The sequence below is a fragment of the Arthrobacter sp. Y3222053 genome (genome assembly GCF_059092805.1).
The window spans coordinates 168789-399474 of sequence record NZ_JBNHIA010000002.1; the positions used below are offsets into that span (position 1 = coordinate 168789).

Consider the following 230686-nt stretch of genomic DNA (forward strand, 5'->3'; position numbering starts at 1 on the left):
GAAACCCATGCAGAGCCTCGAACAGAACGTCATCGACTACGTGCGCCGCTGGGGCAGGGTCCGTCCGCAGGACATTGCGGAGGAGTTCGACCTCGGCGGAGTGGAGACTCTCAACGAGCTGACGAAGCTGGAAGACCGGGGAGCCCTCCGGCTGGTCGACGGCGCTGAGGGGACACTGGCGGTTCCCACCGGCCAGTCCCTCTGCGATCCCTACACCGGGACCTGCATCTAGGCACGCAGCCCGCCGAGGCCGTCGCGCCGCTACCGGGCCTTGACCACCGGCAGCTCAGCCCATTCGGTGGTGTACCGCGGGGAGGAGTAGCGCCTGGCCATGGTCCATTCCGGCTTGGACGCGGATATTCCGCCGAGCCCCAGCCCGATGCTTGCCGCGCCGAACTTGTCCGAGACCTTGCCGAGCAGCGAGCCCAGCTGCCGCTGTTCCTGCTCCGGCACGAACACGTCCAGCAGCGGCTGGGCTCCGGCCGGCGACAGATCCGTGAGCATCACGCCGGCTTTGGTGTAGGCGACGCCTTCCACCACCTGCCCCTCCAGCGCACTGATCGCGGCCCGGCTGAGCACCACCGGATCCGCCGTCGGCGCCGGCAGCCGCACCGTTACCGACGGGAACGACGCCGCCCGCTCGCTGAACCGTGAGGTCCCGGCATAGGCGGTGATCACGCCGGCCAGCTGACCTTCGCGCTCCAGCCGGGCCGCAGCCTGCTGCGCGTAGATGCTCATGACCTGCCGCATCTCGGCGGCGGTGGTCACCGGGGCGGCGAAGGAACGGGAGAAGATCAGCTGCTTGCGGTCCGCCCGCTCGTCCTCCGTCGGAATGCACGGGGTGCCGTTCAGCTCCAGAACCGTGCGCTGCAGGATCACGGAGAACTTCCGGCGGATCAGGGCCGGGTCCGCCGCCTTCAGGTCGGCGACGGTCTCGATCCCCATGGCCGCGAGCTTGGCCCCCAGTCGTGAGCCGACGCCCCACAGTCCGGTCACCGGCACCCGCGCCATGATGGTGTCCACCACTGTCGGGTCCATGGTGTCCAGGTTGCAGACGCCGCCCAGGTGCCGGTTCTGCTTGGCGATCCGGTTGGCGAACTTCGCCAGCGTCTTGGTGGGGCCGATGCCAACGCAGACCGGCAGGCCGGTGTGCCGGGCGACGGCGGAGCGGATCTCCGCACCCTGCGCCGCCAGTTCAACGGGGGTGCCGGCGAGCCCGAGGAAGGATTCGTCGATGGAGTACACCTCCTGCCACAAGGCGTACCGGCCCAACAGCTGCATCACCCGTGAGCTCATATCCCCGTACAGCTCGTAGTTGCTGGAGCGCTGCACCAGCCCTGCCCGGGCGGCCCCGGCCGCCAGCTGGAACCAGGGGGTGCCGGTCTTGATGCCCAGGGCCTTCGCTTCATCGGAGCGGGCGACCACGCAGCCGTCGTTGTTGGAGAGCACGACGACGGGAATCCCGGCCAGCTTCGGATCGAAGGCGCGCTCGCAGGAGACGTAGAAGCTGTTGACGTCGACCAGTGCGATCCGCTCGGCGCGTGCCTCAGACCGTTCCTCAGACATGGTGCAGGCACCGCGTCACGACGCCCCACACCGTCAGCTCCGCGGCGTCGGCCAGCTCAATATCCGGGGTGCCGCGGCTGTCGGCCCGCAGGAGCACCGTGTCTCCGCGCAGCAGCAGCCGGCGCACCAGCAGTTCGCCGTCGACCACTGCGATGACGACGGCGCCGTCGTGCGGTGTGCGGGAGCGGTCGACGATCAGTTCGTCACCGCTGCTGATGCCGGCGTCGACCATGGAGTCGCCGTCCACCCGGACCACATAGGTGGAGGTGGGGTCGCTGATCAGGTGCCGGTTGAGGTCGATCCGCCCGTCAAAGTAGTCACGCGCCGGGCTGGGAAACCCAGCCGCCGTGGCGGCGTCGGCCTCCGCCGGCCCGGCCACGCGCCGGGAGCGGTCCGCTGAGAACACCGCCATGCTCCGCCCCTCCCACATTTCCGCACGATCGCGTATCGAACACACCTTCGAATACCAAGGCTAGCATCACGCTCTCGGCGGCCGTGCTTCACCGTCGGCGGCGTGGTCGGATTCCTCCAGGGCTGACGCCGGTCACCGGCCCAGCCGCTCCGCCAGCTGCTCGCGGGTAAAGGGCAGGTCCAGCAGACTGAGCTTGAGCATCCCGCGCCGTGCGTGGCCTTCCTTGTCGAGGCGGATGACCTGCCCGGCGTCGGGCCGCAGTTTCATCCGTACGCGGGTGCCCGGGCGGGCCTCGCCCAGCAGGACGCCGTCGGCCTCCATCGCCACGGTTCCGCCCGCCTCATCCAGGGCAATGGACAGCCCGTCCTCGTGGCCGAGGACAAACGGGTGGCTGAACCCGGCCATCGGTGCCACCGGGGTGACGACGACGGCGGGCAGCGCCGGGGAGACCACCGGCCCACCGGCGGCGTAGCTGTAGGCGGTGGAGCCGGCCGGCGTGGCGGTGATCAGACCGTCGGCCTTCACGAAGCCGTAGGGGATCCCGGCCACGTCCAGGTGGGCGTGGACCGTGCCCTTGCCGGGCTGGCGGGTGAAGACAAAGTCGTTGAAGACCAGATGGTGGGTTTCCTCGCCGTCCGGCGGGGTCACCGCGACGACCAGGGCGTGGTGGCCTTCCACGGAGAAGTCTTCCGCCGCGATCCGGTCCAGGGCGGCGTCGAGCTCGTCCGGCTGCAGCTCGATCAGGAAACCTAGGTTGCCGTAGTTGGTGCCGAGCACCGGTACCGGCCGGTCCGCCACCAGGCGCATGGCGCCCAGCATGGTGCCGTCCCCGCCCAGGCTGACGATTACGTCCACCGCGGAGCGGAAATCGTCGTCGTCCAGCAGCTGAACCCCCTCCGGAAGCCGGCCCAGGGCTGAAGCCAGGCCGACAACCCGGGCTCCGTGGGCGGCAGCCCAGCGGGTCAATGAGTCGACGGCGTCGGTGGTCGATTTGGTGGGATGGACGATGAGCCCCACGGTGCGCATGGAAGGTCCTTTCAAACAGGCGGTGACCGCATCGTATCGACGGTGCCTGAGAGGTTGCCGAGGAGTGGCGGCCAGCGGACCGAGTTTGGTCCGGGCCGCAGTGATCCGCCGCATGCGCGTCTACGGGCGGGGTGCCGGGGCGCTACGATTAAGCCCATGAACGTCGAGCTCCAGATCCCGCCCAAGCTGGCCCGGGAACTCCAGGAGCTCGCCGATGAGCAGGGCGTACCGATGGAGACGCTGCTGCTCAACGGCGCCCGGCTGCTGCTCGAGCACCGCTACCGGCGCAACATGCAGGCGTAGCCCGCCGCTTCCCGCTTCCGCTGCCGTTTTGTGCAGTTGCTGCCACCGCGCGCAGGCAGCGGCCGCCCCAACCGGCAGCGCTGCAGATAGCGCGGCGTCAGGACCCCGGTTCAGCTCCCCGCCGCAGCCCACTCATCGCTCAGGACGGCCATGATCACCTCGTCGTGGAAGCGGCCGTCAAAGAACGCCGCCTGCCGCCTGCGGCCCTCTTCTTTGAAACCGGCGCTTTCATACGCACGCCGGGCCCGTGTGTTGAACGCCCAGGTCCGCAGTTCCATCCGGTTCAGCCCCACCTGGCGGAAACCGTAGCCGACGGCGGTGCACACGGCGTCGGGCCCGTATCCCTGCCCGCTGTGCTCCTCGCCCAGGATGATGGCCAGGGTTGCCGCCCGCTCCGGCAGCACCGCGCCGTAGAGGGTGACATGCCCGAGCAGCTGTCCGGTGTCCCGCGCTTCGATGCTGAAACCAACGCTGCCGGGGTCCCCGTTGCCGCTCCACTGCCGGAACATCTGCTCGAAGGAGCCCTCGGGCCGCGGCCGGACGGTGGCGGTCTGCAGGGCCGAGGACGCAGGATCCCCCCACCACGCGGCGAGCGCGGGCAGGTCCGCCTCGGCGAGCGCCCGGAGCCGCACCCGCTCGCCCTCCAGCAGCGACGAGCCGTACGCCCGGGCATCCTCCACCGTCTCAAACTGGTTCAAGCGCAGAACCCTAACCGTCCGGGAACCAGGTGGGACGCATCCGGCACGCCGCTAGGCGTCCTCCAAGGCCCGGCCCACCCGCTGCAGTACCGCCAGCTGGGCCGGGTTCAGCACATCGGCGGCATAGTCGTTAAACAGGGACAGCGACCGCCCATCCAGCTCCGCCCCGTCATGGGCGGCGAGCGCCGCGCTCGCCGGTTCCAGCGCCGTCGCCAGGTCCGCGGCGAGCGCCTCGACCGCGGACGACGACGCGTCCGCCGGCAGGGCGTCGAAGCGTTCCATCAGGACGGTCAGCGGCTCCAGGAGGCCGGGGGAGGCGATCATGTCGAACAGCTGTCCGATGGCGGTCCTGACGTCCTCGGACCCCAGATGCCCCAGCAGCACCAGCTGCTCGCGGTCCATCTTCGCGATCCGTGCCGGCAGGGTCCCGGTTGAGATCGTCAGGAACCGGGCCAGCTCGGGCGGGACGTCGGGCGGGTTGCGGTCGGCGCGGATCCGGGCGATCAGCCGGCGCTGTTCGGTGAGCCGCTCCACCGCGGCGGCCAGCTCCCGGTCCAGCTCCTCCAGGACCTGATCCACCGCGTCCAGGCTCCGGTCGACCGCCTCGGGACCGCCACCCGGTGCGCCGCCGGGCATTGGTCCGTCCTCCGGTGCGTCGAGGATGGGCGGCATCTGCTCCAGGGGCAGGCCGAGGGCGGCAAGCCTGCGGATCCGCAGGACCCGGATCAGGGCGTGGACGTCATACTCGCGGTATCCGTTGCTGCTGCGCGGCGGCTCGGCCAGCAGGCCGGTCTGGTGATAGTGGCGCAGGGCGCGGACGGAGACGCCTGCCAGCTGCGCCAGTTCACTGCTCCTCAACTGCGACCGCCCTTTCCTGGTTCGCCCTGTCCTGGTCATCGGTCCCCGGTTCCTCCGCGGGGTCCGGCTCCAGCCTACGCAGCGGACGGCAGATCAGCGCCCCCGCCGCCGCAGCCAGCCAGAGTCCTGCCACCGCGACGGCCGCCGCCGTCGGCCCTGCCGCCTCGATGACCAGCGAGCCGCCGAGGACGCCGAGAGGTCCGGCGACCATGAGGATCGCGTTCTGGGTGCCCATCACCCGCCCGCGGACGGCGTCCGGCACGAAGTCCAGCGTCAGCACGCCCGTCACCGCTCCGAGGACCCCGCTGCCGGCCCCGACGACGACCGCGGCCGCGACGATCAGGCCGGGCGAGGGCAGCGGGGCAGTCAGGACGACACCGACGGCGGCCCCCGCCGTGCCCGCCGCGAACCACCCGCGCCGGCTGCCGCGTGTGCCTAGCCCGGCGTACAGCCCTGCCCCGACCAGGGTTCCCGCCGCGAGCGCGCTGAGGACGAAGCCGAGCAGCCCGGCGTTCCCGGCCAGATGGAAGTGCACCGGCAGGATCACGCCCTGCAGGGCGGACAGCACCGCCACGGAGACCAGAGTGACCAATGTCAGCGCAGCCATCACCGGGCTGGATCGAAGGAAGCGCCACCCGGCCAGCACCTCCAGGGGTCCCGCCGGGACGGTACTCGCCGCGACCGTCGGCTCCGCCGACGGGATGGCCCGGGCATCGACGGGCTCACCGGTGGAGCGCGGCAGCAGCAGGGTCAGCAGCGCGGCGGCCAGGGAGGTGGCCGCCGTGATCCACAGGACCGTCGACCCGTTGAACAGGACCATCAGGGTTCCGGCTGCGGCCGGTCCAACCACGATCATCAGCGCCGCCAGCGCTTCCCGCAGGCCGACCAGCCGTTCGGCGGCCACCCCCGAGTGCCGGACGGCGGCGGGCAGCAACGACTCCCGGGCGGTCATGCCCGGGACATCACCGAGGGCCCCGATGACCCCCAGCAGCACGAACCACCCCAGGTTCAGGCCCCAGAGCAGGTCCACCAGCGGCAGGGCGGCGACGGCGGCCGCCGAGACCAGATCCGCGGTGACGGAGGCGGTGCGCCGGTTGAACCGGTCGATCAGCGCCCCGCCGAGCACTCCGGCCAGGACGGCCGGCACGGCGGCGGAGGCGGCGACGACGCCGGTGTTGAGCGCGCTCCCGGTGGCTTGCAGGATGATCAGCGGCAACGCGACCGCAGCGATCGAGTTGCCCAGGATGGACAGTGCATGTGAGCCGAGGTAGGCGGCAGGAATCGTTGACATGCTTCGAGCCAAAACCATGACGCAGGGGCGGGGTCAAGGGGGATAACCCCCGCCCACGACGGCGCCCGGCCCCATATCGGCGGGCCCGGCCTGCGTAGGATGCTGAGTGACATGATTAACACCACCCCGGCGCCATCCGCCCGCCAGCTGCCGACGGACGACGACACCGCCGTCCTCCACCGGGTTCCGGATGAACCCGGCCAGCCGGATCCCGAACAGCCTGGCCCCGAAAGGCCTTCCCGGGAGGACCGGCACTGGCGTCCCGCGTTCCTCCGCCCCGCAACCTGGCGGGCCTTCGGCTACCACTGGGTATCACTGCTGCTGGCCCCGTTCGGCCTCGCCTACGCCGTAGCCGCGCTCACGCTGGGCGCCACGCTGGCTCCCACGTTCGGCGGGCTGGCGGTCGGCGCGGCGCTGGTGGTCGCCGCCCGCGTCCAGGGCCGGATCCACCGCCCGCTGGCCTTCCGCCTGCTGGGCCGCCGGGTGCCCGAACCGCCGCCCTTCCGGGCCCGTCCCGGTTTCCGCGGCTATCTCCGCTCCGGGCTGGGGGACGCCACCGGCTGGCGGGCGCTGGCCCACATGGTGCTGAGCTTCGTGACGTCCACAGTGTCGGCCGTGCTGAGCATTACCCTGCTGGCCACCGGCCTGGGCTGCCTCACCTACTGGTTCTGGTACCGCTTCCTGCCCGCGCAGCAGGCCGCCGACGGCTCCTGGCACCGCGGCACCCTGCTGGGGTCGGACACCTACATGGAGGGACCGCTCTGGAACCTCGCCTACGTCGGCGCCGGGCTCCTGCTGACCTTCCTGATCTGGCCTGCGGTCAACAACGGGGCCGCCCGCGTGCAGACGGCGCTCGCCTCTTCACTGCTGGGTCCGACGGCGGCGCAGCGCCGGATGCGCGAGCTGGAGGCCAGCCGCGGCGTCTCGGTGCAGGATGCCGACGCCCGCCTGCAGCGGATCGAACGGGACCTGCATGACGGCACCCAGGCCCAGCTGGTGGCCATCGCCATGAAGCTCGGTGACGCCCGCGAGCGTCTCGCGGCGGAGAACGTGCCCGGGGAACTGCGGAACCTGCTGGACTCCGCCCACGGAACCGCGAAGGAGGCCCTGGTGGATCTGCGCGGCCTGGCCGCCGGCATCCGGCCCGCAGCCCTGAACGACGGGTTGGACACCGCCCTTGAATCGCTGGCCGCGGCCTCGCCGCAACCGGTCAGCCTCACCTATCTGCTGCCCCGCCGGCCGGCTCCCGCGGTGGAGGCCATCGCCTACTTCTGTGCTGCGGAGCTGCTGAACAACGTCGCCAAACACGCCGGAGCCGCCCGCGCGTGGCTGCGGGTGGAACCGGGCGCCGAGCCCGGAACGCTGGCCCTGACCGTGCGGGACGACGGGCGCGGCGGCGCGGACCCGGCGTCGGGCACCGGCCTCGCCGGCCTGGCCGACCGGGCACGGACCGTGGACGGGGAACTGCGCGTCTTCTCTCCGGCCGGCGGCCCGACCGCCGTCACGGTACTGCTGCCGTTTTCCTGATATCCGTCCCGGTGGGGCAAGCTGCAGGAATGAGGATCGCGATCGCCGAGGACTCCGCCCTGCTTCGGGCCGGGCTGAGCGAGCTGCTGGCGGGACGCGGGCATGAGGTCACGGCCGCCGTCGACAATGCCGGGGACCTGCTGGCCGCGGTGGACCGGGAGGTGCCCGACGTCGTCGTCCTGGACAACCGGATGCCGCCCACCCACACCCATGAAGGCGTGCGGGCGGCGCTGGCCCTGCGCACCAGCCATCCCGCGGTGGGCGTGCTGCTGCTGTCCCAATACGTGGAGACCCGCTACGCGGCCCGGCTCTTCGCAGGCCAGCCCGCCGGCACCGGCTACCTGCTCAAAGATCGGGTGGCCGACGTCGCCAGCTTCCTGCAGTCCCTTGAACGGGTCGCCGCCGGTGAAACGGTGCTGGATCCGGAGGTCGTGCGGCAGCTGATGGGTGCCTCCGGCCGGCACGCCGAACTGGCCGCCCTGACGCCGCGGGAGCAGGAGGTGCTGGCACTGATGGCCCAGGGCCGGACAAACGCCGGCATCTGCGCGGACCTGTTCCTGTCCGCCGGAGCGGTGGAGAAGAACATCACCGCCATCTTCGCCAAGCTCGGGCTGCTGCCGGATGCGGGGGACCACCGCCGGGTATTGGCCGTGCTCAAGTACCTGGAAGGAGCCCAATGACGACGCAGGTACCCGATCTGGTCAGCGGGCTCAGTGCCTTTCCGTTGACCCCGCTGCGTGATGACGCCGTCGACGAGCCGGCGCTCGCGGCCCTCGTGGCGCGGCTGGCGAGCGCGGGCGTGGACTCCATTACCGCCCTGGGCTCCACCGGCTCCTACGCCTACCTGGACGCCGCGGAGCGGGCGCTCGCTGCCCGGATTGCGGTGGAAGCCGCCGGGGGAGTGCCGGTGTTCGTCGGTGTGGGGGCGCTGCGCACGTCCCAGGTGCTGACCAACGTGGCTGCCGCGGAGGCTGCCGGCGCCGCCGGGGTGCTGCTGGCCCCGGTGAGCTACCAGCCGCTGACCGACGACGACGTCTTTGGCCTCTTCGCCGACGTCACCGCCCGGACCAGCCTGCCCGTGATCGTGTACGACAATCCGGGCACCACCCGGTTCCGCTTCAGCATGGACCTGTATGGGCGGATTGCCGAACTGCCAGGGATTGCGTCGATCAAGATCCCCGGCGTGCCGGCGGATCCGCAGCAGGCCCGGGAGCACCTGGCGGCCATCCGCGCCGCGGTGCCGGCCCACGTGGGGATCGGCGTCTCCGGCGATGCGCGGGCGGCGGACGGGCTCGCCGTCGGCTGCGATGCCTGGTACTCAGTCATCGGCGGCCTGTTTCCCGAGCCGGCGCTGCGCCTGCTCCGGGCGGGGCAAACCGGGCAGCACGACGTCGCGGCCGCCGAATCGGACCGGCTCGCCCCGCTCTGGGACCTGTTCGCCGAGTTCGGCAGCGTCCGGGTGGTTGCCGCGGCGGCCGAGCAGCTGGGCCTGGCCCGGCGTTCCTGCCTGCCGCTGCCGCTGCGGGGACTGGACGACGCCGCGCGGGAGCGGCTGGCCCGGGCCCTCACGGACCTGGAGCTGGAGCTGGAGCTGGACCGGTGACCGGCCGGGCGCGATGACCGGACCGCTGATCTAGCCGGCCTGGCCCTCGGCAGCCTGGCGCTGCCCGGTGGCGAGCGCCGCGACCACGCCTCCGTCCACCAGCAGGTCGGTGCCGGTGATGAACGACGCGTCCGGGCTGAGCAGGAACGCCGTTGCGTTGGCGATGTCCTCCGGCGTGCCCAGCCGCCCGGTGCCCGAAGCCTCCACCATGGCGCGCATCTGCGCGCCGGACCCGCCGGCCAGCTCCTGCTGGCCCATGGCCGTGGAGATCACGCCCGGGCTGATGCTGTTGACCCTGGCCCCGCGCGCTCCCCAGGCCAGGCTGGCCGCCTGGACCCGCAGCTGGTTGCCGCGCTTGGCGATGCTGTAGGCCGTGCCGGCGTCCGTGAGCCCGGCGATGAAGGGCAGGGCCAGCAGCTGCTCCACCGGGGCGGTGGCGAGCGCGGCCTCCACCTCGGCCGGAATCCGCCCGGCGGCCATCTGCCCGGACATGCTGGAAATGAACACGCCCGCGCCGCCCGGGGCGATGATCTGCCCGAACTCCTCCAGCACCAGCGCGAAGCCCAGCAGGTCCACCCGGCGCACGGCGTCGACCGGAGCCTGCACCGGCGACACCCCGGCGGTGTGCACCACATGTTCCACCAGGCCCAGGGACTGGGCGCGGGCGGCGAGCGCGGCCACGGATTCCGGGGCGGAGACGTCCACGTGCTGAGTGGTGACGTCGTAGCCGTCAGCCGCCGCTGCCGCGGCGACGTCGGTCAGGGTGCCCTCGTGGAAGTCCGCGAGGAGGACCTTCCGGCCGGCGCCGAGCCGGCGGAGTACCGCCTGCCCCATCCCGCCGACGCCGATGATGACCAGTGATCCGAATGCCATGAGACTCTCCCGGGTAGACGCCGCCTTTGCTCTCTGACCCTAGCCCAGGCGGGTAGGCGTGTCAGCCGTCAACAGCTGGTGCGTGGCCGGGCTTTCGAGTCGGACCGTGAGGGTCGCGGTCTAGTCTGTCGACCGGTGAAGGACGAAAATCCCGCCGTACGCCGGCTGGTCTGCGCGCTCCTGGTCGCTCTTCGTGTATTCGTCCACCACGGCCTGTATGCGGGTGATGACATCCTCGGCATCAGCCTCGGAGAGGTGCAGCACGAAGCGTGAGAGGTTGGCGAGGGCCTCCGGCCCTGCCTCCGTGACCTCTTCCCTGAAGGCCTCGATCGGTGCCAGCGGACCGTCCGGCCCGGCTTCACCCAACGCGGTGTCCAGATTCAGGGACCGGCCCGTGGAACGGTACGGCTTCTCCAGCGCACCGCTCTCTCCCGTGCGGACCGCCGCCTGTTCCAGAAATCCCGTAGAGAGCAGCTGACGCACGTGATAGAGCATCGTCCCCGGATCCTGGCCCAGCCGATCAGCGAGCTGCTTGTTGGTCAGCTCATGGAGCCCGCACAGTCTCAGGATTCGCAGCCGCAGCGGATGGGCCAGCGCCTTAATTTCCCGTGCAGTGGCGAGGGGCTTTTCATCGTGCGAGCCCGTGTGCTTCTCCATGGGTCCACCCTACAAAGTGATGTACTGGATTCCAACCCCCTTGAGTTTTCTACATTGCTGCGTCATGGTTCACCTATGACCGATCACACGCCGTCCGTGGAGGAACGGAACAGAGCGCCGCTGGGTGGCGCCCTACTGGAAGCTGTGGACCTCAGCCGGACTGTCCAATCTCGCCGACGGCGTCTTCAAGATCGCCCTGCCGCTGCTGGCCATTCAGCTCACGCAGTCACCCACACTCATTGCCGGGCTCAGCGTCGTGGCGACTTTGCCCTGGCTCCTCTTTGCCCTGACTGCCGGCGCCCTGGCTGACCGGCTGGACCGACGCAGGATCATGCTGTGGGCCAATCTCACCCGCGCGCTGCTCCCCGCCGCGCTGGCAGCCGTGATCCTGCTGGATTTGGGCTCCATATGGGCCCTGTACGTTGTCGCGCTCATGGTGGGCGTGGCCGAGACGCTCTACGACACATCCGCGCAGTCGATCCTGCCCCAGGTGGTGAACAGGGATCAGCTTTCGCGCGCCAACGGCCGGCTCTACGCCGTGGAGCTCACTGCCAACCAGTTCATCGGCCCTCCGCTGGGAGGCCTGCTCGTGGCCATCGGCGTCGTTGCCGGCCTCGCGGTGCCGGCGGCGCTGTGGCTCGCCGCCATCGGGGGACTGCTTCTGGTTCCGGGGACATACCGGATCGAACGGGACCAGGTCACAACACTGCGCTTCGACATCGGTGAAGGCCTGCGGTTCCTCTGGAACCAGAAAATCCTGCGTGCGCTTGCGGTGATGACAGGCGTGTTCAACTTCGCCTCCAGCGCGGCCTTCGCGGTCCTGGTGCTGTTTGCCGTCGGGCCGGCGTCAGCCATGAAACTGTCCGATGTGGGGTTCGGGCTGCTCTTGACGGCCTCGGCCGTCGGAGCCTTCGTCGGCTCCTTCATCGCCGACCGGGTCGAAGCGAGGCTGGGCCGGTCGAGGGCCCTGACGCTGGCCGTTCTTGGGGTCGCGCTGTTCGTAGGGGCGCCCGCCGTGACCAGCAATCCCTACATTCTCGGCCCCGTCCTCTTTGTGGGCGGCATGCTGACCGTGCTGTGGAACGTCATCACCGTGTCCCTGCGTCAGCGGATCACTCCCGACAAACTGCTCGGCAGGGTCAACAGCGCCTACCGCCTCCTGGCCTGGGGAACCATGCCCCTCGGAGCCGCGGCAGGCGGACTTCTGGCCGAATGGCTGGGTCTGCAGGCCATGTTCGCCGTCATGGGAGTGCTGACCCTCGCACTGCTGTCGGTGATGCCGGTCCTCAGTGACAGGGCAATCGATGCTGCCGACGTCGACCACCCGGCTGGTTCGTGAGAGGGCGCCCGATCGACGGGAGTTTTCAGAAGGTGCTTTGCAGCTGTCTCGACGGCGGCGGCACGCACCGGGAGACTTAAACCCGGTTCGCCACGACTGCGGCGCGCCCTCGGCTGGAAGGGGTTCCATGCTCGGCCTGGAACTCGTCGTCATCCTGGCGGCGGCGGTGCTGGCCTGCAATCTGGCCGCGCCCAGGCTGCGCGTCGCCCCGCCCCTGCTGCTCGTGGCAGCGGGGACGCTGCTGGGGTTCATTCCCGCGCTGCGTGAGGTGGAGCTGCCCAGCGATGTCGTGCTGCTGCTGTTCCTGCCTGCGCTGCTCTACTGGGAATCGCTGACCACCTCGCTGCGCGAGATCCGCAGCAACCTGCGCGGCATCGTGTTGATGAGCACAGTGCTGGTGATCGCGACGGCGGCGGGAGTGGCCGCCGTCGGGCACGCCCTGGGCATGTCATGGGGCGCCGCGTGGGTGCTGGGCGCCGCTGTGGCTCCAACCGACGCGACGGCGGTGGCGGCACTGGCCAAGGCGCTGCCGGCGCGCAGCGTCACCCTGCTGCGGGCCGAATCCCTGGTCAACGACGGCACCGCGCTGGTGCTCTACGCCCTGGCCGTATCGCTGACCGTGGGGGAGCAGGATTTCAGCACGCCGGTCATCGTCTGGCTGTTCATCCTGTCCTACATCGGCGGCGCGGCGGCGGGAGTGGTCACCGCACGGGCGGGCATCCTGCTGCGCCGATGGGTGCAGGAACCGCTGCTCGGCAACGTGATCACCTTCCTGACGCCGTTCACCGCCTTCCTGCTGGCTGAGCTCGTCGGCGCCTCCGGCGTGCTGGCGGTGGTGGTCAGCGGGCTGATCATGAGCCAGGTGGGCCCCCGCGTGGTGCAGGCCCAGACCCGGCGGCAGGCCGAGGCATTCTGGTCCTTCTCGACCTTCCTGCTCAACGGTGCCCTGTTCGTCCTGATCGGCATCGAGCTGCACGCGGTGGTGCGGGGCCTGACGCGCAGCGAGTTCGGGCTGGGCCTGCTGGCCGTGGCCCTGGTGTCCGCGGCCATCGTGGCGGTCCGGTTCGGCTTCCTCTTCGCCACCGACGCGCTGATCAGGGCCGCCGCGCGGCTGCGGGGCCGCCGGCCGGGCAGCCTCCGGGCGCAGGTGGTCAGCGGGGCGGCCGGGTTCCGCGGCGCGGTTTCCCTTGCCGCCGCGCTCGGGGTGCCGCTGGTGACCACCTCCGGCGGCCCCTTCCCGGACCGCGGACTGATCATCTTCGTCACCGCCGGAGTGATCGTGGTGACCCTGGTGGTGCAGGGTCCGCTGCTGCCCCTCGTCGCCGCCTGGGCCCGCCTGCCCGGGGATGCGCACCTGGACCGGGAGCGGCTCATGGCGGAGACCCGGGCCGGGGAGGAGGCGCTGCTGGCCCTGCCGCGGCTTGCCGCCGAACTGGGGACGGCTCCGGAGATGGCCGAACGCGCCCGGAACGAATACCGGATCCACCTGGAGGTGCTCCGGGCCGGCCGGCAGGGCGCCGGGGATCAGCCGATCCTGCGGCTGGACCGGGACTACACCCGGCTGCGGCTCTCGCTGGTGGCACGCAAGCGGATGACCGTGGTCCGGCTGCGGGACGAGGGGCGGATTGACGACGCCGTACTGCGGCGGATCCAGGCCAGGCTGGACCTGGAGGAGCTGCGCCTCTCCGGGCACGATCCGCCGGAGTAGCGCAACGCCCGGGGCGGACGCGGCGGCGCAGGGGACGCGTGCGGAGGCGGGCGCCTACCAGGCGTAGTCCTGCGGAGCAGGCTTGTGGCCGGGGAAGATCTCGTCCAGCTGCTGCAGGGTCTTCTCATCCAGCTCGAGCTCCAGCACGGTCAGCTGGTCCCGGAGCTGCTCCAAGGTGCGCGGACCGACAATGGGAGCCGTGACCCCGGGGCGGTGCAGCAGCCAAGCCAGGCCGAGCAGGGCCGGTTCGAGGCCCAGATTCGCGGCGAGCTCCTCGTACCGGCGGATCTGGTCCTCGTGCTTCTTCAGCAGCTCCAGGGTGCGGCCCGAGGTGCGCCTGCCCTCCTGCTCGGTCTTGCGCAGGATCCCGCCGAGCAGCCCGCCCTGCAGGGGAGACCAGGGCAGCAGTCCCAGCCCGTAGTGCTGTGCGGCGGGCAGCACTTCCAGCTCCACCGCGCGGTTCAGGAGGTTGTAGATGCTCTGTTCGCTGATCAGGCCCAGGTAGTTCCGGCGCTTTGCCGCCTCCTGGGCCTGCGCAATGTTCCAGCCGGCGAAGTTGCTGGAGCCGTTGTAAATGACCTTGCCCTGCGCGACGGCGACCTCCATGGCCTGCCAGATTTCCTCCCACGGGGTCTGCAGGTCGATGTGATGGAACTGGTAGAGGTCGATGTGATCGGTCTGCAGCCGGCGCAGCGACGCGTCCAGGGCCTGCCGGATGTTCAGGGCCGAGAGGAAGGTCGCGTTGGGCCATTCGCGCATGCTGCCGTAGAGCTTGGTGGCGATCACCGTGTCCTCGCGCCGGCCGCCGCCCTTGGCGAACCAGCTGCCGATGATCTCCTCGGTGCGTCCCTTGTTCTCGCCCCAGCCATACACGTTCGCCGTGTCGAAGAAGTTGATCCCGGCCTCCCGGGCGGTGTCCATGATGGAGTGGGCATCCGCCTCGCTGGTTTCCGGGCCGAAGTTCATGGTGCCCAGGCACAGGCGGGAAACGGACAGGCCGGAACGGCCCAGGTGCGTGTACTGCATGCGGTGCTCCTTCGGAGGAGTGGAGTGGAGCCGGCAGCCCTGCCGGTCCGCCCATTCTGTCCGCTGCTGCCGGGGCTGGCCAGCGCCGGTTCCGAGTCAGCCCTCCGGGGAGCCGGACGCGGTGCGCCGGCCCAGTCCCTCCCTGGAGTTGCCGCCCCGACGGGTTACGGCCGAGGCCCAGACCCATGTCGTCCGGCGGATACCGGCATCAATCCAGGCAACCTGGACGGCACGCGCCGACCAGGCCGTGGCCGTCCCGGCGACCCGCTCCGCGCAGCCCGGGAACCGGATCCAGGCCCAGACCGGAAGGCCGGGGGCGGCGGTGCTGACCGGGTTGTGCTCGAAATCCAGCTCCTCCGCGGTCAGGCCGAGAGGTTCCGCGCGCCGGGCATAGCGGGCGGCGAGGCGCTCCACCGCTTCCTGGTCCATGACTTAAAAATAGAACATACTTTCGAATGCGACAGCCGCTCGACGGAGAACCAAGGAGGGCTGCCGCAGCGGTGTCCTGGTTCGCCGATCGGTGAGGTCCCGGCCGGCCGCTGACGAGCCGGCCGACCTGTGGCAGGATCGGACCGACGGCCGGAAACGGCGGGTAACGACCTGGGCCACCGCGCTGGCCGTGTTGGGCGCGTGTCTTTCCAAGTCATACCAGTGGCCCAGGTGGCCGTCCTTGACTTCGGGGGTGGGCGATGGCGACGAACCGGTACCTGCGGTGGGCCCTGGACGCGTTGCCCTCGCTCGCCGGCCTGGCGGTCCTGGCCTGGCTGCTGCTGGACGGTGCGGCCGGCCAGACGGGCGGGCTCACCGGTGCCTTCATGACCGGACTGGCCGCTGCCGTTGCGGTGGGCGTGCTGGTGCGCGTCTTCGGCCCCGCCCGCGGGCCGCGTCCCGTCCGTGACGCCCTGGCGCCCCTGGCCGGCGCCGCGGCGGCCTACAGCGAACTGCTCACCTCCCAGCGGCCCGGCAGCCCGCCCGAACCGGCCCCTTCCGCCGACACTGCCACGCCGTCCGGCCTTCCCGACGACACCCGCCCCGGCCCGGGGCTGCCCTGACGGCTGCCCTGACCCGCCGTCGTCGTCCTCCGCGGAACCGACCTGGGGCACAATGGGGGCATGTGCGGACGCTACGTGATGGCCAAGGCCACGGCGGACCTCGTGGCCGCCTTCGCCACCGAACAGACCATGGGCGCCGAGGTGCCCCCGTCCTGGAACGTGGCTCCCACCGATGAGGTGCGCATCGTTACCGAGCGGCTGCAGCCCGCCGATGACGATGCCGGGCAGGTGCCGGAGCGGGTGCCGGTCCGCCGGCTGGCCACCGCGAAGTGGGGCCTCATACCGTCCTGGGCCAAGGACCGGAAAATCGGCGCCAGGATGATCAACGCCCGGCGGGAAACCGTGCTGGAGAAGCCGGCGTTCCGCAAGGCCGCGGTAAAGCGTCGCGCCCTGGTCCCCGCGGACGGCTACTACGAGTGGGAAAAGGACGGCGGGCGGAAGATCCCCACCTACCTCTCCTCCCCGTCGGAGGATCCGCTGGCCTTCGCCGGGCTGTACGAGTTCTGGCCGGATCCGGCGCTGCCCGAGGACCACGAGCACAAGTGGCTGCTGAGCTTCACCATCATTACGACGGCAGCGACCGACGCCCTTGGACACATCCATGACCGGACTCCGCTGATCATTCCGCCGGACCTGTGGGGCGACTGGCTGAACCCCGGGCTGAGCGAACGCAGCGACGTCGCCGGCCTGCTGGAGGCGATTCCGGAACCGGAACTCACCCCGCGGACGGTCAGTGACCGGGTGAACTCCGTAAGGAACAACGGGCCGGACCTGATTGAGCCCGCCGCTCCGGTAGCGTAGGAGACCGGATTGCATCACAGCAGGGGGAGAACACGTGGCTGACGCCTACTACCGGCCGCTCGGCGAGGGCAGCTTTGAGTCCACCATCCACGCCCAAGGGGCCTGGAACCCGGACGAGCAGCACATGGCACCGGTCTCGGGCCTGCTGGCACATTGCCTCCAGCAATGCAGCCCGCGCCCGGACCTGCGGATCGCCAGGATCAGCTACGAGATCCTGGGCCTGATTCCCGGCGGCAGCTTCGACATCACGACCAAGGTGATCCGGCCCGGCCGGACCATTGAGCTGGTGGAGGCGGAAATGGTGGCCGACGGGCGCACCGCCGTCCGTGCCACCGCCTGGCGCCTGGCCACCCGCCCCACCGACGCCGTGGCGGCCGTCGAGGACGAGCCCATGCCCGGCCCCGAGCACGCCGGCGGGCACGAAGGCATGACGGAATGGCCCGGCGGATACATCGCCTCGCTGGAGCTGCGCGCCCTGCCGGGACTCCGTCCCGGCCGCGGCCGGGCCTGGCTGCGCACGCCGCACCCCCTGGTGGAGAACACCCCGGTCTCCGACCTGGCCCGCCTGATCGGCCTGGTGGACACCGCCAACGGCATCGCCACCCGGGTTCCTCCGGGCGGGGACAGCTGGATGTTCCCCAACGTCGACCTGCAGGTGCACCTGTACCGCCAGCCGGCCGGCGAATGGCTGGGCCTGGACACTCAGGTCACCTTCAGCGCCGACGGGATCGGCCTGACCTCCTCGGTGCTGCACGACCTCGACGGGCCCTTCGGCCGCAGCGAACAGATCCTCACCGTCCGCCCGCTCGGGGCAGCCGCCGGACAGGGATGAGCATGGAAGCACCCGCCGTCGTCCCCGCAGCAGCAGCCGCCGGCCGCCCCGCCCTGTCCCTGGCCCGCCAGGAACGCTCCCTCGGCGCGGAGGCGGACCTCGCCTTCGCCCTGGAGATGCTCGACGCCGCCCGGGCCGGCCGGATCGGCCCCACCCTGCGGATCTACCGGCCGGTGCCGACGGTGGCGCTGGGCCAGCGGGACGCGCGGCTGCCCGGGTTCGACGCCGCCGCCGCTGCCTGCCGGAACCTGGGGTTCGAGCCGCTGGTCCGCCGGGCCGGCGGCCGCGCCGCCGCCTATCACCAGGGCTGCCTGGTGGTGGACCATGTGGAGCCCGACGACGACGCGGTGGCCGGCTCGCGGCACCGCTTCACCGGGTTCGGGGACCTCTTCGCCGACGCCCTGCGCCGCTGCGGCGTGCCGGCGGCCGTGGGCGAGATACCGGGGGAGTATTGCCCCGGAGAGCATTCCGTGCACGGCACGGCGCTGGACCGCCGGCAGGTGAAGCTCGTGGGCACCGCGCAGCGCGTGGTTGCCGGAGCCTGGCTCTTCTCGTCGGTGATCGTCGTCCAGGACGCCGCGCCGCTGCGCGCCGTGCTCTCGGCGGCCTATGACGCGCTCGGCCTCGCCTGGCGCCAGGACACCGCCGGAGCGGCGGAGGACCTGGCCCCCGGCCTCGACGTCGACGGCGTGGAGGCCGAGCTGCTGAACGGCTATGCGGCCTCCCGGGAGCTGGTTCCCGCCGACTTCAGCGGGCTTGCGGCCTCGCTCTGAGCCGGTCCGGGCACGCACGGGCCCCCTGCCGCCCCGCGCCCCTTCGTCAGGACACGCCGCGCTGACGTGGTGCTGCCGCCCGCCGCCCTCGGCCGGTCAGTAGGCTTAGTACAAAGCTGAGCACCACGGAGGGAAGAACATGGCCAAGAACACCGTTGCGAACACCGCCCTGCGGCTGCGGGCCGTCCTGGAGATCCTTGCCCGGGAAGAACCCGCGGCTCCCACCAAGGTCAGCCGGGACGAGGTCCTGCAGGGAGCCCTGGCCCGGGTGCCGCTGCAGGACCGCGAGGCGGAGGTCCTCGCCAGCGGTGTCGCCCGCGGCGAGCGCGCCCTGACCACGGCCACCGCCAAGCTGGTTAAGGCCGGCTGGATCATCAAGCAGGGACGGGCGGGCTGGAGCATCACCGCGCAGGGACGGAAGGCGCTGGCCGAATTCCCCGAGACCGACCGCCTCATCGCCGCACTCGACGGCGCGCCCGCGGCAGGCGGCGGTGCCGACGTCGAACCGGTACGCCCGGACCCGGCGGCAGCCACGGAAGAGGTGCTGGAAGAGGCGGTGGCGGCCGCCGCGGGTGTCGCCGCCCCGGAGACGGGGGACGTGCACGGCGCCCATGCCGGGGCCTTCCCCCAGGAGCCGTCGTTCCCGCAGCCGAACTCCGTGGTCATTGCCGGCAGTTTCGGCGATGCCCTGGGTGGGGACTGGAACCCGGACGCTGAGCAGGGACGGCTGAGCTTCGACCGCAGCGACGAGCTCTGGAAGCTGACCGTGGACCTGCCGGCCGGCTGTTACCAGTTCAAGGTGGCGCTGGACGGCTCCTGGGCCGAGAACTACGGCCAGGGCGCCTTCCGCGACGGCGCGAACATCGAGCTACACCACGACGGCGGCCCGCTCACCTTCCTCTACGACCACGCCACCCATGCGGTGGTCACCAAGCCTGACACCTCCGGCTAGGCCGGCGCGCATCTGCGAGCCGGCCGACCCGACCGAGCCGGCAGGTGATCCGGTCCGGTGCTGCTCAGCGTCCGGACCCGGGCCGGGCCAGCGGGTCCACCAATGTGCCGGCCGGCTCGCGGACCCACCAGGCGCCGTCGCGCCGCCGCTCGGCGGGGGTGGTGTACCGGTAGCGGTACACCACGGCACGCACCGCCCGCGGCGGGCGGCCGTCGAACGGGTCGCTGCGCAGCAGCTTCAGCACCTTGGGGTCCGCCTCCAGCAGCCGGCGCAGCAGAGCCGGGAACCAGGAGCCGCCGGAGGCGCCCAGGGTCAGGAACCACATCAGCCAGTCAAGGCGCAGGTGGTACGGCGCGAACTGGCGCGGCATGCGCCGGGGATCTCCGGGCTTGCCGCGGAATTCGTACTCCTGCCACCGTGCCGCATCCCAGCGCCCGTCCGGGTCCGGCTCGTCCAGGGTGCCTTCGATGACGACCTCGTTGCGGCGCCGGGTGATGCTGCCGAACGCCCCGTAGGCGTTGGACAGGTGCCAGCGGTTGAAGCTGGCGTTCATCAGCTGGTTGCGGATGAACAGGTTCCGCAGCGGGCGGATACCCCACCAGAGCATCGCGGCGGTGGCCGCGAGCACCACGACCACAAACCACAGGGGCGTGGCCCCCGGTTCCGGGGACGCCGGCGCGAACCCCGGGACCACGGCGGCCACCGTGGAATCGCCCAGGGCGCTGAAGGCCAGGAGCATGGTCAGCCAGTTCAGCCACGCGAAGTTCCCGGACAGGACCAGCCAGCCCTGGGTGATGATGATGATCACCGCGGCGATGCCGGCCACCGGCTGCGGAAAGAAGAGGAAGAACGGCACCACCAGCTGGGTGACGTGGTTGCCTGCCACTTCCACCTTGTGCAGCGGTTTCGGCAGGTGGTGGAAGAACCAGCTGGCCGGGTTCGGCATCGGCTGGGTCTCGTGGTGGTAGTTCAGGGCGGTCAGGTCCCGCCACGCCGTGTCCCCGCGCATCTTGATCATCCCGGCGCCGAACTCGAGCCTGAACACCAGCCAGCGGAACAGGAAGATCACCGTGATCGGGGGAGCGACCTCGTTGGAGCCGAGGAACGCCGCCAGGAACCCGGCCTCCAGCAGCAGCGACTCCCATCCGAAGCCGTAAAACGTCTGGCCGATGTTCACGATCGACAGGTAGAGGCCGAACAGCAGCCCGAAGGCCAGCATCGGCACCCAGGGCGGCCCCTCCTGCGGCACCCCGGCCACCAGCAGGGCCGCGACGACGGCGCCCGTCCAGGCCACGAGGCGCAGGAACCGGTCGGAGTAGTGCCAGTGGAACAGGGTGGGAATGCGCCGGCCCTTGATCCGCTCAAGATAGCGTGGCGCCGGCAGCAGGCCGCGTTCGCCCAGCAGCGCCGGAAACTGCCGGGCAGCAGCGATGAACGCGATCAGATAGACCGCGGCGATGCCGCGCTGCAGCACCTGCCGGGCCAGCTCATATCCGTCCGCGCTGAAGAACTCCATGGCACCCCTACGATAACCGCAAAACGCCCCCGCTTCCGTCGAAAAAACCGACAGCAGCGGGGGCGTTCCAAGGTACGTCTACGAAGCCTAGTGCCCGCGGGCGATCCACTCGTCCAGGAACGGAGCTTCCGCGCCGATCGTCGTCGGATCCCCGTGGCCGGTGTTGACCACGGTTCCCGGCGGCAGGGACAGCAGCTTCGTCCGGATGGACTCGATGATGGTGCCGAAGTCGCTGTACGAGCGCCCGGTGGCGCCGGGGCCGCCGGCGAACAGGGTGTCGCCGGTGAAGACCACCGGGTGGCCCAGCTCCGGATCCCCGGTCAGCAGGAACGAGACCGAGCCGGGGGAGTGACCCGGTGTGTGCAGGGCGCGCAGCTGGGCCTTGCCCAGGGTGAACACGTCACCCTCGGCGATCTCGACGTCGGGTGCCCGGTCCGGGTACACCGCGTCCCACAGCATCCGGTCCTCCGGATGCAGGTGCAGCGGAGCGTCCAGCAGCTTGGCGGTTTCGGCGGCGGCGCGGATGTGGTCATCGTGCCCGTGCGTGAGCAGGATCCCCTTCACCTTGCGCCCGGCCACGGCGGCCACGACGGCGGCCGGATCGTGCGCCGGGTCAATCACCCACGCCTTGGTGTCGTTGCCGACGATCCAGACGTTGTTGTCGACGTCCCAGGTGCCGCCGTCCAGGCTGAACGTGCCGGAGGTGACGACCCGCTCAATGTTCAGTGCCATCTAGAGCTCCACCACCGAGCGCAGGACCAAGCCCCCGTGCATCTTCTCGAACGCGGCCTCGATGTCGCCCAGGCCGATCCGCTCAGTGACGAACGCGTCCAGGTCGAGCCGGCCCAGCTTGTACTGCTCGACCAGCATCGGGAAGTCACGCGACGGCAGGCAGTCGCCGTACCAGGAGGACTTCAGCGAGCCGCCGCGGCCGAAGACCTCGGCCAACGGCAGTTCAATCTTCATCTCCGGGGTAGGCACGCCCACCAGCACCACGCGGCCGGCCAGGTCGCGGGCGTAGAAGGCCTGCTCGTAGGTCTCGGGACGGCCGACGGCCTCGATGACGACGTCGGCGCCGAAGCCGTTCGTGGCGGCGCGGATGGCCTCCACCGGATCCTCCTCGCGGGAGTTCACCCCGTGGGTGGCGCCCATGGACTTGGCCATGTCCACTTTGGCGGGATCGATGTCGACGGCGATGATCGTCGTCGCGCCGGCCAGCTTGGCGCCCGCAACGGCGGCGATGCCCACGCCGCCGCAGCCGATCACGGCCACGGACTCGCCGCGCTTGACCTCGCCGGTATTGATGGCGGCGCCGATGCCGGCCATGACGCCGCAGCCGAGCAGGCCTACGGCGGCGGGATCGACGTCGTCGTCCACCTTGGTGCACTGGCCGGCGGCGACCAGCGTCTTCTCGGCGAACGCGCCGATGCCCAGGGCCGGGGTCAGCTCGGTGCCGTCCTCCAGGGTCATCTTCTGGGTGGCGTTGTGCGTGTTGAAGCAGTACTGCGGCTCGCCCTTGCGGCAGGCACGGCATTCGCCGCAGACGGCGCGCCAGTTCAGGACGACCCGGTCGCCGGGGGCGACCTCGGTGACGCCCTCGCCGACGGCGGAGACGACGCCGGTGGCTTCATGGCCCAGCAGGAAGGGGTAGTCGTTGTTGATGCCGCCCTGCTTGTAGTGCAGGTCGGTGTGGCAGACGCCGCAGGTGAGGATGTCGACCAGCGCCTCGCCGGGCCCGGGATCCGGAACCAGGATGGTTTCCAGCGAGACGGGGGCGTCCTTTTCCTTGACGACGACGGCTTGGACCTTGTGAACCATGGGGGTGTGCCTCCGGTGACGTTGGGTGCCGGCCGCCTTGAGCCAAGGGGCCTTGGTTCCATCCTAGGGACAGCACCGGGTCCGGACCGAATGCGGGCGGGCCGGGTGAAACAGGGCCCGCCCGCCCCGGAACGCCGGCGGCCCGCCGCATCCGTTGCGGACGCGGCGGGCCGCAGAGCGCGACGCCGGAGCTACAGGCCCAGGCGGGACTTCACCTCGGCGGCGGAGGGGTTGGTGGCCGCGGACCCGTCCGGGAAGATGACGGTGGGCACGGTCTGGTTTCCGCCGTTGACCGACTCCACCAGCTCGGCGGTGCCGGGGACCTCCTCGATGTTCACTTCGTTGTAGCCGATGCCGGCGGAATCCAGCTGGGACTTCAGCCGGCGGCAGTAGCCGCACCAGCTGGTCGAGAACATGGTGATGGTGCCGGCGGCGGGGGTGAACTCTTCAACGGTGGCCGTCATGGGAACTCCTTGGACTGGGGTGAACAACGTGGACTGTCTTGCCCGGTTCAACATTTTCACAGGCGCAGGCATTCCCGTACGGTCCCGCCTGCCCTCCACTCCTGCCCTCCACTCCTGCCCTCCGCTCCTGCCCTCCACTCTGAGCGCTGCCTCCGGTACGAAGCGGAGGAGCGGCGCCAAGTGGAGGGATTTTGCCCCAAGCGGAGGAAGAATGGAGGCATGTGCGGACGATACGTGATGACCCGCGCCGTCGGAGACCTGGTCGCGGAGGCCGAGGCGGAGGCGGACGACGCGCTGCAGCTGCGCGCCTCGTGGAACGTGGCACCGACGACGGACGTGCCGGTCGTCCTGGAGCGGCTGGTCGACGGCGCGGTGCGCCGCCAGGTGCATGTGGCCCGTTGGGGCCTGGTGCCGCGCTGGGCGGAGGATCCCGCCGTCGGAAACCGGGCCTTCAACGCCCGCACCGAAACCGTGCTGGAAAAGCCGACCTTCCGGGACGCGGTGCCGCAGCGGCGCTGCGCCGTGCCCGTGGAGGGCTACTACGAGTGGACGGCCGGGCCCGACGGCGGGCGGGTGCCGATGTTTGTCCGCCCGGAGCAGGGCGGGCTGATCTGGCTGGCGGGACTCTACGAGTGGTGGCGGGACCCGCAGCGCCCGGCGTCGGATCCCGGCCGGTGGCTGCTGAGCACCACCGTGCTCACCGTCGCCGCGCCGGAGCCTGACGACGCCGACCCGGCGCTCGCCGCCTTGGGCCAGCTGCATGACCGGTTGCCGCTGGCCTTGGGTCCCGGAATGCTGCGGTCCTGGCTCCATCCTGCCCGCCGGGACGCACCGGCCCTGGTGGCCGCCGCCCACGCGCAGGCCTTCACCCCGGCCGCCAGCTGGCGGCTTCGCCCCGCCAACCCCGCCGTCGGCAACGTGCGCAATGACGGACCGCAGATGCTGCAGCCCGGTCCGGAGGGCGCGCTGCCGCAGGCCGCGGGCGAGGCCCTGTTCTAGCGGAGCTCCAACGGAGCCGGTCCCGGGCTCTCGGCCGGCAGGTCCACGGGCGGCTCCGGAGCGGCGAGCAGCACGGTGCCGTCCGTGTCCACCGCCAGGCCCGGGTTCCAGCAGACCTCCCAGCGGAAGCCCTCCGGATCGGCGAAGTAGCCGGAGTAGCCGCCCCAGCTCATCTGCGTGCCCGGCGCGACGATCATTCCGCCGGCGGCTGCGGCCTCCGCCAGGATGGCGTCCACCTCCCGGGCGGAGCCGACGTTGTGGGCCAGGGTCACCGGTGCCGTTTCCGCCGGTCCCACCGCTCCGGCCTCGGCAGCCAGCTGGTCCGCCCGGAAGAACGCCAGCAGCAGCCCGTGGTTGATCTGGAAGAAGACCACTTCCTCCGGGACATACTGCACGGGCTTCCAGCCGAGGCGCCCGGCGTAGAACCCGTACGTCTGGTCGAGGTCCCGCACGCCGAGGGTGATCACTGAGACTTTGGCATCCACGCGCTGATCTTCCCACGCCGGGGCGGCATCGGGGCGGGTGAAGCGAATTGTTGCGGCGGGTTTTCCCGTCGGGTCCGCGCCGCCTCGGCGTGGACCGGTTGACGCAGCAGGCGGTAGGGGGCTCTGCTGGAAGCACGGCACCGCCATGACAGGACCACGGCCACGACAAGGGCGGCTCAGCATGACGGATTCCCCCTCCGCACCGCACGGCTCCGATCCAGCCCACGAAAATCCCCACGGCGCCCCGGCCCATCCGGCAGGTGCGACGGCGGCAAACACCGGCGGCGGTCCGCCGCCACCGGACTCCGGCGCGCGGCGCAGCCGGGTACCGCGGTGGCTGCGGATCCTGCTGCCGGCGCTGCTGATTGTGGCCTGGGTGGGCATCGGCGGGTTCGGCGGTCCCTACTTTGGCCGGATCAGCGAGGTCGCGGACAACGACCAGACCTCCTATCTGCCGGCCAGTTCACCGTCCACCCGGGTGGCGGACCTGCAGGAGAAGTTCACCGAGTCCAACGCGCTGCCGGCCGTCGTGGTGTTCGTGAACGACGGCGGCCTGACCGGTGCGGACCGCAGCTTCATCGAGGGCCGGGCCGGGGCGCTGGCGGAGGTTCCCGGCGTCGCCGAGGGCACCTCGCCGCCGCAGTTCTCCGAGGACGGCAAAGCCGCGGAACTCTTCGTCCCGGTCCAGGACACCGACGAGCTGAGCGCCGCCGTGGACGAGCTGCGCAGCACCGGCGGCGAGGGCATCCCCGAGGGCCTGGCCGTCTACGTCACCGGTCCGGCCGGGCAACTGGCCGACATCAGCGAGGCCTTCGGCGGGATCGACACCTCGCTGCTGCTGGTCGCGGTCATCGCGGTGCTCGTCATCCTGGTGGTGGTCTACCGCTCCCCGCTGCTGCCGTTCCTGGTGCTGCTGACCTCCATCTTCGCCCTGTCGGCGGCGATCCTGGTGGTCTACAACCTGGCCCGGGCCGGCGTCGTGACCCTCAACGGGCAGGTGCAGGGCATCCTGTTCATCCTTGGCATCGGCGCGGCCACCGACTATTCGCTGCTCTACGTGGCCCGGTACCGGGAGGCGCTGCGGGACCACCAGGACCGCTGGGGCGCCACCTGGGCGGCGCTGCGCGGCATCTTTGAGCCGGTGCTGGCGTCCGCCGGGACCGTGGTGGCGGGGCTGCTCTGTTTGCTGCTCAGCGACCTGAACTCCAACAAGGCGCTGGGCCCGGTGGCGGCGATCGGCATCGGCTTCGCGTTCCTGGCCGCCATGACGCTGCTGCCCGCGCTCCTGCTGGTCGCCGGCCGGGCCGCGTTCTGGCCGCGCCGGCCGATGTTCGGCTCCGCGCATCCGGAGCAGGACGGCGGGGGCCGGGGCTTCTGGCCCCGGGTGGCGCGCACGGTGGAGTTCCATCCCCGGCGGACCTGGGTGATCTGCGCCGGGGTGCTGCTGGCGGCCTGTTTCGGGCTGACCCAGCTGCGGGCCGAGGGCGTGCCGCAGAGCGACTTCGTCACCGGGCAGTCCGACGCCCGGGAAGGCCAGCAGATGCTCAGCGAGCATTTCCCCTCCGGCTCCGGGGCCCCCGTGCTGATCGCCGTGCCCGAGAATGAACTGCAGCGGGCCGCGGACACCGTGCTGGGCGCCTCCGGCGTCGACTCGCTCACCGTCGCCGCGTCGGGCGGCCCCTCCGGCCAGCTGCCGGTCACGCGCGACGGCGTCCAGCAGTCCCCGATTCCCGGCGCGCCGCCGTCCTCGCCCAAGGTAGTGGACGGCGTCGTGCTCCTGGAGGCGACCCTGAGCGAAGACGCCGAGTCCGACGCCGCGGAGCAGACCGTGAGGGACCTGCGTTCGGACCTGTCTCCGGTGCCGGGCGCCCTGGTCGGAGGGACGACGGCGACCACCATCGACACCAACGACGCCGCCATCCATGACCGGAACCTGATCATTCCGGTGGTGCTGCTGGTCATCTGGATCCTGCTGATGCTGCTGCTGCGCTCCATCCTGGCCCCGGCGCTGCTCATCGGCACCGTAATGCTGTCCTTCTTCGCGACCCTGGGCATCTCCGCCCTGGTGTTCGACTACGTGCTGGACTACCCGGGAGCGGATCCGGCGGTGCCGCTGTACGGGTTCATCTTCCTGGTGGCGCTGGGCGTGGACTACAACATCTTCCTGATGACCCGGGTGCGGGAGGAGTCCCTGCACCACGGCACCCGGGCCGGGGTGATCCGCGGCCTGATGATCACCGGCGGGGTCATCACCTCGGCCGGGATCGTGCTGGCGGCGACCTTCGCGGCGCTGGGCGTCATCCCCATCCTGTTCCTGGCCCAGATCGCGTTCATTGTGTCCTTCGGTGTTCTCCTGGACACGCTCGTGGTGCGCTCGCTGCTGGTTCCGGCCCTCTCCTACGACATCGGTCCGCCGATCTGGTGGCCCTCGAAGCTGGCCCGTTTCCGCCGCGAACCCGATGGTCCGCTGACGGGACCGAAAGCCGGTTCGGTACCCTGAATGTCATGGACACAGACCAAAGCCATCAGCTTGAAGACGTCCGGACCGCCATTGATGAGATCGACGAGGAGATTGTCGGACTGATGTGGCGCCGCCAGCGCCTGGTCCGCCTGGCCGGGGGACTGAAGGACAGCGACGACGCGGTCCGCGCTCCGCAGCGCACCGCGGAGGTGCTGGAGCACGTCTGCTCCGCGGCGGAAAGCCACGACGGAGACCGGACCGTCGTCGAGCGCACGTACCGGGCCATGCTCGACGCGTTCGTCGACTACGAGCTCAAGGTCCGCCGCGAAGACGAGGCGCAGGCCCGGCTCGACGCCTTCAGCCGCAGCTGACTGACCACTCCCTTCAACGCAGGCTGTCCCACTCCGGGGTGTCGCGCCCCAGCGGCCCGGCGGGAACCCGCCACGCCAGGACCGGTTCGGGAACGCCCGGCGGCGCCGTGAAGCGCAGCGGCGCCGGCAGCCGGCGGCCCGGGCCCAGGTCCGTCTGCTCCGGCACCGGCGTGCGGTCCAGCTCCACGGACGCCGCCGGATCCAGCTCCCAGTGGCCGACGGCGGCGCGCCGCAGCGCCGTCGCGGTACGGGCCAGGGACAACCGGCCCGCCGCTGTGCCGCCGGCCAGGCGCCGCCGCCACCCCTGCAGGGCCGCCGCCGCCGCCAGATAGCCGGTGGCATGGTCCAGCGCCTGCACCGGAAGCGGAACCGGCTTTTGCGCCGAGGCGGCGGCCATCCCGGCGTCGGCGATCCCCGCACTCATCTGCACCACGGAATCAAACCCGCGACGCCGCGCCCAGGGCCCGCTCCAGCCGTAGGCATTGAGGCCGATGTCCACGATGCCCGGACGCAGCTCCTGCAGCTGCCGCTGGGACAGGCCCAGGCGGGCCAGGGCTCCCGGTCGGTAGCCGTGGACCACGATGTCGGCCTGCGCGGCGAGGTCCCGGAGCCGGCCGCCGCCTGCCGTCGTGGCGGCGTCAAGCCGGGCAGTGCGCTTGCCCAGGGTCATTTCCGGCTCCAGCGCCGGTTCATTCCAACCCGGCGGATCAATCCGCAGCACGTCGGCACCCAGACCGGCGAGGAACCGGGTGGCGGCGGGGCCGGCGATCACCCGGGTCAGGTCCAGCACCCGCACGCCGGCCAGCGGCTGCTCCGGCGTTGCGGAGGACGCAGGCCGGCCGACGTCGGGCACGTCCTGTCCGACGCCCAGCCAGGTCACCAGCGGCTCCGCGGCCACCGCGGACCCCTGCGGATGGCGGTCCCACTCCGCGCCGGAGTGCATGGCCGCGGCGCTTCCGCCGGCGGACACCACGGCTGTCTCCAGCTGCCCGGCGTTCCAGCCGGCCACCTGGACGGACACCGCTTCCCGGGTGGCTTCGCTCTGCTGCCCTTCGTCCAGGCCGAGCACGGAGAGGGCTGCCCGGCGATGATGCGGCGCGTTGGTGTGCAGCCGGATCCACCCGTCGCGGGCCCGATAATCCCCGGCCACCGGGTCCCAGGGCGAGGGCAGCTGCCATCCCTCGGGGGCGAAGGACATCCCGAACCAGCCGTAGGCGAGGACCGGATCGACCTCGACCTCGATGTCCGTGCCGGTCATTGCGGCGACCAGGGCTGCGGCCGCCTGTCCGGCTGCCGCCACTGCCCGTGCAGCAAACTCCTCGACCGGGTAGGGGGAAAGGGCAGTCATGCAGCGAGGTTACCGCCGGTCCCGGCGCTGCCATAGCAGCAGAAGCAGCACCGGGCCGGTTGATGAACATGCGGTGGAGTCCGCACCCGGGGGAGGACCCAACCGGGCGGCGGGACGGCCGCCGTTTGCCCCGGGCCTTGACTGGCCCGGCGCGCAGCCGTGCCATGGAGATGACTGCGTCTGACTCCAACCCCCGCAGGAGGAGCGCATGGCCGAGCGGTTCACCGCCCACGGAACGAACGCCGCGCACCCGATAGCGGGCATGACCGGAGCCATGGGCGCTCCCGTCAGCACCGTCGCCCTCGCCGCCCACCCTCCGGCCGCCCCCGCCGCCGAGGAGCATGCTCCCGGCCGTGTCGCGGCCCGCGGCGCTTCGGCGGCAGGATACGGCGGGTCCGGGCGGCAGCCGGCCCCGCCGCACTCCCCTCCCCGCGTCGCCCTGGTCTTCACCGGATTGATGCTGGCCGTGCTCGTGGCCGCCCTGGACCAGACCATCGTGGCCACCGCGCTGCCCACCATCGTCGGGGACCTGCGCGGGCTGGACCACCTCTCCTGGGTCATCACCGCGTACCTGCTCACCTCCACCATCGGCCTGCCCATCTACGGCAAGCTCGGGGACCTGCTCGGCCGCAGGAACATCTTCATCTTCGCCATCGTGGTCTTCCTCGCCGGCTCGGCCCTCTCCGGGCAGTCCCACAGCATGGCCGAGCTGATCACCTACCGCGCCATCCAGGGCGTGGGCGGCGGCGGGCTGATCATCGGCGCGCAGGCCATCATCGGGGACATCGTTCCGGCCCGCGAGCGCGGCAGATACATGGGCCTGATCGGGGCGGCCTTCGGCATCGCCTCGGTCAGCGGGCCGCTGCTGGGCGGCTGGCTCACCGACTCCTGGTCCTGGCGGTGGGTGTTCTACATCAACCTGCCCATCGGGGCGGTGGCGCTCGCTGTTATCATCGGCGCCCTGCACCTGCCAAGGAGCAGTTCCAAGGGGATCCGCCTGGACTACGCCGGGGCCGCGCTGCTGGCGATCGGCAGCGCCGCCCTGGTGCTGCTGACCAGCTGGGGCGGCAACAACTACGCCTGGACCTCGCCGACCATTCTCGGCCTGGCCGCGGTCGCCGCCGTTGCCGTTGCCGTGTTCATCCCGGTGGAGCTGCGCGCATCGGAACCCATACTCCCGCTGCGCCTGTTCGGCATCCGGAACTTCCTGATCTGCACGCTGGTGGGCCTCGCCGTCGGCCTGGCCATGTTCGGGTCCATCGCCTACCTGCCCACCTTCCTGCAGATCGTCAATGAGGCAACGCCGACCATGTCCGGCCTGATGATGCTGCCCATGACCGCCGGGCTGCTGATCACCTCAATCGGCACGGGCCAGTTGATCTCCCGCACCGGCAGGTACAAGATCTGGCCGATCCTGGGTTCGGCCACCATGATCGCAGGCCTGGTGCTGCTGTCCCGGATCTCCAGCACGACGCCGTACCTGCTCACCGCCGTCGGCATGCTGGTGCTGGGCCTGGGCATCGGGGCGCTGATGCAGAACGTGGTGCTGATCGTGCAGAACAGCGTGCCGCCCGACGACATGGGCACCGGGGTGTCCACCGCCAACTATTTCCGGCAGATGGGCGGTTCGCTGGGGATCGCCGTGTTCGGGTCGCTGTTCATCCGGCGGCTCAACGACCAGCTGGCCTCGGCGCCCCCCGGTGCCGGGGACGCCGCCTCCGGGGGTGCGAACTCGATCAGCCCGGAATCCATCAGGGCGCTGCCGCCCGGCGCCCAGGAGTTCATCAAGGATGCCTTCGGTGAGGCGCTGCCGCCGATCTTCCTGCTGGGCGTACCGATCCTGGGCATGGCTTTTATCCTCACCCTGTTCATCGTCCAGAAACCCCTGTCCACAACGGCACGGGTCACCGTGGACGAAGACACCGGAAGCTGAGGGCCCCGGACCGTGCCACGCGCGCCGAGACACCGGGAGCGGACGGTTGAACCACCCGGGCAGCGCCGCAGTCTTCGGGTCATCTTGGTCGGGCTGCTGCTCTCGGTGCTGCTCGCCGCCCTGGACCAGACCATCGTGGCCACCGCCCTGCCCACCATTGTCGGGGACCTGAACGGCTTGGAGCATCTGTCCTGGGTCGTCACCGCCTACATCCTGGCCGCCACCATCGGCCTGCCGATCTACGGCAAGCTGGGAGACCTGTACGGGCGGCGCAACATCTTCGTCTTCGCGATCGGGGTCTTCCTGCTCGGGTCCATGCTGTCCGGGCTGGCGCAGGACATGGGCCAGCTGATTGCCTTCCGCGCGCTGCAGGGCATCGGCGGCGGCGGGCTGATGATCGGTGCGCAGGCCATTCTGGGCGATCTGGTCTCGCCCCGGGACCGGGGACGCTACATGGGCCTGATCGGGGCCGCCTTCGGCCTGGCCTCCGTGGCCGGGCCCCTTCTGGGCGGCTGGATCACCGATGCCTGGTCCTGGCGGTGGGTCTTCTACATCAACCTGCCCATCGGCGCCGTCGCGCTCGCCGTCGTCATTTCCTCCCTCCACCTGCCCAGGCCGGGCGGTCCGCGCCCGCAGCTGGACTACCGGGGAGCGGCGCTGCTCGCCGTCGCCAGCGCCGCGCTGGTGATGCTCACCAGCTGGGGCGGGACCACCTACCCATGGGGCAGCTGGCAGATCCTGGGCCTGGCCGCCGTCGCGCTGGCTGCGACCGCCGTGTTCATTCCGGTGGAGCTGCGGGCCGCGGAGCCGGTGGTGCCGCTGAGCCTGTTCCGGATGCGAAACTTCATGCTCCCGGTGGCAGCCGGCATTGCGGTAGGCGTGGCGATGTTCTCCACCATCTCCTACCTGCCGACCTTCCTGCAGATGGTCAACGGGGCCACCGCCACAGGATCGGGGCTGATGATGCTGCCCATGATGGGCGGAGTGCTGGTCTCCTCCATCGGAACCGGGCAGCTGATCTCGCGCACCGGACGGTACAAGGCCTATCCGATCGCCGGCTGCGCGGTGGTGATCATCGGTCTGGTGATGCTCTCGCGGATCTCCGCCGACTCGCCGTACGCCTTCACCGCCGCAGGGATGGCCGTGCTGGGCCTGGGCATCGGGGCGCTGATGCAGAACCTGGTGCTGATCGTGCAGAACAGCGTGCCGCCCCGGGTGATGGGCACCGCCATCTCCTCCGCCAACTACTTCCGGCAGATCGGCGCCTCGTTCGGCATCGCCCTGTTCGGCTCCATCTTCATCACCCGGCTGGATGACCAGCTCGCCGACGCCCCGCCCCCGCTCGCCGGCACGGTGACCGGCGAATCCATCAATTCCCTGACCCCGCAGCTGCGGGCCGGCCTGCCGGCGCCGGTGCAGGACTTCATCGCCTCGGCCTTTGACCAGGCGCTGCCGCCGATTTTCCTGGTCAGCGTGCCGCTGGTCGCCGCGGCGTTCGTGCTGTGCCTGTTCATCAGGGAGGTGCCGCTGTCGACGACGGCGCGGGCGGAGGCAGCGGAGGAGGGGCGTGCGGGTTAGTTGAAAGCGGCGGTCAGGAGCATGAAGAACACGACCACCAGAGCCCCCAACAGCACCACCCAGGCAAGGGCCGCCCAGTTGTACAGCCGGGCCGCCAGCCTGCGGTTGCCCCGGCTGAAGGCCACGATGAACCCGACCACTCCAACGGCACATGCGGCGATACCGAAGAAGGGCACCAGCTCCAGCGCTCCGCTGCGGACGCTGTCCCTCAGGAAAAGGTCGAGGAGTTCAAACACCACAGGCGCTGACAACACCCAAACGACGGTGGACAGGACGAGTCCGACAATGGCGCCGGGCCCGATCCGGCGCCGATCCGGTGCCGCCTGTTCGGAACCTGCGTGCCCGGAACCTGCAGGGGCGCCGCCGTCGGGCCCGGGGGCCTGCCGATACGGATTGACATAGGAACCGGGATCGGGCGGGATGGGCTGGCTGTTTTCGGGCACGGGCTGTTCCTGTCCTTGAATCCAAGTCCCTGGGCGGACTCCGGGGCGGGTGGGTCGTTTGCACCAGTGTGCCTCATGGGGTCTGCTCTTACCGGCCTGCGGGCGGTTGATGTGAATGCAGGCGCTGGTTCACGGGCCACAGCAGCTGATCCCCGGGAGGGGTGTCCCTTTTGTCCGTACGCGGTCGTACACTGGTATTCGAACATGTGTTCGAAGACAGGGCGCCGTGTTCGGCGTCCAATGGAAGTGTCACGTACGTATCCGAAGCCTGCGGGCCTGCGATGCATAGGACGCTCCCGCGGCGGTGTGCCTGGGAGCGGGGCTGGAAGGAAACCGGCATGGGAGTCTTCAGCGAGGCGATAGAGGTGGTGTGCTCGCCGGCCGGCGTGCCCCTGCGGCTGCTCTGGGGCGGGCGCACCTACCGGCTGGCGGCGGATCCGGTGCGCTGGTACGAGCGCCGGAAATGGTGGGAGGAGGAAACCCGGGCAGAGCGCGGGCACGGCCCCGGGCTGGTGGACCACGAGATCTGGCGGGTGCAGGCCCGCCTGAACGGACGCTCCGCGCTGCGTACCCTGGACATCTCCCATCAGGTGGACACCGGGCGCTGGCGGCTGATCCGGGTCCATGACGCCCTGCGGGAAAGCGCCTAGGCCGAGCCCTCCATGCCCTTTACCCACCTGCACGTGGCCAGCGCCTTCAGTGCCCACTACGGGGTGTCCTGGCCCGAGGAGCTCGCCGCCGCCGCTGCCGCCGACGGAGCCGATGCCCTCGCCGTCACCGACCGGGACGGCCTCTACGGGGCGGTGAAGCACCTGCGTGCCTGCCTGGACACGGGCCTGGACGCCATCATCGGCGTCGACCTGGCGGTGCTCGACGGCGGCGGGACAGTCGGGCGGGTGGTCGTGCTCGCCCATGGGGGAAACCACGGGAGGGGTTACGCGGCCCTCTGCCGGCTGGTGTCCGACGCCCACACCGGCACCTCGCCATCCAAGGGGAGGCAGGGGCCGCCGGTGGGGGTAACCCGTGAGCAGCTGGCCGCCCGCGCCGTCGGCCCGGAGGGGGAGCCGCTGCTCACCGTCCTGGTGGGCCCGTACTCCGATGTCGGGCAGGCCATGCGCAGCCGCAGCTACGCCGTGGCACGCACCCTGTTCGCCCGCTGGCGGCGGGTCCTGCCCCCCGAAGCGCTCGCCGTCGAGGTCGCCACGCATCTGAGCGCACCGGGGGAGAACCTCTGCCTGGCCCATGCGGTGCGCATGTTCCGGCTGGCCGATGAGATGCGCCTGCCCGCCGTGCTGACCAACGCGGTGCGGTATGTCGATGAGGACGGCGCCGCCACTGCCGATGTGCTCGACGCCGCGCGCTCGCTGACCGCCCTGTCCCGCCTGCAGGACCTGCAGCCCAACGGGCAGGGCTGGCTGAAGAACGCCCGCACCATGGCCGCCCTGGCCCGGGAAATCAGCGCCGAGGCCGGTTACGGGGGTGCCGGCGCCGCCCGGCTGCTCGCCGATACCGAAACGGTGGCCGACCGCTGCCGGATGGATCCGGCGGAGGACATGGGCTGGAAACGCCCGGTGGTGCCCGAAGCATCGGTGATCGGCATCAGCGGCGAACCCATGGCGGAGCTGCGGGCCCGCTGCGAGGCCGGCATCACCCGCCGCTTCCCCGCACCGGATTCGGCGGGCGAGGCGGCGATCCGCACCCGGCTGGAGCATGAGCTGGGCATCATCGGACGGCTCGGCTTCGCGTCCTACTTCCTGACCGTTGCCGAGGTGTCGGCCATGATCACCGGCATGGGGGTCCGCGCCGCGGCGCGGGGCAGCGGCGCCTCCTCGCTGGTGAACTACCTGCTGGGCGTCAGCCACGTGAATCCGCTGGCGCACGACCTGATCTTCGAGCGGTTCCTCTCCCGCGACCGCTCCACGCTGCCGGACATCGACATCGACGTCGAAAGCGCCGAACGCCACCACGTGTACGAGCGCATCTTCGAACGCTTCGGCGCCGAACGCGTGACCCTGATGAGCATGCAGAACGGCTACCGTGCCCGCGGGGCGGTGCGCGACGCCGGCCTGGCCCTGGGGCTGGAGGACGAGGAGATCGGAGCGGTCGCCAAGCAGCTGTGGCGTTTCTCGGCGAGCAGGTTCCGTGAGGCGCTCGCCGAGAAGCCCGAGCTGAGGGAGATCTCCGGCCGGGTGGAGAAGAACAAGCAGCTGGACCTGCTCGTGGACCTCACCGAACGCCTGGACCGGCTGCCCCGGCACATCTCCATGCACCCGTGCGGGGTGATCCTGGGCGACACCACCCTGCTGGACCGCACCCCGGTCCAGCCCAGCGGCCTGGGCCTGCCGATGTCCCAGTTCGACAAGCACGACATGGATCCGATGGGCATGCTCAAGCTTGACGTGCTCGGGGTGCGCATGCAGTCCGCCATGGCCTTCGCGGTCCGCGAGATCGTCCGCATCCACGACGGCGCGCAGGACGTCGCCGACGCCGGCGGGCACCGGCCCGACGCCGCCGCCGGGGTTCCGGACTGGATCGGCGCCGACGGGCGGATCGACCTCGATGCCGTGCCGCTGGACGATGAGCCCACCTACGAGCTGATCCGCAGCACCCACACCCTGGGCTGCTTCCAGATCGAATCCCCGGGCCAGCGCGAGCTGATCGGCAAGCTCGCCCCGCGGGAATTCAATGACCTGATCATCGACATCTCCCTGTTCCGGCCCGGCCCGATGAAATCGGACATGGTCCGCCCCTACCTGGAGCACCGCCACGGCTGGTCGCCGGATGAATACCCGCACGAGGCGCTGCGTCCCGTGCTGGCCGAAACCCACGGGGTGACCGTCTTCCACGAACAGGTGCTGCGCACCTTCGACGTCTTCACCGGCTGCGGGCTGGCCAAGGCCGACGAACTGCGGCGGCTGCTCGGCAACGAAGACGCCGAGCCCGGCGTCGAGGCGTACTTCCGCGCCCGGTCCGCCGAACGCGGCTACACGGCCGAGGTGATCGACCGGGTCTGGGAGACCCTGAAGGCCTTCGGCAGCTTCGGCTTCTGCAAGGCGCACGGCGCGGCGTTCGCGGTGCCCACCTACCAGTCCGCCTGGCTGAAGGCACACCACCCCGAGGCGTTCCTGGCCGGAATCTTCGAACACGACCCCGGCATGTACCCGCGCCGGCTGCTGGTGGCCGAGGCCCGGCGGATGGGCATCCCCATCCTGCCGCTGGACATCAACCGCAGCGGCGGTCAGTACCGGGTGGAACGGGTTCCCGCCGAGCCCGGCCGGCCCGGACATCCGGCCCGGCCCGAACGGCTGGGCATCCGGCTCAGCTTCGCCGGCATCTACGGGCTCTCCGCCGCCGAGGTCCGCCGGATCACCGCCGGGCAGCCCTACGATTCCCTCGCCGATCTGCGGGCCCGGGCGAAACTCAGCCGGCCCTCGCTGCAGCGGCTGGCCCAGCTCGGAGCCTTCGACTCGCTTACCCGCGAAACCGGTTCCCGCGGCAGCCGGGCCGACCTGGTGGCACACCTGGCTGCCCAGCCGGCCCGCTCGCCGTCGGCCCGCTACACGCCGATCCCCGGCCAGCTCGCCCTGCCGCTGGGGGACACCGAACTGGAGAACCTGGATCCGGAGCTGCCCGAGCCCAGCCTGCCCGAGAAGGTCCGCACCGAACTGGACCTGCTCGCCGTCGACGTCAGCGCGCACCTGATGGAGAGCTACCGGCCGCTGCTGGAGCAGCTGGGCGTGACCCGCGCCGAGCAGCTGCTGGCGCTGCGCAACGGCACCGAGGTGCTGGTGGCCGGCATCCGCGTGGCCACCCAGACCCCGCCCATGCGCGGCGGCCGGCGGGTGGTGTTCATCAGCGTCGACGACGGCACCGGCTGCATCGACTGCACCTTCTTCCACGAGGCGCAGGAACAGGCCGGCCCGCTGCTCTTCGGCACCGAACTGCTGCTGATCCGCGGACTGACCCGGCGCACCGGAGACCGCGGCATCAGCCTGCAGGCCACCGCCGCCTGGAACCTTGCGGAGATCACCCCGGGCAGTCTCCCCGCGGACCTGGCCGCGGCGCTGCCCGCCGCCGAACCTGCCGGCGCATCCGTCGACGCCGTGCCCCGCCGCTCCGGCAGGCGCGGCAGGTTGGTTGGCCTTGGCGACAGCGGATAACATCGTAGGGGCGCGACCGCGGCTGCATCTGCCGCGGTATCGAAGGGAGCGATCCCACGCGCCGGACAAGCAAATCTAGGAGACAACGTGTCAGTGCCGGAACAGTTCACCCTCATCGTCGACGGCGAAGAGACCACGGTGGATACCGGCACCACCGGCGCCGCCCTGTTCTTCGATCGCCGCGACGTCGTCGTCATGCGCGTTGACGGGGTGCTGAAGGACCTGGACACCCCGCTGGTGCCCGGCTCCACCGTGGAGGCCGTGACCATCGACTCCGAAGACGGCCTCAACGTGCTGCGCCACTCCACCGCGCACGTCATGGCCCAGGCCGTGCAGCAGCTGCGCCCCGACGCCAAGCTGGGCATCGGCCCGTACATCAAGGACGGCTTCTACTTCGACTTCGACGTCGCCGAGCCGTTCACCCCCGAAGACCTGAAGACCCTCGAGAAGATGATGCAGAAGATCATCAACTCGAACCAGAGATTCGTCCGGCGCGTGGTGTCCGAAGACGAAGCCCGCGAAGCCATGGCCAACGAGCCGTACAAGCTCGAGCTGCTGGGCAAGAAGGACGGCGCCGAGGAAGCCGGCGAGGGCGCGAACATCGAGGTCGGCGCCGGCGAGATCACCATTTACGACAACGTCGACCGCAAGTCCGGCGACACGGTCTGGTGCGACCTGTGCCGCGGCCCGCACCTGCCCAACACCAAGCTGATCTCCAACGCCTTCGCGCTGACCCGCTCCGCCGCCGCCTACTGGCTGGGCAACCAGAAGAACCAGCAGCTGCAGCGCATCTACGGCACCGCCTGGCCCACCAAGGACGCCCTGAAGGCCTACCAGGAGCGCCTGGCCGAAGCCGAGCGCCGCGACCACCGCCGGCTGGGCACCGAACTGGACCTGTTCTCCTTCCCCGACGAGCTCGGTTCGGGCCTGCCGGTGTTCCACCCCAAGGGCGGCATCATCCGCAAGGCCATGGAGGACTACTCCCGCCAGCGCCACACCGAGGCCGGCTACGAGTTCGTCTACACCCCGCACATCACCAAGGGCCACCTGTACGAGGTGTCCGGCCACCTGGACTGGTACCGCGACGGCATGTTCCCTCCCATGCACGTGGACGAGGTCACCGATCCCGAGACCGGCGAGGTCACCAAGCCCGGCCAGGACTACTACCTGAAGCCGATGAACTGCCCCATGCACAACCTGATCTTCCGCTCCCGCGGACGGTCCTACCGCGAGCTGCCGCTGCGCCTGTTCGAATTCGGCTCGGTGTACCGCTACGAGAAGTCCGGCGTCATCCACGGCCTGACCCGCGTGCGCGGCATGACCCAGGACGACGCGCACATCTACTGCACCCGCGAGCAGATGAAGGATGAGCTGACCAACACGCTCAACTTCGTGCTGAACCTGCTCAAGGACTACGGCCTGGACGACTTCTACCTGGAGCTCTCCACCAAGGACCCCGAGAAGTACGTCGGCTCCGACGAGGTCTGGGAGGAAGCCACCCGCACCCTCGCCGAAGTCGCCGACGCCTCCGGCCTGGACCTGGTGCCGGATCCCGGGGGAGCGGCCTTCTACGGCCCGAAGATCTCCGTCCAGGCCCGCGACGCGATCGGCCGTACCTGGCAGATGTCCACCATCCAGCTGGACTTCAACCTGCCCGAGCGCTTCGAGCTGGAGTACCAGGCCGCCGACGGCACCCGCCAGCGCCCGGTGATGATCCACCGCGCCCTCTTCGGGTCCGTGGAACGCTTCATGGGCGTGCTCACCGAGCACTACGCCGGCGCGTTCCCCGCCTGGCTGGCACCGGTTCAGGTGGTGGGCATTCCCGTAGCCGAGGCGTTCAACGACTACATGTACGACGTCATCGACCGGCTCAAGGCCGAGGGTATCCGCGCCGAGGTCGACGCCGGCAGCGACCGCTTCCCGAAGAAGATCCGCACGGCGTCCAAGGACAAGATTCCGTTTGTGCTCATTGCCGGTGGCGACGACGCCGAAGCGGGCGCCGTCTCCTTCCGCTTCCGGGACGGCAGCCAGGACAACGGCGTGCCCGTCGACGAGGCCGTGAAGCGGATTGTCGACGCCGTCCGCACCCGGGCCAAGTAGCCGGCGGGGGAGCGCAGCCATGGCGGAACAGGACCAGGAACCGGACAGTCGGCGGGAACCGGGCGGCAGAGCAGCGCCGTACCCGGAGGACCAGGGCCTCACCGACGGCTTCCGGCTGGCCGGCGTGCCCGATTCCTTCCAGCGGCTCTGGACGCCCCATCGCCTGGCCTACGTGAAAGGCGGGCAGGAGCAGGTGACCTCCGAGGACACCTGCCCCTTCTGCGCGGCACCGGCGCGCAGCGACGAGGAGTCCCTGATCGTCCATCGCGGCAGGCGCGCCTTCGTGATCCTGAACCTGTTCCCCTACAACGCCGGACACCTGCTCGTGTGCCCGTACCGGCACGTGCCCGACTACACCGACATCGACGCGGAGGAGACGGCCGAGATCGCGGCCCTGACCCAGACCGCCATGCGGGTACTGCGCAAGGTGGCGAACCCGTCCGGCTTCAACCTGGGCATGAACCAGGGGGTGGCCGGCGGGGCCGGCATCGCCGCCCACCTGCACCAGCACGTCGTGCCGCGCTGGGGCGGGGACGGCAACTTCCTGCCGATCATCGCCCAGACCAAGGCCATCACCCAGACCCTTGCCGATGTGCGGGCCCAGGTGGCCCAGGCCTGGCCGCAGGACTCCGGGAATGAGCCCGGCGAAGGCCCGGCAGCTGCCGGCGTCGCCGCCCCCGAGCCCACGGACGGCGAGGGCTGATCCGGTGCTGAACAAATACGCGCGCGGGTTCTTTACCCGGCTCTTCACCCCGCTGGCGGCGTGGCTGCTGCGGCGCGGTGTGACACCCGACGCCGTCACCATCGTCGGCACCCTCGGTGTGGTCATCGGTGGGCTGGTCTTCTACCCGCTCGGCCAGCTCTTCTGGGGCACCCTGTTCATCACCGCGTTCGTGTTCTCCGACGTCATCGACGGGATCATGGCGCGCAGGCTGGAGCGCAAGGGCCGCTGGGGCGGATTCCTGGACTCCACCCTCGACCGGTTCGCCGACGGCGCCCTGTTCGCCGGCGTCGGCATCTGGTTCTTCACCGGCGGTGAGAATGACGCCGTCGGCGTGGCCGCGGTGATCTGCCTGGTCCTGGGCATGCTGGTCTCCTACATCCGCGCCAAGGCGGAGTCGCTGGGCTTCGACGCCAATGTCGGCATCGCCGAGCGCGCGGAGCGGCTGGTGTCGCTGCTGGTCACCACCGGTCTGGTCGGCCTGGGCCTGCCTCCGGTGGTGCTCCTGGTCGTGCTGGTTCTGCTGTGTGCGGCAAGCTGCGTCACCATCTTCCAGCGGATGCGGACGGTGCGCCGGCAGGCGCAGGAACAGCCGGAGGGAAACCAGGCGTAGCGGATGCCGGACCGCAGCGATCTCCGGCATAGACTTGGCCTTTCCGTCCGCTTGTGAGGAAAGAACCAGGAATGTCAAACGCTGCAGAAACCACCCCCACCGCTGCCCCCGCCGTCGGCGGCAGCCGCGTCAAGCGCGGCATGGCTGAAATGCTGAAGGGCGGCGTCATCATGGACGTCGTCACCGCGGAGCAGGCCCGCATCGCCGAGGATGCCGGCGCCGTCGCCGTCATGGCCCTGGAACGGGTGCCGGCCGATATCCGCGCCCAGGGCGGCGTGTCCCGCATGAGCGATCCCGACATGATCGACTCCATCATCGACGCGGTCTCCATCCCGGTGATGGCCAAGGCCCGGATCGGGCACTTCGTGGAGGCACAGGTGCTGCAGTCCCTCGGCGTGGACTACATTGACGAATCCGAGGTGCTGACGCCGGCGGACTACGTCAACCACATCGACAAGTGGCAGTTCACCGTCCCCTTCGTCTGCGGGGCCACCAACCTGGGTGAGGCGCTGCGGCGCATCAACGAGGGCGCGGCGATGATCCGTTCCAAGGGTGAGGCCGGCACCGGCGACGTCTCCAACGCCACCGGGCACATGCGGGCCATCCGCACGGAAATCGCCCGCCTGTCCGCGCTGCCCGAGGATGAGCTGTACGTGGCCGCGAAGGAGCTGCAGGCCCCGTACGAGCTGGTCCGTGAGGTGGCCGCCACCGGCAAGCTGCCGGTGGTCCTGTTCACCGCGGGCGGCATCGCCACCCCGGCGGACGCCGCGATGATGATGCAGCTCGGCGCCGACGGCGTGTTCGTCGGCTCCGGCATCTTCAAGTCCGGCAACCCCGCCCAGCGGGCCGCCGCCATCGTCAAGGCCACCACCTTCTTCGATGACGCCGACGAGATCGCCAAGGCCTCCCGCGGCCTGGGCGAGGCAATGGTCGGCATCAACGTCGACGAGCTGCCGCAGCCGCATCGCCTCGCCGAGCGCGGCTGGTAAGCACCGCGCGACGCCCGCCGCGGGCGCGGCTGTCACGCAAGAGGTCCCCGGAACCACACTGGTTCCGGGGACCTTTTGCGTGTCCGGATCAGTCCAGGCCGCGGCGCTTGAGCAGCGGCTCGATCCGTGCCTCCCGGCCGCGGAACTCCCGGAAGGCCTCCAGCGGGTCCATGGCGTTGCCGCGGCTGAGCAGCAGCGCGCGGAACCGGTCCCCGTTCTCCCGCAGCAGGCCGCCGTTCTCCGTGAACCACTCCACCGTGTCGGCGTCGAGCACCTCGCTCCAGATGTAGGCGTAGTAGGCCGCCGCGTAGCCGCTGGCGAAGATGTGCTTGAAGTAGCCGGTGCGGTAACGCGGCGGGACCAAAGCCAGGCCCAGCCCCGCCTCCTTGAGCGCGTTCGCCTCGAAGGCCTCGGCGTCGTCGACCCGGGTGCCCGGCTCTAGCGTGTGCCAGGCGAGGTCGAGCAGGGTGGCGCCCAGATACTCGGTGGTGCGGAACCCCTCACCCCACAGCTGCGCGGCCCGCACCTTGTCCACCGCTTCCCGGGGCAGCGGCTCGTCGGTGCGGTAGTGCCGGGCGAAGCCAGCCAGGATCTCCGGATCCAGCATCCACATCTCATTGACCTGCGACGGGTACTCGACGAAGTCGCGGGGGACCGAGGTGCCGGAGAACCGCGGATAGCGGACGTTGGAGAACAGGCCGTGCAGCGCGTGCCCGAACTCGTGGAACAGGGTGTTGACCTCATCGAAGGTCAGCAGGGTCGGTTCGCCGTCGGCGGGCTTGGAGATGTTCAGGTTGTTCGCGACGACCACCGGAGACTCCAGCAGCCCGGACTGCTCCACCACCGGGTTCATCCACGCGCCGCCGTTCTTGGTGCCGCGGGCATAGTAGTCGCCCAGGAACAGGCCCAGCGGCGAGCCGTCCTCATTGCGAACCTCCCACACCCGGACGTCCGGGTGGTAGCAGGGGAGGTCGGTCCGTTCCTCGAAGGTGATGCCGTAGAGGCGGGTCGCGGCGCGGAAGACGCCGTCGTGCAGCACCCGCTCCAGTTCAAACCAGGGCCTCAGCTCCGCCAGGTCGACGTCGTACTTTTCGCGCCGGACCTGCTCCGAGCACCAGGCCCAGTCCCAGGGCTCCAGCTCGAAGCCCTCCCGCCGGGCCACCTGGCGCAGCTGTTCCGCCTCTGCCTCGGCGTTGCGGACCGCGGGCGGCACCAGGCGGTCCAGCATGCTGCGGACGGCGTCCAGGGACGGCGCGGTCTGGCTGTCCAGCACGTACCCGGCGTGCGTGGCAAAGCCGAGCAGCCGGGCACGTTCAGCGCGCAGGGACGCGATTTCAGCGGCGGTGCTCAGCGTCTCGTTGTCGCCGGTGAATCCGCGGCCCGTGCTGGCCTCGAACAGGCGACGACGGGTGTCCCGGTTGGTAAGACGGGCGAGTGCGGGCTGCGGAGTCGGCAGGACCAGAGGCAGCAGGTAGCCCTCCTCATGGCCCGCCTCCCGGGCGGCCGCAGCGGCGGCCGCGATGTCGTCGTCGCCCAGTCCCGCCAGGTCCCCGCGGTCCGCGACGTACAGGGCACGCGCATTGGTGTCGGCGAGCAGGCGCTGGGAAAAGGTGGTGGAGAGTTCGGAGAGCCGGCGGTTGTACCCGCGCATCCGCTCCTGCCCGGCGTCGTCCAGGTCGGCGCCGGCCCGCAGGAACGCCTTGCGGTATTCGGAGAGCAGCCGCAGCGCCTCCGGATCGAGGCCCGCTTCCGAAACGGCCTGGACCCGCTCCCACAGCGCCCCGTCCAGGTAGATCGCGTCCTGGTGCTCGGCCATAAGCGGCATGACCTGCTGTTCAATCCGCTGTACGGCCTCCGTGGCGTGCGCGGCCGAGACGGTGAAGAAGGCGATGGCGGTCCTGTGCAGCACCCGGCCCGAGCGTTCCAGGGCCTCGATGGTGTTTGCGAAGTCCGCCGGCTCCGGATAGGCCGTGATCTCCCGGATTTCCTCCAGCTGCTCCTGGAATCCGGCCTTGAAGGCCGGCAGGTAATCCTCGTTGCGGATCTCCGCGAACGGCGGCAGCTGATACGGAAGGGTGCTCTGCGTCAGGAAGGCATTGGTCATCCAGCCACCCTCGCATATGCGCCCCGCGTCACACCATCGGCCGCGCCGTGTACGATCAGCGCCGGGCGTCCGGCCCGCCCTTTCGGGCAGCGAAAGGTCTCAGATGGGGAGCTGAAAACAGAAGCCGAGGCAGAAACGTCTGGGCAGGGGGAACGGGCCGTGAGAACACAGGGCGAAGCCGCAAGGGCACGAGACGCAGCGGTAAGGGACGGTGGAAAGCACTGCGCCGTAACCGCCCCTGCCCGGCGCAGCTTTGTACGCTTCTCCGGTCCCGCGGACCCTGCGTCCCCTGGGCGCGCCGAGCGGACCGCATACCCTGTGCGTCCCGCCCGTCCCGTGGGTACCGTCCGCCGGCGCCTGGCGGCAGTGCTGGCCGCAGCTGCGCTGGTGCTTGCCGGCTGCAGCGGCGGCGACGGTTCTCCTTCAGACGGCGGCGCTCCGTCGGCGCCAGGCGCTTCGTCCTCGGCCGGCCCGGCCGGCGTCGAACCGGCGCAGTCCGGGTCGCCGTCGTCCACGCCCGCGGTTACCCCTGGGCTGGGTGCGGCCTGCCCTGTTCCGCAGGCCGAGCGGTGCATGACCCTGATGGTGTCCGGGGACCTGCTCGTGCATCCGCAGCTGTGGGACCAGGCCCGCGCCGACGCCGCAGCAGCGGGAAGCCCCGGACTGGACTTCACGCCGCTGCTCGAGGGCCAGCGCAGGTACATCGAGGCCGCGGACGCTGCTGTCTGCCACATGGAAACTCCGGTCGCCGAGGCCGAAGGTCCCTTTGCCGGCTATCCGATGTTCAACGTTCCGCCGCAGATCCTTGCCGCGGCTGCCAACGTGGGCTTCGACGGCTGCACGACGGCGAGCAACCACACCGTTGACGCCGGAACGGCAGGGCTGGAACGGACTCTTGCAACCTTGGACTCATTGGGACTGCAGCACACCGGATCGTACGCCGCTGAAGAACAGGCGGGGCAGCCGATGCTGCTGGAGACCGGCAGCGGTACCGTCGGCATCGTCCAGGCTACGTACGGGTTGAACGGGCTCACCCCGGAACATCCGTGGCAGGTCGACATGCTGGACCCGGCCGACATGATCGAACGGGCCCGTGCCGCCCGCACCCAAGGGGCCGACGTCGTCGTCGCCTCCATCCACGCCGGCGACGAATACGCGTCCACCCCCAACACGCAGCAGATCGACACGGCCCACGCCCTCGCCGACAGCGGCGAATTCGACTTCATCTACGGCCACCACACGCACTCGGTCCTGCCCATCGAGAACTACAACGGGACCTGGATCGTCTACGGCCTCGGCAACTCAATCACCGAGCTCTCGCCCTGGTACGACGTGAACAACGAGGGACTGATTGTGCGGGTGCAGTTCCGGCAGGACGGGGCAGGGGAGTGGAGCGTGGGCGACCTGGCCTGGGCGCCGTCGGTGATCGTGCGGGATCCGTACCGCTGGTGCTCGGTGGCATCGGACCTGCCGCAAGGCGAGTGCGCTCCGGCCGCCCAGCGGGAGGCGGTGCGGGCGCGGACCATTTCGGTGGTCGAATCGATGGGGGCCGCCGACGCCGGGGCCCGGGAATGGCTGGTCACCCGGTATCCGGGGGCATCTGAGCAAAAGTAGGGGTGGCCCGGGGATGATCCGGCGTGAATAGGTCGGTTCTTTTCCCTGTGCCGTGGGAAGTCCTTTTCCTGAGTCGGGGAAAACGGCTACGGGTTTGCTGATATGCGGCGGGCCATTTCACTGCAGGTGGTTGTGCACAGGCGGAAAAACACCCATTGAGAAGGTCTCGACCCAGCCATAGGATCGAACACATGTTCGAAGAAGCTGTGGCTCCGGTGCCGGCGTATCCCGGCAATGCTTCTCCGCCCCGCGATGGGGCGGGGCATCGGGCGCTGTACGAGCCGAGAAGGAGGATCAGCGCCTGGATCGCTGAGCTGTCGGATGCGCGGACCCTGCGTGCCCTCGTCCTGGCGGACGGCGCGGAACTGATAGACCGGCTGCGCGAGCTGGAGGAGCTCAAGGCGGCAGCGTCCGCGCTGCAGGCCCGCGCAGCGGCCGCGCTGGACCGCTCCGTTCGGGCGGCCCATGCGGCTGCCGGGCTGCCGTCCGAACAGCAGGGTCGGGGCGTCGGGGCGCAGATTGCCCTGGCGCGGCGCGAGTCGCCGGCCCGGGGCGGTCGCATTCTCGGCTTCGCCAAGGCCCTGACCAAGGAAATGCCCTGCACCCTGGCTGCATTGTCGCAGGGGAGGATCAGTGAGTGGCGGGCCACCCTGCTGGTGCGTGAGACGGCCTGCCTGACGGTGGAAGACCGCGGCATTGTTGATGAGGAAGTCGCCGGAAACCTGCGCGATCTGGAGGGGCTGGGCGACGGTCGGCTGATTGCCCGCATTCGAAAGATCACCTGCCGCCTCGACCAGCAGGCGCTGATCCGGCGCGCTGCCAAGGCGCAGGCCGACCGTCACGTTTCCTGCAGGCCCGCCCCGGACACCATGACCTACGTGACCGGCCTTCTGCCGGTCGCCCAGGGGGTGGCCGTCTATGCGGCACTGAGCCGAGCCGCCGATTCCCTCCGGGCGAACGGCGACGCGCGGACCAGGGGGCAGATCATGGCCGACACCATGGTGGAGCGCATCACCGGCCTGGCCCGGGCGGACAGGGTTCCGCTCGAAGTCCAGCTCGTGATGACGGACCGGACCCTGCTGGCCGCCGATGACGAACCGGCCCACCTCACCGGATACGGCGTGGTGCCGTCGATGTGGGCCCGGGAAGCAGTGCGGACGGCGGCAGCAGCATCTGCGAAACCAGGGGAGGCGGCAAGCCCACCCCCATCGGCAGGGAAGAGAGCGACAGTACCAGATCGGGCGGTGTGGCCTCCGGCCCCCGCTGAATCTGTCGAATCCTCCGCAGGAGCGGGCGTCAACGTCCCGGACGAATCAGTCCTGTGGCTGCGCCGGCTTTATGCCGAACCGTCGACGGGCGAGCTCGTGGCCATGGAGTCCAGGGCCCGCTTCGTCCCTCCTGCTCTCGCGCGGTTCATCGTTGCCCGGGACCGGACCTGCAGGACGCCGTGGTGCGATGCACCCATCCGGCACCAGGACCACATCCTGCCGCATCGAAGCGGCGGTACCACCCGGGCGGACAACCTGCAGGGGCTGTGCGAGGCCTGCAACCAAGCCAAGGAAGCGCCCGGATGGAAAGCGGCAGCCGGGGCGAAGGAAATGCCCGGACGGAAGGCGACAGCCGGGGCGGCGGACGCATCCGGCGGCAGGCAGGAACCCGGCACCCGACACACGGTCACCATTACGACGCCGACCGGCCACAGCTACCGTTCCACCGCTCCGCCGCTGCCAGGCAGCCCGGGAACCGGGAGCTGACGGACGCTACCGGGGACGCAGGCCGGCGTGCTCGCGGGCGAGCCGCGAGAGCCGTTCCAGATCGGCGAAATCCTCCTCGGAGGGCACCGGATCGAAGCTGCCGTAACGCCGCTCGGCGGCCTTGGCGATCAGGAAGTCCGCGATCGCAGGGTTCTTGGGCAGCAGGGAACCGTGCAGGTAGCTGGCCACCACGTTGTTGTAACGGGCGCCCTCGGTGTCGTCCTTGGTGTTGTTGCCCTCACCCTTGCGCACGCGGGCCAGCGGCTCGACGCCCTCGCCCAGGAAGGTCTGTCCGCTGTGGTTCTCGTAGCCGTGGATCTCGCCGAATTCGGGGCTTTCGGACAACACGTTGCCGATCAGCCGGTCGCTTCCGCCGTGGGTCTCGATGTCCAGCACCCCGATGCCCGGAATGACGGTGCCCTCATGCGTCTTGAAGAAGCGTCCGAACAACTGGTAGAGCCCGCAGATAACCAGCATGGGCACCCCGTCGTCGGCCAGCTGCCGCAGGGTGGGAGCCAACTGCTGGAGGTCCTGCTGGATGACCACCTGCCCGCTGTCCTGGCCGCCGCCGCCGACGACGATATCCACGTCGGACGGAAACACATCGCCCGGGTTGTACTCGGTCACTACGGGGGAGTAGCCGTACCACTTGAGCCGCTGCTTCAGGACCAGCACGTTGCCGAAGTCCCCGTAGATGTTCATGTCCCGGGGATAGAGCTGGACGACGTGGACCCGGCGGCCGTCCCGGTTTTCGCGTTCGCCGCTCATGAGACAACCTCCACGGTGGTGATTCGGGACAGCTCGCGGCGGATCGCAAGCATGGCGGTGTAGGTGCAGAAAATGCGCATCGGGCCGGACGAAGCATCCTTGATGAAACGCTGCAGCGCGTCCGGCAGGTCCGGCTCGATGTGCCGGACCTCGACGTCGTCGTACTTCAGGCGCAGCGCCATGTCATAGGCCCGGACTCCGGAGACCACGTCCACGCCGCCGGCGGCGAGCGAGTCGAACTCCACGTCCCAGAGCCAGGACATGTCCCGGCCGTCGGCATAGTTGTCGTTGATGGCGATCATGGTGGACCAGCCGTGCGCGGCGAAGGACTTCAGGCCCAGCCGGAAGCCGCTGGGGTTCTTGACCAGCACCAGTTCCAGCGGCTGGCCGTTCACGATCAGCGACTCGCCGCGCCCGAAGGCCGGCTCCACCTGGGACAGCGACTCGATCAGGGCCGGCTGATCGGTGTCGGCGCGGGTGATCACGCGGGCCAGGGTCAGCGCCGCGGCGGCGTTGAAAATGTTGTACACCCCGCGCAGCTTGAGCCCGGTGGTCACCAGCTCATCACCGATCCGAAAGTCGGCGTCCGCCTCCGCGACCCGCTCCAGCACGACGTCGGCCTCCCGCCGCGCGTCCAGCGCGCGCTGCGCCGCGCCGGTTCCGTCGCCGCGCATCTCGTCGTCGCTGGGGAAGGTGCTGCGCAGCGATTCGTCCAGCCCGAACCAGCGGACCTCCTGCCCGCCGGTGAGCGTCTCGGCGATGCCGGCCACCCTCGGGTCCTCCCGGTTCAGCACCACGGTTTCAGTGGTCGCCGCGGCGATCTGCTCCAGCAGCCGGGTGGTCCGGTCGATCTCGCCGAACCGGTCCAGCTGGTCCCGCAGCACGTTCAGCAGGAGCGAATACCGCGGGCGGATCAGCTTCACGAAGTGCACCGCGTGGGCCTCGTCCAGCTCCAGGACGGCAATGTCCGCATCGAGCCGCCCGCGCAGGTCCACCTCGCCCAGCAGGGCCGCGGCCACGCCGCGGGTGAAGTTGCTGCCGGTGCGGTTGGTGAAGACCTTCAGCCCCTGCCCTTCCAGCAGCTCGACGACCATCTTGGTGGTGGTGGTCTTGCCGTTGGTACCGGACACCACGGCAACGCCGAGCGGCAGGGTGGAGAGGGTGCGGCGGATAAAGTTCGGATCGATCTTCTCCACCACCAGGCCGGGAAGGGCCGATCCTCCGCCGCGAAGCCGGGAGGCTCCGCGGACTGTCTTGCCCACGAGGACGGAGAAGAAACTCATGGGTTCGAATATATCGCAGGGGCGTCATTCTCCCGCGGCCGTGGGGCCGACGCCCGGGCCCGCGGGTAAGCTGTCCCGGTGACTTCAAGGGTAGGCGTGCTCGCGCTGCAGGGCGGGGTACGCGAACACGTGGCGGCCCTGCAGGCCAGCGGTGTGCAGCCGGTTCCCGTACGGCGTCCCGCGGATCTTGCCGGGCTCGAAGGAATCGTGCTGCCCGGCGGAGAGTCCACCGCCATCGGCAAGCTGCTCGGAATCTTCGGCCTCCTGGAGCCGCTGCGGGAGGCACTCGCGGCGGGACTGCCCGCCTACGGCTCCTGCGCCGGAATGATCCTGCTCGCGGACCGGCTCACCGATCCGGCGACCGACCTGGCCGGTAACCCGCAGCCCACCATCGGCGGTCTGGACATCCTGGTCCGCCGCAATGCGTTCGGCCGGCAGCGGGAGTCCTTTGAAGCGGACCTGCACTTTAAAGGCATCGCCGGCCTGCCCTCATCCGCGGGCCTGGAACAGCCGGACACCCTGCGGGCGGTGTTCATCCGCGCCCCGCTGGTGGAGAAAACCGGCGCCGACGTGCAGGTCCTCGCCGAAGTTCCCGGACCGGTCGCTAGAATTGTGGCAGTGCGTTCGGGACCGCTGCTGGCCACCTCGTTCCACCCGGAGGTGACGGGCGAGCGGCGGGTCCACGAACTTTTTATATCGATGATCAGAGGAGAAGCGTAGAGCATGTCGGGCCACTCCAAATGGGCAACCACCAAGCACAAGAAGGCCGTGATCGATGCGAAGCGCGCCAAGGCGTTCGCCAAGCTGATCAAGAACATCGAAGTCGCCGCCCGCGCCGGCGGCGCCGACATGGCCGGCAATCCGGCCCTGGAACTGGCCGTGCAGAAGGCCAAGAAGACTTCGGTGCCCAACGACAACATCGACCGCGCCATCAAGCGCGGCGCCGGGCTGACCGGCGAAGTCGTTGACTACTCCGAAATCATCTACGAAGCGCGCGGACCGCAGGGCTCCGCCCTCCTGATCGAGTGCCTCACCGACAACAAGAACCGCGCCGCCTCCGAGGTGCGCCTGGCCATCACCCGCAACGGCGGCACCGTGGCGGACCCGGGCTCCGTCTCCTACATGTTCTCCCGCAAGGGTGTGGTGAACCTGCCCAAGAACGGGCTCACCGAAGATGACCTGCTGATGGCTGTGCTCGACGCCGGCGCCGACGAGGTGAAGGAATCCGGAGACAGCTTCGAGATCATCTCCGAGCCGCAGGATCTGCGCGCCGTCGTGGCCGCGCTTGAGGAAGCCGGCATCGAGTACGAGACCGACGAAGCCGAGTTTGTACCCTCCATGCACGTGGAGCTGGATGCCGACGCCGCCCGGAAGTTCCTGAAACTCGCCGACGCCCTCGAGGACCTCGACGACGTCCAGAACGTCTACTCGAACGCCGACATCTCGTCCGAGGTCCTGGCCCAGCTCGAGGACGACTGACCCCGTGCGGGTCCTGGGCGTTGATCCGGGCCTGACGCGGTGCGGGCTCGGCGTCGTCGACGTCGAGCCCAGCCGCCGCGCCCACCTGGTCGCGGTGGGCGTGGTGGGTACCGACTCGGCGACTGCCCTCGACGGGCGGCTGCTGACCATCGCCACCTCGATTGACGCCTGGCTCGATGAACACGTCCCTGACGTGCTGGCTGTGGAGCGGGTGTTCAGCCACACCAACGTCAGCACCGTGATGGGCACCGCCCAGGCCAGCGGCATCGTCATTGCCGCCGCCGCCCGCCGGGGCATCCCGGTGGCGCTGCACACCCCCACCGAGGTGAAGGCCGCGGTGACCGGGTCCGGCTCCGCCAACAAGGATGCCGTCGGCAAAATGGTCACCAAGATCCTGCGTCTGGCCGCGCCGCCGCGCCCGGCCGACGCCGCCGACGCCCTTGCCCTGGCCATCACGCACGCGTGGCGGCGCACCGCGCTCGGACCAGGCCGTTCCACGGCGGGATCCGCCACGAAAGCCCCCGCCCGCGCCGCGGCCGGAGCTGGCGGCGGAACGGGCCTGACGGCGGCGCAGCGGCTCTGGGCCGAAGCCGAAGCCAAGGCACGGCGCACGGGCCGCTGAGGTTGCACCGCCCCGCGGCCCGTTGACCGGCGGCTGGCAGCCGCCTGGGGAGACCCGCAGCGCCGGCGAAACGCGGGCCGACGGCGTCCGGTGCGGAATCGCGGCCGGACCCAAGTAGGGTATTCGTAGCTATGTTCTATGAATCCGTTGGAGTCCTCCCATGATCAGTTCCCTTCGCGGCACCGTGGCCCAGGTCGGGCTGCACGCAGCCGTCATCGAGGTGGGCGGCGTCGGCATGTCCGTCCAGGCCACGCCACAGACCCTCAGCGGCCTGCATGTGGGCCGTGAAGCGCAGGTGTTCACTTCGCTGATCGTGCGCGAGGACTCGCTGACGCTCTTCGGCTTCGCCGACGCCGAGCAGAAGGAGGTCTTCGAGACCCTGCTCGGGGTCAGCGGCGTCGGCCCCCGCCTCGCCCTGGCCGTGCTGGCGGTGCACTCCCCGGAGGACGTGCGGCGGGCGGCGTCCACCGAAGACGTGAAGGCCTTCACCAAGGTTCCCGGCATCGGCCCGAAGGGCGCCCGGAAGATCCTGCTGGAACTGGCCGACAAGCTTGTTCCACTCGACACGCCCGGCACGTCGCCGGCCGCACCGGCTTGGCAGGACCAGGTGCTGGCCGCCATGACCGGCCTGGGCTGGAACGAAAAGGACGCCACCGCCGCGATTGACGCGGCCATGGCCGAGGAGCCGGAGGTCGCTGCGTCCGGGCAGGTCGCTGAAATCCTGCGCGTGACCCTTCGCCGGCTGGGCCAGGACGGCCGCCGGCCCGCGGCCCGCAGCGGGAAGGCCGGCTGATGGCACCAGGTGCCGATCCGCTGGTCGCCGCGACCGGCGACCCCGACGACAAAGCCATCGAAGCGGCGCTGCGGCCCAAGAACCTGGACGACTTCGTCGGCCAGAAGCGGGTGCGCGAGCAGCTGGCCCTGGTGCTGGAGGCCTCGAAGCTGCGTGGGCGCAGCGCGGACCACGTCCTGCTCTCCGGCCCGCCCGGACTGGGCAAGACCACGCTCTCGATGATCATCGCGGCCGAGATGAACGCACCGCTGCGGATCAGCTCCGGCCCTGCCATCCAGCACGCCGGAGACCTCGCCGCCATCCTGTCCTCGCTGACCGAGGGCGAAGTACTGTTCCTCGACGAGATCCACCGCATGTCCCGTCCCGCTGAGGAAATGCTCTACATGGCGATGGAGGACTTCCGGGTCGACATCGTCGTCGGCAAGGGTGCCGGTGCCACCGCCATTCCACTGGAGCTGCCGCCCTTCACCCTGGTCGGAGCCACCACCCGCGCCGGGCTGCTGCCCGGACCGCTGCGGGACCGGTTCGGGTTCACCGGCCACCTGGAGTTCTACTCCGCGGAGGAGCTGGAGCTCGTGCTGCGCCGCTCGGCCATGCTGATGGACATGAAGGTGAACTCGGCCGGATTCGCCGAGGTCGCCGGCCGGTCCCGCGGCACGCCGCGCATCGCCAACCGGCTGCTCCGCCGGGTCCGGGACTGGGCGCTGGTGCACGGCGTCGAACAGATCGACTCCAGGGCCGCCTCCGCGGCGCTGGACATGTACGAGGTCGACGCCCGCGGCCTGGACCGCCTCGACCGCTCCGTGCTGCACGCGCTGGTGACCAAGTTCAACGGCGGCCCGGTCGGCCTGAGCACGCTGGCCATCGCCGTGGGGGAGGAGCCGGAAACCGTGGAAACGGTGGCCGAACCCTTCCTCGTCCGTGAGGGCCTGCTCGGCCGCACGCCGCGCGGACGGATCGCCACGCGCGCCGCCTGGGAACACCTGGGCCTGCAGATGCCGGAAGGCGCCGCCGGCCTGGCCGCCGGAGCCTTCACCGGCGCCGCTCCGCTGCCGTTGTTTGACGGCGACGGCGACGGCGACGCCGCGCCGTCGCCGGGCCTGGAACGGGACTGATTGATCCGCCCCCGGCCCCACGGAAGGGGCGCCGCGAACCGGTGCGAGCAGAAAAGCCGGAAACTTAACCTCCGCGGCGTCCGTTGTCCCATAGACTGGGCACGCCCGGCCGTGTGCAGCGTGCCCGGAAGCGGTCCGTGGTCCCTACGCCGCGGGCGTGGCCGAAGAGCCAATCATCAGCTGTCAACAAGATCGGAAATTCCTCAGTGTTCGTGAACATTCTGGCCCAGACCAACGGCGAGCAGGCCACCGGCGGCGGCCTCATCAACCTCATGCTGCCCGTGCTGCTGATCCTGCTGGTCTTCATGATGTTCCGCAAGAACAAGAAGACGCAGCAGCAGATGGCGCAGCAGCGCACCCAGATGGTCCCCGGCACCGAGGTGATGACCAACTCCGGCATCTTCGGCACCATCGTCTCCATCGACGCCGACGAGAACAAGGCCGTCCTGGAGCTCTCGCCCGGCAACACCGCCACCGTGCACCTGCAGGCGCTGACCAAGGTTGTCACCCCGGTCGCCGAAGAGGAGCAGCCGCAGGTTCCCGACGACGCCTCCGCCCTGACCGGCGATGCTCCGGCACCTGAGCGCCCGGTCGACGTCGACCCCGCCGATCAGGCGAACCGCGACAAGAACAAAGAGAACTAGACTCTTCCGAAAGCCGCGGACCCGATCGGGTCCGCGGCTCCCGGCGGCCCGCGGCGGTCCGCCGGTTTCTCACGCCTGAAGGAATAACCATGTCTCGTACCGGTCCCGGATCGGCGGCGAAGAAGACACTCACCTGGCTGGGTGTCCTTTGTGCTGCGCTGGCCATGCTGCTCGGAGGTGCCTCGCTGTGGGGCGGAGCCTCCTGGACCCCCAAGCTCGCCCTTGACCTTGAGGGCGGAACGCAGATGATCCTCTCGCCCAAGGTCCAGGGCGGGGACAGCAACATCAGCGAGGAACAGCTCGACCAGGCGGTGGAGATCATCCGCCAGCGGGTCGACGGCAGCGGCGTCTCCGAGGCCGAAATCAGCACCCAGGGCAACACCTCGGGCAACCGCAACGTGGTGGTGTCCCTGCCCGGCGCCCCCGACGCCGAGACCCGTGAACTGATCCAGGCTTCGGCCTACATGGAATTCCGCCCGGTGCTCTACGGCGGCGCGGGCATGGCTCCGGCAGCCGAAACCCCGACGCCGGATGACCAGCTTCCCCAGCCCGCGGGAGAACCCGCGGACGCCTCCGACACCAACTGGATCACCCCGGAGATCTTCCGCGAGTTCGAGGCCCTGGACTGCACCGACCCCGCGGTCCTGGAAGCAGCCACCGAGCCGGCGCCGACCGACCAGCCGATGGTCGCCTGCGAGCCGGACACGATGGGCAAGTACATCCTCGGCCCGGTCGAGGTGCCCGGATCCCAGATCTCCACCGCCAGCTTCGGCATGGCCCAGGGCGGCAACGGCGCCTCCCTGAACCAGTGGGCCGTGAACATCGAGTTCAACAGCGAGGGCAGCGAGACCTTCCGCGGCGTCACCGAGCGGCTCTTCAGCCTCACCGGAGCGCAGAACCAGTTCGCGATCGTGCTGGACGGGCAGATCATCAGCGCCCCCACGGTCAACGCCGTGATCACCGACGGCAAGCCGCAGATCACCGGCAACTTCACCGAGGAGACCGCGCGCAACCTCTCCGAGCAGCTGAAGTACGGCGCCCTGCCGATCAGCTTCGACATCCAGTCCGAGCAGCAGGTCTCCGCCACCCTGGGCGCCGACCAGCTCCGGATGGGCATGATCGCGGGCCTGATCGGCCTGGTCCTGGTCGCCGTGTACTCGCTGTTCCAGTACCGCGCCCTGGGTTTGGTGACGATCGCCTCGCTCGTCGTCGCCGGCGTGCTCAGCTACCTGGCGATCACCATCCTCGGCTGGTCCCACAACTACCGGCTCTCGCTGGCCGGCGTGGCCGGCCTCATTGTGGCCATCGGCCAGACCGCCGACTCCTTCATCGTCTACTTCGAACGCATCAGGGACGAACTGCGGGACGGCCGCGGACTGGTCTCCGCCGTGGACAACGGCTGGAAACGGGCCAAGCGGACGGTCCTGGCCTCCAAGGCCGTCAACCTGCTGGCCGCCGTCGTGCTCTATTTCGTGGCGGTGGGCAACGTCCGGGGCTTCGCGTTCACCCTTGGCCTGACTGCGATCGCGGACCTGATCGTCGTGTTCATGTTCACCCATCCGACCATGGTGCTGCTGGCCCGCACGAAGTTCTTCGGCCGCGGCCACAAGTGGTCCGGGCTGGACGCGAGCCGGCTCGGCGCCGTTCCGCTCTACCGCGGGGCCGGACGCCTGCGTGAACCCGGAACGGCTGCGCCCAAACAGGTCAAGGCCCGCAACAAGGGGGCACTGAAGGAAGCCGAGCGCCGCATGACGATTGCCGAACGCAGGGCCGCCGAAAGGGCGGCCGAGCAGGACAGCAGCAGGACAGATTCCATGGCCGGCAGCGGCCGCACCGGCTCCCAGGAGGACGCCAAGTGAGCAGGTTCAGCTTCTCGACCTTCGGCAACGAGCTCTATTCCGGCAAACGGTCCTACAACTTCGTCGGCAAGGCGCGGCTGTGGTTCCTGATCGCCGCCGTCGCCATGGTGATTTCGATCCTGATCCCGGTGGTCAAGGGCGGCTTCAACCTCGGCATCGACTTCCGCGGCGGCAGCGAGTTCACCATCTCCGGCGTCGAAAAGACCGACGTCGCCGCCGGTGAGGAGGCCGTCTCCTCCATCGTCGGCGGCGCGGAGGCCCGGGTGACCAACATCGCCCCCGGCACCATGCGGGTGCAGACCGAAACCCTCAGTGACGACCAGACCCTGGAGGTCAAGGACGCCCTGGGCGAGGCCTACAACGTCTCCGACGAAGAGGTAACCTCCACGTTCATCGGCCCGGTGTGGGGCGAGGGGGTGAGCCGGCAGGCACTGATCGGCCTCATCGTGTTCGTCGCCCTGGCCGCGGTGCTGATGGCGATCTACTTCCGCACCTGGAAGATGTCGCTGGCGGCGATCACCGCCCTGGTGACCGTCATGGTCGTCACGGCGGGCGTGTACTCGCTCAGCGGGTTCGAGGTCACGCCGTCGGCGATCATCGGCTTCCTGACCGTGCTGAGCTATTCGCTGTACGACACGGTGGTGGTCTTCGACAAGGTGAGGGAAAACACAGCCGACCTCGCGAACCGCACCAAACGCACGTTCGCCGAGGAGGTCAACCTCGCCGTCAACCAGACCCTGGTCCGCTCGATCAACACCTCGGTGGTGGCGGTGCTGCCGGTGGCGTCCATCCTGTTCATCGGTGCGTACCTGCTGGGTGCCGGCACCCTGAAGGACCTTTCGCTGGCCCTGTTCATCGGCATCATCCTGGGCACCGTGGCCACGGTCTTCATTGCCGCGCCCATGTACGCCTGGCTGCGCCGCAACGAACCGGCAATCGTGAAGCAGGCGAAGAAGGTGGCCCAGCGCCGCAAGCTCGAAGCCCGCGAGCAGGACGGGCAGTCCCAGGATGGGGAGCCCGACGGCGCCCGCGCCGCCGGGGGCACGGCGGCGTCCTCCGCCTGACCCACCTGCCCCGCCGAAGCCCGGCGGGAAGCGTCAACCGCATTTGCGCGGTACGGCAGGCCGTGCACCCGGACCGGGTGCACGGCCTGCTGCGTTGCCGGGTCCGGCTGCGTCCGCCCCCGATGCAGCTCCGGGCAGGAGCCCAGCCGTGTTGCCGCTTCCGCCGCCGGCAGCCCGGAGGTGGCAGAATCCGCGGCAGCGGAAGGTACTGGTGCGGGTCGGGGGAGGCATAGACTGGACGCTAAAGGTTTTTGCTGGCAACGAAAGGGCGGCAGTGGCCGAGAGCGCACGATCGGCGTCAAGCACGCAGAAGGTCAAGGCACCGGAGAAAGACGGTGCGGGTCCTGTTGCGCCCCCGAACGGCGCTTTGGAATCGTCCCGGCCCGGCGGCGGGGTGCCCTCTTCCGCACCGGTCGGCGGCGCCGCGTCCGACAAGGCCGTCGCCGTCCCCGCACCCGTGCCGGCCCCGACTCCTCCTCCTGTGGTCCGGCCCGGCCGCCGCACCGGTACCAGGGCGCGCCTGGCGCGCCTGGCCGGACGCAGCCAGCCCGGCTATTCGCCCATGCTGGAGCCGCTGCTGCGCACCGTGCGCGCGAACAATCCGCGCGAGGATCTCGACCTGATCCAGCGGGCCTACCTGGTGGCCGAACGCAGCCACCAGGGCCAGACCCGCAAGAGCGGGGACCCGTACATCACCCACCCGGTGGCCGTGGCGACGATCCTGGCCGAACTGGGCATGAGCGGGACAACGCTCGCCGCAGCCCTCCTCCACGACACCGTGGAGGACACCAGCTACACGCTCGATGAGCTGCGGCGGGACTTCGGCCCCGAGGTCGCCATGCTGGTGGACGGCGTCACCAAGCTGGATAAGGTCACCTTCGGCGACGCGGCGCAGGCCGAGACCGTCCGGAAGATGGTCGTGGCCATGGCGAAGGACATCCGCGTCCTCGTCATCAAGCTGGCCGACCGGCTGCACAACGCCCGAACCTGGCGGTTCGTCTCGCCCCAGTCCTCGGCCCGCAAGGCCCGAGAGACGCTGGAGATTTTCGCTCCGCTGGCCCACCGGCTCGGCATGAACACGATTAAGTGGGAGCTCGAGGACCTGTCCTTCGCGGCGCTGCACCCGAAGGTGTACGAAGAGATCGTCCGCATGGTGGGGGACCGGACGCCCGAACGGGAGAAGTACCTTTCCACCGTCCGCTCCCAGATCGCCGAAGACCTGCACACGGTGAAGATCAAGGCGACCATCACCGGCCGCCCGAAGCACTACTACTCGATCTACCAAAAGATGATCGTGCGCGGCAAGGATTTCGATGACATCCACGACCTGATGGGCGTGCGGGTGCTCGTCGACTCGGTCCGTGACTGCTACGCCACCCTCGGCGCCCTGCACGCGCGCTGGAACCCCCTGCCCGGGCGGTTCAAGGACTACATCGCGATGCCGAAGTTCAACATGTACCAGTCGCTTCACACCACGGTGATCGGCCCGGGCGGCAAGCCGGTGGAAATCCAGATCCGCACCCACGACATGCACCGCCGCGCCGAATACGGCGTCGCGGCACACTGGAAGTACAAGGACGGCGCCCGCCGCCAGGGCGGCGCGGCCCCGGCCCCGGACAACAACGACATGGGCTGGCTGCGCTCCCTCGTGGACTGGCAGCAGGAAACCTCCGACCCCGACGAGTTCCTCGATTCGCTGCGCTTCGAGATCAACGCGCAGGAAGTGTTCGTCTTCACCCCCAAGGGCGAGGTCATGGCTCTGCCCGCCGGGTCGACGCCGGTGGACTTCGCCTACGCCGTGCACACCGAGGTGGGGCACCGGACCATCGGCGCCCGGGTCAACGGCAAGCTGGTGCCGCTGAACAGCGAACTGCAGCACGGCGACTGGGTGGAGATCTTTACCTCCAAGGCCGAAGGCGCCGGGCCAAGCCAGGACTGGCAGGGGTTCGTCAAGAGCCCCCGGGCACGGAACAAGATCCGCCAGTGGTTCTCCAAGGAGCGCCGCGAAGAGGCGATCGAAAAGGGCAAGGACCTGCTCACCCGCGGCATGCGCAAGCAGAACCTGCCGCTGCAGCGGCTCATGACGCACGACGCGCTCACCGCCGTCGCGCAGGAGCTGCACCACCAGGACATTTCGGGCCTGTACGCGGCGGTCGGTGACGGCCACACCTCCGCTCAGAACGTCATCGAACACCTGGTCTCACTCATGGGCGGGCACCAGGGTGCCGAGGAGGACCTGGAGGAGGCGCCGATCTCCTCGCAGGTCCGCCGTCCCAAGTTCTCCGACTCCGGCGTCACGGTGCGCGGCGTCGGCGACGTGTGGGTCAAGCTCGCCCGCTGCTGCACTCCGGTGCCGCCGGATCCCATCGTCGGATTCGTCACCCGCGGCTCGGGCGTGTCGGTGCACCGCAGCGACTGCCGCAACGTCCACGACCTGCGGGACCAGCCCGACCGCATGGTCGACGTGGAATGGGCACCGACCCAGTCCAGCGTCTTCCTGGTGGAGATCCAGGTCGAGGCACTGGACCGCAAGAGCCTGCTCTCCGACGTCACCCGCGTCCTGGCCGAGAACCACGTGAACATCCTCTCGGCGAGCGTGAACACCTCCAGCGACCGGGTGGCCATGTCCAAGTTCGTTTTCGAAATGGGCGACCCGAAGTACCTGAACCACATCCTCAACGCCGTTCGCCGGATCGATGGCGTCTACGACGTGTACCGCACCACCGGATCCCAGCGTCGGCCCTGAGCCTCATCCTCCGGCAGGCATGGCCTGCCTCAGGCTGCGCAGCGCATGCTCCCGGCCGGGAGCATGCCTGCGGGCCAGCACGACGGCGAGGACGTGCGCCAGCGGGCAGGCCAGGTCCGGATCGGTGCCCAGGAGCGCCAGGGCGGGCACCGCGCGGGCGGCCGGCTCGTGATAGGCCAGGTCCAGCGCCGTCCGCAGCGGCGAGGTGACGCGCGCCGCCCCCAGCGTTACGACGTCGGCCGGGCCGAGCCGCACCTCGTGCAGGACAGCTCCGGGCATCCACGTGCTGCGGCGGGACCTGTCGGCGAGCAGCACCGGCCGTCCCGGCGCGTCGGCGCAGCCGTGGACCCAGGCAGCGCTCATCCGCCCCAGGACCGCCCGCGCCCTTACCGCGTCCGAGAGCCGCCACATCGCAGCCGCTGCACGTTCCGCCGGGCCGGGCAGGGTGTGCGCCTCGGCGTAGGCGCCCGCGTAGACATACCGCAGGAGCCCGTCCCGGCGCATCCCGGCCAGCTCCACCGCCGAGAACGGAGCGCCGGGCAGGAACAGCCGGATGCCCGGCGGCGTGCTGCGGGCATCCGGCGCGGGCGGGGGCATACCGCCCAGCGTGCCCACTGCCGCCGGGAAGCGCAAAGCCCCGGCGGCTTCCTGTGGAAACCGCCGGGGCTTTGCGGCGGACGGCGAAAGGCCGGCCGCCGTCGGCGCGGGTTAGGAGAAGTCCTGCGCGGACTTCTGCAGCATGTCCAGCCACTGCCGGCGGGCCTCAAGGGCCTCGCGCGCGGCGGCGATCCGCCGTGCGTCACCGTTGCTCTCGGCCGCTGCCAGGTCCTCCTCGAGGGAGGCGATCACGGCCTCGAGCTGGCTCAGGGCGCTGTTGGTCCGGGCCTTGGTCTCAGGGTTGGAACGCTGCCAGTGCTCGTCCTCGGCGGCCTTCACGGCCTCCTCGACGCGGCGCAGCCCGGATTCCATCCGGCCCATGTCGGCGCGGGGCACCTTGCCCGCGGCCTCCCAGCGGTCCTGGATCTCGGTCAGGGCACGCCGTGCCGCCCGGTGGTCCTTCACCGGCAGCAGGGCCTGGGCCTCCTTGAGGATTTCCTCCTTGACCAGCAGGTTCGCGGCGAACTGCTCATCAATGACCTCGTTGGCGGCCTGCCGGGCCGCGAAGAACCGGTCCTGGGCTGCCCGGAAACGGGCCCACAGTGCGTCGTCGTCCTTGCGGCTGGCCCGCTTGGAGGCCTTCCACTCGTCCATCAGGCGCCGGTACTCCGCAGCCGTGGCACCCCAGTCGGTGGAGTCGGCAAGCTCCTCGGCCCGGGCGATCAGGGCCTCCTTGGCCTTCTTGGCCGCAGCGTTCTCGTTGTCCAGCTGGGAGAAGTAGGCGCGGCGGTGGCGGTCGAAGACGGTCCGGGCGGAGCGGAACCGCTTCCAGAGGGCGTCTTCGGTGCTGCGTCCCAGCCGCGGGCCGTTCTTCTGCGAGGTCTTCCAGGCGTCGAAGAGCTCGTTCATGCGGTTGCTGCTGGTCTTCCACTGCACGGTGGCGGGATCCTTGCCGGCAATGTCCTCCGCCTCGGCGACGATCGCCTCGCGGGCGGCGAGCTCGCGGGCCTTCGCTGCGTCCTGCTCGGCACGCTCGGCGGCCTCGGCCTCGGCGATGCTTGCCGACAGGGCCTCGATGCGCGCGTCCAGGGAGGCGACGTCGCCCACGAACTTCCGCTCGGCAACCTGCTCGGCGAGGTGCTTGAGGGTCTTGCCCATATCCGCGGCGGGCGCCTTGGCGGCCAGGCGCTGTTCCAGCAGCGCTGCCTGCGCGACCAGGTCGTCATACTTGCGCACGAAGTAGGCCAGCGCCTCCTCCCGGGTGGCGTCAGGGTACTGGCCGACGGGGTGTTCGGCGCCGTCGACCAGGAGGAAGACGTGGCCGTCCTCTTCGACGCGGGCAAAGGCGGCAGCCTCCTCCAGCGTCGTCTGGTGCAGGGCAGGCGCAGCAACCACGGGCTGCGGCGCCGCAGCTGCGGCCGGGGCCGAAGCGGGATGGCGCGCAGCGAAGGCGGCGGGGCTGGGCGTGCCGGGCCGGGGTGCGGCCGGCCGGCCCGTCGTGTCGTCGGATTTCTGACTGTCTGTCACCGCTAAAAGTCTTTCGCTCGGGATAATCGGAGCCCGGTTGCCCGGTCGTGTTCCGTTTAGTTCAGGGTAAACGAATCTATCGCCACCGCTGTCTTGGGCCGGCCGTCCTGCTGGTCCGCCTCAATGCCGCCGGCGGCCACTGATTCCAGGACGTCCAGCCCTGACGTTACCTTACCCATTATCGTGTAGCCGCCGCCGTCCTGGGTGATGCGCGAATCCTTATATGTAATGAAGAACTGGGTGCCGTGGCTGTCCGGCGTCGCGCCGCGGGCCACCGCGATGGTGCCGGCCGGATACACGCCGTCGGCCGGGGCGTTCTCGATCGGGCCCCACCGGAAATCCGGGTCGCCGCTGCCTTCTCCGTCCTCAGAGCCGCACTGCAGCACGCCCATGTCCGGGGTGGCCGTCAGCCGGTGGCAGCTGCGCCCGGCCAGGGTGCCGTCGTCGGCCAGCTGCTTGAACACTGCCACCGCCTGCGGCGCGGCGCTGCCGTCCAGCTCGACGCCCAGCTCACCCACGTTCAGGTCCAGGGTGCCGGTGAAGGTCCGGCCTCGGGCGGTGTCGGGGTCCGGAACGCCGGCTGCGGTCCGGGCATCGCGCTCCTGCTGGTCACGGATCAGCGCCATGTCGTCGGGCGCGGGGTCGTTGGAGAACCAGAAGGCCTGCAGGGCGACCGCGAGCACCAGGGCCAGCAGTCCCGCCAGCCCTGCGAACAGGTTGTCCCGCCGACGGCGCCGGACCTGCGCCGCGGCCAGGGCACGGCGGGCCTCCATGCGGGCGATCCGGCGTCGGGTCTCGCGGTCAATGCGTTTGGTGGGCACGCTCTCCTCCTGGTCTGCCGGGCCGCCCGGGGAGGACAGCGGGGACGACGGCGCCCTCCGCGGCACGGGGAGCCGCCGTAGGGCTAAAATGAGTGCCGCACACAGTCTAAGCACCGTCTGCAGAACCCACCCTCCACGGAGACGGCCCCGGCCTGCCCGCGGAGCCCGCACCGATTTTCCCAAGGAGCTTCCCCGCATGGCACGCAAGGCCTCTCTGTCCGGTTTCCCTGAATGGCTGCCGCAGGAGCGCCTGGTGGAACTGCATGTGCTCGACGTGCTGCGCCGCACCTTTGAACTGCACGGCTTCACCAACATTGAAACCCGGGCCGTGGAGACCGTGGGCCAGTTGCTGCGCAAGGGCGAGATCGACAAGGAGGTCTACGCCCTGAGCCGGCTGCAGGCCGAGGAGGGCGAAGCCGGGCGCGAAGATCCGAACCGGCTGGCGCTGCACTTTGACCTGACCGTGCCCTTTGCCCGGTACGTGGTGGAGAACGCCGGGCACCTGTCCTTCCCGTTCCGCCGCTACCAGATCCAGAAGGTCTGGCGTGGAGAGCGTCCCCAGGAGGGCCGCGCGCGGGAGTTCACCCAGGCCGATATCGATGTGGTGGGCGACGGTGAGCTGCCGTTCCGGTACGACGTCGAGCTGGCGCTGGTCATCGCCGAGGCGCTGGGCGCGCTGCCGATTCCGGAGTTCCGGATCCGGGTCAACAACCGCAAGCTGGCGGAGGGCTTCTACCGCGGCATCGGCCTCACCGATACCGCCGGAGTGCTGCGCAGCATCGACAAGCTGGAGAAGATCGGCGCCGAGCGGGTGGCCGAGCTGCTCCGCGATGAACTCGGTGCGACCGACGAGCAGGCGCAGGCCGCCCTGGCGCTGGCCTCCATCCGCACGGAAGACACCTCCTTCGTGGAGCAGGTGCGCGCCCTGGGCGTCCAAGACGACCTGCTGGAGGAAGGTCTGGCCGAGCTGGGCGAGGTCATCGCCGAAGCCGGACGTCGCGCACCGGGCCGGGTCCTGGCGGACCTGAGCATCGCCCGCGGCCTGGACTACTACACCGGCACCGTCTACGAAACCGTCCTGGTGGGCCACGAGCAGCTTGGCTCCATCTGCTCCGGGGGCCGTTACGACGCGCTGGCCGCCAAGGGCAACCGGACCTTCCCCGGCGTCGGGCTGTCCATCGGCGTCACCCGCCTGGTCTCGCGGATCCTGAGCCAGGGTTTCGCCGAGGCCAGCCGCAGCGTGCCGACGGCCGTGCTGGTCACCCTGACCGACGACGGATCGTGGTCGGCGGCGCAGGACGTCGCCGCGCAGCTGCGCGCACGGGGAATCAGCGTGGAGGTCGCCGCGAAGGCGGAGAAGTTCGGCAAGCAGATCAAGTACGCCGACCGCCGCGGCATCCCCTTCGTCTGGTTCACGTCGGAAGACGGCACGCACGAGGTCAAGGACATCCGCTCCGGAGACCAGGTTCCCGCTGATCCCGCCGCCTGGATGCCGCCCGCGGAGGACCTCGCGCCTCAGGTGCGCGCGGCCGCGGCCGCGGCCACGCCGGCGCCGTAGCGGCTTAGACCTTCGGCCGGCGGCGCCGGTGTCAGGCGCCCCGATAGAGCAGGGCCGCCTGCACCCGTGACGCGACACCCAGCTTGGCCAGGACGCGGGAGACGTGTGTCTTGACGGTCGTCTCCGCGATCCCGAGCCGGGCGGAGATGTCCTGGTTGGACAGCCCGTCGGCCAGGCAGTCCAGAACGGCCTGCTCGCGGGCGGTCAGTGTATCCACGGGCGCGGCCGGGCCCGTGCCGGGTGCGCGGCCTGCACCCTCCGCGCCGCCGGCACCGGCCGCCGGTCCTCCGCCCAGCGCCGCGGCGATCAGCGTTCCGGTGACCTCGGGGGAGAGGACGCTGTCGCCGTCGGCCACCCGGCGGACGGCGCGGACCAGCTCCGCCGGCTCGGCCGTCTTGAGCAGGAAGCCCGCCGCGCCGGCCCGGAGCGCCCGGAAGACGTAGTCGTCGATCTCGAACGTGGTGAGCACCAGCACCGCGGCATGTCCGGCACCGATGATGGCTTCCGTGGCGTCGATGCCGTCCATGCCGGGCATCTGCACGTCCATCAGCACCAGATCCGGCCGCAGGGCGCGCGCCATTGACACTGCAGTGGCGCCGTCTGCCGCTTCGCCGACCACCTCGAGGCCGTCGGCGGCGTCGAGGATCATGCGCAGCCCGCCGCGCACCGCGAAGTGGTCGTCGGCCAGCAGGATCCGTACGGTCATTGGGGTCCTTCCGTGAGGGGGAGACGGGCCGCGACGCGCCAGAGGCCGTTCTCGGCGCCCGCCGTGAGGGTACCGCCGAGCCGGGCGGCCCGCAGCTTCATGTTCCGGATTCCGGAGCCGGCATTGATGCCGACGGCGGCAGCATCCGCACCGGCAGCGTCCACACCGGTTGCCGGCTCCGGTACCAGGCTGTTGGCGACCTCGAGGAGCAGCGCGCCGCCGTCGTCGGTGCCAAGCCGGACCAGCACCTCCCTGCCGGGAGCGTGCCGGATGCAGTTGGTGAGGGCTTCCTGCACGATCCGGAACACCCCGGAGCGCAGGGCGGCGGGCGCCTCGTCAGGCAGGATTTCCCCGCCGGTGATCCGCACCGGGGTGCCCGCTGCGGCAGCGGAGCCCGCGAGGTCCGCGAGGTCGGCCTGCCCGGAGACGGGCAGCCCGCGGCCGTCCCGGGACTCGAGCACATCGATCATGCTGCGCATCTGCTCGAGGGCGCGCAGGCTTTCGGCACGGACCTGGCCGAGCACCCGGGAGGTCAGCGCGGGATCCGCTGCAGCCGCCGCAGCGCCGCTCTGCAGCGCGATCGCGGACAGATGCCCGGCAATCGAATCATGCAGTTCGCGTGCCATCCGGGCCCGCTCCTCGGTGACGGCCAGCTCCAGCTGGAGGGCCGCCACCTCGCGGGCGTGGAGCGCATCCCGGCGTTCGGCCTCGGCGCGGGCGCGGGCATCCTCGGCGCGGTCCCGCTGCGCCCGCAGGTCCCCGGCCCACCAGACCGGCATCAGGAAGACCACCAGCGCCTGCACCGTCGCCAGCACGGTCGTCTCCACGTCGCGGTAGGAGGCGGCGACGACCACCACCATGACGGCCGCGAGGGCCTGCGCCACGCGGGCCGTTGCCCGGCTCAGCCGTGGGCGGCCGTACAGGATGCCGGAGTAGATGGCCTCGAAGGTGAGCAGGAAACCGGTCACGCCCGCGTCGGCCAGCAGGCACAGCACCGCCGCCGGGCCGGTCAGCGCGAGCATGAGCGGGACGTTGGCGCTGCGGAAGAGCAGCCCCGCGCAGCCGAGGAGCAGATAGGCGAACCAGTCCCAGGGCGGCCCGGGCAGCCCGGAACCGGGCAGGAACGTCGCGACGTTGGCCTGCATCAGCATCAGCACTGATCCGGCCGCGAAATAGCCGGCGGCGGCAACCACGCCGCCGGGCCAGATCCGGGGCCCGGGGCTGCCGGCGGCGGGGACGGCGCTGCCTGCGGCGGGCGGAGAGCTGGCGGAGGACATGCCTTCACCCTAGCCAGCCGCGCGGCCCCGGCACGTCCCCCGAACGGAGGACATGCCGAAGCCGGGCCCGGAGGAGCGGGATGGCCGGCGCAGGAGGCCGGAGGCGCGGCTCGAGGCGCGGCCCGGATGCGCCGGCGGTACGGTCAGCCCGGCGGCGGGAGCAGGCCCGGGGCGTCCTGCCCGCGCCGGAAGCTCAGCCGCACCACCAGCCCGAACAGCAGCACGATCCCCATCCACGCGATCACCAGCGGCGGCAGCGCCAGGGCCAGCAGCAGCGCCCCGGCCAGGCCGAGGAAGTTGAGCAGCCGCGGGGCGAACCACGGGCGGGTCCGCAGGGCGAAGGCCCCCATCGCCGTCACCGCCGCATACAGGAGCAGTCCGAAGGACGCGGCTGCGAGGAGGGTGGTCAGCTCCGTGCTCAAACACAGCAGCACGACGACGGCGCCGGCCGCCGCCTCCGCCGCCCACGGCTGGGCCTGGACCCGGGCTGCCAGCGCCGACCCGGGCAGGGCCTGCCGGTTGCCTGCCGGATGCCCGGAGCCGGGGACGCTGCCGGATTCCGAACCGGCGCTGCGGAACAGCCGCGGCAGGTCGCCGTCGTCCGCCATCGACGCCGCAGTGCGTCCGATGGCCCCGATCAGTGCCCACGCGCCGCCCAGCCCGGCGACCGCGGCGGCGGCGGTGACCGCTCCCGTGCCGACCGTGCTCTGCACCGACTGGACCGGGACCAGCAGAGGAGCCTCGGCGACCGCGAGGGCGGACGGGCCGAAGAAGGCCAGCAGCGACTCGCCCACCGCCAGATACAGGGCGAGGACGACGGCGACGGCGGCCGGCAGCGCCCGCGGAATGTTGACGCCGCTGCGCCTCACCTGCGGCCCCATGGACGCCAGCCGCGAGTAGCCTGCGAACGCAAAGAACACCACCCCCGCGGCCTGCAGCACCCCGGCGGCGGTGGGCTCCTCGGGTGCCGGCAGTCCCGCCGTCGGCCGCTCCGGGACGCTGAACGCGGCGATGGCCGCGAACCCGGCCACCGCAATCACGAAGGCCACGATGAACCTCGACGCCCAGGTGCCGCGGACGGCACCGAGGATGTTGGCCACGGTGAGGGCCGCAACGGCCGCCGCGGCGGCGATTCCGGCACGGTCACCGAAGACGTAGGTGCCGAAGGTCAGCGCCGCGGTTCCCGCGGCCGCGAGCAGCGCGCAGATCAGCAGCCAGCCGGTGAGGAAGCCGGCGTAGGGTCCCAGCAGCATGCGTGCCGCGGTGCGCGCGGCTCCGCCGTCGCGCAGCCAGCCGCGGTCCGTGCCGGGCAGCCGGTCATCGACCGCGCCGGCGAGCTGGTAGGTGGACACCGCACAGCAGTAGGCCACCAGGGCCGCGATGAGGCAGGGCGCCAGCAGCAGGCCGCCCGAGGCGGCGACGGCCGGCGGGAACACGACGAACAGCCCGGTCCCGATCATGGATCCCAGCCCGGCCATGGTGGCATCGAAGCCGCCGAGGGGACGCACGGGCTTGCTGCTGGGCATGGACCTCCTGCCGGGCCGCAGGCGGCGGCGGGGAAACGGAGCGAACACCGGTAAACTCTTGTGGAGATCTCTATTCACCTTGAGCGGGAACCGTGTTTTCCGCAAGCAATCTTTGAGAGGACTGCTTTGCTGCGCACACATGCGCTTGGCACCCTGAGGGCCGAGCATATTGGTCAGACCGTCACCCTTGCAGGCTGGGTGGCCCGGCGCAGGGACCACGGCGGCGTCGCCTTCCTCGACCTGCGTGATGCCTCCGGCGTGGCGCAGGTGGTGGTGCGGGAGGAGGAGGTCTTCCACGGGCTGCGCAACGAATACGTCCTGCAGATCACCGGCAAGGTGGAAAAGCGGCCCGAGGGCAACGAGAACCCGGCGCTGGCCACCGGCGAGGTGGAGGTCATCGCCGACGAGGTGGTCATCCTCAACACCTCCGATCCGCTGCCCTTCCAGATCGACGAGCATGTGGAGGTCGGCGAGGAAGCCCGCCTGAAGCACCGCTACCTCGACCTGCGCCGCCCGGCCCCGGCCGCCGCGCTGCGCCTGCGCTCCGAAGCGAACCGGGTGGCCCGCGAGCTGCTGCACGATGAGGGCTTCGTCGAGATCGAAACCCCCACCCTGACCCGCTCGACGCCTGAAGGCGCCCGCGACTTCGTCGTTCCGGCCCGCCTGGCCCCGGGCTCCTGGTACGCCCTGCCGCAGTCCCCGCAGCTGTTCAAGCAGCTGCTGCAGGTCGGCGGGTTCGAGAAGTACTACCAGATCGCCCGCTGCTACCGCGACGAGGACTTCCGCGCCGACCGGCAGCCGGAATTCACCCAGCTGGACATCGAGGCCAGCTTCGTCGAGGAAAACGACATCATCGCCCTGGGCGAGCAGATCGTGAAGTCGCTGTGGAAGCTGATCGGCGTCGAGATCGAAACCCCGATCCGCCGCATGACCTACGCCGAGGCCATGGCGAAGTACGGCTCCGACAAGCCCGACCTGCGGTTCGGTCTGGAACTGACCGAACTCACCGAGTTCTTCAAGGACACCACCTTCCGCGTCTTCCAGGCCCCGTACGTCGGCGCCGTCGTGATGCCCGGCGGTGCCTCGCAGGCCCGCCGCACCCTCGACGCCTGGCAGGAATGGGCGAAGCAGCGCGGCGCCAAGGGCCTGGCCTACGTGCTGGTCCAGGAGGACGGCAGCCTGACCGGCCCGGTGGCCAAGAACCTCACCGACTTCGAGCGCGAGAACCTGGCCGGCACCGTCGGCGCCCAGCCCGGCGACTGCATCTTCTTCGCCGCCGGTGACCAGTCCTCGGCCCGGGCGCTGCTCGGAGCCGCCCGCGTGGAGATCGGCCACCGCACCGGACTCATCAATCCCGGCGACTGGGCCTTCGTGTGGGTTGTCGACGCGCCCATGTTCGAGCCCGCGGCAGCGGCCGTGGCAGCCGGTGACGTCGCCGCAGGAGCGGGGGAGTGGACGGCCGTGCACCACGCGTTCACCTCGCCGAAGCCCGAGTTCCTCGACACGTTCGACACCGACCCCGGTTCCGCGCTGGCCTACGCCTACGACATCGTCTGCAACGGCAACGAAATCGGCGGCGGGTCCATCCGTATCCACCGCCGTGACGTGCAGGAGCGCGTGTTCAAGGTGATGGGCATCTCCGAGGAAACCGCGCAGGAGCAGTTCGGGTTCCTCCTGGAGGGCTTCAAGTACGGCGCCCCGCCGCACGGCGGCATCGCCTTCGGCTGGGACCGGGTGGTGGCCCTGCTGGCCGGCGCCGAGTCCATCCGCGACGTCATCGCGTTCCCGAAGTCCGGCGGCGGCTACGACCCGCTGACCAACGCTCCGGCTCCGATCAGCGCGCAGCAGCGCAAGGAAGCCGGCGTCGACTTCAAGCCGGAGAAGAAGCAGGACAAGCCTGCCGACGCTCCCGCTTCCCCGTCCGGCCGGTAACGAAGCCGGGCCTGTAGCCAGGTCCGGTCTGCGACGAAGCCCGGCTGCCGTGTTGGCAGCCGGGCTTCGTGCGCTCCCGCCCCGAGGCGGCCCGGCCCGCAGGCGGGGTCAGGCGAACGCCGGCACGCTCAGGTTCCGGAACGCGGACCCGTGGAAGACCAGCGGTTCGTGCCGTTCCTCGTGCGTGGAGTAGCCGTGTACCCGCAGCAGCACCACGGCGTGGTCTCCGGCCGGGACCTCGTTCTCCACCGAGCATTCAAGCCAGAGCGCAGCCTCGTCGAGGAACAGTGCGCCGGTTTCCGCCTGGTGCAGGCTGAGGCCGGCGAAACGGTCCCCGTCGCGGGAGGCGATCTGGCGGCAGACGCCGTCGTGCCCGGTGCCGAGGACCGAGACGCCGATCCTGCCGGCCCGCTTCAGGACCGGCCAGGTGCGGGAGGAGTTCTGCACGGCGAACATCACCAGCGGCGGATCGAGGGAGACCCCGACGGTGAAGGACGACGCGACGATGCCCTGCGGGCCGCCGTCGACCTCTGCGCAGAGAGCGGCGATGCCGGAGGGGAAGCGCCCGAAGGCACGGCGCAGGGCGGTCGGCTGGAGATCGGTAACAAGTGTCATGGGACGTCCTCTGCCTGAGGCGCCCTCCGCGCTGCTGCATGCGAAGGGACGCTGTACTTGCCGCAGCGGGAAATCCACCGGAGCGGCCGAATCGTCACCTGGAGCACCCCGCTACGGCGAGAGGGTTGCCGTCCAGCCGGCCAGGGCCTCTGGCTGGAACTCTTGATTCTGGCTCCCAATCTAGGGCCGGCACGGTCGAGGGGCAAACGGCCCGGCCGACGGCGGGCCCGGGCCGCAACAGTTTGTAACGCCGCCTGAACGCAGGGCGCGCGTCGTCGGCGCAGCCGCCCGGCAGCCCGGTAGTAGGGTGTGGGCATGAGAGAGCGCTGGTTCAAGCAGGTGGACGTGTTCGGCAGCAGCCCGTATCTGGGCAACCCCGTGGCCGTGGTGCTGGAGGGCCAGGACATCTCCGACCAGGCCATGCAGCAGTTCGCCCGCTGGACCAATCTCTCGGAGACCACGTTCCTGATGCCGCCGACCATCGCCGGCGCCGACTACCGCGTCCGGATCTTCACGCCGAACGGGGAGATCCCGTTCGCCGGGCATCCCACGCTGGGCAGCTGCCACGCCTGGCTGGAGGCGGGCAACCGGCCCCGCACTCCCGGCACGGTGCTCCAGGAGTGCGAAATCGGCATCGTCACCCTGCACGCCAACGCCGGGCTGGCCGCCTTTGAAGCTCCGCAGCTGCGGCGCAGCGGCCCGCTCGACGACGCCACCCTCACCCAGGCGGTGACGGCCCTGGGCCTGCGCATCGACCAGGTCCGCGACCATGCCTGGGTGGACAACGGACCCGGCTGGCTCGGCCTGCTGCTGGCCGACGCCGAGACGGTCCTCTCGCTCAAGCCCGACAACGCCGCCCTCGGCAGCCTGCGGGTGGGCGTGATCGGCCCCTACGAGGACACCTCGGAGGCCGATTTCGAGGTCCGCGCCTTCGTGCCGGCCCTCGGCATCGCCGAAGACCCCGTCACGGGCAGCCTCAACGCCGGCCTGGCCGTGTGGCTGATCGGCGCGGGCCTGGCGCCCGACCGCTACGTGGTGAGCCAGGGCACCGCCGTCGGGCGGAAGGGCCGGGTGCGGGTCTTCCAGCGCGACGGCGGCATCTGGGTCGGCGGCGAGTCCGTCACCTGCGTCGACGGCTCCGTCCGCCTCTGACCGACCGATGACCCGAGGAGCCCGCTGTGTTCAGCCTCTATGACCTGCCGCGGCGGATCATCGCCGCCCCCATGGCCGGCGGCCCGTCCACGCCCGAACTCGCAGCCGCCGTGTCCGACGCCGGCGGCCTGGGTTTCCTGGCCGGAGGCTACCTGGCCGCCGATGTGCTGGAAGGCCGGATCGCACGCCTGCAGGACCTGACGCGGCGCCCGTTCGGAGTGAACCTTTTCGTCCCGGACGCGGCCAACACGCAGGAGACGGCGTCCACCTCCGGCACCGGCCCGGACGCGTACGAGGCGGCCGCACAGTACCGCGGCCAGCTGCTTGATGAGCAGGCCACGGGTGCCCTGCCGCCCACGCGGCAGCCGCTGCCGCTGCCTGACGCCGCCGACGACGACGGCTGGGAGGCGAAGCTGGGCCTGGTCCTGGAGATGTCGGTACCGGTGGTGTCCTTCACCTTCGGGGCGCCCACCGCCGAGGTGGTGGGGCAGCTGCACGAGGCGGGAACCGCCGTCGTCATCACCGTCACCGACCCCGAGGAGGCGGAAGCCGCCGTCGGATCCGGGGCGCGGATCCTCTGCGTCCAGGGCCCCGACGCCGGCGGCCACCGCGGCACGCTGCGCACCGCCGCCGAGCCGGGCACCGATGCGCTTCCGGACCTGCTCGAGGGTGTGCGCACCGTCCTCGGGGACGTCCTGCCCGGACCGCGCGAAACAGTGCAGCTGATCGCCGCGGGCGGGATCAGCGGGCCGGGGCAGGTGGCGGAGCTGCTGACGGCCGGGGCGGACGCCGTCCAGGTGGGCACGGCCCTGCTGCTGGCGCCTGAAGCCGGAACGCACCCGCTGCACCGCCAGGCCCTGGCGGGGGAGCGGTTCGCCGATACGTCGCTGACCCGGGCCTTCTCCGGCCGGTGGGCACGCGGCCTGACCAATGACTTCATGCGCCGGCACCGTGACGCGCCGGCCGCCTACCCGCTGGTCAACCAGATCACCCGGCCGCTGCGGGCGGAAGCCGCCGAGCGGGGAGACGCCGACCTGATGAGCCTGTGGGCCGGGCGGGGCTTCCGTGAGGCCCGCCCGCTGCCGGCTGCCGGGATTGTCGAGGAGCTCTGGGCCGGAGTGCGCTGAGCGTCAGTCCGGCAGATGGATGGTGACGGCTACGGAACACGCGTCGGATGCAGCTCTGCGCAGCGACGCGAGGTTCGGGTCCTGCACATCGACCGGGCGCAGCAGCGGCAGCCGGCTCCATGGCTGCAGGGCCCTGGCCTCCCGCAGCTGGCTGATCAGCAGCCGGTCACCGCCGGCGGCCAGATACTGGGGCGCGGCGTCCCCGGCCGATGCTGCGGCAAAGAGCACCGCGGCCGCTGATGCCGCCGCCTCCACCAGTGCATCGGCCTGGTTGGCGCGCCGTCGGGCGTAGCGCTGCTGGGAGCCGCCGCCTGCGGCGGTCCGGCCCTGCACATACCGGCTGCCCGTCTTGGAACGCAGCAGCCGTCCCTCCCTGGCCACGCCCACGGCCCAGCCGCCGCGGCGCACCAGCACCAGCCCGACGGTGCGCGACTGGCCGGCCAGCGCAGCGAGGCGCCCGACGTCGTCCGCACCGCGTCCGGGACGTCCGTCCTCAGGCCAGGGCGCAGCCAGCACGGCCCGGGCACCGTTCGCCGCTGCCGCCTCCAGTCCCTCATCGGTGGCCGTGACCGTCAACGGCCCCTGGGCGGCGGCGAAACGGTCGAGCCAGCCGGCCAGCCGGGGGCCGGGCACGCTCGTCCGACGGGTTACGGTCATGATCAGGTCCTTGCGGTGTGCTGGGAGGGGTCGGGGCCGGTGCTGGGTGGATCGCTGGCGGTGCGGTGACTCTGTCGAGTCTGCCAGACCCCGCCGGCCGGACCCTGCCTCAGCACTTCCGGGGGTGCTGCGCGGCCGGCGCCGCGGACTGTCCGCGGGCACCAGTAGGCTGGAACGGTGAGCGATTTGTTCAGCAGCGCCTTCGATGAGGACCGGGACGACGCCGACGAGGCGCCTGCGGGAAGTGCGGCGCGGCGCCCGCGCAGTCCGCTGGCGGTCCGGATGCGGCCCCGCAGCCTGGACGAGGTGGTCGGGCAGCAGCATCTGCTCGGACCCGGCTCGCCGCTGCGGACCCTGGCTGAGTCCGCCGATGACCGGAACCCCGCCGGCCCCACCTCGGTCATGCTCTGGGGCCCGCCGGGCACCGGCAAGACCACCCTTGCCCATGTCGTGGCGCGCGGCGCCGGGCGCAAATTCGTGGAGCTGTCCGCCATTACCGCCGGCGTGAAGGACGTCCGCCGGGTCATGGAGGAAGCCCTCACCAACCGGGACCTGCACGGCATTACCACCGTGCTGTTCCTCGACGAGATCCACCGTTTCAACAAGGCCCAGCAGGACGCCCTGCTGCCCGGCGTGGAAAACCGCTGGGTGGTCCTGATCGCTGCCACCACGGAGAATCCGTCGTTCTCCGTGGTCTCCCCGCTGCTGTCCCGGTCCCTGCTGCTGACGCTCCGGCCGCTGACGGAACAGGACATCGCCGGGCTGCTCAACCGGGCGGTGGCGGACGAACGCGGACTCGCCGGCCGGGTCACGTTGAGCGACGAGGCCCTCGAACACCTGGTCCGGCTTGCCGCCGGCGATGCCCGGCGGGGCCTCACCGCTTTGGAGGCGGCCGCCGGCGTCGCCTTCTCGGAACGCGGGTCCGACGACGGCGGGGTGCCGGTGATCCTGCTGCCGCACGCCGAAAAAGCGCTCGACGTGGCGGCGCTGCGCTACGACCGGGCGGGAGACCAGCATTATGACGTCGCCAGCGCCTTCATCAAATCCGTCCGCGGCTCCGACGTCGACGCCTCGCTGCACTATCTGGCACGGATGCTGGAAGCGGGGGAGGACCCGCGCTTCGTCGCCCGGCGGATCATGATTTCCGCCGCCGAAGACATCGGCATGGCTGATCCCACCGCCCTGCAGACCGCCGTTGCCGCGGCGCAGGCCGTGCAGCTGGTCGGCATGCCGGAGGCCCGGATCATCCTGGCCGAGGCCGTGGTGCACCTGGCGACGGCACCTAAGTCCAACGCCGCCTACGCGGGAATCAACGCCGCAATCGCCGATGTCCGCGCCGGCCGGGGCCAGGGGATCCCTGCGCATCTGCGCGACGCGCACTACCCGGGGGCGAAGCAGCTGGGCCACGGCCGCGGCTACGTCTATTCGCACGACGCACCGCACTCGGTGGCGCGGCAGCAGTATCCGCCGGACGACCTGGTGGGCCGCAACTACTACGAGCCCACCGGCAACGGCGTGGAGCGGGAGATCGGGCCGCGCCTGGAACGGCTGCGCGGCATCATCCGGGGCACGCCGATGCCCCTGCGGGCGGCACCGGCGGCGGCCCCGGCACTGGCGGCGGCTGCGGCTGCTGCGGCCGCTGCGGCTGCTCCGGAAGCGGTTGCTCCGACGGCGGACGCGCCGGCTGCTGCCGGAGACGCGGCTCCGGTATCGGAGGTGGCGGCCGCCAAGCCCGCGACGTCGACGGCCGTGCCGGAAAAGCCTGTGTCGGAAATGCCTGTGCCCGAGGTTCGGCCGGCCGGCGGCGCGGACGCCGGGCCTCGGGCGCAGGCAGCCGCACCTGACGCAGAGAAGCCGCAGCCGAAAACCAAGCCCCGGGCGAAGACCAAGGCCGGAACCCCGCCCCAGCCGAAGGCTAAGACCCCGCCCAACCCCTAGGCCACATCTGTTGCCGAACCGGCCACCGGGCCCTCCGTCGGGACTGCTGCAGGGGCAGCGCGCAACGCCCGGGAGGCGCCGGCGGCGGCCGGCGTCGGGTCGGATTACCGGCGGTGCAGGCCGTGCTAACATTGACGGTTGACTGGCAAGCCCGTGCCGGACGCCTTCGTGCGCCTCGGCTCGGGACTGTAGCAGACGGCAGCGGTTGACCGGAGCTCTCCCTAATGGAGGCCAGCATGCACTCAGCAGTCGCAGATTTCGGGACCTGATCCCGTCCTGCGGCCAAACCGCCGAAACAGTGAAAGGTTAACGTGGCTAACAACACACGTGCCCGCCGTCAGGCCCGCGCTTCGCGTGCCCTCGGCATTGCCCTGACTCCCAAGGCAGCCAAGTACTTCGAGCGTCGCCCGTACCCCCCGGGTGAGCACGGCCGTGCACGCCGCAAGCAGGACAGCGACTACGCCGTCCGCCTGCGCGAGAAGCAGCGCCTGCGCGCCCAGTACGGCATCCGCGAGGCCCAGATGGGACGCCTCTTCGAGGAAGCCCGCCGCACCGCCGGCCTGACCGGTGAGAACCTGGTCGAACTGCTGGAAATGCGCCTCGACGCCCTGGTCCTGCGTGCCGGCTTCGCCCGCACCATCGCCCAGGCCCGCCAGCTGGTTGTGCACCGCCACATCATGGTTGACGGCCAGCGCGTGGACCGCCCGTCGTTCCGCGTCTCCGAAGGCCAGCTCATCCACGTGCACCAGCGCAGCGAGACCATGGCTCCGTTCCAGGTCGCCGCAGCCGGCGCGCACCGCGATGTCCTGCCGCAGGTTCCGGGCTACCTGGACGTGCAGCTGGAGAAGCTGCAGGCCCGCCTGGTCCGCCGCCCGAAGCGCTCCGAGATCCCCGTGACCTGCGAAGAGCAGCTCGTCGTGGAATACTACGCGCGCTAATCGCGGATCCTGGTTTCATAACCCGGCACAGCCCGCGGCCCTCTGTGGGCCGCGGGCTGTGTGGTTAACCCGGCCCCGGGCCCTGCCGCAGCAGGCCCGCACGGCACAAAGTAAGTGCCGGCGGCGCGCAGTAGGTAAGGTACATAGCGGAAAGCCAACAATCTTCAACTCCAAAGGAGAGCCATGTCAGGTGGAGATATCGCCGGACTGATCGCCGCCGGCGTCTTCGCCGTTCTGGTCGCCCTGCTGGCCGTACCGGTCTGGAAGCTGGGCAAGGTCTTTGACGAACTGCGGGGAGCGATCCGCACGCTCAGCGACGGCACCACCCCGCTGATCGACGAAGTCACCACCACGGTCTCGACCACCAACGCGCAGCTGCAGAAGGTGGACGGCATCTCCTCGAACGTCTCCGACGCCTCGGCCAACATTTCGGCCCTCAGCTCGCTGGTGGCAGCCACCGTCGGGCAGCCGCTGATCAAGGTCTCGGCGTTCACCTACGGCGTGCGTTCGGCCCTGGCCGCGTCCGGCAAGGGTTCGGGCCGCCGCAGGCGGAGCCGCTGACCCCGGTCGGCCACCCAGGTGCGGCTGCCGGCCGGCAGCACACCAGCCACGCACCCCCAACCGCGAGCACAGGAGCAGCAATGATCAAGCGGGTTTTCTGGATGTCAGTCGGCGTCACGATCGGCGTCATCGCCGTCCGGCGCCTTTCCGACGCACGCGCCGCCGTCGGTCCCGCCGGCCTGAACCGCGCCATCGGCAGCGCCGCCGACGCGGTGCAGAACTTCACCGAAGCCATGCGCGAGGCGATGGACCAGCGCGAAACCGACCTGCGCGCCGCCCTGGGCATGGACGACGGCGAGTCCGTCACCCGGTCCATGACCGCCGCCCGGCGCTGAGCCGCCCCACCATCTTCCGCGCGCCGCCCACACGCCGGGCGCCGCGCACACCATACGAAGGGTAAGAAAGAGCACCATGAAGTCCCACGAGATCGCCCGCCGCTGGCTGGAATTCTTCAGCGCGAAGGGACACACCGTGGTCCCGTCCGCCTCCCTGGTCACGGGGGACCCCTCCCTGCTGTTCACCGTTGCCGGCATGGTGCCCTTCATCCCGTACCTCACCGCCCGCGAGACCCCGCCCTACAGCCGCGCCACCAGCGTGCAGAAGTGCATCCGCACCGCGGACATCGAAGAGGTCGGCAAGACCGCACGGCACGGCACGTTCTTCCAGATGGCCGGCAACTTCTCCTTCGGCGACTACTTCAAGGAAGACGCGATCACCTTCGCCTGGGAGCTGCTGACCTCCCCGGTGGAGAAGGGCGGCTACGGCCTGGATCCCGAACGGCTCTGGGTCACCGTCTATGAGGACGGAGACGAGCGCGACGACGAGGCCCGCGCCATCTGGCGCGACAAGGTCGGGGTGCCGAACGAGCGCATCATCGGTACCGGCAAGGCCGACAACTACTGGAACACCGGCCAGGCCGGCCCGGGCGGGCCCTGCTCGGAGATCTACTACGACCGCGGACCGGCCTACGGCCTCGAAGGCGGCCCCGCCGTCGACGAGACGCGCTACATCGAGATCTGGAACCTGGTCTTCATGCAGTACCAGCTCTCCGCGGTCCGCTCGAAGACCGACTTCGACGTCGCCGGGGAACTGCCGCAGAAGAACATCGACACCGGCCTCGGCCTGGAACGCCTGGCGATGATCCTCCAGGGCGTCGAGAACATGTACGAGACCGATCAGGTCCGGCCCGTCCTCGACAAGGCCGCGGAGCTGTCCGGCAAGAAGTACACCTCCGCCGAGGATCCGAAGGACCCGCACCACGCTGACGACGTGCGGATGCGCGTGGTCGCCGACCACATCCGCTCCGCCCTGATGCTGATCAGCGACGGCGTGACCCCCTCCAACGAAGGCCGCGGCTACGTCCTGCGCCGCCTGATCCGCCGGGCCGTGCGGGCCATGCGCCTGCTCGGCGTCGAAACCGCCGTGCTGCCCGAGCTGCTGCCCGTCTCCCGCGACGCGATGAAGGGCACCTACCCCGAGGTGGAGGCCGACTTCGAGCGCATCGCCCGGATCGCCTACGCCGAGGAGAAGGCGTTCCTGCGCACCATCGCCTCCGGCACTGAGCGCCTCGAGGAAGCCGTGAAGGTCTCCAAGGCCGCAGGGCGTCCGCTGTCCGGCGAGGACGCCTTCACCCTGCATGACACCTACGGCTTCCCGATCGACCTGACCCTGGAAATGGCCGAGGAGGCCGGGCTGAAGGTCGACGAAGCCGGGTTCCGCTCGCTCATGTCCGAGCAGCGCCGCCGCGCCCAGGCCGACGCCCGCGGCAAGAAGCAGGGCCACGCGGACGTGTCCGTGTTCAACGAACTGCTCAAGGCCGGCGAGACCGTCTTCACCGGCTACACCGAGCTGACCAGCGAATCCAAGGTCCGCGGCATCGTGCAGGGCGGCGGCGCCGTCACGCACGCCGGCCCGGGCGCCGAGATCTCCCTGGTCCTCGACGAGACCCCGTTCTACGCCGAGGCCGGCGGCCAGGCCGCCGACACCGGCCTGATCACCGGCGACGGCTTCGTCGTCGAGGTCGCCGACGTGCAGCGCCCGGTCAAGGGCCTGAGCGTGCACAAGGCGATCGTGCGCGAGGGTGAAATCTCCACCGGTGCCCTGGTGCAGGCCGCCGTCGACGCCCAGCGCCGCCACGCCGCGGAGCAGGCCCACACCGGCACGCACATCGTGCACGCGGCCCTGCACCAGATCCTCGGCCCCGAGGCGCTGCAGCGCGGCTCCTTCAACAAGGCCGGCTACCTGCGCTTCGACTTCGCCTGGGGCGAGGGCCTCTCCGACACGGCCAAGTCCGAAATCGAGGAAGTCTCCAACCTGGCCATCCGGTCCAACTACGACGTCGTCACCCGGGTCATGCCGCTCGAGCAGGCCAAGGCGCTCGGCGCCACCGCCCTCTTCGGCGAGGCCTACGGCGACACCGTCCGCGTGGTGGAGATGAACGGCGACTGGTCCCGCGAGCTCTGCGGCGGCACCCACGTCGACGCCACCTCCCGCATCGGCTCCCTGACCCTGCTCGGGGAACAGTCCGTCGGGTCCGGCAACCGCCGGGTTGAGGCGTTCGTGGGCATGGACGCGTTCCGCCACCTCGCCGCGGAACGTGCGCTGGTCACCGAGCTGTCCGAAATGCTCAAGGTGCCCTCGGCCCAGGTGCCGGAGCGCGTTGCCGCGACCCTGGCCAAGCTGAAGGCCGCCGAAAAGGAGCTCGAGCGCCTGCGCCGCGAGCAGCTCGCCGCCTCAGCCGCCGCCCTGGTCTCCACGGCCGTGGACGTCAACGGCGTCCGCGTGCTGGCCCACAACGCCGGCGAGGTCGGCGGCGCCGATGACCTGCGCACCCTCGCCCTGGACCTGCGCCAGCGGCTCAGCAGCGGCGCGGCCGTCACCGCCGTGGCCGGTGTGGCGAACAACCGTCCGGTGATCATCGTCGCCACGAACGAGGCCGCCCGCGCCGCCGGCGTGAAGGCCGGCGCGCTGGTCCGCCTGGCCGCCGGGATCCTCGGCGGCGGCGGTGGCGGCAAGGACGACGTCGCCCAGGGCGGCGGCGCCGATGCGGCCCGGATCGATGAGGCGCTCACCGCGGTGCGCTCCGCCGTGGCGGCCGGGAGCTGACCTTGGGGTCCCCGGCGGCGGACGTTCCCCGCGGTGTACGGCTCGGTCTCGACGTCGGCCAGGTCCGGGTGGGCCTGGCCGCGTCGGACCCCGACGGCCTGCTGGCTGTCCCGGTCCGGACCCTGCGCCGGGACGCCAAGAAGGACCGTGACATTGCCCTCGTGGTCCGGGAGGCCGCGGAACGCGATGCGGTGCAGGTCTTCGTGGGCCTGCCCCGCAGCCTCAGCGGCAACGAAACGGCGTCGACGCAGATGGCCCGGGAGTACGCGAACCGGCTGGCCGGCGCCCTTGCGGATGCCGGAATGGACCTTCCGGTACGGCTGGTCGACGAGCGCTTGAGCACCGTCAGCGCCCACCAGGCCCTCCGCCAAGCTGGAATGGACACCCGTGACCACCGTAGAGTGGTAGATCAGGCTGCCGCAGTGGGAATCCTGCAGCATGCCCTTGAAATGCAGCGTTCGCTTGGACGCGAAGTGGGGGAACCGGTACAACTTCGTCGGCTGCCGCGCCCGGAAGGCGCGGCTCCGGCCCCGAACCAGGAGCCAGCTATTTCCCAGCAGACCGACACCGAAGGCGGGTCCGGCCGTGAGTCATAGGTATCCGGACCACCGCCCCGCCGAAGCCGACTACGACGGCACCGGCTATCGCCGGCGTCCGTACGGCGAGGACCCGCAGGGCCACGAGGAACCCGCGTACGACCAGTACGGGTACGACGCCGCCGGGTACGAGGCGGATGACGGATACACAGACCGCGGCTACGCCCGGGGACATGCCGAAGATGAGCCGGTGGCAGGACTTTTCGAGGAGCAGCAGCTGCCTTCCCGCCGCAGCCGGCGGCCCTCCCGGGAAAAGATGCTGCGCCGCCGCCGGCGCACCATCGTGGTGGGCGGCGTCCTGCTGTTCTTCCTCGTGGTGCTGATCGGCCTCATCCTGTTCCTGCGTGACCTGCTGGGGATGAACGAGCCCAAGGACTACGAGGGCGCCGGCACCGGCAGCGTCGTGTTCACCGTGAATCCCGGAGACGGGCCCATGGTGATCGGCGGGAACCTGGTGAGCCAGGACATCATTGCCAACAGCGACCGGTTCATGGAAGTGGTCGCAGCCGAAGCCGACGGGCGGGAGATCCAGCCCGGCGAATACGAGATGCGCTACCAGATGTCCGCCTCCGCGGCCTTCGACGCCCTGATCGGCGAGCAGGGCGGGCTGGTGCACTACGCCGCCGTCGCCCGCGACCTGCGCCAGGGCGAGGTGTTCGAAATCCTCTCCACTTCCACGGGCATCTCCGTCGCCGAGTTCGAGGCCCTCGCCGCGTCGCCGCAGCAGTTCGGGCTGCCCGAGCAGGCACGGAGCCTGGAAGGCTACCTGCACCCGGGGGAGTACCGGTTCGACGTCAGCCTCACCGCCACCGACATCGTTTCGGAAATGGTGGCCCAGACCTTCGCGGTGCTGGAGGAGGATGGCATCACCGATCCTTCGGAGCAGTACCGGATCCTGACCAAGGCCAGCATCATCCAGGCCGAGGCCGGCGAGGCGGACTACGCCACCGTGGCGGGCTCCATCGAGAACCGGCTGAAGCCGGACAACACGGAGACGAACGGGCTGATCCAGTCCGACGCCACCGTGACCTACGGCCTGGACCGCAAGAGCTACAACCTCACCCCTGAGGAAAAGGCCGACAAGTCCAACCCGTACAACACTTATGCCAACCCCGGCCTGCCGGTGGGACCCATCGGCTCGCCGAGCCGCGAGGCGATCGACGCCGCCGCCAACCCGGCCGACGTGCCCTACTACTACTGGGTTACCGTCAACCTGGACAGCGGCGAGACGAAGTTCTCCTCCACCCTGGCCGAGCACGCCCGCTACGTGGCCGAGTACCAGGAATGGTGCGCCGGGCAGGAACCGGGCAGGTGCGACTAGGTGTCCGCCGCGCCCCTGCGGGCGGCGGTGCTGGGCCATCCCGTGGCCCATTCCCGTTCGCCCCAGCTGCACCGTGCCGCCTATGAGCTGATCGGCTTCGACTGCGCCTACGACCGGATCGACGTGCCCGAGGCGGAGGCCGGGGCGTTTGTCCGCCGGCTGCGCACCGAGCCCGGTTGGGCCGGCGTATCGGTCACCATGCCGCTGAAGGCCGCCATGGTGCCGTTCATGGATGAGGTGACCGCCGGCGTGCGGTCCGTCGGTGTGCTGAACACGGTCGTCGTCACCCCGGACGCGGGCGACGGCGGGCCGCGGCTCACCGGCCACAACACAGACGTCGCGGGGCTGGTGGGTGCGCTCCGGCACGCCGGAGCGGGTCCGGGTGCGCATGCCGTCGTGTTGGGGGCAGGCGGCACGGCGCAGGCGGCCGTGGCTGCCCTGGCCCGGCTCGAGGCCGCCCGCGTGGACGTGCACGCCCGCAGCTTCCGGGCCGACGCCGGCGGCGCCGTCGGGGTGGCCGCCACCGCCGACCGGGCGGGAATCACCGCGCGGCTGCAGCCATGGGAATCCGCCGCCGGCGCATGCGCCGCCGCCGACATCGTGATCTGCACCCTGCCTCCGCGCGGCGCCGACGCCCTCGCCGCCGAGTTCGCCGCCGCCGGCGCGGACCGCGCCGGCGCCGTGCTGCTGGATGCCGCCTACGACCCCTGGCCCTCGGCCATCGCCGCGGCCTGGCAGGACGCCGGCGGGAGAATCGTGCCCGGGCTGGAGATGCTGGTCTACCAGGCCGTGGAGCAGGTGCGGCTCTTTACCGGAGGGGCACCTGCGGATGAAGCATCCGTCATAAACGTGATGTGTGACGCAGTCGGACTCCCGCGGCGCTGAGGCCCCCGGGCGGGCATGGCAGTATGGAAACCATGTTGCGTTGGTTGACCGCCGGCGAGTCCCACGGACCTGCGCTGGTTGGAATTGTTGAGGGTGTCCCCGCCGGTGTCGAAGTCGAGACCGGCATGATCCAGGAAGCCCTGGCCCGGCGCCGGCTCGGCTACGGCCGCGGCGCCCGGATGAAGTTCGAGCAGGACCAGGTGCGGATCATTGGCGGCGTCCGCCACGGCCGCACCCTGGGCAGCCCGGTCGCCATCGAGGTCGGCAACACCGAGTGGCCCAAGTGGGAGCAGGTCATGTCCGCCGATCCCGTGCCCGCCGAAGCGCTGGCCGGCTCGGCCCGCAACGCGCCCCTGACCCGCCCGCGGCCCGGTCACGCCGATCTGACCGGCATGCAGAAGTACGGCTTCGACGAGGCCCGCCCGGTGCTGGAACGTGCCAGCGCCCGCGAAACGGCCGCCCGGGTCGCGCTGGGAACGGTTGCGGCGAGCTTCTTGAAGTCCCTGGGCATCGAACTGGTCTCCCACACCGTCTCCATCGCCTCCGTCAGCGTCCCCGAGGCCGCCGCGCTGCCGCTGCCTGCGGACGTCGCGGCCCTCGACGCCGATCCGCTGCGCTGCTTCGATCCGGCCACCTCCGTGGCCATGGTCGACGAGGTCGACGCGGCCCACAAGGACGGCGAGACCCTCGGCGGAGTGGTCGAGGTCCTCGCCTACGGTCTGCCGCCGGGACTGGGCAGCTACGTGCACTGGGACCGCCGCCTCGATGCCCGCCTGGCCGCCGCCCTGATGGGCATCCAGGCGATCAAGGGCGTGGAGGTCGGCGACGGCTTCCTTACCGCGGCCCGCCGCGGCTCCCTGGCCCACGACGAGATCGTGCGCGACGCCGACGGCGCCATGATCCGCTCCGGCAACCGTGCCGGCGGCATCGAGGGCGGCATGAGCATCGGCGAGGTGCTGCGCGTCCGCGCCGCGATGAAGCCGATCGCCACCGTACCCCGCGCCCTGCAGACCGTGGACGTGGCCACCGGCGAGCCGGCCCGGGCCCACCACCAGCGTTCCGACGTCTGCGCCGTACCGGCCGCCGGCGTCGTCGCCGAGGCCATGGTCGCCCTGGTCCTGGCCGAAGCGGTCACCGAGAAGTTCGGCGGCGATTCGGTCGCCGAGACCCGGCGTAACCTCGCCGCGTACCTGGAGAACATCCCGGCCGCGCTCACCACCGCCTCCGGCGATGCCGCTTCCCGCTGAGCAGCCGGTTGTCCTGATCGGACTCATGGCCGCCGGCAAATCCGCCGTCGGCCGTGAGCTGGCCGCCCGCCACGGCCGCCCGTTCGTGGACACCGATCAGCTGGTCGTGGACCGTTACGGGCCCATCGCCGAGCTGTTCGTCTCCCGCGGCGAGCGGTTCTTCCGCGAGGTCGAGGCACGGGCCGTCGCGGAGGCCCTGTCCGCCCCGGGCGGCAGCATCGTCTCCCTCGGTGGCGGCGCCATCCTGGACCCCGGCACCCGGCAGCTGCTGGCCCGCGGCCCGCGCGTCGTGTTCCTGGACACCGACCTGGCCACCGTCCTGCCCCGGATCACCCGCGCCGGGCACCGCCCGTTGCTGGCCGAGGATCCGGCCGGCCGATGGCAGGCCCTGGCCGACGCCCGCCGCCCCATTTACGAAGCCCTGGCGGAGATCACCATCGACGCCAGGGGATCCTCCGTGCCCGAGATCGCCGACCGCATCACGCGCACGCTCACTGAAGGAGAAGCCCCCGATGCCCGCTGAACCCACCGTCATCAAGGTGACCGGCGCCGCCCCCGAAGAGAACTACGACGTGGTGGTCGGCAACGGGCTGCTGCCCCGCCTGCCCGCCATGCTGGGGGAGCGGGTGCGCCGCGTGCTGGTGATCCACCCGCGGGCGCTGCGGGCCACCGGCGACGCGGTGCGCGAAGACCTGGAGGCCAACGGCTTCACCGCCCTCACGGCGGAGATCCCGGACGCCGAGGAAGGCAAGCACATCCAGGTCGCCGCGTTCTGCTGGCAGGTGCTGGGACAGAACGACTTCACCCGCTCCGATGCCGTCGTCTCCGTCGGCGGGGGAGCGGTGACCGACGTGGCCGGCTTCGTGGCCGCCACCTGGCTGCGCGGCGTCAAGGTCGTGCACCTGCCCACCAGCCTGCTGGGGATGGTCGACGCCGCCGTCGGCGGCAAGACCGGCATCAACACCGCCGAGGGCAAGAACCTGGTGGGTGCCTTCCATCCGCCGGCCGGGGTGCTGGTGGACCTCGACGCGCTGGGCACCCTGCCGCGCAACGAACTCATCAGCGGCATGGCCGAAGTGGTCAAGTGCGGCTTCATCGCCGACCCGGCCATCCTGGACCTGATCGAAGCGAACCCCGAGGCCGTGGCCGACGGCGGCTCCGACGTCGTGCGTGAACTGGTCGAGCGGGCCATCCGGGTGAAGGCCGAGATCGTCTCCGGCGACCTGCGCGAAGCCGGCCGACGGGAGTTCCTCAACTACGGACACACTCTGGGGCATGCCATCGAGCTGGCCGAACGCTACCAGTGGCGGCACGGCGCGGCCGTCTCCGTGGGCCTGGTCTTCGCCGCCGAACTCGGCCGCATGGTCGGCCGCCTCGACGACGCCACCGCCGACCGGCACAAGCGGATCCTCGAGACCCTGGGCCTGCCGGTGACGTACCGTCACGACCGCTGGTCCGCGCTGCTGGACGGCATGCGCCGGGACAAGAAGTCCCGCGGCGACCTGCTGCGCTTCGTGGTCCTGGAGGGCCCCGGCCGGCCCACCATGCTGGAGGTCCCGGACACCTCGCTGCTCTTCGCCACCTACCAGGAAATCGCCTCGGAACCGCAGGGTGGGATGAAGCTCAGCCTCTAGGCGAAGCCCCGCCGCGCTCGGCGGGGTAGACTAATCGACGGATTTGACGACGAACGACGCTAACCGACGAAAGAAGAACTGTGGCGACGACCAACGACATCAAGAACGGCACCGTGCTGAAGCTTGAAGGCAACCTGTGGAGCATCATCGAGTTCCAGCACGTGAAGCCGGGCAAGGGTGGCGCGTTTGTCCGCACGAAGATGCGCAACGTGACCTCCGGCAAGGTCGTGGACAAGACCTTCAACGCCGGCCTCAAGATCGAGACCGCCACGGTGGACCGCCGCGACTACCAGTACCTGTACCAGGACGGCGACGACTACGTCTTCATGGACACCTCCGACTACGACCAGCTGACCGTGTCGGCCGCCGTCGTCGGCAACGCCGCTAACTTCATGCTCGAGGGCCAGATGGTCACCATCGCCATGCACGAGGGATCCCCGCTATACATGGAAATGCCGGCGTCCGTGGTCCTGGAGATCACCTACACCGAGCCCGGCCTGCAGGGCGACCGGTCCACCGGCGGCACCAAGCCGGCCACCGTGGAGACCGGCTACGAGATCCAGGTTCCGCTGTTCCTGGAAGCCGGCACCAAGGTCAAGGTCGACACCCGCAACGGCGACTACCTGGGACGCGTCAACGAGTGAGTGCCCGCACCAAGGCCCGCACCCGGGCGATGGAAGTGCTCTTCGAGGCCGAGCAGCGCTCGGTCCCGGCGCACGACGTCATCCGCGCCCGACGCGAGCAGACGGACCAGACCATCAATCCCTACACGCTCGACCTGGTGGAGGGGGTCCTGGCCAAGCAGGATCAGATCGACGAATTCCTCAGCACCTATTCGCAGGGCTGGCCCCTGGAGCGCATGCCCTCCGTGGACCGCATGATCCTGCGCCTGGGCACCTGGGAGCTGCTGTACAACGATGAGATTCCCGACCGCGTTGCGGTCAGCGAGGCCATCGAACTGGCGCGCACGCACTCCACCGACGAGTCCCCGGGCTTCGTCGGAGGTTTGCTCAACCGCCTCCAGGAGCTGAAGCCCACGCTCCTGGCCTAGCGCCCTCCGCAGGCCAAAGGGGCCCGGCACGCCGTCCATGGACGGTGCACCGGGCCCCTTTGCCGTACCGGCGCAGATCAGTGCGGCACTGCCGCCGACAGCATGACGCTGCGGGTCCGGACCAGGTCGGCCAGCAGGGCCTGCTCGGTCTGTGCGCTGCGCTGCAGGTCCTGCCCGGCGCAGATCCGCTGGCGTACCATCGCCAGCCGCGTGGAATCACGGATGAAGCGCTTCATCGGGGCGCGGGCGCCCACGCGGGAGGCCCAGGCCAGGGCACGCCGCCGCCCCGGGTGGGTGCTGAGCATGTAGACCTCCTCGCCGGTGAACCAGCCGGCCCGTGCATATTCGCCCAGGCGGAGGGCAATCTGCCGGCCCTCCGCACGGCGCAGCAGCCAGACGGTGACGACGACGGCGGCGAACAGCGGCACCTGCAGCAGGAAGTAGAACGTGAAGAAGTCGTTGTAGACCAGCGCCATGCCGCCGTTCCAGAACATGTGCCCCGCAATGGCCGGAACCAGCCCGGCGGCGAAGCCGAGCAGGATCCGGCCCGCCCCGCCGGCGCGGGCACCCAGCCCCACCCCGACGCCGATGCAGATGGTGAACATGACATGCGCGAACGGTGAGAACAGCCCGCGCAGCACGAAGACCATGCCCAGCTGGAGCCCGACGCCGCCGGCCTCGATGAAGGCGGATCCGAAATAGAGGATGTTCTCGGTGAACGCGAAGCCGGCCGCCACCGTTCCGGCGTAGACAATGCCGTCCACCGGACCGTCGTAGTGACTGCGCCCGGTGAACACCAGGATCAGCACGCCCAGGCCCTTGGCGAACTCCTCGACCAGCGGCGCCTGGACCACCGTGCCCAGCACATCCGTGGAGGCCATCGGCAGGGCCGCGGCCAACATGTCGGAAACCGCGCTGCCGAGCAGCAGGGTGATCGCCACGGACGCGCCGGCTCCCCAGAGGAAGGCGAAAAGCAGCGCACCCCGCGGCTCCGGCTCCCACCGGTCCACCCAGTGCAGCCCCAGCAGGCAGATGCCCAGCGGCACCAGCGCCAGCACCCCGCACACGAGAAACGCCGAGGCGCCCAGCGACACGAGGAGGAACAGGCCCACCAGGACCAGCGCGAGGGCGGCGGCGACGATGAGCACGATGTTGCCCGCCGTCGTCCACCCGCGCCGGACCGGCCGCGGCGGAAACGGCTGGTGCCACATCGGCTGCGCCGGGTGCGGGGCGGTTCCGGGCGGGGCGTGGAGGGCGTAACGGCCGGGCGCTGGTCCTGTCATAGCCCCAACAATAGGAGACAGCCGCGCTGTGATAGTTTTGACACTGCATTCAACCTTTAAATCCGTCCTGTGAGGCGGGGAAGGAGGAAGGCAGACACATGGTCTCTCCAGGCCCGCACGGCACCGCCGTGCCCGCCCGCACCGTTCTGGCTTCAGCTGACATTGACCGCGCCCTGACGCGCATTGCCCACGAGATCCTCGAGGCGAACAAGGGAGCGCAGGACCTCGTCCTGCTCGGCATCCCCCGCCGCGGATACCCCCTCGCCCGACGGCTCGGCGACCGGATCGCCGCCGCGGACCCGTCCTTTGACACCGCCAACGTCGGACAGCTCGACGTCACCATGTTCCGTGACGACCTCGCGCACCAGCCCACCCGCCCGCCGCATGCCACCGAACTGCCGGCCGCCGGCATCGACGGCAGGGTGGTGGTCCTGGTGGACGATGTCCTCTACTCCGGGCGCACCATCCGCTCCGCCCTCGACGCGCTGGTCGACCTCGGCCGGCCCCGGGTTGTCCGCCTCGCCGTCCTGGTCGACCGCGGGCATCGGGAACTGCCGATCCGCGCGGACCACGTGGGCAAGAACCTGCCCACCGCCGCCGCGGAAAAGGTCCGGGTCCAGGTCATGGAAGTCGACGGCGCCGACGGCGTGGTCATCGAGGCCGCCTAAGTGAAGCACCTGCTCTCGACCCTGGACCTGTCCCGATCCGACGCACTGGCCATCCTCGACACCGCCGAGCAGATGGCCGCCGTCGGGCAGCGTGAAGTCAAGAAGCTGCCCGCCCTGCGCGGACGCACCGTGGTGAACCTCTTCTTCGAGGATTCCACCCGCACCCGCACCTCCTTCGAGGCCGCCGCCAAGCGGCTCTCCGCGGACGTCATCAACTTCTCGGCCAAGGGCTCCTCGGTGTCCAAGGGCGAGTCCCTGAAAGACACCGCGCAGACCCTGGCCGCCATGGGGGCCGACGCCGTGGTCATCCGGCACGGCGCCTCCGGCGCCCCGGCCCGGCTCGCCGGCTCCGGCTGGATCGACGCCGCGGTGCTCAACGCCGGCGACGGCACCCACGAACACCCCACCCAGGCCCTGCTGGACGCATTCACCATGCGCCGGCACCGGGCCGCCCTGGCCGGCGTTCCCTCCACCGGCACCGACCTGGCCGGACTCAAGGTCGCGATCGTGGGGGACATCCTGCACTCCCGCGTGGCGCGGTCGAACCTGTGGCTGCTGAAGACCCTCGGGGCCGAGGTGACCCTGGTCGCCCCGCCCACGCTGCTGCCCTTCGGCGCCGACTCGTGGCCCTGCACCATCAGCTACGACCTGGACGAGGCGCTGGCCGCCGGTCCCGACGTCGTGATGATGCTGCGCATCCAGGCCGAACGCATGCACTCGGCGTTCTTCCCCTCGGTGCAGGAATACTCCCGCCGCTGGGGCTTCGGCGACGAACGGCTCGCCCGCCTCGACGCGCTCGGACTGCCGCACACCATCCTGATGCACCCGGGGCCGATGAACCGCGGCCTGGAAATCAGCTCCGCCGCGGCCGATTCCTCCCGCTCCACCGTCCTTGAACAGGTCAGCAACGGCGTGGCCGTCCGCATGGCCAGCCTGTACCTGCTGCTCTCCGGCGAGAGCGGCCCCCGCACAGCCCAGGAGACCGCCTCATGACCGCCTACCTGATCCGCTCCGCCAGCCTCCTCGGCGGCGAACGCACCGACCTGCTCATCCGCGGCGGCCGCATCGACGCCGTCGGCCCGCGCCTGGACGTCCCCGCAGGCGCCGAGGTGGTCGACGCCGACGGGCTGGTGGCCCTGCCCGGCCTGGTGGACCTGCACACCCACCTGCGCGAACCCGGCCGCGAAGACGCCGAAACCGTCGAGACCGGCACCCGGGCCGCCGCGCTGGGCGGCTACACCTCGGTGCACGCCATGGCCAACTCCAATCCGGTCGCCGATTCCGCCGGCGTCGTCGAGCAGGTCTGGAGCCTGGGCCGGCGCTCGGGCTGGGTGGACGTCCGCCCGGTCGGCGCGGTGACCGTCGGGCTGGCGGGGGAGCGGCTGGCCGAACTCGGCGCGATGGCCGACTCCCGCGCCCGGGTCCGCGTGTTCTCCGACGACGGGATGTGCGTCCACGATCCGGTGCTGATGCGCCGCGCCCTGGAGTACGTGTTGGCGTTCGACGGCGTCGTCGCCCAGCATGCGCAGGAGCCGCGCCTGACCGCCGGGGCGCAGATGAACGAGGGCGAGGTCTCCGCGGTGCTCGGGCTGCCGGGCTGGCCGGCCGTGGCCGAGGAGGCCATCATCGCCCGGGACGTGCTGCTGGCCCGGCACACCGGGTCGCGGCTGCACGTCTGCCACGTCTCCACCGCCGGCAGCGTCGAGATTCTCCGCTGGGCGAAGGCGGCCGGCATCCGCGTCACCGCCGAGGTCACCCCGCACCACCTGCTGCTGACCGAGGACAAGGTCACCACCTGGAACCCGGTGTACAAGGTGAACCCGCCGCTGCGCACCGCCGACGACGTGCAGGCGCTGCGGGAGGCCCTGGCCGACGGGACCATCGACATCGTCGGGACCGACCATGCCCCGCACCCCAGCCAGGACAAGGAATGCGAGTGGGCGCAGGCGGCCATGGGCATGACCGGGCTGGAGACGGCCCTGCCCGTGGTCCAGCACGCCATGGTGGAGACCGGCCTGATGGGCTGGGAGCAGGTTGCGCGCGTGATGTCCGCCACGCCCGCCCGGATCGGCGGGACCGCGGATCAGGGCCGTCCCCTTGCCGCGGGCGAGCCCGCGCATGTCACATTGATCGACCCGTCTGCGCGGCGCGTCGTGGACCCCCATAAGATGGCTACGAAGGGACGCAACAGCCCCTACGCCGGGCTCGAGCTGCCCGGTGCGGTCGAGGCAGTGTTTTACGCCGGGCACCCCACGGTCCTGGGCGGCGCCTTGAACTCCCCCCATCCGAGCGCAGCAGAGGAGCCCCGGTCCGCATGGACGTCGTGATCTTTGTCCTGGCCGTCATCGCGGCCGCCGCCGTTTTCCTGGCGGTCTTCGCGATTGGCTGGCGGGGACGACGACGACGACAGCAGGACATTCCCGCGCCGCCCGAGCTGCCCGCGGAGCTCGCCGAGCCGCTGTTCGAGGCCACCGGACAGTACGTGGTGACCACCGTCGCCGGGGACTGGCTGGACCGGATCGCCCGCCACGGCCTCGGGTTCAAGTGCGAGGCGACGGCCGCGGTGTTCGACGAAGGCCTGCTCTTCGCCCGCCGGGGCGCCCCCGACCTGTGGATTCCCCGGTCCCGGCTCCGCGGCGTCCGGCTTGAACGCGGCATGGCCGGCAAGTTCGTCGAAAAGGACGGGCTGGTCACGGTGACCTGGCGCCTCGGCGGCACCGACGTCGACACCGGATTCCGCAACCGCGCCGCCAACGAAAAGACCATGCTGGTCAACGCCATTACCCAACTGCTGCCTGCGGACCAGGCAGCGCCAAGCGAGGAACAACAGTGACAGTGCACGAGAAGACCACCCCCGCCGTCCTGGTGCTGGAGGACGGTCGAACTTTCCGCGGCCGCAGCTACGGCGCCCAGGGCACGGCACTGGGCGAGGCTGTGTTCACCACCGGCATGACCGGCTACCAGGAGACGATCACCGATCCCTCCTACGCCCGCCAGCTCGTCGTCCAGACCGCGCCGCACATCGGCAACACGGGCGTGAACGACGAGGATCCCGAGTCCCGGCGCATCTGGGTTGCCGGGTACATCGTCCGCGACCCGGCCCGCCGCGCCTCCAACTGGCGCTCCGAGCGCAGCCTCGACGATGAACTGACCGCGCAGGGCGTGGTCGGCATCAGCGGCGTCGACACCCGCGCCGTCACCCGCCACCTGCGCGAACGCGGGGCCATGAAGGCCGGCATCTTCTCCGGCAACGCCGCGCAGCGTCCCGAAGCGGAGCTGCTCGCCGAGGTCCAGGCCCAGGAGTCCATGGCCGGCGCACGGCTGGCCGAAGAGGTCAGCATCGAGGAGCGCTACGTCATCGAGCCGGCCGACCACGGATGGACCGGCGAGCCGGTCGCCACGGTCGCCGCCCTGGACCTGGGCATCAAGTCGATGACCCCGGTCCGGTTCGCCGAGCGCGGGGTGCGCACCTTCGTGCTGCCGGCGTCGGCGACCCTCGAGGAAGTCCTCGCCGTGAACCCCGACGGCGTGTTCATGTCCAACGGCCCCGGCGACCCCGCCACCGCCGACGCGCAGGTCGACCTGCTGCGCGGCGTCCTGGACGCCGGCATCCCGTTCTTCGGCATCTGCTTCGGCAACCAGATCCTGGGCCGCGCCCTGGGCTTCGGCACCTACAAGCTGGGCTACGGCCACCGCGGGATCAACGTGCCCGTCCTGGACCGTCGCACCGGCAGGGTGGAGATCACCAGCCAGAACCACGGGTTCGCCGTCGACGCCCCGCTGGAGGGGCCGACCACCGCACCGGTGGAGCGCTACGGCCGGGTCGAGGTCAGCCACGTGTGCCTCAACGACGACGTCGTGGAAGGCCTCGCGTGCCTGGACATCCCCGCCTTCTCGGTCCAGTACCACCCCGAGGCGGCCGCCGGCCCGCACGACTCCGCCTACCTCTTTGACCGCTTCGTCGGCCTCATGGAAGACGCCAAGGCCGGCCGCCCCGTCGACGCCGCCGACGTCTCCAAGGCTCCCGCATCCGCTCCCGCAGTCCAGGAAGAAATCTAATGCCCCGCAGAACCGACCTTAACTCCGTCCTGGTGATCGGCTCCGGCCCGATCGTCATCGGCCAGGCCGCAGAGTTCGACTACTCCGGCACGCAGGCGCTGCGGGTGCTGAAGGAGGAGGGCCTGCGGGTCATCCTCGTGAACTCCAACCCGGCCACCATCATGACCGACCCCGAGTTCGCCGACGCCACCTACGTCGAGCCCATCACCCCCGAGGTGGTGGAGAAGATCATCGCCAAGGAGCGCCCCGACGCGATCCTGCCCACCCTGGGCGGGCAGACCGCGCTGAACACCGCGATCGCCCTGGACAAGAACGGCGTCCTGGACAAGTACAACGTCGAACTGATCGGCGCGAACATCGCCGCCATCGAGCTCGGCGAGGACCGCGAGAAGTTCAAGGGCGTCGTCGAGCGCTGCGGCGCCGAGTCCGCGAAGTCCATCATCGTGCACAGCATGGACGAGGCCTTCGCCGCCGCCGAGGAACTCGGCTACCCGATGGTCGTGCGCCCGTCCTTCACCATGGGCGGACTCGGCTCCGGCCTGGCCTACAACGCCGAGGACCTGCGCCGCATCGCCGGCGCCGGCATCCAGTACAGCCCCACCAGCGAGGTCCTGCTCGAGGAGTCCATCCTCGGCTGGAAGGAATACGAGCTGGAGATGATGCGGGACCGCAACGACAACGTCGTGGTGGTCTGCTCCATCGAGAACTTCGACCCGGTGGGCGTGCACACCGGCGACTCGATCACCGTCGCCCCGGCCATGACGCTGACCGACCGCGAGTACCAGAAGCTGCGCAACATCGCGATCGCGGTCATCCGCGAGGTGGGCGTCGACACCGGCGGCTGCAACATCCAGTTCGCCATCGAGCCGGACACCGGCCGCGTCGTCGTCATCGAAATGAACCCGCGCGTCTCCCGCTCCTCGGCGCTGGCCTCCAAGGCCACCGGCTTCGCGATCGCCAAGATCGCCACGAAGCTCTCGCTGGGCTACACGCTGGACGAGATTCCCAACGACATCACGCAGAAGACCCCGGCCTCCTTCGAGCCGACCCTGGACTACGTCGTGGTCAAGGTCCCGCGGTTCGCCTTCGAGAAGTTCCCGGCCGCCGACCCGACCCTGACCACCACCATGAAGTCGGTGGGCGAGGCCATGGCGATCGGCCGTTCCTTCACCGAGGCGCTGCAGAAGGCCCTGCGCTCCCTGGAGCAGAAGAACGCGTGGTTCTCCTTCGACCCGGTGGATGCGGCCGAGGTGCCGGCGCTGCTCGAGGCGGCGAAGCGGCCCACCACGGCCCGGCTGAAGCAGGTCCAGCAGGCCCTGCTCGGCGGCGCCTCCATTGAGGAGCTGTACAAGGCCACCGGCATCGACCCCTGGTACCTGGACCAGCTGGTGCTGATCAACGAGACCGCCGAGCAGCTGCGCGGCGCCCAGCCCACCCCTGAGCTGCTGCGCCTGGCCAAGCGGCACGGCTTCTCCGACGAGCAGATCGGCCGGCTCACCAACACCCCCGAGGCCGTGGTGCGCGGCATCCGCCACGCCCTGGGCATCCGCCCGGTCTACAAGACGGTGGACACCTGCGCCGCGGAGTTCGCCGCGTACACCCCGTACCACTACTCGTCCTACGACGAGGAGGACGAGGTCGGGCAGCACGCCAAGCCCTCGGTCATCATCCTCGGCTCCGGCCCGAACCGGATCGGCCAGGGCATCGAGTTCGACTACTCCTGCGTCCACGCCACCATGGCGCTGCGCGAAGCCGGACACGAGACCGTGATGATCAACTGCAACCCGGAGACGGTCTCCACCGACTACGACATCTCCGACCGCCTGTACTTCGAGCCGCTGACCCTCGAGGACGTACTGGAGGTCATCCACGCCGAGCAGCGCACCGGCGGCGTCCTGGGCGTCTTCGTCCAGCTGGGCGGGCAGACCCCGCTGAAGCTGGCGCAGGCGCTGGCCGACGCCGGTGTGCCCATCCTGGGCACCTCCCCGGAGGCCATCGACCTCGCCGAGCACCGCGGCGCCTTCCAGCGGGTGCTCGACGGCGCCGGGCTGGTGGCCCCGAAGAACGGCACCGCCGTCTCCTTCGAGGACGCCAAGCGGGTCGCCGACGAAATCGGCTACCCGGTCCTGGTGCGCCCGTCCTACGTGCTGGGCGGCCGCGGCATGGAGATCGTCTACGACGAGGCGAACCTCTCCCGCTACATCGCCAACGCCACCGAAATCACCCCGGACCATCCGGTCCTGGTGGACCGGTTCCTCGAGGACGCGATCGAGATCGACGTCGACGCCCTCTTTGACGGCACCGACCTCTACGTGGGCGGCATCATGGAGCACATCGAGGAGGCCGGCATCCACTCCGGCGACTCGGCCTGCGTCCTGCCGCCGATCACCCTCGGTGCCGACGTCATCGAGCGGGTCCGCGAGGCCACCCGCGCGATCGCCGCCGGCGTGGGCGTGCGCGGCCTGATCAACATCCAGTTCGCGCTGGCCAGCGACATCCTCTACGTGATCGAAGCCAACCCGCGCGCCTCGCGCACCGTGCCCTTCGTCTCCAAGGCCACCGGCGTGCAGCTGGCCAAGGCCGCGGCGCTGATCGGCACCGGCGTCACCATCGCCGAACTGCGCGCCGCCGGAAAGCTCGCGGCCGACGGCGACGGTTCGGCGCTGCCGCTGGACGCCCCGGTCGCGGTGAAGGAGGCCGTGCTGCCCTTCAGCCGGTTCCGCACCCCCGAAGGCACCGTCGTCGACTCCCTGCTCGGCCCGGAAATGCGCTCCACCGGCGAGGTCATGGGCATCGACAAATACTTCGACACCGCGTTCGCCAAGTCGCAGGCCGCCGCGAACAGCGCGCTGCCCACCTCGGGCAAGGTCTTCGTCTCGGTCGCCAACCGGGACAAGCGCGCGATCATCATGCCGGTGAAGCTGATGAGCGACCTCGGCTTCGAGATCCTCTCCACCGGCGGCACCGCCGAGGTGCTGCGCCGCAACGGCATCGCCGCCACCGTCGTCCGCAAGGTCGCCGAGGGCGCAGGCCCGGACGGCGAGGGCACCATCGTGGACCTGGTCACCGACGGCACCGTGGACCTGATCATCAACACGCCCTCCGGCGGGCAGGCCCGCGGCGACGGCTACGAGATCCGCGCCGCGGCGACGTCCGTCGGCTGCCCGATCGTGACCACCGTGTCCGAGTTCACCGCCGCCGTCCAGGCCATCGAGGCGATGCGCTCCTACCAGTGGGACGTCAACTCCCTGCAGGAGCACGCCGCCCGGCTCAAGGCCGCCGGTGCCTGAGCAGGTTTCCGTTTCCGACGCGCACCGGGCTCCGTTCGGAGCCCGGCTGCGCGCCGCCATGGACGCCCGGGGCCCGCTCTGCGTGGGCATCGATCCGCATCCCGGGCTGCTGGCGGACTGGGGACTGGACGACGACGCCGCCGGGCTGGAGCGGTTCAGCCGCACGGTGCTCGAAGCGGTTGCCCGCACGGCCGCAGCGGTCAAACCGCAGGTGGCCCTGTTTGAACGCCACGGCTCCGCCGGCATGGCGGTGCTGGAGCGGCTGCTTGCCGATTGCCGCGGCGCCGGCGTGCTGAGCATCGCCGACGCCAAGCGCGGGGACATCGGCTCCACCATGGCCGCGTACGCCGACGCGTGGCTTCGGGACGGCTCGCCGCTGGCCGCCGATGCGGTGACGCTGAGCCCCTATCTGGGCTTCGAGTCGCTGCGGCCGGCCCTGGACCTGGCGGCGGCCACCGGGCGCGGGACCTTCGTGCTGGCCCTGACGTCGAACCCCGAGGGGGCGGCCGTGCAGCATGTCGGCGCCGGATCCCGGGGCTCCGGCGGCTCGGTGGCGCAGCGGATCGCAGCCGCCGCGGCCGAGGAAAACGTCCGCGAACGCGGCAGGCACCCGGGGGAGGCTGCCGAGGCGTTCCTGGGCTCCACGGGCCTGGTCGTCGGCGCGACGGTGGGCACCGCCATCGACGACCTCGGCCTGGAGCTGGCCGGAGCGGCCGCTCCGCTGCTGGCTCCGGGGCTTGGCGCCCAGGGCGCCACCGCGGCGGACCTGCGGCGCACCTTCGGCCGGGCAGCAGGCAACGTGCTGGCCACCTCCAGCCGCGACATCCTGCGCGCCGGCCCGTCGCCGTCGGCGCTGCGGGACGCGGCGGAGCGCACCGGCGCCGCACTCGCGGCGGAGCTGACGGCCTGACCGGCGGCAACCGGGCCGGGGCGCCCGGTCGGGTAACGGCGTGCATTGCATTGCGCAGCAGGTGCGGTTAGGTTCAAGACCTAAGCCAAGCAGCCGCATACGGGGGCGCCTTTCACGGCGGCCCGATGCTCGTCGTCGATGCCGGGAGTGTTGCCTTGAAACTGAAGCCGCTGACCGAAGAGGAACGCAGCCGGGCGCGGGAGAAGGCCACTGCGGCCCGGAGCGCCCGGGCCGACATCAAGGCCAGGATCAAATCCGGCGAGCTGACCGTCGAGGAAGTGATCGTCACCCACGCCTCCGATGAGGCGATCGGGCGGCTCAAGGTCGTCGACCTGCTCCGCGCGCTGCCCGGAGTGGGGGAGCGGCGGGCAGCTGGAATAATGGCTACGGTAGGTATCGCCCCCACCCGCCGCGTGCGGGGGCTGGGCGTGCACCAGCGCAAGGCGCTGATAGAACTTTTGGAATCGAGCTAGCGCTCCCGCCGGGACCGCCGCAGCCGGTTCCGCAACGAGAGCAAGCGAGGTCCACGTGTCGCAACCGCGGCTGACAGTTCTGGCAGGTCCGACAGCCGTCGGCAAGGGCACTGTTTCCACCTATATCCGTGACAACTACCCGGACGTGTGGCTGTCCGTTTCCGCCACCACCCGGGCGCCGAGGCCGGGGGAGGAGGACGGCGTCCACTACTTCTTCGTCAGCCCCGAGGAGTTCGACGAGCTGGTGGCCGGCGGACAGATGCTGGAGTGGGCCGTGGTCCACGGGCATAACCGCTACGGCACCCTGCGCCGCACCGTGGAGCAGGCCATGGCGGAAGGCCGCTCGGTGCTGCTGGAAATTGACCTGCAGGGTGCACGGCAGGTGAAGAAGTCCATGCCGGAGGCGAATTTCGTGTTCCTGGCCCCGCCCAGCTGGGACGAAATGGTCCGCCGACTCGTGGGCCGCGGCACGGAAACACCCGAAGAGCAGCAGCGGAGGCTGGAAACCGCTAAACTGGAGCTTGCCGCCGAGCCCGAGTTCGATCACACCGTCATTAACGACGACGTCCAGCGGGCTGCGGCTGAGCTTGTTTCACTCATGGGGATCCGTCCTCGCCAGCACTGAGCCCCGGCATCCCGTACCAAGAGCTTTGGAGAATTCCTTGACGACTTCCAACGAAGGCATCATCAACCCGCCCATCGACGACCTGCTGCAGGCCGCCGATTCCAAGTACGCGCTGGTCATCTACGGTGCCAAGCGTGCCCGCCAGATCAACGCCTACTACTCGCAGCTGCACGAGGGCCTGTTCGAGTACGTCGGCCCGCTGGTGGAGACCAAGCTGAACGAAAAGCCGCTGTCGATCGCGCTGCGCGAGATCAACGAGGGCCAGCTGGTCGTCCGCGCCAACGAGTCCGCCGAGTAGCAGCCGGTTTCGGCAGGCGCGGAAGGGGCAGGTCCACGGTGCGGATCGTTCTGGGGGTGGGCGGCGGCATCGCCGCGTACAAAGCCGCGCTTCTGCTGCGCCTGTTCACCGAGGCCGGCCACGACGTGACCGTCGTGCCGACCGAGGCCTCGCTGCGGTTCGTGGGCGTGGCGACCTGGGAGGCCCTCTCCGGCCACCCGGTAACCACCACCGTCTTCGACGCCGTCGAGACGGTCAACCACGTCCGGCTCGGCCACGAGGCCGACCTGGTGGTGGTGGCTCCCGCCACCGCCGACCTGCTCGCCAAGGCCGCCACGGGCCAGGCCCCGGACCTGCTGACCAACACCCTGCTGATGGCCCGCGGGCCGGTGGTCTTCGCTCCGGCCATGCATACCGAAATGTGGGCCCATCCCGCCACCCAGGCCAACGTGGCACTGCTGCGCTCCCGCGGGGCAGTGGTGATGGAGCCCGGCGTCGGGCGCCTCACCGGGCCGGACTCCGGCCCGGGCCGGCTGCGCGAGCCCGAAGAGATCTTTGCCGCCGCCCTGGCGGCTGCCCGGCAGGAGCCCGCCAGGGTCTCCCCGGCTGACCCGGCGGGGCCGCTGGCCGGCCGCACGGTCGTGATCAGCGCCGGCGGCACCCGCGAACCGCTGGACCCGGTCCGGTTCCTGGGCAACCGTTCCTCCGGCAAGCAGGGTGCAGCCCTGGCCGAAGCGGCCCTCGCCGCAGGCGCCCAGGTGCGGTTCGTCGCCGCGCACATGGACGTGCCTCCTCCGCCGGGCGCGGAGACCACCCGCGTGGAGACCGCCCTGGAACTGCGCGACGCGATGCTGAAGGCCGCCGACGGCGCCGACGTCGTGATCATGTCCGCCGCCGTCGCCGACTTCCGCCCCGCCGCCGCCTCGGACACCAAAATCAAGAAGCGCGACGACGGGCAGGACCCGGTCATCGAACTCGTCCGCAACCCCGACATCCTCCGCGAGCTGGTGGTCCGCCGCGATGAACAGCGCCCCGGAGGCGGCACGGGACCGGGCTTCGGCCCGCTGATCGTCGGCTTTGCCGCCGAAACCGGCGACGACGGCTCCGACGTGCTGGCCTACGGGCGGCACAAGCTCGACCGGAAGGGCTGCGACCTGCTCGTGCTGAACCGCGTGGGCCGGAACCTGGTCTTCGGACAGGACAGCACCGAGGTCATGTTCCTCACGCCCGGTATGGACCCCGCCGCCCCGGTCCCCACGCTGGCCGGCACCAAGGCCGAGATCGCGGCCGGCATCATCGGCCGGGTGGCCGCGGCGCTGCGCTGATCGACGCGTCCACGCGGCGTTTCGGCCGGGACCGGAACGTCAGGGGCAACCGGTAGAGTTGGATCCGTGAGTCTTACTTCCCCCGTTTCCACGCCCGGGTCCGGGCTGCGCCTGTTCACGTCCGAATCGGTCACCGAAGGCCACCCGGACAAAATCTGTGACCAGATCAGCGATGCCATCCTCGACGGCATGCTGAAGGCCGACCCCGAGTCCCGCGTCGCCGTCGAGACCCTGGTGACCACCGGACTGGTCCACGTCGCCGGCGAGGTGACCACCGAAGCGTACGTCGAGATTCCCCAGCTCGTCCGCGACACGATTTTGGGCATCGGCTACGACTCCTCCGCGAACGGATTCGACGGCGCCCGCTGCGGCGTGTCCGTGTCCATCGGCCAGCAGTCCCCGGAAATAGCCTCCGGCGTGTTCAACTCCGTGGAGAACCGCTCCGGTTCCCCGGCGGACCCCAACGACGTGCAGGGCGCCGGCGACCAGGGCATCATGTTCGGCTTCGCCAGCGACGAGACGGGCGTCTACATGCCCACCCCCATCTGGCTGGCGCACCGGCTTTCCGAGCAGCTGTCCACCGTGCGCAAGAACGGCACCCTGCCCTACCTGCGCCCCGACGGCAAGACCCAGGTCACCATCGGCTATGACGGCGACCGCCCGGTGTCCGTGGACTCCGTCGTGATTTCCTCCCAGCACGCGGCCAACGTCGACCTGGGGCAGCTGCGCGCCGACCTTGCCGAGCACGTCATTAACCCCGTGCTGGCGGATACCGAACTGGACACCTCCGACGTCCGGCACATCCTGAACCCCGGCGGGCCGTTCGTTATCGGCGGCCCGGTCGGCGATGCGGGCCTGACCGGCCGCAAGATCATCGTCGACACCTACGGCGGCTTCGCCCGCCACGGCGGCGGAGCCTTCAGTGGCAAGGACCCGTCGAAGGTGGACCGTTCCGCCGCCTACGCGATGCGCTGGGTGGCCAAGAACGTCGTCGCCGCGGGCCTGGCGCGCCGCGCCGAGATTCAGATCGCCTACGCGATCGGCATGGCCCACCCGGTCGGCATCTATGTCGAGACCTTCGGCACCGAGACCGTGGACCCGGCAAAGATCGCCCTCGCCATCGAGGATGTCTTTGACCTGCGGCCGCTGGGCATCATCAACGCCTTGGACCTCAAGCGCCCGATCTACCAGAAGACCGCCGCCCACGGCCACTTCGGCCGCGAGGATCCGGACTTCACCTGGGAGCGCACCGACAAGGCAGCGGACCTGCGCAGCTGGTTCAACGCCTAGGCCCGGCAATGGGAGCGCAGCCCGGACCGGATGCCGCAGGCACCCGCAACGGTGCCGCCGCCCCCGATGAGCAGCCCCGCCAGCTGAGCCTGCTGCACGGCTTCGCCGCCCCGGCCGCCCCGCCGGGCAAGGCGCGGCCCGCCGCCCGGCTGCCGATTGCCCGCGTCCTGCTGGACTCGCCGCTGCCGCACCTGGACCGCCCGTTCGACTACCAGGTGCCCGCTGAGCTCGATGCCGAAGCAGCGGCCGGCGCCCGGGTCAAGGTGCGGTTCGGCGGCCAGGAACTGCCCGGCTTCATCACCGAGCGCCGGGCCGAACCTGAGCCCGGCGTCCGGCTGATCAACCTCGGCAAGGTGGTCTCCCCGCAGCCGGTGCTCAGTCCGGAGATCCTGGCCCTGGCCCAGGCCGTGGCCAGGCGCTATGCCGGGACGGTGCACGACGTGCTCCGCGTTGCCATTCCGCCGCGGGTGGCGAAGGTCGACAAGGAATACGCAGCGGTTTCCGCTGCCCCATCGGGGCCTGAAGCGGGGACCCCTGCCGCCGATGAACGTGCCGCCGACGAACCTGCCGCCGGCGCCGCCCCTGACCCCGACAACCCCCGGCCGGTCCCGGCACCACCGGGCGGCCTGGCCCGCTATCCCAGCGGTCCAGCCTTCCTGTCCCACCTGGCCGCGGGGGACAGCCCCCGCGCGGTGCTGTCCTCCCTCGGCGGCTTCGGACCGGCCGACTGGCCCCGCGAGATCGCCGCAGCCGTGCACGCCACCGTACGCTCGGGCCGCGGCGCCCTGGTCGTGGTGCCCGACCGCAAGGACCTCGACCGGGTGGCCGAGGCCCTCGACGAGGTCCTGGAGCCCGGCCAGGCCGTCCGGCTCAGCGCCGACGACGGACCGACGCCGCGCTACCGCAACTTCCTCCGCCTGCTCCACGGCGAGGCCCGGGTAGCTGTCGGGACCCGGTCCGCGGCCTACGCTCCGGTGGCAGACCTGGGCCTGGTGTGCATCTGGGACGACGGCGACGAACTGCACGCAGAGCTCCGCGCACCGTATCAGCATGCCCGCGAGGTGCTGCTGCTGCGCGCGGAGGCGGAAGGGGCCGGACTGCTGATCGCCGGCATTACCCGCACTCCCGAAGCCCAGCGGCTGGTGGAGACCGGATGGGCCGCCTCGATCAGTGCTGACCGCACGGTTGTCCGCCGGCTGGCCCCCCGGGTGACCGCGACGGCGGACTCCTTCAACCTCGAGCGGGATCCCCTGGCCGCCCGTGCCCGGATCCCGCATGCGGCCTGGAAAGCGGCCCAGGACGGGCTCTCCCGCGGCCCGGTGCTGGTACAGGTGGCGCGGACCGGATTCTCCCCGGCCCTGTCCTGCCAGGACTGCCGGGAACCGGCGCGCTGCCCGGACTGCGGGGGGCCGCTGGCCGCCGCCGGGCGCAACGCGGTGCCCGCCTGCCGCTGGTGCGGCCATCCCCAGCCCCGCTGGCAGTGCCCCAACTGCGGCAGCGGGCGCCTGCGCGCCGCGGCCGTCGGCGCCGGACGGACCGCCGAAGAACTGGGACGGGCCTTTCCCTCCGTGCCCGTGATCTCCTCCGCCGGAGACCACATCCGCACCCACGTCTCCGCCGACCCGGCACTGGTGGTGGCCACACCCGGCGCGGAACCCGTCGCGGCGGACGGTTACGCCTCGGCCCTGCTGCTCGACGGCACGGCCATGCTGTCCCGGGAATCACTGCGGGCGGCCGAAGACACCCTCCGCCGCTGGTTCAACGCCGCGGCGCTGGTCCGCCCGGCCACCGAAGGCGGTCAGGTGGTGGTCACCGCCGAAGATACGGGCACGGTGGGACACCTGCTGCGCTGGGACCCCGTGGGCGCAGCGGACCGGGAACTGCAGCAGCGCCGCGAGCTTGGCCTGCCGCCGGCGTTCCGCTTCGCCTCGCTGACCGGCCCCCGGGACGCCGTCGCCGCCTTCCTGGCCCACGCCGAACTGCCGGACACCGTGCGCGTCGTGGGACCCGCCCCGGTGGCGGAGGAGCAGGACGGCGAAGGCGGAGCGCCTGAGGGCCTGAGCTGGCGCACGCTGATCTTCTTTCCGTATTCCGTCGCGGCGGCCGTCACCGCGTCCCTGCGGGCAACCCGTGCCGCGTTCTCCGCCAGGCGGACGGGACAACCGGTGTACGTGCGGGTCGACGGCCTGGACGTTCTCTAGGCGGGCAGCCCGGCACAACCCGTCCGCCGGAGCGCACCCGGACCGGCCCGCCCACCGGCCCGCCGGGGCATGCCGGCGCGGACGTGCACGGGGACGGCAGGTGATGGTAGACAGGCTGCTGACGACAACCATCTGCAGGAAGGCCTCCCATGACCCGTCCGGACACCGCCCGCGAGATCCACCTTGCCTCCCGCCCGGACGGCTGGCCGGGGCAGGAGAACTTCCGCTTCACCGAGGTTCCGCTGCCCGAGCTCGAGGACGGACAGGTGCTGGTGCGCAACCACTTCATGTCCGTGGACCCCTACATGCGCGGCCGGATGAACGACGTGAAGTCCTACGTGCCGCCCTTCCGGCTGGACGAGCCGCTCGAGGGCGGCGCCGTGGGCGAAGTGGTCGAGTCCCGGTCCGAGCGGCACAGGGCCGGCGACATGGTGCTGCACAACGCCGGCTGGCGGGACTGGACCGTGCTGCCCGGCAAGGCGGCCCGGGGCGTCGACACCGCAGCGGCCCCCGCATCGGCCTACCTCGGCGCCCTTGGCCTGACCGGGCTCACCGCCTACGCAGGGCTGACGAAGGTGGCTGAGTTCCGGGAGGGCGACGTCGTTTTCGTCTCCGGGGCGGCGGGGGCCGTCGGCTCCCTGGTGGGCCAGATCGCCAAGGCGCTCGGTGCCTCCCGGGTGATCGGCAGTGCCGGCAGCGCCGAGAAGGTCGCCAAGCTGCTCGACTACGGCTTCGACGCGGCGTTCAACTACCACGACGGCCCGGTGCACCGGCAGCTGCGCGACGCTGCGCCGGACGGCATCGACGTCTACTTCGACAACGTGGGCGGCGACCACCTGGAAGCGGCGATCGGCGCCATGAACCGGGGCGGCCGGATCGCGCTCTGCGGCGCCATCTCGCAGTACAACGAGACCGAGCCCTCGCCGGCCCCGCGCAACCTGGCGCTGGCCATCGGCAAGGAACTCACCCTGCGCGGCTTCATCGTGCGCAGCTACAACCAGTACGCGGCCGAATTCGCCGAGCTGATGGCCCGGTGGCTGCAGGACGGCACCGTCCGGTTCGACGAAACCGTGGTGACCGGGCTCGACAACGCGCCGCAGGCGTTCATTGACCTCATGCGCGGGACCAACACCGGAAAGATGGTGGTCGACCTGCGCTGATCGGCGGCGGCCGCCGGCTTCAGCGGTTCCGGTGTGCCTGGACGGCTTCGGCGGCGGCGGCGAGCAGCTGCTGCGCCGAGTCGTCCCAGGAGTATTCGGCCGCGCGTCGTCGGCCCGCTTCCGAGGCCTTCCGCCATTGCTCCGGGGCGGCGAGCTCCTGCACCGCGGCCGCGAACTCCGCCGGGCTGTCAGGGTCGACGAGCGCCGCCGCCCCTGCCGTGACCTCGCGGAAGATGGGTATGTCGCTGGCGATCACCGGGGTCCCCGCGGCCATGGCCTCGATCAGCGGCAGGCCGTAGCCTTCGGCGCGGGAGAGGCTCACCAGCGCCGTGGCCCGCGACAGCAGATCCACGTACTCCTCGTCCGTGACGCCGTTATGGAAGACGACGCGGCCGCCGTCGGGCACCAGCGCCTCGAGTTCGGCCCTGCGGGCATCGGTGATCCGGCTCAGCAGGTGCAGGGTCCAGCCCGGCAGCTCCCGCATGCCGCGCACCGCGGTCTCCACGTTCTTGTAGGGCATGAACGAGCCCATGTAGAGCAGGCTCCGCTCCGGTTCGGCGTCGCGGCGCGGCTGCGCCCCGGGCTGCGGTGCGTTGCCGACGATCCGCACGGGCCGCCGGGTCAGCCGGTGCGTCCGGATCAGGCCGCGGGTGGTTTCGCTGATGGTGGCCACGACGTCGGCCCGGTTCAGCAGGACCCGCTGCGGCCAGTACGCCAGGTGGTACAGCCGCCAGAGCAGGCGCACCGGTGCCGGCAGGAAGCCCGGCGGTTCCGGGTTCTGGTAATAGATCAGGTCGTGCAGGGTCAGGATCAGCGGGTACTTCCGGCCCCAGCTGCCCATGGTCTGCATGGGGCAGACGACGACGTCGCCGCGCAGCCGGTTGACCCGCGCCGCCACGAACAGCTCGGCGGGGGAGAGGGGCGAGTTGATCCGCACATGCGGCAGGGCCGGCAGCAGCTCCAGCTGGCGGTCGTCGCTGATGAGCATGAGCACCTCGGCGTGCCGGGAGACCGCCTCCATGAGGCTCGCGCCGTACCGGCTGATGCCGTCATGCTGGCCGATCCGGGTGAACCGGGCGTCGAAAATGATCCTCATGCCGCGGCTCCCGGACCGCGCCGCGCCAGGAACGCCTCGATCAGCACGGCGGCCTCGGCGGGCCGCTCGTAGTGCACCAGGTGTCCGACGCCGGGCAGCACGTGCAGCTCGGCGTCCGGCATGGCCGCGGCGAGCTTCCGTTGGCCGGGAACCGAGCCGAGGTCGTCCCGTTCGGCCGCAATCAGCAGCACCGGCAGCCCCAGCTGCGGGGCGACGTCGCGCACGGTCGCCGAGATGGAGGCCTGGAACGCCTCCAGCACCACCCGCCGGCTGGTGAAGGCGCTGAAGTACGCGTCGTGCTGGCCGTGGATCCAGCGGCGCAGCCCGCGGTCCCGGGTCTTGGCCATCATGATGCTGCTGCCGCGGACCACCGCCCGGTTCCGCAGCAGCGCCAGGCCGGCGGGTTCGGGCAAAGCGGCACCGGCCCGGTAGTACAGCTCGGCCGCCTTGCTGGCTATGCCGCGCGGCCCCTCCAGCGCCGGCTCGCAGATCGGGTTGATCAGGATGAGGGCACCGACCCGGCGGGGATCCCTCGCCGTGAGGGCGGAGGCGATGATGGAGCCGAAGGAATGCCCGAGCAGCACCGTGTCCGGCCCCAGGCCCAGGCTGTCCAGGGCGGCGGCAACGAAGTCGGCGTAGGCCGCCACGTCGTGCCGGCCGGGCAGCGCCTCCGAGCTGCCGAAGCCCGGCAGATCCGGGATCAGCACCCGCCGGTGCGGCAGGGCGTCGGCAATGCGCAGCAGGCCGTGATGGTCGCCGCGGAAGCCGTGGACCATGAAGACCGGAGCGGAAGCCTGCCCTGCGCCCGGGCCGGCCGGGGCGGCGTCGGCAGCTGCGGCCACGGGCGCGAAGTCCCAGCAGCGCTGCAGCGTTCCCTGCACCTGGAACGTGCGGACGGAGACCTCGCGGCCGTCAGCCGCGGAAGGCAGGGGAGCGGGCATCAGTTCACCGCATCCGGATGCGATCCGGTACGGCGGTCCGCATCGAGGTCCGCCAGGGCGTTCCGGTGCGCCTCGCCCAGCTCGAACGAGTACACGTCGAGGTTGCCGCGGATCCGTTCCTCCGTGCTGGCCTTGGGCAGGACCACGACGTCGTTCTCCACGTGCCAGCGCAGCACCACCTGCGCGGCCGTGCGGCCCAGATCGACCGCGATCTCCTGCACCACCGGATCCTCCAGCAGGGCGCCTCGGCCCAGCGGGCTCCAAGCCGCGGTGCGGATCCCGGCGTCGTCGTGGAACCGGCGCAGCTCATGCTGCTGCAGCCAGGGGTGCAGCTCCACCTGGTTGACGGCGGGAACCACGTCGACGGCGTCCAGCAGCTGCTCCAGATGTGCCGGCTGGAAATTGGAGACACCGATGGCGCGGATCCGGCCTTCGCGGTACAGCTCCTCGAGCACCCGGTACGTTTCAATGAACAGGCCCCGTTCCGGGCAGGGCCAGTGGATCAGGTACAGGTCCACCTGCTCCAGGCCCAGGCGGGACAGCGAGGCTTCGAAGGCCGGCCGGACGGCGTCGCGCCCCTGGTCCGTGTTCCACAGCTTGGTGGTGATGAAGACGTCGTCGCGGACCGCATGGCCCGCGTCGGTGAACGCCCGCAGCGCGGCCCCGACGCCCGCCTCGTTGCCGTACAGGGATGCGGTGTCGAGGTGCCGGTAACCCGCTTCGAGGGCCAGGGTGCACAGCGCCTCGGTGTCCCCGGGCGGGATCTTATACGTGCCGAAGCCGACCTGGTCGATCTGCACGCCGTTGTTGAGCAGGAGTCTGGGCGCCGGTTGCATGCCTACGACTCTACCGAACCCGCGCCCGCGCCGGCCGCCCGCGGCCGCCCCCGGCGGGCGCCCGGCGCCGGCCGTCCCGCGCCTCCGGCCCGGGCCGTGCGGGCCAATCCATGCCCGGACCTGCCAAAACCCCTAGCACAGCCGATTGCTGATGGCGAAACTGTTAATTTGCTGGTTGCATGGTTTCTGCGCATGCCCGCGGGTTGCGCAGGACACGTCAGAGCCGGTTCGGGAAGCCTCCCGCGATCGGCTGGGATTCCACGGATCGGAGAAGTCGATGGAGACGGTGCCTTTAGGAGAGGTTTTCGTCAGTGAGCTGGCGGGAACCGCCATCCTGCTCATTCTTGGCTGCGGCGTCGTCGCAAACGTCGCCCTGGCACGCACCAAGGGCAACGGCGGCGGTTTCCTGATGGTCAACTGGGGCTGGGGAATCGGCGTGTTCGCCGGTGTCTATGCCTCGGCCATGTCCGGCGCCCACATCAACCCGGCGGTCACCATCGGGTTCGTCGCGTCCGGCGCCGAGGAACTCGCACCCGGGGTGCCGATGAGTTTCGCAGCCGTCATGACGTACTTCGCCGCCCAGCTGGTTGGTGCAATCCTCGGTGCGTTCATCGTGTGGCTTGCGTATAAGAAGCAGTTCGACGACGAGGCCGACCCGGCCAACATCCTGGGCGTGTTCTCCACCGGACCGGCCATCCGCTCCTACGGCTGGAACCTGGTCACCGAGATCGTCGGCACCTTCGTGCTGGTCTTCATCATCTTCGCCTTTGCCGGAACGGTCACCGGACTGGGGCCGCTGGCCGTGGCCCTGCTGGTCGTCGGCATCGGCGCCTCCCTCGGCGGGCCGACCGGCTACGCCATCAACCCGGCACGTGACCTGGGCCCGCGCATTGTGCACGCCCTGCTGCCGATCAAGAACAAGGGCGCCTCCGACTGGGCCTACGCGTGGGTTCCCGTCGTCGGCCCGCTCATCGGCGGTGCGCTGGGCGCCATCGTGGCCGGCTGGATCCCGCTGCCCGAAGTCTAGCCGTCCCCTTCACCGTCCGCCGCATTTCGAGGAGCAGAACCGTGTCAGAGAACACACCCCAGTACGTCATCGCCATCGACCAGGGCACCACCAGCAGCCGGGCGATCGTCTTCGACCACGACGGCAACATCGTCTCCGTGGGCCAGCTCGAGCACGAGCAGATCTTCCCGCGTGCCGGCTGGGTCGAACACGACCCGGAGGAGATCTGGACCAACGTCCGCGAGGTTGTCGGCACCGCCCTGTCCAAAGCGAACCTCACCCGCCACGACATTGCCGCCGTCGGCATCACCAACCAGCGCGAAACCGCCGTCGTGTGGGACAGGACCACCGGCAAGCCGGTGTACAACGCCATCGTCTGGCAGGACACCCGCACCCAGCCGATGGTCAACGAGCTTGCCGCCGAGGGCGGCCTGGACCGGTTCAAGGACAAGACCGGGCTGCCGCTGGCGACCTACTTCTCCGGCACCAAGATCAAGTGGATCCTCGACAACGTCGAGGGCGCCCGTGAGAAGGCCGAGCGGGGAGACCTGCTGTTCGGCAACACCGATTCCTGGGTGATCTGGAACCTGACCGGCGGCACCAGCGGGGGAGTGCACGTCACCGACGTCACCAACGCCTCCCGAACCCTGTTCATGGATCTGGAAACGCTGCAGTGGGACGACGAGATCCTCGGGATCTTCGGCGTGCCGCGATCGATGATGCCCGAGATCAAGTCCTCCTCCGAGGTCTACGGCACCGTCGCCGGCTCACAGCTGCTGCGCGAGACCCCGGTCGCAGGCATCCTGGGCGACCAGCAGGCCGCCACGTTCGGCCAGGCGGCGTTCGGCAAGGGCGCAGCCAAGAACACCTACGGCACCGGCTGCTTCCTGATCTTCAACACCGGCGAAGAGATCGTGAAGTCCGAGAACGGGCTGATCACCACGGTCGCGTACAAGCTGGGCGACGCCGCCCCGGTCTACGCGCTGGAGGGCTCCATCGCCGTGACCGGCTCGCTGGTGCAGTGGCTGCGGGACAACCTCGGCATGATTAACAGCGCACCGGAAATCGAGGACCTGGCGAGCAAGGTCGAGGACAACGGCGGCGTGTACATCGTCCCCGCGTTCTCCGGCCTCTTCGCCCCCTACTGGCGCTCCGACGCCCGCGGCGCGATCGTCGGCCTCACCCGGTTCGTCAACAGGAACCACATCGCCCGGGCCGCCCTTGAGGCAACCGCCTTCCAGACCCGCGAGGTGCTTGACGCCGTGAACGCAGACTCCGGCGTTCCGCTGACGGAGCTGCGGGTCGACGGCGGCATGGTCGCCAACGACGCGCTCATGCAGTTCCAGGCCGACATCCTCGGCGTGGACGTCGTGCGCCCGGAGGTCATTGAAACCACGTCCCTCGGCGCGGCGTACGCCGCAGGGCTTGCCGTCGGGTACTGGAACGACACCGAGGAACTCGGCCGCAACTGGAACGAAGACAAGCGGTGGACGCCGCAGATGGACCAGGCCGAGCAGGACCGGCAGATGCGGCAGTGGAAGAAGGCCGTCACCAAGACCTTCGACTGGGTCGATGACGACGTGAAGTAGCACTTCCCGGCACCACGCACACGGGGCCCTGGCGGATGTCCGCCGGGGCCCCGCCTGCGTTCGGGGGCCCGGATCGGCTTGGCCCGCCCTCCGGCGTGTTCCTTGACCGGTCTGCCGGGATGCCGGTAGCGTCGGCGCAGCGTCAACGGTGACGCGCATCACAGAAGTGGAACCACGTGCACCTCCCAACTGAATCCCTCCCGGTGGCCGTCATCGGCGCCGGGCCGTCAGGCCTGGCCGCCATGCGCAGCCTGGACCGGCATGGCATCCCGTTCGTCGGCTTCGAGGCGCACACCGACGTCGGCGGGCTCTGGAACATCGACAACCCGGCCAGCACGGTCTACGAATCCGCGCATCTGATCTCCTCGCGCAGCACCACGGAATTCGCCGAGTTTCCGATGCCCGAGGGAACGCCGGACTATCCCGGCCACCGGCACCTGCGCGCCTACTTCTCCGGCTACGCCGACCGCTTCGGACTGCGGGAGCGGATTCGCTTCGGGGCCACGGTCCTGTCCGCCGTGCCGGCGGCTGGCACCTGGTCGGTGACGTGGCGGCAGGACGGGGTCGAACACACCGCCGCCTTCCGCGCCGTGGTGGCGGCCTCGGGAACCCTCCACGAACCCGCGCTCCCGGCGTTTCCGGGCAGCTTCGCCGGCGAGATCCGCCATGCCGCCCGATACCGGTCCGCCACCGAGCTGGCCGGCAGGCGGGTGCTGATCGTGGGCGCCGGCAACAGCGGCTGTGACATCGCCGTGGATGCCGTTCATCATGCGGCCGCCGTGGACATCAGCGTCCGCCGCGGCTACTACTTCGTGCCCAAGTACGTCTTCGGCCGGCCCACCGACACCCTGAACCAGGGCCGGCCGCTGCCGCGCCCGCTCAAGCAGTTCGTGGACAAGCGGCTGCTGCGCCTGTTCACCGGCGATCCCGCCCGCTTCGGCTTTCCCAGGCCGGACTACCGCATCTACGAATCCCACCCGGTGGTCAACTCGCTGATCCTGCAGCACCTGGGCCAGGGGGACCTGCGGGTGCGTGCCGACGTCGCCCGCCTGGAGGGCTCCACCGTCCACTTCACCGACGGCAGCAGCGGCGACTATGACCTGCTGCTCTGCGCCACCGGCTACCGGCTGCACTATCCGTACCTGGACCCGGCCCTGCTGGACTGGCGGGGCGCCGCGCCGCAGCTGTACCTGAACATCTTCAGCCGGTCCGCGCCGGGCCTGTTCGTGGTGGGGATGGTGGAGGCCTCCGGGCTCGGCTGGCAGGGGCGCGCCGCGCAGGCCGACCTGGTCGCCGGCTACCTCGCCGCGCAGGACGGCGAGCCTGCCGCCGCCGCCGACTTCAGTCGGCGCCTCGCCGGACCGAGCCCCGACGTCACCGGCGGCTACCGCTACCTTGGCCTGGACCGCATGAGCTACTACGTGAACAAGGACGCCTACCGCGCCGAGCTGGCCCGGCACCAGAGCCTCCTGGACGAGCCCCGGGAGCACTCCGATGCCCATTGATTCGGTCGTCCTCAGCTTCAGCCCGCTCTCGCTCGTCGTCCTGAACGTGGTGCTGGGCGTCATCATCCTGGGCATCGCGCTGGAGGTGAGGGCGGAGGACTTCCGCCAGGTGATCCGCCAGCCGCGCGCCATGGTGCTGGGCGTCTGCGCCCAGTACCTGCTGCTTCCCGCCGTGACCGTCCTGCTGGCCCTGGCCGTACGCCCGCCGGACTCCGTGGCGCTGGGCATGATCCTGGTCGCCTGTTGTCCGCCCGGCGGCATCTCCAACGTGCTCACCTACCGGGCCCGGGGCAATGTGGCGCTGTCGGCGTCCATGACCGCCGTGTCCAACCTGGTGGCCATCGCGGTGATGCCGCTGAACGTGGCCTTCTGGGCCTCCCTGCTGCCGGGCACTGCGGCACTGCTGCGCGACTTCGACCTCGACCGGTGGGAGCTGTTGGTCCAGGTGCTGCTGATCATCGGGCTGCCGTTCGCCCTCGGCATGCCGCTGGCACGCCGCTTTCCGGACCTCGTGGTGCGCCTGCGCCCGTGGGTCCAGCGCATCGGGATGTTCGCCCTGCTCGCCTTCATCATTGCCGGCACCGCCTCCAACCTGCCGGCCCTCGGCGAGCACTTCGGCATCATCTTCCTGGTGGTGCTGCTGCACGACGCCGTGGCCCTGGCCGTAGGGTATTTCTCCGCCGCCCTGGTCCGGCTGCCCGAGGACAGCCGCCGGGCGGTGACGTTCGAGGTGGGGGCCCGCAACACCGGACTCGGCCTGGGCATTACGCTCACGTTCTTCGCCGGGCTGGGCGGCATGGCCATGGTCACCGCCTGGTGGGGCATCTGGGACATCATCGCCGGCCTGCTGCTCGCCTCGATCTGGCGGCGCCGGAAGTCCTCCGACCCGCCGGGCGTGACAGCCGGCGGAGCGTCGGAAACCGACACAACGGGCACCACGGAGGAGAGGACACCATGAGCGTCGAACAGGGCCGGCGGATCTGCGTCACCGGCGGCAACGGATTCCTGGGCAGCGCCGTGATCGCCCGGCTGGCGGGCACGGCCGGCGTCGACCACATCCTCAGCCTGGATCTGCGCCCGCCGGCCGATGAACGGCGCCTGGACGGCGTGGCCTACGCCGCCGCCGACGTCTGCGACCCGCAGGTCGGGGCCGTCCTCGCCGAGCACCGGATCGACACGGTCGTCCACCTGGCGGCGATTGTCAACCCCGGCAGGAACACCAGCCGTGAACAGGAGTACCGGGTCGACGTCGGCGGAACCGCCAACGTGCTGGCCGCCTGCGTGGCCGCCGGCGTCGGGCGGATCATCGTCTCCTCGTCCGGGGCGGCCTACGGCTACCATCCGGACAACCCGGTGCCGCTGCGCGAGAGCGACCCGCTGCGCGGCAACGACGAATTCGCCTACAGCCGGCACAAGCGCCTGGTCGAGCAGGAGCTGGCCCGGTACCGCCGGGAGCATCCCGAACTGGAGCAGACCGTGTTCCGGATCGGCACCATCCTGGGCACCGGCGTGCGGAACCAGATCACCGCCCTGTTCGACGCGCCGCGGCTGCTGAAGGTCGCCGGCAGCGATTCGCCCTTCGTCTTCATCTGGGACGAAGACGTCGCCGCGTGCATGGTGCGCGCGGCCGTCGAAGGCATCAGCGGCACCTACAACGTTGCCGGCGACGGCTGGCTCGGCGTCGACGAACTGGCCCGGCTGCTCGGCAAACGCACGATCTCCCTCCCGCCGGGCCTGCTCGGCACGGCCCTGCGGATCGGCCGCCGGCTGGGCCTGACCGTCCACGGTCCGGAGCAGGTGCGGTTCCTGCGCTGGCGGCCGGTGCTGGACAACACCGCGCTCAAGGAACAGTTCGGCTACATTCCCCGCTACACCTCCCGCGAGGCCTTCCTGGCCTTCCGCGACGCCCGCCGGTCATCCCCGCCCGCCACCGGCCAGGCTGCGGTACAGTGGAAAGATGACCGCACTGCTTCTCCTTAGCTAGCCGCGCACGTTCCGTGCGCGGCCGCCCCTTGCTCAGTCGAGGGGCTTTTGTGTGTCTGGGGAGGCCCGGCAACGCCCCGAGGGCGGCGCCGGTGCGCCAGGAGCGGTACCTGAGGATTTTCATAGAGGACAAGGGCGAAGCAACAGTGAGCACGCAGTCACGAACTGAGCAGTCGGAAGAAGCCGCATACAGCTTTGCGGCCATGGAGCGGAAGTGGCCGGCCGTCTGGGACGAGCTTGAGGTCTTCAAGCCCGCCGACGACGGTTCGCGCGAACGCCGATACGTGCTGGACATGTTCCCCTACCCCTCCGGCGACCTGCACATGGGTCACGCGGAGGCCTTCGCCATGGGCGACGTCGTCGCCCGCTACTGGCGCCAGCGCGGCTACGACGTGCTGCACCCGATCGGCTGGGACTCCTTCGGCCTGCCCGCCGAGAACGCGGCCATCAAGCGCAACGCCCACCCCAGCGAGTGGACCTACCGCAACATCGACACCCAGGCGGCCTCGTTCAAGCGGTACGCCATCTCAGCCGACTGGTCCCGCCGGCTGCACACCTCCGACCCGGAGTACTACCGCTGGACCCAGTGGCTGTTCAAGCGCTTCTACGAGCGGGGCCTGGCCTACCGCAAGGACTCGCCGGTCAACTGGTGCCCGAAGGACCAGACCGTGCTGGCCAATGAGCAGGTGGTCAACGGGGCCTGTGAACGCTGCGGCACCCAGGTCACCAAGAAGTCCCTGAACCAGTGGTACTTCAAGATCACCGACTACGCGGACCGGCTGCTGGACGACATGGCCGCGCTGGAGGGCCGCTGGCCCGAGCGTGTGCTGGCCATGCAGCGCAACTGGATCGGCCGCTCCGAGGGCGCCCACGTCCGCTTCGTCATCGGCGCCGAGGGCGGCCGGGAGGAGCAGCAGGTCACCGTCTTCACCACCCGCCCGGACACCCTGGCCGGCGCCACTTTCTTCGTGGTGGCCGCCGACGCGCAGCTGGCCCTGGACCTGGTCACCGACGAGCGCCGCGAGGAGCTGCTGGCCTACCGTGAGCAGGTCAAGACCCTCACCGAGATCGAACGCCAGTCCACCGAACGCCAGAAAACCGGCGTGTTCACCGGCCGGTACGCGGTCAACCCGCTCAACGGGGAGAAGCTGCCGGTCTGGGCCGCCGACTACGTGCTGGCCGACTACGGCACCGGTGCCATCATGGCCGTGCCCGCCCACGACCAGCGCGACCTGGACTTCGCCAAGGCCTTCGACCTGCCCGTGCGGGCCGTGCTCGACACTGGCGAGGAGGACCCCGCCGTCAGCGGCACCGCCACCGCCGGCGAAGGCACCCTGATCAACTCGGGCGAGCTGGACGGGCTGACCAAGGCCGAAGCCATTCCCGCGGCGATCGCGATGCTGGAACGCCAGGGCACCGGCGAGAAGTACGTGAACTTCCGCCTGCGCGACTGGCTGGTCTCCCGCCAGCGGTTCTGGGGCGCCCCGATCCCGATCATCCACTGCCCCGACTGCGGCGAGGTCCCGGTGCCGGACGACCAGCTGCCCGTGCGGCTGCCGGACAACCTGCGCGGCGAAGCGCTGGCGCCGAAGGGCACCAGCCCGCTGGCCTCCGCCGAGGACTGGGTCAATGTCTCCTGCCCCTCCTGCTCCGGCCCGGCCCGGCGCGACACCGACACCATGGACACCTTCGTGGACTCGTCCTGGTACTTCATGCGCTTCGTCTCCCCGCACTACACCGAGGGGCCCTTCGACATCGAAGAAGCCCGCAAGTGGATGCCGGTGGACCAGTACGTGGGCGGCGTCGAGCACGCCATTCTGCACCTGCTCTACTCGCGGTTCTTCACCAAGGTGCTGCACGACATGGGTCTGCTCGAGGCCACCGAACCCTTCAGCCGGCTGCTGAACCAGGGCCAGGTGCTCAACGGCGGCAAGGCCATGAGCAAGTCCCTGGGCAACGGCGTGGACCTGGGCGAACAGCTGGACAAGTACGGCGTCGACGCCGTGCGGCTGACCATGATCTTTGCCTCCCCGCCGGAGGACGACGTCGACTGGGCCGACGTCTCGCCGTCCGGCTCGGCGAAGTTCCTCGCCCGCGCCTGGCGCCTGGGCCAGGACGTGACCAGCGAACCCGGCGTCGACTACGCGGTCGGGGACCGCAAGCTGCGCTCCGTGGTCCACCGCACCGTGGCGGACGCCGCCGAGCTGCTGGACGGCGGAAAGTTCAACGTCGTCATCGCGCGCCTGATGGAGCTGGTCAACGCCACCCGCAAGGCCATCGACGGCGGCGTCGGCGGCGCGGATCCTGCCGTCCGCGAAGCAGCCGAAGCCGTGGCGGTCATCCTCAGCCTGTTCGCCCCGTACACCGCCGAGGACCTGTGGAACGCGCTGGGCCGTCCGGCGTCCGTCGCCAACGCCGGCTGGCCCGAGGTGGATCCGGCGCTGCTGGTGCAGGACACCGTCACCGCCGTCGTCCAGGTCAAGGGCAAGGTCCGCGACCGGCTGGAGGTCCCGGCCGGGATCAGCGAGGACGAGCTGCGCGAGCTGGCCCTGGCCTCGGAGCAGGTGCAGCGGACCCTCGACGGCGCGGACATCCGGACCGTCATCGTGAAGGCGCCCAAGCTCGTCAACATCGTGCCGGCCTGATCAACCGACCATGGACTGGCGCGAACGGCTGACCTTCCCGCGAAGGTCCCGTGCGCGGGGCGCCGGAGCAGTTCCGGCGCCCCGCATCGCCGTCGTGACCGATTCATCCTGCGCGCTGCCGGACGGGTGGGCGCCGACGCCGGCCATTGCCCGGCTGGTACGGGTCGTGCCGATGCCGGTAACCATCGGCGAGCAGGTGCTCTCCGAGGGGACCGACGACGCGACGCCGGCCCTCGCGCTTGCCCTGGCGCAGGGATCGCCCGTGCAGACCTCCCGGCCCGCGCCGGGGCGGTTCGAAGCCGCCTATCGGCAGCTGGCCGATGAAGGCTTCGACGCGGTGGTCTCACTGCACCTCTCGGCGCGGCTGTCGGGAACCGCCGATGCCGCGCGCCTGGCGGCACGGCTGGTGGACATCCCCGTCACGGTTGTCGATACCGGCAGCGTGGCCATGGGCCTCGGCTTCGCCGTCCGTGAAGCGGCCCTGAACGCAGCGGCGGGCGGTACCGCCGCGGACATCGCGGAAGCCGCCGGGCTGATGGCCGGGACCTGCCGCATCCTGTTCTACGTTCCCAGCCTCGAACAGCTGCGCCGCGGCGGGCGGATCGGCGCGGCGGCAGGCTGGCTCGGCACGCTCCTTGCGGTCAAGCCGATCCTGACCATCCGCGACGGCGCGGTGGTCCCGCTGGAACGCATCCGCACCGCGCCCCGGGCGCTGGCCCGGCTGCAGGAACTCGTCGTGGCCGACATCCACGGCCGCTCCGGCCGGGTGCAGGCCGCCGTCCATCACTTCGGGAACGAGCCGGAGGCGGACCGGCTGGCGGCAGCCCTTCACGCCGCCGCGCCGGGAACCGAGGTGCTCTCGTCCCGGCTGCCGGCCGTGCTGGCCGCGCACGCGGGACTCGGCGTACTGGCCGTCGTCGTGGCCGGCGGGGCCCAGGGCGGGACAGGCCCGTCCGGCCGAAACGCGGACGGTGCACCCGCCGGCGCCGGCGCCTCCTAGCGAAGCTGCTCCTCCACAGGAGGCACGCGGGCCGGCAACGTGTCTGGACGCCCACATCTCGAACAGCTTTCCGCGGACGAGACGGTTCCCCGGCCTACCGTCGCCCTTATGCACGAACTGCCCCGGTCACCGCTGGATCCACCCCCGTCTCCGCCGCCCCCGGGGTCCTCCGCCGCGACGCCAGGCCGGGCAGCACACCGCTGGCCGACGGAGACGGAGGCACCCCGGCGACGCTGGGGCATCCCGCTGCGTGCCGCCGTCCTGGCCCTGATCCTGGTCGCAGGCTTCGTGCTCGGCCGGAGCCTGCTGGCGGAACCGGCAGCACGGGAGGTTGGCTCAGTGGAGCTGTCGGCCGACGCCGCGCCCGGGCCGGGTGGATCGGATTCGGCAGCGCCGGGCGGGGCGCCCGGGCCGGCAGCGGGCACGGTCTCAGCCAGCCCGGCACCGGACGCAACGGCCGCTCCGGGCGCCGGAGGGCGCGGCGGGGCCGGGCGGGACCAGCCGGACGCGGCCGCCGTCGAGGACTACGTCGTGCACGTCGCCGGTGCGGTGGCCAGCCCCGGCGTGGTGCGGGTTCCCGCCGGTGCCCGGGCGGCCGATGCCGTGGCTGCAGCCGGCGGCCTGACCGGTGACGCGCATCCCGAGGGCGTGAACCTGGCGGCACCGCTGCACGACGGCATGATGCTCCTCGTGCCGACCAGGGACCAGCCGCTCGGAGCCCAGGTCCAGCCGGCGCCGGATACCGGGAGTCCACCGTCCGGCGGGAGCGGCCCGGATGCCGCAGCCGGGGGTGCGTCCGGCGCGCCGGTCAACCTGAATACAGCTGACGCGGCGCGCCTGCAGGATCTTCCCCGGGTAGGGCCGGTGCTCGCCGAACGGATTATCCAGTGGCGCTCCGGGCACGGAGGTTTCGCCTCGGTGGAGGATCTGGACGCCGTACCCGGAATCGGGGAAGCGATGATGGCGGCCCTGCGGCCGCTGGTGACGGTGTAGGCCGTGCCGCGCCGGCCGGCCTGGAGCGCCTACGCGGAGGCCGCCCGGCGGACTCCCTTCCTCCACCCCGGAGGGGAGGCCGCGCCTATGCAACCGCTGCCGCTGGGAGGACACTCCCACCGGACCGGAACCCGGCGGGCGGTTGAACGGCTGCAGCCGGCCCTTCGACGCCTGCTGGGCGCGGATGCGGTGCCCGGGATGCCCCAGGCCGTTGTTGAACTGCGCCTGGTGCCGGTGGCAGCCGCAGCGTGGGCCGCTTCGTGGGCCGCGGTCCGGGCCGCACCGGATGAAGGTGCGGCCGTTGCCTGGTCACTGCTCGGGCTGGCGGCCGGCTGCCTTGCCGCGGGGCTGGTCCCCGCGCGCAGGGGCAGGGCCGGTCCGGCCGGGCGAGGGGCCGCTGCGGCGCGGCTGCTGGTTTCGCTGGCTGTTCCGCTGGGGCTGGCCGCCGCTGTCTTCGCCGCGGCGTCTACGGAGGCCGCGGCCCGGGCACCGGAACACCTGCGTTCGGCGGACGGTCCGGTAAGCGCCGTGGCGGAGCTGAGCGTCGGCTCAGCACCCAGGCCCGCCGGGAGGGACCGGTTTTCGGACGAGCCGCGCTGGCTGCTCGAGGCACGGGCCGAACGGATCATCGTTGCCGGCGAGGTCCTTGAGGCGCAGGTACCGCTGCTGGTCGGCGGAGGAGAGGAGCTGGCAGGCCTGCGCGAGGGCCAGCAGATCCGGGCCGTCGGGCAGCTGCGGCCCGGTGCCCCCGGATCGCGTGAGGCCTTCATCCTGGAACTGGATGCTCCGCCCGGCACGATCGGTGACGCGGGGGAGGACCCGATACCACGCGCCGGGGGAGGAACGGAGGAGAGCACCGACCGGTCGGCCGATGACAGTTCCGGAGGCGGCAACGGCATCACGCACTGGGCGGCTGACGTGCGCTCCCGCTTCCACACCCGTGCCACCGGTCACGCGCCGTTCGGCGGGCGGGCAGCCGGGCTGCTGCCCGGAATGGTGCTGGGGGACCGCAGCAGCCTCGACCCGGTACTGGAACAGCAGATGAAGGACACCGGACTGACCCACCTAACTGCGGTGTCCGGCAGCAACTGCGGATATGTCCTCGCCGCAGGCTACCTGCTGGCCCGGCTGGTGCGCCTGCCCCGGGCGTTGGCGACCCTGGCCGCCCTGACACTGCTGGCCGCCTTTACCGTCGTCGTGGGGCCGGACCCGAGCGTGCTGCGCGCCGCCGTCATGGGATCCCTCGGCGCGCTGGCCCTGCTTGCCGGCCGGGGCAGGGCGGTGCTCTCCCTGCTCTGCCTCGCCGTCGCTGTCCTGCTCGTCGCTGACCCGTGGCTGGGGGAGGACTACGGTTTCATTCTGTCCGTCACGGCTACGGCGTCACTGATCCTGCTGGGCCCACGGATGGCCCGGTCGCTGGCCGGTTACATGCCCTATTCGGCGGCCCTGGTCCTTTCAGTGCCGCTGGCCGCGCAGCTCGGCTGCGCTCCGGTCCTGGTCCTGCTGCAGCCCGAGGTGCCGGTGTACTCGGTGGCAGCCAATCTGTTGGCCGGGCCGGCGGTACCGGTGGTCACTCTGGCCGGCATGGCCGGCCTCGTCCTGGCGCCCCTGCCCCTGCTGCCCGACCTGCTGCTCGGCGTCGCCTCGGCCGCGGCGGCCTGGGTGGCGGCGGTGGCCGGGGTCCTGGCAGGTGCACCGGGGGCCCTCCTGCCCTGGCCGGGCGGCGCTCCGGGCGCGCTGCTGATGGCGGCGGCATGCGCGGGTGGAACAGCCCTCCTGATCGTGAACCGACGCCCAGCGTCGGCGCCGGCGGCAGGAGCCGGGCCCCGCCGGACCATGGCCGGCGGTCCATCTGTCCGGCCCGCTGCACGCAGACGCCTTCGGAGCCTGGTGCAGGCCGGCGCCGTCCTGATGGCGGGAATTCTCGGCGCCGCCCTGCCCACCCCGTGGCCCGGGGACCGCACAGGGGCCGTACCCGGGGGCTGGGTGGCCGCGGCCTGCGACGTAGGCCAGGGAGACGCCGTCGTTCTGCGCAGCGGCCCCGATGCCGCGGTCCTGGTCGACGCCGGCCCTGAACCGGAACCCGTTGACCGGTGCCTGGACCGGCTCGGCATCCGTCGGCTCGACCTGCTGGTGCTGACACACGGGCACGCAGACCATTACGGCGGCCTTGACGGTGCCCTGGACGGGCGGCCGGTGCAGCGCGTCCTCTGGTCCTCCGCCGACGGCACTCCGCCGGGGACCGTCGGCGGCCGGCCGGCTCCGCCTGAGCTGGCGGTGCCGCCTGCGGCAGCGGGCGAGCAGGGCACGGCCGGGAGCGTGCGCTGGCGGGTTCTGTGGCCCCCGGCCGGGCAGGGCGGGCCGGAGGAAAACGACGCCAGCCTGGTCCTGCTGGCGGAGCTCGACGTCGGCTCCGGTCCGGGCATCTCGGTCCTGCTGACCGGAGACCTTGAAGAAGAGGCCGCCCGGCGGATGCTGGCCCGGCACCACGGCCTTTCCGACGGCGTGGACGTCCTCAAAGTCGCCCACCACGGCGCGCGCAACGGCGGCACGGCGACCATCGATGCCGTGGACCCCTCCCTGGCACTGGTGTCGGTGGGAGCTGACAACACCTACGGGCATCCCGCCCCCGAAATCCTCGCCGGGCTGTCCCGCGCCGGAACCCGGGTGGCGCGCACCGACGAGCTCGGCACGGTGGTCCTCGTCCCCGGCAGCGGAGAGGACCCGGGCTCCGCGCTTCGGGTGCTGGCGCTGGACTCCGGTTAAGCTTGGAGGGACCGGCATCCCGCCCGGCCAGGCGTCCGCCTTCGAAGCAAGTTCCAGGAGCGATGTACCCCGTGAGCCCGGCAGCCCCCTCCAAACGACGCCCCGCCGCCAAGACCGCCGGCCTCTCCTGGCGTGAGGTCGAGCCGGCCCCGGTCGTACTGCTTACCGGGCCCGAGGACTATCTGGCCGGCCGGGCCATGGAGCGCATCCGGCTCGCGCTGCGGCAGGAACGCCCGGAAACCGAAACCGTCCGGGTGGATGCTGCCGCCTACGCCGCCGGGGAGCTGACCCTCATGGCCAGTCCCTCCCTGTTCGGCGAAGCCAAGCTCATCGAGGTGCAGAACCTGGCCCAGATGAACGAGGACTTCCTGAAGGACATGCTGGCGTACCTGGGCGACACCGCCGAGGACACCACCGTGGTCCTGCACCACGGCGGAGGTAACCGCGGCAGGAAGCTGCTGGATGCCGTCAAGGCCTCGGGCGCGCCCGTGGTCGACTGCCAGCCCTTCAAAAAGGACAGCGACAAACTGGACTTCGTGCGGGGCGAGTTCAAGGCCGCCCGCCGGCGGATCGAACCGGCCGCCGCCACCGCGCTGGTAAACGCCGTCGGCTCCAAGCTGGCCGACCTGGCCGCGGCCTGCAGCCAGCTCATCAGCGACTCCAGCGGCGAAGTCACGGAGGAACTGGTCGAACGGTACTACGGGGGCAGGGTGGAGGCCACGGCCTTCAAGGTGGCCGACGCCGCGCTGGCCGGCCGCGGAGCCCAGGCCCTGACCATGCTCCGGCACGCCCTCGACACCGGTGTCGACCCGGTACCCCTCGTGGCCGCCCTGGCCATGAAGCTCCGGTCCGTGGCGCGCGTAGCCGGCCGGCAGGGCTCCGCCGCCGCACTGGCGAAGGAGTTCGGCATGGCACCCTGGCAGGTGGACCAGGCGCGCCGCGAGGCCCAGCGCTGGGATGCCGAAGGCCTGATCCGAGCGGTGAAGGTCCTCGCCGAAGCCGATGCCCAGGTCAAGGGCGCCGGCCGGGACCCCGTCTACGCCGTGGAACGCGCCGTCACCGTCATTGCCCTCGGCGGGCGCGGCTGAGCCGACACCTGCACCCGGAGCAGGTCCGGACATGCGACAGGAGCCGGCCCCCTTGGGGGCCGGCTCCTGTCGGTAAAGCCTTGCTTCGCTGCTGCTTAGAGCGCGTTGACCTTCTTGGAGATGGCCGACTTGCGGTTGGCAGCGTTGTTCTTGTGGATAACGCCCTTGCTGACGGCCTTGTCCAGCTTGCGGCTGGCGGTCCGCAGCGCTTCGGTGGCGGCATCCTTGTCGTTCGCCTTGAGAGCGCCCTCGACGGAGCGGATCGCAGTCTTCAGCTCGGACTTAACCGAGTTGTTGCGCTGGCGAGCCTTCTCGTTGGTGAGAATGCGCTTCTTCTGGGACTTGATATTTGCCACTTAGAGTCTTTCTTTGTAATGCGGACATGGTCGGTGAGGGAAGTTCAGTCCGGGCATTGACTGAGCGGCGTGGGGATACCGAATGGCGCCCGTCCTGAAGTGCCCGTCGACCTGCGCGGACACACAGCAGTAAATATTAGCAGAGTCCGCACCGTGGTGCGCCATTGGCGGCTGTGTCCTTCCCCCGGCAGGGCAGCGGCTGTGTCTTTCCGCCGGCGGGGCAGCGGCCGGGCCCACCCGGCTAACGGCGCCTGCGGGCCAGGGCATCGGCAACCCTGGCAAACATGGATTCGTCCAGGACGGCGCCGTCGCGGCGGATGTCTTCGGGGTGTATCCGCAGCACCCGGTCCACCTTGACCTCGCTGGGCCTGCCCTGCCGGTCCCAGGCTCCCGAGCCGACGTCGACATAGTCAGGGTCGGTGCGGCGGGCATTGCTGCGGTCCCGGGTGGTCATCATCAACGCCAGCAGGTGCTCTCCACTGCGCCCGATCAGCAGCACCGGCCGGTCCTTGCCCTGCGTGGGGTCCTCCTCATAGGGAACCCAGGTCCAGACCACCTCCCCGGGATCGGGGAGCCCGTCCGGGTGCGGGCTGTAGACCGGGCGGACCGTGCCCCGGTAATCGCCGGGGTGGTCGGCCGTCTCTCCGGCCCCGGGCCCGGCGCCGACCCCGGTCCGGGCCGTGCCGGAACCGAGCAGGCGGACAGCGGACCGGGCGAGGGAAAGCAGTGAGCGGGCGTTAAAGCGCATGGCTCCACGCTAGCGGGCCGACGCCGGCCTGCGCCGCCGGCGGCGGGCCCGCCGGGTTCCTGTCCGGGGCCGCAAACGTGGGACACTGTTAATTCAGTATGCCCACCATCGGATCGACCCCTGCCGGGTGGATCCGGACACCAAGCCCGTTGCGCCCGTCGCCGGTCCTCCGGCCGCCGGCGTCAACACAGTAAAGGAACCGCCCAGTGTCACCTCTGGCCCGCTTCTCACCGGTGCCTGCCGCGACGGATCCGGCGATCATTCGCAACTTCTGCATCATCGCCCACATCGACCACGGCAAGTCCACCCTGGCCGACCGCATGCTCCAGCTGACCGGCGTCGTCCAGCCCCGGGACATGAAGGCCCAGTACCTGGACCGCATGGACATCGAGCGTGAGCGCGGCATCACGATCAAGTCCCAGGCCGTGCGCATGCCGTGGGAACTCGACGGCGAGTCCTACGCGCTGAACATGATCGACACCCCGGGGCACGTGGACTTCACCTACGAGGTGTCCCGGTCCCTGGCCGCCTGCGAGGGTGCGATCCTGCTGGTCGACGCCGCCCAGGGCATCGAGGCGCAGACGCTGGCCAACCTGTACCTGGCCATGGAGAACGACCTGACCATCATCCCGGTGCTGAACAAGATCGACCTGCCGGCCGCCCAGCCGGAGAAGTACGCCGAGGAGCTGGCGAACCTCATCGGCGGCGACCCGGCGGACGTACTGAAGGTCTCGGGCAAGACCGGCATGGGCGTCGAGGCCCTGCTGGACAAGATCGTCGCCGAAATCCCCGCTCCCGTCGGTGATGCCAACGCGCCGGCCCGGGCCATGATCTTCGACTCCGTCTATGACACCTACCGCGGCGTGGTCACCTACGTCCGCGTGGTGGACGGCAAGCTTTCGCCGCGCGAACGCGTGCAGATGATGTCCACCCGCGCCAGCCACGAACTCCTGGAGATCGGCGTCAGCTCGCCCGAACCCACCCCGTCCAAAGGCCTCGGCGTCGGCGAGGTCGGCTACCTCATCACCGGCGTGAAGGACGTCCGTCTCTCCAAGGTCGGCGACACCGTCACCAACCTGGCCAAGCCGGCTGCCGAGTCCCTGCCGGGCTACGCGGATCCCAAGCCCATGGTCTTCTCCGGCCTGTACCCCATCGACGGCGCCGACTATCCGGTGCTGCGCGACGCGCTGGAAAAGCTGATGCTCAACGACGCCGCGCTGGTGTACGAGCCGGAAACGTCCGCGGCGCTGGGCTTCGGCTTCCGGGTGGGCTTCCTGGGCCTGCTGCACCTGGAAATCACCCGTGAGCGCCTTGAGCGTGAGTACAACCTGGACCTGATCTCCACCGCGCCCAACGTCGAGTACGAGGTCACGCTGGAGGACAACAAGGTGGTCACCGTCACCAACCCCAGCGAGTACCCCGCAGGCAAGATCAAAGAGGTCCGCGAACCAATGGTCTCGGCCACGATCCTGGCGCCGAGCGAATTTGTCGGCGCCATCATGGAGCTGTGCCAGTCCCGCCGCGGCGTCTTGGGCGGCATGGATTACCTCTCCGAGGACCGGGTGGAAATCCGGTACCGCCTGCCGCTGGCCGAGATCGTGTTCGACTTCTTCGACGTGCTCAAGTCCAAGACCCGCGGCTACGCCTCGCTGGACTGGAAGGCCGACGGCGAGCAGGTGGCCGACCTGGTCAAGGTCGACATCCTGCTCCAGGGCGAGCAGGTGGACGCCTTCAGCTCCATCACGCACAAGGACAAGGCCTACAGCTACGGCGTGATGATGACCGGCAAGCTGCGCGAGCTGATCCCGCGGCAGCAGTTCGAGGTCCCCATTCAGGCCGCCATCGGCTCGCGCATCATTGCCCGCGAATCCATCCGCGCCATCCGCAAGGACGTGCTGGCCAAGTGCTACGGCGGCGACATCTCCCGTAAGCGGAAGCTGCTGGAGAAGCAGAAGGAGGGCAAGAAGCGCATGAAGATGGTCGGCCGCGTGGAGGTGCCCCAGGAGGCCTTCGTGGCCGCCCTGTCCTCTGACGAATCCGCCGCGAAGGACAAAGCCAAGAAGTGACACCCAGCGCTCTTCCCCTGGGTGATCCTGCACCGTCGGACGGCCTGCTTCCCGCCCAGGCGGCCGACGGCGCCGCGCAGCGGAACTTCGGGCTGTACGTCCACATTCCGTTCTGCGCGGTGCGCTGCGGCTACTGTGACTTCAACACCTACACGGCGCGTGAACTCGGCGGCGGGGCCTCGCAGGACGAATACGGCGGCACCGCGCAGCAGGAGGTCGTCTTCGCAGCCCGCGCGCTGCGCGGCTCCGGCGTGCCGGACCGGCAGCTTGGAACGGTGTTCTTCGGCGGCGGCACGCCCACCCTGCTTCCGGCCCGGGACCTCGCGGACATTCTCGGGGCTGCTGTCGCCGAGTGGGGCCTGGCCCCGGGCGCGGAAGTCACCACCGAAGCCAACCCTGACTCGGTGACCCCGGAATCGCTGCGCCTGCTGGCCGACGCCGGTTTCACCCGGGTCTCCTTCGGCATGCAGTCCGCCGTGCCGCACGTGCTGAAGGTGCTGGACCGCACCCATAATCCCGCACGGGTGCCCGATGCGGTCCGCTGGGCCCGCGACGCCGGCCTGAACGTCAGCGTCGACCTGATCTACGGCACGCCGGGGGAGTCGATGGCGGACTGGCGCCGGTCAGTGGAGGAGGCGCTCAGCTACGAACCCGACCACATCTCCGCCTACGCGCTGATCGTGGAGGACGGCACGCGGCTGGCCCGGCAGATCCGCCGCGGCGAGGTGCCGGCAGTGGATGACGACGACCACGCGGACAAGTATCAGCTGGCGGACGAACTGATGTCGGCCGCCGGCCTGCAATGGTATGAGGTGAGCAACTGGGCGCGCACTCCGGCCGATGAGTGCAGGCACAACCTGGCGTACTGGCGCAGCGACGACTGGTGGGGCATCGGTCCCGGAGCCCACTCGCACATGGGCGGGGTGCGCTGGTGGAACGTCAAGCACCCGGCCGCCTATGCGGCGCGGCTGCAGTCCGGGCAGTCCCCTGCAGCTGGGCGGGAAACACTGGACGCGGACACGCGGTACCTGGAGGACGTCATGCTCCGCGCCCGGCTGGCCGAAGGCCTCCCGGTGGCGTCCCTGCACGGCTCGGGACGGCAGGCGGTGGCCGGGTTGATCGCCGACGGGCTCGTGGAGCCCGCGGCAGCCTTTGCGGGGACTCTGCGGCTGACCCTGCGCGGGCGGCTGCTGGCCGACGCCGTGGTCCGCAGGCTGCTGCCGGACTAAGCCCGCCCGGCAGGCGGGTGCCGGGCTGGCCCCGGCCGGCGGGGCCAGCGTCGGGCCGTCAGCGGATCCGGCGCAGGTTCCAGCGGTAACGGTGGGGACGGCCGCGGTTGACTTCAATTCCGGCGCGGACCGAGGCGACCGCCACAAAGATCCAGATGACCGCGTTCAGCACGGCGAACAGCCCGCCCACTCCGGGCAGGAACGCCAGCAGCCAGGCCACAAGCGCCAGGATGGTCGGCGGGAGGGTGAAGTTCAGCGCTTCCTTGGATTCCTGGGCCGTGAACGGGCCCCGGTCACGGAAGACCAGATAGATGATCAGGGAAGGGACAAAGCCCAGGATGCCGCCGAAATGGGCCAGGGTTGCCCACTGGCGGTCCTCCGAGGCAGTGAGCGGCAGAGCGTTCGCGGGCGCGCCCTGGTACTCCGGCCGTGTTCCCGCGCCGCGCTCGTCGGGCTGCCGGGGCGGGTGGTTGGGGCGTGTGTTGGACACGGTCTGCATTCCTCCGAGCTCGTGACGCCTTGGTTCAGTGCACGATGGTTCTGATCTTACAAGGGTACTGGCTGCCGGCCGGCCGGCTCACGCCCCCGGGACGGTCAGGAAGTCGATGACCTCCTCAACCCGGCCCAGCAGCGACGGCTCCAGATCGGCATAGGAGCGCACGCCGCCCAGGATCCGCTTCCAGCCCGCCGCGGCGTCGGCGTGGTCGGCATGCGGCCAGCCGAGGCCGCGGAGGATGCCGGTCTTCCAGTCCTGCCCGCGCGGAACCTCCGGCCAGGCGGCCAGGCCGAGCGCGGCGGGCTTGACCGCCTGCCACACGTCCACGTAGGGGTGCCCGACGATCAGCACGTTGCCCGCCGCCCCCTTGGACGCCATGACCTCGGCGGCGATCCGGGACTCCTTGGAGCCGGGCACCAGATGGTCCACCAGCACCCCCAGGCGGCGCTGCGGGCCGGGCTGGAAGTCGCGGACCGCGCCGGCCAGGTCGTCGATGCCGTGCAGGGGTTCGACGACGATGCCTTCGACCCGCAGGTCATCGCCCCACACCTTCTCCACCAGCTCGGCGTCGTGCTTGCCTTCGACCCAGATGCGGCTGGCACGCGCCGTGCGGGCGCGCATCCCTTCGACCTTCACGGAGCCGGAGGCGGTCCGGGCGGGCCTGGCGGGGGCCGGCGCCTGCGTCGGCGGCACCACCTCCACCGGCTGCCCGTCCACCAGGAAACCGAATCCGAGCTCGAACGAGCGGCGCTTGCCGTGCCGGTCCTCCAGCACCACCAGGTGCATGCCGCCGGATTTCTCCACCCGCACGACGGCACCCACCCACCCGGTCTGCACGTCTTCGAGGACCAGGCCGGGAACAGCCTGTTCCTGCGGCAGCTTCCGGCGGGTCGGGGCGGCGAGGTCCTGTGGTCCCCATTGGGAATAGTCGGGCACGGGCGTCCTTCTGTCGGAGCGGTTCACGGAGCCTGCCGGCGCAGTCGCTTCCGGGCCCTTCCGGGCGGGGCGGTTCAATGCTAGCAACGGGGCCGATTCATATTAGACTTAGCACTTGAAGACTGCGAGTGCTAAAGCAGCCGGCGGCCGGCCCACGGACCCGCCGGCCTGGACGGACGAAGGAGGTAACGCATGAGCGAGCCGCGCCGGCTCGAGGTGCTCCGGGCCATCGTCGAGGACTACGTCCATTCCCGGGAGCCGGTCGGTTCCAAGGCCCTCGTCGAGCGCCACCACCTCGGCGTTTCGTCCGCCACCATCCGCAACGACATGGCCGCCCTCGAGGAGGACGGGCTGATCGTCGCCCCGCACACCTCCGCAGGACGGATCCCCACCGACAAGGGCTACCGGCTCTTCGTGGACCGGATCTCCGACGTCAAGCCCCTCTCGGGAGCCGAGCGCCGGGCCATCCAGACCCTGCTGGAAGGCGCAACCGACCTCGACGACGTCATGGACCGCACGGTGCGGCTGCTTGCCCAGCTCACCAGCCAGGTCGCCGTCGTGCAGTATCCGCACCTGGGTGACGCCAAGGTGCGGCACATCGAATTCGTGCTGCTGGCCCCCGCCCAGGTGCTCGTGGTGCTCATCTCGACCACCGGCCGGGTGGAGCAGCGGGTGCTGACGGTGCCGGAGACCGTCGAACCCGACCTGCTGGACCTGCGGCGGCACTTCCTCACCGCCCTCGCCGGAGCGCCGCTGAACAGTCTCGCGGCCCCGCTCGGCGAATGCCTGCACACCGTTCCCGAGCGGCTGCGCCGGACCGCCGCCGCCCTGGCCCGGTGCCTGGAGCAGCTGGCGGGCAACAACCGCGAGGACCGGATCGTCATGGCCGGCACCGCCAACCTGGCCCGCTCCACCGTTGACTTCCCGCTCAGCATCGGCCCGATCCTCGAAGCGCTCGAGGAACAGGTGGTCATGCTGCGTCTGCTCTCGGAAATGCAGCAGGACGCCCGCGGCGTGTCGGTCCGCATCGGCAGCGAGAATGAGCACGGGAGCCTTGCGGAGGCCTCCGTGGTGGCTACCGGCTACACACCGGACGCGTCGGCCAAGGTGGGCGTGCTCGGCCCCACCCGGATGGACTACCCCAACACCATGGCGGCGGTGCGCGCCGTCGCCCGCTATCTGTCCAGGATCCTGAACAACTAGGTTTTGAACAATCACAGCGTCCGTGCACACCATGGAGACCGGTCAGCACCACCCAGCCGACGTGCGGGTGCCGGCAGCCGCGCCGCATGGACGCGGGCTATACAGGAAGCGATGTAACGAGTGAGCGACCACTACCAGGTCCTCGGGGTGTCCCGGGACGCCACCGGAGAAGAAATCAAGAAGGCCTACCGGAAACTGGCCCGCAAGCTGCACCCGGACGTGAACACCGCGCCCGGCGCCGCGGACGAGTTCAAGGCCGTCACCCATGCCTATGAGGTCCTGTCCGACCCCGAGAAGCGTCGGATCTACGACACCACCGGCAACGAAAACGGCACCGATAACGGGTTCGGCGGAGGCTTCGGCGGCCAGGGCTTCGGGTTCCAGGACATCTTTGACACCTTCTTCGGCGGCGCCGGCGGCGGCGGGCGCGGCCCGGCGTCGCGCACCCGCCGCGGACAGGACGCGCTGATCAACGTCCGCATCGACCTGCGCGACGCCGTGTTCGGCACCGACAAGAAGATCGACGTCGAAACGGCCGTCGTCTGCCCCACCTGTGACGGCAGCTGCTGCCAGCCCGGGACCTCCCCGCGCACCTGCGACATCTGCCACGGCACCGGCCAGGTCCAGCGCTCGGTCCGCTCCATCCTGGGCCAGGTCATGACCACCGCGCCCTGCGGCACCTGCCAGGGCTACGGCACCGTCATCCCCGATCCCTGCCACGAATGTGCGGGGGAGGGACGGGTGCGCAGCCGCCGCACGCTGACCATCCGGGTGCCCGCGGGCGTGGCCACCGGCACCCGCATCCAGCTTTCCGGCCAGGGCGAGGCCGGCACCGCCGGCGGCCCGCAGGGCGACCTGTACGTGGAGATCCGGGTCAGCCCCGACCCCACCTTCACCCGCGACGGCGACGACCTGCACGCGACCCTGACCGTGCCGATGACCGCCGCCGCGCTGGGGACCACCGTTACGCTGGCCACCTTCGACGGCGACCGGGAGGTCACCGTCAAGCCCGGCACCCAGTCCGGTGAGGTCACCGTGCTGCGCGGCCTGGGCGTGACCCACCTGCGCGGAGCCGGCCGGGGAGACCTGCACGTGCACCTGCAGGTGGAGACCCCCACCAAGGTCGACGCCGAGCAGGAGGAGCTGCTGCGCCGGCTGGCCGAGCTCCGCGGCGAGCAGTACGCCGAAGGTCGGCTTTCGACCTCCGGATCCGGTGTCTTCGCCAAGCTGCGCGACCGCCTCGGCAACCACTGATCCATGACCAGCCCGATCTTCTACGGCGACCCCGACGCCGTCGCCGCCGCGACGCCGGGGGCGACGTTCGTCCTTGACGGAGCCGAGGCCCGGCACGCGGTCTCGGTGAAGCGGCTGGCAGCGGGCGAGGACGTGGACATCGCGGACGGCCGGGGCCTGCGCCTGGCCGGACGGGTGCTTGCCGCCGCGCCGGCGCGCCTGGAGGTGGAGGTCCTTGCCCGGGTCGAGGAGCCGGAACCGGAGGGGCGGTTCATTCTCGTACAGGCCCTGGCCAAGGGCGACCGGGACCTGCAGGCGGTGGAATCGGCCGTCGAGCTCGGCGTGGACGAGGTGGTTCCGTGGCAGGCGGACCGCAGCATCGTCCGCTGGAACGCCGACAAGGCGGCAAAGGCCCGGGCCAAGTGGCAGGGCCTTGCCGCGGCCGCAGCCAAGCAGTCGCGGCGGGCGCGGATTCCCGAGGTCGCCGAGGTTGCCACCTCCCGCGCGCTGCCCGGGCGACTGGCCGACGTCGGCCTGGTCCTGGTCCTGCATGAAGAGGCGGACGCGCCGCTGGCCGCCGTGCTGGCGGCCGCCGCCGAGCGGTACAGCCGCGGGATTGCCGTCGTGGTGGGTCCGGAGGGCGGCATCTCGCCCGCGGAGCTGCAGGCGCTGCGGGAGGCCGGCGGCGTCGTCGTGCGCCTCGGCCCGCACGTGCTGCGCTCCTCCACCGCGGGCCCTGCGGCCCTGGCGGTCCTGGCCTACGAGCTGGGTCGCTGGGATACGGCCTGAGCGCGCCGCGGGACCCTGTCCGGCGGGAGCCCGTGTGCCGGCATGCTAGTCGCCGGCAACCCGGATCAGCTTGGAATCCTCATTGGTGCCGTCCTCGCCGTGGTGGACCCGCAGCTGGTAATCGCCGGGGGGCAGCTCCACGTCGAAGCTGAAGCTGCCGGTGTCGCCGGTTTCGGCGTCCAGGTCCGCAAAGCCCTCGGCCGTCGGCTCCGGGGCGGGCCTGCCGTCCGCCGCCAACCGGTCCACCCGCCAGGCCAGCGGTGCGCCCTGGGACACGGCGGTGCCGCTGACATGGACGGTCCCGGCGGATCGGTCCCCGTGCTGGGGTTCGATGATCCAGATGGGTGCCGTCAGGCTGGGGTCGCGGGTGAGGGCGCCGTCCAGAGGCTCGTGCCCGAAGGCCACGTAGTCGGCCTTGCCGTCCACGAGGACCACCACGCTGGACTCCTGCCCGTAGGTGGTCAGGCCTGCGTTGTGCGCCGCCGCTGTGGCGGTGTACACCAGCTGCTGCACCGCACGGTGGGCGACGCCGGCGTCCAACGGGGCCTTGAAGGCATCCGAGGAGATGTCCACGGTGATCACGTTGCGGCCCGAGATGGAGGCGCTGACCTTCTCGGCCGGCTGCCAGGGGGTGAAGTAGTCGCTGTCCAGGGGAACCTGGCGCGTCATGGCCGCCACGGCCTCGCCGATCGGGTCCGCGGAATGCTCCGACGGGAGGAACTCCCGGTACAGCTGGATGTCGGAGCCGTTGCGGCCCAGCCAGTACACGGGGTTCAGGTGCCGGGTCCGGCTGTCGTCGGCGGGGGCGGTCACGGCCATCGTCGAATCCTGTACCGCCGCGGTGCTGAAGGAGGTGGGCATGGAGGTGGTGGCGTTCTCGGCCACCACTCCGCAGGAACAGAGGCCGGACAGGGCTGCGGCGGCGGCGGCTGCGTGCAGCCGCCGGGCGGCGGTTCTTCCGCGGTGGGCGCCCATCGTCCTCCTCACGGATCCAGCGTTCCCTCATACGTTGTGCTGCGCCCGGCACCGGGCACGCCTTACAGCTTCGCACGGCCCGCGGCGCCGGATGCCGGGATTTATCCCCCTGCGTCCGGACTGCAACACGATTGAGACAGAGCCGATGCCGGGGCGAGACCTGCCGCCGCGGGGGGAGGGGCGGTCCGTTGGCATATCCAGTAACATTAACCACGAGGCTTCGCCGCCGGACCGGCGCCGGACCCCGACCACGCCGGAAGCCACCGGCATCCATACTTCCTAAGGGGCGATGAAAGGCCTTCCAGGGCCGCATTTATGACCGAATCTTCAGCTGGAACGCGAATTCCTGGTACGGAAACCCGCACCATTGTCTTTGACTCCACCGAACAGATGGTCCAGTCTCTGGGCGCCAACGATGAGGCGCTGAAAACGATCGAGGCCGCCTTCCCGCAGATGAGCCTGCATGTGCGCGGCAATGAGCTCTCCCTCACCGGCCCCGCTGCCGACGTCGGGCAGGCCGACCGCCTGGTCAACGAAATCCGCGTGCTCGCGCGCAGCGGAACCCGCGTCAGCCCCCAGGTGCTCGAGCAGCTGGTCATCATGCTGCGGGAACAGAGCGCCGACCGGCCCGCCGAGGTGCTGACCCAGAACATCCTTTCCACGCGCGGCAAGACGATCCGGCCCAAGACGCTCAACCAGAAAAACTACGTTGACGCGATCGACCGCAACACGGTCGTCTTCGGCATTGGACCGGCCGGCACGGGCAAGACCTACCTGGCCATGGCCAAGGCGGTCCAGGCGCTGCAGCAGAAGGAAGTGAACCGGATCATCCTCACCCGCCCCGCGGTGGAGGCCGGGGAACGGCTCGGCTTCCTGCCGGGCACGCTGAGCGACAAGATCGATCCGTACCTGCGCCCGCTCTACGACGCGCTGCACGACATGATGGACCCGGAGTCCATTCCGCGCCTGATGGCGGCCGGGACCATCGAGGTCGCCCCGCTGGCGTACATGCGCGGCCGGACCCTCAACGACGCGTTCATCATCCTCGACGAGGCGCAGAACACCACGCCCGAACAGATGAAGATGTTCCTGACCCGCCTGGGCTTCGGCTCGAAGATGGTGGTTACCGGAGACGTGACGCAGGTGGACCTGCCCGGGAGCACGGTCTCCGGCCTGCGCGTGGTGCAGCAGATCCTCGAGGGCGTCGACGACGTCGCGTTCCCCCAGCTGAGCGCCGCCGACGTCGTCCGCCACCGGCTGGTCAGCGATATCGTCACCGCTTACGGGACCTGGGACGAGGAGAACCGGAAGGCACGGCAGGAAGCCGCCGCGCCGCGCAGCGGACGTGACCGCAGGTCCGCGCCCCGTGACGGCAGGGAGCCGCGATGAGCATCGAGGTCAACAACGAGTCCGCCGTTCCCTCCGACGAGGAGGAGCTCGCCCGGCTGGGCCGCTACCTGCTCGAGGCGCTGTACGTCCACCCGGAAGCCGAACTGTCCATCATCCTAGTGGACGAGCCCGCCATGGAACGGCTGCACATTGAATGGATGGACCTGCCCGGGCCCACCGACGTGATGTCCTTCCCCATGGACGAGCTCCGCCCCGGCACCCCGGGACGGCCCGCCGCCGCCGGGATGCTCGGCGACATCGTGCTCTGCCCGCAGGTTGCCGCCGAACAGGCGAAGGCCGCGGGCCACGGCCTGCGTGAGGAGCTGCTGCTGCTGACCACCCACGGACTGCTGCACCTGCTCGGGTACGACCATGCGGAGCCGGAGGAGGAACGGGAGATGTTCGGGCTGCAGCGGCGGCTGCTGGGGGATTACCTCGGCACCGAGGCACCCCGGGAGACCCGAAGTTGAGCATCGGCGTCCTGATCGCCATGGCGGTGGTGTTCGTGGTCCTTGCGGGACTGCTCACCGCCGCCGAATCCGCCTACAGCTACCTGCCCCGGCATGACGCCGAAGGCCTGCTCGAAGGCCGCTCCGGCGGGTCCCTGCGACGCATCCTCGACGCGCCGGTGGCGCATATGCAGGCGCTGCGGTTCTGGCGCGTCTGGTTCGAGATGGCCACCGCGGTCTCAGTGGCCACTGTCTTCCAGCTGCTGCTCGACAACATCTGGCTGGCCGGACTGCTGGCGACGGTCACCATGGCCGCGGTCGGGTTCGTCCTGGTCGGGGTATCGCCCCGCCAGATCGGCCGCCGGCACGTGTCCGGCGTCGTGGTCCTCACCGCGGGCCTGGTGCGCGTGCTGCGCAGCGTGCTGGGCCCCGTGCCGGGTTGGCTGGTCCGGGTGGGTACCGCCGTCGCGCCGGGCGCCCAGGGCCAGGACGCGGCCTTCCTCACCGAGGACGAGTTCCGTGAACTGGTCGACCGCGCCTCGGAGGCCGACATGATCGAAGACGCCGAAGCCGAGTTCATCCACTCCGTCTTCGAACTGGGCGACACCAAGGTGCGTTCGGTCATGGTGCCGCGCACCGACATGGTCTGCATCCAGTCCGGCAGCACGCTGCGCAAGGCGATGTCGCTCTTCCTGCGTTCCGGCTACTCCCGGGTCCCCGTGATCCAGGACAGCGCCGACAAGATCCTGGGCATCCTGTACCTCAAGGACGTTGCCGCCCAGCTGCACGGACACCCGCCCGAAGCGCTCGACCGCAGGGTCGACGAGGTCCTCCGCGACGTGCGGTACGTGCCCGAATCCAAAGCGGTCAGCGAACTGCTGCAGGAGCTGCAGCGCGAATCAACCCACGTGGCGATCGTGATCGACGAGTACGGCGGAACCGCCGGCCTTGTCACCCTCGAGGACCTGATCGAGGAGATCGTCGGCGAAATCGTCGATGAATACGACTCCGAACGCCCGGAGATCGAGGACCTCGGCGACGGCAGGTTCCGGCTCTCCTCGCGGACCGGCATCGATGACCTGGGTGAGATCTTCGGGGTGGAGCTCGAAGACGACGAAGTGGACACGGTGGGCGGGCTGCTCGCCAAGTCCCTGGGCCGGGTGCCCATCGTCGGCAGCGAAACCGATATCCACGGCATCCGGCTTCACGCCGAACGGCTGGAAGGACGCCGCAACCGGGTGTCCCACGTCCTGGCCTGGCGCGCGCCGCAGGCAGCCGACAACAACCGCGGAACCGACGCCGATGCCGGTGCCGGTGACCGCTCCCACACGACAGAACTGGTACCACGTAATGACTGAGCAGAAGCACCGAGCCGGATTCGTCTCCCTGGTGGGCAGGCCCAACGCGGGCAAATCGACCCTGACCAACGCCCTGGTGGGGCAGAAGGTCGCCATCACCTCCGCCAAGCCGCAGACCACCCGGCACACCATCCGCGGCATCGTGCACCGGCCCGACGCCCAGCTGATCCTCGTCGACACGCCCGGACTGCACCGTCCGCGTACGCTGCTCGGCCAGCGGCTGAATGACCTCGTCGCCGACACGCTGTCCGAGGTGGACGCGATCGGGTTCTGCCTGCCGGCGAACGAGCCTGTTGGGCCCGGCGACCGGTTCATCGCGAACCAGCTGGCGGCCCTGCGGGGCAGGCCGGTCGTCGCATTGGTGACCAAGACGGACCTCGTTGACCGCGCGGCCCTGGCGAAGCAGCTGATGGCCGTCACCGCCCTCGGCACCGAGGTGCTGGGGGAGGGCGGCTGGGCGGACGTCGTGCCGGTGTCGGCCGCCGACGGCTTCCAGGTCGACACGGTCTCAGACGTCCTGGTCTCGCACATGCCCGAGTCCCCGCCCCTGTACCCCGACGGGGAACTCACCGACGAGCCCGAAGCCGTCATGGTGGCCGAACTGGTCCGCGAGGCGGCGCTCGAAGGCGTCCGCGACGAGCTGCCGCACTCGCTCGCCGTCGTGGTCGAGGAAATCGTTCCGCGTGAAGGCCGTTCCGAGGATAATCCGCTCCTCGACGTCCGGGTGAACCTCTACGTGGAGCGGCCCTCGCAGAAGGCCATCATCATCGGCCGCGGCGGCTCCCGTCTGCGCGAGGTGGGCAGCAACGCCCGGCGCAGCATCGAGGCCCTGCTCGGCACCCGCATCTACCTGGACCTGCACGTCAAGGTGGCCAAGGACTGGCAGCGGGACCCCAAGCAGCTCGTCAAACTGGGGTTCTGACCTCACGCGCTGAGATCTGCGACACAAATGTCCGCCGCCGGTGCCCCCGGCGGCGGACTTCTGCGGGCGTGGTTCCGTACGTTCTCCCAGATTCGCGCCGTACACTGTCCTCCGTTCAGCATTAGTTTCTCCGAGTGAAGGGATCGGCCATGTCCTCGCGCCGTGCCTCATCGGCAGCCGGTTCCTCCACACGGTCCGCGCAGCCTTCAGTCCGCCGGGCCCGCGTGTCCGGCGGCCGCCACCTTGGCCGGGGCGGCGGTTCCGGCCACCCCGCGCTGAAGGCCGTCGCAGCCGCCCTGTCCCTGGTGCTCGTTGCCGGCCTGGCGTTCGTGGGCATCCAGCTGATCCGGCTGCAGAACAACTTCGATACCCGGCCCCTGGACCTCAGCGGCAACGACAACGCAGCCCCTGCCGCCGCAGCAAGCGATCCGCTGCAGATCCTGGTCCTGGGCACGGACAACCGCGAAGGCCAGGAGTCCAACAACTCCGACGTCATGATGCTCGTGCACCTAGGGGCCAACCGGGAGCACGTCACCGTCGTCAGCTTCCCCCGCGACCTGCTCGTACCGCTGCCGGCCTGCACCGATCCCGACACCCAGACCGTCTATCCGGCCATGGAGCTGGGCCAGCTGAACGGCGCTTTGGGCAACGGCGGGCCGGGCTGCACCGTTGCAGCGATCAACGAGCTCACCGGGCTGAGCATCGACCACTTCATGATGGCCGACTTCAATGCGGTCGAGGAGCTTTCGAACACCCTGGGCGGTGTGGAGGTCTGCGTGAACCAGGCCGTGGACGATCCGCTGTCCGGACTCAACATTCCCGCCGGCGTCAGCACCGTACAGGGCGAGCAGGCCCTTGCCTTCCTCCGTACCCGGCACGGGTTCGGCAACGGCGGCGATGAAGGGCGCATCCGTGCCCAGCAGAGCTTCCTCTCCTCGATGGCCCGCAAGATCCAGTCCGAGGACACGCTGAACAACCTCCCGAAGCTGTACTCGATCGCCGAGACGATCACCCGGAACCTCACCGTCGACGAACAGCTCACCGACATTCCCACCCTCGTCGGCCTGGCCGGGCGGCTCAAGGACGTCGACCTGGGCCGGGTGGCCTTCGTGACGGCCCCGGTGGTGCCTTACGACCTCGATCCCAACCGCCTGGTGCTCAATGAACCTGCGTCGCAGGAGCTCTTCGACGCCCTGGTCAACGATGAGGACATCACCGGCGGCGCCGAACCGGAGCCGGAGGGGACCGCGACCGCCGCACCCACCGAGGAGACGCCCGCCGTCGACCGCGCCGCCGTCCCCGTCTCGCTGCTGGACGCCTCCGCCGTCGGCAACCGCGACGCCGAGCTGGCCGAGTTCCTCCTCGGTGAAGGGTTCACCCAGGCCGTGGCCGGCGGCAGCACCGCCCTGGCCAACCCGGCGACGCAGGTCTTTTTCAGCCCCGGCTATGAGGAGGCAGCGGCCGAGGTCGCGGCCGCCCTGAACCTCCCGGCAGTGCAGGTTGCGGCCGGGACCGGATTCACCGGCGTGCTGGTTCAGGTGGGCCAGGACTTCGCCGAAGGCGACCGGCTTGCCGACGGCGGGACCGGCGGGCTGGGCGACCTCAGCGGCCAGACCGCCGATCAGGTTACGTGCCAGACCGCGTTTGGTTACTAGCGGTTCCGCACCCCGCGCGGACTGCGTGTTAGTCTGACGACGTGCGCGCAGAGCTCCTTCTTCTTAGCTGCCGCGGCGAGGCCTGAAGCGAACCACGCAGAGGCCGAACCCTCGTCGCGGAGTTTGTGTTGCCCGGCCGCAGTACCCCAGCTCCAAGAGAAAAGGCCGGCAGATCCATGCGCAACGCACAGCAGCCCTCCCAGATGCCCTTCCACCGGTACGTGCCCTTCCAGGACCAGATCGACGTCTCCCTGCCGGACCGGACCTGGCCCGACAAGGTCATCACCCAGGCCCCGCGCTGGTGCGCGGTGGACCTGCGGGACGGAAACCAGGCCCTGATCGATCCCATGAGCCCCGAGCGCAAGCACCGGATGTTCGACCTGCTGGTCGGCATGGGGTTCAAGGAGATCGAGGTCGGCTTCCCGTCCGCGTCGCAGACGGATTTCGACTTCGTCCGCCAGCTCATCGAGGGGGACCGGATTCCCGACGATGTCACCATCCAGGTCCTCACGCAGTCCCGCGAGCACCTGATCGAGCGCACCTATGACGCCCTCGAAGGCGCTGACCGTGCCATCGTGCACCTGTACAACTCCACCTCCGTGCTGCAGCGCCGGGTCGTGTTCAACACCGACCAGGACGGCATCGTGGACATCGCGCTGACCGGCGCCAGGCTGTGCCGCAAGTATGAGGAGCAGCTGCGCGGAACCGAGATCACCTACGAGTACTCGCCCGAGTCCTACACGGGCACCGAGCTGGACTTCGCACTGCGGATCTCCAACGCCGTCGCCGATGTCCTCGAGGCCTCCCCGGACCGGCAGATGATCCTGAACCTGCCCGCCACCGTGGAGATGGCGACGCCGAACGTCTACGCCGACTCGATCGAATGGATGCACCGCAACCTGGCCAACCGGGAGTCGATCATCCTGTCACTGCACCCCCACAACGACCGGGGGACCGGGGTCGCCGCCGCCGAACTGGGGTACCTGGCCGGCGCCGACCGGATCGAAGGCTGCCTGTTCGGCAATGGTGAGCGCACCGGTAACGTCGACCTGGTCACCCTGGGCATGAACCTTTTCAGCCAGGGCATCGATCCGCAGATCGACTTCTCCAACATGGACGAAATCCGCCGTACGGTCGAATACTGCAACCAGCTGCCCGTCCCCGAACGCTCGCCCTACGGCGGCGACCTGGTCTTCACCGCCTTCTCCGGCTCCCACCAGGACGCCATCAAGAAGGGCTTCGAGTCGATGGAACGCGACGCCGCGGCACAGGGCACCCCGGTGGCGGAAATGCAGTGGGGCGTGCCCTACCTGCCCATCGACCCGAAGGACATCGGCCGCAGCTACGAGGCCGTCATCCGGGTCAACTCGCAGTCCGGCAAGGGCGGTGTCGCCTACCTGCTCAAGAGCGAACACAACCTGGACCTGCCGCGCCGTGCCCAGATCGAATTCTCCGGCGTCATCCAGCGGCGCACCGACACCGCCGGCGGCGAAATCACCGGTGCGGAGCTGTGGAAGGTGTTCCAGGACGAGTACCTGCCGGTCACCGAGGACTCCGACGGCGAGCCGTGGGGCCACTACCGGCTGGCCGCTGCCAACGCCGACACGGCGGAGGACGGCAGCTTCCGGCTGAACGCGACCCTCGTGGCGGACGGCACCGCCCACCGCCGCACCGCCTTCGGGACCGGCCCGATCGACGCGCTGCTGCAGATGCTCGCCGAGGACGGCGTCGACGTGCGCCTGCTGGACTACACCGAGCATGCCCTGTCCGCAGCCGGCGACGCGCAGGCGGCCGCCTATGTGGAACTGGCGGTGGGGGAGCGTGTCCTGTGGGGCGTCGGCCTGGACGCCAACACCACCATGGCGGCGCTGAAGGCCGTGATCTCCTCGGTCAACCGGGCTATCCGCGACCGGGCCTAGAATAGCGAGAGTGGCCCCCAAATCCTTTGCCTCCCGGACCTACCGGGATGAAGCAGTGGTCCTGCGCACCCACAAGCTGGGTGAGGCGGACCGCATCGTCATCCTGCTCACCCGAGCCCACGGGCAGGTCCGGGCGGTGGCCAAGGGGGTCCGCCGGACCTCGAGCAAGTTCGGCGCCCGCCTGGAACCGTTCATGGCCGTGGACCTGCAGCTCACGCATGGCCGGACCCTGGACATCGTGACGCAGGTCCAGACCCGCGGTGCCTATGCCGGGCCGATCGCCGCCGACTACGCCCGCTACACCGCGGCCGCTGCCATCGCCGAGACCGCCGAGCGGCTTACCGACGTCGACGGCGAGTCGGCCACCGCGCACTATCACCTGGTCCTGGGCGCCATGGCGGCCCTCAGCCGCGGGGCGCACGCCCCGGAGCTGATCCTGGATTCCTACCTCCTGCGCGCCCTGGCCACCGCCGGCTGGGCGCCCAGCTTCACCGACTGCGCCCGCTGCTCCGCGCCCGGCCCGCACAGCGCCTTCGCGCCCGCCCTGGGCGGGGCGGTCTGCGCGGCGTGCCGGCCGCCGGGAGCGGCGTCGCCATCGGGTGAGACCATGGCGCTGCTGGCGGCCCTGCTCACGGGCGACTGGGCGGCCGCCGATGCCGCGGACGCCCAGCCGCGGCGCGAATCCGCGGGCCTGGTCGCCGCGTACCTGCAGTGGCACCTTGAGCGGGTCATCAAGTCCCTACAACATGTGGAGCGTGTCTAGCGTGCACCCGAAGAAGTCCGTCCCGGTACGGCCCTGGCCCCATCCCTCCGGCGCCGTCCCCCCGACGGTGCCGCCTGCCCTGGTGCCGAACCACGTGGCAATCGTCATGGACGGCAACGGACGCTGGGCCAACCAGCGCGGCCTGCCCCGCACCGAAGGCCACAGGGCCGGCGAAGCCGCCCTGCTGGACGTGATGGCCGGCGCCGTGGAGATCGGCATCCGGCACGTGTCCGTGTACGCTTTCTCCACCGAGAACTGGAAGCGCTCCCCGGAGGAGGTGCGCTTCCTGATGGGCTTCAGCCGCGATGTGCTGCGCCGCCAACGTGACCAGCTCGACGAGTGGGGGGTGCGGATCCGCTGGTCCGGCCGCCGTCCCCGGCTCTGGCAGTCGGTGGTGAAGGAGCTGGAGGTCGCCGAGGAGCAGACCAGGGGGAACACCACCTGCACCCTGAACATGTGCGTGAACTACGGGGGCCGGGCGGAGATCGCCGACGCCGCCGCGGCCATCGCCGCCGACGTCCAGCGCGGCAAGCTGCGCGCCGGCTCGATCAGTGAAAAGACCATCCAGCGCTACCTCGACGAACCGGACCTGCCCGACGTCGACCTCTTCCTGCGCACCTCGGGCGAGCAGCGGTTCTCCAACTTCATGCTCTGGCAGTCGGCCTACGCGGAAATGGTGTTCATGGACACCCTCTGGCCCGACGTCGACCGGCGGACCCTTTGGGAAGCGGTGGAGATCTACGCCCGCCGGGACCGGCGGTACGGGGGAGCGGTGGACAAGGCCGCAACCGCCTGACCCCGGTGCGCGCCGGGGGAGGGGGCGGCCCTTTCGTGGCTTCTCAGGGCCGGGGAATGAAGCCGTCCAGCCACCGGCCCATCCGGGTGTAGACGAGATCGCGTACCGGGCGGGCGGACAGGAGCACGTCGTGCAGCGCCCCGTCGAAGCGGAAGACCGTGACCTCCGGGCCCAGCAGCAGGCCGCGCTGGACCATCGCCGACACGTCGAGGACGGAATCCGTCTCGGTCATATCCGGAGTCCACTTCGCGGCAATGGTGGAGCGGGCGGAGGCCAGCAGCAGGATCGGCACCCGGATGTCCAGGCCCTTGGCCACCTGCGCATGCCCGGCCAGGACAGCGGAGATCCAGCCCGCCCGCACCGGGAAGCTCATCCGCGGTTTCCACACCGGATGCGGATCCCACTCGCCGTCGGCCTCGCTGCTGATGCTGCGCCAGTAGAAGTCCAGCTCCGGCAGGACCAGGCGTGCCTTGGGCCGCATCCGCGCCAGCGGCTCCAGCAGTCCGGCGGCGGCACCGCGGACCATGGAGCTGCCCCTCAGCTCCAGCCACGGGCTGTTGAGGATCAGCGCCTCGATCCGCCCGGGATTGCGGTGCGCCCACAGGCTCGCCACCAGGCCCCCGGTTGAGTGGGCCATCAGGCTGATCCGCACCGGCACCTGCGGGCCCAACCGATCATGCAGGTCCAGGCGGACGGCGGCCATCGCGGCCTCGAGGTCGGCGTCATACTCGGCCAGGTCGTTCACGAAGCCCTCGGTCTGCCCCTCACGCAGTGAGCGCCCGTACTTGCGCAGGTCCAGGGCGTAAAAGGACATTCCGTGCCCGGCAAAGAACTCGGCGAGCTCCGTGTGGAAAAAGTAGTCCGCCCAGCCGTGCACATAGATGACGGCATGGATCGGCTCGGGATCCCGGCGCGTGCCGGGCAGGAGGGAGCGCAGCGTCCGGCGCAGCCGTTCGCCCGGGCGCTCCGCCACGGGGTCCGGCGTGAAGCTGACGAGCGTGGCCGCGAGCGGCCCCTCGTCGTCTTCGCCGAGGTCCAGCGTCAGGCAGCGGTAGCCCTCGCCAAGAATGTCGGGCTCCCAGTTCAGACCCATGTCACCGAGCATATCCGACCAATATCCGACCTCGGTGACGTGCCGGATTTGGCCCCGGACCGGGGGCGTGGAATCGTTTTAACCATGCGCGTTTATCCCGCTTTCTTCCGCCTTGTCTTCTCCGGGATGGACCCCGAGCTGGCCCATCGGATCGGTTTCACCGCCATCCGGGCCGCTGCGCTGACACCGGCCGGCCCCGCGCTGCGGCGGCTGACGCGCCCGTCGCGTTCCCTGAAGACCGAGGCCCTGGGGCTCGAGTTCCCCTCGCCCTTCGGACTGGCCGCCGGATTCGACAAGGAAGGCTCCGGCGTCGCCGCCCTCGCCAATCTCGGGTTCGGCCACGTCGAGGTCGGCACCGTGACCGGCCGCGCGCAGCCCGGCAACCCCAAGCCGCGGCTCTTCCGCCTCGTGGAGGACCGGGCCGTGATTAACCGGATGGGCTTCAATAACGACGGCGCCGCTGCCGTGGCGCCCCGCCTGGCCAAGGCCCGGGACGTGCTGGCCCGCCGGGCCGGCCGGCCGCGGCCCGTGGTGGGCGCCAACATCGGCAAGACCAAGGCGGTGGACCTGGCCGACGCCGTCGCGGACTACGAGACCAGCGCCCGGCTGCTCGCGCCCCAGGCGGATTACCTGGTGGTCAACGTCAGCTCGCCGAACACTCCCGGCCTGCGGCTGCTGCAGGACGTGGAAGCCCTCCGCCCGCTGCTGACTGCCGTACGTACCGCCGCGGATGAGGCCGCGGGGCGGCGGGTGCCGCTCTGCGTGAAGATCGCCCCCGACCTGGCCGACGAAGACATTGACGCGGTCGCGCGGCTGGCCCTGGACCTGGGCCTCGACGGCGTCATCGCCACCAACACGACCATCACCCGTCAGGGCCTGGCCTCGGACCCGGAGCAGGTCATGGCCTGCGGGGTGGGCGGGCTGAGCGGGGCTCCGCTGAAGCAGCGGTCCCTTGAGGTGCTGCGCAGGCTCCACACGGCGCTGGGGGAGGACGGGCCCGACATCATTTCCGTCGGCGGCGTGGAGTCCGCCGACGACGTGCGCGAACGGCTGGCGGCCGGCGCCAAGCTGGTGCAGGGCTACACGGCCTTCCTCTACGAGGGGCCCTTCTGGGCGGCGCGGATCAACCGGGGCCTGGCCCGGGGCCGCTAAGCCGAAAGGGATCCGATACGCAGGGATCCGATGCATAGAGAAGGGGACGCCGCACGGCGTCCCCTTCTCTATGCATCGGGCCTGAGGCGTCCGCGCCTCAGTTCGGGTACTGGCCCCGGCGGACCTGGGGCTTGGGCAGGCGGAGCCGGCGCATCTGCAGGGCCCGCGAGATGCCGTACCAGACATCGCCCCGGTCAGGGCCGCCGAACTTGTCGGTGAGCCGACGGCGCAGGCTCCGGCGCAGCAGCAGGCTGTCAGCGATGACCACCAGCAGCAGCACCCAGAAGACCATCATGACCAGGCTCTGCAGGGTGAGGTTCGGAATGAAGGTGAGGACCACGAAGAGCAGGGCCGCGATCATGAGGAACTCGCCCACGTTCCACCGGGCATCCACCACATCACGCACGAAGCGCCGCTTGGGTCCCTTGTCACGCAGGGGAAGGTAGCGCTCGTCGCCGGTCTCCAGGGCCTGGCGGGTCTTCAGCCTCTCCTGGCGCATGGCTTCGCGGGAGGCGTCCTTGGCCGCCTTGCGGTCATTGGGAACCAGCGGGCGCTTCCGCGCGGCAACCTGGTCCTTGCGGCGCGGCGTGGGGGCTCCCTTGCCCGCGGCCTTGCCTGCCGCCGGCTCCGCCTCGGCAGCTCGCTGGTCTACGGTTTCCTGCGCGGTGGGCGCTTCCTTGTTTCGTCCGAACACCCACCAAGAATACCCGAGTAGGGTGCTGCTATGACTTCACACGCCGAAGAACACCCCGTGCGTCGTGACGCGGACACCCTCCGCGCCCGGATCGACGCTGATTTTGCCCGCACGGTGGAGGAGCTCAAGGCCCTGGTGGCCATCCCCGGGATCGCCTGGGACTCCTTCGACCCCGCCCGGCTGGACGACAGTGCCGCCGCCGTCGCCGACCTGGTCCGGGGCCTTGGCCTGGACGACGTCCGCGTCCTGCGCGTGGACAACGACGGCCGCCCCGGCGGTCCCGCCGTCGTGGCGCGCCGCCCCGCCGCGCCCGGCAGGCCCACCGTGCTGCTCTACGCCCACCACGACGTCCAGCCGCCCGGGGACCCCGACCTGTGGGAGACCGAGCCGTTCAAGGCCGTCGAGCGGAACGGCCGGCTGTACGGCCGCGGCGCCGCCGACGACAAGGCCGGGATCATGGTCCACGTCGCCGCGCTGCGCGCCCTGGCCGAGGCCGGGACCGACGTCGGCGTGACCCTGTTCATCGAAGGCGAGGAGGAGGCCGGGTCCCCGACCTTCCGCACCTTCCTGGAAACCCACCGCGACCTGCTCGCTGCGGACGTCATCGTGGTCGCCGACTCCTCGAACTGGAAGGTCGGGGTGCCGGCCCTGACCACCAGCCTGCGCGGGCTGGTGGACGGCACGATCGAGCTGCGGGTGCTGGACCACGCCGTGCACTCCGGAATGTTCGGCGGACCGGTGCTGGACGCGCCCACGCTGCTCGCCCGGCTGATCGCCACTCTCCATGACGATCAGGGCAATGTCGCCATCGACGGGCTGGTCGCCTACGACGACGCCGAGGTGGACTACCCCGAGGCGGACTTCCGGGCCGATGCGTCCGTGCTCGACGGCGTGCAGCTGGCCGGGTCCGGTTCCCTGGCCTCACGGTTGTGGACCAAGCCGGCGCTGTCGATCATCGGGATCGACGTGCCGTCGGTGGCGATGTCCTCCAACACCATCCAGCCCTCGGCCCGGGCCAAGTTCAGCCTGCGTCTGGCGCCCGGGCAGGACCCCGCGGAAGCGATGGCCGCCGTCGAACGCCACCTCGCCGCCCACGCCCCCTTCGGCGCCCGGGTCCGGCTGCTGCCGGGGGAGCAGGGCAACGCCTTCGCCGCAGACACCACGGCACCCGCCGCGCAGGCCGCGCTGGAGGCTTTCCGGACGGCGTGGGGCACGGAGCCGGTGGAAGCAGGCATGGGCGGCTCCATCCCGTTCATCGCCGACCTGACCGAGGTGTTCCCGCAGGCGCAGATCCTCATCACCGGCGTGGAGGATCCGGATTCGCGCGCCCACAGTGCCAACGAGTCGCTGCATCTGGGTGATTTCCGCAACGCCATCCTCGCCGAGGCGCTGCTGCTGGCCTCACTCTAGGACGGGCCCGCGGCGCTGCCGGGGGAAATGAAAGGACGCGCCGAACGGTTATACCGGCGGGTACCCCCCGGCGTACCATGGAGGGGACTTAGCCCCGGCGGCTTGTGCGCCGGGGCGAAGCACACCAGGAAAGAGAGAAGCCAATGAGCATTTCCAGCGAAGCGTCCGTCACCGAAACCGAGAACGAGCTGCCCACCCACGAGGTCCTGCTCAGCGACGTCGCCGCCGACAAGGTGCGGAGCCTGCTGGAGCAGGAAGGCCGCACCGATCTGCGCCTGCGCGTGGCCGTGCAGCCCGGCGGCTGTTCGGGCCTGATCTACCAGCTCTACTTCGACGAGCGGGTGCTGGACGGCGACGCCGTCCGCGACTTCGACGGCGTCGAGGTCATCGTGGACAAGATGAGCGTTCCGTACCTGAGCGGCGCGTCCATCGACTTCGAGGACACCATCTCGAAGCAGGGTTTCACCATCGACAACCCGAACGCCGGCGGTTCCTGCGCCTGCGGCGACTCGTTCCACTGACGGGCGCCGCGGCTCGGCCCGGCACGTAACATCGAAGCTGAATAACGCCCGCCGCGGTGCGGTCTGTCACTGGACCGCTCCGCGTACGGGTAAGCTCTACAGGTAGTAGTAAAACTATTAGGTGCGCAGCGGGGGATGCTTTTCTGCTGCGCAGCACTTGCACGTAACAAGAGGAAGGGCCGTCTGTGAGTTCGCAGGAACGAACCAGCAGCCGACGCGCCAGGATCGTTAAGATCTCAGCCGTTTCGTCGGCCGGCGCGCTGTTTTTATCGGGTTGTTCAGAAGAGGTCCAGAAGGGCTGGCTGCCCACTGAACGGGACATGACCAACCACACCGGCCGCATCATGGACCTGTGGGTCAACTCATGGATCGCCGCGCTGGCCGTGGGCATCCTGACCTGGGGCCTGGTCATCTGGTGCATCGTCGCCTACCGGCGGCGGAAGAACGAGACCGGCTACCCGCGGCAGCTGAGCTACAACCTTCCCCTGGAAATCTTCTACACCGTGATCCCGCTGTTCATGGTGCTGGTGCTGTTCTTCTTCACCGAACAGGACATCCGGGCCATCGAGGAACGCGATGAGAACCCCGACGTCATCGTCGACGTCCGCGGCAAGCAGTGGTCCTGGGACTTCAACTACGTGAACGAGGACAAGTACTTCTCGGGAACCCAGGTCAACCTGGACGGAACCGAGAAGAGCGAGGACGAGTTCCCCACGCTGTACCTGCCGGTCGACCAGACGGTGGAGCTGCAGCTGAACACCCGCGACGTGCAGCACTCCTTCTGGGTGCCCGCCTTCCTGCAGAAGATGGACCTCTACCCGGGACGCACGAACTACATCACCCTGACCCCGCAGGTCGAGGGCACCTATGACGGCAAGTGCGCCGAGCTCTGCGGCGAGTACCACTCCGAAATGCTGTTCAACGTCAAGGTTGTCTCCGAGCGGGAGTACAACGACTACATCGCGACCCTGCCTGACGGCCAGCTCGGTGACGAGTATGACCGCAGCTACAGCTACAACGAAGCCCGACCCGAATCGATCGACGAGTAAGTAAGGAGGCAGGAAGAGCACCGTGACTACTCTCGAATACACTTCGGACGATCTCGAAACCCGGGTCGCGCCTCGAGTAACACCGGTATCCAAGGGACGCATCGTCGTCGACTGGATCACTTCCACCGACCACAAGAAGATCGGGTACATGTACCTGATCTCCAGCTTCATCTTCTTCTGCCTCGGCGGCGTGATGGCCCTGGTCATCCGTGCCGAGCTGTTTGAGCCCGGTATGCAGATCCTGCAGACCAAGGAGCAGTACAACCAGCTGTTCACCATGCACGGCACGGTGATGCTGCTGATGTTCGCCACCCCGCTGTTCGCCGGCTTCGCCAACGTCATGATGCCGCTGCAGATCGGCGCACCCGACGTGGCGTTCCCGCGCCTGAACGCCCTCGCGTTCTGGTTCTTCCTGCTGGGCTCCACCATCGCGGTGGCCGGCTTCATCACCCCGCAGGGTGCGGCCTCCTTCGGCTGGTTCGCCTACGCGCCGCTGTCGAACACGACGTTCTCGCCCGGTGTGGGCGGTGACCTCTGGGTCTTCGGCCTGGCACTGTCCGGCTTCGGCACCATCCTGGGTGCGGTCAACTTCATCACCACCATCGTCTGCATGCGTGCCCCGGGCATGACCATGTGGCGCATGCCGATCTTCACCTGGAACACCCTGGTCACCGGCATCCTGGTCCTGATGGCGTTCCCGCCCCTGGCGGCCGCACTGTTCGCCCTCGGCGCCGACCGGCGCTTCGGAGCGCACATCTTCAACCCCGACAACGGCGGTGCCATCCTGTGGCAGCACCTGTTCTGGTTCTTCGGCCACCCGGAGGTGTACATCATCGCGTTGCCGTTCTTCGGCATCGTTTCCGAGATCATCCCGGTCTTCAGCCGCAAGCCGATCTTCGGCTACAAGGGCCTGGTTTACGCGACCATCGCCATTGCCGCCCTCTCCGTGACCGTGTGGGCACACCACATGTACGTCACCGGCGCGGTCATGCTCCCGTTCTTCGCGTTCATGACCATGCTGATCGCGGTGCCCACCGGCGTGAAGTTCTTCAACTGGATCGGCACCATGTGGCGCGGCTCGATCACCTTCGAGACGCCCATGCTCTGGAGCATCGGCTTCCTGATCACCTTCCTGTTCGGCGGCCTGACCGGCATCATCCTGTCCGCCCCGCCGCTCGACTTCCACGTCTCCGACACCTACTTCGTGGTGGCGCACTTCCACTACGTCGTGTTCGGCACCGTGGTGTTCGCGATGTTCGCCGGCTTCTACTTCTGGTGGCCCAAGTGGACAGGCAAGATGCTCAACGAGCGCCTCGGCAAGATCCACTTCTGGCTCCTGTTCGTGGGCTTCCACGGCACGTTCATGGTCCAGCACTGGCTGGGCGTCATGGGCATGCCCCGCCGCTACGCGGACTACCTGGTGGAGGACAACTTCACCGCCATGAACCAGTTCTCCACCATCGCCTCCTTCGTCCTGGGCGCCTCCCTGATTCCGTTCTTCTGGAACGTGTACATCACCTGGCGCCGCGGCAAGAAGGTTGAGGTCGACGATCCCTGGGGCTTCGGTGCCTCCCTCGAGTGGGCAACCTCCTGCCCGCCGCCGCGGCACAACTTCACCTCGCTGCCGCGTATCCGGTCCGAGCGCCCCGCGCTGGACCTGCACCACCCCGAGCTCCAGCAGACGGTCACCGATGAATCGGCCGCTGCCAAGGTCTTCGGCCCCGGCGACCGGAAGGAAAAGGTCAAGTGAAGGTAGAGACAAAGCTCTTCATGTACATGGCCCCGTTCTTCGCGGTCGTGGGCGTGGTGTACGGCTTCCTGGTCGAATGGAAGGAGCCGGTCGGTTACCTGGCGCTGTTCCTCACCGCCGGCATGTCCCTGATGGTCGGGTTCTACTTCGGCTTCACCGGACGCCGCATCGGGCCCCGCCCGGAGGACCGCCTTGACGGCGAAATCCACGAGGGCTCCGGCGAACAGGGCTTCTTCAGCCCCTGGAGCTGGTGGCCGCTGGTACTGGCCACCGCCTGCGCAGGCGCCTTCCTGGGCCTCGCAGTCGGCTGGTGGGTCCTGTACATCTCCGTCGGCCTGGCCGTCGTCGCCCTGATCGGCTGGGTGTACGAGTACAGCCGCGGAGCACACGCCCACTAAGGCAACAGCCCGCTTTTCACGGCAGGGGCCCTGCAGACACTCTCGTCTGCAGGGCCCCTGCCGTCTGTGTTTCACCTCCGGCGCTAATCTGGAGGGGCAGCCGCAGGGCTGCCGTTGCCGTTGCCGTCGGCGTCAGTAAATCGGGAAAGGGCAGCCTACGTGATGGATACCAAACTCCTCCTACGCGCGGCGGGCGTGCGGAAATGATCAGCAGGGCACTGCGCGCCTATCCGGAGCGGGTCGAAAAGATCCCAGGGAAGGCCAAGTACGTCCAGCTGCAGGAGATCCTCCGCCGTTTCGTGGAGCAGCACGCCCCGGCCGGTGCCTGCATACCCTCTGAGCGGGAGCTGGCGGAACACTTCGGCGTCGCACGGATGACCGTGCGCCAGGCCATCGACGCGCTGGTCGACGACGGCACGCTGGAACGCGTGGTGGGCCTGGGCACGTTCGTGGCCCGGCAGAAAATGGACCTCCAGGTGAAGCTGACCTCCTACAGCGAGGAAATGCACCGCCGCGGCATGGTGCCGGATGCACACGTCCTGAGCTTCGAACAGATCGGCGCCTCCCAGCTGGTCGCGCGGGAGCTGCAGATCGACCCGGGCCAGCCCGTGATCCGGTTCCGGCGGCAGCTGCTGGCCGACGGCGAGCCGATGAGCGTGGACGAGAACTTCATCCCGGCCCACTACGTACCGGGTTTCCTGGACGAGGAGCCGCCGACGTCGCTGTACCGGGTGCTGAGCGAGCGATACGGCCTGGTCATGGAGTGGGGCGAGGACACCATTGAGGCGACGGCGGCATCAGCCTCCATCGCGCGCCTGCTCAACGTCGAGCTGGGTGCCCCGCTGTTGAAGATCCAGCGCCACGCCTATGTCTCCCGGTCCATGGTGGACTACTCGGTGTCGTACTACCGGGCAGACCGCTACAAGCTCTGGGTGCCCCTCCAGCGGCCCGGCGTCCGCGGGCCCCGGTCGTACCAGCCACGCCTGCCTCCAGGCGCTTAGGCAGCCCCACAGCGGCCCCATCGGGGCCCTGCAGGGGAACTCAGCCAACGCGGGGCAGCAGGCAGCAGAAAGCAGCAGAAAGCAGCAGAAAAAAGGAAGGCCCCCAACGGCAGCATGCCGGTGGGGGCCTTCCTTTTCAGTCCTGCAGGATCAGCGCTCCACGATGGAGGCCTGGTCCGTGCGCTCGGCTTCAACCTCAGCCGGGGACTCGTGGTGATGTGCTTCCTCGAGCTCGGCCGGGGTGACCGGAGCCACGCGGTCTTCGAAGAAGAACCGGGACAGCGCTCCGCGGCGCTTCTCCGAGCCGGTGATCTTCCCGCGCGCATTCGGCTGGGCCGGAATGTACTCGGGGGACTCGAAGTCCACCAGGCGGTAGCGCTTGTACTCGTCGAGGGGCTGGTGCACCTCGATGTACTCGCCGTGCGGCAGGCGGACGATACGGCCGCTCTCCACGCCGTGGAGCACGATCTCCCGGTCCTTGCGCTGCAGGCCGAGGGCGATGCGGCGGGTCACCATGAAGGCGATGATCGGACCGAAGAAGAACAGGAAGCGCAGCCAGTACGTCACATCGTTCAGCGACACATCGAAGTGCGTGGCGATGAGGTCGGAGGAGGCCGCGGCCCACATGACGCAGTAGAAGACGACGCCTGCGGCACCGACCGCGGTGCGGAACGGGGCGTTGCGCGGACGGTCGAGCAGGTTGTGGGACCGCTTGTCCTTGGTAATCCAGGCTTCGATCCAGGGCCACGCGAACAGCAGGGTGAACACCAGTCCGGCCGGGCCCAGCGCGGGCAGCAGCACGTTCAGCGAGAGCGTGTTGTCTCCCCACGGGAACGGGATGACCCATTCGAAGGGGAAGCCGAACAGCCAGCCCGGCATCAGTCGGAGTGCACCGTCGACCCAGCCGATGTACCAGTCAGGCTGGGTGCCTGCGGACACGGGGGAGGGGTCGTAGGGGCCGTAGTTCCAGATCGGGTTGATCGTGAACGCCGCGGCCATGAAGGCCACGATGCCGAACACGATGAAGAAGAATCCGCCGGCCTTCGCCGCGTAGACCGGACCGACCGGGTAGCCGACCACGTTGTTCTCGGTACGGCCGGGGCCGCGGAACTGCGTGTGCTTGTGGAGCACGACCATGAACAGGTGGAGGGCGATCATCAGCAGGATCAGGGCCGGCACGAGCAGGATGTGCAGCACGTACAGACGGCCGATGATCACGGTGCCGGGGAACTCGCCCCCGAACAGGAAGAAGCTGATGTAGGTACCGACGACCGGGACGGCCTTGATGACGCCGTCGATGATGCGCAGGCCGTTGCCCGAGAGCAGGTCATCCGGCAGCGAGTAGCCGGTGAAGCCGGCAGCCAGCGCCAGGATCAGCAGCACGCCGCCGACAACCCAGTTCAGCTCACGCGGCTTGCGGAATGCACCGGTGAAGAACACGCGCAGCATGTGGATCGAGACCGAGGCCACGAACAGCAGTGCCGACCAGTGGTGCACCTGGCGCATGAACAGGCCGCCGCGCACGTCGAAGGAGATGTCCAGCGACGAAGCGTAGGCGACCGACATCTCCACGCCCTTGAGCGGCGCGTAGGAGCCCTCGTAGTGCGTCTCCGCCATCGACGGATCGAAGAAGAAGGTCAGGAACGTGCCCGAGAGCAGCAGGATGACGAAGGTGTACAGCGCCACCTCGCCGAACATGAAGGACCAGTGGTCGGGGAAGACCTTGCGGCCGAACTCCTTGACCGCGGCGGACCCGTTGACCCGGCTGTCGACGTAGTTGGTGATGCGTCCCAGCCGCGTCTTGGGCTGGAACTGCTCGGTAGCGGTAGACATAATCAGCCACGCTCCCAGTAGCTAGGTCCGACAGGTTCGTGGAAATCGCTGGTGGCGATCAGGTAACCCTCATCGTCCACCGCAATCGGCAGCTGCGGAAGCGGGTGCACGGCCGGACCGAAAATGACCTTGCATTCCTGGGTCACATCGAACGTCGACTGGTGGCACGGGCACAGCAGGTGGTGGGTGTGCTGTTCGTACAGCGCCACCGGGCAGCCGACGTGGGTGCAGATCTTGGAGTAGGCAACGATGCCGTCCACGGACCAGTCCTCGCGGCCGGGGGAGACCTGCAGCTCTTCCGGATCCAGGCGCATCAGCAGGACGACGGCCTTGGCCTTCTCCTCCAGCTTGTGCTCAGCCTCGTTCAGGCCTTCCGGAATGACGTGGAACGCCGAACCGAGGGTCACGTCGGACGCCTTGATCGGGGTGCCGCTGGGGTCGCGGGTCAGGCGGACGCCGGCGTCCCACATGGTGTGGCGCAGGACGTCGCCGGGCAGCGGGCCCAGGTCGCGGAAGATCGCAATTGCGGGCAGGGGAGCCAGGGCCACAGCACCCAGCAGGGTGTTGCGGATCAGGGGACGGCGCTTGATGCCCGTCTCCTCCACGATGTCGCCGACCATCTTCTCGGCGACGGCGCGGCTCTCCTCGGAGCGGATCTCATGCCGCTCCTCCACGATCTCGTGGTCGGGCATCAGGGTCTTCGCCCAGTGGACGATGCCCACGCCGATGCCGAGCATGGCGAACGCGGTACCCAGGCCGAGCAGGAGGTTCTGCAGGCGGATATCCGCAATGGTGTGTTCACCTTCGAGCTTGATCCCGAAGTAGCCGAAGAAAAACAGCAGGGTGCCGATGATGGAGATGGTGAAAAGGATCGCCACCTGCCGCTCGGAACGCTTCTCGGCCCGGGGATCCGTGTCAGCCAGGCGAGGGCGGTGCGGGGGAAGCCCCGGATCCGGGAACTTCTCCTCGCTGCCCTGGCCAGCCGTAGCTACGGTGCCCGAGGTGTTCGGACTGCCGTGACTATGGTCGCCCATGATCCCCCTCATCCTTACGTTGAAACTGCATTGAATAGACCTATGTGTAACTGTGAGTCACCCGGGAGGGTGAAGTGAGTGCGGTGATTAGGATGACCGGGAGGTCAGCCAGATGGTGAAAGCGATGATCATGCCCAGACCGGCGGTCCAGACGAACAGGCCCTCGGACACGGGACCCAGCGAGCCCAGCTGCGCTCCACCGGGGGAACCGTTGGCTTCGATGTTCTTGAGGAACGAGATGATGTTCTGCTTGTCCTCGGGGGAGATGTTCGCATCGCTGAAGACAGGCATGTTCTGCGGGCCGGTGATCATGGCCTCGTAGATGTGCTTCTCGCTGACGCCGTCCAGGCCCGGCGCGAACTTGCCGCGGGTCAGCGCACCACCGGCGGCGGCGGCGTTGTGGCACATGGCGCAGTTCACGCGGAACAGCTCGCCGCCCTCGGCAGGATCGCCGGCGGAGGCATCGAGGTACTCGGAATCCGGAACGGAGGGACCGGCGCCGAGGCTGGCGACGTAGGCGGCCATCTGCGCGGTCTGCTCATCGTTGAACTGGACCGGCTTCTGCTGGGCCTGCGGACCCTGCATCTGCATCGGCATGCGGCCGGTGCCGACCTGGAAGTCGACGGACGCGGCGCCGACGCCGATCAGCGAGGGGGCATTCTCCGTGCCGGAGGCATCCATGCCGTGGCAGGAGGCGCAGTTGGAGATGAACAGCTTCTCGCCCTCGGTGACGTCCTCCGCCGTGTAGGTGGGGGTTTCAGCCTTGGCCTCGTTTGCGCCGTTTGCGACTGCGTAGAGGCCACCGGTAACGAGCAGGGCCATCAGCAGCAGCGCCAGCACTGCCATGGGATGACGTCGCTTTTGCGATAGTGCCTTCACTTGGTGGTTCCTAACTTATGGGGTCTTCAGGGGTACGCGTACCACTGGCGGTTCTGGGGGTCCTGCCTGCCGGCAGGTCTACTTCAGGAAGTAGATGACGACGAACAGGCCGATCCACACCACATCGACGAAGTGCCAGTAGTAGGACGTGACGATCGCCGAGGTCGCCTCGAAGTGGCCGAAACGCTTGGCGGCGTAGGCACGGCCGATGATGAGGAGGAAGGCGATCAGTCCGCCTGCCACGTGCAGGCCGTGGAAGCCGGTGGTGATGTAGAACGCGGAGCCGTAGGCGTTGGAGGAGAGCGAGACTCCCTCCGACACGAGCACTGCGTACTCGTAGCCCTGGACGGCAACGAAGATCGCACCCAGGAGGAACGTCAGGTAGAACCACTCCACCATTCCCCAGCGGGAGAGCTGGAAGATGCCGCCGGTGCGGCGGGGCTGGAGGCGTTCGGCGGCAAAGACGCCGAACTGGCAGGTGAAGGAACTGGAAACAAGGATCACCGTGTTGACGAACGCGAACGGGACGTTCAGCTTCTCCGTCTCCATGGCCCAGAGGTCGCCGGAAGTCGACCGGAGGGTGAAGTACATGGCGAAGAGGGCGGCGAAGAACATCAGTTCGCTGGACAGCCAGACCACGGTTCCGACGGAAACCATGTTCGGCCGGTTCAGCGCAGGGTGAGCCGGGGTACTGGGGGCATGGGTCGCTGTTGTCACAGAGTCATTATGCCGGTAAATCAGGCCGGTTCACCAACAGCTGAGCGACAACGGCGCGTCCGGATGGCCGGTCACGGGCGCGGATCCCAGTAACGGCGCGGAAGTGCACCACCGGAAACAAATCCGCTTTTTCTACCAAACGTAGATAACCTAGGGGGCGTGACTACGATCCAGAGCCCGAAGTACACCTGGCCGCAGCTGCTTTCCGTCCTGATCGCGGGCGGTGACCTGGGGGCAGAGCAGACCCGGTGGGCCATGAACACGATCATGGCCGGGGAGGCCACGGACGCCCAGATGGCCGGCTTCCTGGTGGCACTGCGGGCGAAGGGCGAGACGGTGAGCGAGCTCACCGGCCTGGTCGAGGCCATGCTGGAGAACGCGCGGCCGATCGACGTTCCCGGCGACTGCCTCGACATCGTGGGCACCGGCGGCGACCGGCACAACACCGTGAACATCTCGTCGATGGCGGCCATGGTCTGCGCGGGGGCCGGCGCCAAGGTGGTCAAGCACGGGAACCGCGCGGCGTCGTCGTCCTCCGGATCGGCGGACGTGATCGAGGCCCTGGGGGTCAGGCTGGACCTGCCGGTCGAGCGCGTGGCCCGCGCGGCCGTGGAGGCCGGCATCACCTTCTGCTTCGCCCAGGTGTTCCACCCGTCCATGCGCTACGCCGCCGTGCCCCGCCGCGAGATGGGCGTGGCGACGGCCTTCAACTTCATGGGCCCGCTGACCAATCCGGCCCGTCCCGCCGCCTCCGCCATCGGCGTCGCCGACGCCCGGCTCGCCCCGCTGATGGCCGGCGTGCTGGCCGCCCGCGGCGTCCGGGCCCTGGTCTTCCGCGGCGGTGACGGGCTGGACGAGATGACGACGACGGGCCCCTCCGACGTGTGGGAGGTCCGCGGCGGCGAGGTTCGGCGCACCACGGTGGACCCGCTGGACCTGGGCATCCCCAGGGCCGGGCTTGAGGACCTGCGCGGCGGCGACGCCGAGGCCAACGCCGCCGTCGTGCGCGACGTCCTCGCCGGACAGACCGGGCCGGTGCGCGACGCCGTCGTCCTGAACGCCGCCGCCGGACTTGTGGCGCTGGACCCGTCGGCGGAGGGGCCGCTGGAGGCCCGCCTGGCGGCCGCGATCGACCGGGCGGCGGCAGCCATCGACAGCGGCGCCGCGGCGGCCGCCCTGGCCCGCTGGGTGGCTGTTACTCAGTAAGGCGGGACGGTGCCTCGGCGCGCTGCCGCGGACACGCTGAAGGAGGCGGCCCGGTGGGCCGCCTCCTTCAACATTGGAACAGGCTACTCGTCGAAGCCGAGGGAGAACGCGGCGTCGAGGTCGTGCTTGGAATAGGCGCGGAAGGCGATCTGGGTGGTGGTGCCGATGACGCCCTCCACCTTGGACAGCCGGTTCGCGATGGTCTCCGCCAGGTCCTCATGGCGGCGGACCCGCGCAACGGCGATCAGGTCCCACTCGCCGGTCACCGAGTACACCTCGCTGATGCCCTGCAGCTCGGAGATCTCCTCGGCGCATTCGGGAATGCGGGCGGAATCGGTCTGAATGAGTACGAACGCGGTGATCATGGGGTGCCTTTCGAAGAGCTGCGGGCCGAAGTCCTGTCTCCGAGCCTAGCTGAACCGTGCCGGGCCCGCCCACGGATGACGGCGGCGGCCAGCAGCCGCCAGCCCAGCAGGAAGGCGCCCAGCACGCCCAGGGTGACCAGCTGGAAGCTCAGGGCCGTCCCGCCGCCGCCCAGCCACCGCAGGCCCATGCCGAGAAGGCTGGTGGCCAGCCACAGCACCACCGCGTGCGGCCAGAGGCGCAGCGGGCTGCGCTGGAGCCGCAGTCCCGCCCAGGCCAGGGCCGCCGCGGCCAGGAACGGCCAGGCCGTGCCGAGCAGCCCGCCCACGTCAACGCCGCGGGCATGCGTGTCGCGGCCGAGGCCGGCAAAGAGGAGGATCAGGGCCGCATCGGCGGCTGCGGCGGCGGGCCAGAACCGCGCGGTACGGGAGGGAGCGGGAGAAGTCATGCGGTTGCCGTCTTTCCGTCAGTGCCGCCGCGGGCCTTGAGGTCTTCGACGAACGGGCCGAGCAGTTCGGTGAGCCGGGCGCTGACCTCGCTGCGCGGTGCCCCGCCGTCGAGCAGGCGCGTGGCGGAGTGGACGATGGTGTTGATCAGCTCAGCCGTCATCGCCGGGTCCGGTACCGCCAGCTCCGCCAGCGTCTCCACCAGCGGGGTCAGCAGCTGCTGGTGCATCTTGGTGCTCTCCGCGTTCAGCTCCTCACTGGGCGCGACGTTGACCAGGGCGGTCGCGACGGCGTGTTCGCCCTCATCGACGAGGTCCACGTTGGTGAGCACATAGGCGAGGATCCGGTCCGCGGGATGGCTGCAGGCGTCCATGGCCGCGCGGACCCGTTGCGTCCAGCGCGGGAAGGTGTCCAGGACCAGGGCATGGAGGAGATCCTGCCGCGACTTGTAGTACTGATAGGCGCTGGGCCGGGCCAGTCCGGCCAGGGCCGCGACGTCGGCCATGCTGGGTGCGGTGCCCGTTTGCGCCAGCAGTGTGCGAGCGGCGTCGAGGAGGGCCCGCTGCTGCGCCGCCCGGTGCTCAGCCACTGTGGGGGCGGAAATGCGGGGCACGGGCCCTCCTCTACAACGCGGTCTAGCTGGTCAGGCGCCCGTCCACCATCTCCACGACCCGGTCGCAGTGGTGCAGGACGTCATGATCATGGGTCACCATAACTGTAGCAACGCCCATTTCATGGGTTTCGCGGGCCAGCAGTTGCACGACCTCCTGGCTGCGGCGACGGTCCAGGGCCGCCGTCGGCTCATCCACCAGCAGCAGCTTGGGCCGGTTGACCAGCGCGCGCGCTATGCCGACGCGCTGGCGTTCGCCGCCGGAGAGCTGGTTGGGCCGGCTGGCGGCCTTGTGGTCCATGCCGACCGCGGCCAGCAGCTCCAGCGGATCGAACACGCCCCCGCCGCCGGCCATCCGGTGCATCAGCACCAGCTGTTCGGCGGCCTTCAGCGACGGGATCAGGTTGCCCGACTGGAAGACGAAGCCGATGTTCTCCAGCCGGAACCGTGCCGTGGCCGAGCGGCTGAGCGAGTTCACGTCGGTGCCGTTGACGGTGACGGTGCCGGCGTCGGGGGTGGTGAGGGCGCCGGCCACGGCCAGCAGGCTCGACTTGCCTGCCCCCGAGGGGCCGACGACGGCGACCAGCTCTCCGGCGGCCACACTGAGGCTCACATCGTCCAGCGGCTTGACGGTGTTCTCGCCGTCGCCCAGGCTCAGGTGGGCGTGGCTGATGGCCAGCCCGGTGGCGACGGTCGTGGATGCGGTGGTGCTCATCGCTGTCCTCCAAGGGCTGTGAGCGGGTCCACCCGGGAAATCCGGATGATGGCGAGGGCGGCGCCGATCAGGCCCAGGCCGATGGTTAGGGCGGTGGCGACGGCGATCGGCCCGGTTTCCAGGGCGAACGGCGCGGCGGCGGGCATTGCGGCACCCAAACCAAGGCCGACGGCGACGCCGACGACCGTGGAGAGCACCAGGATGATCACTGCCTGCGCCAGGCCGTCGCGCAGCAGGTAGCCCGTGGAGGCACCCACGGCGCGCAGCACGGCGATCTCGTGGGTGCGCTGGATCGTCCACACGGTGAAGAACGCACCCACCACGAGCGCGCAGATCGCGTAGAGGAAGACCTGGATCATCTGCAGGGTGAGGGTCTCGGCGGTGTAGCCCGGGGAGGCGTCGAAGGATTCCTGGAGGGTGGAGGTCACGGTGCCGGCGGCGGCGTCGCCGGCCGCGAAGTCGAGTTCGGCGCCGTCTTCGGCCAGGATGGCGACCGTGCTGGCCGTCTCGAAGCCGACGGCGGCGATCCGCTCCTCAGTGGGCGCGCCGGCTTCGGCGAGGCCGCTGGCGATGTACTGCCAGGTCTCCAGGGGCAGGAAGCCGATGGTCACGTGCCCGAAGGTGGCCTGCTCGGCGGTGACGCCGACAATGGTCAGTTCGGTTTCGATCCGGTCCAGGGTGACGACGTCGCCGATCTGCATTCCCTCATCGAGTCCGGTGGGGGAGATGACCACCTCATCGGGTGCCTGGGCGTCGCGGCCTTCGCCGATCTCGGGCGAGACGAACGAGTCCGTCTCGACGCCGAACAGGGACAGGTCGACCTGGGTGCCGTCGTCGACGGCTCCGTTGACGATCGTGGAGCCCATCAGGGAGACCGCGTCGACGCCGGGCTGGGCGGCCCAGGCATCGGCCTGGTCCCGGTCGACGATGCTGCGGGAGAAGGCATTATCGGTCTTGGTGCCTTCGTTGAAGGCGAATGCGGTGACCGGCATGTTCTTGAGGCCGGAGACGCCGTCGTTGACCAGGCCAGAGGAGAGGCCGGAGAGCAGGACCACGAGGACACTGATGAGGGCGATGACGCCGCCCATCAGGCCGAATCGGGCCCGCGCGAATCGAAGCTCGCGCAGTGCTAGGTACATGGGAAACCTCGGAGGTTGTCGGAGCAGGCATGCCGACATGATGTCAGCAAGATACTGACATCATGTCAGACACGCTCTGCGTCCGGCAAAACGCCCGTCCCGTCAGGACTCCGGGCCCCACCAGACTTCCTTGGCGGCGTCATAGGTGCCGTCGGCGTCGGCCATGACGAGCCACTGGTTCACGTACTCCTGGAAGACCGTGTCGCCGAGCGGCAGCAGGTAGGCCTTCTGGGAGAAGTTGAACGGATCGTCCGGATGGACGGCGCACAGCTCCGGATACTCGTTGGCCACCCAGCGGGTCTCCGACGCATCGGTGGTCATCACATCCGCCCGGCCGGCGACGATTTCATCGAAGATCGTGTTGTTGTCCTCGAACTTGATCAGGTCGCCGTTCGGGTAGTGCTCCTCGGCGAAGATTTCGTTGGTGCCGCCGATCGGCATGATGGAACGCACGCCGGGCTGGTTGATCTCCTCCACGGTGTCGTACAGCTCTTCGTTGCCGCAGAGCGTGATCGGGGTCTTGCCTTCGGTGAGCACGGGATCGCTGTAGAAAGCCTGCTCGGCGCGGGCCAGCGAGATTGATACTCCACCGACGCCGATGTCGCATCCGGTGAGGAAGTCGGGCATCAGGTCCTTCCAGGTGGTCTGCACGAATTCCGGCTCCACGTCCAGGCGGTCGGCCAGGTCGCGGACCATATCGACGTCGATGCCGGTCCATTCGCCGCTCTCGGGATCCAGATAGGTAAAGGGGCGATAGTCACCCGTGGTGCACACGCGGAGCACGCCCTCGGCCTTGATGCTCTCCAGGCGGCTGTCGGCGCCCGGCCCGGCGGCCGGGGGCGCGGACTGCCCGCTGTCGGCGCCGTCCGCCTGGGCGCTGCAGGCCGTGAGGCTCGCCAGCAGGACACCGCCGGATGCCAGGACGGCAAGCCGGCGGGCGGCGGTGCGGAGGCCGGCTTTCCCGCGAGCCGGGGTGAGGGGGGTGTGGTTCTTCATGGGTGGTTCTCCTTGCGTCGTACAGGGCCGGGGTGGCCCGGGCGCGTCGTTGCGCCCATCGAGCGACGCTAGGCGCACGAGGCCGTGGCCGTCACGCAGGTAGAACGGAAATTGGATCCACTTGGTGGAAACTGCAGCCTTAGTCGTGGCGTGCAGGGCCCAATGTGTCCTGCACTGCTAAGCTATGCGGCCCGCCGGACGCCGAAAGCTGCTGCGCCGGACCCGATAACGGATCCGGCGCAGCTCCGGCGGAAGCCAGGTCTTGGTGCGGCTCCGGCCTGGACGGTACTCAGGCCTGGATATGCCTCAGGCCTGGACAGCGCTCCAGATGTCGTCGCCGCGCAGGGTGGCGTCCGCACCGCCGTCGGCGTAGATGGTCTGGCCCGCAAGGTGCGTGTTCTCCTCGCCGGCCAGCCAGGCGAGCAGGCGGGCGATGACCACGGGTTCGGAGTGACCGTTCAGCGGCATCGGCACGGAGGCGTCGACCATGGCCACGCCCTCGGGGGTGGCCAGCAGCTCGCGGGTCATGGCAGTGAGCACGGTGCCCGGGGCAACGGCGTTCAGCGGAATGCCGTTCCCGGCGTAGAGGTCGCTGATCGAGGCGCGGCGCACCCAGCGGCTGAGGGCGCGCTTGCTGGACGGGTAGTTAAGGTATCCGACCTGCGGCCCCTGGTCCGCCAGCTCCTGGCCGATCCGCCGGGCCTCGGCCTCGTCGCCGTCCAGCATGGCCTGGACGAGTTCCGGGCTGTTGGGCTGCAGCGAAGCCATGGAGGAGACGACGACGGCGCGCGGCGCGGAGCTGCGGGCCAGCACCGGGGCCAGCCTGTCGAGGAACTCGGTGACGCCGAAGTAGTTGACGGAGACGGTCAGCGGCACCGGAGCGGAGATGCCGGCGCACGCGATGACCGCGTCCACCGTGCCGCCCGCGAGTTCGACGGCCCGGTCGGCGGCGTCGCGCCGGCCCTCCGGGGTGCTCAGGTCGGCCTCGATGTCTGCGTTCCGCAGGTCGACGCCGATCACCTTTTCGCCGCGCTCCCGCAGGAGCTCGGCGGTGGCCGCTCCAATGCCGGAAGCGGACCCTGTGACGATATATGTACGTGTCATAGTTCCAGCCTAGACCCGGCCCGGCGCGCGGCCGGATGCCGCCGCTGGAAACGGCTGAGGCGTTGCCCACTTCGCCCCGGGCGGGGCCTTGTGCGGTGGGGCGGCGTCGTGTGCCGGCGCGCCCGGCAGCCCCGTTAGTGCAGGTGCTGCTGCCAATCGGCCGGCACGCGTCCGGCGGGGCCGGGCACCGGCTGGTCGAGCGGATGGTACTCCGGCGGCGCCAGCCGCGGGCCCTCGAAGGCCGAGGAGTCCGCACAGCTCCAGAACCAGTCCTCACCGGGCTCGTAGCTGCGGATGACGGGGTGGCCGGTCTGCTGCTCATGCGCGGTGGCATGCCGGTTGGGGGAGGAGTCGCAGCAGCCGATGTGTCCGCATTCGGCGCATCGGCGCAGGTGGAACCACCACCCGCCGGATTCGGTGCACTCCGCACAGCCGGGGCCGCTTGGCGGTGCGGCGGGGTTGATGCCGGGAAGGGGTCCCATAACGCTCCCATACTCACATTGATGCTCATTGCCCAGGCCACCCCGTGGCCTCCACGGTAACGGCCGGGGGCGGCAGCCAACAGCCCTGCGTCGCTGCCGCCTCCGGCGTCGGCCCTGCCCGGGTCGGGGTGGGACGAACCTGGTCCGGCCTGGCCCGGTTCCGACCCGCCCGGTTAGTTCTGGCTCCGTCCGCGGCGGGGGAGCAGCATGCCCGCCGCGGCCAGGCCGACGGCGAGCGCTCCTGCCAGCGGAAGCGCCGCATCGGCCGGGTGTCCCGTATCGGATGACGTGGTGATGCCGGCGTCGGCCGCTCCGGCGGGAAGGCCGGAAACCTGCGACGGCATCAGGGTGCCGCAGGCCGCCGGCAGGGTGGCTGCCAGCGGAAGCGACGGATCCTCGGGGCTGGGCTTGGCCTGTGCAGCGGACGAGAGAAGAGCCGGGTCCACGCCGTGGACCTCAAAGGTGGCGGTGCCGGCCTGCAGCGCCTGCAGGGTGGCGGCGTCGAGAGGGACGGTGCGCTCGTAGCTGTAGGCGGGCCCTGCGGGGAAGCGGTCGACGGCGGTGGAGGACGTCGGGCCGGTGTCTCCGGAGAGCGTGAGGGAGGTGCTGATGGAGCCCGTCAGGGGCATGCCTTCCATGGAGCTGACGGCACCGTCTCCGTCGGCGTCGGCTTCCGGGCCGGCGCAGAGGCCCGCCCCGCCGATGTGGATGTGCTGGGCATGCGGGAACGGGGCGCCCTGCCATTGGGCGGCAGCCCCGCTGACGTGGACGGTCACGGTCGCTTCGGAACCGTGCACTGCCACGGAGGCGTGGCCGCTGGTACCGCTGTTGTTGGCCGGCGCGAGGTCCGCCTGCCAGACGCCTTCGTCGGCTACGGCGGGCATGGATCCTGCGGCGAGGAAGCCAAGCGTGATGACGGGCAATGCAAGGAAACGTGATGCTCTCATGGGACAGGCCTTCCGGGTGGAAACGGTCAGTTGATGAAGCACCCCCGAGAAGTGTAGGAAGCGGCGGAGGACCTGCGGAACAGTCCGGCCCGCAGGTGCCCGGCCCGCTCCCGCTTTCAGGCCCCGCCGGCGGCGGGCAGGGACCAGGCGCCCGCCGCTGCTGCGGCGGCGGCGAATTCCGTGAAGCTGATTCCGGGCCGCCCGGTCAGGTCCCGCAGCGTCGCGGTGGGCCTGGTTCCCGCGGACAGGGCGGAGAAGGCGGTGACCGCGGCTTCGACGGCTTCGACCGGGACACCGGCGGACAGCAGCCCGCGGCGGTACGCGTCGGCGGACCCGTCGAAGGCGACCGGGCGGCCCGACGCCGCTGCGAGGACCGCGCAGGCCTGGTCGAAGGACAGGGCCTCGGGTCCGGTGATCTCCAGCGTTCCCTCCGCACCGCCGTCGGGATCCAGTGCGGCGGCTCCGGCCTCGCCCACGTCCGCCGTGTCGATGAACGCGAACGGAGCTGCGCCGACGGGCAGGCTGAGCATGCCGGCGCGGATGGAGTCGGCGAAGATCCCCTCGGAAAAGTTCTGGCTCAGCCAGTCCGGACGCAGGATGGCCCAGGAACGGGCGGCGCCTCGGACCAGCTCTTCTGCCTCCAGCAGGCGCCGGTCGCCCATTTCCTCGACGCCGCGGCTGGAAAGCAGCACCAGCCGCCTGCCGTCGGCCGCCTGCTCGATGAAGCGGGGATCAGCACCCACACCCTCGGGCAGCAGAAGGAAGACGGCATCGGCGCCGTCGAGCAGCGGATGCCAGCTGACCGGATCTGTCAGGTCCAAGGCGGGGCGGCCCTGCCGCGATCCTTCCCGGACCCGCCAGCCCCGGGCACGCGCCGCAGTCGCAACCTGCCGGCCGATCTTTCCGCTGGCGCCGGTGACCAGCACGGTGAAATCGCTCATATTTCGAGGGTAGGAGGCACAGCGGTCGGATCCGGTCCTGATCGGCGTTGGATCCGGGGGCCGGCAGGGGAGAGGCGGGTCGCCGCGCATGTCCCTTCCGGCACACCCGGCCGTGAGGTTCCGCACGGCGTTCCCCATGATTCGGCGGCGTCGGCTGGAAGTGCCAAAAAAGCCGGCCGTCCCGCCGTCCTAACCTGAAAAAATGAAGTTCCTGCCCTGGGTGGCAGCGGGTTTCATGGGTGCTGCCGCGGCAGCCGGAACCCTGGCTGCCACAGTCATCGCCAACGATCCCCGACCCTCGGCCTTCTTTATCCGCAGCGTGTTCTCCAGCGGCGGCAAGCTGCAGCTTCGCAAGCTGAGGCGGCACGTTGCCGTGGGACATTCCGTGGCGCACCGCAGCCTGCCCTACCTCGATGACTCGGCCGGACCCTCCCTGGACATCTTCCTGCCGGCGGACACCGAGCCGGGGGAGTTGCTGCCCGTGGTGGTCTGGGTGCACGGCGGAGCGTGGATCTCCGGCTGCAAGGAGAACGTCGCCCCGTATCTGGAAATTCTCGCGGCCCACGGGTACGCCGTCGTCGGTGTTGGGTACTCGATCTCCCCGGAAGCCAGCTATCCGCAGGCGCTCATCGAACTGAACAGCGCCCTGGGCTACCTGCGGGAACGTGCGGGGGAGTTCGGCTTCGATCCGGAGCGGATCGTGCTGGCCGGAGATTCGGCCGGAGCCCAGCTGGCGGCCCAGCTGGCGCTCACCATCACCGACCCGGACTACGCCGAGCTGACCGGACTCGTTCCCGCGGCGGCGCCCAGGCACCTGCGGGGGATGCTGTTGTTCTGCGGCGTGTACGACCTGCAGGCGATGGCCCTGCTGACCGGCCCGCTCGGATGGGGCTTCCGCACGGTGCTCTGGGCCTACACGGGCGCGAAGGACTGGACCGCAACGGCGGCTGCCGATCACATGTCGATCCTGGACCACGTGGGCCCAAACTTCCCGCCGACCTATATATCCGGAGGTAACGGAGACTACCTGACCGAGCATCAGTCGATTCCGCTGGCGGACCGGCTGCGGGAGCTGGGTGTTCCGGTCATCGACCGGTTCTGGCCCAAGGACCACCGGCCGTCCCTCGGACATGAGTACCAGTTCAAGCTGCAGCTGCCTGATGCCCGGTCCGTCCTGGCGGAGACGGTGGACTTCGTGGACGCCGTGACCGGCCGTCCTGTGCAGTCGGACCGGACGGATCCGCAGCGGATGCAGCCGGAGCTGCCGGAGCCGCACCAGCGAGCACGGATCCGTCCGGAGCAGGTGCAGCTGGAAGGGACGCAGCCGGAGCGGACGCACCCGGAGCTGCAGGAAGCCGCCTGACCCCAGGGGGAAGGATGAGGGGGAGCCCCTTCCAGCCTTTAGTTGACATAATGTGGATTATCGGCACATAAGGCAGGGGCCAGTAGGGGTATCTGTGTGCACCCACGCGTGTCCCCCTGCGCGTGTGTGTTTTCCTGCCGTTCCGTGGCTTTCTTGGCCGCCGTCGCTCTCTTTCTTCCTTCCTCCGCCGGCGCCGCTCGTTCCGCTGCGCGCTGGACCTGATGGGTCTGTCCGGTCGACGATGCGCCGGGGCTCCGGTTCCTCGTCCAGGCCCGCCGGGTAATTGACATAATCCCCTGATCCGTAGGCCGGTGCCCGACGTCGGTCACCTTGCAGTTGACATAATCCCCCGGCGGCGGCAGCCCCAGGCTCCGGACTGCTCCGGCAGATTGACATAATCATCACGTGAAGATCAGCGCGTGAAGATCAGCACGTGCTGGCTGCCGCGGGGCCGGCACGCCGGGCTGGTTGACATAACCACGGCGGGTTCGGCGACCGGGCGTTACGTCCCGGCTTTCTTCAGGCTTTCCTCCGGCCCGGAGAACCCCTGCCGTCCTCCTCCCGGCCAGGCGCAGGTGACCTCCCCCGGCCGCTGGATCCGACCGCTCGGCGACGAACCTCACAGTACTCTTGCCAAAAACCCGCGTGGCGGTTCACAATTCGCGTCCGTTTGGTGTCCCGGTGTTCCTGACGTATATGATCTACGCTCAAAACCCCCCACACATTCAGGAGACCAGTAGTTCATGGCTACCGATTACGATGCCCCGCGCGTCAAAGAAGAAGACCAGCCGGCAGACTCCCTCGAGGGCCTGAAGGCGCAGCAGCGCGGCGGTGCGATGACGGCTGTCATCGACGTCGAGGAGTCCGATGCCATTGACGGCTTCGACCTCCCGGGCGCGGATCTCTCCGGCGAAGAGCTGCTGATCAAGGTCGTCCCCCCGCAGGCGGACGAGTTCACCTGCATGTCCTGCTTCCTCGTGCGTCACCGTTCCCAGATTGCGCGGGAAAAGAACGGCGAGAAGTACTGCCTGGACTGCGAAGGCTGATCTTCCCGGCAGCGCACAGGGTTCGGTGCCCAGGAACATCCTGCGGCACCGGGCCCTTTTTGCCGTCCTGAGCCCGCTGCCGTCCGGAGCCGGTCCGGAGCCCGCTGCGGTTCCCAGGCCGGCCCTCAGCGTCCCGCCGGCGCGATGTCCACGACCACTTCCGCGCGTCGTCGGCCCCTTCTGAACCGGGCTTCGGGCCGCGGCTCGAAGCGGGCGAACCGCGGTGCGCCTGCGGGGCGCAGGCCCTCTCCGGCCACTTCCACCGCGAGCCGGCGGCCTGCGGCCCGGAAACCCTCATCGGTCCACTTGCCGCCCAGCCGGGCGGCGGCGCCGAGCCTGTCCGGCACTCCCCTCAGGACGACCGCGGGGTCCCTGGGAAGCGGTGCAGTGTCGAGGTCGTAGTCGGCCGGAAGTGCGAAGCCGACCAGATGGACGCCGGGCAGGCCGCCGCCACGCAGCATCAGCGGCGAGGTCATCTCCACGGCCACCGGAAGGTTCGCCACCAGGCAGTCGCGGCTGCCCACCCGGCTGCGGTTGCCCCCGTGCAGATATCCGTGCAGGAAGCCGTAGGCGACCGTGGCGGCATCGGTGAAGGACGCGTGCACTGCCACTTCAGCCATGACATGGGCGGGATAGTGGCGAAGTTCGAATTTGCTGAATTCTTCAAGCACCGTGTAAAGCTGCTCCTTGCCCATGCTCCGAAGCGTACGGTCAGCTGATGTCGCTGCCCAGAGTGATGCGGCACCCCGGGGCTAGGATGATCCGGTGACTCCGGAAACCGCCGCCCTGCGCCTGCTGGTGCTCTCCCTCCTGGAAACCGCCGACGACGGCGCCCTCCCGCCGATCGTGCAGCTGGGCCATCCCGCGCTGCGGCGGCCTGCCGTGGACTTCGACGGACAGCTCGACGACGCCGAGCTCGCAGCGTTCCTCACGCTCATGCGCAGGGTGATGCACGAGGCTCCCGGGGTTGGCCTGGCAGCGCCGCAGCTGGGGGTGCCGCTGCGCCTGGCTGTACTGGAGGACACCTTTCCGGTCGACGAGGCGGTCGCGGAGGTGCGGGAAAGGGCACCGCTCCCCTATTTCGCGGTGATCAATCCACGGTGGCGGGCGCTGAGCGAACAGACCGCATCCTTCTACGAGGGCTGTCTCTCCTTTGACGGATACCAGGGCGTGGTCGAGCGGTACCGGCGGGTCGCCCTGGACTGGACCGGCGACGACGGCACCGCCCGCTCCGCCGAATTCGCCGGCTGGCAGGCGCGGATCGTCCAGCACGAGTGCGACCATCTGGACGGCACCGTCTACGTGGACCGCGTCGTGACCCGGTCGCTGGCCAGCACCGCGGAGTACCAGAGCCGCTGGGCCCGCCCGGATATCACCGAAGCCCGGGCCGGGCTGGGGTTTTAGCCCGCCCGCCCGGCCGCCGTCGTCGAACGTCCCGGGCGGCTCAGTCGGCCGCCGCACCCAGCGGCGCGTTCAGCTGATCGGCGCCGGTCACCGGCAGATGGGTCCGCCACCAGCGCAGGATGTGCTCGAACCGCTGCCGTCGGTGCCAGGGCGTCCCGGAACGGGAGAGCTCGTGGTTCTCGCCCGGAAAGAGCAGCAGCTCTGCAGGAACCCCGTTCATTCGCAACACGGCAAAATACCGCTGCGCCTGCTCGACGGGGCATCGCAGGTCCTCCTCGGAGTGCAGCACCAGCGTGGGCGTGCGAACCTGGCCGACCTTCGCCATCGGGCTCTGACCGGCCACGCGTTCGGGGTCGGTGCCGGTGTACTGGCCGCCGAAGAACCAGCCGATGTCCGCCGAGCCGGTGAAGCTGACCGGGTCGAGGAAACCGCGCTCGACGACGGCGGCCGCGAAGCGGTGCTCGTGCGCCGTGATCCACGCGGTCAGGTAGCCGCCGTAGGAGCCGCCCATGATGCCGACCCGTCCGGGGTCCAGGACCTCCGGGTACAGCCCGAGGCCGCCGTCGAGGAAGGCCAGGACATCGGTCATGTCCACGGTGCCCATCGCCTCCTTGATGATCCGGCCATGCTGCTGTCCGTACCCGGCGGAGCCGCGGGGGTTGCACATCAGCACGGCGTAGCCTGCGGCGGCGTAAATCTGGGCCTCGTCAAAGAGGGCACCGGTGTACTGGGCGAAAGGCCCGCCGTGGATGTTCAGCAGCACCGGATGCGGGCCCTCCCCGGCGGGGCGGACCAGCCAGCCGTGCACGGGGTATCCGTCCGGCCCCTCTATCACCAGCTCCTCCGGGGAAAGCACGGTGGTCCGTTCGCGGAGGGTGGTGGAGAAGTCCGCCAGCACCCGCTCGGCGCTGGGTACGTCGCTGGCCGCCTCGTCGTTGGCCGCGCCGTCGTTGGCCGCGCCGTGTCGGATCGCTGCGCCGTCGTTATCCGCCGCCGGGAGGGGCGCGCCGACAGCGGCAACTGCTCCGGCGGTCCCGGCGTCCGTGTAGGCCAGGGCAACCATGTCTCCGACCGCCGCCGCCCCGGTGATGACGCGGTCGCCTCCGGCCAGGCACCGGACGGCGCCGTCTGCAGTGACGTGGAGCAGCTCGACCCGGCCCCGGGTGCGGTTGAACACGAGTGCGCCGTCATCCACCGGGACGACCGGCCCTTCGGCGAGATCGATGGTCTCCACATCCGTGAGCCGCCGCATCAGCTCGGGCTGGGCGGCAGGTGCCGCGTAAAGGGCGGTGTTCCGGGCGACGAAGTCCATGCCGCTCTCCCCCAGCTCGCCCGCCAGGCAGTAGAGCTGCGACCCGTCCGGGCTCTCCACGGGATGGGAGACGCTCAGCAGGGTGCTGCCGTCCGCGCTGGTGAGGCGCTGCAGTCCCCCGTCGGCAAGGTTCAGCGACCAGGCGTCGGTGACCAGGTCGCCGTCGTGCCCGGCCGGAAGGGACGCGGCGAACAGGATCCGGGACCCGTCGGCTGAGAACACCGGTGTGGAATGGTCGGTGGGCTCGTGGGTGAGCTGACGGACGGCGGGCAGGCCGTTGCCGGCGCCCGGGATGTGCTCAGCGGCAGCTGCAGCCGGGATGCGTTCGGCGGGGTCGGCGGCCGACATCAGCTCTGCCGTACGCCCGACGGCGGGGATCCAGGGTTCGTCCTGCAGGTCCGGAAGCTCCAGCAGGAAGATCTGCAGCGGTTTGTCGGCGAGGTATCCGACGCCGTTCATGCGGTAGTTCAGGCGGGTGATCAGCCGGGGATCTTCGGCCGGGGCGGCGACGCCGTCCATCGTGCCGTATCTGCCCGGTTCCGGCAGCCGGGCGGCGAAAACCACCTGGCTTGAGTCGGGCGAAAACCGGAACCAGGACACGCCCAGCGGCTGATCCGTCAGCTGGAGCGGCTCACCGCCGGAGGCGTCGACGACGTACAGCTGAGCGCGCCCGCCCGGCACGGCCCGAAGAAAGCCGAGCAGCGCACCGTCCGGGGAGAACAGGGGGTCGGTATCCCGGAAACCGCGCGTGATCCTGCGCGGCCCGCCGCCGTCCAGCGGCAGGCTCCACAGCTGCCCCACATATGCGTCCGCACGGAAGTCGGGGCGCGTCACCGAGACAACGCACCGGTCACCGGCGGGGTGCAGGGTGGGTGCGGAAACGGAGTTGAGGAGATCCAGGTCACGTGGCTGCATGCACCCGAGCCTAACGGCTGGCGGGAGCCGTCCGGTCGGATCCTGCAGGCGTATGGAGAGTCAGTTGCCTGCTGGTGCCCTACCTAAAGGGTGCGCTCGATTACTTGCCGTGGCTCTTTCCACCGCCCTTGTAGGTGCCTGCTCGGGGGCATAGATTCGAACACATGTTCGAGGATAATGGTCAGCGGGTGGCCCCCTCAGCCAGCACCGGCACCGGCGGCTTCGTCCGAGCTGGCTCTGCCGCAGGCAACGGGGTCGGAGCCGCGTCTGCTCGCCGTGGAGGTCGGGCCCCGTCGGAGGTCAGGGTGTTGGTGGGGGCGGCCGGAGCCGCGGTGGCGGAGCTGATCGAGGTGCTGGGCCGGGTCTCGGTTCCTGACGTGGTGCTGGTGGATGTGCTGCGCGGTCTGGAGGACTTGAAGGCTTCCGCCGCCGCCGGACAGGCGCTGGCAGCGGTCCGGCTGGATATCTCGCAGCGGCGGGCGCAGGAAGCAGCAGGGGTCCCGCGCGGTCAGCTGGGCCGGGGCGTGGGAGCGCAGGTCGCACTGGCACGCCGGGACTCCCCCGCCCGCGGCGGACGGCACCTCGGATTGGCCAAAGCCCTGGTCAAGGAGCTGCCCTGCACGCTCGCCGGGCTGGCTGCGGGACGGATCAGCGAGTGGCGGGCCACGCTGATCGCCCGCGAGACCGCCTGCCTCGAACCCGCTGACCGGGCGGAGGTGGACCGGCTGGTCGCAGGGAACCTGGACGAGATCGAACGCCTCGGAGACCGGCAGCTCATCGGACAGCTGCGCCGCCACACCTACCGGCTGGACCCGCGCTCGGTGGTGAACCGGTCACGCAAAGCCGAGGCCGAACGCTACGTCTCCCTGCGCCCGGCACCGGACACCATGTGCTGGCTCACCGCCCTGCTGCCCGTCGCCCAAGGCGTCGCCGTCTACGCCGCTCTCTCCCGGGCCGCTGACACCGCCCGCACAACAGGCGCCCCGGGTACCGGTGCGGGTGGCTCGGCGGGTGCCGGCGGACAGCCTCGCAGCCGGGGCCAGGTCATGGCGGACACGCTCATCGAACGCATCACCGGCCGCGACCCGTCCCAACCGCCCCGGCTGGAAGTGCAGCTGGTCATCACCGACCGCACCCTGCTCCACGGAAACAACGAACCGGCCCTGCTGCACGGCTACGACACCGTACCCGCCCCCTGGGCCCGAGACCTCATCAACCACGCCCTCACCGGCGCAGGGACGGATACCGGGGCCTGCGCCGGAACAGGCGCCGGCACAGGCATGGGAACAGGCCTCGGTGCAGGCGCAGGGACGGTGCAGGCGCAGGGGCAGCGGCCCCCGGACCTGACGCTGCGACGGCTCTACACCGCGCCCGGGACCGGGGAACTGATCGCCATGGACTCCCGCGCCCGCGCCTTTCCACCCGGACTGGCCCGCTTCATCACCACCCGCGACCAACACTGCCGCACCCCCTGGTGCGGGGCACCCATCCGCCACATCGACCACGCGACACCCCACGCACGAGGAGGCAGCACTGCAGCGTTCAACGGCCAGGGCCTGTGCGAAAACTGCAACTACGCCAAACAGGCACCCGGCTGGACCACCACAACCACCGCCACAACCACCACCACAACCCCCACCAACCGAACCACGCCCCGCACGGAACCACCCGATCAGGCGGCACCCATCGGACAACCGGCACCCCAACACACCGCCCCACCCGAACCCACCGCCCCACCCGGCCCTTCGATGCCCAGCCCCCACGCAACGCTCATCACGACCCCGACCGGACACACCTACACCTCCACACCACCCGCGCTACCCGGCTCGGGCACCGCAGAAGGCCCTGTTGCGACGGCCACGACTGAGTCCGGCAGCGCCACCGCTTCGGTGACCGCGGCGTGAAGGGGGTATCTCGCCCCTTGAGGCTGCCCGCGTTCGGGGCCCTGAAGGGGCCGCGAAGGGTCAGCGAAGGGCGACGCGGAAAGCGCGGGGGTCCGAGGAGCTTCCGAGGTGGTCGGCAGCCTGGTCCGACTGCGCGGGCGAATGTGCCGACGCCTAGGATGGATGCATGCCTTCCTCCCGCCCTCTTCTGCTCTGCCCGGTCTGCGGAGAGGCAATCCCGGACACCCGCCGCGCGCGTGAGCTGGTCTGCCCGGCCGGCCACCGCTTCGACGCCGCCAAACAGGGGTACTTCAACCTCCTGACCGGGCAGGGCACCCGCTTCCAGGCGGACACCGCCGAAATGGTGCAGGCCCGGGTGGATTTCCTCGCTGCCGGACACTACGCCCCGCTGGCGGCAGCCCTCGCCGCCGCAGCCGGGAGAGCCGTTCCCGGCGCGGAAAGGGTGCTCGACGCCGGGGCCGGCACGGGCTACTACCTCGCGGAGGTCGCCTCCGGCCTGCAGGCGGACGGCATCGGCCTCGACATCTCGAAGTATGCCCTCCGACGCGCCGCGCGCGCACTGCCGGACGGCATCCACCTGGTCTGGGATGTGTGGCGCACCCTGCCGCTGGCCGACGGATCAGTTGACGTGGTGCTGAACGTCTTCGCTCCGCGCAACCCCGCCGAGTTCCACCGCGTGCTCGCCCCCGGCGGAGTTCTCCTCGTGGTCACTCCGCGCGCGGAACACCTCGAGGAACTGCGCACCCTCGCCGGAATGCTCGACGTGGCCGGCGGCAAAGACGAGCAGGTCGCCGAGGCCCTGGCAGACCGTTTCCGCCTCGAGTCCAGCGAGGAGATCATCGGGCAGCCCGAACTCTCCGCTGCGGACCTGCGCAACGCGGCTCTCATGGGCCCCTCGGCGCATCACCTCAACGCGTCCCGGCTCGACGAGGCGCTGGAAGCCGCGAAGCCGCCGGTTAGTGTCACCACCGCCTTCACCCTGCAGGTCTTCCGGCCCATCTAGGCGCCGGCGCGGAAAAACGTTACCAACCCGGTTCCTCCCGCCCTGTGCCGGGCGCCGCAGGTACGGCAGAATGGTCGGACAGCAGCCTCCCGCAGCAACACCCCCTCGCATCCGCGAGGCGGCAGGAACAAAAGGAGTAAGCCGAAGATGGAAGAGCTTTACCAGTGGTTGGGAACCTACGGCTGGGCAGTGTGGCTCGTGCTGTTCCTCGGGCTTGCCGCGGTTGAAACGCTCACGCTGGATCTGATCTTCGCGATGCTCTCCGTGGGAGCCCTGGCCGCCATGCTCGGGGCCCTGTTCGGCGCCCCGCTCTTCCTCCAGGTCGTGATCTTCTGCCTGGTGGCGCTGCTGATGATCCTGCTGGTGCGGCCCGTGGCCCTTCGCCACCTCAAGGGCAACAGCGCGGAAACCCGCAGCAACGTGGACCGGCTCATCGGCGAGTCCGCCGTAGCGCTGGATACGGTCGGCGGCTCCGCGGGAACCGTCCGGCTGGCCGGCGAGGTGTGGACCGCGCGCACCGCCGACGGCTCGACCGTGGCCGCCGGAACCCTGATGAATGTCGCCCGCATCGAGGGCGCGACCGCCGTCGTCCAGCCCGCCCACGGCGGCCACGCGGCAGACGACGGCGGTGCCGCCGCCGGCGGCGAAGCCTGATCCAAGCCTGACCGACGGAGCGCACGCTCCAGCCACGCCGGAGGACGGCGTACAACCAAAACCCGAGGGGGGAAATGGAAACCGCAACAACCGTCACGCTCGTGATCCTGGCGATCCTGGTGATCTTCGTGCTGGTGGTGATCTCCAAAGCCATCAGGATCATCCCGCAGGCGCGGGCCGGCGTGGTGGAACGCCTGGGCAAGTACCAGCGCACGCTGACGCCGGGCCTGACCATCCTTATTCCGTTCGTCGACCGGCTGCTGCCGCTGCTGGACCTCCGCGAACAGGTCGTGTCCTTCCCGCCCCAGCAGGTGATCACCGAGGACAGCCTGGTCGTCTCGATCGACACTGTGGTCTATTTCCAGGTCACCGACGCGCGGGCCGCCACCTACGAAATCGCCGACTACATCCAGGCGGTGGAGCAGCTGACGACCACCACCCTGCGCAACGTGGTCGGCGGCCTGAACCTCGAAGAGGCCCTGACGTCCCGCGACCGGATCAACGGGCAGCTGCGCGGGGTGCTGGACGAAGCCACCGGGCGCTGGGGCATCCGGGTATCCCGGGTCGAGCTGAAGGCCATCGAGCCGCCCGCAAGCATCCAGGATTCGATGGAAAAGCAGATGCGGGCCGAGCGCGAACGCCGCGCCACCATCCTCACCGCGGAAGGCACCAAGCAGGCGCAGATCCTCACCGCGGAAGGACGCCGCCAGGCGGAGATCCTCAGCGCCGAGGGCGACGCCAAAGCCGCCATCCTGCGGGCCGACGGTGAAGCGCAGGCCATCCAGAAGGTGTTCGACGCGGTCCACCGCGGCGATCCGGATCCGAAGCTGCTGGCCTACCAGTACCTGCAGACCCTGCCCAAGCTGGCCGAGGGAAGCTCGAACAAGGTCTGGATCATCCCCAGCGAGCTCGGCGATGCCCTGCGCACCATGAAGGGCGGGTTCACTGACCTGCTTCCCGACGGCATGCGGAGCGCAGCGGCCAACGGGAACGGCAGTGCCGCCGGCGCCGAAGCGGGCGCCGCCGCCGCTTCCGACGCCGGTGCTTCCGCTGCCGGAAGCACGCTGCCGGCCGCAGCCGCCACCGACGGGACGGTCCGGCCCTCCTAGGCTCCGGAAGGCCGGGCTGCGCCCCTGCACCGCCGGGCGGCGGGCAGGGGCGCAGCATGTCCCGGGTATAATGGGTTGTTTGCCGGGTACTGCGGCCAGGCGGCCCGCTGCGGGAACACCTGACGGACCGCCCGCGTTATACAGACGCCGCGTCCGGGCCGGCACCACAAGCACTACATCGGAGTCCGGGCGGGACTTCGAAGCGAAGAGGGAGAAAAGATGAGCGATCGTAGCCTGCGGGGCATGCGCCTTGGCGCGCAGAGCATGGAGACCGAATCCGGCGTCGAGCCGGCTCCTCGCCAGCGTGTCGAGTACCGCTGCGAGGACGGCGAGCGAGTCTTCGTGACCTTCGCCGCCGAGGCTGAGGTGCCTCCCGTATGGGTCTCCAAGTCGGGCAAGGAAGCGGTCCTCGTGGACGGCGAACGCCCCGAGAACACCAACGAGAAGCCGGTCCGCACGCACTGGGACATGCTCCTGGAGCGCCGCAGCATCGAGGAGCTGGAGCAGATCCTCCAGGACCGTCTGAAGCTCCTGCGCGAACGGCGCGGAGAGCGCGCCAGCGCCTGACGCCGGCGCCAACGACGAGGGGCGGATCCGAACCTATTCGGATCCGCCCCTCGTTTTTGCCGTTAACGGCGGCCGGTCAGCTTCTTCCAGCGCGCGGACAGCCCCCACTTGGTGACGTTGACGATGGCTTCGACGACGATGTTGCCGCTCATCTTGGAAGCGCCGAGCTCCCGCTCCACGAAGGTGATGGGCACTTCGACAATCCTCAGGCCCATGCGTGCGACGCGGAAGGTCATGTCGACCTGGAAGCCGTAGCCCACCGACTCGACGGCGTCCAGGTCCAGCTTCTCCAGGGTCGTGCGGCGGAAGGCGCGGTATCCCGCGGTGATGTCACGGGTGGAGATGCCGAGCATGAAACGCGAGTAGGTGCTGCCGGCGCGGGAGAGCAGCTTGCGGTGCAGCGGCCAGTTCACCACCGAGCCACCCTGCACCCAACGGGATCCGATCACCAGGTCGGCGCCGGCTTCGGCGGCCTCCAGCAGCAGGGGCAGCTGTTCGGGCTTGTGTGAGCCGTCGGCGTCCATCTCGACCAGGACGTCGTACCCGCGTTCCAGGCCCCAGCGGAAGCCGGCGATGTAGGCGGCGCCGAGGCCCTCCTTGCCCTTGCGGTGCAGGACGTGAACGGCCGGGTCCTTGGCGGCAATCTCGTCCGCGTAGGCACCGGTCCCGTCCGGGCTGTTGTCATCCGCGACCAGCACATCGGAATCGGGAACCGCCGCCCGCAGCCGCTGGAGCGTACCGGGCAGGGATTCGATCTCGTTGTAGGTGGGAATGATGGTCAGGACGCGCACGCAGGATGCCTTTCATCGGACTGAGACCCGTGGGTCCGGGGACCCGTGGGCACGCGAAGAACCGTCTTCGCGTCGGCCTTCCAGTATATGGGACCTGTTTGGGCGCCCCAGGACCGGGTGTCGGCCGGAACCGGAGCGCCGCCTTCGTGCCAGCCCTGAGGCTGTTTTCTAGTGACGGTGCCCGGCTCCGGCCTCCCGGCTCTCCCCCGGGCGCTCCCGGTAACGGCAGGGCCCGGAGGAGGGACCGTGTCCCCCTGAATCGTCAGGTGACGGCGGGCGAGCCCCCGGGGCCCGTCCGCGCTGGCTACAGCCTAAGGCGCACCCGTGAGGCCTCCAAGCATCACCCCCAGTGTGACGGACATCTCTTCGGGCTCAGGCGCCGAAGTCCCCGGCCCGGTACAGCTCGGTGCCGTGGTGAACGGTCTGCAGGCAGCGCGGCGCGTGGTCGGTGTCCAGGGCCGGAAGCAGGGGGGTCCGGGCCCGGGGGTCGGTGCTCCAGGCCTGTACCGTCGGATCGGCGGCCTGGACCATCAGTTCCTCGACCTCCCACACCGCAAACGACGCCGGGGTTCCCGGCCCGAGCTGGCCCAGCATCGGGTTGGACGAGCCGGCGGCACGCCATCCGGCGCGGGTGGACGCGATGAACGCGGCACGCGCGGAGACTCGCTCGGTGCGGTTGTGGTGCATCACCGCGGCCCGCACCGCCGACCAGGGGTCCAGGGGCGTGACGGGGCTGTCCGAACCGAAGGCCACCGGAACGCCGGCGGAGAGCAGCGACGCCGTACGGTTCATGCCGGCTGCCCGATCAGCTCCCAGCCGCTGGCCGTAGAGGCCGCCCGGTGCGCCCCACAGGGCATCAAAGACCGGCTGCAGGCCCGCCGTGACGCCGAACCTGACCAGCTCGGCGATCGCGGCGTCGTCGGCCATCTCCACGTGCTCAAACCGGTGGTGCCGGGCCCGGACCGCTTCCTCCCCCTGCAGCTTCGCAGCGGTGCGGAGCGCCTCGAGGGCGACGTCGAGGCCGCCGTCACCGATGACGTGGAAGCCGCCCTGCAGGCCTGCAGCGGTGGCCGCGGCCAGATGCGCTCCGGCTTCCTCGGCGCTCAGGAAGAGGCTCCCAAGCTCGTCCGGGGCGTCGGCGTAGGGTGCCCGGAGCCGGGCGGTGCGCGCGCCGATGGAGCCGTCAATGTTCAGGTCCCCGGCGAGCCCGCGCAGCCTGCCCTCGAAGAGGGCGGCGACGTCGCGTGCCTCCTGCTCGGTGGCCACGGCCTGGCCCCAGTAACCCAGGACCTGCGGAAGCGGAGCCTCACCGAGGCTGCCCTCAAGGCCAAGCAGCTGACGCAGGTCCTCGACCGTGCCGATATGCGGTGCGGCCATTTCCGCCACGGCGACGATTCCCGCGGCGGCGGCGGCCCGCAGCGCCGCCTGCTGGTATCCGGCGCGCTCGGGAAGGCTGAACTCGCGGGCGGCCCGCCGGGCAGCGGTATGCGCGTCGCGGACGACGAAACCGTCCTCCCACCCGTCATGGCCGGCCAGGCCAAGGTCCGCCGCCAGGGCACCGGAAACGACGGCGCAGTGCACGTCGGTCCGGGCCAGGTACACCCGGCGCCCGCCGGAGGCGGCGTCCAGTTCGGCGGCGGAAGGCACCCGGCGCTCGGGCCACTCGGATTCGTCCCAGCCGTGGCCGAGGATGATCCCCGCCGGCTGCGCCGCGGCCGCAGCCGCCACGGCGTCGAGCAGTTCACGCAGGCTGCGGACCGCGGAGAGGTCCAGGGAGGACAGGGCGATCCCGGTCTCGGTCAGGTGGACGTGGGAGTCCACGAACCCCGGAGCGACAAGGGCGCCCTGCAGGTCCACCACCTGCATCTTGGAGTCGAGGATGGAAGTGGCCGCGTGTTCCGAACCCACCCAGGCGACGGTGTCGCCGTCGACCAGCATGGCCGTCGCGAGGGGGTCCGCGGTGCTGTAGACCGACCCGTTGCGGTACATGGTCAGGGCGCGGTCGGAGGAAGTACTGCCGTTCAAGGAGTCACCGTGGTCTTTCTGTGCAGGAAGGGCTGGGCTATTCGCCCACGTTGGAGTAAGCGACGACGCCGCGGCGCACCAGGGCGATGGCGTCCAGGCAGCGGCGGCGGAGGCCGGCGGGGAGGTCGGGAACCTTGGCGAGCTGGTCGAGGAGGTCGATGAGCTGCTTGGCCCAGCGGACGAAGTCGCCGGCGGCCAGCTCCGTGCCGTGCAGTGCCGCCTGCAGGTGCCGTCCGGAGGCCCACTTGTACATCGGCCAGACGAGTCCAAGCTCGGGTTCGGCGGTGACGCCGATCTTCTCGGATTCCTCGACGTCCGTCAGGTTCGACCACTGGCGGACGATGATGTCCATCGACTCCTCCAGGGCGGCGGTGGGCAGCCGCGGGCGCAGGCCGCGCTCGTCGCGCTTGGCCTGGTACACCAGCACGGTCGCCAGGGACGCCAGCTCCACGGCGCTGAGATCCTCGAACGCCCCGTCCTGCAGGCAGAGGGCGACCAGGAGGTCCTTCTCGCCGTAGATCCGCCGCAGCTTCTGGCCGTCGTCGGTGACCACAAGGCGGCCTTCGGCGTCCTCCGCGACGTAGCCGTAACGTTCGAGGACGCCGCTGACCCGGTCGAAGGTCCGGGCGATGGTGTTGGTCCTGCCCCGGATCTGGGCCACGAGGGCGTCGGTTTCGCGGCGCAGCTTCCACCACCGCTCCGCCCAGCGGGCATGGTTTTCGCGGTCGCTGCAGCCGTGGCACGGGTGCGCCCGCAGCTGGCGCCGCAGGTCGGCGATGGCCTGCTCCTGCCGCTCGGTGCCTTCGGCGTGCATCGCGTCGGTTCGCCGGCCGCCCGAACGGGGCGGCCGGTGGTCGTGGATCGCGTTGCGCATCGACGAGGCGAGGTCGCGGCGGTCCTTCGGCGTGCGGGCGTTGAACTGCTTCGGAATCCGGATATGCGAGACCACCTCCACCGGTCCGGCAAGGTCCTGCACGCTGAGCCGGCGGATCTGCTTCTCATCGGTGAGGACCGTGGGCCGCGGCTCGCGCGCACCCTGGTCCGGGCTGAGCACCACTGCGTGGCCGGCGAGCCGGCCGCCGGGAAGCTGGACCACGTCGCCCGGGCGCAGCGATTCCAGTGACGCGGACATGGCGGACCGCTGGTTCCTGGCCCGGGTTTTGGAGGCCTGGGACTCCAGGTCCGACAGGCGGCGGCGCAGCGCGGCGTACTCGGTGAAGTCGCCCAGATGGCAGGTCATCGACTTCTCGTATCCGGCCAGGGACTCCTCGCGTGAACGGACCTGGCGGGCCAGGCCCACCACGGACCGGTCGGCCTGGAACTGGGCGAAGGAGGACTCCAGAATCTCCCGGGCCCGCTCCTGCCCGAACTGGGCGATGAGGTTGATGCTCATGTTGTACGTCGGGCTGAAGCTGGAGTTCAGCGGATAGGTGCGGCGCGAGGCCAGCCCGGCCACCGCGGCCGGATCGGTGCCCGGCTGCCAGAGCACGACGGCATGGCCCTCGACGTCGATTCCGCGGCGTCCTGCCCGCCCGGTCAGCTGGGTGTACTCCCCCGCCGTGATGTCGACGTGCGCCTCGCCGTTGAACTTGTCCAGCTTCTCCAGCACGACGGTGCGGGCCGGCATGTTCACGCCCAGGGCCAGGGTTTCCGTGGCGAAGACGGCGCGGACCAGCCCGGCGGCGAACAGCTTCTCCACGACCTCCTTGAACGTCGGCAGCAGGCCGGCGTGATGGGCGGCGAATCCCCGGACCAGGCCTTCCCGCCAGGTCCAGAAGTCCAGCACCTCCAGGTCATCCTGCGGAATGTCGGCGGTCGCTGCGTCGACCACCGCGGCGATGGCGCTGCGTTCGGCTTCGGTGGTGAGCCAGAGCCCGGAATCGATGCACTGCCGCACCGCGGCGTCGCAGCCGTTGCGGGAGAAGATGAAGGTGATGGCCGGCAGCAGGCCGTTGCGGTCCAGCTGGGCGATCACCTGGGGGCGCGAGGCCCGCTGGGTGCGGGCGAGCGGGTTGCCGTGCCGGGGCGGTCCGGCCGGCTGGCGTCCGCCGCGTCCCCGGCCCCGCGGGCCGCTGCGGGGCCCGCCCCAGTGTCCGCGCTGGCTGGTGCGGGTCTCCGCCCGGGCCAGTTCAAGCAGCTCCGGATTTACCGAGTAGCGTTCCTGCACCCCGCCGGTGGTGTCGACGGCTTCGTCGAACGCGACGTCGGAGGCGAACAGGTCGAAGATCTCCCGGCCCACCATCACGTGCTGCCACAGCGGCACGGGGCGGTGTTCGGAGACCACGACGTCGGTGTCGCCGCGGACGGTGTCCAACCAGGCCCCGAACTCCTCGGCGTTGGAGACGGTGGCGCTGAGCGAGATGACCTGCACGTCCTGGTGCAGGTGGATGATGACCTCTTCCCACACGGCGCCGCGGAACCGGTCGGCGAGGTAGTGTACCTCGTCCATGACGACGTAGCCCAGGGCGTCCAAGGTGGAGGAATTTGCGTACAGCATGTTGCGCAGCACTTCGGTGGTCATGACCACCACGTCGGCTTCGGGGTTGATGCTGGTGTCACCGGTGAGCAGGCCCACCCGGTCGGCGCCGTAGGAGGCGGCGAGCTCCGTGTACTTCTGGTTGCTCAGGGCCTTGATGGGGGTGGTGTAGAACGCCTTGAGCCCCCGCTGCAGCGCCATGTAGACGGCGAACTCGCCCACCACGGTCTTGCCGGCGCCGGTGGGAGCTGCCACCAGGACGCCCCGGCCGGCCTCCACCGCGCGGCAGGCCTCGACCTGGAACGGGTCGAGGTCGAAACCCAGGGACTGCTCGAAGACCCCCAGCCGGCTCTTGGCGTGCTCGGCCCGTTGCTTGGCGGCCAGATACCGTTCCGAGGGAGAACTCATAGCTCCCAGCCTAGTCGGTGGCTCCGGGGCGGTGGACGCGTTCACTCAGGGCCGAGCGGTCAGATCCCGTCGATGCTGCTGGCCGTGTCCGCCGAAGCGCCCACCTCCGCCTCCCGTGCGGCCTCGCGGCGCGCCCGACGGCGGTCGTTGAGCAGGCACAGGCCCAGCGCTATGCCGAACAGCGCCAGCAGCGGGATGGCGAGGTAGAACATGCTCAGCGCGTCGGCGCCCGGGGCGGCCATGGCGGCGAAGAGGCAGATCACGAAGACGGTGATCCGCCAGCCTTTGAGGATGGTCCGCCCGGGCAGGATGCCGAGGAGGTTCAGGCCCACCATGATGACCGGCAGCAGGAAGGCGATGCCGAAGGCCAGCAGCAGCCGGAGCACGAACGCCAGGTAGACCGAGGCCGTGATGACGTTGGAGCCGCCTTCGGGGGTGAAGTCGGTCAGGACGCGGACGGCGTTCGGCAGCACCAGCCATGCCAGGGCCACTCCGCCGATGAACATCGGCACGGAGATGGCCATGAACACGAGGGCCACCCGGCGTTCCCTGCGCTTGAGCCCGGGCGTGATGAACGCCCACAGCTGATACAGCCAGACGGGGCTGGAGACGATCAGGCCGATGAAGACGGAGACCTGGACCATCAGGTCGAACGAGGTGGCGACGCCGTCGAAGTTGATGGTGGCAAGCCGCCCGTCCGAGTTCCCCACCTCCAGGACGGGGTCCGTCAGCGCCTCGAATACCGGAGTGTAGAGGAAGAACCCGCCGACGGTGCCGGCAATGACGGCCAGGGCCGCCTTGAAGAGCCGGTTGCGCAGTTCCTTCAGGTGCTCCTTGAGCGCCATCCGACCTTCGGGGTTGGCCCTGCGCTTTTTGCTCAGCGCCACTTACTCAGGCGCCGGAGGAGGGACTGTTCGTACCGCCGGTGCTGCCGGGAGTGCCCGGGGCGCCCGGGCGGGGCGGCTGGCCTGCGGTTCCGGGGGCGCCGGCGTCGTTCGGAACGATGCGGCCCTCGACCGGCTCCTCGGCGGACGCCTTGGGCTTGTCATCATCCTTCATCTGCTTCACTTCGGACTTGAAGATGCGCAGGGACTGGCCGAGGCTGCGGGCCAGGCCGGGAAGCTTGGGTGCTCCGAAAAGCAGGATTGCGATCACGATGATGATGACGATGTGCCATCCTTCTAGCCTCATGCCGGGGTCCTTTCGTTTGGTGCAATTCTACGTCAGAGGTCCGGCAGGTCGCGCAGTGCGCGCGGCTGTCCGTTGGCCCGCCGCCGTTCGACGCGCCGGGCCCGGCGCGCCTCGCGCCGGGCGGCCTTGCCCGCCTCCCAGTGGGCGCGGGCCGCTGTCGGGTCCTGGAAAACGCCCGGCAGGGGCTGCGGATGCAGCGGCAGCTCGGCTGAGCCGAAGCCGCCTTCGGGCACCAGCTGGTCCGCGGACTGCCGGGCCTGGCGCATCAGTGCCATGAAGGACTTCACAAGCCGCCACCCCACGAAGACGTAGAAAAGCAGCGCCGTCGCCGCGAGGGCAACCCACAGCAGGATCCAGAACCACCAAGGCATGCCTCCAGCATAGAGGAGTGGACGGCGAAGGCGCCTACCCGGCGTCGGCGGCGGCGCGGAGCCAGGCCAGCGTCGCGTTCCGCACCTCCGCCGGCCCGGCGACGGTGACCTCCCCGGCGAAGCGCGCGGCGAAGCCCGGCACCCAGGCCGTGTCACCGGTCGCGATCCGGGCGGCAGTGCGCCCGTCCGGCAGTTCCAGGGTCTCCTGGGCGCCGTAGGCGACCGCTATCCACGCCGCCGAGGGAGACAGGATGAGATCAACCACGACGTCGGCACCCGCCTCACCGGCGTCCGGAACGGCTGCGCCCGGCCCGGCGGTGTCGGTTCCGGTGATGCCGGACGCCGGGCCCTCGGTGCCTTCCCCTCCGGCGGGCTCGGCGTCGGACACGGAGGTAATGCGGTCCAGCCGGAAGCTGCGGCGGTCCTGGGCGCGGTGGCACCAGGCCTCCAGGTACCAGAGGTCGCCGAGGCTGTGCACGCGCAGCGGATCCACCACCCGCTCCGTGGCGCCCTCCCGGCCGGGGGTCCGGTAGCCCAGCAGCACGCTGCGGCCGGTCTCGGCGGCGGTACGCAGGCGCTCGAGCAGCTCCGGTGCGGACGGCGGTTCGGCAAGCCGGACCGACACCGAGGAGGCCGCTGCGACGGCCTCGCCGGCGGCGTCCTCGAGCTTGCGCAGCGCCGAGGCAACCGCGTCGGCGTCGGCCGCGCCGGGCAGCTCGCGGAGCGCGTGCAGCCCGACGGTCAAGGCGGCCGCCTCGTCGGCGGAAAGCCGCATCGGCTGCGAGAGGCTGTCGGCGTTGCCGATGTAGATCTGCCCGCTTTCGAAGTCCACGTCCATGAGCGCGGTCGGATAGAAGCGCGGTCCGCTGACGAAGAGCATCGACAGGTCCTTGGCCAGCTGCTCCTCCGAGACGCCGAAGCGGGCGGCCGTCTCGGCTACGGCGGCGCCCTGGTTGCGCAGCACATACGGCACCAGGTCCAGCAGCCGGGCCAGATGCGCCTGCGCCGTGTCCTGCGGAACGCGCCGGGAGGCTCCGAAGCGCAGCGCCGGCGGTTCGGCGGCATGGGCCTGCAGCGTGCGGGTCAGGGCCCGGCGCACCAGCGCGGCGAGCTCCGGAGGGCTGACCACCCTCGCGTCGGTGCCCAGGGCGGCCACTTCAGCCGCCAGGGCCTCGATGTCGCCGGTGCGGACGGTGAGCCGCTCCCATCCGCCGCTGCCCTCGACGGCGGCCGCCGCCGCAGGCAGCCGGAGCGCGGAGCCGCGCCCCGGCCGGGCCTCGAGCACCGCGGTGACCGGTTCCACGGCGTCATCCAGCCCGGCCAGCGACGCGTCGATGCTGAAGCAGGCCGGAACCTCGTACGGGGCACCCGGCAGCAGCCGGACCGGCGTCGTCATGCGGGAGAGCCGGAAGAAGCGCTCGGCCTGCCGGTCCAGGTCGAAGCCGACGAGGTACCAGCGGCCGAAGCGGCTGCCCATTCCCCACGGCTGGACCCGGCGCTCGGTCTCTTCCGCCCAGCCGGCGGCGCGGTAGCCGAACGCTACCGCCCGCCGGGTGGTGACGGCCCGCCACAGGTCCGGGAACTGCGGCTCGTCGGTGCGCAGGGCGGGACGGAACGCGTCGGAGGAGACGGCCTCGGGCGCCGCTCCCCCGTCGTGCAGCCGGCGCAGCGCGCGGGAGGCAGGGCCGCCCAGGGCCGCCCGCTCCCACAGCCTTGCAGCAAGCGACAGGGCGGCGGACTCGGCGGCGGTGAAGCGCACCTCCGGCAGGCGGTAGGCGGAGCTGCTGATGCGGTAACGGACCGTCTCCGCCTCGGCCCCGGGCTCTTCGAGTGCTTCCACCGGGATGCCTTCCTCCCGGAGGAAGGCCTTGTCCCGGTCGAACAGCTTCTCGCGTGCCTGGGGCGTGCTCGCGAGCCGGTACGCGTCAACCTCCTCGAAGAGTTCTTGCTTCGTGAAGCCACGCTCGGAGGACATCAGGACCAGGACCAGGGTGAGCAGGCGCTCGGTTCGTTTCGCGGACACGACGCCTAATCTACCGGGCGCACGGCTGCGGACGCGGCCTCCGCCGCCGACGCCGTCACTGCGGACACAGCGGCGCCCGTCCCCTCTTGGTGGGGACGGGCGCCGCCGGCGGGAATGCGGAGGCTGCTAGCGGACGCCGAGCAGGTCGACCACGAAGATCAGGGACTCGCCCGGAGCGACGGCCGAACCGGCGCCGCGGTCGCCGTACGCCAGGTGCGCCGGAATCTCCAGCCGGCGGCGTCCGCCGACCTTCATGCCGAGCAGGCCCTGGTCCCAGCCCTGGATGACCTGGCCGACGCCGACCCGGAAGTCCAGCGGCGTGCCGCGGTTCCAGGAGGCGTCGAACTCCTCGCCGGTGGAGAAGGCCACGCCCACGTAGTGGGTGGAGACGGTGTCGCCGGGCTTCGCCTCACGGCCGTCGCCGACGATGATGTCCTCGATCACCAGCTCGCTGGGCGCCCCGTGCTCGGGGAAGTCGATTTCGGGCTTCTGGCGGTCGTATTCACGCTTGCCGAAGGACATGGTGCTCCTTAAGGGGATGAAATGTGTCGAAACCCAACGCTACTTGACTTCCTTCAGGTCCACGACAAAGGTCAGCGGGCCGGAGACCCCGCCCGACGCCGGATCGCCGTAGGCCAGCTCGGCGGGGATGACCAGCAACACCTTCGCGCCGGCCTTCTGTCCGCTCAGGCCGTAGGTCCAGCCGGAGATGACCTGGTTGAGGCCGAACTCGGAAGGCTCGCCCCGCTCGTAGCTGGAGTCGAAGGTCTCGCCGTCGGCCAGGCCCACGCCGAGGTAGTCGGCGCTCACGGTGCTGGAGGTGTTGACCTCGGCGCCGTCGCCCTCCTCGAGCACCTTGACGATGAGCTTCTCGGGATCGACCACGTTCTCCGGCAGTTCGATGGCGGGCACGCCGTCCTCGCCGAACGTGACGGTGGGCAGCCGGCCCTCCTCCTCGAGCTTGTTCACCTCGTCATCGGACATGCGCAGATCGCCTGCGGAGTCCCGCTCGGCGGCCTCCTCCGGGCTGAGCGGGGTCACGACGTTCTCGCTGCGCAGGACGTTGATCAGCATGATGGTGACGGGCTGCTCTTCCTGTCCCTCGGTCAGCTGCTGCTGGGCCTCGGGGTAGGCGTAGGCGATCTGGGAGCCCACCTTGGCGCCGAGCAGCACGTCGTAGAGGACCGGATCCTGTTCCTTCAGCTGGTCGTTGACCGGCAGGGCGGTCGCTTCCTGGGCGTAGGTGTCGCCCACGGAGGTGCCGTCCTCGGAGTTGAGGGCAACGAACTTGAAGCTGACGCTCTGGCCTTCGGCGACCTCGTCGCCGTCGCCTTCGTAGACCACCTTGGCTGCGGTCTCGGTGATGTCCAGCGGGCTGTCGAAGGTCACTTCGGGAGCTTCCTCGGCATTCTCGACGCGGACTTCCATGGAGTCAAAGACGCCTTCCTGCCCGGCGGCCTTGCCGTGGGAGCCGACGTCGGAGCCGCCGCAGGCGGTCAGCAGCAACAGGAGCGGCAGGAAGATTGCCAGTACTTTTCGCACAGTGCTTCTTTCGGGGTGGTGGATACGCGGGCGCAGTGCCGGCCGCGGCCAGGCACCAGGGACCACCCTAACGCCTCCGCCTGAACGCCGCCTCGGAAAAGCCGGCCGCCGGCGGGGACGGCTGCCGTGGCGGCTGAGCCGCTACAGGGCTGCCAGCAGCGCGTCCACCCGTTCATCGACGGAAACGAACGGGTCCTTGCACAGGACTGTCTGCTGGGCGCGGTCGTTGAGCTTCAGGTGCACCCAGTCCACCGTGAAGTCGCGGTTGGCGGCCTTGGCCCGGCGGACGAAGTCGCCGCGCAGCCGGGCCCGGGTGGTCTGCGGAGGAGTGTCGACGGCCTCCTTGATGTCGCTGTCCTCGACCACCCGCGCGGTTTCGCCCCGGGACTGCAGGAGGAAGAACAGGCCGCGGGAGCGGGAGATGTCGTGGTAGGTCAGATCCAGCTGGGCCAGCCGTGCGCTGGTCAGGTCGAGGCCGTGCCGGTCCCGGTAACGGTCCACCAGTTTCTTCTTGATGGCCCAGTCGATCTCGGTGTCGATGGTGCTGTGGTCTCCGCTTTCCACCGCGTCGAGGGTCCGCTCCCACAGGTCGAGGATCCGCTCCACGTGCCGGGTGTGCGCCCCGTTGACGGCCACGAAGTCCTTCAGCCGGGCCAGGTAGAGGCGCTGGAGGTCCAGCGCGGTCACGGTGGAGCCGTTGGCGAGCTTCAGCGGGTGCCGGCCGGTCAGGTCGTGCGAGATTTCCCGGATGCTCCGGATCGGGTTCTCCAGCCGCAGGTCCCGCATGACGACCCCGGCCTCGATCATGCGCAGCATCAGGTCCACGGAGCCGGCCTTGAGCAGGGTCGTCGTCTCGGACATGTTGGAGTCCCCGGCGATCACGTGCAGGCGGCGGTAGTGCTCGGCGTCGGCGTGCGGTTCGTCGCGGGTGTTGATGATGGGCCGGGACCGCGTCGTCGCGGACGAGACGCCTTCCCAGATGTGGTCGGCCCGCTGGGAGAACGCGAACAGCGCACCGGACTGGGTCTTGAGTACCTTGCCGGCGCCCACCAGCAGCTGGCGGGTGACCAGGAAGGGAATCAGGATGTCCGCCAGCCGGGAGAATTCCAGCCGCCGCGGAATCAGGTAGTTCTCATGGCTGCCGTAGGAGTTTCCCGCGGAGTCCGTGTTGTTCTTGAAAAGGTAGACGCTGCCGTTGAAGCCTTCCGCCCGAAGGCGCTCCTCCGCCTCGAGGACCAGGTCATCGAGGATCAGCTCCCCGGCGCGGTCATGGGCCACCAGCTGCGCCATGTCGTCGCACTCCGCCGTTGCGTACTCGGGGTGGGAACCGACGTCGAGGTAGAGCCGGGAGCCGTTGGTCAGGAAGACGTTCGAGGACCTGCCCCAGCTGACGACCTTCCGGAACAGGTAGCGGGCCACTTCCTCGGGGGAAAGCGGGCGCGAATCGGGGCCGGAGTAGGCGATGCCGAATTCAGTTTCAAGGCCGAAGATCCTGCGGTCCACTATTCTCCTTCCGCGCCGGACAGCAAACGGTCCAGCTCAACCGTGGTGATTCTGCGGAACGCCCGGGCGGAGCCGCGCAGGGCGGCCGGATCCCGGTCAAGCACGGCCACTTCAAGCAGCCCGGCACCCAGCGGGTCCGGCCGGGCCGACTCCCCGCCGTTGCCCCGGCGGGTCGCGGACAGGGCCTCGACGGCGGTGCGGATGGCGGCGGGGAAGTCCGCGTCCTGGGTCCAGGTCCGGGCCAGGACTTCGTTGACGACGTCGGCCTGCCCGCCCATGACGACGTAGTTGGTTTCATCGGCGATGGAGCCGTCGAAGGTCAGCCGGTACAGATGGTCGCCGTAGGGGTCGGTGCCGACCTCCGCCACCGCGAGCTCCACCTCGAACGGCTTGCCCTCGGTGGTGAACACGGAGCCAAGGCTCTGGGCGTAGACACTGGCCAGCCCGCGGGCCGAGACATCTTCCCGGGCGTACGAGTATCCGCGGACGTCCGCGAACCGGATCCCGGCCTGCCGCAGCGATTCGAACTCGTTGTACTTGCCGACCGCCGCGAAGCCGATGCGGTCATAGATCTCGCTGAGCTTGTGCAGCGACGGCGAGGGGTTCTCGGCAACGAGCGCGATCCCGTCCCGGCAGGTGAGGACCACCACCGAGCGGCCGCGGGCGATTCCCTTCCGGGCGAAGTCCGCCCGGTCCTTCATCAGCTGCTCGGGTGAGACGTAGAACTGCTGCGTCATGGCTCAGGCCTCCGATCCTGCGGCGGACCGGCGGGAGAGCATCTGCTCCACCAGGGTGCGCAGCTCGTGCTCGCGGACCTGCCGGGCCCCGGCGCGCGTGACGACGTAGACCACGGGCCACAGCTGGCGGACCAGGTCCGGGCCTCCGGTGGCCGAGTCGTCGTCCGCCGCGTCGTACAGCGCCTCCACCGCGATCTGCACCGCCTCGTCCTCCTCGAGGCCCGGATGCCAGAGCTTCTTGAGCGCCCCCCTGGCGAAGGCGGAGCCGGAGCCCACGCTGTGGTGCTCATACTCTTCGTAGCGCCCGCCCGTAATGTCGTACGAGAAGAGCCGGCCTTTGTTCCGAAGCGTGTCGTATCCCGCCAGGAGCGGGACGACGGCCAGGCCCTGCAGGGCGAGCGGGAGGTTCTGCCGCACCATGGCCGCGAGCCGGTTGGACTTCGCGTCCAGGCTCATCGGGGTGCCTTCGATCTTGTCGTAGTGTTCCAGCTCGACCTGGAAGAGCCGGATCATGTCGAGCGCAAGCCCGGCCGTGCCGGCAATGCCGAGCACGGAGTAGCTGTCGGCGGGATAGACCTTCCGGATGTGGCGGCTGGCGATGAGGTTTCCGGAGGTGGCCCGCCGGTCGCCGGCCATCACCACGCCCCCGGTGAACGTGAGCGAAACGATGGTCGTGGCCTGCGGCGAGGCCGCACCGGCTCCGCCCGGTGCCGGGCCCAGGGACCGCGCAGAGGGCAGCAGCTCCGGATGGTGCCGCCCCAGGTGATCGCTGAAGGATGACGTTGCGGCCGCGTTCAGCGCCGCCGCGGGGTCCCTGTCCGGCATCCGCTACTGCCCGCCCTTCTGGATGAATCCCCGGACGAACTCCTCGGCGTTGCTTTCCAGCACACCGTCGATTTCGTCCAGCAGATCATCGATGCCTTCGGTCTGTGCGCTTCCGGCGTCCTGCTCGGACGCCGCCGGCGGTGTCTGGTCCTCAAGCTCCTCGTCCTGCGGACGCGAGCCGGTGTTCCTGCGGTCCTGGGTTGCCATGATGCCTTCCCTTTCCCCGACCCGTCCCGGGCCGTGCTCCTATGGTGCCACCGTGGGTCCGCCCCCGTTGAGGAGGCGGGCGACAAAATCTTCGGCGTCGGCTGCAATATCGAACAGCTCCTGCGTCAGGGCCCTGGTTCCGCGCAGCGGTTCCCGGGTGGGAATGCGCTGCAGGCGCCGGCGCGAAGGCAGCTCGAAGATGATCGAGTCCCAGCTGGCGCCCACCACCTCCCCCGGGAACCGGGTGACGCAGCGTCCGCGGAAGTATGCCCGGGTGTCCTCCGGAGGGGTGGTCATCGCCGCGCGGATCTGCGCGTCCGTGACCACCCGTTCCATCTGGCCGTGCTGGGCGAGCCGATAGTACAGTCCCTTTTCCGGCCGCATATCCGAGTACTGCAGGTCGACCAGGTGCAGCCGGGCATCGGACCAGGCCAGCCCGTCCCGGTCGCGGTACGCCTGCAGCAGTTTGAGCTTGGCCACCCAGTCCACCTGCGCCGCCGCTTCCATCGGGTCGCGCTTGAGGGTGCCGACCAGGGCGGTCCACCGGGTGAGGATGTCCTCGGTCTCGGGATCGGCCCCGCCGGCGGACCGGCAGTGGGCGGCCGCCGCCTCCAGGTAGATCTCCTGCAGGTCCAGCCCGGTGACCCGCCGCCCGTCCTTCAGCTCCACCAGTGCCTGCAGTCCGGGATCGTGGCTGATCGCCTGCAGCGCACCCACCGGGTCCCGCAGCTCGATCCGCGGTTCGGTGCCGGCCTCGATCATGGACAGCACCAGGGACGCGGTGCCCGTCTTGAGCAGGATGGAGACCTCGCTCAGGTTTGCGTCTCCAATGATCACGTGCAGCCGCCGGTACTTCTCGGCCACGGCGTGCGGTTCGTCGCGGGTGTTGATGATGGGGCGGCGGATGGTGGTTTCGAGTCCGATTTCGGTCTCGAAGAAGTCCGCCCGCTGGCTCAGCTGGTAGCCCGGCCGCTGGTTGCCGGGGCCCAGCCCCACCCGGCCGGAGCCGCAGACCACCTGCCGGGAGACGAAGAACGGGATGAGCCCGGTGGCCAGCCGCGCAAACGGCACCGAGCGCGGCACCAGGTAGTTCTCGTGGGATCCGTAGGAGACGCCCTTGTTGTCGGTGTTGTTCTTGTAGAGGTGCACCGGCGAGAAGCCGGGTGTGGCGGCGATGTGCCGCATGGCCGCCAGCACGACGGCGTCGCCGGCCTTGTCATACAGGACGGCCGCCTGCGGCGAGGTCACCTCCGGCGAGGAGTACTCCGGATGCGCGTGGTCCACGTACAGCCGCGCCCCGTTGCCGAGGACCAGGTTCATCAGGACCGCGGCGTCCTCTCCCGTGTCGCTGTAGAGCGCGGCCGGGCCTCCGCCCTCCATCGCCACGGATTCCGTGTCCAGGCCGGGCTGGACGTCGGTCAGCTGGGAGGGTTCGGCGGCGGCGCGGGGAACCGTGAAGCCCCGGGCATCGTTCAGCGGAGCCTCGTCGGTGTAGTCCCAGCGGGTGCCGGAGAGGTTGCCCATGCCCGAGCGCACCGTCGCGGCGTAGGCGTTGACGATCTGGCTGGACAGCACGGTGGCGTTGGCGTTCGGCAGCGCCGGTGCCAGGACTCCGTATTCGGTTTCGGTGCCCATCACCCGCCTGACCGTCACAGATACTGTCCCGGGTTGGCCGTGGTTTCAATGGTCCGGCCCGGCTCCTGCCCGGCCTTGCCCTGCACGATGGTGCGGATGTAGGTGATGCGTTCGCCCTTCTTTCCGGAGATGCGGGCCCAGTCGTCGGGGTTCGTGGTGTTGGGCATGTCCTCGTGTTCCCGGAACTCGTCGACGACGGCGCGCATCAGGTGATCGATCCGCAGGCCGCGCTGCCGGTTGGTCAGCAGGTCCTTGATGGCGTATTTCTTGGCCCGGTCCACGACGTTCTGGATGACGGCGCCGGAGTTGAAGTCCTTGAAGTAGAGCATTTCGGTGTCGCCGTTGGCATAGGTGACTTCCAGGTACTCGTTGGACTTGTCCTCGGCGTACATCTTCTCCACGGTCCGGCGGATCATCTCCCGGACCGTCATGCCCGGGTCGTAGCCGTGCTCGGCGAGGTCGTCGCGGTGCAGCGGCAGGTCCGCGGTGAGGTACTTGGCGAAGATCTCCCCCGCGCCCTCGGCGTCGGGCCGCTGGATCTTGATCTTCACGTCGAGCCGGCCCGGGCGCAGGATGGCCGGGTCGATCATGTCCTCGCGGTTCGAGGCGCCGATGACGATGACGTTTTCCAGCTTCTCGACGCCGTCGATCTCGCTGAGCAGCTGCGGCACGATGGTGGTCTCGACGTCGGAGGAGACGCCGCTGCCACGGGTGCGGAAGAGCGAGTCCATCTCATCGAAGAACACCACCACCGGGCTGCCGTCGGAGGCCTTCTCCCGGGCGCGGGCGAAGATCAGCCGGATGTGCCTCTCGGTCTCGCCCACGTACTTGTCCAGCAGCTCCGGACCTTTGATGTTCAGGAAGTAGCTCTTGGTGCCCAGCGAGCCGGTCTGCTCCATCACGCGGGCGGCCAGGGAGTGCGCCACCGCCTTGGCGATCAGCGTCTTGCCGCAGCCCGGAGGCCCGTAGAGCAGGATGCCCTTGGGGGGCTTCAGCCCGTGTTCGCGGTACAGGTCCGGGTGCAGGAACGGCAGTTCCACGGCGTCGCGGATCTGCTCGATCTGCGGGCCGAGCCCGCCGATGTCGGAGTAGGAGATGTCCGGAACCTCCTCCAGGACCAGGTTCTCCACCTCGGAGCGCGGCACCTTTTCCAGCGCGAAGCCGATCCGCGTGTCAACCGTCAGCGCATCGCCGACGCGCACCCGTTCGGCGGCGAGGGGGCCGGTGAGGCGGATGACCCGCTCGTCGTCGGCGCGGCCCACCACCAGCGCCCGGTCCGGGCCCAGCAGCTCCTTGACCGTGAACAGTTCGCCGGAGCGTTCGAAGCCGAGGCCGGCGATCACGGTCAGGGACTCGTTGAGCAGCACCTCCTGGCCGGGCACGATGCGCTCCATGTCCAGCAGGGGGCTGACGGCCACGCGCAGCTTGCGGCCGGACTGCATGATGTCGAGGCTTTCCTGCACCGCGGCCGCGGTGGTGACGCCGGGCGCCGGCGAGGTGCGCTGGTTGACCCCGATCACCGTCCCGAAGCTGAACGGCGTGGCGCCTTCCTTCTCCAGGGCCTCCTTGAGCCGGACGATCTCCGCCCGGGCCGTTTCCAGCATCGCCACCAGGCGTGCGTTGTTATGTGTCAGCGCCGCCAGCTGCCGGTCCAGGTTGCGCAGCTTCTCCCGTAGCACGTGCAGCTGGCGGGCCTGGGCGGCGGGAACGGAGGCCATGGCCTCCGCGCCCTCGCCGGTCCCGCTGGTGTTTTCCGATCCCGCCATGCTGACCCACCGTCCTTTGCCGGTTCACGATCCAGCTCTGACGATAACCCAGCACGCTGTCCAATACATCGGCTTGGACGTCTTGTGTTTTGCGCCGCGGTGACTATGGGTGCGGGTGTTCCTGAGCGAGCCGTTCGGCGCTTTCCAGGGCGCCTCGCTGGACGGTGGAGCTGGCGTCGCGCGCGGCCCGGCGGAGTTTCTTTTCGGAGACCTCGCGTTCCCCTACGGCGGCGGGCGTCCAGGCGTTGAGGTCCTCCTCGGAGAACCCGGTCTTGGAGGCCCGGCGCTTGGGCACCAGGCCGGTCGCCCCTTCGGCCAGCCGCCGCGCGGAAAGCAGGAAGCCGGTGTGCGCGACCATGCGGTGGTCCGGGCGCACGGCCAGGCCCTCCAGGTGCCAGCCGCGGACCATCGATTCCCAGCCTTCGGGCTCGGTGAACCGGCCGTCGGCACGGATCGCCTCGGCCGTGCGGGAGAGCTGGGTGACGGTGGCGACGTAGGAGATCCAGACGCCGCCGGGGGCCAGGACCGTGGCCACCGCGTCGGTGCATTCCCAGGGCGCCAGCATGTCCAGGACCACCCGGTCCACGCTGCCGGGCTCCTCGGTGCGGATCACTTCATCCTGGAAGTCGCCCAGGCTGATCCGCCATGCCGGATGCGGGCCGCCGAAGAAGGTCTCCACGTTGCCGCGGGCGATGTCGGCGAACTCCTCGCGGCGTTCGAAGGAGTGCAGGCTGCCGGAGTCCCCCACGGCGCGCAGCAGGGAGATGCTCAGGGCGCCGGAGCCGACGCCGGCCTCCACCACGCGGGCGCCGGGAAAGATGTCTGCCATGGTGACGATCTGGGCGGCGTCCTTGGGATAGACGACCGCCGCGCCCCGGGGCATGGACAGCACGAAGTCGGAGAGCAGCGGGCGCAGCACCTGGTAGGGATGGCCGGTGGTGTTCGCCACGACGCTGCCTTCGGGCAGGCCGATCAGTTCGTCGTGGGGCAGGTAGCCGCGGTGGGTGTGGAAGGCGCCGCCTTCGGTGAGGGTGATCGTGTTGCGGCGGCCCTTCTCATCGGTCAGCTGCACCCGCTCTCCGGGGCGCAGCGGTCCGCGGCGCCGTTCGGCTCCGTGCGGGCTGGTGGACTCGGCAGCGGCCGGGGTCTGGGGGTCCATGGTGTTCCTTCTTGTTCCGGTGCGGACTGCGGGGGCAGTCGTCGTGCAGGTAGGGGGTGGATCGTGAAAAGCGGGAGTCGGCGGTGTTTCGCCGGCCGGGGTCAGCGCGGCGCCCGTCCGGTCACGGCGCGGACGACGTCGGCCTCATGCAGCAGGCCCACGACGGCGCCGTCGCGGTTGATGACGGCGTATTCGCCTCCCGCGAGGCGGGAGAGGTACTGGACGAGTTCTTCACCGCACGCGACGTCGGGAACGTAGGCGCCCGGGGCCAGCGCGCGGGCGGCGGCGTTCACGGGCGTGCCGGCGGCCAGGTGGTCGGGAACCTGGGCCAGGGCTCCGGGATCCACCACGGCCTCGGGCTGGCCGGTGGGGGCGGTGACCACCAGGGCGGTGCCGGGCCGGGCCCGGAGCGATTCCTGTGCCTGCCGGACGGGTGCGCCGCTGGGGATGCCAAGCGCCGGGCGCATGAGGGCCGCCGCGGTGACCGAAGGCAGCCGCTGGCGCAGCCGGGCGTTCTGGATGGCGGCGCCGGCCCCCATCCACAGGAAGCCGGAGACCAGCGCCGCCACGAGCACCAGCTGCAGGCTGGGTGACTCGCCGCGGCGCAGCGACGGCGCGAAGACCGCCGCCAGCAGGACGACGACGACGATGCGGCCGGCCCAGCCCGCCGCGATGGTGCCCTTTTCCTGGGAGCCGGTGGCCTTCCACACGATGGTCTCCACGATCCGGCCGCCGTCCAGGGGCATTCCGGGCAGGATGTTGAAGATGCCGACCAAAAGGTTCGCCCAGATGAAGATGGCGGACAGCAGTCCGGCCACGGTGCCCGGTGCGAACGCCTCCGGCGCCGCGAACACCAGGGCCCAGGCCAGTCCGGCCAGCAGGAAGTTCGCCGCCGGGCCCGCCAGGGCCACCGCGAGCGAACGCCAGGGCGTGGTGTTCACGGCCCCGAATTGGGTGTGCCCGCCCCAGAGGGTCAGGACGATGCCGGTGGTGGGCCAGCCGTAGGCGCGCGCGGACAGCGCATGGGCCAGCTCGTGGACCAGCACGGAGAGCAGCAGCAGGACGGCGTAGCCCAGGGCGACCGCGTACGCGCCGCCGCCGATGCCGGGCAGGATGGCCGCCACCTGCGGGCCGAACAGCAGCACGATGGCTGCCGCGATGATGAACCAGGACCAGGCCAGGGTGATGGGCACACCGGCGATCCTGCCCAGCGGAATGCCCGGGCGGGTGGGCCGGTCGGGGCCGCCTGCGGTCATCGGATGGCATCCGTTTCCGCCGCCGCGAGGCCGGCCAGGTCCTCGGCGCTGCGTCCGGCGAGGGTGTCCCAGGTGTGGTGGGCGAGCTCGGGCGGCAGCGGCACGAAGTGGGGCACGGCCAGGGTCAGCAGCCCCGCGGCGCGCGCCGAGCGCACCCCGGGAAGCGAGTCCTCGATGCCGATGCAGCGCTGCGGGTCGAGCCCCGGCACGAGCTCCGCCATCCGGTCCATGGCCGCCAGATAGGGTTCGGGATCCGGCTTGCCGGCCCGGACCTGGTCGCCGGTGACCGTGAACTCAAAGGTGCCGGACGGCAGCGCGGCGGCGACGACGTCGGCGAGGCCGGGTTCGGACATGGTCACCATGGCACAGGGAATGCCGCGGGCGCGCAGGTCCGCGAGCAGTTCCCGGGCGCCCGGCCGCCAGGGCACCCGGCGGCGCACCTTTTCGGCCACCTGCGCGGTCATGCGGTCGATGATGGCCCGGACGGGCAGGTCGACGCCGGCCTGCTGCAGGAGGCCGGCTCCCACCGGCAGCGCCTGTCCGACCATGGCCCTGGCGTCCTCATCGGTCCAGGTGCCGCCGAACTCCGCGACCAGTTCCTTCTCCGAGGCGATCCAGCAGGGCTCGGTGTCGACGATGGTGCCGTCCATGTCCCAGAACACGGCCTGGAGACCGGTGGTGCGGTTCAGGGGGGCAGGGGCAGGGGTGACGGACATGCACTCCAGTCTAAGGGCCGCGGGACCGGCCCGGGCGCTGGGCCCGCGCGCCCGGGGTCCGCTCTTGGCGAAGGCCCGCGGTGCGGTCCTGACACCCGGCAGCGGTCGGCATAGGGTAGGCCTGTGAGTGAGAGCGAAAAGACACCCGGGCTGCAGGATGTCCTCGGCGGCCAGGCCGGCGGCAGAGTCACCGTCATGGTGGCTGCCTTCGAGGGGTGGAACGACGCCGGCGAGGCGGCCAGCGACGCCGTGAAGCACCTGGTGCGGCTCTGGGACGCGGAGAAGGCGGCTGCCCTCGACGCCGACGAGTACTACGACTTCCAGTTCACCCGCCCCGTGGTGGAACGCACATCCCGCGGCGACCGGCGCATCAAGTGGCCGGCCACCCGGATCTTCCGCGCCGGGATTCCCGGCGCCGAGCTCGATGTGGTGCTGGTCACCGGCGTGGAGCCGAGCTACAAATGGCGGGCCTACACCGCCGAGCTGCTGGCGCTGGCGCGCGAGCTCGACGTGGACTGCCTGCTGCTGGTGGGAGCCCTGCTGGCGGACGTTCCGCACACCCGGCCCATTCCGGTCACCGCCACTACGGAGGATCCGGAGCTGCGGGCCTGCCTGGGCCTGGAAGCCTCGCAGTATGAGGGTCCCGTGGGCATCGTCGGGGTGCTGGCCGAAATGGCGGCGCTGGCCGACATTCCGGCGCTCTCGCTCTGGGCGGCCGTCCCCCATTACGTCGGGCAGGCGCCCTCGCCCAAGGCCGAGCTTGCCCTGCTTTACCGCATCGAGGACCTGCTGCAGGTTCCGGTCGACGTCGAGCTGCTCACCGAGGAGGCCGAGGCGTGGGAGCGCGGCGTCGACGAGCTCTCCACGGAGGACCCCGAGGTGGCCGCCTACGTGCGCCAGCTCGAGGAGGCCAAGGATACCGCCGAGCTTCCCGAGGCCAGCGGCGAGTCCATCGCCCGCGAGTTCGAGCGCTACCTCAAGCGGCGCCGACGGGACTGATTTCCCGTGGGGCCCTGCCGCCCCGCTGTGCGCCGTTGCCGGCGGGTCCCGGCGCGCGCCTGACGTGCCGGAGCCGGACGGTCTAGAGCCGGACGCCGAGCAGTGCGTCGAGTGCCGCGTGCGCCAGGTCCGTTCCGGTTCCGTTGTCGGGTGCCTGCCGGGCGTCCTCGGCCCACGCATCGGCCGCCGCCAGGGCCGCGGGCGCGTCAAGGTCGTTGGCCAGCGCCGAGCGCAGCTCGTCGAGCAGGCGCTGTGACCGGGCCTCGCCGGCCAGGGGCAGGGCGCTGCGCCAGCGCGAGAGCCGGGTCTGGGCCTGCTGCAGCACGGAGTCCGTCCAGAACCAGTCGCTGCGGTAGTGGTGCGCCAGGATGGCCAGGCGGATCGCGGCGGGCTCGACGCCCTGGCCGCGCAGCCGGGAGACCAGGACCAGGTTGCCGAGCGACTTGCTCATCTTTTCGCCGTCCAGGCCCACCATGCCGGCGTGGGCGTAGTGGCGGGCCAGCGGATGTCCGGTGCAGGCCCAGGCGTGGGCGGCGCTCATCTCGTGGTGCGGGTAGATCAGGTCCGAGCCGCCGCCCTGTACGGTGAACGGCTGCGGAAGGAAACGCTGGGCGATGACCGAACACTCGATGTGCCAGCCGGGACGGCCACGCCCCAGCGTGCCGCCGTTCCAGTCCGGCTCGCCCTCGCGGGCCATGCGCCACAGGAGTGCGTCCAGGGGATTGCGCTTGCCCGGCCGTTCGGGATCGCCGCCGCGCTCGGCGAACAGCGGGAGCATGCCGGCGGGATCCAGGTGGCTGACCTGGCCGGGGTGCCAGGCGCCCGGCTCCTGCGGGTCCAGGTCCGCTGCGGCGTCGACGGAGAAATAGACGTCGCCGTCGGGCTCGCCGCCGGTGCCCGGCACCCGGTAGGCGATGCCGCGGGCGAGCAGGTCCTCGACCGCCGGCACGATCCATTCGACGGATTCGACGGCGCCCACGTAGTGGTCCGGGGCCAGCACGCCCAGTGCCTCCATGTCCTCACGGAACAGCTGGGTCTGCGCGGCGGCCAGCTCCCGCCAGTCCACTCCGGTCTCGTTGGCCCGGACCAGCAGGGGGTCGTCCACGTCGGTGACGTTCTGCACGTACCGGACCGTGTTGCCGGCGTCGCGCCACTGCCGGTTGAGCAGGTCGAAGGCGACGTAGGTCGCGGCGTGCCCCATGTGGGTGGCGTCGTAGGGGGTGATGCCGCAGACGTAGAGTCCGGCCTCTCCCGTGGTGCGCACCGGAACGGGCGCCCCGGCGGCGGTGTCGTGCAGGACCAGTTCCGGAGAGTGTCCGGGCAGGGCGGGAACCGAGGGGGATTTCCAGGCAATCACCGTTCCACTCTACCGGGCGGGCGAAGTGGATTCCGCGCCGGGGCCTCCGGCGGGACAGGTCAAGGGGTCAGTACGCCCAGGCCCAGCATCAGGTAAATCGCCAGGCCCAGCCCGATCCGGTACCACACGAAGAGGCGGTAGCTGCGGGTGGAGACGTAGCGCAGGAACCAGCCGATGATGATGAAGCCCACGACGAAGGCGACCAGGGTGGCAAGGGCGGTCTCCGCCGGGCCGAACGGACCGGGCTCGCCGATCGACTTGAACAGCTGGAAGAAGCCGGAGCCGAAGACGGCGGGAATCGCCAGCAGAAAGGCGTAGCGTGCCGCCGCCTCACGGTTGTAGCCCATCAGCAGGCCCGCGGTGATCGTGCCGCCGGAGCGCGACACGCCCGGAATGAGGGCCAGTGCCTGCGCGAAGCCGTACAGGATGCCGTGCTTGTAGGTGAGCCTGCTCAGGTCACGGTCCTGCCGGCCGATCGCGTCGGCGACGGCCAGGATGATGCCGAAGACGATGAGCATGGTCGCCACGATCCACAGGCTGCGGAAGGTGGTTTCAATCTGGTCTTCGAAGAGCAGCCCCAGGATGACGATCGGCAGGGTGCCGACGATGATCAGCCAGCCCATCCTGGCGTCCGGATCGCTGCGGGGAACCCGGCCCGCGAGGGAGCCGAACCAGGCCTTGACGATCCGGACGATGTCCTTCCAGAAGTACACCGCGACGGCGGTCTCGGTGCCGAGCTGGGTGATGGCGGTAAACGCGGCCCCCGGATCCTGGGCGCCGGGGAGCAGCTCGCCGACGATGCGCAGGTGGGCGCTGGAGGAAATGGGGAGGAATTCGGTCAGGCCCTGCACCAGGCCCAGGAGGACAGCTTCAAACCAGTTCACGCTAACGACTCTAGGGCACGCCGAAGGGTGTGCCGGTCAGGGCCCCGGCCCGTCAGCCCCGGGTGCGGTCCTCAGCCGCGGCCGCGCAGCGACGCTCCCCCGTCGTCCTCGAGCGGCTCCTCGACGATGTCCTCGGTGCCGTAGCCCAGGGGATCAGCCGCGTCGTCGTCGGTGTCCTCGTCTTCGTCGTCATAGATCTCCAGCGGGGTCACCTCGCCGTAGGCGTCGTAGAGGACTTCCTCGTAGACTTCGAAGGCATCGGCGATGGCCAGATAGGCGTTCTCCACCACAGGGTCCTTCTCGCCCCGGCGGGCCGCCGCCGCGGCCAGATGCTCCTCGAGGGCGGTCACCAGTGACTGGAGCGCGATACGCGGATCTATGCTCATGACCTAGACGTTATCGGGAAAGCGGGCAAAATTGGAGACAAATGCGTGAACAACTTCTGCAGCCGGAAGTCCGGCCACATGGTGGAGCCGTCCGTACGTATGAATACCTTGTGATCTCCGTGAGTCCTGACGAATCGCTGCCGGAGGCACGTGCCCGGGTGGCCGAACACGCCGAATACGGCAAGTGGGAGCTGCACCGCAGCTGCATCTACCAGGGCGGCGGACGCCGGTTCTGGCTCCGCCGCCGGGTGATGCGTGTGGTGCGCACCGCCTGAGGTCCCGGAAGCGGGGTCTTCCGCTCAGCCGGGTGCTACCGCCCCGCTTCCTCCACCGGCCCGAGCAGGGCCGTGGCCATCGAGGCGTGCGCCGCGTCCTCGTTGGTGGGATGGAAGATGCCCGCGAGCACGTCGCGGTAGAGGCGCTCCAGCTCGTGCCCGCGCGAGTAGGCCTGCCCGCCGGCGACCTTCACCGCCTGCTCGACGACGCCGCGCGCGGCCTCCACGGTCCGCAGCTTCAGGGCGGACAGCCGGGGAAACCAGAGCGCGCCGTGGTCGGCCCCCTCCTCCAGGTCCCGCGCAACGGCGTCGACCTGGGGCCGGATGCCGTCCATGACGATCGCCGCATCAGCCACCCGCCAGCGGATGTAGGGGTCGGCGGCGGCGGACGCGCCGCCCCTGCGCCGGCTCAGCGCGGCGTCGGCCGCCAGCTCCGCCGCACGGTCTCCGACGCCGTTGTAGACGGCGGAGAGCAGGGTCGAGAAGAGCGCGAAGATCCCGAACACAAACTGGTCCCCGTGCGGGCCGACCGGGGTCTTCCGCACGATCCGCTCCGCGGGAACGGCCGCCGAGTCCAGGATCGTGCTGCGCGACTGGCTGGCCCGCATGCCCATGGTGTTCCAGTCCTGCGGTGACTGGATGCCTGCGGTGCCGCGGTCGGCGAACCCGAAGACCAGCCGGGGTTCCTCGGGCACGGAATCGTCACGGCCGAAGATGCCCAGCCTGGTCCACGCCGGTGCCAGGCTGGTGAAGATCTTCCGTCCGGTGAAGGCATAGCCCCCATCCTCCTGCGGCACGGCGGAGGTGGCGGAGTCGAAGAGGACGGCACTGTTGCCCGGTTCGGAGATGCCGAAGGCAAACAGCTCGCCCGCAGCTGCCTCACGCAGGATGAAGGACAGCGAGTCGTCGCCGCGCAGCGAGAGCAGATGGGCGACGCCGCACCACACCAGGTGCATGTTGACCGCCAGGGCGGTGGCCGGTGCCGCCGAGGCCAGGAGCCGCTGGCAGGCCACCACCTCAGGGATGCCGAGGCCGTGCCCGCCCCCGCTCCGCGGGGTGAACAGGGCCAGGTAGCCGGCCTCGCGCAGGTCCTGTAGGTCCTCGTCGAAGAAGGCGTTGGCGTCGTCGTAGCCGGCGGCACGGGAACGGATGCGTTCCAGCAGCGCCGGCGTCAGGATGTCAGCGGCGGGCATGGGTCCTCCTGCTTGGAGTCGATGGCGGTCAGGTGGCGGTCAGTAGGTCCTCAGCAGGCGGGAGAGGACCCGGGTGCCGAACTGCAGGGCTTCGACGGGGACCCGCTCGTCCACCCCGTGGAACATCCCGGTGAAGTCCAGGTCCTCCGGCAGCCGCAGGGGTGCGAACCCGTAGCCGGTAATGCCCAGCCGGCTCAGCGATTTGTTGTCGGTGCCGCCGGAAAGCGTGTAGGGCAGGACCGGAGCGCCGGGGTCTTCGGCCTGGAGGGAATCAACCATGGCGTCCACCAGCGACCCGCTGAAGGGAACTTCGAGGGCGATGTCGGCGTGGTCGACGCTGACCTCCACGCGGGAACCGGCGAGGGACCGGATGGTTTCCAGCACGGCCTCCTCCTGCCCGGGCAGGGTCCTGGCGTCGATCAGCGCCTCGGCGGAGCCGGGGATGACGTTGTGCTTGTAGCCGGCGGACAGGACTGTGGGGTTCGCCGTATTCTGCAGCGTCGCGCCCACGAAGCGGGCAACGGTGCCCAGTTCGGCGAGCAGGCGCTCGGGATTGTCGGGATCGAACTCGACGCCGGTCAGGTCGGTGACGCCGTCCAGGAAGGCGCGGGTGGTGTCGGTGAGCTCAATCGGCCAGGGGTGGGTGCCGATCCGGGCCACGGCCTCCGCCAGGGCGGTGACGGCGTTGTCCGTGTTGATCTGCGACCCGTGCCCGGCCCGTCCGGCCGCCCTGAGGCGGAGCCACGCTATGCCCTTTTCCGCCGTCTGCAGCAGATAGGTCCGCCGGCCGCCGATCGTGGCGGAGAAGCCGCCCACCTCGGAGATGGCCTCTCCTGCCCCTTCGAACAGCTCGGGCCGGTGCTCGACCGCCCAGCCGGCACCCTGCCGGCCGCCCGCCTCCTCGTCGGCGAACATGGCCACGATCAGGTCCCGCCGGGGCTGGACACCGGAGGAGGCCATCTCACGGACCACGGAGAGGATCATGGCGTCCATGTCCTTCATGTCCACCGCGCCGCGGCCCCAGATCAGCCCGTCCTGCAGCTCTCCGGAGAACGGGTCGAGCGTCCAGTCCTGCTTCTGTGCGGGCACGACGTCGAGGTGCCCGTGGACCACCAGCGCAGGCAGGGACGGGTCGGAGCCCGCGAGGCGGGTCACCAGGGAGGTCCGCCGCGGGGCTGCTTCGAAGAGCGTGACGTCCAGCCCGACGTCGGCCAGCAGCGCCGCGGTGTACTCGGCCGCTTCGCGCTCCCCCGGGCCGCTGCCGTCCCCGTAGTTGGACGTGTCGATGCGGATCAGGTCGCGGCAGATGCGCGCCACCTCGTCTTCGGCCCGGTACGGCTCCACGCTGCTCCTCCTTGGTCGGTCTGCTGCCAGCCTAGCGGCCCGCCGTCGTCGACGGTCCGGACGGCGCGTCACGGTGGCTCCCGGTGACGCGCCGTCCGGCGCCTCCGGAGGCCGATTTCCACTTGGCGGATAAACCGTGTTAGAGTTTTACCCGTTGCTTTCGAGGCGCCGGGAACACCGGAGGCCGAGAAATCCACCCTGCGCGGGTGGCGGAATGGCAGACGCGCTAGCTTGAGGTGCTAGTCCTCTTATTGAGGGTGGGGGTTCAAGTCCCCCTCCGCGCACGGCGAAGGCCCTGGAACCGGTTCGGTTCCGGGGCCTTGTTCGTTGTGCCGTCCCTTTGGCTGCCGCAGCCGGCCTCGGTACCCTCAGGCTATGGCCACCAACCTGCTGCTGGTGTTGTTCTTCCTCCTGCTCGGCGGGGTGTTCGCCGCCGCGGAAATGGCCCTGGTGTCCCTCTCCGAGGGACAGATCAGCGCCATCGAGCGCAGCGGTGGCCGCAGCGGAGCCAAGATCGCCGCACTGGCCCGGAACCCCAACCGGTTCCTCTCCGCCATCCAGATCGGCGTCACGCTCTCCGGCTTCTTCTCCGCCGCCTACGGCGCCTCCGCGCTGGCGCCCTCCGTCTCCCCCGTCCTGGCCGGGTGGGGCGTACCCCCGGCCACGGCGGAGGTGATCGCCCTCGTCTTCATGACCCTGCTGATCGCCTACCTCTCCCTGGTCTTCAGCGAGCTGGTACCGAAGCGGCTGGCGATGCAGAACGCTGCCTCCTTCACCCGGATCCTCGCCCCCTCGCTGAACGCCTTCGCCGTCGTCATGCGGCCGGTCATCGCCCTGCTCTCGGCTTCGACCAACGCCGTGGTCCGCCTGCTGGGCGGCAACCCCTCCCTGCGCAGCCAGCCGATGACCAGCGAAGAGCTCTATGACATCGTCAGCGCCAGCCCGGTGCTCGCGGAGGAGAGCAGGCGCATCCTCTCCGACGTGTTCGGGGCCGGAAGCCGGCTGCTCCAGGAGGTCATGCGCCCGCGCCCCCAGGTGCTGTTCCTGCGTGCGGACCTGTCGATGGAGGAGGCCCGGCGCCGGGTGCTCGAGCTGCCCTACTCGCGCTATCCGGTGATCGGGACCTCGACGGACGACGTCCTCGGCTTCATCCACGTCCGGGACCTCATGCCGGTGCGCGACGCCGGGACGCCCGCGGCCCGCGAGGGCACCCTGCGCTCGATCACCCGCCCCATCCTCTTCCTGCCGGGAACCGCCGAGGTGCTGCCGTCCCTGTCCCGGATGCGGCGGGAACAGAGCCACATCGCGGTGGTCGCGGACGAATACGGAGGCACGGACGGGATCGTCACGCTGGAGGACCTGGTCGAGGAGCTGGTCGGGGAAATCTATGACGAATTCGACGCCGGACGGGACCCGGAGGACCGCTCCCGGCGGGAGGCGGGCACCCTGGTCGTCGACGGAGCGCTGATCCTGCAGGAGTTCGGCCGGCTGTCCGGCATTGAACTGCCCGAGGGCCAGTACGAAACGGTCGCCGGCTACATCCTGGAGCGGCTGGGCAGGATGGCCCGCCCCGGCGACGAGGTCGAGGCGCCCGGCTGCGTGCTCAAGGTCGTCTCGGTGCAGGGCCACCGCATCGGCAGCGTCCGGGTCCTCCCGGTGCAGTGATCCGCGGCCCCCATTGCACCCCGCACCGGGCGGCGAGCAGAATACCCGCAGGACGGGGCACACCGATCAGCGGGAGGCCAGGACATGAGCGAGACCGCACCCACCCCCGCACCCGAGCTGAAACGGGTCATCGGCACCCGGCTGCTGCTGCTGTTCATCATCGGCGACATCCTGGGCACCGGCGTGTACGCCCTGACCGGGCAGATCGCCGGCGAAGTCGGCGGCGCGGCCTGGGCGCCGGTGCTGCTGGCCTTCGGAGTGGCCGCGGTGACGGCGCTGTCCTACCTGGAACTGGTCACCAAGTATCCGCAGGCCGCCGGGGCCGCGCTGTACACCCACAAGGCGTTCGGGCTGCACTTCCTGACCTTCCTGGTCACCTTCGCCGTGCTGTGCTCAGGCATCACCTCCGCGACCACGGCCTCCAAATTCCTCGCGGAGAACTTCATCGTCGGATTCAACCTGGACTGGGACCAGACGGGGGTGACACTGGTCGCCGTGGCCTTCCTCCTGCTGCTGGCGCTGATCAACCTGCGCGGCGTGGGCGAGAGCATCAAGCTCAACGTCGTGCTGACGCTGATCGAGCTGACCGGCCTGCTGATCGTGATCGGCATCGGCTTCTGGGCGATGAGCCAGGGCAACGTGGACTTCTCACGGGTCACCGTCTTCGAAACGGCGGAGGGCAAGGGGGTCTTCCTGTCCCTGACCGCGGCCACCTCGCTGGCCTTCTTCTCCATGGTCGGGTTCGAGGACTCGGTCAACATGGCGGAGGAGACGAGGGAGCCGGCGCGGATCTTCCCCAAGGTCATGCTGACCGGGCTGGGGATCACCGCGTTCATCTACGTGCTGGTCTCCATTGCCGCCGTCGCGGTGGTTCCGGTCGGGCAGCTCGCGGACAGCGCCACTCCCCTGCTCGAGGTGGTCCAGGCCGGCGCGCCGAACTTCCCGATCGACGTGATCTATCCGTTCCTGTCGATCTTCGCCGTCGCCAACACCGCCCTGATCAACATGCTGATGGCCTCCCGCCTGCTCTACGGCATGGCCCGGCAGGAGGTCCTGCCGCCGTTCCTCTCGAAGGTGCTGCGCGGGCGCCGCACCCCCTGGGCCGCCATCGTCTTCACGACGATCATCGCCCTCGGGCTGATCGTCTTCGTGACCAACTTCGTGGGACGCGAAACGGTCAGCGCGCTGGGCGGCACCACGGCGCTGCTGCTGCTGGCCGTGTTCACGGTGGTCAACATCGCCGCCCTGGTGCTGCGCCGCGACCCCCGGCCGGAGGGCTCCTTCCGCTCCCCCGGGATCACCCCCTACGTGGGGGTGGCCACCTGCGCGTTCCTCCTCGGCCCGTGGGCGCAGGACGCGATCGAATACCGGATAGCCGGCCTGCTGCTCGCGCTGGGGGTTTTCCTGTGGGCGCTCACCTGGCTGTGGAACCGGGGAGCACGGGCGCGCCGGACCCGGTTCAGCGATCCCGAGGAGCTGCACGGATGAGGGCGCCGGTACTGCAGGAACAGAAGGAAAGGGGAAGGCCGTGAGCGTCGTCGTCGGCTACATCGATACCCCGGAGGGACAGGCGGCGCTCCAGGCCGGCCGGGCCGCCGCGGTGCTGCTGCGGGAGCAGCTGGTCATCATCAACGTCAGCGGCCCGCACCACGGGCTGCGGCACCTGCCGACGCCGGAAGATGAGGAGCAGGCGCTGGCCGCCGTTGACCGCGCCCTGGCCGCGGAAGGGCTGGCCCACGCCATCGTCCATCCCGTCGGGGACTATGACCCGGCCGAGGAGATCCTCCGCGCCGCCGCCGACCATGCGGCGTCGCTCCTGGTGCTGGGCATCCGCCGGCGCACCCCGGTGGGCAAGCTCATCATGGGCAGCACCGCGCAGCGGGTGCTGCTGGAGGCGGACTGCCCCGTCCTCACCGTCAAGCCCGGAGACTGAGCGGGCGGCGGGCCGGAAGCCCGCCGCCCTGACTCAGTCCGCTTCAGCGGGTCCGGTGCAGTCCGTCCGGCTCAGGCCGTGCCGCCGGCGCCGAGCTGCTCCGCCCGGATTTCCGCCGGGCCGAGCGGGGCGACCGAGCCCGAGAAATGCCGACGCTGGGACCGCGGGTTCCAGCCGGTGAAGGACGATCCGGCCCAGCCGGCGTCCGTCTCCTCGTCCTGGATGGCGAGGGCGACGGTCGCGGGCAGGAACACGGGAGCTTCGAACCGGATGTCCCAGGCGAACGCGTCGGTGTGCGGGGGCACGGCCTCCTCCACCACACGCGAGGCCAGGTACATGCCGTGGGCGAGTGAGCGCTTCATGCCGAGCGCCTTGGCCGAGAGCCGGCTCAGGTGGATCGGGTTGAAGTCACCCGAGACCTTCGCATAGCTGCGGCCGGCGTCCAGGCCCAGCCGCCACTGCGCCGTCGGCGTGGGCGGCAGGAAGTCCCGGCGTTCCTGCGCCCCGGGACGGTCCAGCTCGGGCAGGAACACCCCCTTGGCCAGGTAGGTGGACCGTCCCTGCCAGACGAGCCCGCCGTCTGCGCTGACCTCGGAGACCAGCTCCACCTGGGTGCCGGCCCGGTGGCCGGCGAGGTTCTCCGCCCAGGCGGCGACGCTCAGCGGCTCGGACCAATGGACCGGCCGCAGGTGGTGCACCTCGTTGCGCAGGTGCACCATGCCCAGCAGCGGCAGCGGGAAGTCCTCGCGGGCCATCACGCTCATGGCCACCGGAAAGGCGAAGGTGTGCACGTAACCCGAGGGCAGCACGTCCTGGGCGCTGTGCGCCACCAGGCGCTGGAACTCGGTCAGTTTGTCCAGGTCGACGGCCGCGTCGGCCACCTCGTGGCGCACCGCCGGAAGCGAGGTTCCGCCGTCGCCCCTGGTCAGCCGGCTGCGCGCCGCGCTGCCCAGCGCGGACAGGTAGAGCTTGCCGAGGGCGGGTATTTCGGGAAGCTGCTGCTGCCTCATGCCCCCACCATATTCTGGCCGCAGACGCGCAGCACCTGGCCGTTGACCCCGGCTGCGGCGTCGGAGGCCAGGAAGGCGATGGTCTCGGCGACGTCGAGCGGCAGCCCGCCCTGCTGCAGGCTGGACAGCCGGCGCGCCACCTGGCGGGTCAGCGGCGGAATCGCGGCGGTCATGTCGGTCTCGATGAACCCTGGCGCGACCGCGTTGATGGATCCGCCGCGCGGGCCGATCAGCGGCGCGGTGGCCCGCACCATGCCGATGACACCGCCCTTGGAGGCGGCGTAGTTGGTCTGCCCGCGGTTGCCCGCGATGCCGCTGGTGGAGGCCAGGGACACGATCCGGCCGTCGGGGCTGAACCCCTCGGAGGCCAGGAAGGCCTCGTTCATGCGCAGCTGGGAGGCGATGTTGACCGCGATGACCGAACCCCAGCGGGCCTCGTCCATGTTGGCCAGCAGCTTGTCACGGGTGATGCCGGCATTGTGGATGACGATGTCCAGCCGGCCGTAGCGCTCGACCGCGTGCGCCAGGATCCGCTCGGCGGCGTCGTCGCGGGTGATGTCCACCTGCAGCGCCGTGCCGCCGATCGAGTTCGCCACCTTCGCCAGCTGCTCGCCCGCGGCCGGGACGTCGACCACGATGACGCGGGCGCCGTCGCGGTGCAGCACCCGGGCAATGGCGGCGCCGATGCCCCGGGCGGCGCCGGTCACGACGGCGACCTTGCCGGCCAGCGGGGCGTTCCAGTCCGCCGGCAGGGTGCCGGCATCGGAGCCGACGGTGATGAACTGGCCGCTGACATAGGCGCTCCTGCCCGAAAGCAGGAATCGCAGGGCGGCGGCGACCGACGGCGCCGTGGCGCGGACCCCGTTGGCCAGCACGATGCCGTTGGCGGTGGCACCGCCGCGCAGTTCATGGGCAATGGAGCGCAGCGCCCCGTCCACGCCCTGCCGCGCGGCGGCGGCCGCGGGGTCCTGGGCCTCGGCCGCCGGACGGGAGACCGTGACGACGCGCCCGCCTGCAGCCAGGTCGCGCAGCGACGCGCCGGCCGCCAGCGTCGGCTCACCGAGGTCGGCGGGCGAGGCGGCGTCGTCGAGCACAATCAGGATCGCGCCGAGCTTCTCCTTCGGGGTGGCGTGGCGCCGCACGTCCTGGTCCCAGGAGAGCAGCAGCTGCGCGAGGTCATCTGCGCTCTCGCCCTTGCCGAGCACCAGCACCGGCCCGGGGACCAGCGGCTTGGCCGGATCGAAGCGGCGCAGGATGGCCGGACGGGGCAGGCCCAGCCGCTTGGCGAGTTCCTTGGTGATACCGGTGTTGACCAGCTTCAGATATGCATCCGCCATCTCAGCGTCCTTCCAGGATGGCGACGAGGCCCTGTCCGCCGGCGGCGCAGATCGAGATGAGTCCGCGGCTGCCCGGTCCCTTTTCGTGCAGCATCTTGGCCAGGCTGGCCACGATGCGGCCGCCGGTGGCGGCAAACGGGTGGCCGGCGGCCAGCGAGGAGCCGTTGACGTTGAGCCTGCTGCGGTCGATGCTGCCCAGCGGCCCGTCCAGGCCCAGCCGGGTGCGGCAGAACTCGTCGTCCTCCCAGGCGGCCAGGGTGGAGAGCACGGTGCCGGCGAAGGCCTCATGGATCTCGAAGTAGTCGAAGTCGTCGAAGCCCAGGCCGTTGCGCTCCAGCAGGCGCGGCACGGCGAAGGCCGGGGCCATCAGCAGCCCGTCCTTGCCGTGCACGAAGTCCACTGCGCCGGCTTCGGCGTCGATGACGTTCGCGAGCATCGGCAGGTCGTGCTCCCGGGCCCACTCCTCGGAGCCGAGCAGCACCACGGAGGCGCCGTCGGTCAGCGGGGTGGAGTTGCCGGCGGTCATGGTGGCCTCGTCGCCCAGGCTGCGGCCGAACACGGGCTTCAGCTTCCCGAGCTTCTCCATCGTGGTGTCCGGGCGCAGATTGGCGTCCCTGGACAGGCCGCGGTACGGGGTCAGCAGGTCGTCGAAGAAGCCCCGCTCATAGGCGGCGGCCAGGTTGCGGTGGCTGTTGTAGGCCAGTTCGTCCTGCGCCTCGCGGGTGATCTTCCACTGCGCCGTCGTCAGCGCCTGGTGTTCGCCCATGGACAGGCCCGTACGCGGCTCGCCCGTGGTGGGCGCGTTGGGTGAGAGGTCCTTGGGACGCAGTTTGGCCACGGCCGCCAGCTTCTGCTTGGCGGTCCGGGCGCGGGACAGGTCCAGCAGCACCCGGCGCAGTCCCTCGCTGACGGCGATGGGGGCGTCGGAGGCGGAGTCGACGCCGCCGGCGATGGCGGACTCCAGCTGGCCCAGCTTGATCTTGTTGGCCAGGGAAATAACGGTTTCGAGGCCGGTCGCGCAGGCCTGCTGCACGTCGTAGGCCGGAGTTTCCGGCGCCAGCGCCGACCCGAGGACGGCTTCCCGGGTGAGGTTGAAGTCGCGGGAGTGCTTAAGGACCGCGCCGCCGGCGACTTCGCCGACGCGCTCGCCCTGCAGGCCGAAGCGGGCCACCAGTCCATCCAGGGCAGCGGTCAGCATGTCCTGGTTGGAGCTGTAGGCATACTTGCCGCCGCTGCGGGCAAACGGAATCCGGTTGCCGCCGATGACGACTGCCTGGCGGGCCACGGTGCCCGGCCGCCCGCCCGCGGCGGTGTCGGCTTGCTGCTTCTCAGCCATGGGGTTCTTCTCCTTGGATCTGCGTCTGGGGGGATCCGCCGCAAATGTGACGGTAGTTACCGATACCCAGCGTACCTGATACGCTGGGTATCGTGAACATCGCAGTCAGGGAAACAACGGGGCCCTCCCCCGACGGCCGGTCCGCCCGCTGGGAGGCGCACCGCGCCGAGCGGCGGACCGCGCTGATCAGCATGGCGCGCCGGGCCGTGCACACGCTCGGCTACGCGGCCTCCATGGAGGAGATCGCAGCCGCCTCCGGAACCTCGAAGTCAGTCTTCTACCGCTACTTCGGCGACAAGTCCGGCCTGCAGCAGGCGATGGGCGAGGTGGTCATCAGCCAGATGCAGGAGAAGATCCTCGCCGCCGGGCGCACCGCGGCCTCTCCGCGCGCCGGGCTGCGGGCCATGGTCTCGGCCTATCTGCAGATGGCCCAGACCTCGCCGAATGTCTATGCGTTCGTCACCGGACGGGTGATCAGCGACTCCCCGGGCGCGCCGTCGGGGGCCCTCGAGAACACCCTGTCCAACTTCTTCGAATCCATCACCGCCATGATGGACCGCGCCATGCGCAGTTTCCTCGCCGGACGCACCGTCTCCCAGCAGCAGGACCTCGCAGCCGCGTTCTGGCCCACGGCGGCCCTCGGCATGGTCCGCGCCGCCGGTGAACGCTGGCTGGCCGCCGGTGACGCCCGGCCCACCGAGGAGGAAATGACGGACCAGATCACCGCCTGGCTGTTCGACGGCATCGAGCACAATCTCGTCCCCGACGCCGGCCTCTCCCCCGATTCCCGTTCCACCGCAAACCGTAAGGAACCGAAATGACGCAAACCGCCTCCCCCTCCGCGCGCCAGCTTCCCGCCAGCGCCGCCGTGGCCGACAACGACAGCGCCGTCGTCGACGTCACCGCCCTCGGCGAGGTCCTGCTCGGCCGCTGGGCCGACATCCGCCGCACCGCACGCGACCTGGCCGGCCACGACGAGCTGCACACCCCCGCCGGACTGACCCACCACGAGCACCGCGAACGGGTGCTCAAGCAGCTGCACTACCTGGTCGACGCCGGTGCGGTGCACCGTGCCTTCCCCGAATACCTGGGCGGGCAGGACAACCACGGCGGCAACGTCGCCGGCTTCGAGGAGTTGGTCATGGCCGACCCCTCGCTGCAGATCAAGGCCGGCGTGCAGTGGGGCCTGTTCGGCTCCGCCGTCATGCATCTGGGCAACCGGGAGCACCACGAAAAGTGGCTGCCGGGCATCATGAGCCTGGAGATCCCCGGTTGCTTCGCCATGACCGAGACCGGCCACGGTTCCGACGTCGCCTCCATCGCCACGACGGCCACGTATGAGCCGGAGACCGAGGAGTTCATCCTCCACACCCCCTTCCGCGCGGCCTGGAAGGACTACATCGGCAACGCCGCCCTGCACGGCAAGGCGGCCGTCGTCTTCGCCCACCTGATCACCCAGGGCGTGGACCACGGCGTGCACGCCTTCTATGTGCCGCTGCGCGGTGAGGACGGGAACTTCCTGCCCGGCATCGGCGGCGAGGACGACGGCGTCAAGGGCGGCCTCAACGGGATCGACAACGGCCGGCTGCACTTCACGCATGTGCGGATTCCGCGGACCAACCTGCTCAACCGCTACGGCGACGTGGCGGCCGACGGCACCTACACCTCCTCTATCGACAGCCCCGGGCGCCGCTTCTTCACCATGATCGGAACCCTGGTGCAGGGCCGGGTCTCCCTCGACGGCGCCGCCGTCGCGGCCAGCAAGATGGCCCTCAAGACCGCCATCCAGTACGGCGTCGAACGGCGCCAGTTCAACGCCTCCTCGGACATCCGCGAAGAGGTGCTGCTGGACTACCAGCAGCACCAGCGCCGCCTGCTGCCGCGCCTGGCCACCACCTACGCCGCTGCCTTCGCCCACGAGGAGCTGCTGCAGAAGTTCGACGACGTCTTCTCGGGCGCGCACGACACCGACGAGGACCGGCAGGACCTGGAGACCCTGGCCGCCGGCTTCAAGGCCCTGTCGACCTGGCACGCGCTGGACACCCTCCAGGAGGCCCGCGAGGCCTGCGGCGGAGCCGGCTTCCTTGCCGAGAACCGGCTGCCGCTGCTGCGGGCGGACCTGGACATCTACGCCACCTTCGAGGGTGACAACACCGTGCTGCTCCAGCTGGTCGCCAAGCGCCTGCTGGCTGACTATGCGAACGAATTCGCCGGGGCCGACTTCGGCGTGCTGGCCCGGTACGTCGTCGGGCAGGCCACGGAACGCACGCTGGTGCGGTCCGGCCTGCGGCAGATGGTCCAGACGGTGGCCGACACCGGCTCCGAGAAGAAGTCCGCCGTCGCGCTGCGGGACCCGAAGACCCAGCATGACCTGCTGGCCGACCGGGTCGGCACCATGGTCGCCGAGGTCGGCGGGGCGCTGCGGGAAGCCCGCAGGCTGCCCAAGGAGAAGGCCGCGGCAGTGTTCAACGAGAACCAGCATGCGCTGATCGAAGCGGCACGAGCGCACACCGAGCTGCTGCAGTGGGAGGCCTTCACCCGGGGCCTGGACCGGATCACCGACGAAGGCACCCGCCAGGTCATGACCCGCCTGCGGGATCTGTTCGGCCTCTGCCTGATCGAGAAGAACCTGGCCTGGTACCTGATGAACGGCCGGCTGTCGGCCCAGCGTGCCCGGACCCTGGGCGACTACATCAACCGCCTGCTGGCCAAGCTGCGCCCCCACGCCGTGGACCTGGTGGACGCGTTCGGCTACGGGCCCGCGCAGCTGCGCACCAGCCTCGCCGCCGGCGATGAGAAGGCCCGGCAGGACGAGGCGATGGAATACGCCCGGCTGATGCGCGCCAGCGGCGCCGCTCCCCTGGATGAGAAGATCCTGATTCAGCGCCGCCGCCAGCAGGAACGCGCGGCGGCGAAGGCCAAGGGCCGCAGCTGACGACGCCGGCACCTGCCGGAACGGGCCCCGGAGCGCTGAACTGATCAGCGCTCCGGGGCCTGCCCCGTTCGTGGTGCCGGTTCAGCCCGCTCCCGGGGAGCCCGGACTCAGGAAAGGACCGAGCGGTAGACCTCGAGGGTCGCCTGGCCGATGGAGTCCCAGGAGAAATGGTCTCGGGCCCGCTCACGGCCGGCCCGGCCCATGCGCTCCGCCAGGGACGGGTCGGTGACCACCTCGGTAAGCGCCGCGGCGAAGTCCGCCACGAACACGTCGGGTTCCAGCGGTGTGCCGGTGCCGTCGTCGACCTGCTCCAAAGGGACCAGGAGTCCGGTGACCCCGGGATCCACGACCTCCGGTATGCCCCCGGTGGCGCTCGCGACGACGGCGGTGCCGCAGGCCATCGCCTCCAGGTTCACGATCCCGAGGGGCTCGTAGACGGACGGGCAGGCGAAGACCGTGGCGCAGCTGAGGATGCTGATCACCTCGGCCCGCGGCAGCATGCGCTCAATGACGATGACGCCGCGGCGCGTGCGCTGCAGGTCCTCGATCAGCGCCGCCGTCTCCGCTGCCAGCTCGGGCGTGTCGGCCGCGCCCAGGCAGAGCACCAGCTGCACGTCCGGCGGCAGCATGGCCGCGGCGCGGAGCAGGTAGGGCACACCTTTCTGCCGGGTGTTGCGGCCCAGGAACACCACCGACGGCGCCTCCGGGTCGATCCCGAAGGCACGCACGGCCGCGGCGTCGGGGTCCGGGCGCCACAGCTCGACGTCGATTCCGTTGTGCACCACGCGCACCTTGGCCGGATCGACCTCCGGGTAGCTGCGCAGGATATCCCGCCGCATGCCCTCGGACACCGCGATGATGGCTGCGGCGGCGTCATACGCCGTCTTCTCCACCCATGAGGACACCGCGTATCCGCCGCCCAGCTGCTCGGCCTTCCAGGGCCGCAGCGGTTCCAGGCTGTGCGCGCTGAGCACGTGGGGAATCCCGTGAAGCAGGGAGCCAAGGTGGCCGGCCATGTTCGCGTACCAGGTGTGCGAATGCACGAGGTCCGCGCCGGCCAGGTCGCCGAGCATCTGAAGGTCGGTTCCCAGGGTCTGCACCGCAGGGTTGGCCCCGGCCAGGCCGGCAGGCGTCTGGTAGGTGCTCACCTTCGCGCCGTGGAAGTCCTCCTCCCGGGGCGCCCCGAAACAGTGCACCCGCAGGTCCACCTGCCGGGCCAGGACGCGGCTGAGCTCGGCCACATGCACACCTGCGCCGCCGTAAATCTCGGGCGGGAATTCCTTGGAGACCATATCTACTCGCACTTCTCCAACGTAGTGCACGGGGTGCATGTGATCTAGTGTGATTATCAGCAGACTGACGGCGTGCGGCCCCCAACGACGCCCGAGGCCCTGCCCCGGGGCGGGGGAACCGCCCCGGACGGACGGAAGAGGACGGGACCAATGGCGTTGAAGAAGGTTCTGGCGGTCGTGCTGGCCGGCGGAGAAGGCAAGCGGCTGATGCCGCTGACCGCGGACCGGGCCAAGCCCGCGGTTCCGTTCGCCGGCCGCTACCGGCTCATCGATTTCGCACTCTCCAACCTGGTGAACTCGGGCTACCTGCAGGTTGTGGTGCTGACCCAGTACAAGTCCCACAGCCTGGACCGGCACATCTCCGAAACCTGGCGGCTGTCCACCCAGCTGCAGAACTACGTCGCTTCGGTGCCCGCGCAGCAGCGGGTGGGCAAGAGCTGGTTCCTGGGCAGCGCCAACGCCATTTACCAGTCCATGAACCTGATCGACGACGCCCGGCCCGACATCGTCGTCGTCATCGGCGCCGACCACGTCTACCGGATGGACTTCTCGCAGATGGTGGAGGCGCACATCGCCTCCGGCGCCCCGGCAACCGTCGCCGCCGTCCGGCAGCCGCTCTCGCTTGCTGATCAGTTCGGCGTGATCGAAACCGACCCCGAGGATCCGGCCCGCATTGCGGCGTTCGTGGAGAAACCGGACTCGACGCCGGGGCTGCCGGACGATCCGGGCTCGTTCCTGGCCTCCATGGGCAACTATGTGTTCACCACTGAAGCCCTCGTGGAGGCGCTGCGGGTGGACGCCGAGCGTCTGGTCAGCAAGCACGACATGGGCGGGGACATCATTCCCTGGTTCGTGGAGCGCGGCGAGGCCGGTGTCTACGACTTCACCCGGAACCGGATACCGGGCGCCACCGAGCAGGACCACAAGTACTGGCGCGACGTCGGTACCCTCGACTCCTACTACGACGCGAACATGGACCTGATCTCGCCGGTGCCGGCCTTCAACCTCTACAACCGGCAGTGGCCGATCTACACCCGGCAGAGCATTTCCCCGCCCGCCAAATTCGTGCGCGGCGCCGGCAGCGAACCGGGTACCACCTTCGATTCGATCATTTCCAACGGCGTCGTGATCAGCGGCGGCACGGTCACCGGTTCGGTCCTCGCTCCCGATGTGTACGTTGACTCGGACGCAGTGGTGGAGGGCTCGGTCATCATGGACAACGTCCATGTCGGTCCCGGGGCCGTGGTGACCCGCGCGATCCTGGACAAGAACGTCCAGGTGCCGGCCGGCGCGACGATCGGCGTCGACCGTGAGCTCGACCTGGCACGCGGGTTCACGGTGACGCCGTCGGGCCTGACCGTGCTCAGCAAGGGCCAGCACGTGGCAATGCCCTGACGAGCGGCGCCATCTGCCCGGAAGGCAGGGGAGGCGGTGTGAGATTCACCGTCCCCCTGCCCCGGATACGGGCGGACAGCGGCTTCTCCGGTAGTCTCAGGGGGCGCACCAGATGCGCCGGCGCCGTGTGTCCACCGGCACCGATGAGCAGAAGGCCCCCATGAACAACGCACGCCCGGAGCTGAGCCCGGAAGACATCCAGACCACCCTGAAGGTCCTAAACTCCATCCACGCCCTGGATGAGGAACACCCCGACTACGTGGCCGTCCGGCGGGCCACCGCCAAGATGTTCAAGTCCGTGAAGAAGCACCGGAAGAACGAGAAGCGGTCCGCGGTGGCCGAGGCCGACCGCGCCGTCGTCGCCTCGACCGCCACCGGTGCCGCCGACCGCATCGACGATGAGACCCGCGGCGCCCAGCTGAGGAGCGCCGCGCACGGTCCCTCCGCCGGGACGCTGATCCGCCCGCGCAACTGCTACATCTGCAAGCAGCCCTACACGGTGGTCGATGCCTTCTACCACCAGCTGTGCCCCGAATGCGCCGCGTTCAGCCATGCGAAGCGGGACGCGCGCACCGACCTGTCCGGCAGGCGCGCCCTGCTCACCGGTGGCCGGGCGAAGATCGGCATGTACATTGCCCTGCGGCTGCTGCGCGACGGCGCGCACACCACCATCACCACCCGGTTCCCCAAGGATGCCGCCCGGCGGTTCGCCGCGATGGAGGACTCGGCCGACTGGCTGCACCGGCTGCGCATCGTCGGCATCGACCTCCGGGATCCGGCCCAGGTGCTGTCCCTCGCCGAGTCGGTCGCCGACGCCGGCCCGCTGGACATCCTGATCAACAACGCCGCACAGACCGTGCGCCGGTCCGCCAATGCCTACCGTCCCCTCGCCGACGCCGAGCTGGCACCGCTGCCGGACGGGCCCCTGCCGGAGCTGGTCACCTTCGGCCACACCTACGATGCGCACCCCACTGCGCTGGCCGGATCGGTGGCGGCGCACCCGGTGCTGGCCGCCGACGCCGTCACCTCCCTGGCGCTGACCGCAGGCTCCTCCTCGCTGGCCCGCATGGAGGCGGGAACGGCGATCGACGCCGGCGGACTGGTGCCGGACACCGCCGCGATCAACAGCTGGACCCAGGTGGTGGACCAGGTGGATCCGCTGGAGATGCTCGAGGTGCAGCTGTGCAATGTCACGGCTCCCTTCCTGCTGGTCAACCGGCTCCGCCCGGCGATGGCCGCCTCCCCCGCCCGCCGGAAGTACATCGTGAACGTCTCGGCCATGGAGGGGCAGTTCGCCCGCCGCTACAAGGGCCCGGGACATCCGCACACCAACATGGCCAAGGCGTCACTGAACATGCTCACCCGGACCAGCGCCGGTGAGATGCTGGAGACCGACGGCATCCTGATGACCGCGGTGGACACCGGGTGGATCACCGACGAGCGTCCGCATCCGACCAAGGTGCGGCTGGCCGAGGAGGGCTTCCACGCTCCCCTGGACCTCGTGGACGGAGCGGCCCGCGTCTACGATCCGATCGTGATGGGCGAATCCGGCGTGGACCAGTACGGCGTCTTCCTCAAGGACTACAAGCCCTCGCCCTGGTAGGAACGGCTACCCGGGCAGGGCCGGCCTCCGAGCCGGCCGCGGGGCTTCGCGCTGCCGTCGGCTCCGCCGTGCGGCAGCGCGCTGCACGGCCTTGCCGATCTCCGAGACCACCAGCACCGTGGAGCCGACCGCCAGGCACAGGAACCACTGGGTGGAGGTCAGCGGAACCGTATCGAAGAAGTCCTCGAAGAAGCTCAGCTGCACGACCAGGATCTGCAGCACCACCACGGCGGCCAGGGACACCCAGATCGCCCGGTTGGTGAAGGTGCGCAGCGAGAAGACGCTGCCGGTTTCGGACCGGACGTTGAGCAGGTTGAAGACCTGGTAGAAGACGAACGTGGTGAACGCCATGGTGGTGGCGAACTTCGGATTGCCCGCGCTCTCCGGAAACATCTGCGGTGCGTTGACCAGCACGGCGCAGGTGCCGGCGGCCATGACGATGCCCAACATCGCCAGCACGGCGATCCTGCGGCCGGTGAGCAGCGGCTCGCCGGCCCGCCGCGGCGGCCGTTTCATCACGTCCGGATCGGTCCGGTCCACGCCGAGCGCCAGGGCGGGCGGGCCGTCCATGATGATGTTCACCCACAGGATCTGCAGTGCCGTGAAGGGCGCTCCGCCGGCGAAGCCGAAGGTTGCCGCCGCCAGGAAGATGAGCACGAAGCCCCAGGCGGTGGTCAGCTGGAACCGGACGAACTTCACGATGTTGTCGTAGATGCCGCGGCCCTCCCGGACCGCGGCCACGATCGTCGCGAAGTTGTCGTCGGTCAGGATCATCTTGGCCGCGCCCTTGGAGACGTCGGTTCCGGTGATGCCCATCGCGATGCCGATGTCGGCGCGTTTCAGTGCGGGGGCGTCGTTGACGCCGTCGCCGGTCATGGCCACCACGTAGCCGTCCGCCTGCAGCGCCTTGACGATGCGGATTTTGTGCTCGGGCGAGACCCGGGCCAGCACCCCCAGGTCCGGTACCTCGCCGCGGAGCTGGTCGTCGTCCATCCGGTCCAGCGCCGCCCCGGCGGCCGCCCGGCCCGGAATGCCCAGGTCGCGGGCGATCGCGGAGGCCGTGACCAGGTGGTCCCCGGTGATCATGTGCACATCGATGCCGGCGGCCAGCGCGGTGGCGATGGCCTCCCCCGCCTCCTGCCGGGGCGGATCCATGATGCCGACCACGGCGTACAGGACCAGGTCCGCCGCCTCGGCGAAGAGCGCCCCGGGGCTGCCCGGGGGCGGGCCGTCCAGCACCCTGCCGGCCACCGCCATGGTGCGCAGGCCGGCCTCGGCCAGGGAATCGACGTCGGCCCGGATGCGCTCCCGGTCCTCCGGAGTCATGGGGACCGCTCCGTCTTCGGTGAGCAGGAACCCGGCGCGTTCGAGCACGACGCCGGGGGCCCCCTTAACGTTGCAGTGGACCCGGCCGCTGCGTTCGGAGCGGTTGAAGGTGGCCATGAACTTGTAGTCGGAGTCGAACGGCACCTCGGCAACCCGCGGATGGGAGGCGCGGGCGCCGGCCACGTCGATGCCGCCCTTTTCGGCAAGCACCGCCAGGGCTCCCTCGGTCGGATCGCCGGTCAGCCGGCCATCCTCCACCGAGGCGTCGTTGCACAGGGCCATGGTCAGGTAGGCCTCGGTGAGGCCGGGGACGGGCTGCTCGTCGGGGCTGAGGATCTTCCCGTCGGAGGAGTAGCCGGATCCGGTGACCCGGAAGCGGCGTCCCGCGGGAGTGTACAGCCGCCGGACCGTCATCTCGTTCAGGGTGAGGGTGCCGGTCTTGTCGGTGCAGATCTGCGAGGTGCTGCCCAGGGTCTCCACGGCCGCCAGCTGCTTGATGATGGCCCCACGCGCCGCCAGCCGCGAGGCGCCCATCGCCAGGGTGAAGGCGACGACGGCGGTGAGGCCCTCCGGGATGGTGGCGACGGCCAGGGAGACGGCGGTCAGGAACAACGTCTCCCAGCTGTCCCCGCGGAGCAGCCCAAGCACGAACACCAGCGTGACCACGGCCAGGGCAATCCAGGTGAGCAGCCTGGCCAGCTGGTCGATGCTGCGCTGCAGGGTGGTCTTCTCCTCGGCGGTGCTTCCGAGCAGATGCGCGATGGTGCCGATCTGGGTGTCCATGCCCGTGCCGGTGACCAGGAGCACGGCCCGGCCCCGCGTCACGTCGGTGTCCATGAACAGCAGGTTCGTCCGGTCCGCCACGGGCAGCTGCGGATCCGGCAGCGGCCCGGCCACCTTGTTGGTCGGCTTCGACTCGCCGGTCAGCGCGGCCTCGGCCACCTGCAGCCGGACGGCCTCCAGGATCCGCCCGTCCGCCGGGACGGTGTCGCCGGCCTCCAACAGCACGACGTCGCCCGGAACCAGCCCGGTGCGTTCCACGGTGCAGGGTGCGCCTGAACGCAGCGCCCGGCAGTCGTCGACGGACGCTTTGCGCAGCGCCTCGAGGCTGGATTCCGCCCGCTGCTCCTGCACGTAGTTCAGGGCCGTGTTCAGGATAATGACCAGCAGGATCACCACGGGCGTCTCCCATTCACGGGACACGACGGCGCTGACGACCGCGGCAATGATCAGGACGATGGTCAGCCGGTCCGAGAGCAGCCGCAGGATCTTCCGCCAGGCGGGCGCGGGCTTCGCCTCCGCCAGCTGGTTGGGGCCGTACCGCTGCAGCCGGGCCTGGATGTCGTCAGCCGCCAGGCCGACGGAAGGGTCGGTGCCCAGGGCGGCCGCCACCTCGGCGGCCGGGACAAGCCAGGGAGCGGCGAGGACCTGTTCCCGGGTGGACGTGCCTGCGCCTGAACCTTCGGCCTGTGAACTCATCGGCAACTTTCCCTGGTCCGCGGATCGTCCACCCATGGTAGCAACGCGCCCGGTCAACCGGCGTGGCTGCTTCGGAATAACGCCGGGCCTGGGGCAGGGTGGAACCGTGCCCGACTCCCCCGCAACGCCCGAGCCCGCCACGCCGGAGCCGGCGCCGCCCGGAGGTGCCTCCCGCGGGTCCCGGCTGCCGCGGCCGGTTGCCGGGCTGGTGGCCGCCGCCGTCGCCGTCGGGCTGTCCCACCTCCTCCACGCCCTGCTGCCGGCGGTGCCCGTCCTCACGGCCGCCGTCGTGCTGGGCCTGCTCGCCGCCAACCTTCCGGGAACCGGGAGGGCCGCCGCGGGGCCCTGGAAGCCGGGACTGGCCCTCGCGGCCCGCCGCTTCCTGCGGATCGGCATCGTGCTGCTGGGGCTCAAGGTGTCCCTGGTGGACATCGCCGGGCTCGGCTGGGCCGCACTGGGGCTGATCACCGCCCTGGTGCTGCTGGCCTTCGCGGGGACCTACGCCATCTGCCGGCTCTTCCGGCTCCCGGGTGATGAACCGCTGCTGATCGCGGCCGGGTTCTCCATCTGCGGCGTCTCGGCAATCGGTGCGATGGCCGCCGTCCGCCGCACCAGGCCAGAGGACACGGTGGTGCCGATCGCCCTCGTGACCCTCTGCGGCACGCTGGCCATCGCCGCCCTCCCCCTGGCCGGGGCGCTGCTGGGCCTGGGCCCCGAAACCTTCGGCATCTGGGCCGGGGCCTCGGTGCACGACGTCGGGCAGGTCGTGGCCACCGCCCAGACCGCCGGGGCGGCCGCCCTGGCGGCGGCCGTGGTCGTCAAGCTGGCCCGCGTGGTGCTCCTGGCGCCGATGACGGCGGCCGCCGGGCTTGCTGCGCGCCGCGCCTGGGCCCGGGAGGCCGGCGGCACGGCGGACGGGGGCCGGGGCGCAAGGCCTGCGCTGGTGCCGCTGTTCGTGCTGGGGTTCCTGGCGATGATCCTGGTGCGCAGCACGAGCCTGGTGCCCCCGGCGGTGCTGGAGGGCGCTGCGGTGCTCCAGGACCTCCTGTTCGCCGCCGCCCTGTTCGCCCTCGGCGCCGGCGTGCGGATCCGCGCCCTGTTCGCCTCCGGGGTGCGGGCCGTCGCCGCCGCCCTGTCCGCGTGGGCGCTGGTCGCCGGCCTTGGGCTGGCAGTGGCCCTGCTGCTGGTGCCCGGGGCCGGCTGAGCGGCCGCCGCAGCCGCCCCGCTGCCCGGCGCCCCGCTGCCCGGCGTTGCGGCCCGGCCGGGATCCGGACGGCGGAGGAGGACGGAAGTGGTTGAATGAAATGGTGTCGAACCAGAACCTGTCCCGCGCCGAGGCGGCTGAGCGCTCCCGCCTGATCACCGTCCGCTCCTACGACGTCGAGCTGGACCTGTCCACCGCCCCGGACCTGTCGGAGCCGGCCTTCCGCTCCCGCACCACCATCCGGTTTGCGTGCGCCGAACCCGGCGCCGCAACCTTCCTCGACTTCATCCACGGCGGCGTCCATGCGGTCGAGCTCAACGGTGCGCCGCTTCCCGTAAACCAGGTGGTGGACGGCTCCAGGATCCACCTTCCGGGACTGGCGGCCGCCAACACCGTGACGGTGGACGGCGCAGCCCTCTACAGCCGCAGCGGCGAGGGCATGCACCGCTTCCAGGATCCGGCCGACGGGCAGGTGTACCTGTACACCCAGTACGAGCCGGCGGACGCACGGCGCGTGTTCGCCGACTTCGAGCAGCCGGACCTGAAGGCCTCCTTCACTTTCCACGTCACGGCGCCCGACGACTGGCAGATCCGGTCCAATGCCCCGGAGACCGCACGGACCCCCGCGCCCGGCGGGATGGTGCACGTCGACTTCGCGCCCACCGAACGGATCTCCACCTACATCACCTCGGTACTCGCCGGCCCCTATCACCGGGAGGATTCCATCTGGCGGCGGGACCGGGCCGACGGCGGCGTCCAGGAGGTTCCGCTGGCCGTCTTCTGCCGGGCCTCCCTGGCCGGGCATCTGGACGCGGACGCCGTCTTCGACGTCACCCGGCGCGGCCTGGATTTCTTCGACGACCTCTTCGACTATCCGTACCCCTTTGGCAAGTACGATCAGGCGTTCGTGCCCGAGTACAACCTCGGTGCCATGGAGAACCCGGGACTGGTCACCTTCACCGAGGCGTACGTCTTCCGCTCGCAGGCGACCGAGGCGCAGTATGAACGCCGCGCCAACACCATCCTGCATGAGATGGCGCACATGTGGTTCGGCGACCTGGTGACCATGCGCTGGTGGGACGACCTCTGGCTGAAGGAATCGTTCGCGGACTTCATGGGCGCCCTGGCCGTGGACGAGGCCACGGATTTCACCGCCTCCTGGGTGAGCTTCGCCAACCGCCGGAAGGCCTGGGCGTACCTCCAGGACCAGCTGCCGACCACCCACCCCATCACGGCGGACATCCCGGACCTGGAGGCCGCCAAACAGAACTTCGACGGGATCACCTACGCCAAGGGCGCCTCGGTGCTCAAGCAGCTGGTCGCCTATGTGGGTTTCGAGGCGTTCCGCGACGCGGCCCGCGCCTACTTCCGCCGCCATGCCTTCGGGAACACGACCCTCGCGGACCTCCTGCAGGCGCTGGAGGAGTCATCGGGCCGGAACATGGACGCGTGGGCCCGGCTGTGGCTGCAGACCGCCGGTGTGCCGGTGCTGGCGGTGGAACTCGAAGCCGGTGACGACGGCGTCATCACCCGGGCCGCGATCCGCCAGGAGGCCGTCGATCCGGTCAGCGGGCGGCAGGTGCACCGACCGCATCGCATGCGGGTGGGCCTGTACGACGCCGGTCCCGACGGCATCCTGCAGCGAACCGGCCTGATCGAACTCGACGTCGACGGCCCGCGCACCGACGTGCCGGAGCTGGTCGGCCGCCGGCGCCCGGAGTTCGTCCTGCCCAATGACGGCGACCTGACCTACGCCTCGGTCCGCTTCGACCCGGATTCGCAGCGGGCCTTCCTCGCCGCGCCGCAGCGCCTGGCCGATCCGCTGGCCCGGGCGGTGACCCTGTCCGCGCTCTGGAACGCCACCCGGGACGGGCTGCTGCCGCCGGCCGAGTATGTGCGGATGGCACTGGCGGCCGCCGCCGCCGAATCCGGCTCCGGAGTGCTGCAGGTGCTGCTCGACAATGCCCGGCACGCCGTCGCCCGGTTCGTTCCGGCCGAGGAGCGCGGGACGCTGTGCGCTGAGCTGTATGACGGCGTCGTGCGGCTGCTGCGGGAGGCGGCGCCGGGCAGTGACCGGCAGCTGATCCTGGCCCGCGCCGCCGCGGCGCTTGGCCGGTCCTCCCGGAGCCATGACGACCTGCTGACGGCCCTGCTGCAGGATGCGGCGGCGGTTCCCGGGCTACCCGTGGCCGCGGAGCTGCGCTGGCTGCTGCTGCAGGCCCTGGCCGCCGGCGGCGTCGTCGACCGTCCGGAACTGGATGCCGAGCTGGACCGGGACCGCACCGCCGCCGGCAGGGTGGGATGGACGACGGCGATGGCCGCGCGGCCGACGGAGGCGGCGAAGGCGGAGGCATGGCAGCAGGCCGTCGCCCCCGGCGGGCTGTCCAATGAACTGCTCGGCGCCGTGCTCGAGGGCTACTCCATCGGCGACCGCTCCCTCCGGCAGGCCTGGACGGAACCCTACTTTGCGTCGCTGGAGGCCTTCTGGACAGGGCACAGCATCGAGCTGGCGTCGCGCCTGGTGCACGGGCTTTTCCCGGGCGACCAAGACCTGGCGGTGGAGGAAGAACCCGGGGAGAACCCGGTCGCCGTGCGGACCGCGGCCTGGCTCGCGGAGAACACGGACGCCCCGCGGGCGCTGCGGCGGATCATCCTCGAGGAGCAGGACCAGCTGCTGCGCGCCCTGCGGGTCCAGCAGGCGGCCCGCAGGCGGTAAGGCCCCACCCGGCCGCGACCGTCGCCCTGCTCAGCGCGGCAGGGCGACGGTCAGCAGGAAGGCCGCGTCCTCCAAGGCTTCCACCGCGTGCCGGCGGTCCGGTACGACCAACAGGTCCCCGGCCATGGCATCCCAGCCGTCGCCCTCGCTGAGCAGGCGCACCCGCCCGTGCAGCACGTGCAGTGTCGCCTCGCCCTGCCGGTCGTGCTCGTCGAGCAGGTAGCCCTCCTTGAGCGCGATCAGGGTCTGGCGGAGCATATGCGAGTGGCCGCCGTAAATGGTCTGCGCGCTGCGGCCGCTCGTGGCGTGCCGGGCGCTTTCAAGCTGGCGCCGCACGAGCGCGGTCAGGGATGTCTTTTCCATGGGCGCAGTCTAGGACAGGCCCGGGGCCCGGCCCAGCACACCGGCCTGCCGGTGCGCCGGACCGGGCGCGGAGGTCAGCTGGCCCGGCCAGGGCCCTGGTAGACGTCGGGAATGCCGTCGCCGTCGTCATCCACGCGCTCGGCGGCGGCCACCGCACGGTAGTGCCGGTTCCGGGCCGTGAGGACGACGGACGCCAGCAGGGCGGCCCCCACGGACGCGGCGAGGATGCCGACCTTCGCGTGGTCGTTGTGCAGGCTCTCCATCCCGAAGCTCAGTTCGGCGACCAGCAGGGAGACCGTGAAGCCGATGCCGGCCAGGAGGGAGACGCCGAAGACGTCGATCCACTTGAACGAGCTGTCCAGTTTGGCCCGGGTAACCTTCGTGACGAGCCAGGTGACGCCCAGGATGCCGATCGGCTTGCCGAGGATCAGGCCGCAGATGATGCCGATCGTCACCGGGTCGGTGAAGGCCGAACCCAGTCCCGTCCAGCCCCCGACGTCGACGCCGGCGGAGAAGAACGCGAAAAGCGGAACGGCGAAGCCGGTGGACAATGGCCGGAAACGGTGCTCGAAGACCTCGGAGAGCCCGGGACCCGCGGTGGGACCGCCCGAGGCCGCGCTGCGGGCCACGGGGATCATGAACCCGAGCAGGACGCCCGCCACGGTGGCGTGGACTCCGGAGGCGTGGACCAGGGCCCAGGTCAGGATGCCCAGCGGCAGCAGGATGAGCCACGCAGCCGGGGCCTTGAGCCCGAAGAAGCGGCGGTGGCGGTGGGCCAGGACGGCGTACAGCAGCAGCGGGACCAGGGCCAGCAGCAGCGGCATGGCCGCGACGTCGCTGGTGTAGAAGATGGCGATGATCGCGATGGCGATCAGGTCGTCCACCACGGCCAGGGTCAGCAGGAAGATGCGCAGCGGGGAAGGAAGGTGGGATCCGATGATCGCCAGGACGGCCACGGCGAACGCGATGTCGGTGGCGGTCGGTATCGCCCAGCCGCCCAGCGCCTCGGGGGAGCCGCGGTTGATGAGCACATAGATCAGCGCCGGGACGGCGACGCCGCCCACGGCCGCGGCCACGGGTACGACGGCGCGTGCCGGGTTGCGCAGGTCGCCGGCGACGAATTCACGCTTGAGTTCCAGGCCGACCAGGAAGAAGAAGACGGCCAGCAGTCCGTCGGCGGCCCAGGCGCCGAGGCTGAGCTTCAGGTGCCACGGCTCGTAGCCGATCTCGAAGTCCCGCAGGGAGAAGTAGGAGGCGGAGGCAGGTGAGTTGGCCCAAATCAGCGCGATCACGGCGGCCGCGACCAGGACCGCACCGCCGACGGTCTCGCGACGGAGGATGTCGCCGATGCGCAGCGCTTCACGGTAGCTTCCACGGCCCAGGACCGTGGGGGCCTGTCCCTTGGCGGGGCCGTGGGCATTGTCCTGCGGCGATTCCTGCTGCCCGGAACCGGGCACGGGGGTGTCGTGGGGGTCGTGGTTCATGGTGCCTTTCAGAGGTCGACGAACGTACGTTTCGCCGACCAGACTTCCCGGCACACCATCCCCAAGACTACCTGTTGCCGGACCCGGGCGGGGAATCTGCCCGGGTTCGCCGGTTTCCGTTACGGAACCCGGTTCAGCCACTCGGGAGTGGCGAACTTCTGCTGAACCTTCTCCTCGGCACGCCGCATTTCGTCGTCGGTGATCGTGCCGATCTTGGCGGAGTAGCGGTCCGCGAAGGTCTGCTGCATGACCTCGATGATCTCCTCGCGGCTGATGCCGGTCTGGCGGCGAAGCGGGTCGACCCGCTTCTTCGCGCTGGTGGTGCCCTTGTCGGAGAGCTTCTCCTTGCCGATCCGCAGCACCTCGACCATCTTGTCGGCATCGATGTCGTAAGACATGGTGACGTGGTGCAGCATGCCGCCGTTGGCCAGGCGCTTCTGCGCCGCGCCGCCGATCTTGCCCTGGTCGGTGGCGATGTCGTTCAGCGGCACGTACCAGGCCTTGATCCCCAGCTTCTCGAGGGAGGCCATCACCCAGGCGTCCAGGAACGGGTAGGACTCGGCGAAGCTGAGTCCGTCGACCAGGGACTGCGGAACGTACAGCGAGTAAGTGATGGCGTTGCCGTGTTCCATGAACATCGCGCCGCCGCCGCTGATCCGGCGGACCACGGTCACTCCGTGGCGGCGCGCACCCTGGGGGTCGACCTCGTTCTTCAGGGACTGGAAGCTGCCGATCACCACCGACGGCGACTCCTGCCATTCCCAGAACCGGAGCGTGGGCCGCCGCCGGCCCGCGCCGACCTCTTCGGTAAGGACCTCGTCCATGGCCACATGCAGGTGGGTGGGCAGCGGCGTCGGCGGGATGATCTCCCACTCGTGGTCCGCCCAGCCGGTGGCCTTGGCCAGCGCCCGGCGCACGGTCGTGGCCACGGCCTCCGGGGAGAAGCCGAACAGGACGGCGTCAGGACGCAGCCGCGCACGGATGGCTGCTGCGATATCCGCGGCGGATGAGTCCGCCGGCAGGCCCTCCAGGGCCGCGTTGATGTCGGCGAGGGCCTCGTCGGGCTCCAGGAAGAAGTCCCCGCCGAGGGAGACGTCGGCGAGCCGCCCGTTGACGACGTCGAGGTCGACGACGACCAGTTTGCCCCCGGAGACCTTGTATTCGCCGTGCCGGCGCGTGCTCTCTCCAGCTGTGCTGCTCAATGTCGCTGTTCCTTCACTCTGGGAGGGAAAGGCCCCGGGTGCTGGAAGGGTCCGCCCGGCAAGCCGGACGGACCCTTCCTTCATGCCATGGGCGGCGGAGCCTACTTCTTGCCGCCGAAGCCCTTGAACCGGGCGTTGAAGCGCTCAACGCGGCCGGCGGAGTCCATGATGCGCTGCTTGCCCGTGTAGAACGGGTGCGATGCGGAGGAAATTTCCACCTCGATGAGCGGGTAGGTGTTGCCGTCTTCCCACTCGATGGTCTTGGACGACGTCGCGGTGGACTTCGTCAGGAAGGAGGTGTCGGACGCCAGGTCACGGAAGACGACCGGTGCATAAGTGGGGTGGATATCAGACTTCACAGTTGTACCTTCTCTTGGTGCCTGGATTTTGCCAGCCACAGGTGGTTTGAAAGCTTCAGGGCGGCCCCGCAGGGCCAGCAATCAAGCATACCCCACCGGCAGGATTCGCTGCCACTTCGCCGGGGCGGCGCGTCAGGGCAGGTGCCAGGCGGTGTTGACGGCCGTCAGCCCGAAGTCGATGCCCTGCTGCGCCCCGCTCAGCTCGATGCGGACGGGCCGGTAGAAGTCGTCGAGCCAGAGGACCGCGTTGCGGGCCGGCGCCGCCGCCCCCTCCGCAGGCAGCCGCGCAGACAGGCGCACTGCCGGCACGCCCTGGGTCTCGACGTCGTACTCGACCGTTACCACCTCCGCCGTGCCGAGGAAGGCGGCGAGGCGATCGGGGCTGGTGGTCGTTTCAGCGGCGGCGACGAGCACTTCGGCGTACGCCTCCTCCGGGCTCCCGCCGGACCGGGCGGGCACCGCCTGGCCGTCGATGACGAGTTCGCGCCGTTCCTCGTCCACCCGCACTTCGAGGTTGCCGTCGTCGGCGCCGAGCCGGAGGGAAAAGCCGCCGGAGGTGGTGAAGTCGATGGTGTAGACGCCGGCGGGAAGGAGGCTGGTCCTGCTGTCCAGCTGCTGGCGCGCCCCTCCCCCGGCTGTGGCGGCGGCGGCCACGCAGGCGGCCGCTTCAGGGGCGGGCATCGGTCCAGGATCCCGGCGCAGCAGCCACTGGCAGGCATCCTGGACCGGTTCGGCCATGCCGGCCTGGCGTCCGCTTACGCCCACCTTCAGCGGAGCGGGCGCGGCCGTGGCCGTGGGCGTGGGAACGGCCGGAACGGTCTGGACGGCCTCGGGTGCGGGCTGCGGGGCCGGGGCGCTCGTTGCCGTCGCGCGTTCCTTCACCTGCTCAGCGGTCGGCCCGCAGGCGGTCAACGCCAGCCCGCACGCCAATGCGCAGATCAGGGCACCGGCGAGGCGGTGGCGGGTTCCCGGTAGGCAGGTGTGCTCGGGCAGATCGGCGGAAATGGCTCGCTCCCGGACCGAAGGGTTGGCTGACCCGCCCGATTGTGGCACTGCAGGGCCCCGCGCAACAGGGCGCAGGCCAAACCGTCAGTTCCGCGGCCGGCATTCCCAGAACGCAACTGCACTCGCCGCGGCCACATTGAGCGAATCAACGCCGGCGCTCATCGGAATCCGTACGGTCAGATCCACCTCGGCCAGGGTGGATGCTGCGAGCCCGTCGCCCTCGGTGCCCAGGACCAGCGCGAGCCGTTCGTCCCGGCGGGCGCTGAGCTCGTCCAGCGTCAGCGAATCCGGCTTCAGGGCCAGGGCGGCGGTAACGAATCCGGCCGCGCGCAGCTGCCCGAGCTGGCCCGGCCAGTCGGCGAGCCTGACCCAGGGCACCTGGAAAACCGTGCCCATGCTGACCCGGATGGCCCGGCGGTACAGCGGATCGGCGCACCGGGGGCTGACGAGCACGGCGTCAACGTCCAGGGCCGCGGCGGACCGGAAGATCGCCCCGACGTTGGTGTGGTCGACGATGTCCTCCAGGACGGCGACCCGCCGGGCCCCGGCCAGCAGCGGCTCCAAGGCCAGCGGTGCCGGCCGCTCCATGGCCGCCAGCGCGCCGCGGTGCAGGTGGAAACCGGTGATCGTCTCGAGCAGCGCCGGGTCGCCGACGTACGCGGGCACCTCGGGGAAGCGCTCCAGGATGTCGGCCAGTTCCGCCACCCACTTTTCAGCGAGGAAGAAGGACCGGGGCCGGTGGCCGGCGTCGACGGCGCGGCGGAGCACCTTGGAGGACTCGGCAATGTACATGCCTTCGGCAGGCTCGCGGCGCCGGCGCAGGGCCGTATCGGTGAGGTTGGTGTAGTCGAGCACGCGGGGATCGTCGGCGCTGGCCAGGTACTGCAGGTTCACTGCTCCAACATTACTCACGGCGCGAGCATGTTCCACAGCGCGACCAGGCCCAGCGCGACGATGACGGCACGGAGCGCCCCGGGGCGCATCCGGCGTCCGATGGCGGCCCCGGCGAAGCCGCCGATCAGGGAGCCGACGGCGATCAGCGCGACGGCGGGCCAGGCGATGCGGTCGAAGGCGAAGAGCATGTAGGAGCACGCGGCGACCAGGTTCACCGCCAGCACCAGGATGTTCTTCATCGCATTCGCCGCCTGCAGGGTCCCCTGCAGGAAGACCCCGAGGATCCCGACCAGCAGGATCCCCTGCGCGGCGACGAAATAGCCTCCGTACACGCCTGCGAAGTAGATGAGTCCGACGAGCAGCCAGGGGCGCCCGCCCGGAGCGTCGGTGCGCTCCCGTCGCGCACGCACCCAGGACTGGAGGCGGGGCTGGAGCAGCACGAAGAGCAGGGCCACCACGATCAGGGCCGGCGCCACGGCTTCGAAGACGCTCTCGGGCAGGTGCAGCAGCAGGGCGGCTCCGGTTATCCCGCCGAGGATCGACGCAGGCAGCAGCTGCAGCAGGGTCCGGCCCAGGCCGGCCAGTTCCCGCCGGTAGCCCCAGGAGCCGGCCAGGTTGCCGGCGATCAGGCCCATGGCGTTGCTGATCGTCGCGGTGACCGGAGCGAAGCCGACGGCCACCAGGATGGGGAACGTGACCAGGGTGCCGGAGCCCACGACGGCGTTGATGGCACCGGCCCAGAGGCCGCCCAGGCCTACCAGGGCGGCTTGCAGCGCGTCCAAGTCCTAGCTGCGGGCGGCGGCGACGGCGGCGTACCGGCCGGCGTCGCGGCGCAGGGAAAGCGGCAGGTCGAAGGCGGCGGAGAGGTTCTCCTCGGTGAAGACCTCGTCGATCGGTCCGGCCGCCACGACGCCGCCCTCGCGCAGGAGCAGGGCATGGGTGAAGCCCGGGGGCACCTCCTCCAGATGATGCGTGACCAGCACCATGGCGGGGGCGTCCTCGTCGCGGGCCAGCTGCCCGAGCCGGTGGAGCAGGTCCTCCCGGCCCGCGAGGTCGAGGCCGGCGGCGGGCTCGTCGAGGAGCAGCAGTTCCGGGTCGGTCATCAGCGCGCGGGCAATCTGCACGCGCTTGCGTTCGCCTTCGCTGAGCGAGGAGAAGCGGCGGTTCATCAGCGTGGAGACGCCCCAGGCGTCCAGCAGCCGGAACGCGCGCCGCTCGTCCATCTTTTCGTACTTCTCCCGCCAGCGGCCGGTCATGCCGTAGGAGGCCGTGAGGACCACGTTCAGGACGGTTTCGTCCTCCGGGATCTGGTTCGCCAGTGCGGCGGAGGCCAGGCCGATGCGCGGGCGCAGCTCAAAGACGTCGACGGCACCGAGCACTTCGTCCAGGATTCCCGCGGTGCCGCGGGTCGGGTGCATCCTGCCGGACGCGATCTGCAGGAGCGTGGTCTTGCCCGCACCGTTGGGACCCATGACGACCCAGCGCTGACCCTCTCGGACCTGCCAGTCCACGCCGTCCAACAGTGCCTTGCCGCCGCGGATCACGCTGACGCCGGCAAATTCAAGAACATCGCTCATAGCCTTAGAGACTAGGCCACCGGCGCCGCAGTTGGCGAAACGGAGGCCCGGTGGGGTACGCATATAACGGCGCCCGCGCACTTCCCGCGGCCGGGACCGCACGCGGTTGCCCTCGGGCCCGCACAGCACCCTGCGCCTGCCCTGTCGCTCCAGCCCAGAACGGACCCCCATGCCTTCGATCGATTCCCGCGAACATGCGCTCGTGAGCTACGGCGTCCGCCTTCCGGACGTGTATCTGGCCACCGTGCAGCGCGCCGTCACCGACGCCGGGGCGAAGATCGTGGAGCTGGAAAACGCCTGCGGCCCGGGGTGGGAGGCCAGCCGCCTCCTGGTCCGTTGGGACGGTTCCCTGGACTCGCTCCGGCTGTGCGTCCGGGCTGCGGCCGCCGCGCTGTCGGACGGAACGGGTGCCCCCGCCGCGCAGACCGCCGTCGTGCCGCCGGCCCTGCTCGCCCCCGGGCGGAAACTGCTGGTCATGGATGTCGATTCGACGCTGATCCGCCAGGAGGTCATTGAGCTGCTGGCCGCGCACGCGGGCAGGGAAGCCGAAGTCGCCGCCGTGACGGAAGCGGCCATGCGCGGGGAACTGGACTTCGCGCAGAGCCTGCACGCCCGGGTGGCGACGCTGGCCGGACTCCCGGAGACCGTCATCGACGAGGTCGGCCGTCGGATCGAGCTGACGGAGGGCGCCGAGGAACTGGTGGGGGCGTTCCTCGACGCGGGCCACGCCGTCGCCGTGGTCTCGGGAGGATTCAACCAGGTCCTGGCCCCGCTGGCGCAGCGGCTGCGGCTGACGCGTGCGCGGGCCAACCAGCTCGGCATCGAGGCCGGTGCGCTCACGGGCACCGTGGCAGGGGACGTGGTGGACCGGGCGGCGAAGGCCGCCTCGCTGCGGGCCTGGGCCGCCGAGCTGGGCATTGACGAAGCGCAGACCATCGCCGTGGGCGACGGCGCGAACGACCTGGACATGCTGGCGGCGGCGGGCCTGGGTGTGGCCTTCAACGCCAAGCCCGCGGTGGCCGCGGCCGCCGGCGCCGTGCTGGACCTGCCCAGCCTCGCCGTCATCCGGCACTTCGCGAACCTCGCCTAGGGCCGGCCCGGGTACGGCAAAGGGCCCGCCGTGCACGAACCGTGCGCGGCGGGTCCTTTTTGCAGCTGGCGGCGGGCGGTCAGGCCTGCGGTCCGGCGGCGGCCAGGTAGTCTTCGCCGCCGATGTATTCGGTGTGCCCGCCGGGCACATCGGCGACGGCCATGCGTGCCACCTCGGCGGCGAACTCCTCCACGGACCAGAGCTTTCCGGCCTCCTCGCGGCGGGCCTCGATGGCGCCGGGGTTGGCGCGGTCCAGCAGGGTGGCGGTGACGGTTCCCTCGATCATGTCCCCCGAGACCACCACCAGCGTGATGCCCCGCTCGGCAAGGTCGGGCTCCAGGGCGCGCAGGGCGTCCTCGCCCGCACGCTTGCTGCGTGCCACCGGCTCGTATTCGGGCATCGTGGGCACCGTCTTGATGAAGTGCGCCTGGTGGCTGGTCACAAAGACGATC

General features: G+C 70.3%; 207 protein-coding genes, 1 tRNA gene, 1 pseudogene and 1 riboswitch (1 of these 210 running past the window's edge). Of the genes and pseudogenes, 117 read left to right on the plus strand and 92 right to left on the minus strand.

Features of this window, described 5'->3' with window-relative positions; genetic code table 11:
- Window positions 1-7 precede the first annotated feature (7 nt).
- Window positions 8-232 carry a hypothetical protein gene (locus tag AC5RUW_RS05060; RefSeq protein ID WP_494159697.1) on the plus strand — a complete coding sequence of 75 codons (225 nt, stop codon included), beginning with the start codon at window positions 8-10 and terminating at the stop codon, window positions 230-232.
- Between the two features lie 29 nt (window positions 233-261).
- Here AC5RUW_RS05060 and AC5RUW_RS05065 read toward each other — a convergent pair whose 3' ends face one another.
- From AC5RUW_RS05065 to AC5RUW_RS05075, 3 genes are all read right to left on the minus strand, one after another.
- Complete coding sequence (locus AC5RUW_RS05065; protein WP_494159698.1) at window positions 262-1566, minus strand: Y-family DNA polymerase; 1305 nt, start codon at window positions 1564-1566, stop codon at window positions 262-264.
- Window positions 1559-1978 carry a LexA family protein gene (locus AC5RUW_RS05070; RefSeq protein WP_494159699.1) on the minus strand — a complete coding sequence of 140 codons (420 nt, stop codon included), beginning with the start codon at window positions 1976-1978 and terminating at the stop codon, window positions 1559-1561. Before AC5RUW_RS05070 ends, AC5RUW_RS05065 begins: the two co-directional genes overlap by 8 nt.
- Before the next feature lie 132 nt (window positions 1979-2110).
- On the minus strand, window positions 2111-3004 hold the full coding sequence (locus AC5RUW_RS05075; protein WP_494159700.1) for an NAD(+)/NADH kinase: 894 nt from the start codon (window positions 3002-3004) through the stop codon (window positions 2111-2113).
- Between the two features lie 156 nt (window positions 3005-3160).
- Here AC5RUW_RS05075 and AC5RUW_RS05080 point away from each other — a divergent pair, with 156 nt between their 5' ends.
- The gene (locus tag AC5RUW_RS05080; RefSeq protein WP_494007184.1) at window positions 3161-3307 is read left to right on the plus strand and encodes a hypothetical protein; all 147 of its coding nucleotides are present in this window, start codon (window positions 3161-3163) and stop codon (window positions 3305-3307) included.
- A 110-nt stretch (window positions 3308-3417) separates the two neighbouring features.
- On the opposite strand, the gene AC5RUW_RS05085 is transcribed toward AC5RUW_RS05080, so the two are convergent.
- The 3 genes from AC5RUW_RS05085 to AC5RUW_RS05095 are packed head-to-tail and all read right to left on the minus strand — an operon-like array spanning window position 3418 to window position 6154.
- Complete coding sequence (locus AC5RUW_RS05085; RefSeq protein ID WP_494159701.1) at window positions 3418-4005, minus strand: GNAT family N-acetyltransferase; 588 nt, start codon at window positions 4003-4005, stop codon at window positions 3418-3420.
- A gap of 51 nt (window positions 4006-4056) precedes the next feature.
- Window positions 4057-4863 (minus strand): MerR family transcriptional regulator, encoded by an 807-nt coding sequence (locus AC5RUW_RS05090; protein WP_494159702.1) that lies wholly within the window; start codon window positions 4861-4863, stop codon window positions 4057-4059.
- The gene (locus AC5RUW_RS05095; RefSeq protein ID WP_494159703.1) at window positions 4850-6154 is read right to left on the minus strand and encodes an MFS transporter; all 1305 of its coding nucleotides are present in this window, start codon (window positions 6152-6154) and stop codon (window positions 4850-4852) included. The genes AC5RUW_RS05090 and AC5RUW_RS05095 overlap by 14 nt, the downstream gene beginning before the upstream one ends.
- A 111-nt stretch (window positions 6155-6265) precedes the next feature.
- Between AC5RUW_RS05095 and AC5RUW_RS05100 the strand changes: the two genes are divergently transcribed.
- From AC5RUW_RS05100 to AC5RUW_RS05110, 3 genes are read left to right on the plus strand one after another with little or no spacing between them, the layout of a single operon-like run.
- The gene (locus AC5RUW_RS05100; RefSeq protein ID WP_494159704.1) at window positions 6266-7681 is read left to right on the plus strand and encodes a sensor histidine kinase; all 1416 of its coding nucleotides are present in this window, start codon (window positions 6266-6268) and stop codon (window positions 7679-7681) included.
- 29 nt (window positions 7682-7710) lie between these two features.
- Window positions 7711-8361, plus strand: coding sequence for a response regulator transcription factor (locus AC5RUW_RS05105; RefSeq protein ID WP_494159705.1), 651 nt, complete (start codon window positions 7711-7713; stop codon window positions 8359-8361).
- Window positions 8358-9284 (plus strand): dihydrodipicolinate synthase family protein, encoded by a 927-nt coding sequence (locus AC5RUW_RS05110; protein ID WP_494159706.1) that lies wholly within the window; start codon window positions 8358-8360, stop codon window positions 9282-9284. The genes AC5RUW_RS05105 and AC5RUW_RS05110 overlap by 4 nt, the downstream gene beginning before the upstream one ends.
- A gap of 30 nt (window positions 9285-9314) precedes the next feature.
- On the opposite strand, the gene AC5RUW_RS05115 is transcribed toward AC5RUW_RS05110, so the two are convergent.
- Together AC5RUW_RS05115 and AC5RUW_RS05120 are read right to left on the minus strand one after the other, a co-directional pair.
- On the minus strand, window positions 9315-10157 hold the full coding sequence (locus tag AC5RUW_RS05115; RefSeq protein WP_494159707.1) for an SDR family oxidoreductase: 843 nt from the start codon (window positions 10155-10157) through the stop codon (window positions 9315-9317).
- A 120-nt stretch (window positions 10158-10277) separates the two neighbouring features.
- Window positions 10278-10814, minus strand: a complete 537-nt coding sequence (locus AC5RUW_RS05120; RefSeq protein WP_494159708.1) for an ArsR/SmtB family transcription factor — start codon at window positions 10812-10814, stop codon at window positions 10278-10280.
- A 124-nt stretch (window positions 10815-10938) separates the two neighbouring features.
- On the opposite strand from AC5RUW_RS05120, the gene AC5RUW_RS05125 reads away from it, so the two are divergent.
- Both AC5RUW_RS05125 and AC5RUW_RS05130 read left to right on the plus strand, forming a co-directional pair.
- Complete coding sequence (locus tag AC5RUW_RS05125; protein WP_494159709.1) at window positions 10939-12153, plus strand: MFS transporter; 1215 nt, start codon at window positions 10939-10941, stop codon at window positions 12151-12153.
- Window positions 12154-12280: 127 nt separating this feature from the next.
- Window positions 12281-13861, plus strand: a complete 1581-nt coding sequence (locus AC5RUW_RS05130) for a Na+/H+ antiporter (RefSeq protein WP_494159710.1) — start codon at window positions 12281-12283, stop codon at window positions 13859-13861.
- Between the two features lie 54 nt (window positions 13862-13915).
- Here AC5RUW_RS05130 and AC5RUW_RS05135 read toward each other — a convergent pair whose 3' ends face one another.
- Together AC5RUW_RS05135 and AC5RUW_RS05140 are read right to left on the minus strand one after the other, a co-directional pair.
- Window positions 13916-14887 carry an aldo/keto reductase gene (locus AC5RUW_RS05135; RefSeq protein WP_494159711.1) on the minus strand — a complete coding sequence of 324 codons (972 nt, stop codon included), beginning with the start codon at window positions 14885-14887 and terminating at the stop codon, window positions 13916-13918.
- Between the two features lie 96 nt (window positions 14888-14983).
- Window positions 14984-15316: a hypothetical protein gene (locus tag AC5RUW_RS05140; protein WP_494159712.1), complete on the minus strand. Its 333-nt coding sequence runs from the start codon at window positions 15314-15316 to the stop codon at window positions 14984-14986.
- A gap of 260 nt (window positions 15317-15576) precedes the next feature.
- Between AC5RUW_RS05140 and AC5RUW_RS05145 the strand changes: the two genes are divergently transcribed.
- The 5 genes from AC5RUW_RS05145 (at window position 15577) to AC5RUW_RS05165 (ending at window position 19297) form a co-directional block, all read left to right on the plus strand.
- Complete coding sequence (locus AC5RUW_RS05145; RefSeq protein WP_494159713.1) at window positions 15577-15939, plus strand: hypothetical protein; 363 nt, start codon at window positions 15577-15579, stop codon at window positions 15937-15939.
- Between the two features lie 60 nt (window positions 15940-15999).
- Window positions 16000-16740: an SOS response-associated peptidase gene (locus tag AC5RUW_RS05150; protein ID WP_494159714.1), complete on the plus strand. Its 741-nt coding sequence runs from the start codon at window positions 16000-16002 to the stop codon at window positions 16738-16740.
- Between the two features lie 34 nt (window positions 16741-16774).
- Window positions 16775-17572 (plus strand): thioesterase family protein, encoded by a 798-nt coding sequence (locus tag AC5RUW_RS05155; RefSeq protein ID WP_494159715.1) that lies wholly within the window; start codon window positions 16775-16777, stop codon window positions 17570-17572.
- A gap of 2 nt (window positions 17573-17574) precedes the next feature.
- Window positions 17575-18345 (plus strand): lipoate--protein ligase family protein, encoded by a 771-nt coding sequence (locus tag AC5RUW_RS05160; protein ID WP_494159716.1) that lies wholly within the window; start codon window positions 17575-17577, stop codon window positions 18343-18345.
- A 139-nt stretch (window positions 18346-18484) separates the two neighbouring features.
- Entirely contained in the window at window positions 18485-19297 is an 813-nt protein-coding gene (locus AC5RUW_RS05165) for a pullulanase X25 domain-containing protein (RefSeq protein WP_494159717.1), read from the plus strand.
- Between the two features lie 64 nt (window positions 19298-19361).
- Here AC5RUW_RS05165 and AC5RUW_RS05170 read toward each other — a convergent pair whose 3' ends face one another.
- From AC5RUW_RS05170 to AC5RUW_RS05185, 4 genes are all read right to left on the minus strand, one after another.
- On the minus strand, window positions 19362-20813 hold the full coding sequence (locus AC5RUW_RS05170; protein ID WP_494159718.1) for a lipase maturation factor family protein: 1452 nt from the start codon (window positions 20811-20813) through the stop codon (window positions 19362-19364).
- Window positions 20814-20900: 87 nt separating this feature from the next.
- Complete coding sequence (locus AC5RUW_RS05175) at window positions 20901-21545, minus strand: MBL fold metallo-hydrolase (protein ID WP_494159719.1); 645 nt, start codon at window positions 21543-21545, stop codon at window positions 20901-20903.
- Window positions 21546-22631 (minus strand): S-(hydroxymethyl)mycothiol dehydrogenase, encoded by a 1086-nt coding sequence (locus AC5RUW_RS05180; RefSeq protein WP_494159720.1) that lies wholly within the window; start codon window positions 22629-22631, stop codon window positions 21546-21548.
- Between the two features lie 191 nt (window positions 22632-22822).
- A complete protein-coding gene (locus AC5RUW_RS05185; protein ID WP_494159721.1) occupies window positions 22823-23095 on the minus strand; it encodes a mycoredoxin in 273 nt (90 codons plus the stop codon).
- 219 nt (window positions 23096-23314) lie between these two features.
- On the opposite strand from AC5RUW_RS05185, the gene AC5RUW_RS05190 reads away from it, so the two are divergent.
- Complete coding sequence (locus AC5RUW_RS05190) at window positions 23315-24094, plus strand: SOS response-associated peptidase (protein ID WP_494159722.1); 780 nt, start codon at window positions 23315-23317, stop codon at window positions 24092-24094.
- On the opposite strand, the gene AC5RUW_RS05195 is transcribed toward AC5RUW_RS05190, so the two are convergent.
- Window positions 24091-24579 carry a VOC family protein gene (locus AC5RUW_RS05195; RefSeq protein ID WP_494159723.1) on the minus strand — a complete coding sequence of 163 codons (489 nt, stop codon included), beginning with the start codon at window positions 24577-24579 and terminating at the stop codon, window positions 24091-24093. The genes AC5RUW_RS05190 and AC5RUW_RS05195 overlap by 4 nt on opposite strands.
- A 181-nt stretch (window positions 24580-24760) precedes the next feature.
- On the opposite strand from AC5RUW_RS05195, the gene AC5RUW_RS05200 reads away from it, so the two are divergent.
- Both AC5RUW_RS05200 and AC5RUW_RS05205 read left to right on the plus strand, forming a co-directional pair.
- On the plus strand, window positions 24761-27079 hold the full coding sequence (locus tag AC5RUW_RS05200) for an MMPL family transporter (RefSeq protein WP_494159724.1): 2319 nt from the start codon (window positions 24761-24763) through the stop codon (window positions 27077-27079).
- A gap of 5 nt (window positions 27080-27084) precedes the next feature.
- Window positions 27085-27411: a chorismate mutase gene (locus AC5RUW_RS05205; protein ID WP_494007156.1), complete on the plus strand. Its 327-nt coding sequence runs from the start codon at window positions 27085-27087 to the stop codon at window positions 27409-27411.
- Window positions 27412-27424: 13 nt separating this feature from the next.
- Here AC5RUW_RS05205 and AC5RUW_RS05210 read toward each other — a convergent pair whose 3' ends face one another.
- Entirely contained in the window at window positions 27425-28759 is a 1335-nt protein-coding gene (locus tag AC5RUW_RS05210) for a CoA transferase (RefSeq protein ID WP_494159725.1), read from the minus strand.
- Window positions 28760-28967: 208 nt separating this feature from the next.
- Here AC5RUW_RS05210 and AC5RUW_RS05215 point away from each other — a divergent pair, with 208 nt between their 5' ends.
- Window positions 28968-30692, plus strand: coding sequence for an MDR family MFS transporter (locus AC5RUW_RS05215; protein WP_494159726.1), 1725 nt, complete (start codon window positions 28968-28970; stop codon window positions 30690-30692).
- A 12-nt stretch (window positions 30693-30704) separates the two neighbouring features.
- Window positions 30705-32270, plus strand: coding sequence for an MDR family MFS transporter (locus tag AC5RUW_RS05220; RefSeq protein WP_494159727.1), 1566 nt, complete (start codon window positions 30705-30707; stop codon window positions 32268-32270).
- On the opposite strand, the gene AC5RUW_RS05225 is transcribed toward AC5RUW_RS05220, so the two are convergent.
- Complete coding sequence (locus AC5RUW_RS05225; RefSeq protein ID WP_494159728.1) at window positions 32267-32713, minus strand: hypothetical protein; 447 nt, start codon at window positions 32711-32713, stop codon at window positions 32267-32269. The genes AC5RUW_RS05220 and AC5RUW_RS05225 overlap by 4 nt on opposite strands.
- Before the next feature lie 338 nt (window positions 32714-33051).
- Between AC5RUW_RS05225 and AC5RUW_RS05230 the strand changes: the two genes are divergently transcribed.
- The 6 genes from AC5RUW_RS05230 to pdxS all read left to right on the plus strand — a co-directional run bounded on the left by AC5RUW_RS05230 (window position 33052) and on the right by pdxS (window position 41296).
- Window positions 33052-33363 carry a DUF6504 family protein gene (locus tag AC5RUW_RS05230; protein ID WP_494007151.1) on the plus strand — a complete coding sequence of 104 codons (312 nt, stop codon included), beginning with the start codon at window positions 33052-33054 and terminating at the stop codon, window positions 33361-33363.
- A 12-nt stretch (window positions 33364-33375) separates the two neighbouring features.
- Window positions 33376-36873 (plus strand): DNA polymerase III subunit alpha, encoded by a 3498-nt coding sequence (locus AC5RUW_RS05235; RefSeq protein WP_494159729.1) that lies wholly within the window; start codon window positions 33376-33378, stop codon window positions 36871-36873.
- Window positions 36874-36960: 87 nt separating this feature from the next.
- Window positions 36961-38973, plus strand: coding sequence for a threonine--tRNA ligase (thrS, locus tag AC5RUW_RS05240; RefSeq protein WP_494159730.1), 2013 nt, complete (start codon window positions 36961-36963; stop codon window positions 38971-38973).
- 19 nt (window positions 38974-38992) lie between these two features.
- Window positions 38993-39676, plus strand: a complete 684-nt coding sequence (locus AC5RUW_RS05245) for an HIT family protein (RefSeq protein ID WP_494159731.1) — start codon at window positions 38993-38995, stop codon at window positions 39674-39676.
- A 4-nt stretch (window positions 39677-39680) separates the two neighbouring features.
- A complete protein-coding gene (pgsA, locus tag AC5RUW_RS05250) occupies window positions 39681-40307 on the plus strand; it encodes a phosphatidylinositol phosphate synthase (protein WP_494160194.1) in 627 nt (208 codons plus the stop codon).
- A 71-nt stretch (window positions 40308-40378) separates the two neighbouring features.
- Window positions 40379-41296 (plus strand): pyridoxal 5'-phosphate synthase lyase subunit PdxS, encoded by a 918-nt coding sequence (pdxS, locus tag AC5RUW_RS05255; RefSeq protein ID WP_494159732.1) that lies wholly within the window; start codon window positions 40379-40381, stop codon window positions 41294-41296.
- An 88-nt stretch (window positions 41297-41384) separates the two neighbouring features.
- Here pdxS and AC5RUW_RS05260 read toward each other — a convergent pair whose 3' ends face one another.
- Entirely contained in the window at window positions 41385-43400 is a 2016-nt protein-coding gene (locus tag AC5RUW_RS05260) for a M3 family metallopeptidase (protein ID WP_494159733.1), read from the minus strand.
- Between the two features lie 573 nt (window positions 43401-43973).
- Here AC5RUW_RS05260 and AC5RUW_RS05265 point away from each other — a divergent pair.
- Entirely contained in the window at window positions 43974-45014 is a 1041-nt protein-coding gene (locus AC5RUW_RS05265; protein WP_494159734.1) for a CapA family protein, read from the plus strand.
- Window positions 45015-45205: 191 nt separating this feature from the next.
- A complete protein-coding gene (locus tag AC5RUW_RS05270) occupies window positions 45206-46768 on the plus strand; it encodes an HNH endonuclease (RefSeq protein ID WP_494159735.1) in 1563 nt (520 codons plus the stop codon).
- A gap of 6 nt (window positions 46769-46774) precedes the next feature.
- Here the strand turns inward: AC5RUW_RS05270 and AC5RUW_RS05275 are convergent, their stop codons facing one another.
- Together AC5RUW_RS05275 and AC5RUW_RS05280 are read right to left on the minus strand one after the other, a co-directional pair.
- Window positions 46775-47536 carry a type 1 glutamine amidotransferase gene (locus AC5RUW_RS05275; protein ID WP_494159736.1) on the minus strand — a complete coding sequence of 254 codons (762 nt, stop codon included), beginning with the start codon at window positions 47534-47536 and terminating at the stop codon, window positions 46775-46777.
- Window positions 47533-48819: a MurT ligase domain-containing protein gene (locus AC5RUW_RS05280; protein WP_494159737.1), complete on the minus strand. Its 1287-nt coding sequence runs from the start codon at window positions 48817-48819 to the stop codon at window positions 47533-47535. Before AC5RUW_RS05280 ends, AC5RUW_RS05275 begins: the two co-directional genes overlap by 4 nt.
- Window positions 48820-48897: 78 nt before the next feature.
- On the opposite strand from AC5RUW_RS05280, the gene pdxT reads away from it, so the two are divergent.
- From pdxT to AC5RUW_RS05325, 9 genes are all read left to right on the plus strand, one after another.
- On the plus strand, window positions 48898-49539 hold the full coding sequence (gene pdxT / locus AC5RUW_RS05285; protein WP_494159738.1) for a pyridoxal 5'-phosphate synthase glutaminase subunit PdxT: 642 nt from the start codon (window positions 48898-48900) through the stop codon (window positions 49537-49539).
- Between the two features lie 3 nt (window positions 49540-49542).
- Window positions 49543-50298, plus strand: coding sequence for a YebC/PmpR family DNA-binding transcriptional regulator (locus AC5RUW_RS05290; protein ID WP_494159739.1), 756 nt, complete (start codon window positions 49543-49545; stop codon window positions 50296-50298).
- Window positions 50299-50302: 4 nt separating this feature from the next.
- Complete coding sequence (gene ruvC / locus AC5RUW_RS05295) at window positions 50303-50920, plus strand: crossover junction endodeoxyribonuclease RuvC (RefSeq protein ID WP_494159740.1); 618 nt, start codon at window positions 50303-50305, stop codon at window positions 50918-50920.
- A 160-nt stretch (window positions 50921-51080) separates the two neighbouring features.
- Window positions 51081-51713 carry a Holliday junction branch migration protein RuvA gene (ruvA, locus tag AC5RUW_RS05300; RefSeq protein WP_494159741.1) on the plus strand — a complete coding sequence of 211 codons (633 nt, stop codon included), beginning with the start codon at window positions 51081-51083 and terminating at the stop codon, window positions 51711-51713.
- Entirely contained in the window at window positions 51713-52828 is a 1116-nt protein-coding gene (gene ruvB / locus AC5RUW_RS05305; protein WP_494159742.1) for a Holliday junction branch migration DNA helicase RuvB, read from the plus strand. Before ruvA ends, ruvB begins: the two co-directional genes overlap by 1 nt.
- Before the next feature lie 206 nt (window positions 52829-53034).
- On the plus strand, window positions 53035-53472 hold the full coding sequence (yajC, locus tag AC5RUW_RS05310) for a preprotein translocase subunit YajC (RefSeq protein WP_494159743.1): 438 nt from the start codon (window positions 53035-53037) through the stop codon (window positions 53470-53472).
- Between the two features lie 89 nt (window positions 53473-53561).
- On the plus strand, window positions 53562-55331 hold the full coding sequence (secD, locus tag AC5RUW_RS05315) for a protein translocase subunit SecD (protein ID WP_494159744.1): 1770 nt from the start codon (window positions 53562-53564) through the stop codon (window positions 55329-55331).
- On the plus strand, window positions 55328-56395 hold the full coding sequence (gene secF / locus AC5RUW_RS05320; protein ID WP_494159745.1) for a protein translocase subunit SecF: 1068 nt from the start codon (window positions 55328-55330) through the stop codon (window positions 56393-56395). The genes secD and secF overlap by 4 nt, the downstream gene beginning before the upstream one ends.
- A gap of 394 nt (window positions 56396-56789) precedes the next feature.
- Window positions 56790-59141, plus strand: coding sequence for a RelA/SpoT family protein (locus AC5RUW_RS05325; protein WP_494159746.1), 2352 nt, complete (start codon window positions 56790-56792; stop codon window positions 59139-59141).
- A 3-nt stretch (window positions 59142-59144) separates the two neighbouring features.
- Here the strand turns inward: AC5RUW_RS05325 and AC5RUW_RS05330 are convergent, their stop codons facing one another.
- The 3 genes from AC5RUW_RS05330 to AC5RUW_RS05340 form a co-directional block, all read right to left on the minus strand.
- Complete coding sequence (locus AC5RUW_RS05330) at window positions 59145-59738, minus strand: hypothetical protein (RefSeq protein ID WP_494159747.1); 594 nt, start codon at window positions 59736-59738, stop codon at window positions 59145-59147.
- A 111-nt stretch (window positions 59739-59849) separates the two neighbouring features.
- Window positions 59850-61289 carry a DUF349 domain-containing protein gene (locus AC5RUW_RS05335; protein WP_494160195.1) on the minus strand — a complete coding sequence of 480 codons (1440 nt, stop codon included), beginning with the start codon at window positions 61287-61289 and terminating at the stop codon, window positions 59850-59852.
- Window positions 61290-61321: 32 nt separating this feature from the next.
- Window positions 61322-62086 (minus strand): peptidylprolyl isomerase, encoded by a 765-nt coding sequence (locus AC5RUW_RS05340; protein WP_494159748.1) that lies wholly within the window; start codon window positions 62084-62086, stop codon window positions 61322-61324.
- Window positions 62087-62282: 196 nt separating this feature from the next.
- Between AC5RUW_RS05340 and hisS the strand changes: the two genes are divergently transcribed.
- On the plus strand, window positions 62283-63644 hold the full coding sequence (hisS, locus tag AC5RUW_RS05345; RefSeq protein ID WP_494159749.1) for a histidine--tRNA ligase: 1362 nt from the start codon (window positions 62283-62285) through the stop codon (window positions 63642-63644).
- A 31-nt stretch (window positions 63645-63675) separates the two neighbouring features.
- On the opposite strand, the gene AC5RUW_RS05350 is transcribed toward hisS, so the two are convergent.
- The 3 genes from AC5RUW_RS05350 to AC5RUW_RS05360 all read right to left on the minus strand — a co-directional run bounded on the left by AC5RUW_RS05350 (window position 63676) and on the right by AC5RUW_RS05360 (window position 67153).
- Window positions 63676-64350, minus strand: a complete 675-nt coding sequence (locus AC5RUW_RS05350) for a response regulator (RefSeq protein WP_494159750.1) — start codon at window positions 64348-64350, stop codon at window positions 63676-63678.
- On the minus strand, window positions 64347-65627 hold the full coding sequence (locus AC5RUW_RS05355) for a sensor histidine kinase (RefSeq protein ID WP_494159751.1): 1281 nt from the start codon (window positions 65625-65627) through the stop codon (window positions 64347-64349). The genes AC5RUW_RS05350 and AC5RUW_RS05355 overlap by 4 nt, the downstream gene beginning before the upstream one ends.
- Window positions 65628-65770: 143 nt before the next feature.
- Window positions 65771-67153 carry an APC family permease gene (locus tag AC5RUW_RS05360; protein ID WP_494159752.1) on the minus strand — a complete coding sequence of 461 codons (1383 nt, stop codon included), beginning with the start codon at window positions 67151-67153 and terminating at the stop codon, window positions 65771-65773.
- 126 nt (window positions 67154-67279) lie between these two features.
- On the opposite strand from AC5RUW_RS05360, the gene aspS reads away from it, so the two are divergent.
- The gene (gene aspS, locus AC5RUW_RS05365) at window positions 67280-69085 is read left to right on the plus strand and encodes an aspartate--tRNA ligase (RefSeq protein ID WP_494159753.1); all 1806 of its coding nucleotides are present in this window, start codon (window positions 67280-67282) and stop codon (window positions 69083-69085) included.
- A gap of 108 nt (window positions 69086-69193) precedes the next feature.
- On the opposite strand, the gene AC5RUW_RS05370 is transcribed toward aspS, so the two are convergent.
- Window positions 69194-69700, minus strand: coding sequence for a flavin reductase family protein (locus tag AC5RUW_RS05370; RefSeq protein ID WP_494159754.1), 507 nt, complete (start codon window positions 69698-69700; stop codon window positions 69194-69196).
- A 48-nt stretch (window positions 69701-69748) separates the two neighbouring features.
- Window positions 69749-69868: riboswitch (SAM riboswitch) on the minus strand.
- Window positions 69869-70015: 147 nt separating this feature from the next.
- Here AC5RUW_RS05370 and AC5RUW_RS05375 point away from each other — a divergent pair.
- Window positions 70016-70852 carry a PhzF family phenazine biosynthesis protein gene (locus AC5RUW_RS05375; RefSeq protein ID WP_494159755.1) on the plus strand — a complete coding sequence of 279 codons (837 nt, stop codon included), beginning with the start codon at window positions 70016-70018 and terminating at the stop codon, window positions 70850-70852.
- A gap of 26 nt (window positions 70853-70878) precedes the next feature.
- The gene (locus tag AC5RUW_RS05380) at window positions 70879-71979 is read left to right on the plus strand and encodes a nitronate monooxygenase (RefSeq protein WP_494159756.1); all 1101 of its coding nucleotides are present in this window, start codon (window positions 70879-70881) and stop codon (window positions 71977-71979) included.
- Window positions 71980-71982: 3 nt separating this feature from the next.
- Here the strand turns inward: AC5RUW_RS05380 and AC5RUW_RS05385 are convergent, their stop codons facing one another.
- A complete protein-coding gene (locus AC5RUW_RS05385) occupies window positions 71983-72636 on the minus strand; it encodes an acVLRF1 family peptidyl-tRNA hydrolase (RefSeq protein WP_494159757.1) in 654 nt (217 codons plus the stop codon).
- Window positions 72637-72813: 177 nt separating this feature from the next.
- Here AC5RUW_RS05385 and AC5RUW_RS05390 point away from each other — a divergent pair.
- The 13 genes and pseudogenes from AC5RUW_RS05390 to nusB form a co-directional block, all read left to right on the plus strand.
- Window positions 72814-74205, plus strand: a pseudogene (locus AC5RUW_RS05390) (replication-associated recombination protein A); the annotation flags it as partial.
- Between the two features lie 680 nt (window positions 74206-74885).
- On the plus strand, window positions 74886-75512 hold the full coding sequence (gene rpsD, locus AC5RUW_RS05395) for a 30S ribosomal protein S4 (RefSeq protein ID WP_494007122.1): 627 nt from the start codon (window positions 74886-74888) through the stop codon (window positions 75510-75512).
- Between the two features lie 183 nt (window positions 75513-75695).
- Complete coding sequence (locus AC5RUW_RS05400; RefSeq protein WP_494007121.1) at window positions 75696-76073, plus strand: DUF948 domain-containing protein; 378 nt, start codon at window positions 75696-75698, stop codon at window positions 76071-76073.
- Between the two features lie 80 nt (window positions 76074-76153).
- Complete coding sequence (locus tag AC5RUW_RS05405; protein WP_494007120.1) at window positions 76154-76408, plus strand: hypothetical protein; 255 nt, start codon at window positions 76154-76156, stop codon at window positions 76406-76408.
- Between the two features lie 76 nt (window positions 76409-76484).
- Window positions 76485-79178 carry an alanine--tRNA ligase gene (gene alaS / locus AC5RUW_RS05410; RefSeq protein ID WP_494159758.1) on the plus strand — a complete coding sequence of 898 codons (2694 nt, stop codon included), beginning with the start codon at window positions 76485-76487 and terminating at the stop codon, window positions 79176-79178.
- A gap of 2 nt (window positions 79179-79180) precedes the next feature.
- Window positions 79181-79774: a Holliday junction resolvase RuvX gene (ruvX, locus tag AC5RUW_RS05415; RefSeq protein ID WP_494159759.1), complete on the plus strand. Its 594-nt coding sequence runs from the start codon at window positions 79181-79183 to the stop codon at window positions 79772-79774.
- The gene (mltG, locus tag AC5RUW_RS05420; protein WP_494159760.1) at window positions 79764-81095 is read left to right on the plus strand and encodes an endolytic transglycosylase MltG; all 1332 of its coding nucleotides are present in this window, start codon (window positions 79764-79766) and stop codon (window positions 81093-81095) included. The genes ruvX and mltG overlap by 11 nt, the downstream gene beginning before the upstream one ends.
- On the plus strand, window positions 81096-81980 hold the full coding sequence (locus AC5RUW_RS05425) for a shikimate dehydrogenase (protein WP_494159761.1): 885 nt from the start codon (window positions 81096-81098) through the stop codon (window positions 81978-81980).
- Window positions 81981-82012: 32 nt separating this feature from the next.
- The gene (gene aroC, locus AC5RUW_RS05430) at window positions 82013-83227 is read left to right on the plus strand and encodes a chorismate synthase (protein ID WP_494159762.1); all 1215 of its coding nucleotides are present in this window, start codon (window positions 82013-82015) and stop codon (window positions 83225-83227) included.
- The gene (locus AC5RUW_RS05435; protein WP_494159763.1) at window positions 83211-83750 is read left to right on the plus strand and encodes a shikimate kinase; all 540 of its coding nucleotides are present in this window, start codon (window positions 83211-83213) and stop codon (window positions 83748-83750) included. The genes aroC and AC5RUW_RS05435 overlap by 17 nt, the downstream gene beginning before the upstream one ends.
- A complete protein-coding gene (aroB, locus tag AC5RUW_RS05440) occupies window positions 83740-84861 on the plus strand; it encodes a 3-dehydroquinate synthase (protein ID WP_494159764.1) in 1122 nt (373 codons plus the stop codon). The genes AC5RUW_RS05435 and aroB overlap by 11 nt, the downstream gene beginning before the upstream one ends.
- Window positions 84862-84941: 80 nt before the next feature.
- The gene (gene efp, locus AC5RUW_RS05445) at window positions 84942-85505 is read left to right on the plus strand and encodes an elongation factor P (protein ID WP_494007112.1); all 564 of its coding nucleotides are present in this window, start codon (window positions 84942-84944) and stop codon (window positions 85503-85505) included.
- Complete coding sequence (gene nusB / locus AC5RUW_RS05450; RefSeq protein ID WP_494007111.1) at window positions 85502-85912, plus strand: transcription antitermination factor NusB; 411 nt, start codon at window positions 85502-85504, stop codon at window positions 85910-85912. The genes efp and nusB overlap by 4 nt, the downstream gene beginning before the upstream one ends.
- Before the next feature lie 77 nt (window positions 85913-85989).
- On the opposite strand, the gene AC5RUW_RS05455 is transcribed toward nusB, so the two are convergent.
- Window positions 85990-87195, minus strand: a complete 1206-nt coding sequence (locus AC5RUW_RS05455; RefSeq protein ID WP_494159765.1) for a PrsW family intramembrane metalloprotease — start codon at window positions 87193-87195, stop codon at window positions 85990-85992.
- Between the two features lie 98 nt (window positions 87196-87293).
- Here AC5RUW_RS05455 and pyrR point away from each other — a divergent pair, with 98 nt between their 5' ends.
- The 14 genes from pyrR to AC5RUW_RS05525 all read left to right on the plus strand — a co-directional run bounded on the left by pyrR (window position 87294) and on the right by AC5RUW_RS05525 (window position 103473).
- Entirely contained in the window at window positions 87294-87863 is a 570-nt protein-coding gene (pyrR, locus tag AC5RUW_RS05460) for a bifunctional pyr operon transcriptional regulator/uracil phosphoribosyltransferase PyrR (RefSeq protein ID WP_494159766.1), read from the plus strand.
- A complete protein-coding gene (locus AC5RUW_RS05465) occupies window positions 87864-88856 on the plus strand; it encodes an aspartate carbamoyltransferase catalytic subunit (RefSeq protein ID WP_494159767.1) in 993 nt (330 codons plus the stop codon).
- Window positions 88853-90190, plus strand: a complete 1338-nt coding sequence (locus AC5RUW_RS05470) for a dihydroorotase (RefSeq protein WP_494159768.1) — start codon at window positions 88853-88855, stop codon at window positions 90188-90190. The genes AC5RUW_RS05465 and AC5RUW_RS05470 overlap by 4 nt, the downstream gene beginning before the upstream one ends.
- Complete coding sequence (locus AC5RUW_RS05475; protein WP_494159769.1) at window positions 90178-90696, plus strand: PH-like domain-containing protein; 519 nt, start codon at window positions 90178-90180, stop codon at window positions 90694-90696. The genes AC5RUW_RS05470 and AC5RUW_RS05475 overlap by 13 nt, the downstream gene beginning before the upstream one ends.
- Window positions 90693-91922, plus strand: coding sequence for a glutamine-hydrolyzing carbamoyl-phosphate synthase small subunit (gene carA, locus AC5RUW_RS05480; RefSeq protein ID WP_494159770.1), 1230 nt, complete (start codon window positions 90693-90695; stop codon window positions 91920-91922). The genes AC5RUW_RS05475 and carA overlap by 4 nt, the downstream gene beginning before the upstream one ends.
- A complete protein-coding gene (gene carB / locus AC5RUW_RS05485) occupies window positions 91922-95212 on the plus strand; it encodes a carbamoyl-phosphate synthase large subunit (RefSeq protein WP_494159771.1) in 3291 nt (1096 codons plus the stop codon). Before carA ends, carB begins: the two co-directional genes overlap by 1 nt.
- Window positions 95205-96122, plus strand: coding sequence for an orotidine-5'-phosphate decarboxylase (pyrF, locus tag AC5RUW_RS05490; RefSeq protein WP_494159772.1), 918 nt, complete (start codon window positions 95205-95207; stop codon window positions 96120-96122). The genes carB and pyrF overlap by 8 nt, the downstream gene beginning before the upstream one ends.
- 155 nt (window positions 96123-96277) lie before the next feature.
- On the plus strand, window positions 96278-96595 hold the full coding sequence (gene mihF, locus AC5RUW_RS05495) for an integration host factor, actinobacterial type (RefSeq protein ID WP_494007394.1): 318 nt from the start codon (window positions 96278-96280) through the stop codon (window positions 96593-96595).
- 55 nt (window positions 96596-96650) lie between these two features.
- Window positions 96651-97220 carry a guanylate kinase gene (gmk, locus tag AC5RUW_RS05500; protein ID WP_494159773.1) on the plus strand — a complete coding sequence of 190 codons (570 nt, stop codon included), beginning with the start codon at window positions 96651-96653 and terminating at the stop codon, window positions 97218-97220.
- A gap of 37 nt (window positions 97221-97257) precedes the next feature.
- Window positions 97258-97518, plus strand: coding sequence for a DNA-directed RNA polymerase subunit omega (gene rpoZ, locus AC5RUW_RS05505; protein ID WP_494007101.1), 261 nt, complete (start codon window positions 97258-97260; stop codon window positions 97516-97518).
- 38 nt (window positions 97519-97556) lie between these two features.
- Window positions 97557-98822, plus strand: a complete 1266-nt coding sequence (gene coaBC / locus AC5RUW_RS05510) for a bifunctional phosphopantothenoylcysteine decarboxylase/phosphopantothenate--cysteine ligase CoaBC (protein WP_494159774.1) — start codon at window positions 97557-97559, stop codon at window positions 98820-98822.
- 66 nt (window positions 98823-98888) lie between these two features.
- Complete coding sequence (metK, locus tag AC5RUW_RS05515) at window positions 98889-100112, plus strand: methionine adenosyltransferase (protein ID WP_494159775.1); 1224 nt, start codon at window positions 98889-98891, stop codon at window positions 100110-100112.
- 8 nt (window positions 100113-100120) lie between these two features.
- Window positions 100121-102313 carry a primosomal protein N' gene (locus AC5RUW_RS05520; protein WP_494159776.1) on the plus strand — a complete coding sequence of 731 codons (2193 nt, stop codon included), beginning with the start codon at window positions 100121-100123 and terminating at the stop codon, window positions 102311-102313.
- A gap of 149 nt (window positions 102314-102462) precedes the next feature.
- Window positions 102463-103473, plus strand: a complete 1011-nt coding sequence (locus AC5RUW_RS05525; RefSeq protein ID WP_494159777.1) for an NADP-dependent oxidoreductase — start codon at window positions 102463-102465, stop codon at window positions 103471-103473.
- Between the two features lie 19 nt (window positions 103474-103492).
- Here the strand turns inward: AC5RUW_RS05525 and AC5RUW_RS05530 are convergent, their stop codons facing one another.
- The 3 genes from AC5RUW_RS05530 to AC5RUW_RS05540 are packed head-to-tail and all read right to left on the minus strand — an operon-like array spanning window position 103493 to window position 106346.
- On the minus strand, window positions 103493-104569 hold the full coding sequence (locus AC5RUW_RS05530) for a glycosyltransferase family 4 protein (protein ID WP_494159778.1): 1077 nt from the start codon (window positions 104567-104569) through the stop codon (window positions 103493-103495).
- A complete protein-coding gene (locus AC5RUW_RS05535) occupies window positions 104566-105510 on the minus strand; it encodes an alpha/beta fold hydrolase (protein ID WP_494159779.1) in 945 nt (314 codons plus the stop codon). The genes AC5RUW_RS05530 and AC5RUW_RS05535 overlap by 4 nt, the downstream gene beginning before the upstream one ends.
- Window positions 105510-106346, minus strand: a complete 837-nt coding sequence (locus AC5RUW_RS05540) for an aldo/keto reductase (RefSeq protein ID WP_494159780.1) — start codon at window positions 106344-106346, stop codon at window positions 105510-105512. Before AC5RUW_RS05540 ends, AC5RUW_RS05535 begins: the two co-directional genes overlap by 1 nt.
- 277 nt (window positions 106347-106623) lie before the next feature.
- Here AC5RUW_RS05540 and AC5RUW_RS05545 point away from each other — a divergent pair, with 277 nt between their 5' ends.
- From AC5RUW_RS05545 to holA, 10 genes are all read left to right on the plus strand, one after another.
- On the plus strand, window positions 106624-107373 hold the full coding sequence (locus AC5RUW_RS05545) for an MIP/aquaporin family protein (protein ID WP_494159781.1): 750 nt from the start codon (window positions 106624-106626) through the stop codon (window positions 107371-107373).
- A gap of 41 nt (window positions 107374-107414) precedes the next feature.
- Window positions 107415-108941, plus strand: coding sequence for a glycerol kinase GlpK (glpK, locus tag AC5RUW_RS05550; protein WP_494159782.1), 1527 nt, complete (start codon window positions 107415-107417; stop codon window positions 108939-108941).
- Window positions 108942-109117: 176 nt separating this feature from the next.
- Window positions 109118-110446: a flavin-containing monooxygenase gene (locus AC5RUW_RS05555; protein WP_494159783.1), complete on the plus strand. Its 1329-nt coding sequence runs from the start codon at window positions 109118-109120 to the stop codon at window positions 110444-110446.
- Entirely contained in the window at window positions 110436-111404 is a 969-nt protein-coding gene (locus AC5RUW_RS05560; RefSeq protein WP_494159784.1) for a bile acid:sodium symporter family protein, read from the plus strand. Before AC5RUW_RS05555 ends, AC5RUW_RS05560 begins: the two co-directional genes overlap by 11 nt.
- On the plus strand, window positions 111401-112426 hold the full coding sequence (locus AC5RUW_RS05565; RefSeq protein WP_494159785.1) for an SDR family oxidoreductase: 1026 nt from the start codon (window positions 111401-111403) through the stop codon (window positions 112424-112426). The genes AC5RUW_RS05560 and AC5RUW_RS05565 overlap by 4 nt, the downstream gene beginning before the upstream one ends.
- Window positions 112427-112551: 125 nt before the next feature.
- Window positions 112552-115074 carry a leucine--tRNA ligase gene (leuS, locus tag AC5RUW_RS05570; RefSeq protein WP_494160196.1) on the plus strand — a complete coding sequence of 841 codons (2523 nt, stop codon included), beginning with the start codon at window positions 112552-112554 and terminating at the stop codon, window positions 115072-115074.
- Window positions 115075-115168: 94 nt separating this feature from the next.
- Window positions 115169-116074, plus strand: coding sequence for a DegV family protein (locus AC5RUW_RS05575; protein ID WP_494159786.1), 906 nt, complete (start codon window positions 115169-115171; stop codon window positions 116072-116074).
- 108 nt (window positions 116075-116182) lie between these two features.
- Window positions 116183-117067, plus strand: coding sequence for a ComEA family DNA-binding protein (locus AC5RUW_RS05580; RefSeq protein WP_494159787.1), 885 nt, complete (start codon window positions 116183-116185; stop codon window positions 117065-117067).
- Window positions 117068-117154: 87 nt separating this feature from the next.
- Entirely contained in the window at window positions 117155-119833 is a 2679-nt protein-coding gene (locus AC5RUW_RS05585) for a ComEC/Rec2 family competence protein (RefSeq protein ID WP_494159788.1), read from the plus strand.
- A 62-nt stretch (window positions 119834-119895) separates the two neighbouring features.
- The gene (gene holA / locus AC5RUW_RS05590; protein WP_494159789.1) at window positions 119896-120921 is read left to right on the plus strand and encodes a DNA polymerase III subunit delta; all 1026 of its coding nucleotides are present in this window, start codon (window positions 119896-119898) and stop codon (window positions 120919-120921) included.
- Window positions 120922-121016: 95 nt separating this feature from the next.
- Here the strand turns inward: holA and rpsT are convergent, their stop codons facing one another.
- Window positions 121017-121277, minus strand: coding sequence for a 30S ribosomal protein S20 (rpsT, locus tag AC5RUW_RS05595; RefSeq protein WP_494007085.1), 261 nt, complete (start codon window positions 121275-121277; stop codon window positions 121017-121019).
- Between the two features lie 241 nt (window positions 121278-121518).
- On the minus strand, window positions 121519-122025 hold the full coding sequence (locus AC5RUW_RS05600; RefSeq protein ID WP_494159790.1) for a type II toxin-antitoxin system PemK/MazF family toxin: 507 nt from the start codon (window positions 122023-122025) through the stop codon (window positions 121519-121521).
- 206 nt (window positions 122026-122231) lie between these two features.
- Here AC5RUW_RS05600 and lepA point away from each other — a divergent pair, with 206 nt between their 5' ends.
- Together lepA and hemW are read left to right on the plus strand one after the other, a co-directional pair.
- Window positions 122232-124091 carry a translation elongation factor 4 gene (lepA, locus tag AC5RUW_RS05605; RefSeq protein ID WP_494159791.1) on the plus strand — a complete coding sequence of 620 codons (1860 nt, stop codon included), beginning with the start codon at window positions 122232-122234 and terminating at the stop codon, window positions 124089-124091.
- Entirely contained in the window at window positions 124088-125320 is a 1233-nt protein-coding gene (hemW, locus tag AC5RUW_RS05610) for a radical SAM family heme chaperone HemW (RefSeq protein ID WP_494159792.1), read from the plus strand. The genes lepA and hemW overlap by 4 nt, the downstream gene beginning before the upstream one ends.
- 58 nt (window positions 125321-125378) lie before the next feature.
- Here hemW and AC5RUW_RS05615 read toward each other — a convergent pair whose 3' ends face one another.
- Window positions 125379-125819: a DUF4870 domain-containing protein gene (locus AC5RUW_RS05615; RefSeq protein WP_494159793.1), complete on the minus strand. Its 441-nt coding sequence runs from the start codon at window positions 125817-125819 to the stop codon at window positions 125379-125381.
- A 78-nt stretch (window positions 125820-125897) separates the two neighbouring features.
- Window positions 125898-126752, minus strand: a complete 855-nt coding sequence (locus AC5RUW_RS05620; protein ID WP_494159794.1) for a DUF3097 domain-containing protein — start codon at window positions 126750-126752, stop codon at window positions 125898-125900.
- A gap of 192 nt (window positions 126753-126944) precedes the next feature.
- Between AC5RUW_RS05620 and hrcA the strand changes: the two genes are divergently transcribed.
- The 3 genes from hrcA (at window position 126945) to AC5RUW_RS05635 (ending at window position 129977) form a co-directional block, all read left to right on the plus strand.
- Window positions 126945-127955 carry a heat-inducible transcriptional repressor HrcA gene (gene hrcA / locus AC5RUW_RS05625; RefSeq protein WP_494159795.1) on the plus strand — a complete coding sequence of 337 codons (1011 nt, stop codon included), beginning with the start codon at window positions 126945-126947 and terminating at the stop codon, window positions 127953-127955.
- 120 nt (window positions 127956-128075) lie between these two features.
- On the plus strand, window positions 128076-129209 hold the full coding sequence (dnaJ, locus tag AC5RUW_RS05630; protein WP_494007078.1) for a molecular chaperone DnaJ: 1134 nt from the start codon (window positions 128076-128078) through the stop codon (window positions 129207-129209).
- Window positions 129210-129212: 3 nt separating this feature from the next.
- Window positions 129213-129977, plus strand: a complete 765-nt coding sequence (locus AC5RUW_RS05635) for a 16S rRNA (uracil(1498)-N(3))-methyltransferase (protein ID WP_494159796.1) — start codon at window positions 129213-129215, stop codon at window positions 129975-129977.
- Between the two features lie 45 nt (window positions 129978-130022).
- On the opposite strand, the gene AC5RUW_RS05640 is transcribed toward AC5RUW_RS05635, so the two are convergent.
- Window positions 130023-130952: a GerMN domain-containing protein gene (locus AC5RUW_RS05640; RefSeq protein WP_494159797.1), complete on the minus strand. Its 930-nt coding sequence runs from the start codon at window positions 130950-130952 to the stop codon at window positions 130023-130025.
- 315 nt (window positions 130953-131267) lie between these two features.
- On the opposite strand from AC5RUW_RS05640, the gene AC5RUW_RS05645 reads away from it, so the two are divergent.
- The 8 genes from AC5RUW_RS05645 to AC5RUW_RS05680 all read left to right on the plus strand — a co-directional run bounded on the left by AC5RUW_RS05645 (window position 131268) and on the right by AC5RUW_RS05680 (window position 140203).
- Window positions 131268-132341, plus strand: coding sequence for a PhoH family protein (locus AC5RUW_RS05645; protein ID WP_494159798.1), 1074 nt, complete (start codon window positions 131268-131270; stop codon window positions 132339-132341).
- Window positions 132338-132811, plus strand: a complete 474-nt coding sequence (ybeY, locus tag AC5RUW_RS05650; RefSeq protein WP_494159799.1) for an rRNA maturation RNase YbeY — start codon at window positions 132338-132340, stop codon at window positions 132809-132811. Before AC5RUW_RS05645 ends, ybeY begins: the two co-directional genes overlap by 4 nt.
- A 20-nt stretch (window positions 132812-132831) precedes the next feature.
- Entirely contained in the window at window positions 132832-134148 is a 1317-nt protein-coding gene (locus AC5RUW_RS05655) for a hemolysin family protein (RefSeq protein ID WP_494160197.1), read from the plus strand.
- Window positions 134141-135070, plus strand: a complete 930-nt coding sequence (gene era, locus AC5RUW_RS05660; protein WP_494159800.1) for a GTPase Era — start codon at window positions 134141-134143, stop codon at window positions 135068-135070. The genes AC5RUW_RS05655 and era overlap by 8 nt, the downstream gene beginning before the upstream one ends.
- A 149-nt stretch (window positions 135071-135219) precedes the next feature.
- Window positions 135220-136725 (plus strand): LCP family protein, encoded by a 1506-nt coding sequence (locus tag AC5RUW_RS05665; RefSeq protein ID WP_494159801.1) that lies wholly within the window; start codon window positions 135220-135222, stop codon window positions 136723-136725.
- 176 nt (window positions 136726-136901) lie between these two features.
- On the plus strand, window positions 136902-138644 hold the full coding sequence (leuA, locus tag AC5RUW_RS05670) for a 2-isopropylmalate synthase (protein ID WP_494159802.1): 1743 nt from the start codon (window positions 136902-136904) through the stop codon (window positions 138642-138644).
- Window positions 138645-138654: 10 nt separating this feature from the next.
- Window positions 138655-139407 (plus strand): DNA repair protein RecO, encoded by a 753-nt coding sequence (gene recO, locus AC5RUW_RS05675; RefSeq protein ID WP_494007070.1) that lies wholly within the window; start codon window positions 138655-138657, stop codon window positions 139405-139407.
- Window positions 139400-140203 carry an isoprenyl transferase gene (locus tag AC5RUW_RS05680; RefSeq protein WP_494159803.1) on the plus strand — a complete coding sequence of 268 codons (804 nt, stop codon included), beginning with the start codon at window positions 139400-139402 and terminating at the stop codon, window positions 140201-140203. The genes recO and AC5RUW_RS05680 overlap by 8 nt, the downstream gene beginning before the upstream one ends.
- A 43-nt stretch (window positions 140204-140246) precedes the next feature.
- Here the strand turns inward: AC5RUW_RS05680 and AC5RUW_RS05685 are convergent, their stop codons facing one another.
- Entirely contained in the window at window positions 140247-141296 is a 1050-nt protein-coding gene (locus tag AC5RUW_RS05685; protein ID WP_494159804.1) for an alpha/beta hydrolase, read from the minus strand.
- Between the two features lie 84 nt (window positions 141297-141380).
- Between AC5RUW_RS05685 and AC5RUW_RS05690 the strand changes: the two genes are divergently transcribed.
- Window positions 141381-142448, plus strand: a complete 1068-nt coding sequence (locus AC5RUW_RS05690; RefSeq protein WP_494159805.1) for a quinone-dependent dihydroorotate dehydrogenase — start codon at window positions 141381-141383, stop codon at window positions 142446-142448.
- A gap of 97 nt (window positions 142449-142545) precedes the next feature.
- Here AC5RUW_RS05690 and AC5RUW_RS05695 read toward each other — a convergent pair whose 3' ends face one another.
- Window positions 142546-143142, minus strand: a complete 597-nt coding sequence (locus AC5RUW_RS05695) for a DUF3043 domain-containing protein (RefSeq protein WP_494159806.1) — start codon at window positions 143140-143142, stop codon at window positions 142546-142548.
- A gap of 30 nt (window positions 143143-143172) precedes the next feature.
- Here AC5RUW_RS05695 and AC5RUW_RS05700 point away from each other — a divergent pair, with 30 nt between their 5' ends.
- The 6 genes from AC5RUW_RS05700 (at window position 143173) to AC5RUW_RS05725 (ending at window position 149271) form a co-directional block, all read left to right on the plus strand.
- Entirely contained in the window at window positions 143173-144552 is a 1380-nt protein-coding gene (locus AC5RUW_RS05700) for a dipeptidase (protein WP_494159807.1), read from the plus strand.
- A 143-nt stretch (window positions 144553-144695) separates the two neighbouring features.
- Complete coding sequence (locus AC5RUW_RS05705) at window positions 144696-145073, plus strand: HesB/IscA family protein (protein ID WP_494007064.1); 378 nt, start codon at window positions 144696-144698, stop codon at window positions 145071-145073.
- A gap of 185 nt (window positions 145074-145258) precedes the next feature.
- Window positions 145259-146122 (plus strand): aa3-type cytochrome oxidase subunit II, encoded by an 864-nt coding sequence (ctaC, locus tag AC5RUW_RS05710; RefSeq protein WP_494007063.1) that lies wholly within the window; start codon window positions 145259-145261, stop codon window positions 146120-146122.
- Window positions 146123-146144: 22 nt separating this feature from the next.
- The gene (gene ctaD, locus AC5RUW_RS05715; RefSeq protein ID WP_494007062.1) at window positions 146145-147872 is read left to right on the plus strand and encodes an aa3-type cytochrome oxidase subunit I; all 1728 of its coding nucleotides are present in this window, start codon (window positions 146145-146147) and stop codon (window positions 147870-147872) included.
- Window positions 147869-148270 carry a cytochrome c oxidase subunit 4 gene (locus AC5RUW_RS05720; protein ID WP_494159808.1) on the plus strand — a complete coding sequence of 134 codons (402 nt, stop codon included), beginning with the start codon at window positions 147869-147871 and terminating at the stop codon, window positions 148268-148270. Before ctaD ends, AC5RUW_RS05720 begins: the two co-directional genes overlap by 4 nt.
- A 203-nt stretch (window positions 148271-148473) precedes the next feature.
- Complete coding sequence (locus AC5RUW_RS05725) at window positions 148474-149271, plus strand: GntR family transcriptional regulator (protein WP_494159809.1); 798 nt, start codon at window positions 148474-148476, stop codon at window positions 149269-149271.
- Between the two features lie 150 nt (window positions 149272-149421).
- Here the strand turns inward: AC5RUW_RS05725 and qcrB are convergent, their stop codons facing one another.
- The 4 genes from qcrB to ctaE form a co-directional block, all read right to left on the minus strand.
- A complete protein-coding gene (qcrB, locus tag AC5RUW_RS05730; protein ID WP_494159810.1) occupies window positions 149422-151104 on the minus strand; it encodes a cytochrome bc1 complex cytochrome b subunit in 1683 nt (560 codons plus the stop codon).
- Between the two features lie 2 nt (window positions 151105-151106).
- Complete coding sequence (qcrA, locus tag AC5RUW_RS05735) at window positions 151107-152138, minus strand: cytochrome bc1 complex Rieske iron-sulfur subunit (RefSeq protein ID WP_494007058.1); 1032 nt, start codon at window positions 152136-152138, stop codon at window positions 151107-151109.
- 87 nt (window positions 152139-152225) lie between these two features.
- A complete protein-coding gene (gene qcrC / locus AC5RUW_RS05740; protein ID WP_494159811.1) occupies window positions 152226-153017 on the minus strand; it encodes a cytochrome bc1 complex diheme cytochrome c subunit in 792 nt (263 codons plus the stop codon).
- Window positions 153018-153095: 78 nt separating this feature from the next.
- A complete protein-coding gene (gene ctaE, locus AC5RUW_RS05745) occupies window positions 153096-153734 on the minus strand; it encodes an aa3-type cytochrome oxidase subunit III (protein WP_494007056.1) in 639 nt (212 codons plus the stop codon).
- A 159-nt stretch (window positions 153735-153893) separates the two neighbouring features.
- Here ctaE and trpD point away from each other — a divergent pair, with 159 nt between their 5' ends.
- Complete coding sequence (trpD, locus tag AC5RUW_RS05750) at window positions 153894-154940, plus strand: anthranilate phosphoribosyltransferase (protein WP_494159812.1); 1047 nt, start codon at window positions 153894-153896, stop codon at window positions 154938-154940.
- 83 nt (window positions 154941-155023) lie between these two features.
- On the opposite strand, the gene AC5RUW_RS05755 is transcribed toward trpD, so the two are convergent.
- The 10 genes from AC5RUW_RS05755 to AC5RUW_RS05800 all read right to left on the minus strand — a co-directional run bounded on the left by AC5RUW_RS05755 (window position 155024) and on the right by AC5RUW_RS05800 (window position 162683).
- Window positions 155024-155305, minus strand: a complete 282-nt coding sequence (locus AC5RUW_RS05755; protein ID WP_494007054.1) for an Lrp/AsnC family transcriptional regulator — start codon at window positions 155303-155305, stop codon at window positions 155024-155026.
- Window positions 155302-155751 carry a DUF3054 domain-containing protein gene (locus AC5RUW_RS05760; RefSeq protein ID WP_494159813.1) on the minus strand — a complete coding sequence of 150 codons (450 nt, stop codon included), beginning with the start codon at window positions 155749-155751 and terminating at the stop codon, window positions 155302-155304. Before AC5RUW_RS05760 ends, AC5RUW_RS05755 begins: the two co-directional genes overlap by 4 nt.
- A complete protein-coding gene (locus tag AC5RUW_RS05765; protein ID WP_494159814.1) occupies window positions 155748-156362 on the minus strand; it encodes a TetR/AcrR family transcriptional regulator in 615 nt (204 codons plus the stop codon). Before AC5RUW_RS05765 ends, AC5RUW_RS05760 begins: the two co-directional genes overlap by 4 nt.
- A gap of 22 nt (window positions 156363-156384) precedes the next feature.
- On the minus strand, window positions 156385-157074 hold the full coding sequence (locus AC5RUW_RS05770; RefSeq protein ID WP_494159815.1) for an ABC transporter ATP-binding protein: 690 nt from the start codon (window positions 157072-157074) through the stop codon (window positions 156385-156387).
- On the minus strand, window positions 157071-158213 hold the full coding sequence (locus AC5RUW_RS05775) for an ABC transporter permease (RefSeq protein WP_494159816.1): 1143 nt from the start codon (window positions 158211-158213) through the stop codon (window positions 157071-157073). Before AC5RUW_RS05775 ends, AC5RUW_RS05770 begins: the two co-directional genes overlap by 4 nt.
- 102 nt (window positions 158214-158315) lie before the next feature.
- Window positions 158316-159209, minus strand: coding sequence for a transporter substrate-binding domain-containing protein (locus AC5RUW_RS05780; protein ID WP_494159817.1), 894 nt, complete (start codon window positions 159207-159209; stop codon window positions 158316-158318).
- A 306-nt stretch (window positions 159210-159515) separates the two neighbouring features.
- Complete coding sequence (locus AC5RUW_RS05785) at window positions 159516-160313, minus strand: SDR family oxidoreductase (protein WP_494007048.1); 798 nt, start codon at window positions 160311-160313, stop codon at window positions 159516-159518.
- Window positions 160314-160447: 134 nt separating this feature from the next.
- Entirely contained in the window at window positions 160448-160795 is a 348-nt protein-coding gene (locus AC5RUW_RS05790; RefSeq protein WP_494159818.1) for a UBP-type zinc finger domain-containing protein, read from the minus strand.
- Window positions 160796-160968: 173 nt separating this feature from the next.
- A complete protein-coding gene (locus AC5RUW_RS05795; RefSeq protein WP_494007046.1) occupies window positions 160969-161742 on the minus strand; it encodes a hypothetical protein in 774 nt (257 codons plus the stop codon).
- Window positions 161743-161858: 116 nt separating this feature from the next.
- The gene (locus tag AC5RUW_RS05800; protein WP_494159819.1) at window positions 161859-162683 is read right to left on the minus strand and encodes an SDR family oxidoreductase; all 825 of its coding nucleotides are present in this window, start codon (window positions 162681-162683) and stop codon (window positions 161859-161861) included.
- Between the two features lie 202 nt (window positions 162684-162885).
- Between AC5RUW_RS05800 and AC5RUW_RS05805 the strand changes: the two genes are divergently transcribed.
- A complete protein-coding gene (locus AC5RUW_RS05805; RefSeq protein ID WP_494159820.1) occupies window positions 162886-164046 on the plus strand; it encodes an alpha/beta hydrolase in 1161 nt (386 codons plus the stop codon).
- A 743-nt stretch (window positions 164047-164789) separates the two neighbouring features.
- On the plus strand, window positions 164790-165092 hold the full coding sequence (locus AC5RUW_RS05810) for a DUF4193 domain-containing protein (RefSeq protein ID WP_494159821.1): 303 nt from the start codon (window positions 164790-164792) through the stop codon (window positions 165090-165092).
- 125 nt (window positions 165093-165217) lie between these two features.
- Here AC5RUW_RS05810 and AC5RUW_RS05815 read toward each other — a convergent pair whose 3' ends face one another.
- Complete coding sequence (locus AC5RUW_RS05815) at window positions 165218-165787, minus strand: SOUL family heme-binding protein (RefSeq protein WP_494159822.1); 570 nt, start codon at window positions 165785-165787, stop codon at window positions 165218-165220.
- A 70-nt stretch (window positions 165788-165857) separates the two neighbouring features.
- On the opposite strand from AC5RUW_RS05815, the gene AC5RUW_RS05820 reads away from it, so the two are divergent.
- Window positions 165858-166496 carry a peptide deformylase gene (locus AC5RUW_RS05820; RefSeq protein ID WP_494159823.1) on the plus strand — a complete coding sequence of 213 codons (639 nt, stop codon included), beginning with the start codon at window positions 165858-165860 and terminating at the stop codon, window positions 166494-166496.
- A gap of 40 nt (window positions 166497-166536) precedes the next feature.
- Here the strand turns inward: AC5RUW_RS05820 and AC5RUW_RS05825 are convergent, their stop codons facing one another.
- Window positions 166537-168723, minus strand: coding sequence for a S9 family peptidase (locus tag AC5RUW_RS05825; RefSeq protein WP_494159824.1), 2187 nt, complete (start codon window positions 168721-168723; stop codon window positions 166537-166539).
- 311 nt (window positions 168724-169034) lie between these two features.
- Here AC5RUW_RS05825 and AC5RUW_RS05830 point away from each other — a divergent pair, with 311 nt between their 5' ends.
- The 5 genes from AC5RUW_RS05830 to AC5RUW_RS05850 all read left to right on the plus strand — a co-directional run bounded on the left by AC5RUW_RS05830 (window position 169035) and on the right by AC5RUW_RS05850 (window position 173960).
- On the plus strand, window positions 169035-170627 hold the full coding sequence (locus AC5RUW_RS05830; RefSeq protein ID WP_494160198.1) for an HNH endonuclease: 1593 nt from the start codon (window positions 169035-169037) through the stop codon (window positions 170625-170627).
- 166 nt (window positions 170628-170793) lie between these two features.
- A complete protein-coding gene (locus AC5RUW_RS05835; protein WP_494159825.1) occupies window positions 170794-171630 on the plus strand; it encodes a methyltransferase domain-containing protein in 837 nt (278 codons plus the stop codon).
- 147 nt (window positions 171631-171777) lie between these two features.
- Complete coding sequence (locus AC5RUW_RS05840; protein ID WP_494159826.1) at window positions 171778-172284, plus strand: NfeD family protein; 507 nt, start codon at window positions 171778-171780, stop codon at window positions 172282-172284.
- 74 nt (window positions 172285-172358) lie between these two features.
- Window positions 172359-173393: an SPFH domain-containing protein gene (locus tag AC5RUW_RS05845; RefSeq protein ID WP_494159827.1), complete on the plus strand. Its 1035-nt coding sequence runs from the start codon at window positions 172359-172361 to the stop codon at window positions 173391-173393.
- 219 nt (window positions 173394-173612) lie between these two features.
- Complete coding sequence (locus AC5RUW_RS05850; protein WP_494159828.1) at window positions 173613-173960, plus strand: RNA polymerase-binding protein RbpA; 348 nt, start codon at window positions 173613-173615, stop codon at window positions 173958-173960.
- 62 nt (window positions 173961-174022) lie between these two features.
- Here AC5RUW_RS05850 and AC5RUW_RS05855 read toward each other — a convergent pair whose 3' ends face one another.
- From AC5RUW_RS05855 to AC5RUW_RS05940, 18 genes are all read right to left on the minus strand, one after another.
- The gene (locus tag AC5RUW_RS05855) at window positions 174023-174751 is read right to left on the minus strand and encodes a polyprenol monophosphomannose synthase (RefSeq protein WP_494159829.1); all 729 of its coding nucleotides are present in this window, start codon (window positions 174749-174751) and stop codon (window positions 174023-174025) included.
- A gap of 372 nt (window positions 174752-175123) precedes the next feature.
- Window positions 175124-176740, minus strand: a complete 1617-nt coding sequence (locus AC5RUW_RS05860) for an amidohydrolase (protein WP_494160199.1) — start codon at window positions 176738-176740, stop codon at window positions 175124-175126.
- 73 nt (window positions 176741-176813) lie between these two features.
- Window positions 176814-179660, minus strand: a complete 2847-nt coding sequence (locus tag AC5RUW_RS05865; protein WP_494159830.1) for a DEAD/DEAH box helicase — start codon at window positions 179658-179660, stop codon at window positions 176814-176816.
- A gap of 59 nt (window positions 179661-179719) precedes the next feature.
- A complete protein-coding gene (gene tatC, locus AC5RUW_RS05870) occupies window positions 179720-180505 on the minus strand; it encodes a twin-arginine translocase subunit TatC (protein WP_494159831.1) in 786 nt (261 codons plus the stop codon).
- Between the two features lie 46 nt (window positions 180506-180551).
- Entirely contained in the window at window positions 180552-180851 is a 300-nt protein-coding gene (tatA, locus tag AC5RUW_RS05875; RefSeq protein WP_494007032.1) for a Sec-independent protein translocase subunit TatA, read from the minus strand.
- 32 nt (window positions 180852-180883) lie between these two features.
- A complete protein-coding gene (locus AC5RUW_RS05880; RefSeq protein WP_494007031.1) occupies window positions 180884-181222 on the minus strand; it encodes a hypothetical protein in 339 nt (112 codons plus the stop codon).
- Between the two features lie 34 nt (window positions 181223-181256).
- Window positions 181257-183245 carry a helix-turn-helix transcriptional regulator gene (locus AC5RUW_RS05885; protein WP_494159832.1) on the minus strand — a complete coding sequence of 663 codons (1989 nt, stop codon included), beginning with the start codon at window positions 183243-183245 and terminating at the stop codon, window positions 181257-181259.
- Window positions 183246-183371: 126 nt separating this feature from the next.
- Window positions 183372-183767 (minus strand): FKBP-type peptidyl-prolyl cis-trans isomerase, encoded by a 396-nt coding sequence (locus AC5RUW_RS05890; RefSeq protein ID WP_494007029.1) that lies wholly within the window; start codon window positions 183765-183767, stop codon window positions 183372-183374.
- 39 nt (window positions 183768-183806) lie between these two features.
- On the minus strand, window positions 183807-184787 hold the full coding sequence (locus AC5RUW_RS05895; RefSeq protein WP_494159833.1) for an FKBP-type peptidyl-prolyl cis-trans isomerase: 981 nt from the start codon (window positions 184785-184787) through the stop codon (window positions 183807-183809).
- A 141-nt stretch (window positions 184788-184928) separates the two neighbouring features.
- Window positions 184929-186290 (minus strand): Pup--protein ligase, encoded by a 1362-nt coding sequence (gene pafA / locus AC5RUW_RS05900; protein ID WP_494007027.1) that lies wholly within the window; start codon window positions 186288-186290, stop codon window positions 184929-184931.
- Window positions 186290-187027, minus strand: coding sequence for a proteasome subunit alpha (gene prcA / locus AC5RUW_RS05905; RefSeq protein WP_494007026.1), 738 nt, complete (start codon window positions 187025-187027; stop codon window positions 186290-186292). The genes pafA and prcA overlap by 1 nt, the downstream gene beginning before the upstream one ends.
- A 3-nt stretch (window positions 187028-187030) precedes the next feature.
- Window positions 187031-187852: a proteasome subunit beta gene (gene prcB / locus AC5RUW_RS05910; protein WP_494159834.1), complete on the minus strand. Its 822-nt coding sequence runs from the start codon at window positions 187850-187852 to the stop codon at window positions 187031-187033.
- 3 nt (window positions 187853-187855) lie between these two features.
- Window positions 187856-188059, minus strand: a complete 204-nt coding sequence (locus tag AC5RUW_RS05915; RefSeq protein ID WP_494007024.1) for a ubiquitin-like protein Pup — start codon at window positions 188057-188059, stop codon at window positions 187856-187858.
- 39 nt (window positions 188060-188098) lie between these two features.
- Entirely contained in the window at window positions 188099-189694 is a 1596-nt protein-coding gene (dop, locus tag AC5RUW_RS05920) for a depupylase/deamidase Dop (RefSeq protein ID WP_494159835.1), read from the minus strand.
- A 14-nt stretch (window positions 189695-189708) separates the two neighbouring features.
- A complete protein-coding gene (gene arc, locus AC5RUW_RS05925; protein ID WP_494007022.1) occupies window positions 189709-191460 on the minus strand; it encodes a proteasome ATPase in 1752 nt (583 codons plus the stop codon).
- 103 nt (window positions 191461-191563) lie between these two features.
- The gene (locus tag AC5RUW_RS05930; RefSeq protein ID WP_494159836.1) at window positions 191564-192619 is read right to left on the minus strand and encodes a tRNA (adenine-N1)-methyltransferase; all 1056 of its coding nucleotides are present in this window, start codon (window positions 192617-192619) and stop codon (window positions 191564-191566) included.
- A 101-nt stretch (window positions 192620-192720) separates the two neighbouring features.
- Window positions 192721-193875: a site-2 protease family protein gene (locus AC5RUW_RS05935; RefSeq protein ID WP_494159837.1), complete on the minus strand. Its 1155-nt coding sequence runs from the start codon at window positions 193873-193875 to the stop codon at window positions 192721-192723.
- Complete coding sequence (locus AC5RUW_RS05940) at window positions 193872-194591, minus strand: HAD family hydrolase (RefSeq protein WP_494159838.1); 720 nt, start codon at window positions 194589-194591, stop codon at window positions 193872-193874. The genes AC5RUW_RS05935 and AC5RUW_RS05940 overlap by 4 nt, the downstream gene beginning before the upstream one ends.
- Window positions 194592-194714: 123 nt before the next feature.
- On the opposite strand from AC5RUW_RS05940, the gene AC5RUW_RS05945 reads away from it, so the two are divergent.
- On the plus strand, window positions 194715-195590 hold the full coding sequence (locus tag AC5RUW_RS05945; protein ID WP_494007018.1) for a PAC2 family protein: 876 nt from the start codon (window positions 194715-194717) through the stop codon (window positions 195588-195590).
- Window positions 195591-195672: 82 nt separating this feature from the next.
- Here AC5RUW_RS05945 and mshC read toward each other — a convergent pair whose 3' ends face one another.
- The 3 genes from mshC to AC5RUW_RS05960 all read right to left on the minus strand — a co-directional run bounded on the left by mshC (window position 195673) and on the right by AC5RUW_RS05960 (window position 198217).
- Window positions 195673-196947, minus strand: coding sequence for a cysteine--1-D-myo-inosityl 2-amino-2-deoxy-alpha-D-glucopyranoside ligase (mshC, locus tag AC5RUW_RS05950; protein ID WP_494159839.1), 1275 nt, complete (start codon window positions 196945-196947; stop codon window positions 195673-195675).
- A 59-nt stretch (window positions 196948-197006) separates the two neighbouring features.
- Entirely contained in the window at window positions 197007-197831 is an 825-nt protein-coding gene (locus AC5RUW_RS05955) for an undecaprenyl-diphosphate phosphatase (RefSeq protein ID WP_494159840.1), read from the minus strand.
- Between the two features lie 71 nt (window positions 197832-197902).
- Window positions 197903-198217 carry a hypothetical protein gene (locus tag AC5RUW_RS05960; RefSeq protein ID WP_494159841.1) on the minus strand — a complete coding sequence of 105 codons (315 nt, stop codon included), beginning with the start codon at window positions 198215-198217 and terminating at the stop codon, window positions 197903-197905.
- Between the two features lie 41 nt (window positions 198218-198258).
- On the opposite strand from AC5RUW_RS05960, the gene AC5RUW_RS05965 reads away from it, so the two are divergent.
- Entirely contained in the window at window positions 198259-198492 is a 234-nt protein-coding gene (locus AC5RUW_RS05965) for a DUF5703 family protein (protein WP_494007014.1), read from the plus strand.
- 35 nt (window positions 198493-198527) lie between these two features.
- Here the strand turns inward: AC5RUW_RS05965 and AC5RUW_RS05970 are convergent, their stop codons facing one another.
- A complete protein-coding gene (locus AC5RUW_RS05970) occupies window positions 198528-199685 on the minus strand; it encodes an acyl-CoA dehydrogenase family protein (protein ID WP_494159842.1) in 1158 nt (385 codons plus the stop codon).
- A gap of 39 nt (window positions 199686-199724) precedes the next feature.
- A complete protein-coding gene (locus tag AC5RUW_RS05975) occupies window positions 199725-201029 on the minus strand; it encodes a M20/M25/M40 family metallo-hydrolase (RefSeq protein ID WP_494159843.1) in 1305 nt (434 codons plus the stop codon).
- A gap of 200 nt (window positions 201030-201229) precedes the next feature.
- On the opposite strand from AC5RUW_RS05975, the gene AC5RUW_RS05980 reads away from it, so the two are divergent.
- The 4 genes from AC5RUW_RS05980 (at window position 201230) to AC5RUW_RS05995 (ending at window position 204627) form a co-directional block, all read left to right on the plus strand.
- Window positions 201230-201313, plus strand: a tRNA-Leu gene (locus AC5RUW_RS05980).
- 91 nt (window positions 201314-201404) lie between these two features.
- Window positions 201405-202694, plus strand: a complete 1290-nt coding sequence (locus AC5RUW_RS05985) for a hemolysin family protein (RefSeq protein ID WP_494159844.1) — start codon at window positions 201405-201407, stop codon at window positions 202692-202694.
- Between the two features lie 84 nt (window positions 202695-202778).
- Window positions 202779-204182, plus strand: coding sequence for an APC family permease (locus tag AC5RUW_RS05990; RefSeq protein WP_494159845.1), 1404 nt, complete (start codon window positions 202779-202781; stop codon window positions 204180-204182).
- A gap of 40 nt (window positions 204183-204222) precedes the next feature.
- Window positions 204223-204627, plus strand: a complete 405-nt coding sequence (locus AC5RUW_RS05995) for a universal stress protein (RefSeq protein WP_494007009.1) — start codon at window positions 204223-204225, stop codon at window positions 204625-204627.
- Between the two features lie 71 nt (window positions 204628-204698).
- Here AC5RUW_RS05995 and AC5RUW_RS06000 read toward each other — a convergent pair whose 3' ends face one another.
- Genes AC5RUW_RS06000 through AC5RUW_RS06010 form a run of 3 tightly spaced genes read right to left on the minus strand, consistent with a single transcriptional unit; the run spans window position 204699 to window position 208310 of the window.
- Window positions 204699-205637, minus strand: a complete 939-nt coding sequence (locus tag AC5RUW_RS06000; protein ID WP_494159846.1) for a MaoC family dehydratase — start codon at window positions 205635-205637, stop codon at window positions 204699-204701.
- Complete coding sequence (locus AC5RUW_RS06005) at window positions 205634-206974, minus strand: 3-oxoacyl-ACP reductase (RefSeq protein WP_494159847.1); 1341 nt, start codon at window positions 206972-206974, stop codon at window positions 205634-205636. The genes AC5RUW_RS06000 and AC5RUW_RS06005 overlap by 4 nt, the downstream gene beginning before the upstream one ends.
- Before the next feature lies 1 nt (window position 206975).
- Entirely contained in the window at window positions 206976-208310 is a 1335-nt protein-coding gene (locus tag AC5RUW_RS06010; protein ID WP_494007006.1) for an acetyl-CoA C-acetyltransferase, read from the minus strand.
- Window positions 208311-208402: 92 nt separating this feature from the next.
- Between AC5RUW_RS06010 and AC5RUW_RS06015 the strand changes: the two genes are divergently transcribed.
- Window positions 208403-209131, plus strand: a complete 729-nt coding sequence (locus AC5RUW_RS06015; RefSeq protein WP_494007005.1) for a TetR/AcrR family transcriptional regulator — start codon at window positions 208403-208405, stop codon at window positions 209129-209131.
- Entirely contained in the window at window positions 209128-211245 is a 2118-nt protein-coding gene (locus AC5RUW_RS06020) for an acyl-CoA dehydrogenase family protein (RefSeq protein ID WP_494159848.1), read from the plus strand. The genes AC5RUW_RS06015 and AC5RUW_RS06020 overlap by 4 nt, the downstream gene beginning before the upstream one ends.
- Before the next feature lie 107 nt (window positions 211246-211352).
- Here AC5RUW_RS06020 and glgA read toward each other — a convergent pair whose 3' ends face one another.
- Window positions 211353-212549 (minus strand): glycogen synthase, encoded by a 1197-nt coding sequence (gene glgA, locus AC5RUW_RS06025; RefSeq protein WP_494159849.1) that lies wholly within the window; start codon window positions 212547-212549, stop codon window positions 211353-211355.
- Between the two features lie 138 nt (window positions 212550-212687).
- On the opposite strand from glgA, the gene glgC reads away from it, so the two are divergent.
- Both glgC and AC5RUW_RS06035 read left to right on the plus strand, forming a co-directional pair.
- A complete protein-coding gene (gene glgC, locus AC5RUW_RS06030) occupies window positions 212688-213932 on the plus strand; it encodes a glucose-1-phosphate adenylyltransferase (protein WP_494159850.1) in 1245 nt (414 codons plus the stop codon).
- A 160-nt stretch (window positions 213933-214092) separates the two neighbouring features.
- Complete coding sequence (locus AC5RUW_RS06035) at window positions 214093-215535, plus strand: SDR family NAD(P)-dependent oxidoreductase (RefSeq protein ID WP_494159851.1); 1443 nt, start codon at window positions 214093-214095, stop codon at window positions 215533-215535.
- A 6-nt stretch (window positions 215536-215541) separates the two neighbouring features.
- Here AC5RUW_RS06035 and AC5RUW_RS06040 read toward each other — a convergent pair whose 3' ends face one another.
- Window positions 215542-218340 (minus strand): cation-translocating P-type ATPase, encoded by a 2799-nt coding sequence (locus AC5RUW_RS06040; protein ID WP_494159852.1) that lies wholly within the window; start codon window positions 218338-218340, stop codon window positions 215542-215544.
- A gap of 106 nt (window positions 218341-218446) precedes the next feature.
- Between AC5RUW_RS06040 and AC5RUW_RS06045 the strand changes: the two genes are divergently transcribed.
- Window positions 218447-219544: a YeiH family protein gene (locus AC5RUW_RS06045; protein WP_494159853.1), complete on the plus strand. Its 1098-nt coding sequence runs from the start codon at window positions 218447-218449 to the stop codon at window positions 219542-219544.
- 103 nt (window positions 219545-219647) lie between these two features.
- Window positions 219648-222260: an aminopeptidase N gene (gene pepN, locus AC5RUW_RS06050; protein ID WP_494159854.1), complete on the plus strand. Its 2613-nt coding sequence runs from the start codon at window positions 219648-219650 to the stop codon at window positions 222258-222260.
- A gap of 30 nt (window positions 222261-222290) precedes the next feature.
- On the opposite strand, the gene AC5RUW_RS06055 is transcribed toward pepN, so the two are convergent.
- From AC5RUW_RS06055 to AC5RUW_RS06090, 8 genes are all read right to left on the minus strand, one after another.
- Window positions 222291-222623, minus strand: a complete 333-nt coding sequence (locus AC5RUW_RS06055) for a cupin domain-containing protein (protein ID WP_494159855.1) — start codon at window positions 222621-222623, stop codon at window positions 222291-222293.
- A gap of 74 nt (window positions 222624-222697) precedes the next feature.
- On the minus strand, window positions 222698-224107 hold the full coding sequence (nhaA, locus tag AC5RUW_RS06060) for a Na+/H+ antiporter NhaA (protein WP_494159856.1): 1410 nt from the start codon (window positions 224105-224107) through the stop codon (window positions 222698-222700).
- Window positions 224108-224226: 119 nt separating this feature from the next.
- Window positions 224227-225309: a lipoate-protein ligase LplAB gene (lplAB, locus tag AC5RUW_RS06065; protein ID WP_494159857.1), complete on the minus strand. Its 1083-nt coding sequence runs from the start codon at window positions 225307-225309 to the stop codon at window positions 224227-224229.
- A 101-nt stretch (window positions 225310-225410) separates the two neighbouring features.
- Complete coding sequence (locus AC5RUW_RS06070) at window positions 225411-225668, minus strand: type B 50S ribosomal protein L31 (RefSeq protein WP_494159858.1); 258 nt, start codon at window positions 225666-225668, stop codon at window positions 225411-225413.
- A gap of 132 nt (window positions 225669-225800) precedes the next feature.
- On the minus strand, window positions 225801-226550 hold the full coding sequence (locus AC5RUW_RS06075) for a hypothetical protein (protein WP_494159859.1): 750 nt from the start codon (window positions 226548-226550) through the stop codon (window positions 225801-225803).
- 207 nt (window positions 226551-226757) lie between these two features.
- The gene (locus AC5RUW_RS06080) at window positions 226758-227567 is read right to left on the minus strand and encodes a TrmH family RNA methyltransferase (protein ID WP_494160200.1); all 810 of its coding nucleotides are present in this window, start codon (window positions 227565-227567) and stop codon (window positions 226758-226760) included.
- 14 nt (window positions 227568-227581) lie between these two features.
- Window positions 227582-228349, minus strand: a complete 768-nt coding sequence (locus AC5RUW_RS06085; RefSeq protein WP_494159860.1) for a sulfite exporter TauE/SafE family protein — start codon at window positions 228347-228349, stop codon at window positions 227582-227584.
- Window positions 228350-228352: 3 nt separating this feature from the next.
- Window positions 228353-229144, minus strand: coding sequence for an ABC transporter ATP-binding protein (locus AC5RUW_RS06090; RefSeq protein ID WP_494159861.1), 792 nt, complete (start codon window positions 229142-229144; stop codon window positions 228353-228355).
- 169 nt (window positions 229145-229313) lie between these two features.
- Between AC5RUW_RS06090 and serB the strand changes: the two genes are divergently transcribed.
- Entirely contained in the window at window positions 229314-230234 is a 921-nt protein-coding gene (serB, locus tag AC5RUW_RS06095; protein ID WP_494159862.1) for a phosphoserine phosphatase SerB, read from the plus strand.
- Between the two features lie 79 nt (window positions 230235-230313).
- Here the strand turns inward: serB and AC5RUW_RS06100 are convergent, their stop codons facing one another.
- On the minus strand, window positions 230314-230686 hold the final stretch of the coding sequence (locus tag AC5RUW_RS06100; RefSeq protein ID WP_494159863.1) for an SDR family oxidoreductase. The gene runs 386 nt beyond the window's last position; only the last 373 of its 759 coding nucleotides appear in the window; its start codon lies beyond the right edge, outside the window; its stop codon occupies window positions 230314-230316.

Bases quoted from the DNA above. Each gene is read 5' to 3' on its own strand.
- carB (WP_494159771.1), top strand. From the start codon at position 91,922: ATGCCCCGCAGAACCGACCTTAACTCCGTCCTGGTGATCGGCTCCGGC.
- AC5RUW_RS05080 (WP_494007184.1), top strand. From the start codon at position 3,161: ATGAACGTCGAGCTCCAGATCCCGCCCAAGCTGGCCCGGGAACTCCAG.
- AC5RUW_RS05800 (WP_494159819.1), bottom strand. From the start codon at position 162,683: ATGAGCGATTTCACCGTGCTGGTCACCGGCGCCAGCGGAAAGATCGGC.
- AC5RUW_RS06010 (WP_494007006.1), bottom strand. From the start codon at position 208,310: ATGGCTGAGAAGCAGCAAGCCGACACCGCCGCGGGCGGGCGGCCGGGC.
- AC5RUW_RS05890 (WP_494007029.1), bottom strand. From the start codon at position 183,767: ATGTCCTTCGGCAAGCGTGAATACGACCGCCAGAAGCCCGAAATCGAC.
- AC5RUW_RS05790 (WP_494159818.1), bottom strand. From the start codon at position 160,795: ATGGGACCCCTTCCCGGCATCAACCCCGCCGCACCGCCAAGCGGCCCC.
- AC5RUW_RS05805 (WP_494159820.1), top strand. From the start codon at position 162,886: ATGAAGTTCCTGCCCTGGGTGGCAGCGGGTTTCATGGGTGCTGCCGCG.
- AC5RUW_RS05350 (WP_494159750.1), bottom strand. From the start codon at position 64,350: ATGACCGTACGGATCCTGCTGGCCGACGACCACTTCGCGGTGCGCGGC.
- AC5RUW_RS05785 (WP_494007048.1), bottom strand. From the start codon at position 160,313: ATGACACGTACATATATCGTCACAGGGTCCGCTTCCGGCATTGGAGCG.
- AC5RUW_RS05205 (WP_494007156.1), top strand. From the start codon at position 27,085: ATGGACACAGACCAAAGCCATCAGCTTGAAGACGTCCGGACCGCCATT.
- AC5RUW_RS05580 (WP_494159787.1), top strand. From the start codon at position 116,183: ATGCACGAACTGCCCCGGTCACCGCTGGATCCACCCCCGTCTCCGCCG.
- AC5RUW_RS06000 (WP_494159846.1), bottom strand. From the start codon at position 205,637: ATGAGGCAGCAGCAGCTTCCCGAAATACCCGCCCTCGGCAAGCTCTAC.
- arc (WP_494007022.1), bottom strand. From the start codon at position 191,460: ATGGCGGGATCGGAAAACACCAGCGGGACCGGCGAGGGCGCGGAGGCC.
- AC5RUW_RS05815 (WP_494159822.1), bottom strand. From the start codon at position 165,787: ATGGGCAAGGAGCAGCTTTACACGGTGCTTGAAGAATTCAGCAAATTC.
- qcrA (WP_494007058.1), bottom strand. From the start codon at position 152,138: ATGGGCGACCATAGTCACGGCAGTCCGAACACCTCGGGCACCGTAGCT.
- AC5RUW_RS05235 (WP_494159729.1), top strand. From the start codon at position 33,376: ATGCCCTTTACCCACCTGCACGTGGCCAGCGCCTTCAGTGCCCACTAC.
- tatC (WP_494159831.1), bottom strand. From the start codon at position 180,505: ATGGCGCTCAAGGAGCACCTGAAGGAACTGCGCAACCGGCTCTTCAAG.
- AC5RUW_RS05375 (WP_494159755.1), top strand. From the start codon at position 70,016: ATGAGAGAGCGCTGGTTCAAGCAGGTGGACGTGTTCGGCAGCAGCCCG.
- AC5RUW_RS05075 (WP_494159700.1), bottom strand. From the start codon at position 3,004: ATGCGCACCGTGGGGCTCATCGTCCATCCCACCAAATCGACCACCGAC.
- AC5RUW_RS05970 (WP_494159842.1), bottom strand. From the start codon at position 199,685: ATGCCCGCCGCTGACATCCTGACGCCGGCGCTGCTGGAACGCATCCGT.
- AC5RUW_RS05175 (WP_494159719.1), bottom strand. From the start codon at position 21,545: ATGGCACTGAACATTGAGCGGGTCGTCACCTCCGGCACGTTCAGCCTG.
- AC5RUW_RS05565 (WP_494159785.1), top strand. From the start codon at position 111,401: ATGAGCGTCGAACAGGGCCGGCGGATCTGCGTCACCGGCGGCAACGGA.
- AC5RUW_RS05200 (WP_494159724.1), top strand. From the start codon at position 24,761: ATGACGGATTCCCCCTCCGCACCGCACGGCTCCGATCCAGCCCACGAA.
- AC5RUW_RS05775 (WP_494159816.1), bottom strand. From the start codon at position 158,213: ATGTACCTAGCACTGCGCGAGCTTCGATTCGCGCGGGCCCGATTCGGC.
- AC5RUW_RS05615 (WP_494159793.1), bottom strand. From the start codon at position 125,819: ATGCAGACCGTGTCCAACACACGCCCCAACCACCCGCCCCGGCAGCCC.
- leuA (WP_494159802.1), top strand. From the start codon at position 136,902: ATGCGCAACGCACAGCAGCCCTCCCAGATGCCCTTCCACCGGTACGTG.
- hisS (WP_494159749.1), top strand. From the start codon at position 62,283: ATGGCACGCAAGGCCTCTCTGTCCGGTTTCCCTGAATGGCTGCCGCAG.
- AC5RUW_RS05880 (WP_494007031.1), bottom strand. From the start codon at position 181,222: ATGCCTTGGTGGTTCTGGATCCTGCTGTGGGTTGCCCTCGCGGCGACG.
- AC5RUW_RS05245 (WP_494159731.1), top strand. From the start codon at position 38,993: ATGGCGGAACAGGACCAGGAACCGGACAGTCGGCGGGAACCGGGCGGC.
- ybeY (WP_494159799.1), top strand. From the start codon at position 132,338: ATGAGCATCGAGGTCAACAACGAGTCCGCCGTTCCCTCCGACGAGGAG.
- AC5RUW_RS05145 (WP_494159713.1), top strand. From the start codon at position 15,577: ATGGCGACGAACCGGTACCTGCGGTGGGCCCTGGACGCGTTGCCCTCG.
- AC5RUW_RS05260 (WP_494159733.1), bottom strand. From the start codon at position 43,400: ATGACCAATGCCTTCCTGACGCAGAGCACCCTTCCGTATCAGCTGCCG.
- AC5RUW_RS05215 (WP_494159726.1), top strand. From the start codon at position 28,968: ATGGCCGAGCGGTTCACCGCCCACGGAACGAACGCCGCGCACCCGATA.
- AC5RUW_RS05265 (WP_494159734.1), top strand. From the start codon at position 43,974: ATGACCCTGATGGTGTCCGGGGACCTGCTCGTGCATCCGCAGCTGTGG.
- tatA (WP_494007032.1), bottom strand. From the start codon at position 180,851: ATGAGGCTAGAAGGATGGCACATCGTCATCATCATCGTGATCGCAATC.
- AC5RUW_RS05770 (WP_494159815.1), bottom strand. From the start codon at position 157,074: ATGAGCACCACCGCATCCACGACCGTCGCCACCGGGCTGGCCATCAGC.
- AC5RUW_RS05530 (WP_494159778.1), bottom strand. From the start codon at position 104,569: ATGAGGATCATTTTCGACGCCCGGTTCACCCGGATCGGCCAGCATGAC.
- AC5RUW_RS05725 (WP_494159809.1), top strand. From the start codon at position 148,474: ATGATCAGCAGGGCACTGCGCGCCTATCCGGAGCGGGTCGAAAAGATC.
- aroC (WP_494159762.1), top strand. From the start codon at position 82,013: ATGTTGCGTTGGTTGACCGCCGGCGAGTCCCACGGACCTGCGCTGGTT.
- hrcA (WP_494159795.1), top strand. From the start codon at position 126,945: ATGAGCGAGCCGCGCCGGCTCGAGGTGCTCCGGGCCATCGTCGAGGAC.
- AC5RUW_RS05140 (WP_494159712.1), bottom strand. From the start codon at position 15,316: ATGGACCAGGAAGCGGTGGAGCGCCTCGCCGCCCGCTATGCCCGGCGC.
- AC5RUW_RS05840 (WP_494159826.1), top strand. From the start codon at position 171,778: ATGGAAGAGCTTTACCAGTGGTTGGGAACCTACGGCTGGGCAGTGTGG.
- prcB (WP_494159834.1), bottom strand. From the start codon at position 187,852: ATGCCGGACAGGGACCCCGCGGCGGCGCTGAACGCGGCCGCAACGTCA.
- AC5RUW_RS05185 (WP_494159721.1), bottom strand. From the start codon at position 23,095: ATGACGGCCACCGTTGAAGAGTTCACCCCCGCCGCCGGCACCATCACC.
- AC5RUW_RS05940 (WP_494159838.1), bottom strand. From the start codon at position 194,591: ATGTCCGTCACCCCTGCCCCTGCCCCCCTGAACCGCACCACCGGTCTC.
- AC5RUW_RS05690 (WP_494159805.1), top strand. From the start codon at position 141,381: ATGCGCGTTTATCCCGCTTTCTTCCGCCTTGTCTTCTCCGGGATGGAC.
- AC5RUW_RS05535 (WP_494159779.1), bottom strand. From the start codon at position 105,510: ATGCCCGCTCCCCTGCCTTCCGCGGCTGACGGCCGCGAGGTCTCCGTC.
- AC5RUW_RS05935 (WP_494159837.1), bottom strand. From the start codon at position 193,875: ATGACCGCAGGCGGCCCCGACCGGCCCACCCGCCCGGGCATTCCGCTG.
- AC5RUW_RS05095 (WP_494159703.1), bottom strand. From the start codon at position 6,154: ATGTCAACGATTCCTGCCGCCTACCTCGGCTCACATGCACTGTCCATC.
- AC5RUW_RS05960 (WP_494159841.1), bottom strand. From the start codon at position 198,217: ATGAGCATAGATCCGCGTATCGCGCTCCAGTCACTGGTGACCGCCCTC.
- AC5RUW_RS06005 (WP_494159847.1), bottom strand. From the start codon at position 206,974: ATGGCGGATGCATATCTGAAGCTGGTCAACACCGGTATCACCAAGGAA.
- AC5RUW_RS05405 (WP_494007120.1), top strand. From the start codon at position 76,154: ATGATCAAGCGGGTTTTCTGGATGTCAGTCGGCGTCACGATCGGCGTC.
- AC5RUW_RS05230 (WP_494007151.1), top strand. From the start codon at position 33,052: ATGGGAGTCTTCAGCGAGGCGATAGAGGTGGTGTGCTCGCCGGCCGGC.
- glgC (WP_494159850.1), top strand. From the start codon at position 212,688: ATGGCGTTGAAGAAGGTTCTGGCGGTCGTGCTGGCCGGCGGAGAAGGC.
- AC5RUW_RS05915 (WP_494007024.1), bottom strand. From the start codon at position 188,059: ATGGCAACCCAGGACCGCAGGAACACCGGCTCGCGTCCGCAGGACGAG.
- prcA (WP_494007026.1), bottom strand. From the start codon at position 187,027: ATGACGCAGCAGTTCTACGTCTCACCCGAGCAGCTGATGAAGGACCGG.
- AC5RUW_RS05705 (WP_494007064.1), top strand. From the start codon at position 144,696: ATGAGCATTTCCAGCGAAGCGTCCGTCACCGAAACCGAGAACGAGCTG.
- AC5RUW_RS05825 (WP_494159824.1), bottom strand. From the start codon at position 168,723: ATGCAGCCACGTGACCTGGATCTCCTCAACTCCGTTTCCGCACCCACC.
- AC5RUW_RS05100 (WP_494159704.1), top strand. From the start codon at position 6,266: ATGATTAACACCACCCCGGCGCCATCCGCCCGCCAGCTGCCGACGGAC.
- AC5RUW_RS05070 (WP_494159699.1), bottom strand. From the start codon at position 1,978: ATGGCGGTGTTCTCAGCGGACCGCTCCCGGCGCGTGGCCGGGCCGGCG.
- AC5RUW_RS05360 (WP_494159752.1), bottom strand. From the start codon at position 67,153: ATGCCCAGCAGCAAGCCCGTGCGTCCCCTCGGCGGCTTCGATGCCACC.
- AC5RUW_RS05455 (WP_494159765.1), bottom strand. From the start codon at position 87,195: ATGACAGGACCAGCGCCCGGCCGTTACGCCCTCCACGCCCCGCCCGGA.
- qcrB (WP_494159810.1), bottom strand. From the start codon at position 151,104: ATGTCTACCGCTACCGAGCAGTTCCAGCCCAAGACGCGGCTGGGACGC.
- AC5RUW_RS05965 (WP_494007014.1), top strand. From the start codon at position 198,259: ATGCGTGAACAACTTCTGCAGCCGGAAGTCCGGCCACATGGTGGAGCC.
- dop (WP_494159835.1), bottom strand. From the start codon at position 189,694: ATGGGCACCGAAACCGAATACGGAGTCCTGGCACCGGCGCTGCCGAAC.
- AC5RUW_RS05065 (WP_494159698.1), bottom strand. From the start codon at position 1,566: ATGTCTGAGGAACGGTCTGAGGCACGCGCCGAGCGGATCGCACTGGTC.
- AC5RUW_RS05060 (WP_494159697.1), top strand. From the start codon at position 8: ATGCAGAGCCTCGAACAGAACGTCATCGACTACGTGCGCCGCTGGGGC.
- AC5RUW_RS05190 (WP_494159722.1), top strand. From the start codon at position 23,315: ATGTGCGGACGATACGTGATGACCCGCGCCGTCGGAGACCTGGTCGCG.
- AC5RUW_RS05120 (WP_494159708.1), bottom strand. From the start codon at position 10,814: ATGGAGAAGCACACGGGCTCGCACGATGAAAAGCCCCTCGCCACTGCA.
- AC5RUW_RS05520 (WP_494159776.1), top strand. From the start codon at position 100,121: ATGGGAGCGCAGCCCGGACCGGATGCCGCAGGCACCCGCAACGGTGCC.
- AC5RUW_RS05150 (WP_494159714.1), top strand. From the start codon at position 16,000: ATGTGCGGACGCTACGTGATGGCCAAGGCCACGGCGGACCTCGTGGCC.
- holA (WP_494159789.1), top strand. From the start codon at position 119,896: ATGTACCCCGTGAGCCCGGCAGCCCCCTCCAAACGACGCCCCGCCGCC.
- AC5RUW_RS05525 (WP_494159777.1), top strand. From the start codon at position 102,463: ATGACCCGTCCGGACACCGCCCGCGAGATCCACCTTGCCTCCCGCCCG.
- AC5RUW_RS05105 (WP_494159705.1), top strand. From the start codon at position 7,711: ATGAGGATCGCGATCGCCGAGGACTCCGCCCTGCTTCGGGCCGGGCTG.
- AC5RUW_RS05930 (WP_494159836.1), bottom strand. From the start codon at position 192,619: ATGGACCCCCAGACCCCGGCCGCTGCCGAGTCCACCAGCCCGCACGGA.
- AC5RUW_RS05110 (WP_494159706.1), top strand. From the start codon at position 8,358: ATGACGACGCAGGTACCCGATCTGGTCAGCGGGCTCAGTGCCTTTCCG.
- AC5RUW_RS05700 (WP_494159807.1), top strand. From the start codon at position 143,173: ATGACTTCACACGCCGAAGAACACCCCGTGCGTCGTGACGCGGACACC.
- alaS (WP_494159758.1), top strand. From the start codon at position 76,485: ATGAAGTCCCACGAGATCGCCCGCCGCTGGCTGGAATTCTTCAGCGCG.
- AC5RUW_RS05600 (WP_494159790.1), bottom strand. From the start codon at position 122,025: ATGCGCTTTAACGCCCGCTCACTGCTTTCCCTCGCCCGGTCCGCTGTC.
- AC5RUW_RS05370 (WP_494159754.1), bottom strand. From the start codon at position 69,700: ATGACACTTGTTACCGATCTCCAGCCGACCGCCCTGCGCCGTGCCTTC.
- AC5RUW_RS05385 (WP_494159757.1), bottom strand. From the start codon at position 72,636: ATGACCGTAACCCGTCGGACGAGCGTGCCCGGCCCCCGGCTGGCCGGC.
- AC5RUW_RS06090 (WP_494159861.1), bottom strand. From the start codon at position 229,144: ATGAGCGATGTTCTTGAATTTGCCGGCGTCAGCGTGATCCGCGGCGGC.
- AC5RUW_RS05165 (WP_494159717.1), top strand. From the start codon at position 18,485: ATGGCCAAGAACACCGTTGCGAACACCGCCCTGCGGCTGCGGGCCGTC.
- AC5RUW_RS05290 (WP_494159739.1), top strand. From the start codon at position 49,543: ATGTCGGGCCACTCCAAATGGGCAACCACCAAGCACAAGAAGGCCGTG.
- AC5RUW_RS05210 (WP_494159725.1), bottom strand. From the start codon at position 28,759: ATGACTGCCCTTTCCCCCTACCCGGTCGAGGAGTTTGCTGCACGGGCA.
- AC5RUW_RS05135 (WP_494159711.1), bottom strand. From the start codon at position 14,887: ATGCAGTACACGCACCTGGGCCGTTCCGGCCTGTCCGTTTCCCGCCTG.
- AC5RUW_RS05865 (WP_494159830.1), bottom strand. From the start codon at position 179,660: ATGAGTTCTCCCTCGGAACGGTATCTGGCCGCCAAGCAACGGGCCGAG.
- AC5RUW_RS05540 (WP_494159780.1), bottom strand. From the start codon at position 106,346: ATGCAACCGGCGCCCAGACTCCTGCTCAACAACGGCGTGCAGATCGAC.
- AC5RUW_RS06055 (WP_494159855.1), bottom strand. From the start codon at position 222,623: ATGGAAAAGACATCCCTGACCGCGCTCGTGCGGCGCCAGCTTGAAAGC.
- AC5RUW_RS05470 (WP_494159768.1), top strand. From the start codon at position 88,853: ATGACCGCCTACCTGATCCGCTCCGCCAGCCTCCTCGGCGGCGAACGC.
- ruvB (WP_494159742.1), top strand. From the start codon at position 51,713: ATGGCACCAGGTGCCGATCCGCTGGTCGCCGCGACCGGCGACCCCGAC.
- AC5RUW_RS05475 (WP_494159769.1), top strand. From the start codon at position 90,178: ATGGACGTCGTGATCTTTGTCCTGGCCGTCATCGCGGCCGCCGCCGTT.
- AC5RUW_RS05985 (WP_494159844.1), top strand. From the start codon at position 201,405: ATGGCCACCAACCTGCTGCTGGTGTTGTTCTTCCTCCTGCTCGGCGGG.
- AC5RUW_RS05270 (WP_494159735.1), top strand. From the start codon at position 45,206: ATGTTCGAAGAAGCTGTGGCTCCGGTGCCGGCGTATCCCGGCAATGCT.
- nhaA (WP_494159856.1), bottom strand. From the start codon at position 224,107: ATGAACCACGACCCCCACGACACCCCCGTGCCCGGTTCCGGGCAGCAG.
- AC5RUW_RS05645 (WP_494159798.1), top strand. From the start codon at position 131,268: ATGACCGAATCTTCAGCTGGAACGCGAATTCCTGGTACGGAAACCCGC.
- aroB (WP_494159764.1), top strand. From the start codon at position 83,740: ATGCCCGCTGAACCCACCGTCATCAAGGTGACCGGCGCCGCCCCCGAA.
- AC5RUW_RS05850 (WP_494159828.1), top strand. From the start codon at position 173,613: ATGAGCGATCGTAGCCTGCGGGGCATGCGCCTTGGCGCGCAGAGCATG.
- AC5RUW_RS05180 (WP_494159720.1), bottom strand. From the start codon at position 22,631: ATGGTTCACAAGGTCCAAGCCGTCGTCGTCAAGGAAAAGGACGCCCCC.
- AC5RUW_RS05755 (WP_494007054.1), bottom strand. From the start codon at position 155,305: ATGATCACCGCGTTCGTACTCATTCAGACCGATTCCGCCCGCATTCCC.
- AC5RUW_RS05795 (WP_494007046.1), bottom strand. From the start codon at position 161,742: ATGAGAGCATCACGTTTCCTTGCATTGCCCGTCATCACGCTTGGCTTC.
- AC5RUW_RS05160 (WP_494159716.1), top strand. From the start codon at position 17,575: ATGGAAGCACCCGCCGTCGTCCCCGCAGCAGCAGCCGCCGGCCGCCCC.
- AC5RUW_RS05560 (WP_494159784.1), top strand. From the start codon at position 110,436: ATGCCCATTGATTCGGTCGTCCTCAGCTTCAGCCCGCTCTCGCTCGTC.
- AC5RUW_RS05435 (WP_494159763.1), top strand. From the start codon at position 83,211: ATGCCGCTTCCCGCTGAGCAGCCGGTTGTCCTGATCGGACTCATGGCC.
- AC5RUW_RS05780 (WP_494159817.1), bottom strand. From the start codon at position 159,209: ATGAAGAACCACACCCCCCTCACCCCGGCTCGCGGGAAAGCCGGCCTC.
- secD (WP_494159744.1), top strand. From the start codon at position 53,562: ATGTCTCGTACCGGTCCCGGATCGGCGGCGAAGAAGACACTCACCTGG.
- AC5RUW_RS05845 (WP_494159827.1), top strand. From the start codon at position 172,359: ATGGAAACCGCAACAACCGTCACGCTCGTGATCCTGGCGATCCTGGTG.
- AC5RUW_RS05170 (WP_494159718.1), bottom strand. From the start codon at position 20,813: ATGGAGTTCTTCAGCGCGGACGGATATGAGCTGGCCCGGCAGGTGCTG.
- AC5RUW_RS05760 (WP_494159813.1), bottom strand. From the start codon at position 155,751: ATGACTTCTCCCGCTCCCTCCCGTACCGCGCGGTTCTGGCCCGCCGCC.
- AC5RUW_RS05275 (WP_494159736.1), bottom strand. From the start codon at position 47,536: ATGAGCGGCGAACGCGAAAACCGGGACGGCCGCCGGGTCCACGTCGTC.
- AC5RUW_RS05810 (WP_494159821.1), top strand. From the start codon at position 164,790: ATGGCTACCGATTACGATGCCCCGCGCGTCAAAGAAGAAGACCAGCCG.
- pyrR (WP_494159766.1), top strand. From the start codon at position 87,294: ATGGTCTCTCCAGGCCCGCACGGCACCGCCGTGCCCGCCCGCACCGTT.
- AC5RUW_RS05990 (WP_494159845.1), top strand. From the start codon at position 202,779: ATGAGCGAGACCGCACCCACCCCCGCACCCGAGCTGAAACGGGTCATC.
- AC5RUW_RS05655 (WP_494160197.1), top strand. From the start codon at position 132,832: ATGGCGGTGGTGTTCGTGGTCCTTGCGGGACTGCTCACCGCCGCCGAA.
- AC5RUW_RS05130 (WP_494159710.1), top strand. From the start codon at position 12,281: ATGCTCGGCCTGGAACTCGTCGTCATCCTGGCGGCGGCGGTGCTGGCC.
- era (WP_494159800.1), top strand. From the start codon at position 134,141: ATGACTGAGCAGAAGCACCGAGCCGGATTCGTCTCCCTGGTGGGCAGG.
- AC5RUW_RS05545 (WP_494159781.1), top strand. From the start codon at position 106,624: ATGGAGACGGTGCCTTTAGGAGAGGTTTTCGTCAGTGAGCTGGCGGGA.
- AC5RUW_RS05835 (WP_494159825.1), top strand. From the start codon at position 170,794: ATGCCTTCCTCCCGCCCTCTTCTGCTCTGCCCGGTCTGCGGAGAGGCA.
- serB (WP_494159862.1), top strand. From the start codon at position 229,314: ATGCCTTCGATCGATTCCCGCGAACATGCGCTCGTGAGCTACGGCGTC.
- AC5RUW_RS05400 (WP_494007121.1), top strand. From the start codon at position 75,696: ATGTCAGGTGGAGATATCGCCGGACTGATCGCCGCCGGCGTCTTCGCC.
- AC5RUW_RS05280 (WP_494159737.1), bottom strand. From the start codon at position 48,819: ATGAGTTTCTTCTCCGTCCTCGTGGGCAAGACAGTCCGCGGAGCCTCC.
- ruvA (WP_494159741.1), top strand. From the start codon at position 51,081: ATGATCAGTTCCCTTCGCGGCACCGTGGCCCAGGTCGGGCTGCACGCA.
- AC5RUW_RS06035 (WP_494159851.1), top strand. From the start codon at position 214,093: ATGAACAACGCACGCCCGGAGCTGAGCCCGGAAGACATCCAGACCACC.
- AC5RUW_RS05585 (WP_494159788.1), top strand. From the start codon at position 117,155: ATGCAACCGCTGCCGCTGGGAGGACACTCCCACCGGACCGGAACCCGG.
- AC5RUW_RS05115 (WP_494159707.1), bottom strand. From the start codon at position 10,157: ATGGCATTCGGATCACTGGTCATCATCGGCGTCGGCGGGATGGGGCAG.
- AC5RUW_RS05665 (WP_494159801.1), top strand. From the start codon at position 135,220: ATGTCCTCGCGCCGTGCCTCATCGGCAGCCGGTTCCTCCACACGGTCC.
- AC5RUW_RS05640 (WP_494159797.1), bottom strand. From the start codon at position 130,952: ATGGGCGCCCACCGCGGAAGAACCGCCGCCCGGCGGCTGCACGCAGCC.
- AC5RUW_RS05685 (WP_494159804.1), bottom strand. From the start codon at position 141,296: ATGGGTCTGAACTGGGAGCCCGACATTCTTGGCGAGGGCTACCGCTGC.
- AC5RUW_RS05635 (WP_494159796.1), top strand. From the start codon at position 129,213: ATGACCAGCCCGATCTTCTACGGCGACCCCGACGCCGTCGCCGCCGCG.
- pdxS (WP_494159732.1), top strand. From the start codon at position 40,379: ATGTCAAACGCTGCAGAAACCACCCCCACCGCTGCCCCCGCCGTCGGC.
- AC5RUW_RS06020 (WP_494159848.1), top strand. From the start codon at position 209,128: ATGACGCAAACCGCCTCCCCCTCCGCGCGCCAGCTTCCCGCCAGCGCC.
- AC5RUW_RS05330 (WP_494159747.1), bottom strand. From the start codon at position 59,738: ATGCCCCCGCCCGCGCCGGATGCCCGCAGCACGCCGCCGGGCATCCGG.
- AC5RUW_RS05355 (WP_494159751.1), bottom strand. From the start codon at position 65,627: ATGTCCTCCGCCAGCTCTCCGCCCGCCGCAGGCAGCGCCGTCCCCGCC.
- AC5RUW_RS05860 (WP_494160199.1), bottom strand. From the start codon at position 176,740: ATGTACCGCAACGGGTCGGTCTACAGCACCGCGGACCCCCTCGCGACG.
- AC5RUW_RS06040 (WP_494159852.1), bottom strand. From the start codon at position 218,340: ATGAGTTCACAGGCCGAAGGTTCAGGCGCAGGCACGTCCACCCGGGAA.